This window comes from Nisaea sp., assembly GCF_040217065.1.
In the GTDB taxonomy this organism is placed as follows: domain Bacteria; phylum Pseudomonadota; class Alphaproteobacteria; order Thalassobaculales; family Thalassobaculaceae; genus Nisaea.
This window is the reverse complement of the sequence record NZ_JAVJNX010000005.1, coordinates 230,260-460,945: the sequence shown is the minus strand read 5'-3', so window position 1 is coordinate 460,945 and position 230,686 is coordinate 230,260. Positions and strand designations below refer to the sequence as shown.

Here is a 230,686-nt window from a genome sequence, read left to right as displayed (position 1 = left end):
CCATCGTGCTGCGTCCGACATCCTTGCCGCAGGGTATCGCCAGTGCGCCGATCCCGGCCGCCGGAGCCGGGATAAATCCGCAGCAGGCGGCTCAGGCGGCGGCCAGATACCTGCTGGCCACCGGCACGCAGCTGAAACCGTCGAGCATAGTGCCGCAAGCGCCGCTTGCTGCAACGCCCTCCTCATCCGGAGCCGCCGCACCACAACCGGCGACAGGGGCATCGTCCCTGCCAGGCACACCGGCATCGCCGCAACAGGCTGGAACAGCAATACCGGGAGCCTCGCAGCAAAACCCTGCCGCCACGCAGCCATTGTCAGCCCAGACACCGCAGGTGACAGCGCGCGGCGCCACCTCTCTGCCCACGGCTGGAACACAGCCGGGGACGCAAGCACCCACCGCGTCCGGTACGCCCGCTCCAGTGACCACGACAATTGCGCCGCGGGCGACAACCGCCGGACAGACAAGCGCGGCACCGCAGTCCGCCGCCATTTCGGCGACCACAGCCCCCCCCAGCCTTCAGGACAGCCGAAATGCGGCAACGACAACCGGCCAAACCCGTGCAGCAGCGCCAACCGCCGCCGGAACGGTTGCCCCGCGCCCCGCCGCCGCGCTTCCGCCCGGCACCGACTTTCCCGTTCGGGTCCTGTCTGTCGGTGCACAGACCAGCAATGCTTTACCGGCGCAGTCCGGCGGCGGCGGAACCGTGATTTCCGGAACCATCGTTGCCTCCGGCGGAAGCGGACATGCCATTGTGAACTCATCGGTCGGCCTTCTCGATGTCGCGGCACGCGCCGGCACCGGTCAGTTGCAGTCCGAAGTCCGCATGGAGATGCTCGGCCGGGCCGAAGGCGACATGCGCGGCCTGACCGGGACTGGGTCACAGACGCCGCTATCCGTTCTCTCCCGGGAATGGCCGGCGCTGGAAGAAAGTCTCCGTGCGCTCGAAATCGCCGCGCCGCAGAGCGCGGCACAAATCGCCTCCACAATCGCCCGCCCCGGACCACAGCTGACCGCGTCGATGCTGTTCTTCCTTGCGGCGGTACGCGGCGGATCCCTTGGAGGCTGGCTCGGCAGAGATGCGGGCCAGGCCCTGGAAAAGTCGCATGCCCGGCTGCTTTCGACCCTCTCCGGTGATTTCCAGTCTCTGACCAAAGCGAGCGACGGCGGGCCCGAAACCGGAGGCTGGCGCGCCTTCTTCATGCCGATACAAACCCAGGATACGCTGGAACAGATCCGCCTGTTCGTCCTCCCGCCGCCCTATGAAGCGAAGGGCGAGGAGAACAGCGAAAACGATGAAGACAGTGGGGAGAACGCAAGCGATGCCGAAACCAGGTTTGTCGTCGACCTGATGCTCAGCGGCCTCGGCGCCTTTCAGATTGACGGCTCCGTCGCGAAACAGTCGATGTCACTGCTTATCCGCACGCGGCAGGCGCTGCCGCAGCAGATGCGGGCCGACATCATCGACATATTCGACACAGCGGCAGGCCGAACCGGCATGTCCGGCGCGGTAAGCTTCAAGGTCCAGAAAGAATTTCCGCCGCTTCCCGTCGCCGACCTGATACCGGACGGGAATCAGAATCCCGACATCTATGCCTGAAGCCCGTACAGGCATCTATACCCGGCGCTGCTTCATCATGTTGAGGGCGATCTCGTCGATTTCCATTTGATCGAGTCTGCCGAGACGCTGAGCCTCACGGGCCTCGTGCTCATCCATCACCGCCTCGGCCTTGCACAGCTCCTGATAGGCATCCAGGACCTCTTCGTTGGCGGCGTCGATTTCGCGTTTCTTCGCTTCGATCATTTCCTGCTGCGCCTGCACACGTGTCTTGAAGTGGTGCATGTAGGCTTCCAGCGTCCGGCGCGCTTCCAGCGATCCCGCCGCGGCCTGCTTCTCGCGCTCGAACTCGCGCCGCATGGCATCGGCCTGGGCCTGCAATGCAGCCTCCTCCTGCAGCAGCACCCCCATTGCCCGGCGCTTTTCGTCCAACTCCCAGGTCCGGAGACGGGTCAGTTGCTGAAACTGGCTCACGGTTCACCCTGCTCTTCCTGCGCGTCCGTGCCGCCGACCATGGAAAGAATGGCATCCAGCTGGGCGTAGCCCGATTCCAGGGACGCCGGCTCGTTCTTGTCCTGCGACAGGAAACGCTCAAGCGACGCATGATACATGATGGCCTCATCGACATCGGGGTCACTGCCCTTGCGATAGGCGCCGAGCCGGATCATGTCAGCCATGTTGTCATATGTCGCCATCAGAGCCCGGGCGCGCCGGACCAGCGCATTTTCCTCCGGCGTGTTGCAGTCCGGCAAGGTCCGGGAAACGCTCCGCAATACGTTGATCGCGGGATAACGGCCTCGATCGGCGATACCGCGCTCCAGCACGATGTGGCCGTCGATGATCCCGCGGACAGCATCCGAAATCGGCTCATTGTGGTCATCGCCTTCCACCAGGACCGTGAACAGACCGGTGATGGTGCCTTCTCCGGCACCCGGCCCGGCCCGCTCCAGCAATTTCGGAAGTTCGGAAAACACCGTCGGCGTGTACCCTTTGGAGGCTGGCGGCTCACCCGTGGCGAGGCCAATCTCGCGCTGCGCCATGGCGAAACGGGTCACACTGTCCATCATGCACATGACGGTCTTGCCCTCGTCACGGAAATATTCGGAGACGGCCAATGTGAGATGGGCGGCCTGGCGCCGCATCAACGGGGATTCGTCGGATGTGGCAACCACAACCACACTGCGGGCGAGGCCTTCCTCGCCAAGATAGTCCTGAATGAATTCCTGCACCTCACGACCGCGCTCACCAATCAGGCCGATGACATTCACCTCGCTCTGGGTAAACCGCGCGATCATCGACATCAGCATTGATTTGCCCACACCAGAGCCGGCGAAAATTCCCATCCGCTGGCCTTTGCAGACCGACATGAAGGTATTGATGGCGCGGACGCCGAGATCCAGTTTCAGGCCGACCCGCTGGCGCGTGTGTGCCGCCGGCGGCTGCGTCTTGACCGGACAGCCACGCGGGCCGTCACCAAGCGGCCCCTTGCCATCTACAGGCTCCCCCATTGCGTTGACGACGCGCCCGAGCCAGCCGTCATGCGGAAAGACCACCGGCGCCGCGTCGGAAATTTCCGCCCGGCTGCCAATACCGATGCCGTCAAGGGCACCGAATGGCATGGCCAGCGCCCGGCCATCCTTGAAACCGACAATTTCACAGCTGACGCGTTTGCCGCCCCGGGCCTGCAGATGCAGCCTGTCTCCGATGGAAAGCGCCCGGTCCACCCCACCAACCTCTACCATCATGCCGAGCACGGCGGTCACACGACCGTAGAGCCGAAATTCGGCGATCTTGTCGATTTCCGATGCCAGATTCCCGAGGGCAGTGACCACCCGACCAAACTCCTTAAGACGACCAGTGCTTTCAGGGCCGTGTTAACTGGCCTACAGTGTGAGTCTATCACTAACAAGAACGCCTGGCACGCTTTCGACCGGGCGCTATCTCAGGTTAACGGTTTGTTTATGTTACCGCGTTAACCTTTGCCCAAGCCTATTTGAGGGAGAGTCATATGCGTGTACTCCTAGTTGAAGACGATTTCGCCACAGCGCAGAGCATCGAGCTCATGCTGAAAGCCGAAGGCTTTGTGGTTGATGTAACGGAACACGGCGAGGACGGCCTCGAGATCGGCCGACTCTATGACTACGACATCATTCTCCTCGACCTGATGCTGCCGGATCTCGACGGCTACGAGGTCCTGCGCCGCCTGCGTGGCTCGAAGGTTGAAACCCCGATCCTGATTCTCTCCGGTCTTTCCGAGCTGGACAACAAGATCAAGGGGCTCGGCTTCGGCGCTGACGATTACCTGACAAAGCCTTTCGACCGGCGCGAGCTGATTGCCAGGATTCAGGCCATCATCCGGCGTTCCAAGGGGCATTCGGAATCGGTGATCACAACAGGTCCGATCGCCGTGAACCTGAGCACCCGCAGCGCGGAGGTCGGGAACCAGCCGGTCCACCTGACGGGCAAGGAATTTGCGATCCTCGAGCTGCTGTCCCTGCGCAAGGGCACGACCCTGACCAAGGAAATGTTCCTGAACCATCTTTATGGCGGGATCGACGAGCCGGAACTGAAGATCATCGACGTCTTCGTCTGCAAGCTTCGCAAGAAGCTCTCCAAGGCAACGGGCGGCAGCAATCACATCGAGACCGTCTGGGGTCGCGGCTATGTCCTGCGAGACCCTGCCGACGCCACCACCAATGCCGGCGAAAAAATCAAGGTGCCTGCCGAGTAAGGCTTTCAGATCCAGGCCATCTGCACTGACAGACAAAGGGCTGAACCGGTAAACGGTTCAGCCCTTTCTGCATGTCAGGCGTCGGTTTGATCGACGTCAGACCGTTGGTTTCTGGCCATCCTTGGCGGTCGGCTGATACATACCGCGCTGACCTTTCACCGGCTGGAACTTGTCGGTGATGCTGATGACCGTCTCGGCGCCGCCGAGATAGAGATACCCGTCCGGCGCAATCTGGCGGGAGACACCTTCGAGCACTTTCCGTTTCGTCTCCTGATCGAAATAGATCAGCACGTTCCGGCAAAAGACGATGTCGAAATTGCCCAGCGCCCGGGGATCCTGCAGCAGGTTGAACTCACGGAATGTGACCATCCGGCGGATCTTCTCGTTCAGCTGCCAGCGATCACCGTCCTGCTGGAAATACTTCACCAATAGCTGAACCGGAAGACCCCGCTGCACTTCGAACTGGGAGTAGATACCGGCACGGGCACGGGCAACCATCTCTGCCGAAATGTCGGTGGCAACAATCTCGACCCGCCAGCCGGCGAGTTTCGAGGCGAGTTCGTCAAGCACCATGCTGAGCGAGTACGGCTCCTGCCCGGAGGAACAGGCCGCGCTCCAGATCCGGATGGACTTCTTTGCCGCCCGGGACTGCAGCAGGCTCGGCAGGACGACCGTCTTGAACTGATCGAAGGGTGTCCGGTCACGAAAGAACAAGGACTCGTTGGTCGTCATCGCGTCGGTGATCGAATTGACCAACTTCTCGTCGCGCCGGGACTTGAGGGTCGAGACAATCTGTTCGATCGAACTCAGGCCATGGCTGCGGGCGACCGGCTGCAGCCGGGTTTCAAGCAGATACCCCTTGTCCGGAGTCAGGACGAGGCCCGACTGTTTGTACAACATGGACGACAGGAATTCGAAATCAGAGCTGTTCATGCCAGCCTACCCCCTCGCCAGTCGATTAACGCTGGCGCCAATCTCCGAAATCGGGAGAACCTCACAACACAATCCGGCTTGTGCCACGGCGCCAGGCATGCCCCAGACGACACTGGTCGTTTCATCCTGTGCAACAATGTCGCCTCCCGCTTCCACAACGCCGCGACATCCCTCACGCCCGTCATGGCCCATGCCAGTAAGGATCACCGCGAGGACACGCCCGTAAGCCTTGACCAGACTGCGCATCATAGGATCGACCGACGGCCGACAGAAATTCTCCGGCGGCTCTTGATTCAACGCGATCACTTTTTCAACGCCTTCTGCCTTCACCGTCATGTGATAGCCGCCAGGAGCGAGATAGACCCGCCCCGGGGCCACAACGTCGCCGGTTTTCGCCTCGGAACAAACCCAGCCGGATGATTTCGTGATGTGTTCAGCCAAAATCGTCGTGAAGGTCGGCGGCATATGCTGCGTGACGAGAATGGGCTGCCGAATGGTTTTCGGAATATCCGCCAGCACCCGAAACAAGGCTTGCGGTCCGCCGGTTGAGCTTCCGATACCAATTACATCGGCCCGTCGGCCGCTCGGCTTGCGCAAAGTGAACTCGCTGCGAGCGGCGCCGGAGCGCACAACCTTCGGTGTCGCGACTGCGGCCCGCCCCGCAACCGGCTCGGCCCTTGGCGCCGCCACACGACTGGGTGCAGATGAGGCGGAAGGCGCTGCAGTACCTGACCTGCGCCGGCGCTGCGCACCGAACGCCTTGACCTTACTCAGAAGATCGCTTGGAAAATCGGCAGAACCTGTCATCTCTGACGTTGAACTCGGCTTCGTCAGATAGTCTCTGGCGCCAAGTGCGAGGGCCTTGAGCGAGATTTCCGCATTCCGCGCCGTCAACGTCGATGCCATCACGACCTGCACGTTCGGATCGACTTTCAGAAGTTCAGGCAACGCGGTGATACCATCCATGCGCGGCATTTCGATATCAAGCACGATGATCTCGACATCATTGTTTTTCAGGGCATCGATTGCGCGCTGGCCGTCTCCGACGGACGCCACGATCTTGATGTCCGGATCGACCTCGAGAAAACGCGTGAACAAACCTCGGATCACCGCCGAGTCATCCACAAGCATTACCCTGTACGGGTCGGTTGACCGCGGCTTTGCTTCCGCGGACGCACTTTGTCCGCGCATTTACAGCAGCCCGATCTGGGAGAACTTTGTTTCGATGATCTCGCTGTCGAACGGCTTCATGATGTACTCGTTAGCTCCGGCAGAGAGAGCCTCCTGAATATGCGCCATGTCATTTTCGGTCGTACAGAAAATGACCTGGGGCTGATCGCCTTCCGGCAGCTTGCGCAATTCGCGCAAGAAATCGATGCCGCTCATGACCGGCATGTTCCAGTCCAGAAGGATCGCGTCGGGCAGTTTGGCCTTACAGGCATCAAGTGCTACCTGCCCATCTTCCGCTTCACTGGTTTCGAACCTCAGTTCTTCCAGGATTTTCCGGGCCACCATTCGAACGACTTTCGAGTCATCCACAATCAGGCAGGTTTTCATATGAAACTCCGCGAATTATCACGCGCCGATTGTCGCACAGACGACAATCCGTTGCACACTAAGCCGCTTCCTCTCCCTGGAAGCGAAGCAGCGCCCGAACATCGAACACGACCAAGAGGCTCTTATCGAGCCGGTAAATGCCCGTCGAAACTTCTCGAATATTCCCATCCAGTGTCGCAGGATGCTGTTCAAACTTGGCTTCGTCCAGTGAAAGCACCTCACCGACTGAATCCACCATAAGGCTGTATAACTCGCCCTGATCCTCGACCACAATGCTCATACCTTCGTGGTCGCCCTCACGGGGCGGCATGTTCAGGCGGCTACGGATATCGATTGCCGTGACAATCCGGCCGCGGAGATTCAGCGAACCCGCCACTTCCTTCGGCGAAAGCGGAATGCGCGTGATCCGCTGCGGGCCGAGCACGTCATGCACCTGAAGAACCGGTATGCCGAAAAGCTGCTTTCCGATCATGATCGAGACGAACTGTTTCAGCTCACCAAGCGCAACAACGCTGTGCCCGGTCGACTGAGTAGCTGGTAAATCAGACATCTTTCCCTCACTCACGCGTCAATGGTTTGCGCCAATGTCTCCAGCAGCGCGTCCCGGTCTAGTTTGGCGATATAATCCGTGAAACCGACTTCGCGGCCCCTATCGAGGTCACGCGGACCGGTATGGGACGACAAGGCGATGATTGGCGTATCCTCCCAGCGCGCAATTTCGCGCAGGCGACGCGTCAGTTCGAACCCGTCGATTCCCGGCATCTCGATATCACTGATGATGGCGTCGAAATCCGCGCCGTTTTCACACAGCTCAAGAGCGGCCTCGGCGTGATTGACCGTCGTGACGTCATACCCTGCAACCGAAAGCAGAGGCTTGATCAGGTTACGGAAAAACGCGCTGTCATCGACCAGGAGCACACGCCGCGGCGCGGTCGGCTCCTTGCTGTCGCCTTCCGCCGCTCCGAACCAGTCCCCATAGGCCTGGGTCAGGTAGAAACCGGCATCGATGATTTCCGTCGCCTTGCCTGCGATCACCGCGCTGCCCATCAGCCACGGGGCATCCGGACGAACCTCGATATTGATCCGGTCTTCGACGATATCGACGATCTGGTCGACGATAAGGCCCATCGAACGCTCATTGTCGGTAAAGACAAGCACTGGCTGACGGCCTTCGGCCTCAAGCTTGAGCTCCTCTTCCATCGCGATCAGAGGCATCAACTGGCCACGATACTGAACGAGCGGACGGCCTTCGGAATATTCAACCGTCGCCAGGTCGATCTCTTCCAGGCGGGCAACCAGCGCGAGCGGCACCGCCTTCGGGCTCTTGCCACCGGCTCGGAACAACAGCAGCGACGAAACATCGGACTGGTGCGTCAGATGACGGGCCGTGTCCTTGCCTTCCTCATCCACCATCTTGAGATCTCCGCTAGCGGCCGCGATCCCGTTCGGGTCAAGGATCATGATCACGCTACCGTCACCGAGAATGGTGTTCCCCGAGAAGAGCGTGATATTGCGCAGGATCGGCGCCACCGGCTTCACGACGATTTCCTCGGTATCAAAGACCCGGTCAACCATGATGCCGACCGAATAGGTGCCGACTTGCAGAACCACGATAAAGGTTTCCTGCGGTGTTTCCTGTTCGCTTTCGTCCAGACGCAGCATGCGCTTGAGCGAGACAAGCGGAAGCAGACGGTTGCGAAGGCGCAGAACCGGCGTGCCGTGGACTTCTTCGATCTTGTGTTCGCTGTTGCTCGAGGCCCGGACCAGTTCCACCACACTGAGCTGCGGAATGGCGAAGCGTTCACCGCCCGACTCAACGATGAGCGCGGAAACAATCGCCAGGGTCAGCGGAATCTTGATGATGAAGGTCGACCCTTTGCCGAACGTGGATTTCAGCTCGATCGTGCCGCCGATCTTCTCGATGTTCGTGCGCACGACATCCATGCCGACGCCACGGCCGGAAACGGATGTGACCTGTGCCGCCGTCGAGAATCCGGCCCGCATGATGAACTGGTGGATTTGCTGCTCGGAAAGCGCATCCGCTTCGGATTCAGCGACCAGCCCGTTGGCAATGGCCTTGGCCTTGATCTTCTCCGGGTCGAGGCCCTTACCATCATCCTTGATCTCGATGATGATGTGTCCGCCTTCGTGGTAGGCGTTCAGCGTCACGGTACCGGTCTCAGGCTTGCCTGCGGCGATACGCGTCGGGCCGTCCTCGATACCGTGGTCCGCCGAGTTGCGAACCATGTGCGTCAGCGGATCCTTGATCAGCTCCAGCACCTGACGGTCGAGTTCGGTGTCCGCACCGAGCATCTGCAGATCGATCTTCTTGTTCAGGTCGATCGAGAGATCACGGACCAGGCGCGGCAGTTTCGACCAGGCATTTCCAATCGGCTGCATACGCGTCTTCATGACGCCTTCCTGCAGCTCCGACGTAACCTGACTCAGGCGCTGCAGCGGCACCGTGAATTCACTGTCTTTCTCATTGCGGGAGATCTGCATCAGCTGGTTGCGTGTCAGAACCAGCTCGCTGACCATCGTCATCAGATTCTCGAGCAGATCGACATTCACCCGGATGGTCTGGTTGGCGACCGCGGATTCACGCACCTGCTTTTCCTGCTCGGGCGGTTTCGCCACGCCCTGGGAGGCGCTGACGGCGACTTCGGTTTTCGGCGCCGGCGGTGCGGGATCGGGCTCGACAGCCTCATCCGCTGACGCCGCGTCGGCAATTTCGGCTTCCGGCTCGTCAGACGCAACGTCATCGGGGCCCGGCGCTTCCATGAAGGCGCGCTCCAGCTCTTCAAGGCTCACTTCACCCGGACGGGGGGGAGCCGGCTCCTCTGTTTCGAGCTCCGGCTCCGGCTCGGGCTCCGCAGCGGCACCGGGCGCAGAAACGTCGTCAAGCGCGCCACCGTCAGCTACATGGTTGAGGCGGTCGATCAGGTCCTGATCATCACCTTCAGGCTCCACCTCGTTCTCTTCGAGCGAAGACAAAAGCCACTTGATCCGGTCGAAGGATTCAAGAATGAGCGTGACAGCATCAGGCGTGACTTCGAGGTTGCCGTCGCGAATCTTGCCGAGAACATTTTCCGATGCATGAGCAACGGCTTCCAGCCGAGGCAGACCAAGGAAACCACAGGTCCCCTTGATCGTGTGGACAAGCCGGAAAATATTACTAAGAAGGCCCTGGTCATTTGGATTCTGTTCCAGCTGGACCAGTTCTACGTCGAGCTCCGAAACGCTTTCGGACGTCTCCGTGAGGAATTCGCTGAGCAGCTCATCCATCCACTTTACCCCAATCTATCTCGTTCGACGGCCATCTTGAAGTTGGCCCGCAAGCGCATAGCGCCGCGTTGTTGGTGTCTTTTCAATCCGGTTCGAGCCTAGGCCAAACCATTGAAGAAAGCGTTAACCCATTTACACTGCGGGAACAATTCATGGCCAACGCGGTTCCACCTACTTTCAGGTGAAATTAACATCGACTTTGACCCGGCCGGTTTCTTCCGAAGCGGAGAAATGCAGCCCAAAGCGATGGGCGTTGACTGCCGCGACATGCGCGACAACCGACTTGCTGGTCAAATCGCCTTCCGGCAAATCCGGCTCAAGGGCCGCTCTCACGTCATCGGGGATATTCGCGCCGTCACCTTCTGCCGACAGCTCGAAACGATCCCCCCATCATCAAAAACAGTAAGAGTAATGCTGCCCCCGCGCGGCAGGCATTCGCACAGGAAGCTCACCATGCCGAGAAGGACCTTGATTCCGCCGGGCCGCGGCCGAACCAGCTTGGGATCGACCGGGCATTCAAGGACGAAATCGATCTTGCGTGCCTGGAGATAAGGCGCGGTGAGTCTGGCGCCGTCCGCCAAGGAATGGTCACTGTTGGATCCGGATCCGCCAAAGGCGACTCGAAAAAAAGAAAGCCGTTCCGATGCCTGTCGCGCGCTGGTTCCAATAAGGGCGAGCGCTTCCTGTTCAAGATCAGACCCTGCGCCGCCAACGTCCGAAATCAGTTCGGCGCCATTGACCGTTGCGCTGACCGGACTGATCAGATCGTGAAACAGCCGGGATAACAGTATATCGATCAATACCATATGCTCTTTCATGCAAGACACTCTCGGACATTTTTTGCGACGACGCCAGTGTGAGATGAGTGTGCTCGCCGTCTCTTGTTTCAGCTTTCGGAAAACTCTGTATGAAATCTTATTGAAGTTTGATTCCGCTTTCCTTCACAATTCATTAATCGCGCGAATTTAACCGGCGTGAGAGCGTCGAAGTGCCCCTACGACGAGGATCCCATGGCCCATTTTCTCCTACCCGGCAGCTTTGTTTTGCTCGCAGATGAACCGGATTGGGGGATTGGCCAGATTCAATCTGTCGTCGGTGACCGGGTCACAGTGAATTTCGAACATCGCGGCAAGCAGCTTATCAACAGTGCCAAGGTGGATCTGGTTGCTGCCGACGACATTGTCGAGCAACGCCGCGCCGCGCGGTTCGGGTGACACTCAGTGTTGTTTGAATAGGCTCCCCGGCGCAGAAGCGAGTTGCTAGCCTCATGATGCTGCCGCTCCCTGGCCTCCAACCCGGTTGGCTTCTTTCGGAATCCGACCATTTCGGTGACCCGTCGCCTCGGGATTTTCTCACCCGCCTTGATCGGCGCCGCTGGAGAATTGAACGCTTTCCATCGGAGTCCCCCGGCGACGCCCTCGACTGCGATCTGCTTTTTATCGAGCTGCCAATCAAAGAGCCTGACGTTGACGCTGCGCTGAACGAAACCGTCTCCGTCGCAATCAAGAACTCCGTCCCGGTGCTGTTCCATGGTCCGGCCGCCCTTCTTGCGACCATCGGCCGGCGTTGCGGTCTCGCCCCCGTTCCCCTGACGCCGGACGAGCTGCCTTACTGGTGGGGACCGGAGCGGATGGATGAAGAACTGATCCGCAACACACCCTCATTGCCGATAACATCGGTCACGCTCGGCCGGTACTGGGCGGCGGTAGAAACCGGCGGCTCCATGGGACTTGCCGCAATGGCACACCGATCCAGTGCCGCCGACGACACGGCCGCGCCTTTCGATCCTGCAACCATGATCGGCGTGCCGCTATCCACGGTGGCGACCGGTCTGCGTCAGTTGTCCGGAATGGCACGAACCCTGGCCTGTGCTGCGGTCAATGCGGGTATACCCGCTCCGCCGCATGCCGTACCAGGCGACGGCCTGCTCTCGGATCACGCAAATCCCGGCAGGAGGACCGTGATCGTCGGGCGCTTCCCTGCTTTGCAGGCCAAGCGACCAGGCGCAATCGTCCTGGAAATGTCGCCTGGACCGGACGATCTGCCGGCGGACGCAGCGGCCTACGTCATTCCAGGCGCAGGAGAGCTCCTGGTCACCGCGTCGGCCTGGTGTAACGGAACCCTGCCCGGCTTGCTGCGGCTCGCAAAGAACGTCCCGGTCACACTCGTGGGGCCCGGCACGCCGCTCTCTCCCGCGCTCCACGCCTACGGCATCAGAACACTGGGCGGCTTCAAGCCCGTCGACCGCGATGCCATCAGATCGGTCATCGCGAATGGCGGCGGCGTGAAAGCGTTCAAAAAATTCGGTGAGCAAATCCTGCTGTCAGCGGAGTAGTTCCGCGGCGTATGCGGCCACGCGCCTTTACCAGCCTCTTATTCCACGGAACAGCCGATACGTTCAGTTGCATCGGAAACCACCAGGGTTTCTCCGATCTGCATCGTTACCCAGCAATCATCCCATTGCTTCCGGCTGCGCGCATCGACCTGGACTGTGCGCGACCCGGCCTTGAATTCGATCCGCGCGGAATCGCCGGCCTGCACGGGAAGCGCTTCCTTGGTCCAGAGCTTGACCCTGACGCTGACCTCGGTAGAGGAATCATTTCTGATGTTGATGAAATCCATCTTTGGCCCCGGCTTTTCTTCCTCTCCAAAGCAACCGGAGAGGCCAACAAGCAAAGCCATGGTTAACGTCGCGGCTTTCAAGCGCACCATATTAGTACTGCTCACATTGTTTAACATTCGAATACCAGCCGGACCATACGATGAAGAGACAAGTATGAGAAGCAACTCTACGAAATTCCGAAAATAAATCCGCTACCGAATATGCCTATTATATAACAATTCGGATGCTTTTACATCTTCGGGTTTATTGACGTTGAAGAACGGGTCGACGGGGTCGTCCGGGTAATCGGCAATTGCCATGTCGTATTGCGCCGTCCACCGATCCACCTTGCGAACGCCGTCCACCTCGAGGGCTTCCCGCAAGGCCCCTGCCAGAGCCACCGGCCAGAGGCCGATAACGGGGTGTCTGCGTCCCCCGGACGAGGCACAGGCAAGGTCGGCACCGCTGTCTTCAATGGCCCGTCCCAGACTGTGCGCGAGGTCGCGCGGCACGAACGGTGCATCGGTTGCAACGGTCAATATCCATCGCGCCGCCGGCATATGGGCTGCGGCCCAGGTCATCCCGGTCAACACGCCGGCAAGCGGTCCAGGCTGACCGGCGACAACATCCGGCGCTACCGGCAATCCATAGGCGTCGAAGCGGGCCGGATCTCCGTTGGCATTCAGCACGATGCAGCCCACCTGCCCCGTCACGCGCTCGATCACGTGCTCAAGGATCGGACGGCCGGCCAGATGCTGCAGGGATTTGTCCCCGCCGCCCATGCGGCGCGACTGTCCCCCGGCCAGCAGGACTCCGACGATGTCTCCGGTATCAATCGGCATCGGATGCCACGCTCGCCTTCCGGCCGCTCCTGCGCGGCTCGTCCGCCACGGCAGACCAGTCGGCGTCATAATTCAGCCGGTCAGCACCGGAGAGCGCGATGAACCGCTTGCCCTTTGCGCGACCGATCAGGGTCAGGCCGGCCTCGCGGGCCAGATCCACACCCCACGCCGTGAAGCCCGAGCGGGATATCAGGATCGGAATGCCCATCTGCACGGTCTTGATCACCATTTCGCTGGTCAGCCGCCCGGTCGTGTAGAAAATCTTGTCGCCGGGCTCGATGCCGTTCAGGAACATGTAACCGGCAATCTTGTCTATGGCATTGTGCCGGCCGACATCCTCCATGTAAATCAGAGGCTTGTCTTCCTTGCAGAGGACACAGCCATGAATCGCCCCGGCTTCGAGATAGAGACTCGGCGTGTTGTTGATCTGCCTGGAGAGGCTGTAGATCCAGGAGGTGCGGAGCACCGCATCACGCGGCAGGGCGATATCCTCGAACTTCTCCATGAGATCCCCGAAGACGGTACCCTGGGCACAGCCTGATGTCCGTATCTTCTTTTGCAGTTTCTCCTCGTAATTCGTTTCGCGCTCGGTACGAACCACCACAACATCGAGATCGTCGTCATACTCGATGCCGGTGATCCGGTCGTCCTGGCGCAGCATGTTCTGATTAAGCAGAAAGCCGACGGCAAGATAGTCGGGAAAGTCTCCAATGGTCATGGCGGTCACGATTTCCTGGCCGTTCAGGAAAATCGTCAACGGCCGCTCCATGATCACGGAAATCTCCTGCTCCCGGCCCTCGTGATCGAGTCCGGAAACCCGCCGCGTCAGGCGTGGATCGTCAGGTTGCGGGCGGATGAGGTAGTCTGGAGATTCATCTGTCATGCATTAACTATGGGCAGGCAGCCGAGTTCAGGCAATCCACATCGCGGTAAATCAGACAGTCGACGCCGGAGAAATTCAGCGCGATATTGAAGCCGGGAACGCCGAGCGCTATATCAGATTGGATATATCGGTCTCCGAAAATGATCTTGGCGACCACAAGGGAGAACCAATGCTCGATCCGTTTGGGCGTGACATTAGCTATCTTCGGGTTTCAGTGACGGATCGCTGCGACTTCCGCTGCGTCTATTGCATGTCCGAAAACATGACCTTCCTGCCGAAATCGGACATCCTGAGTCTGGAAGAGCTGGACCGGATGTGTTCAGCCTTTATCGGTCTTGGCGTGCGCAAGCTGCGCTTAACTGGAGGCGAGCCTCTTGTCCGCCGGAACATCATGAGCCTGTTCCGCAGCATGAAACGCCATCTCGACAGTGGCGCACTGGAAGAAGTCACGGTCACCACGAACGGCAGCCAGCTCGGCCGCTTCGCGCATGAACTCTACGATTGCGGCGTCCGCCGGGTGAATGTCTCCATCGACACGCTGGATCCGGAAAAATTCAAGGCCATTACCCGCTGGGGCCGGCTGGACCAGGTGCTTGAAGGCATCGAGACAGCCAAGCGCGCCGGCCTGAAAATCAAGATCAATGCCGTCGCCCTCAAGGGCGTGAACGATGTCGAGCTTGCCGACATGCTGCAATGGTGCGGCGACAACGGTTATGACATGACGGTGATCGAAGTCATGCCGATGGGCGATATCGGCGGCGAAGACCGCGTCGACCAGTATCTGCCGCTCTCCATGGTCCGGGCCAAGCTCGCCGAGCGTTTCACGCTGACGGACATTGATTACAAGACCGGCGGCCCTGCCCGCTATGTCACCGTCGGCGAAACCGGCGGCCGGCTCGGCTTCATCACGCCACTGACCCATAATTTCTGCGAAAGCTGCAACCGGGTCCGCCTGACCTGCACCGGCACGCTCTACATGTGTCTTGGCCAGGATGATGCCGCCGACCTGCGGGCGCCGCTGCGGGCAAGCGAGAGCGACGAGCCGCTTGTCGCGGCAATCGAGGAAGCCATCGGACGCAAGCCGAAGGGTCACGATTTCATCATCGACCGGCGCCATAATGGCCCAGCCGTCAGCCGTCACATGAGCGTGACCGGAGGCTGAGCCGCCCGGCTGGCTTCACGGATTTGCGGCAGCTTCCGTCTTACCGTCATCTGTTCCATGCATAACGCGGAGACGGACATGCGGAATCGTTCGAGACAGCTACAGAGCTTCGCCCTCAGGCAAATGCAGTTCCAGCTGCCCATGGCCGCCTTTTCGGTGCTGGGAGCACGTTGCCATGGCGGCGGGTTTGCCCTGCCGCGGCTCGACACCCCCTCCCTGCTGATGTGCCTCTACCTGATGCGCTGACACCTCGTCTTCATTCCAGAACGAAGCGGTGGGCAAAGGTACGACCGTCGCTGATCGTCAGTTCCGTGAAGCCCAGCATCTTGCAGAAATCGAGAAAGTTGAAAACCGACTCGACCTGCATGTCGCGCAAGATCTTTGTTGTCCGCGCCACCCCGGTCATCAGGGCAAGAACGGCACGCGCCTGCGCCAGAGTGGTCATGTGATTATCGTAAAGACTGACGACAATGAGCTTCTGGGCCTGGTCGCCTTTCGCAAACATGGCCCGCTGCGGCGGGTAGGCACGATCACTGGCGCTCAAGGCGACACCCGAGACGAAGGCAAGGCGGCTTTCCCGCGTCGCGGTTGGAAGCTTCTGGGCCGGCGAGACGTAGTGCTCTTCGGTAAGATTTTCCGGGTAATAGTACCCTTCATACCGCTCGGAGGCGTACGCAGCGTCCCCGGCATGACCTGCGAAAGGCAGCACCACGGCGAGCCAGAAGGCAACGCGGAGGGTAAATTGTCGGTGGCGCATCATGCCATTTCTTCCCTGTTATGCTTTATCGAGACGACCGATCTTTCCATGGTCGTGTTTCGCTGGATCATGCATAGTCCACGCGAATGAATAAAGCCCGAAGCGGTACGCGCACCGCTTCCCTCCGGCTGAAATGGTTCCCAATCGGAAGTCCCGTCATGAAAATCTGCTTCAAAGCTTCCAAAGCTCCGGACGCGCAGGACGCCTTCAACACACTGACGAAACGCTATGGAAACCATGCCCCGGGCGATGCGGACGTGATTGTCGCGCTGGGTGGGGACGGATTGATGCTGGACACTCTCCGGGACAATTTCGACCGGCCGCTGAAGGTCTTCGGCATGAATCGCGGGACTGTCGGCTTCCTGATGAATGAATATATGGAGGAGGGCCTGGAACAGCGCATTGCCGCCGCCGAGCAGGTCATCCTGCATCCGCTCAGAATGGATGCCGAGGCGCAGGACGGCACTGTGACACGGGCCCTGGCGATCAACGAGGTCTCCCTGCTCCGGCAATCGGCACAGGCGGCAAAGATCAGAATCACCGTCGATGGTGTGGTACGGCTGGAAGAACTTGTCTGCGATGGCGTGCTCATCGCAACACCGGCCGGCAGCACCGCCTATAACCTCTCGGCCCACGGCCCGATCGTACCGCTTGGCGCCGGCGTCATGGCCCTCACCCCGATCAGCGCGTTTCGCCCACGGCGCTGGCGCGGCGCGTTGTTACCGCACAAGGCGGAAATCGAGTTCGAGGTACTGAATCCGGGGAAACGCCCGACCAGCGCCACCGCGGATTCTACCGAGGTGCGCGACATCGTCCGGGTGCGCGTACGCGAAGACCGGACCGTCGCCCTGACCTTGCTCTATGATCCCCAGCACAATCTGGAGGAGCGGGTTCTGAAAGAGCAGTTTTCTCCCTGAGCCCGGCTCTCTCCGCGCAGCCCTACCATATGCTCCGTCTCCCGCCGGACGTAACCATGGTATGTCCGGATAACCCGATATCGGCGCTCTAACCAGTCCAGACTCAATCCATTGCGCCAAGGCTTTCATCGAGCACTTGTTTACCAAATAGTTATGTTTGGTGCCGGATGATGACGCACTGAAACTGTGGCATGCGCATTATGGGGATGACTCATGACCGATTATTGGGACAGTTGCGATAACACGCCGGCCGTCAAGGACGACCTGAAGACCTATATCGAGGAACGCAAGAAGCGCGCGGCGCAATATGTGCGAAACGCGAAAAAGGCCCAGCAACATATCGACAGACTGCAGAGGATCGAGGAAGCCGCACGCAAGGCGCAGGGCGGTACATAGCGCGCAGCCGACTGGCGGCTGAGAATTCTCAGCCTGTCTGCGTATAACCGACAAGCCAGAGCGCAAACGCATCCAGATGCTGTTTCAGATGCGCAAATCCGTCTGTCTTCGTCATCCGGTCCGGGTCGAGATAAAGCCGCCGGTTGATTTCGACCTGAATGGAATGGCGGCCGTCTCCCGGCGCGCCATACCGGCGGATCATCTCCGCCCCCTTGTACGGATCGTTGATTGACGCGCTGTAGCCCCGCTCCCCGAACCAGCGGGCCACGGCCTCGACCAAGCCCGGATCGGCCGTCTCGCCTTCGAAATCGCTTACGACGAAATCCGGGCGCGCCTGCCCGTCATCCACATTCATCGGATTGCCGAACGGCTTCATTGAATGCCAGTCGACATGCCAGACCCTGCCATGCTTGCCATGCAGCCGGTCCAGACTCGCCTGCACTGCTTCATGATAGGGCTGGTAATAGGCTTCGATCCGCGCCGCGACCTCGTTCACCGAGAGCGGCTCCGCATAGAGCGGCACATCGCGCAGGATATGCTTTCGGATGAGGCCCATGCCGCGCGCACTTTTGTCCGTCGGACTTGCGCCGCCAGGCCAGGGCTCGGAAAGCAGGTCATCGTCAATGTCGTCGACCGCCCGATTGGCATCGATATAGGTGCGCGGAAACTCCGCCTGGACCAGCCCTATGCCATGCTCCAGACACCCGGAAACCAGTTCATCCACAAACGCGTCCTCGCCGGTCCTGAGCTGGGCCAGACTGACATCGGTGACAAAGTCGTGCGGAATGGTACGACCGGAATGGGGCGAATCGAACAGGATCGGAACGCTGTCGGCGACCGGATGGCGTTCCGTCAGAACACCCTCTATCCGGCGAATGCGGATATTGCCGTGCGTCTCAGAGACCATCGTTCAGGTGACAGGCGGAAATCCGCCCCGGCGCGACTTCCCGCAAAGCCGGCTGCTCCACACGGCACCGTTCCGTTGCATGCGGACAGCGCGGATGGAAGTGGCAACCGGGCGGCGGGTCGATCGGCGACGGGATCTCGCCCTTGACCGGAACGAACTTGCGTTTCCTGGTGTCCAGCCGGGGCACCTCTTCGAGAAGAGCCTTGGTGTAGGGGTGATTTGGCGCGCGGAATAGCTCGCTCGTCGGGGCGATTTCGACCACGCGGCCAAGATACATGATGACCACACGGTCACTCAGATGCTCGACCACGCCGAGATCGTGGCTGATGAAGAGATAGGTGAGATTGAGATCCTCGCGCAGATCCATGAACAGGTTCAGAACCTGGGCCTGGATCGAGACATCGAGAGCGGCGACGGATTCGTCGCAGACCAGGAAATCCGGCTTCACCGCCAGCGCCCTGGCAATGCCGATACGCTGCCTCTGGCCGCCGGAGAACTGGTGCGGGTAGCGCTTTATGAAGCTCGGATCGAGCCCGACCCGCAGCATTACGCTTTCCACGTAATCCTGAAGCTCCGCTTTCGGGACGATGCCGTGCACCCGCGGCGCCTCTCCGATGATATCGCTCACCCGCAGCCGCGGATTGAGCGAGCTCATCGGATCCTGGAAGATCATCTGAACCTTGAGCTGGACTTCCCGCGCCTCGGCAGCATTCTGTTCCGTCACGTTCTGACCGCGATAAAACATCCGGCCGTTACTTGGCTGATGCACTCCGGCGACGACGCGGCCAAGGGTGGACTTGCCACAGCCGGACTCTCCTACCAGCCCGACCACTTCGCCATCGGCGATGGTCAGGGAGACATTGTCAACCGCGTGCACGGTTTCCTCACGCACGTTGGCGCCGAGTTTCTGGCCAATCTTGCCGGCCAGATCGAGATGCTTCACGAAGCGTTTGGATATACCGTCCAGTTCAAGGATCGGCGTATCGGTCGCGGCTGCTGATTTGTTCATTTGTGTTGTCATGATCTAGACCGCCTCGGTCACGAGCGGATGATGGCACCGGACCTGGCGGCCCCCGGCAACCTCGGACAGAACAGGCGCCGCGTCGCAGACCGGCGTGGAATAGCTGCAGCGTGTCTTGAAGGCACAACCGGCCGGCAAATTCAGAAGCGACGGCGTCATGCCCGGGATCTGCTGCAGGCGCTGGCCGTGGGCATTGCGACTCGGCACCGACCCGATCAGGCCTGCCGTATAGGGATGCCGTGGAGAATCAAGCACCTCGTCCACCGTGCCGGATTCGACGACGCGGCCGGCATACATCACCGCCACGTTGTCCGCGAGCCCGGCAACGACAGAAAGATCGTGGGTGATCCAGATCATCGCCGTGCCGGTTTCCGCGCAGAGCTTCTGCACTTCGTAGAGAATCTGCCCTTGGATGGTCACGTCGAGCGCCGTGGTCGGTTCGTCCGCGACGATCAGGTCCGGCTTGTTCAACAACGCGATGGCAATGGCCACGCGCTGCCGCATGCCGCCGGAAAACTGATGCGGATAACTCTTCAGACGTTCGTCCGGTGCCGGAATTCCGACCTGGCCAAGCGCATCCCGGGCACGCTGACGGGCTTCGTCATCGGATACCTTGTAATGCGCCTTTATCGCCTCGATCATCTGCGTATCGATCCGCAGGACCGGGTTCAGCGTCATCATCGGATCCTGGAAGATCATGGCAATGTTGTTGCCGCGCAGCTTCCGCATCCTCTCCTGGCTGGCGCCTACCAGGTTTTCACCGCGATAGAGGATTTCACCTCCAGCCACCCGGCCCGGCTCGTCGACCAGTCCGAGAATGGAGAACCCCGTTACGGTCTTGCCGGAACCGGACTCGCCAACGAGCCCGAGAATCTGGCCTTTGCCAACGGAGAAACTAACGTCGTCGACCGCTTTGACCACACCGGCTTTGGTGAAGAAATGGGTCTGGAGATTACGGACCTCGAGGGTCGCTTGATCGCTCATCTGACCTGGACCTACTTCTGAAGACGGGGATTGAGAACGTCGCGCAGACGGTCACCGACGAGATTGATCGTCACGATCGTGAATAGTAGAGCCAGTCCCGGATAGACACTGATCCAGTATTTCCCGCTCATGATGTACTCAAAACCGTTTGCGATCAGCAGGCCGAGAGACGGTTCCGTCACCGGAAGGCCGAGACCAAGGAAGGACAAGGTCGCTTCCAGAGAGATCGCATGTGCAACTTGCATGGTGGCGACGACAATCAGCGGCGGCAGGCAGTTCGGTAGCATATGCCGGAAAATCACCCGCGGCTTGGACAGGCCGAGGCAGGTTGCCGCCTCGATGTATTCCCGCCGGCGTTCCACCAGGGCCGAGCCGCGCACCGTCCGCGCGTAATAGGCCCATTGCACCACGACCAGCGCGATGATGATTTTGTCCACGCCCTTGCCGAGGGTCGCCAGCAGAACCAGCGCCACCAGGATGGCCGGGAAGCTCAGCTGTATATCCACGACCCGCATGATCACGGTGTCGACCGTGCCGCCGAAATAGGCGGCGCACAATCCGAACGTCACGCCAATCAGCAAAGCGATGATACCGCTGCCGATACCGACGCCGAGGCTGATGCGGAGACCGTAGATCATGGCGCTGACCATGTCGCGGCCAAGACCGTCGGTGCCGAGCATGGCGGTAACGCCGCTGCCCATTTGCTCGCCCGGCAGCAGCAGGTTATCCATGAAGGTCACGGACGCAAGATCATAGGGGTCTGTCGGCGCGATGAGCGGCCCGAACAAGGCAATCAGCCCGACCATGAGAACGCTGACGGCACCAAAGACAGCAATCTTGTTTTCCGCATAATCGGCAACAAACCGGCGGAACGGCGTTTCCACATCCACTGCCGCCGGATTCGTTTCGGAGTCGCCCTGCACCGCATTGTCCTGAACAGCGCTCATGACTTCATCTCCTGCAGACGGACGCGCGGATCAAGCACTGAATAGAGCACGTCGACAAGCAGGTTGATGAACACGAACAACACGACGACGAACATCAGGTAGGCGACGATCACCGGGCGGTCGAGGAAATTGATCGAGTCGATCAGCAGCTTGCCCATGCCCGGCCAGGCAAACACCGACTCGGTCACCACCGAGAACGCGACCAGGCCGCCGAACTCAAGACCAAGCACCGTTACCACCGGGATCATGATGTTCTTGAAAAGATGCACGCCAATGATGCGGGTGTCGCTGAGGCCCTTGGCCCGGGCGAACTTGATATAATCCTGATGCACAACCTCGCGGGTTCCGGCACGGGCCAGACGGATCACCATCGACAGTTTGAATAGCGCCAGATTGACCGCCGGCAGCACCAGATGCGACAGGCCGTCGAGTGTCAGAAAGCTCAGCGGAATACCGAACACGTCGACAGTATCGCCGCGGCCGGTGGAAGGCAGCCAGCCCATGATCACGGCGAAGAACAGGATCATCATGATACCGACCCAGAAAGTCGGCAGACTGAAGCCGAGGATCGAGGTTGTCATGATGGTCTTGGAAATCCAGGAATTGGCGTTGAGGCCGGCATAGATGCCAAGCGGAATACCAAGGAACACAGCAATGCACAGCGCGGCGAATGCCAGCTCGAACGTGGCAGGCATGCGCTCGGCGATCAGATGCATCGCTGATTCCTGGAACACGAAGGAATTCCCCATGTCCCCCTGCAATGCATTCCCGACAAAGCGCAGATACTGCATGTAGAACGGCAGATCGAGTCCCATGGACCTGATGATTGCCGCGCGCTCGGCCTGGTCCGCGTCATCCGCGACCAGCATCTCCACGGGATCCCCGACGAGAAACACGCCGCCGAACACCAGTAGCGACATGATGAAAACAACAAGCGCCGCCTGCAACAGGCGGCGAATGACGAAAACGGTCATTCTCTATCCCGACACCAGCATGTTGAAGAATACAGCCGGGCCACCTGGCCCGGCTGACATTCGAAAGTTTATCTTACTCCGGCAGGTAGCCGGTCGCGAGCGTCCGCTCGTCAGTACGCGGGATGTACTTCAGGCCCTTCTTCGTGGCCCATGTGTTGACCTGATAATGCAACGGAATGATGCCCTGGTCTTCACCGATGCCTATTTCTGTTGCCTCGGCAAGCAGTGCACCACGCTTGGCGTCATCGACCGTTGCCAGCGCCTCAATCAAGAGCGCATCCATCTTCGGGTTGGAATGGCGGCCACGGTTGGACGCCCCCATGCCTTTCGACTTGTCATGCGTTGCCAGAAGCGACTTCAGCGGCGAGGAAGCCTCACCGGTGCCCGAACCCCAGCCGACCAGCACGAGGCTGAATTCCGGCTGACCGTCGGCGCCCGAAGAGGCCCGCTTGAAGAAGACGTTCTTGGTCATGGTCACGACCTTGGTCGGGATACCGTTGCCGGTAAACAGCTGACCGATCGCTTCCAGGATCTTGGCATCGTTGATGTAGCGGTCGTTCGGACCATGAATGGTCAGGGCGAAACCGTCCGGATAACCGGCTTCCGCCAGAAGCTTCTTGGCACCGGCAGGATCATAGGCATCGACCGTGAGTTTTGGAGAGCGGCCGAAGAAACCTTCCGGCAGCAGCTGGCCAGCGGGAATGGCGACATCTTCCATGACCCGCTTCACGATCGCTTCGCGGTTGATCATCATGGACAGAGCCTTGCGGACCCGTGGGTCCAGCAGCGGGTTCTTTATCTCGCTACCGTCTTTGGCCGTCACGAACGGGGACTTCTCACGGAACTGGTCCATGTGAAGGTAGATGACCCGATTGGAAATACCGGAGCTGACGGTGACCCGCGGGTCACCCTTCAGACGCTCGACATCGATCGTCGGCACATTGTCGATGGCGTCGACGTCACCGGCGAGCAGAGCCGCCACGCGGGCCGGCTCGGACTTGATGAACTTGAAGGTCACCTTGTCCCAAGGCTGGGCGATCTCACCAACATAGCCATCGAATTTCTCGAGGACGAGCTCTTCGCCCTTTTTCCACTCGACGAATTTGTATGGGCCAGCACCGATGGTCGCGAGACCGTCATTGAAGTCCTTGGCGGAAATGCCCTTGTTCTTGCCCGAGCTGTCCGTGCCCTTGGCTTCCGACGACATGATCATGACCGTGGTCAGATCGTTCGGCATCAACGGATACGGGCTCTCGGTAACAATGTGCAGCGTGAGGTCGTCGACCTTCACCAGCTTCTTGCCCTTGGTATAGGTACGGAAGCTGGAATTACCGCCTTCATACCCATCGGCGCGTTCAAACGAGAAGATCACATCGTCGACCGTCAGGTCGGAACCGTCATGGAATTTCAAGCCTTTACGCAGCTTGACTTCCCAGGTCGTGTCGTTGACCGTCTTCCACGATTCAGCAATGCTCGGGAAAAGCTGCTGATTTTCGTCAAAGCCCACAAGACGCGTGAACACATGCCCGATCATGGCATTGTTCGGCGTCAGATTGTGGAAATACGGGTCCATTGAGGACGGTTCGGACCGAATACCAATTACGATATCGGCCGCCATCACATTCGCGGTCATCGCGGACAACGCCATGGCCGCAAGACCTAGCTTGCGCAGTGCCTTCATCCCTGCCTCCTGTCAATAATCACACTTTGATTTGCCCCGGCTTTTACCTGCCCGGTGCCATTTGATCCGGGAGAATGGCCCATAAAGGGAGACGCGGCAAGACTTGTGAGCGCGTCCAATCGAACGGTGCAAGCTTGTCGCTGCGAAAGCCTTAGGTTTACTATCTAGGATAATCCGATTGCCTGCTCGGAGCGCACTGATCGAGGAATTCGCGTATGTCTGATGCAGTGTCGGCAACGACGGCAGGCCGCTATAGAGTGGAAGTCGAAGCGCCGGATATTTCGGCCTATCGCGTCGGGAATCGTGACGTTCCTTATTTCACCACCTTCAAGTCCGACCGCCCCGGCCCGAACGTGTTGATCACTGCCCTCGTCCACGGCAACGAACTTTGCGGAGCGATCGCACTTGATCATTTGTTCCGGCACCAAATCCGCCCCCGCGTCGGATCGCTCACACTCGGTTTCTGCAACGTGGCCGCCAATGCCGAATTCCGGGCAGACTATCCGGCCTTTTCCAGATTCATCGACGAGGATTTCAACCGCGTCTGGGATCTCGATATCCTCGAGGGTGACACCCGCAGTCTCGAGCGGGCCAGGGCCCGCGAAATTCGTTCGATCGTCGATGAGGCGGATGTGATGCTGGACATTCACTCCATGCAAAATGAGACCGAGCCGCTTGTTCTGGCCGGCCGCCACAGAAAAGGCCGATTGCTTGCGGAAAAAGTCGGGGTACCGGGCATTATCGTCCTTGATGCGGGCCACGCCACCGGCCGGCGGATGCGGGACTATGACTTTTTCGATGATCCCGACGATCCGCGCAGCTCCCTGCTCGTTGAGTGCGGCCAGCATTGGTCAAGATCCTCCGCGGATACCGCCCTTGAGGTGACTTATCGCTTTCTCCGGGCCATGGACCAGATCGACGACCGGACCCTGGAATCTCATGTCGGCTCCGGCGCCGGGGCCGAACAATCCGTCATCGAGATCACGGATGTGGTTACCGTCACCTCGGATGCCTTCTGTTTCCATCATGATTTCGTCGGCATGGAAGTGATCCCCTACGCGGGAACGGAAATTGGACGGGACGGAGACCGCCCGGTCGAGACGCCGCACGACAATTGCGTCCTGATCATGCCATCGCGGCGGCTGAGCCGCGGCCTGACCGCAGTCAGGCTCGGTCGATTTGTTGAATAGAGGCAGTGAACCGCCCTATGCTTGCGCTCCCGCCCCGACATGCAAGAAAGCGTTCGGCATGCGCCGAAGCGACCAAATGAATTGACCGACACCCAGGCCTCCGGCGCATCCGAATCAGAGTCAGCCACAAAGCCCCATCCAAGAGAGAAAGAGCCGAACGCCCTGCCGCGGGCGCTTCTGGCTCTGGCCATCGGCAGCGCCGGTGGCTTCCTCTTCGCCTATCTGAGACTGCCCCTGCCATGGATGATGGGGGCGATGATCGCGACGACGGTATGCTCCATTGCCGGTCTGAATATCGGCCTGCCATCCAGTGTGCGGATGGCCATGGTCGCCATTCTCGGGGTTATGCTGGGCAGTGCCTTCTCGCCTGCGCTGCTGGACCATATCGGCAAATGGGCCATCTCGGTGACCGGCCTTCTGGTCTATGGCGTCGTCGCCCTGATCCTGGTTCTGGTCTTCCTCCGGCGTTTTGCCCGGTATGACCCGGTCACGGCCTATTTCTCATCCTCACCCGGCGGGCTGAACGAAATGGTCATCGTCGGCAAGGCGATGGGCGGCGATGAGAGGATCATCGCCCTGACCCATGCCTCCCGTATTCTCATCGTGGTGATGATCATCCCGTTTTTGTTCCGGGTCTTCGGCGACTATCACCCGCAACCCGGCATGCTGCCAGCCGGGTCCGGCTTTGACCTGCCGGTCCACGAATGGGCACTGATGGCGGGTTGCGCCGTGTTCGGGCCGATTATTGCCATGCGCCTGAAACTGCCCGCGGCACCGCTGCTCGGCGCCATGGTGCTGAGCATGGCCATCCACCTCACCGGCCTGAGCGAGAGTGCGCCGCCAAGCATGCTCATCGCCGCCGCACAGGTCGTGCTCGGTACCGGCGTCGGTTGCCGCTTTGCCGGGACGGCGGTCAGCGAGGTCCTGAAGATCATCCGGACCTCGTTCGGCGCCTCGGTCATTCTGCTGGTAACCGCTGTCGGCGCCGGATTCCTGCTGCAGGACATCACCGGCCTGCCCTGGTACGTGCTGGTGCTTGCCTATGCTCCGGGCGGTCTGGCGGAGATGAGCATGGTGGCCCTCGGGATTGGACAGGACGTGGCTTTCGTCGCCACCCACCATCTGTTCCGCATTGCCTTCATCGTGATTCTGGCACCGCTCGCCTTCCGGCTGATCCGGCGCTGGTTCTGAGTTCGTTGAGACGCCTAGTGTTCGGCCTGATCAGATGATCGGGCCTTGCGCGCGTCGTCGATCACCTTCAGGACCCAGTCGCTTGCCGGCGGCAGGATTTCGAACAGTCTGAACTTTGCCCCGGCGATTCCGTAGATTGGCGCGAAAAGACTCTCACAGATCCAGCGTCCCTCTGTTCCCGGCGGCACAACGAAAGCGGCGGCAACGAGCTCCCCGTTCCGCTCCGAATCGGCCATATTGTCGCGGATCATATCGAGTGCTTCGGGTGTAAACATCACGCTGTCACTCATGATGACGACCGTTCCCCACGGGCCCGTTCGGGTCAGGCGTTTCCGCTCTTCACGCGATTCTTCTGTCGCATCCTGCAGATGTTCCAGATTGAACGGTCCGGCATTCCTTGAAAACAGAATGCGTCCTTCCGTCCAGATTTCGCGAACCCCATGTGGATGCAATTTCATTCACGTGGCTTTCAACAGCTCCTGCATGTCGACGTCTAACCTACCAATCGAGACCAGTTCGGGAAAGGTGCCCCCCGCCACAACCTCAGACAACACAAACCGAACATCTTCACATCCGGACGGCAAAAAGGCGGAAACGCGGAGTAGAAAGAGGCAGGTCTGCGACTGCAGGATTTCAGCTTTATCTTCGGAACCGGACGACGGTCTGGGCCTGGTCCGCAGCCTTCATGCTCTCGGCATGATGTGGCACTGCCTTGATTCCGAACTCCCGTTCCTTGTGTCGATCGACATCAAGTTGCGTCACATCGCACAGCGCGCATAGCCAGATCGTTAAACTGGCGAACAGGCGTTCGATCAGGAGCACGACATCACCCAAGCTCTATATTGTTTGTTCCCGGGACATTTAATCACGCGCACGCAAGAGTGGAAAGCCGGACCGGTTTGTTGTTTCAGGCGTGCTCCGCAACCTTCAGGAACCCGTCGATTTCGGCCCAGACGGCGTGCCGCACCGCATCACATTCCAGCAGAAGCTCGTGTGCACCGTCCGCAAAAGTCACCATGCGGACGTCCGGCAGCATATCCGCGACCTCGCGCTGCCCTGCATTGCTGACAATCCTCTCGCGGCCGGCGCTGAGTATCAGCACCGGAATGCGAATTTTCGACAGGTAGGACGAGCGCTTGGTCAGCCGGATCGACCGGAACGCCGAATAGACCCAGGAGAATGTCGGACCGCCGAGGGCAACATCCGGATTGGCGTCGATCTGCTCCTGGATGCGGTTGAACCGCGCGCGGTCCGTGGTCAGAGGATTGTTTTCATAGCGCATCTGTCCCGGCACATAGGGACCGGCCCCCGGAATGAAGCTCTCGCCGAGACCGATACTCACCGCGGCTTTTGCCAAGCCATAGGCCAGCATCCTGCGGCAAGCTCCAGTCAGAATGTCCGCCATGGGCGCACACAGGATTGCCCGGTCGAAAAGCCCCGGATGATCATGTGCCGCACGCAGCGCCAGATGCCCTCCCATGGAATGTCCCATGATGACATGCGGGCCAGGCAGTTCCGCAAAGCGCGTCATCCGCAGCACTTCCTCAAGATCGTTGAGGAAGTGCTGCATATCCGGGATATGGCCCTTGCGCCGATAGGGCAGCAGCCGGTCTGAAAGCCCCTGCCCACGCCAGTCGAATGTAATCACCCCGAACCCGCGCGCCCGCAGGGCCGCGACACTTTCCAGCCCCTTTTCGATGAATTCGGTGAACCCCGTCAGCATCAGGACTGTGCCAGCCGCCTTTCCCGCCGGAGCAGGAAATTGGGCGACACGGATCCGCACCCCGTCAGCCATCTGGAAAAACGCCGCCGTGCCGCCGGTGCTTTCGATGGTCGGGACCGGGCCCAGATCACGCGCATCAGACATTGAGCAGCAGAAATTCCCGTTCCCAGGCACTGATGACCTTCTGGTAAGCCGCCGATTCCGCAAGCTTTACCGACGTAAACACATCGACAAAGCGTGGCCCCATGATCTCCTTCAGCGGCTTGGCCCGGTTCAGCCGCAACAAGGCGTCTTCCAGATGACGCGGCAGTTTCGCGGCGAGCGAGTAGGCGCTGGTATCGATCGGCGCCGAGGGTTCGATTTCCTCGACAAGGCCAAGATAACCGCAGGCCAGGGAAGCGGCCATTGCCAGGTAGGGATTGACGTCCGCACCGGCAACGCGGTTCTCCACCCGGCGCTCGTTTGGTTTCGAGATAGGCACCCGCAACCCGGTGGTTCTGTTATCGACCCCCCAGTGCATGTTGATCGGTGCGTCGCTATCCGGGATCAGGCGGCGGTATGAATTAACATATGGCGCAAGAAACGGCAGGGCCGCCGGCAGGTATTTCTGCAGCCCGCCGATGAAATGCAGGAACTCCCCGGAATGGCTGCCATCCTCGTTCGCGAAGAGGTTCCGGCCGCTGGCCGCATCGTAGAGACTCTGGTGCACATGCATCGCGCTGCCCGGCTCGTCCTGCATCGGCTTCGCCATGAAAGTGGCGTAGACGCCATGATCCAGTGCCGCCTGCCGGACGGTCCGCTTGAACAGGAAGGTCTGGTCCGCGAGCTCCAGCGCGTCGCCGTGGTTGAAATTGATCTCCATCTGCGCCGCGCCGGACTCATGGCTCAGCGTATCGATATCGATGTCCTGCGCCTCGCAATAGTCGTAGATATCCTCGAACAACGGATCGAATTCGTTCACCGCATCGATGCCGAAGGCCTGGCGCGCGGTTTCCGGACGGCCGGACCTGCCGATCGGCGGTTCCAACGGATAGTCCGGGTCGGGGTTCACCTTCACGAGAAAGAACTCAAGCTCCGGCGCGACGACGGGGCGCCAGCCCTTGTCTGCATAAAGCTGCAGGATCTTCTTCAGCACCATGCGCGGCGCGATATCGACCGGGGAGCCGTCCTGATAATAGGCGTCGTTGATAATCTGTGCCGTCGGTTCCTTGTACCAGGGAACCATCCGTATCGTATCCGCCTGCGGCGCCAGGAAAATGTCGCTGCGCCGTGGGTCGAGATCCTTTTCCTCGATATAGCTGCCAGTCACATCCTGACCGAAGATAGCCTCCGGCAGACGCAGACCGCGTTCTCCAATCCCATCCAGAAACTTCGCCGCCGGCAGGATCTTGCCGCGGGGGATGCCGGCATGGTCCGAAACCATGCATTCGACTTCCGTTATCCGTCTTTCACTGATCCAGGATTTAAGATCGACTGACATAAATGCTCCGCGAGCCGTTTCAACATGATCATCCGCCTCGCCCGGGGACGACAAGCGTGATAGGGCTCCGATATCTGAAAACGGATAAGCGCGATGACTACCCCAACCTATTATCATGCATTCACATCCAAGCACGAGCGGCGTCCGCCGCTGAACGACGAAATCACCGCCGATATTTGCATCATCGGCGGCGGCCTGACCGGTATCTCCGCTGCCCTGCATCTGGCGGAGCGCGGATATGACACGGTTCTGCTCGAAGCCGGCCGAATCGGCGACGGCGCATCGGGCCGCAATGGCGGTCAAATCTGCATGGGCTATGGCTGCGGCATGGAAGCATTCGAGCGCATTTCCGGTCTCGAGTCGGCAAAGAACTTCTGGGGCATGTCGAGTGAAGCCATCGAGGATATACAGAGCCGGATCTCCCGCCACGGCATACAGGCCGATTACAAACGGGGCTATATCCACGCCGCCCTGAACAGCAGGCAGGAGCGGGGGTTGCAGGAAATGGCGCAGTCCTGGTCCGGCACCTATGGCTTCACCGATCTTGAATTGCTGTCACGCGCCGAAACGGAAGAAGCGACGGGCTCACGGCTTTACTGCGCCTCGCTGCTGGAACAGGGCAGCGGACACATGAATCCCCTCGCCTATCTCCACGGCCTGGAAGAAGCCGCCCGGAACGCCGGTGCCCGGATTTTCGAGGACAGCCGCGCCATCGCCATCGAGAAGGGCGCAACGGCCACCATTGCAACCGGAAACGGGCGGGTCAGGGCGCGTATGCTGGTTCTGGCCGGCAATGCTTATCTGGACGATCTCGTGCCGGAGATCCGCTACCGCGTCGCGCCCGTGCTCAGCGCCGTCGCCGCCACAGCTCCCCTGAGCGCGGATCAGGCTGCCCGGATTTTACCCGGCGACGAGGCCGTGGCAGACTCAAACACCGCGCTCAACTATTTCCGGAAGACCGTGGACAACCGCCTGCTGTTCGGCGGCCTGGCCAGTTATTCCGGCCGCCCGATCACGAATGCGGCGGATACATTGCGCCGACGGATGGTGAAGGTCTATCCCGATCTGAGCACGATCGCGATCGACCATGCCTGGTCCGGCAAGATCGCCATCACCGCCAACCGGATGCCGGATTTCGGACGGTTGGGCAGCAATATCTACTACGCGCAGGGGTTCTCCGGGCACGGGCTTGCGCTGACCGGACTGGCCGGCAAATTGATCGCCGAAGCCGTGGCGGGCGATGCCGAACGGTTCGACACCTTCGCCCGCCTGCCGAACCTGCGATTTCCCGGCGGCCCCGCCCGCACGGCCGTGCTTGCACTCGGCATGGCCTGGTTCAAGATGCGGGATCTTCTCGGACTGTCGAAATAGCGCCTGGCTTCGCCTTAAGGATCCAACGCTTCCCTACAAACCCAATGCTTCCTGGGGCACCTTGAATTCCAGACCATGTGCATCCGCCACCGCTTTGTAGGTGACCTCGCCGCGATGGACATTCAGGCCCTCCATCAGGTGCCGGTCCTCGGCCAATGCCCGCCGGTGCCCCTTGTTCGCCAGAGCCAATACAAACGGCAGGGTGGCATTGTTCAGCGCGAAGGTCGATGTACGGGCAACACCGCCCGGCATGTTGGCAACGCAGTAATGCACCACGTCGTGGACCATGTAGGTCGGCTGCCGATGCGTGGTCGGGCGCGAGGTCTCGAAGCAACCGCCCTGATCGATGGCAACATCCACCAGAACCGCGCCGCGCCGCATCTTCGCAACCAGTGCATCCGTCACCAGTTTCGGCGCGGCGGCGCCCGGGACAAGAACGGCACCGACCACCAGATCCGCGGTCATCACATGTTCCTCGATCGAATCCACCGTCGAATAAATCGTATTCAGCATCGGCCCGAATTGCATATCGAGCTCATAGAGCCGCTCCAGGCTCCGGTCGATCACGGTGACCTTGGCTTCAAGTCCCATCGCCATCCGTGCCGCATTGGTACCGACCACACCACCGCCGATGACCACGACGTTGCCTGCCGGCACCCCCGGCACGCCACCAAGCAGGGTTCCGCTCCCGCCCTGTGCCTTCTCGAGACAATGGGCACCGGCCTGTATCGCCATGCGTCCGGCCACTTCGCTCATCGGCGCCAGCAACGGCAGGCCGCCGCGAGCGCTGGTGACCGTCTCATAGGCGATTGCGATGGCGCCGCTCTCGATCAACCCCTTTGTCTGCGCCAGGTCGGGGGCCAGATGCAGGTAGGTGAAAAGGATCTGGCCGTCGCGCAGCATCTTGCATTCGGCCGCCTGCGGCTCCTTCACCTTTACGATCATGTCCGCCTGGGCGAAGACATCCTCCGCGGTTTCAGCGATCACGGCACCGGCAGCGCTGTAAAGCTCATCGTCGAGACCGATGCCGTAGCCGGCATGGGTCTCGACAAGAACCTGATGACCGTGATGGACAAGTTCCCGAACACTGGACGGGATCAGGCCAACCCGGTTCTCGTCCGTCTTGATTTCCCTCGGTACGCCGATCAGCATGGATGTCCTCCCTGTTTGAATTCTGAATTTGTTGCCCGTTCCTCCGTCGAGTACCAGCATTTTGCGATTAAAAGGAAAAACCGTCCGCATCGGCTGCCTTGAGCAATTCACAATTCGGTCACGTTCGATCACGAGAATTTATTTTGTGAGAAAGTCGGACGGCCCCTAGGCTGTTCACTTTCAGGTGCCTCTGTCCGTCTCCAAGACAATGACAGGGTGCATGGGGGAAAGGGTCATGACCATGAAAGCGGAAAACCTGAGACGATCCTGCGTTGTAATGGGTGCGATCATTTTCAACGTCCTGGTCTGGCTGACCGCTGCGCTGCCGTATCTGGTGGTTTGACCGCAGTGACGGCGCCGTCCAGCGGCCTGTTCGTGCAAGAACAGACCTGTTTTCCCTGATTTCATCTTTCCAGTACTGGAAGCGGTGCGAGAACGGCACTAGGATTCCGGCTATCGTAATGCCGGAGAGATATTTATGTACCGCCATATAATCGTGGGCCGCGGGCTGATCGGATCGGCCGCAGCCCGGCACCTGTCCGCCTGGCAGGATGGCGTCGCCGTCATTGGCCCCGATGAGCCGGCCAGCCGGCAGTCACATGACGGCGTGTTCGCCAGTCACTACGACGAAGGACGGCTGACGCGGATTTACGATCCGGAGCCAGAATGGTCCATCACCGCCGCCCGCTCCATCGTCCGGTATCCGGAAATCGAAACCGAGAGCGGGATCGCCTTCTTCACCCCGACCGGTTTCCTTATGATTCTCGGCTCGGAAGACCCCGACATCAAGCCGACCGTCGCCCTGGCACGCGAGAATGGCGGGAATACTACTGTGATCGGCGCGAATGAAATGCGCGAGCTCTATCCTTTCCTGTCCCTGCCAGACGATTGCGCCGGGATCCGGGAGACAGGGACAGCCGGTCATATCAGCCCACGCGCGCTTGTTGCGGCGCAGACAAGAGTGGCGGAGAAACAAGGCGCCGAAATCATCCGCACGACGGTAACCGGCATTGATGTGCAAAGCAGCCATGTCACCGTCACCACGGGCGACGGCCGGACGCTGCAGGCCGAACGGGTCCTGGTCGCCACCGGCGGCTATACGACAGCGATGAAGCTGCTGCCGCGCCCGCTTGCGACGACGGTCTACGCCCGTACCGTCCTGCTCGTCAGGGTCACGGAGTCGGCCGCTGCGGCGCTGGAGACCATGCCGACCGTCATCGACAGGTTTGCCGGGTCCTATGTCCTGCCACCGATCCGCTATCCCGACGGTCAGCTTTACGCAAAGATCGGCATCGGCACCGAAGCGGACGCAAAACTGACCACAACGGACGACCTGGCGGCCTGGTTCAAGTCCGCCGGCTCCGAGCGCAACAGGGTGGAACTCACCGATGTCTTCGAGAGCCTGATCCCGGTCCTGAAGAACTGTCCGGACCGGCATACGGACAGTTGCGTCACCACCTTCAGCAAATCAGGTTTGCCCTATATCGACTATGTCGCCGGCGACCGCCTTGCCGTCGCGATCTGTGGCAACGGCAAGGGAGCGAAAGGCTCGGACGACTGGGGCTATGCCGCCGCCCGGTTGCTGGAGGGCGGCGACTGGGACCACCCCGTCCCCCGGTTCAAGCTGAAGGCCGTTTTCGCCTGAGGCTAGACCGCCATCGGCGTGCCGCGCGCCTTGTCGACACAGGCCGCCGCCACCGCGTCCATGATCGATTCCGCATCGAGACCATAGGTCTGGTAAAGGTCAGGCAAGTCGCCGGACTGGCCGAACCCGGTGACGCCAAGCGGAAACAGGCGGCGGCCAAGCGCGCTGCCGATCCAACTCAGGTTGGCAGGATGGCCATCCTGAACGGTGATGATTCGGGTTTCCGGTCCGAGTCCCCCCATCAGCTTCTCCAGGTGCGAGACAGGCGTGTCCGGCCGCCGGGTCCGGGACTGCCAGCCGGCATAAAGCCGATCCGCGCTGGTGACCGCGAGCACGCCGATGCCCGGCAGCTCTTCCTCCAGCATCTCGCGCGCCTGCAGTACTTCGGGTACCACCGCACCGGTATAGACAATCACCGCCGGTGCCTGCGGGTCCGGCTCACGCAGCCAGTAGCCGCCGGAAACGATGTCCGCACGCAGATCCGGCGTTATCTCGCGTTCCGGCTGCTCCAGGGGCCGGGTCGACAGCCGGAGATAGACCGCACCGCCATCATCCGCCTGCATATAGTCAAAACCCCAGGCCATGATCTCCGCCACCTCGTCCGCATAGGCCGGCTCGAAGCTGAGAAGCCCCGGCTGTCCCATGCCGATCAACGGTGTCGAGACCGACTGGTGCGCACCGCCTTCCGGCGCAAGGGTGATCCCGGACGGGGTTGCCACCACCATGAAGCGGGCGCCCTGGTAGCAGGCGTAATTCAGGGAATCGAGGCCGCGCGCGATGAACGGATCATAGAGCGTGCCGACCGGCAGCAACCGCGTGCCGAACAATGGTCCGGACAGGCCGAGAGAGGCCAGCATCAGGAACAGGTTGCTCTCCGCGATGCCGAGCTCGAAATGCTGCCCGCCGCCATGCCGCAGCCACTTCTGCGCCGAGGCCACCTTCTCGTCCCGGAACACATCGTTCCGCATATCGAGACTGAAGATGCCGCGTTGATTCACCCAGGGACCGAGATTGGTCGAGACCGTCACGTCCGGCGAGGTGGTGACAATGCGGGAGGCAAGCGCCGAATTGCCGCGCGCCAGCTCGTTCAGCACCGCGCCGAAGGCCTGCTGGGTTGAGGTTTTCGCAGCCCGCTTCGGGACGATGCTGTCCGGCAGCTCGACCCGCGCCGCCTTGTGAATGCGCGAGCCACCACGATTGAAGGAGACACCGGAGACATAGTCGCGCACTTCTTCCGCCGGCATGCCGAGATTGGCGAACGGATCCCACTCATCGCCTTCCGGCACCCCCATATGGGAGCGGAACAATGCCATCTGGTCCGGCGTCATCAGCCCGGCGTGATTGTCCTTGTGGCCGGCAAGCGGCGTGTTGAAGCCCTTCACAGTGTAGGCAATGAAACACTGCGGGCCGTCGTCATCCTTCACGCCATGGAAGGCATCCAGCACCGCCTCCATGTCGTGTCCGGCGAGGTTGGTCATCAGCGTATGCAGGGCCTCGTCGTCATGCGCGTCGAGGATCGGCTTGATGCCTTTGACGCCGTGCAGGTCGCGCTTCAGGTTGTCCCGCCAGGTACTGCCCCCGGCCTGCCCCTTGAAGGTCAGCGCGCTGTACAGGTCGTTCGGGCACTCGTCGATCCAGTTCCGCAGCGCCTCGCCGCCCGGCTGCTGGAACACCCGCTCCAGCTTCTTGCCGTATTTCAGCATATGGACGTTCCAGTCGACGGTGCCGAAAAACTGCCTGATCTTCTGGAACAGCCCGTCCGATACCACGCCGTCCAGGCTCTGGCGGTTATAGTCGATCACCCACCAGAGATTCCGGACATCGTATTTCCAGCCCTCGAGCATCGCCTCGTAGATATTGCCCTCGTCGAGCTCGGCATCGCCCATGACCGCGATCATGCGGCCGGCCGGCTGCTGCTGCAGGCCGGAATCCTGCACCAGATGATGCAGGCGGACATAGTCCTGCACCATGGAGGCAAACAGCGTCATGGCCACGCCGAGACCGACGGATCCGGTGGAGAAGTCCACCTCGTCCCGGTCCTTCGTGCGTGACGGATAGGACTGCGCCCCGCCGAGCGCACGGAAACTCTCCAACGCGGACTGATCCTGCCGCCCCATCATGTACTGAATGGCATGGAAGACGGGGCTGGCATGGGGTTTCACCGCGACCCGGTCCTGCGGCTTCAGAACGTCGAAATAAAGCGCGGTCATCAGCGTCGCGACGGAAGCGCAGGACGCCTGATGCCCGCCGACCTTGATCCCGTCGCGGGACGGCCGGACATGGTTCGCATTATGGATGATCCACATGGCAAGCCAGAGAACTTTCTTCTCCAGCTCACGCAGGGTCTCGATCTTGTTCTTCGGCTCGACGAGGGCCATTGCGGCCTCCTGAAAACGGATGATTTCGGGAAGACTATGGAGAGTGTGCAATAATCCGTCGATAGGGGCCGGCAAGTTCGCAAGGATCGGTCCGATCCTGTTATCGGGCCAGTAGATTTTCCTGATCAATGCGGCAGTTTATTGTGATCACTGCCGCTGTCGTTCTTCTCCACATGCTGGCTGATTATGAATCAGCCTCCTACTTCACTGTTTCGCATTCCAGAACAGCGACAACACCCGGATAGTCATGCCCGACTTTGGTGAACAATGCTTGCCACCAATGCGGCGGCCGTACGGTCTCATGTGCATTGTCGCCGTTGGGAAGAATGGCTCGCGCTGGGTAGCACGCGATGGCCGCATAGACGAACTTACGGGACAGGCTGAACATTTCTCCCACAACCCAGGGCAAGTCAGCTTCGGGGATATGCTCAAGAACGTCGGTGCAGACGACGCCGTCCGACGCAGTTTCAGGAAGGCGCGAGAATGACGGGACACCCGGGTCGTACAGCCTGATCTCCGAAACGCCCCAGTACTGCTGAACCGTGCCAGTTATACCATTCTGATCACGCAGATGGACGGAGCGGTATTGCGCTCCCTTGCCGCAGCCGTAATCAAGAATAGCTGCAGCACCATACTTGTTGATCAACTCCCGTACACGGCCAAGGTGAGACAAGAGCTGCTGCCCCGGATATGCCTCCTCGGCGCGGACATGCGTGACTACTCCATCCTCGTTACGGTCGAATCCTTTTGCATGCATTGACCTGTAGAGTTCCAGCAACTCCGTATAGCGGGGACTGGGATTGCTGCGGCTGTAAGCTTTCATTGTTCCGTTCTAGATCATTTTGACCCGAAGAAGCGTTAGGTGTTTACCTTTGCCACGTCCAGTTTTTCAACCGTATCCGCAACGGTCTGCTCCCGCATCTGCTGCCGCCACATCGCGGCATAGATCCCGTCCTGTACCAGTAACGCCTCATGATTGCCCCGCTCGGCGATCTCGCCCTCGCGCAGCACGATGATCTCGTGCGCATCGACCACCGTCGACAGCCGGTGGGCAATGACCAGGGTCGTGTAATCCTGGCTGACCTCGTAAAGGCTGGTCTGGATTGCCTTTTCCGTCTGGCTGTCGAGCGCCGAGGTCGCCTCGTCGAAGAGAAAGATCTTCGGCTGCTTCAGCAATGTCCTGGCAATCGCCACACGTTGCTTTTCACCACCCGAAAGCTTCAGACCGCGCTCACCGACCGTGCTTTCGTATCCATCCGGCAGGCTGATGATGAAGTCGTGAATACGGGCCAGCCGGGCCGCCTCCTCGATTTCCGCCTTGCTCGCGCCCGGCCGGCCATAGGCGATGTTGTAATAGATCGTGTCGTTGAACAGCACGGTATCCTGCGGCACGATCCCGATGGCCCTGCGGAGGCTCGCCTGCGTCACCGAGCGGATATCCTGACCATCGATCAGGATGGCGCCTTCGTCGATATCGTAGAACCGGAACAGCAGCCGGGAAATGGTCGATTTGCCGGCACCGCTCGGGCCGACCAGCGCAACGGTCTTGCCCGCCGGTACGTCAAAGCTGATGCCTTTCAGTATGCCTCGCTCAGCCGAATAGCCGAACTTGACGTTCTCAAAGCGGACCGCGCCATTGTCGACCACAAGGTCGGTCGCATCTTCCGCATCCTCGATCTCCGCCTCCTCGTCGAGCAGAAGAAACATCTGCTGCATGTCGGTCAGGGACTGCTTGATCTCGCGATAGACAAAGCCGAGAAAATTCAGCGGCATGTAGAGCTGAATCAGATAGGTGTTCACCATGACGAAATCGCCGACCGTCGCCTTGCCGGCGGCGATGTCGCCGCCCGCAAGCGCCATGACAACCATCAGGCCGATGGCGATGATCCCGCCCTGCCCGACATTGACCAGCGACAGGCTGGTCCGGCTCTTGACGGCGGCGTCCTCATAGCTCCGCATGGAGCGGTCATACCGCTCCTCCTCATGCGTCTCGTTGCTGAAATACTTGACCGTCTCGTAGTTCAGCAGACTGTCGACCGCGCGGGTGTTGGCGCGGTTATCCATCGTGTTCATCCGGCGCCGGATCTTCAGCCGCCACTCGGTCACCAGCATGGTGAAGGTGATGTAGCAGAAGATCGTCCCGAAGGTCGCGATGGCATAGCGGAAGTCGAACATCCACCAGAGCACGCCGCAGACCAGAAAGATCTCGAACAGCGTCGGCAGGATGTTGAACAGCATGAAATTCAACAGGAACTCGATGGCCTTCGTGCCCCGCTCGATCACCCGGGTCAGCCCGCCAGTCTGGCGATCCAGATGGAAGCGCAGGGAGAGCCGGTGCAGATGCCGGAACGTCTTGATGGCCACCGCCCGGATCGCCCGCTGGGCGACGCGGGCAAAGAAGAACTCGCGCAATTGGGCGAAGGCCTGCTGGCCGAGCCGCGTCATGCCGTAGGCGACAACGATCCACAGCAGGGCCGTGTAGTCGAACGTGTCGCCCGAGATCAGGTCCACTGCCTCCTTATAGAGGATCGGGACATAGACCGACGCCGCCTTCGCCAGGACGAGACAGGCAATCGCCACAACCACCCGCGCCCGCATCTCGAACTGACCTTTTGGCCAGAGATAAGGCAGCAGGGATCTGATCGTATCGAGATCGGCAGTCGCCGGTGGATCGGCCTCGGTCAGATTAGCGGTCGGACGACGTGACATTCATTTTCCTGTCAGGCAGCGCCGGGTGGCGCACCTCGTTTCCATTTGTTCGATAATTATGGAACTATTGACTGCGAACACAACGCAAATCAACAGGCAGTGCCTGTGGCGCCTGTTCATACTGGCTGGAAGCTTCGCAGCTTTGGCTGACGAACGAGTATAGCCGGAACTGCCCACCGGAATGGAAGGCTGAAAAACTTCCCTATGGGCCTCTTGCCGCTCAGCCGCTGTTGCGGAGCCCTGCTGAGATCCCGTTGATCGTTAGCTGGATACCGCGCAGCACCTTCGGATCTTCCGCATCCCGGCGATAGTCGCGGAGCAGGTTGACCTGCAGGTGGTTCAGCGGATCGAGATAGGGGAACCGGTTCGAGATCGACCGTGACAACAAAGGGTTCCCATCCAGCAGTGTTTCATCCTGCATGATCTGGAGCAGAGCCTCGATGGAGGCGTCCCTTTCATCGCGAATCCGCTGGAAAATCGCATCCCGCAATGCCCCGTCTTCGACCAGATCGGCATAGCGAGATGCGATAGCGATATTGGTCTTGGACAGAACCATCGCCATGTTCGACAGCTGCGCCTTGAAGAACGGCCACTCCCGATACATCGCACGAAGACGGTCCAGTCCATCGTCCGGATGTGCCGCCAGCCAGTCCCGGAACGCACTGCCGAAGCCGTACCATCCGGGCAGCATCAGGCGGCATTGCGACCAGCTGAAGACCCATGGAATAGCGCGCAGATCCGCTATCTTGCCGAGTTTCTTCCGGGAAGCCGGGCGCGAGCCGATATTGAGGGTGGCGATCTCGTTGATGACCGTGGAGCCCCAGAAATACTCGTCAAAGCGCGGCGTTTCATAGACCAGCGCACGATAGGCCTTGAAAGCGCTGGCCGAGAGCTCTTCCATTGCCTCCAGAAATTCCGGCGCAACATCGTCCCGGTCCGGCCGCAACAGCGAGGCTTCAAGGCACGCCGCGGCAAGAATCTCCAGGTTTCGGCGACCAAGATCCGGGTTGGTGTACTTGCTGGAAATGATCTCGCCCTGCTCGGTCAGACGGATATGACCGTCCACCGCCCCCGCAGGCTGAGCCAGAATGGCTTCGAAACTCGGACCGCCGCCGCGTCCGACCGTCCCGCCACGGCCATGAAACAGGCGCAGCCGGACATTGTGCCGCCGGAACAGGTCGATCAACGCAATCTCGGCCTTGTAGAGCTCCCAGCCGGAGGTCAGATAGCCGCCGTCCTTGTTGCTGTCGGAATAGCCGAGCATGACTTCCTGGACACCGCCAAGATCGTCCACCAGCGCGCGATAGGCCGGTATCGACAGCAACCGTTCCATGATCCCGACGCAATTGCGCAAATCCTCGATGGTCTCGAACAGCGGGACGATATTGACGGCGCTCCGGCCTTCCGGCGTGACGAGGCCGACCTCCTTCAGAAGAATCGCCAGCTCAAGCAGGTCCGAGACGCTCTGGGTGTTGGAGATGATCGCGGTGGTGATCGCACGCGGTCCATAGCGCCTGTGTGCCGCCGAAGCGGCCCTGAAGATCGCCAGCTCCTTCTCGGTCTCTTCCGAATAACTCGCGAATGGACGCAGCAGCGGGCGGAGAGTCTCCAGCTCCGATGACAGCAGAGCGACCCGCTCGTCTTCACCCAGAGTAGCATAATCAGGCACCGCCCCGACCGTCTGCAGCAGATCGCCCACGGTGCGGGCATGCACCTCCGAGTTTTGCCGCATGTCCAGCGTTGCGAGATGGAAGCCGAAACAATCGACCGCACGGCGCAGGCGCCGCAGACGCCCTTCGGTCAGCTGGCGGGAGCCATGCGCGACCAGAGACTCATGGACGATGTCCAGATCCGCGCGCAGGGCGTCTGGGCTCTCATATTTGGCGAATGCAGAGTGCTCGCCGTTCTCCATCGGCGGTATTCCATGGGCAGGCAGCATATCGGCCGGCAACGGCTCCTTCACGGCTTCCAGCGTTGCCGCGACACGGCTGCCAATACCGGAGAGCGCACGGCGATAAGGCTCCAGCACGGTGTGCTGAGAGACGTCGTCCGCGCTGCCCGCGAGATCGGCCAGTTCCTCCGAAACCGATACGATACGCAGCGAGAGGGAGAGCTCGTCCTCCAGCTTCTCCAGCTCCGACAGATAGAAGCCGAGCACACGCTCGCTCTGCATCTGCAGGGTGCGCTCCACGACTGTGGCGGTCACGAATGGATTGCCATCCCGGTCGCCGCCAATCCAGCTGCCGATACGCAGGAAAGACGCCAGCTCGACGGGCTGTTCGCTCCCGTCCATGGTCGTATCCATCGCAGAGATACGATCCTCGAGACGGCAATAGAGGCGCGGCAGCTCGCGGAAGAAGGTGTAGTCGTAATAGGTCAGACCGTTCTCGACCTCATCGGCAACATCGAGCCGGCTCTGACGCAGCAGGTTGGTCTGCCAGAGCGTGAGAATCGCCCGGCCGAGCTTGGCGTCGATATCCTCCGCCTCTTCCGCCGTCCACGGCCCCCGCTCCAGTTTGGCAATGAGATCGGCGACAGCCATTTCACGGCGCATGGTGCTCTTGCGGCGCACTTCCGTCGGGTGCGCGGTCAGCACCGGGCTGACCAAGGCGTTGCGGAAGAAGGCCTCCAGGCCGCCGGCTGAAAATCCGGCTTCGGCAGCGCGGCCAAGCGCGGCTTCGATGGTGCCGCGCCGGGCGGCTGAACCGGCAATATCGTGGGCCCGGTTCCGGCGGGTGTGGTGCAAATCCTCGGCAATGTTCGCAAGATGCGAGAAATAACTGAACGCCCGGATCACCTGTACCGACTGGTCAGGGTTCAGTCGCTCAAGAATGCTCTCAAGTTCCTGTTTCGCCGTCAGTTCGTCATCGCGGTGAAAGCGGATAGAGGTCTGCCGGATGGTCTCGATGATATCGAAGACATCCTGGCCCTCCTGCTCCCTGACCGTATCGCCAAGCAGGCGTCCGAGGAGCCGGATATTCTCGCGCAGAGGCGCGTCCTTGCCGTCTTCAATTTCTGGGTTCAAGCGGGCCTCATCCGGCATGTCACTTCACACTCTTGAATGATGCGCGTCTCTTAGAGGTTGCGCCAGCCTGATTACGCAGGTGCAATATTTTCGATACAGAGAAGCCGCATAAGACAGCCCCAATCATTGAAAATTATTGCGAGAAACCGGGGCCGATAGAGAGGACGGGAAAATCAGGTATTGTTGGTTTTCGAGCGCTCGGAGCCGAAATAGAACCCGATGACCAAGGTGACAACCGGCAATACCGCGACGGAAATCACCTCAAGCATGAATTTTGCCAGCTCCAGCCAATGTCCAATTTTTGTCTGGCAATCAGTTCCGGCAGTGCATGTGAATTCCGGAAAGTTCAGCCATGTTGCGAACAAGACGATCAAGACAGCCGCCGCATACATTCCGACGACAATATACCCGATGTAAGACCGGTCTTTGGCAGCTTTCCGCGCAGCGAATTCGTCAGCTGTCTCGTCGTACGTGCTTTTGAAACCCGAAACCTTTTCCGATACTGAAGCGATTAAAGTATCGAGATCGGTCTCCGCCACGGTCAGACCGCCTTCTTGCCAAGCAGTTTCATGCCGATTCCACTTAACTTTTCAGCATGTTTGAGAAATGACCGCGCCTGTGATTCGAGACTGGATGCGAGCTTTTCGTCATTGTTCGCCTTCGCCTCTTTTACCTGAGCGGACAATTCACGTGCCTGATGGACCAGAGCATCAGCTTCATCCATGAGCTCTTTTGCGGAGTTCAGACTTTTCTGGTCTGTCGAAGTGCCGGTCTGAATGAAACTCGCAACCATCGCAATTCCTCAATTAGGCGACGTTGAAGCTCTCGCCGCAGCCGCAGCGGCTTTCTTCGTTCGGGTTGTTGAAGACGAACCCCGAGTAATACTTGTCCTCCTGGAAATCCATCTCGGAGCCGAGGATAAACATCACGGATGTCGGGTCGACAAAGATGGTGACACCTTTGTCCTCCACCATGTCCTCAAACTTCTTCCGCTCCTTGGCGTACTCAACGAAATAGCTGAGGCCGGAGCATCCCTTGGCCTTCACGCCAACGCGCAGACCGAGAACGCCGTCCTCGGGTTTCGCCGCCATCAGGGACTTGACCCTTTCCGCAGCGGCGTCCGTCAATGTGATCGGGGCTTTACCGGGCTGAAACATGGTGTCTCTTTCCTCTACGCGCCTGCCATCTCAATATAGGGATGAGCCGGAGCCTTTTCTAGAACATGTTGAGAGCGAGGCGCGCCTCGTCGCTCATCCGTTCCGGCGTCCAGGCCGGCTCCCAGGCCAGTTCGACCTGTACCCGCCCGACACCTTCGACGCTGGCCGCTTTCTCGCCGACATCGATCGGCAGCTGGCCCGCAACCGGGCAGGCCGGCGCGGTCAGCGTCATCAGGATCTTGACGTCGCCGTTATTGGCAATCGCGATCTCGTAGATCAGACCGAGCTCGTAGATATCGACCGGGATCTCGGGATCATAGACCTCTTTCAGCGCCAGGATGATGGCGTCTTCCTTGGCCACCGCCACCCCTTCGGCAAGCGGCTCGCCGACCTCGGCAACAATGCCTTCCTCCGGCGGCGGGATATCCAGAAAGTCATGCATTCCGGGGCCTGCGTGCATCACGAAAAGATCTCCCTCACCTTTTCCAGGCTGTCGACCAGTGCGTCGATATCCTGACGGGTGTTGTAAAGGCCGAGACTGGCCCGGGCCATGGCCGGCACATCGTACCGCTCCATCAACGGCTGTGCGCAATGGTGTCCGGCGCGCACCGCGACACCGGCCTGATCGATGATCGTCGAAATATCGTGCGGATGGGCGCACTCCATGACGAAGGACAGCACACTGGCCTTGCCCGGCGCCGTGCCGATCAGGCGCAGCCCCTCGACGGAGGCCAGGCGCTGGGTCGCATAAGTCAGCACATCGCCTTCATGCGCGCCGATCGCCGCCATGCCGATAGCGTTCACATAATCGACCGCCGCCCCGAGGCCGACGGCCTGCACGATCGGCGGCGTGCCCGCCTCGAACTTGTGCGGCAGGTCCGCCCAGGTCGATTTTTCGAGCGTGACCGTGTTGATCATGTCGCCGCCGCCCTGCACCGGCGGCATCTTCTCCAGCAATTCTTCCTTGCCGTAGAGAATGCCGATCCCGGTCGGGCCATAAAGCTTGTGGCCGGAGAAAGCGTAGAAATCGCAATCTAGGTCCTGCATGTCGACCGGCATGTGGGTAACACCCTGTGCCCCGTCCACGACCAGAACGGCACCGGCCTTGTGGGCAAGCGCGGCAATTTCCTTCACCGGCAGAACAGTGCCGAGCACGTTGGATACATGCGGTATTGCGATGATCTTCGTCCGGTCCGTGATCAGCGCCTCGAGCGAGGAGAGATGAAACACCCCCTCCTCGTCCACATCAGCGGCCTTGAGCACCAGCCCCTTCTCGTCCCGGATCATCTGCCACGGCACGATGTTGGAATGATGCTCCATCGTCGTGATGATGATCTCGTCGCCTTCCTCAAGGAAAGCCCGGGCATAGGATTGGGCCACCAGATTGAGCGCGTCCGTGGTGCCGCGGGTATAGATGATCTCGTGGCTGTGCCTGGCGTTGATGAAGGTCTGCACCTTCTCCCGCGCGCCTTCGTAGCGGGCCGTCGCCAGCTCGCTGAGATAGTGCAGACCGCGATGGACGTTGGCGTACTCCGCCTCGTACATCTTGGTCACGGCATCGATCACCTGCCGCGGCTTCTGGGCCGAGGCAGCCGAGTCGAGAAAGACCAGCGGCTTGCCGCGGACCAGCATCGACAATGCCGGGAAGTCCTGCCGGATGCGTTCGACGTCGTACCCCGCCTCGCTCATCGTGCCGCATCCTCTCTTTTCGCGCGCTCGGCCAGCCAGTCGGTGATTTTCACACCGAAGGCCTGAGCGACGGCATCGACCCGGATTTCTTCAAGCGCATCGCGGAGATAGGCCTCGATCAGCATGTTGCGGGCATCATGTTCGGTAATGCCGCGCGCCTTCAGATAGAACAGCTGATCGTCGTCCAGCTCGCCTACTGTGGCGCCATGGCTGCATTTGACGTCGTCGGCATAGATTTCCAGCTCGGGCTTGCTGTCGATCTCCGCCTTGCGGGAGAGCAGCAGGGCCCGGTTCATCTGGTAGCCGTCCGTCTTCTGCGCCGGACGCTGCACCAGGATCTTGCCCTGGAAGACGCCGCGGCCGTTCTCGTCCAGCACGCCCTTGTAGATCTCGCGCGACTGGCTGTTCGGCTTGGCATGCTCAATGAACGTGGTGTTGTCGAGATGCTGGTTTGCCGCCGCCATATAGACGCCGTTCACCGCATAGAGGATCTCGGAGCCGTCCAGCTTGCCGCGGATTTCGTTCCGGGCGAGCTTGCCGCCACAGGACAGGGCGAAATTGTCGTAGATCACGTTCTCGCCGCAGGTCACATGGGTCATGGCCACGTGATAGGCCGAGCGGGCCTCGTTCTGCAGCTTGTAATGATGGAAGACCGCCTCGTCCTCCACGGTGACATGGGTCACCGAATTGGAAAAATAGCTGCCCTCGCCAACACCGACATGGCTTTCCACCAGGGTCGCCTTGGCCCGGTTGCCAATCCAGACGACAGTGCGCGGCGCATAGGCCACAGGCTCGTCGCCGGCCGCCCCGATCGAAATGATGTGGATCGGCTTGGCGATATCCGCATCCTTGGCAACCTCAATCAGCACGCCGCCGGTGATCCCGGCCGTACTCAGCGCAGCCAGCGGCAGCCCGGCGGTAGCGCTCTCATCCTGCAGGGCGTGCTTGACGGCACCATTTCCGAATTCAACTGCCTCCGCCAGTGGCGTAATCGCCAGGCCGATTGGCAAGTTTTCCAGGGCGGAACGATCCATATCGAGCCGACCATTTACCAGGACGATCTCGATTCCCTTGATATCTGCCACGCTGTCGCGCGGTATCTCGACACGCGCGCCGTCGGCGGACGGTGCCGTGAAGGCAAGGCTGCTCAGGCCCCGGAGGCTGGTATATTTCCAGGCTTCCGTGCGGTTCGTCGGCAGCCCCAGTGTTTCGAAACGCGCCGCGCCTGCGGCGGTGACCGCGTCGAACCAGTCCGGCGCACCGGCGAGCGGGGTCGCCATGCTGAATGCCTTCAGCAGCGAATTGTCGTTAGCCATGTCATTGGGCATGTTTCGTTCTCCGAACCCGCTCAGGCGGCCTTGCCCGTAAAGTCGGCATAACCGTTTTTCTCGAGCTCAAGCGCGAGCTCCTTGCCACCGGACTGCTGGATCTTGCCGGCAGCCATGACATGCACGAAGTCCGGCTGGATATAGTCCAGCAGACGCTGATAGTGGGTGATCAGCAGCATGCCGCGATTTTCGCTGCGCAGCGCGTTCACGCCATCGGCAACAATCCGCAAGGCATCGATATCGAGGCCGGAATCGGTCTCGTCGAGGACGCACAGGGTCGGCTCGAGCACCGCCATCTGCAGGATTTCGTTCCGCTTCTTCTCGCCGCCGGAAAAACCGACATTCACAGCCCGCTTCAGCATGTCGTCGCCCATCTCCAGCGACTTTGCCTTCTCCCGCACGAGCTTCAGGAACTGCATGGCATCCAGCTCGTCCTGGCCGTTGTACTTGCGCTTGGAATTCAGCGCCTCGCGCAGGAAGGTCATGCCCGGAACACCCGGGATTTCGACCGGATACTGGAAGGCCAGAAAGACGCCTTCATTGGCCCGTTCATTCGCTTCCAGCTCGAGCAGGTCCTTGCCGTCGAAGGTGACTTCGCCTTCGGTCACCTCATAGCCGTCGCGGCCCGCCAGCACATAGCTGAGGGTGCTTTTGCCGGACCCGTTCGGCCCCATGATCGCGTGCACTTCGCCAGGCTGGATGACCAGGTCGATCCCCTTCAGGATTTCCTTGCCTTCCTCTTCCAGCGAGGCGTGCAGATTCTTGATTTCCAACAGAGCCATATCTCTCTCCGAACGTATTCTTATTTGGTGTTTTGGCGCGTCAGCCGACGCTGCCTTCAAGACTGATGCCGATGAGTTTCTGCGCCTCGACGGCGAATTCCATCGGCAGTTCCTTCATGACTTCCTTGCAGAAGCCATTGACGATGATCGAGACCGCGTCCTCTTCCGAAAGACCGCGCTGATAGCAGTAGAAGAGCTGGTCCTCGCTGATCTTCGAGGTCGTTGCCTCGTGTTCGATCCGGGCAGAGGGGTTGCGGGATTCGATGTAGGGCACCGTGTGGGCGCCGCACTGATCGCCGATCAGCAAGCTGTCGCACTGGGTGTAGTTGCGGGCGCCCTCGGCCCCCGGAAGCACTTTCACCAGGCCGCGATAGGTATTGTCGGCCTTGCCGGCGCTGATGCCCTTGGAGATGATCGTCGACTTCGTGTTCTTGCCGATATGAATCATCTTGGTGCCCGTATCGGCCTGCTGGGCGTTGTTGGTGATGGCGACCGAATAGAACTCGCCGACCGAATTGTCGCCTTGCAGGATGCAGCTCGGATATTTCCAGGTCACGGCGGAGCCGGTCTCGACCTGGGTCCAGGAGATCTTCGAGCTGTCGCCGCGGCAGGCGCCGCGTTTGGTCACGAAATTGTAGATCCCGCCGGCCCCGGTCTCGTCGCCCGGATACCAGTTCTGCACCGTCGAATACTTGATCTCCGCATCCTTCATCGCCACCAGTTCGACGACCGCGGCATGAAGCTGGTTGTCGTCCCGCTGCGGCGCCGTGCAGCCTTCCAGATAGGAGACGTAGGAGCCTTCCTCGGCGATGATCAGGGTGCGCTCGAACTGTCCAGTATTCTCCGCGTTGATGCGGAAATAGGTGGAAAGCTCCATCGGACAGCGCACGCCCTTTGGGATGTAGACGAAAGACCCGTCCGTGAAGACCGCGCAGTTCAGCGTGGCGAAATAATTGTCGGAATACGGGACGACCGATCCGAGATATTTCTTCACCAGATCCGGATGATCCTTGATCGCTTCGGAGATGGAACAGAAAATGATGCCGTATTCCGCCAGCTTCTTGCGATAGGTGGTGGCAACGGAGACGGAATCGAACACCGCATCGACCGCGACCACGCCGGCCAGGACTTCCTGCTCTTTCAGCGGAATGCCCAGCTTTGCATAGGTCTTGAGCAGCTCCGGATCAACTTCGTCCAGGCTGTTCGGGCGATCTTTGAGCTTCGGAGAGGCGTAGTAATAGATGTCGCTCAGATCGATCGGCGTATACGCGACCTTTGCCCAGTCCGGCTCTTCCATCGTCAGGAAATGCTTGTAGGCCTGCAGGCGCCACTCCAGCATCCATTCCGGCTCTTCCTTCTTCGCCGAAATGAACCGGATCACCTCTTCGCTGAGGCCCTTCGGGGACATATCGGACTCGATGTCTGTGACGAACCCGTACTTGTACTTTTCAGTACCAAGTTGTTCGACCTGCTCGATGGTCTCGACAGTTGCCGCCATGATTGTCTAATCCCGTTATTCAAAACATCAGTATCAATTGTTGGGCCCTAATCCGGCCCGTCAGCTCTCCGCCGCCACCACTTCGCGGACCCGCGAAGCGGCCGGTTGCAGCGGAAACATTTCCGTCGGGTCCAGCAGATCAGCCAGAGTGACGTCTTCCAGGGCCCGCCGGACCGCCTGGTTGACCCGGTCCCAGTTACCGCTGATCGGACAGGAGCCGCTGACCTCGCACTGGCCGTCGCTGACATCGACGCAGGCCGTCAGCGCAATCGGTCCGTCAATGGCCTGAACGATGTCCGCGACCGTCACCTGCTCCGCCGCCCGATCGACCGAATACCCGCCATTGGCTCCGCGGTGAGAGGTGACCAGACCGACACCGGCCAGGGTTTTCAGCAGCTTGGAAACGGTCGGCAACGGTATCGCCGTCGTTTCCGACAATGCCGCGGCAGTCCGGACGCGACCTGGGTCCCGAGCCATCTGGCCAAGCACCACGACCGCGTAATCCGTCATCTTGTTCAGTTTCAGCATCGCACCGTCCATAAAGCGGACTAATTTCGTACCAATTAATTAACCCCGCCGCCATGGAAATCAACTCGAAACTCCGGATCGGAGGCATTTTTTTTGAAAGGTTCTAATTCCGGACGGGCACCGGAGCGGGGGAATATTCGGCAAGACCCCGGCCGTGAAATATCGCAGGATGCGAGCCATCCGGCATGACGCATCTGCCAGCCGACCGTATTTCACGCCCCTGATAGCTGTGAACACCATTCATGTCCACGACGAACACACCATCGCAGCCACTGCTCGCCGTCCTCTGGATGATGGGCGCGCTCGCCTCTTTTACATCGATGGCCGTAGCCGCCCGTGAGCTGACCCAGGAAATCTCGGTTTTCCAGGTCACTTTCATGCGGACAGTGATCTGTGTCGCCCTGCTCAGCCCCTACGCCTGGAAGCTCGGTCGCGTCGGCCTGAAGACAACCCGACTCAAGGTGCATCTCGGCCGGAACATCATTCATTTCGGCGGTCAGCTCGGCTGGATCTTCGGTGTCAGTATACTGCCGCTCGCCGCCGTCTTCTCTCTCGAGTTCAGCGCGCCGATCTGGACCGCGATCCTGGCTGCTATCTTTCTGAAAGAGCGCCTGACGCGGATACGGATCATTTCCGTTCTCCTCGGATTTGCCGGCATCCTGGTGATATTGCGGCCAGGATCAGAGCTGTTGCAGCCCGCTTCCTTCGCAGTGATCGGCGCCGCCGTCTGTTTTGCCTTCACCTACGTGTTCACCCGCGGGCTCGCCTCGACGGAGGGAGCCTTCAAGATCATTTTCTACATGAATCTGATCCAGCTCCCCATGGGTCTGATCCCGTCGGTAATGCTCTGGGTCACACCATCCCAGGACCTTCTTCCCTTTGTGGCCATTCTCGGTATCGGCGGAATCACCTCGCACTATTGTATCGCCCGGGCCATGGCCCATGCGGACGCAACAATCGTCAGTCCACTCGACTTCCTGAGATTACCGCTGGTCGCGGTCCTTGGATTTTGGCTCTATCATGAGCCGTGGAATCCGTTTGTCTTGATCGGCGGCGCGATTACCTTTTCAGGCAACCTGCTGAATATTTGGAATGAACATAGAGAGAGTAAACCCAAGGCTGAAATTTGAGTGGTTGGCTGGCGGAGCATTCGTCAACATTGCTCGCTCCACTAACCCCATTTTTGAAAACGTCTTTATCCATCGGCATTTTGCCAATAAAATAGTTGGAAATTCGACGGGGATAGTCGAGCAGAATGCTTCGTAAGAAAACTCTGGAGATCCTCACACTCAGGGAGGGATCTTGGGCGATTGAAAGCGCCGCGGGTGACCTGGAAACCGCCGAAAAGACTGCCTTTCAGTTCCTCGGTCGGCCGGGTGTCATGGGCGTGCGCGTCCTCAAGGAAACCGCGAAAGACATCAGCAACCCGTCGCCCGGCGATATCCTGTTCGAAAAACTCCGTCCGACAGGCGCCGGTGACCGGATCACGGTCGGAGAGTTCAGCAGTCTGGCGCCGGTTTGCGAGACCATCGAAGACCTGTTCTCGGGTGGGGGCCGGAAATCCATTAATCGATTGTTCCGGAGCTACCTCGACAAGAACACCGTGACGGCGACGGAAATAATGCACAATGCCCGCGAAATGAAGCGGGTCATGGATTTCGAGAGCCTGTTGCCGTCTGCCATTTCGAAGGTCGCGCAGATGCAGGCCAGCAATGTCGAAGGCATGGAAACGGCTTCCCGGCGGGACACGCTTTTCGGATTTGTCGACCGGATGAACCAGCGCGCCAAGAATGCCGAGAGCGCTGATCTGCCCTCACTCGCCAGGACCGACATCAACGAGGCCATCAACCAGATCAACCTGAAGGCGAATGGTGAGTCGCCAGGGTATCTGTTCCGGGTTGCTGCCAGCCGCGAGCTGGTTAATGTCAGGAACTGGTGGGGAAAATTCGCCCTGTCCGTCGACTGGGCTGATGCATGCGAATCAGACCCAGCGCTCGTCAATCTCGATTGGTTCATCAGCGATGCGCTCAGCAACGCGTCCGTCCTGCAGGACCTTCTTGGCGATCAGAACACGCTCTCCGACGCTCTGATTACATTGATCGAAATCGCCGACGGCGTCCGGGAAATCGACCCGGAAAAAGCGGCCGACCCTGCCTCGACCGAAGCGACCGCGATCAAGATCAACTCTCTGTTCAAGGCCGAGAAGCTTCCGGAATCAAAATTGTCCGTCATGGACCGGGTATGCCGGCAATTGCAGAGCAACGGCTCTCTTTCAAAGGACGCCGCCGAGGAACCGAAAATCTTCCGCGAAATGCTGCAGCGGCTGATACCGGGTACCGAGTTGACCGGCGGGCCGGAGATGGCCGAAGCCATCACGCATCGTCAATCGCACATCATCAACAAGGGTGGTGAACGCGGCATGAAGGACGCCACCGCAAGCGTGCTGCCTGCACTGCGTGATCCGGGCCGTAAGGCAGGCTATCTGCTGTCCCTGATGGACAGCGACCTGGGCAAGGATTTGCTGAAGGACGATATCGAGCAGCATCTGAACGGTTTGTTCATGACCCCGGAATCCGTAAACCAGATCGTCCGGAGCAACGTGGCCCCGAACAAGAAGATGGAGAAGATCACGTCCATCTTCTACAGGATCCAGAAGTCAAACCTGCCGGATGCGCGCAAACAGCAACTGACGCAGCATCTGGACGAATTGCTGGCGTCCTATGTGGTCGACGGCAAGATCCTCGACCGGTTGGACGACCCGAATAAGCCGCTGCATATCCGCGCCTTCATGCTGGTCAGCATGTGCCAGCCGGAAATGCTCCCCGACGGCAAGGCCTCCAAGCTCGCCCGGGAAATCATCGTCAAGCATCTGCGCCGCCCGAACTTCGAAACCGAATTGGTGGCGCAGGTCCCGGACGAGGCCAAAAAAGAAAAGATACTGCGGGACTTCCACGTGCAACTGCACCGGAGCGGCTTCTTCAACTAGTCTTCGCCCCTATTGAGAAATTCGTGGAGCTGCTGCTCCCCGATATCGCACTGATAGGGCTTCGCTCCGCTTCCCATCTGCACCGGCACCACCCTGACGGGCCCTTCAGGTGTCAGACCGGCAACCTCGAGGATCATCTTGCGCCTGACGGCTGCGGCAAAAGACCGGATGCCCTTGGCGACAATGACAAAGGCGCCGCTGCCGCCGATCACGCATTCCTCATAATAGACATCGAGATCGACAAGTTTCGGGAATCCGTATGGCGATGGCCGTTCATTGAGAATTGGCAGGGCATTGATTGTAATGCCGTGGGCAATCGCCCGGTCGCGCGCCTCGTCGACCTTGGCGCCGGTATTGTTCGGTCCGTCTCCGGAAATGTCGATCACCTGGCGTTCCGCAAAGAACCGCGTGTCCTGGAGCCAGTTCGTCCCGTAGTTCAGCATATTGCCGATCGAGGTCCGCCGTCCCGCCATATGCGGTCGCTCGGCAAGACGGTTGGCGACGGCATGAGCGGCTTCACGGCTGTCGATCAGGCTCCAGTCAACGACGACGCGCTGGTGAGAGCCACCGGCCCATTCGACATAGCTGAGCGCGATCCTGCCGGTCTGGCCGGACAGGATCGTGTTGATGACGGTCTCGTCCTTCAGCGCTTGCACATATCCGTCGCGCTGAAGGTTGGCCTCCCAGAAATCGATCGAGCCGGAAACATCGACGGCAAGCAGAAGCTTCAGATCGACAAGCTGGGGTGGGATCTGGTTCTGGGCGAAGGATATTTCCGGATAAAGGAAGAGCGCGGCGAGCGCGCTGATCGCGGAATTACGCAAAACACCGATAGAACGCGCAAGCGGCATATCAGGTGACCTCCACCCGTATTAGCGCGCATTTTCGGGCGAGGTGGCAAGCCTATGTTGAGAGGCTTTCCCTCAACAGTGCGTTATAGGTCTCCGACGCCTCCATGTAGGGAGCGTGTCCGACCCCGTCGAACCGGACGTGTCGCCCGGCAGGATAGAGCGCGGCGAGCGCTTCCGACTGGCGCTGGGACACCACCTTGTCGCCCGCACCTGAGATCAGCAGGACCGGGCAGCGGATCGACGGCGCCACCGGACGGGTATCGGCATGGTGCAGCATGGTGGCGCAGGTCCTGAGCCCGGCGGCGGTCACCCCGCGGGCGATTTCCTCGACCGTCGCACGCACCGCCGCCGGCGCACCGTCCGCGACCATCATGCCCGAGCGCTGCGCCGCATAGGCCGCGCTCCCCTCTTTCTCCAGCGCCGCGATACGCGTCGCGTAGCTCCCGGAAAGCGGCTCGCTCGCCGGTTTAGCGCTGCCGGAATGGGTACAGGACAGAATCATGTGCTTGACCCGGTCGCCGGCCTCGCCCGCCACCGCCTGTGCAACGATGCCGCCCATGGAATGCCCGATCACCGAAAAACCGCCGACGCCGAGATGGTCCATAAGCGCAAGGGCGAGGGTCGCAAACGCCGTCTGGTCCGGACCGACCACCATGGTTTCGCCATACCCCGGGGCGTCCCAGCCGATGACATGCCATGCGTCGGAGAGCGCGGCATATTGCGCCCGCCAGGTCGCCGAATTGCCGCCGAGCCCGTGCAGCGCCAGAAGCACGGGCTTGCCCCTACCCGCACCGGCTTCCCGGAAGGAGACATGCCCGGCCGGGGTATCGGCCCGTTTCCGCTCAGGATCTATTGCCATGACATTCTCCCTCGGCACCGCCGGACTCTGAAAATCGCTCTGTCGCCCCGACAGTCCATCGAGGACGGCAGCAGTATCATTATGCCAGCATTCCGCACCGGATAAACGCACTGGCGGCCCCACCTGTCATTCCATATGAGAACAAGAGCGCGTTACCCACGATCCGTTGTAATATCGGCATCGGGGGAGAAACCATGCAGGACATCGTTGAACTTTCACGACTGACTTTCGTCATGGACATGCTGGCGGCTGTCGCCTTCGCGATCTCCGGGTCGCTCGTCGCCTCCCGCAAGGGGCTCGACATTCTCGGATTCATGTGGCTCGCGATCCTGACCGGCGTCGGCGGCGGCACGGTGCGCGATCTCGTTCTCGATGTCCCGGTATTCTGGGTTGCCGACCCGTCCCATGTGATCGCCTGCCTGCTCACCGCGACGGTCATGTTCTTCCTCGCGCCCAAGGTGGAATCGCGGATCCGGCTGGTACTCTGGTTCGATACGCTCGGGCTGGCCTTCGTCACCGTGGTCGGCACGTTCAAGGGGCTGGATCACGGCACCGGGCCGCTGATTGCCGTGGTCATGGGCGTGGTGACGGCATCGGTCGGCGGCATCGTGCGCGATGTCGTCGGCAATGAGGAATCCATCATCCTGCGCCGGGAGATCTACGTCACCGCGGCGGCCCTCGGCGCGATCACCTACGTTGCGCTGGCGGGGTTGGCGATCGGACGGCTGGAGGCGGCGGTAGCCGCTTTCGTCGTGACCTTCGCCGTCCGCGCCATGGCGATCATCTTCAACTGGTCGATGCCGAGCTACTACCGCAAGCCGAAAACAATCGACGAGTTCCGCCAGAGCCGCGAGCGCTGATGCGAGCCGCCCGGCGTCAGCCGCGCCCGGCCTTGTGATAGTCCGCGTTCGGCATCAGGTGCACGGCACTCGCAACCCGGTTCGACATGTTGAAGAATCCGGCGACATTGGCGATGTCCCAGATGTCCCGGTCCGAAAAGCCGGCATCTCGCAGGGACTGACGGTCCGCTTCCGCCATGTCGTAAGGCGCGCGCGTCAGCTTTTCGACAAAAGCGACCATCGCCTGCTCGCGCGCATCGAGATCGGCATAACGGTGATTGAAGGCCAGACCTTCACCCAGCTCCGGACGGCCGGACAATTCACGCACTGCCGCGCCATGGGCGACCAGACAGTAATAGCAATGGTTCACGGACGAGACGACGACGGCGATCATTTCCCGCTCCAGCTTGCTGAGGCCGGACGGGCCGAGCATCAGCGTGTTGTAGAGCGTGGTGAAGCCGCGCAGATGCGTGTCGTCGAAGCTGTAGGCCTTGATCACGTTCGGCACCATGCCGAGCTTTTCCAGGCAAAGTTCCCAATATTTCCGGGTTTCCTCTGACAGATCCTCGACATCCGGCACCGGCAGCCCGACTTCCAGGGCATGCACTTGATCTTTACCCACGTCTTTCCTCCAGGTTAGTCCGGTCCATCCAGCGCCGCCAGTTCTCCGACGGTCACCGGCTTGATGGGCGGACGGATTCGGTAATAGCCGATCTCATCGGGTTTTTTGTCATGCGCATCGGCCAGAATTTCGGTCACGGTCAGGCCGCACATCCGGCCCTGGCACGGGCCCATGCCGGCACGCAGGAAAGCTTTCGCCTGGTTCGGCCCGGGCGCCCCATCGACGGCCGCTCCGCGCACCGCGCGGGCGCTGACGTCCTCGCAGCGGCAGACAGGCACATCTCCGTCGAGCTTGCCGATCCAGGCGGGCGGCGGATACAGCGCATCAAGCAGTGGCCGCACGGCCATTTCTGCCCGGAGGTGATCGCGCGCCTTGACGATTTCGATATCCCCGGACGGCCGGTTCACCGCGCCAAGTTCCTCGGCGATCTCCAGGGCAGCAATCCGCCCCGCATGTTCAGCCGCCAGAGCACCGCCGATGCCGCCGCCATCTCCGGCGACAAAGACACTGGGAACACTGGTCTCCCCGCGATCGCTCAATACCGGATGAAAACAGCGTTGCGCCACGTTCCAGCGATGCTCGCAGCCGATCAGCCGGGTGAGCTGCGGATTGGGGACCACCCCTTCATGCAGCAGCAGGGTCGTGGCCTCGAGCTCGACGGGCTGCCCGCCGCTCACAAACCGAACGCGCTCGACATGCTCCGTTCCGTGCGCCTCGAGCTCCCGGACATGGCGGTAGACCGGAATCCCGGAGCGGGCCAGCACGCGCATCAGGCGATGGCCCTTCAGCAGCGTGCGCCAGCCGAGCAGCAATGCCTGCGGCAGAAACGGCAACCCGCGCATGGCGGCGCCGGGCGGCGTGGTGTCAAGCACGGCGGCGACCGGGATACCGGCGGCCTGGCATTGCGCGGCGAACAGCAGCAGAAGCGGACCACACCCGGCCAGCACAAGCGGCGCGTCGGGATAGAGGCCGGATGATTTCAACAGTGTCTGCGCGGCTCCGATCGTCATCACGCCCGGCAGGGTCCAGCCCGGCACCGGTACGGGGCGTTCCATGGCACCGGTCGCGATCAGGACGGCCCGCGCCTGCACCTGACGGGTCACCCCGTCCCAGGCAACGACGACGGTCTTCTCACCCTCCGGCGGACTGTCGAGATGCCAGACCATGGCCGACGGCCAGTAGCCGGCCCCGGAGGACCGGAACCGTTCGGTACGCGCCCTGCCGGCCGCATAGTCCGGACCGAGGAATGCCAAGCTGTCAGGCCGATGCGTCGTATTCCGTTCGATCGCCCGCCAGATCTGTCCGCCCGGCTCCGGCTGCTCGTCGATCAGCAGCACGGACAGGCCGGCCTCCCGGGCCGTCGCCGCGGCTTCCATACCGGCCGGGCCGGCGCCGATGATGGCAAGGTCGGTGCGGGTCATTCACTGCCCTCCCCGACGGCGTCGCCCGGCAGTCCCGGCGCGCCCAGCTGGCGGCGCACATCCATGCCGTCGCGCACCGTGACCAGGCAGCCCTGGCGGTTCGGAATACCGTCAATCTCGATCAGACATTCAAAGCAGACCCCCATCATGCAGTAGGGCGCCCGGGCGGCGCCGGATTTCGGCGTCGTCCGGGAATGTCCGATCCCGGCGGCGAGCAACGCCGCCGCGACGCTGTCACCGTCCTGCGCCGACAGGGTCGCGCCCTCGAATGTGAAGCGCACCGCACGGGTGCGTGGATCAGGCAGCCGGCGATACATCGAAGCGCTCCGGGGAGAAGGCGGCAAAGCGGTCGTTGAAACCGCCCTTGAGGATGATAGGGGCAAGCTCCAGGGCGTGCGCCGCGGCCAGCGTCACGCCACTGTGGCAGGAGATGCTGAAGGCACCCGGCGCCGCCTCGGACTCGCGATAGATCGGAAAACCGTCAGGCGCCATCACCCGCAGCGCGCTCCAGGTGCGGACCACGCGGGCTTTCTTCAGGATCGGGAAATACCGGACGACGTTCCGGGCGATCTCGCCCAGCTTGGCCGGGTTGATCGAGGTGTCGTAGCCCGCATCCTCATGGCTGTTGCCGAAATTGATGGTGCCGTCGGCGGTCTGCCGGGCATTGACAAGCAGCATCGGCATGACCGGCTGCATCCGTTCGGTGATCAGGATATGGCCCCGGTTCGGCTCCACCGGAATATCCAGCCCGACCATCGGGGCGAGCCACTTGTTGGCGATACCGGCGGCGATCACGACCTTGCCCGCCCGGAAGATTCCGGCATCGGTCTCGGCCAGGAATCCCTCGCCATCCTGTGCAATGGAAAGGGTTTTCGCCCCGCTGACATAGCGCGCACCGAGCGTCCGGGCGGCAGCGTGCAGGCTGCGCAGCAGGTAGAGCGGATTGACGTGCCCGTCATGCGGGCTGTAGCTGGCACCGGTCACCTCCGGGCCGACCAGCGGCATGACCTTGCGAACCTCTTCCGCGCTCCACATCTCCCGGTCGTTCTCGCCGACGCCGGGCTGGTTGTGCATGCGCCGGATCTCGCCCTCGTTTGCCCGGAAGGACTCCTCGCCGAGGCAGAGCTCGAGACCGCCCTCCTGCTTCAGTTCGATATCGTGGCCACTATGCTCCAGCATGCCATCGGCGAAACCCTGGTAGAGATCCTTGGAGCGCCGGGTCCAGCTGGCATAGTCCGGCATGCCGTCACCCTTGCCCTGCACCCAGACCAGCCCGAAATTGCCGCGCGAGGCCCGGAAGGCAACGTCGCCTTCGTCAAGGATGGTGACGGATGCACCCTCGCGGGCAAGACCGTAGGCAACGGCGGAGCCGACCAGACCGCCGCCGACAACGATGACATCGGAGCTGCCAGCCATCGGCCGTCAGCCGAGCAGCGTTTCGAGATCGGCCTGCACCGCCTTGTCGAAACCGATCAGGCGGATCTCGCCGAGATCGATGACCGGGCGCTTCACCAGGGAGGACTGGCTGGCCAGCAAGGCTGGCGCGCTGTCGGCGTTGACACTCTCCTGGATGGCCGGATCGAGCTTACGCCAGGTCGTGCCACGCTTGTTCACCACCTTCTCGACGCCAAGCTCGGCGATCCATTCTGCCGCTCTATCCTGCGTCAGCCCACCCTTCTTGAAGTCGTGGAAATTGTAGGAAACGCCGCGTGCGTCCAGCCACTTCCGGGCCTTCTTCACCGTATCGCAATTGGCAATGCCATAGACCGTGATCGTCACGTTTCAGTTCCTTTTCATGCGGGGCGGCAGGTCGTCCACCACCGCCAGCAGCACATCGACCAAAGAGCGGCCAAGAATCTTCGAGCGCTCGCCGTCCCAACCATGCACCGGGTCCGGCTGGTTGTCCGCATCCTTGAACGGCATCTCCAGCGTCATGGAGAGCGCACCCAGCCGGTTCGCGATATGCCCGGTCGAAGTGGTCAGGTTGCCCTTTCCCGGCGCCGGTTTCGGATAGCCGTGCGCGGTCTGGAAATCCGGGTTCATCGCCGCATAGGTCTGCTGGAACCGGTCCAGCATGGCGACATGGGCGTCGGAAATTCCGGGCACGCCATAGCTTCCCGCGATGAAATTATACGGGATCGCCTCGTCACCATGCACGTCGAAAGACAGATCGACGCCAAGCCGGTCCATGGCCTGCAGCACGGCCAGCACCTCGGGGCTCTTCTCCGGGCTCGGCGCAGCCCACTCGCGGTTCAGGTTCACGCCCAGCGCATTGGTCCGCAGATTGCCGCGCCGGGTGCCGTCCGGGTTCATGTTCGGCACGGCGTAAATCACCGCCTTGTCCAGCAGTGCCCGGCTGGTGCCGTCGGCCGGATCGAGCAGGCGCTCGATGAAGCCTTCCATGTACCATTCTGCCATCGGTTCGCCCGGATGCTGGCGGCCGAAGACCCAGAGCGGCTTCCGCCCTTCCGCCGCCGCGCCGATGGTCAGCATGTCGATGGTCTGCTTGTCGTGGGTCTCGCCGAGTACCTCGACGGCGCAACGCTCCGACTGCTGGGCGGCGGCAATCAGATCCTCATGCCGCTCCATCGAATAGGGCGCGAAATAGGCGTACCAGACGTAGTCCGACTCCGGCACATGCCGGATGGTCAGCTCCGTGCCGTCATAGGATGTCGGTACCCGGAACCAGGTGTCCCGGTCATAGGAGGCGCAGGCCCGGTAGTTCTCCCAGCCCTTCGGATAGCTCGATCCGCCGGCATTCAGGATCCGCATGGTCACCCCGCGCCCGGCCGCGCCGGCCAGACGGAAATGGAACCACTGGTAAAAATCGGACCCGGTATCCTTGGCGATGCGAAGCTGGATGTCGTTCGGGTCGGTCGCCGTGACGACCTCTATGTTGCCGCTGTCAAAAGCGGCGTCGATACGCGGCATGGGATCTCCCGGTCAGGTAGGCGACGGAGATTAGAGCTGACGGTCGGGTTTGAGAAGAGCCATCGGGGCAATGGTTGATCCCGTCGCGGGCAACACCACCGCTGCCGCGAACAGAAAAGAGCTAGAATTTGTCGGCGCGCACGACCTTGACATCGGACACGGTGATCAGGCCCGCTCTCTCATTGACGAACCCGAAGACGGCTTCGAGCACAGTGTCCTTGTGATGCCGGTCGAGTATGCACCAGAGCATCATCATGCCCTCGGCGCCGGCCACCTGCCCATCCCGCGTCCAGATCCCGTTCAGGCCGCTGCCGCCCTGGACGGGCAGGATGGTGTATCCGTTAACCCCGCGCAGGCTGTCCAGCATGGCGGCGAGACGCGGGACCGCCAGCTGCTCGATCAGGATGTCCAGACGCACTTTCGAATGAGTCTGCATGGAGTTCCTCCTTATCGTGCAACCGAGAACAGCATATCCGCGAGCGCGATATAGAGCGGAATGCCGATCACCACATTGAATGGAAACGTTACGCCGAGCGAGAGCGTGGTGTAGATCGCCGGATTGGCCTGCGGCAGGGCAAGCCGCATCGCCGCCGGCACGGCGATGTAGGAGGCGCTGGCCGCGAGCACCATCATCAGCGCCTTTCCGGCCACCGACAGCTCGAGGGGCCACACCGCCATCGCCATCAGCGCGGCACCGACCAGCGGCATGTAAAGCCCGAACAGGATCGGACCGGCAGAGATCGCCTTGCGGTTCTGCAGCAGGCCGCGCCCGGCCACCGCCCCCATATCGAGCAGGAACAGGCAGAGCACCCCCTTGAACGGATCCGCGATGAAGGGCTTGATGTCGGCCATGCCGGCGGGCCCCGTGAACCAGCCAATCGCCAGCGCCCCGAGCAGCAGGACAACGGAACTGTTGAGGGCCGCCTCGCGGATCGAAAGGGCGGGCCGGGCATCCACCCCTGCCGCATCGCCCGGTCTGCCGGCCGCCGCGGCCAGCCAGAGACCCGCGACAATTGCTGGCACCTCCATGCCAGCCGCCACCGCGACCAGGATGCCCTCTGCCGTGTCGCCCCGGTCTGACAACACCTGGATCGCAGTGAGAAAAGTGACGATACTGATAGACCCGTAATGCGCGGCCACCGCCGCAGCGTCAGTCCGGCCGAGACTGCTCGTCAGCCGGAGCGCACCATAGCCGAGGAACGGGAACAGGGCGCTGAACAGGATGCCGACCGCGAGCGGCAGAAAACTGGCCAGCCCGGCTCCGTTCTCGGCGATCCCGACGCCTCCCTTGAAGCCGATCGCCAGCATGAGGTAAAGCGCGACGGTCTTTGCAATCGGTTGCGGCAGCGATAGGTCGACACGTGCCAGCGCTGCAGCAAAACCGAGGATGAAGAAAAGTACCACCGGCGACCCCAAGGTGCCGGCGGCAAGGCCCAGAAGGGAATTCAGGTCCATGCGGTCATGCCCTCGCGGAGACCGCGCCAGCGGCCGGCTCGGCAGCACGGCGCGTCGCCAGTTTGAGCACCGCATATCCCATCACGCCGGAAAGTATAGATCCGCTCATGACGCCCAGCCGGACTGCGCGGGCGTGCTCGGCATCCGCAAAGGCAAGCGTGCCGATAAAGAGGCTCATGGTGAACCCGATGCCCGCCAGCAGGGAGACGCCATAGATCTGCAGGAACGACGTGTCCTTGGGAAGGCGCGTAAATCCGGACCGGATGGCGAGCGCGGCAAAGCCGAAGACACCAACCTGCTTGCCGACGAACAGACCTAGGGCGATGCCGAGCGGCAGAGGCGCGAGAAGATCCTCGAACGAGAGCCCGGAAAGCGGGATCCCGGCATTTGCAAAAGCGAAGACCGGCATGATGAAGAACCCGACCCAGGGTTTCAGGTCGTGTTCAAGCCGCAGCAGCGGCGGCTCCTCGTCTTCCCTGGTTCGGAGCGGGATGGTCAGGCCGATGACGACACCGGCAAGCGTCGCATGCACACCGGACTTCAGCACGCAGACCCACATCACAATGCCGACCAGCACATAGGGCGCAATCCGCGTCACGCCCATCCGGTTCATCCCGAACAGAGCGGCGGCACCGACGATGCCGGACAGCAGGGAAATCCCGGACAGATCCGCCGTGTAGAACAGGGCAATGATGACGATGGCGCCGAGATCGTCGATGATCGCCAGCGACAGCAGAAACACCTTCAGTGCCGGTGGCACGCCCTTGCCGAGCAGCGCCAGCACGCCGAGAGCAAAGGCGATGTCGGTTGCGGCCGGGATGGCCCAGCCCCGCATTTCCGCCGCCTGGCCCCAGGTGAAGAACAGGAAGACCAGCGCCGGCACCGCCATCCCGCCGACCGCGGCGACGGTCGGCAATGCCGCCTCGCGCGGATCGGAGAGATGGCCATCCACGAGCTCCCGCTTGATTTCCAGGGCGACATAAAAGAAGAAGACCGCCATCAGACCGTCATTGACCCACAACAGCAGCGGCTTATCGATGAGAAGCGGTCCGACACCGACCGTCAGCTTCGTGTCGAACAGCCCGTCATACAACCAGGCCAGTGGCGAATTATCGAGAATGAGTGCCATAATGGCCGCCACGAACAACAGCACGCCGGGCGCTGCCTCGTGGTTCAACAGCTTCGAGACGGACGACGGCAACGCGGAAACGGGAGAGGACATATGGAACTCACTACACGGAATATCAAAAACCGCCACTGATATATGTTCATATGCCTTAATTTCAACAAACAGCTATAAAATGATAATAACGACCACCAGAGAATGAACGATGCCATGCTCAGCAAACCGCTTCTGACCATACATGAGGTCGCCGACCTGTTGAAAATGAAGGAAAGCACGGTCCGCAACTGGATCCGCGACGGCGAGCTGCGCGCGATCAAGATGGGCCGCGACTGGCGTGTCGCGGTGAAGGACCTGGAAACCTACCTGAACGACCACGCGAACAAGCCGGAGCAATGAGCGGGCAGGCTCCGTGCCTCAGCGCTTGCGGACGAATTCCGTCCTGAGCACCAGCCCCTTGATACCCTCGTACTTGCAGTCGATCTCTTCCGGATCGGCTGTCAGCCGGATCGACTTGATCACCGTGCCCTGCTTCAGGGTCTGCCCGGCGCCTTTTACCTTCAGATCCTTGACCAGCGCGACAGAGTCCCCGTCCGCGAGTATGTTGCCCGCCGCGTCGCGGACCTCGATGGCCGCGGCGTTCTCGGCGGCGACCTCGGAAGTCGGACGCCACTCGCCGGTGGCCTCGTCATAGACGTATTCGTCATCCTGGTCGGACATGGGAGCTCTTTCGGGAAAAACAGGGCCGTTCCTTATACGCCCCTGCTCCGCGCGGGCAAGCGCGCACCGCCGTCCGGCTCCCTGTCCCTCCCTCATCCTCGTCCATATCCATGGAACCAGGGTCAAGCCCGGCATGACGGCGCAGACTGTCGAGAACAGGGCCCCTAGGGCTTCAGCAGAAGATAGCCGCCCGCCGCGACGAAGAAGGCGCCGGCCAGCGTCTTCGCCTGGCGCTGGTAGGCAAAGCCCCGCGCCGTCGCCGCCAGCCGTCGTGCCGCCAGGGCATAGACCACCTTCACCCCGCCGACGGAGAGAATTGTGATGGCTGCCAGCACAGCGATATCGGCGCGGGACAAGGCCGCCAGATCGACGAAGGCCGGCAGCAGGCTGGCGTAGAAGAAGATCGCCTTGATGTCGCCGAGGGTGAGCAGCAGCCCCGCCCCGAAGCTCGCCGCCAGACCACCCCGCGCGGCGCCGGGCCTGGGCGCAGGCGCGCCGGAGCCCGTCTGTACGAACTGACTGCGGATCAGGCCGATGCCGAACCAGACAAGGTAAAGCGCGGCGGCATACCTGATCAGACCAAAAAGCGCCCCGAGCTGATTGGCCAGCGCCGCCATGCCGAGGAATGCCATGGCCATGAAGAGCATGTCCCCGGCCACGATCCCGGCCGCCACCGCGAAACCGTGCCGCACCCCGGACAGGGCCGACCGGGCCACGACCAGCGCCACGCTGGAACTTGGCAGTGCCGCCATCGCGGCGAGGACGAGAAACAGGGTGACGGAACTTGCAAGGGTCATCGGCGCGGCGGGTCAGTCATCCGTTTCGGGAATGGCCGTGCGGGACAGCCACGGGAATGCATCACACACTAACCTGCCGGCCAGGCTGCGCCAAACACCGCCTCGGTGATCAGGTTCGGGATGACGTGCCCTAGAGATCAGCGAATTAAGAAGTGTGTCCCCACAATTGCACAACGTCACCCAACCCTATACCCCAACACTAGCTCATCCCCCGTCTTCCCCCGGATCCCCCAGTGCGCCATCGGCGTTTCGAAGATCGTGATCTCCACATCCTCGAGCGGGATGCCGAGCCCCGCGGGCACCCGCTGCATGATCCCGTGCAGCAGCGCCTTCTTGGTCTCCGGCGCCCTGCCCTCGAACATGGAAATCTCGATTACCGTATAGGCCGCGCTCCGGTCCGCCGGGCGGATGAAGTCTTCCGGCTCCAGCGGAATGAACCGGTGGAAGCGCTTGTCTGCGGGGAGTTTCAGGAAGTCGGTGCTGCAACCGTGCAGGATGTCGGACAGCGCCGCGCGGTGGCGGGCGAGATGGGCCCGCTCTCCATAGATCTTGTACTGGGCCATTCTCGGCTCCTGGGGTCCGCTCCGGGGGATTACTTCTCGTCGGAGGGCGGCGGCCCGGACTCGGCGCTGTCGCGCGCGGCTTTCTGGGCCGCAATGCGGGCCCGGTCCTGCCGCCTGACCCGCCACAGTGTGTAGAGATACATCGCCGTGCCGAAGACCAGGCCGTAGACCATCGCCCGGTAGACATCCTCGCCGCCGACCGGCCGGCCTTCGCCGATCCAGCCGTTATACTGGGCGCCGATCATCAGCAGGCACAGCACGACGCCGTTGAAGACGCCCCGCCAGAGCGGCCGTTCCAGGATGAAGGGTTTGCGTTCTTGGCCTTCGGTCTCTGGGGTCCCGGGATTGTTCTCGCCGCTCATGGCGTTTCCTCGCGTCTCTTAATTGGGGGTTTTGATATCCAGCCCCAATTGTGCCCGACGGCGCAGCCAGACGCTAGGCCGATACCGGTCGTCGCCGCTGACGGCATGCATTGCCGCCATGATGGCGAAGGCCCGTTCGACGCCGAGATCGGCGATGATCTCCAGCGGGCCCAGCGGATAGTTGAGGCCGAGCTTCATGGCGAGGTCGATGGAGTCCGGATCGGCGATCTGGATCTGGGCCATCTCGCAGCCGAGATTGCCGACCATGCCGCGGATGCGCTGGCCGATGAAACCGGCCGAATCCGCAATCGCGGTGACCTTGCGACCGTTCTTCTGCAGGGCCGCCGAAACCGCGTTCAGGGCATCGGCGGACGCGCCCGGCGCGGACATGATGGTCACCCGCTTGGAGGTATCGCCGGTGACGTCGATGGCGACAAGGCGGCTATGGTCGATGCCCATGCGGCTGGCGAAGGTGCTGCAATCCTCCCCGAACAAAGCGGCGACGATGGGCGAGCTGCCGTCATCGGTCTCGTCCAGCGCGACCCCCGCCAGGAGGTCGTCCAGCTCCGGCGCCGGCCCCGCGCAATAGACCTGCACCGCAGGGGCGGCTTTGGTCTCGTGATCCGGGCTCGGCGGGTCGATCTCCTGGCCTTTTTCGTCATAGCGGAAATGGCCGATGCCGGTCTTCCGGCCGAACCGGCCCGCATCGTACAGCGCCTTGTGCAGCGGCACGGTGCGCAGGCGCGGGTCGTAGCTGTATTGCTCATGCACGATCATCGAGACGGGGTAATTCACGTCGATCCCCGTCAGATCCATGAGCTGGAACGGCCCCATCCGGAAATGCCCGCAATCGCGCATCACCGCATCGACCTGCGCCGGTGTGGCGACGCCCTCATGCACCACGGCAAGGCCCTCGGTGGTGAAGGCCCGGCCGCCGAAATTCACCAGGAAGCCCGGCGCGTCCTTCACCTTCACCGGCGTGCGGCCCATACGCTCGCCGAGCGCACAGAGACCGTCCATCACCCATTCCTCGGTCGCCGGGCCGCGGATCACCTCGACGAGGCGCATCAGCGGCACCGGGTTGAAGAAGTGGAAACCCGCCACCCGCTCCGGCTTCTTGCAGACCCGGGCGATGGAGCCGATCGGCAGCGACGAGGTGTTGGAGGTCAGCAGGCAGTCGGCGCTGACGTGGTTTTCCAGATCGGCGAAGACCTGCTGTTTCACCTCGAGATTCTCGAAGATCGCCTCGACCACCGTGTGGCAAACGGCGAAATCCGCGAGGGATTTCGCGACTGTGACCTTCGCCGCCATGTCGGCGACGGCATCCGCCGTCAGCTTGCCCTTCTCGACCAGCCGTTCCAGGCGCTTGATGACCTGCTCCCGCCCGGCGTCGGCGCTGCCTTTCTTGGCGTCGAACAGGACCACGTTCATGCCGCCCTGCAGGGAGACCTGGACGATCCCCTGCCCCATGGCGCCGGCGCCGATCACGCCGACGGTGAAATCGGCACGCTTCGCATCGAATGTCATCAGTTCAGACCTTCTCGATGATGGTTGCCATGCCCTGGCCGACGCCGATGCACATGGTGCAGAGCGCGTATTTGCCGCCCTTGTCGTGCAGCTCCTCGGTCGCCGTCATCAGCAGCCGGGCGCCGCTGGCGCCGAGCGGATGGCCGAGCGCGATGGCGCCGCCATTCGGGTTCACGCGGGGGTCGTCGTCGGCAATGCCGAGCTCGCGCAGCGAGGCCAGCACCTGGGCGGCAAAGGCTTCGTTCAGCTCCAGCACGGAAAGATCACCGACCTTGAGGCCGGCGCGCTCGAGCACCTTGCGGCTGGCCGGAATCGGGCCGACGCCCATGATGCGCGGCTCGACGCCTGCGGCGGCACCGGTGACGATGCGGGCGCGCGGGGTCAGGCCGTGTCGCCTGGCGGCTTCCTCGGAGCAGACGATCATGGCGGCGGCGCCGTCATTCACGCCGCTGGCGTTACCGGCCGTGACGGACCCGCCTTCCTTGCGGAACGGGGTGCCGAGCTTGGCCAGCGCTTCCGGCGTGGTGGAGGGGCGCGGATGCTCGTCCGTGTCGACCACGGTCACGGCCCCCTTGCGGCCCTTGATCTCGACAGAGGCGATCTCGCGGGCGAGCCGACCATTTTCCATCGCGGCACCGGCACGCTGCTGGGAGCGCAGCGCGAAGGCATCCTGGTCGTCGCGACTGATCTGGAACTGCTGGGCCACGTTCTCCGCCGTCTCGGGCATGGAATCGGTGCCGTACTGCTTTTCCATCAGCGGATTGACGAAACGCCAGCCGATGGTGGTGTCATAGATCTCGGCATTGCGGTCGAAGGCGCTGGTCGCCTTGCCCATGACGAAGGGCGCGCGGGACATGCTCTCGACGCCACCGGCGATGAAGAAATCGCCCTCGCCGGAGCGGATCGCCCGGGCCGCCGCGTTCACCGCTTCCATGCCCGAGGCGCAGAGCCGGTTCACCGTCGCGCCCGGAACCTCGGAGGAGATCCCCGCCAGCAGCAGGGCCATGCGGGCCACGTTGCGGTTGTCCTCTCCGGCCTGGTTGACGCAGCCGTAATAGACATCATCCAATTGGTTCCAGTCGACCGAGCCGTTCCGCGCCATCAGCTGCTGGATCGGATGCGCCGCGAGATCGTCCGCGCGCACGGAAGACAGGCTGCCACCATAACGGCCGATGGGGGTGCGGATGGCGTCGCAGATGAAGGCTTCGGTCATGATGTCGGCTCCCAAATCTCTTTTTTGCGAAACTCAATTTCGCAGCTTATTGTCGGTGCAGTATGCACAGCCTAATATCCCGGTCAATTTCCAGTCGGGAAGCATAATCATGCCGACCGCGCGGCTCAGCGCGGCGGCCCAATCAAGGGGGAACCAACCGTGTCCGTCGTCATTCTCGATCATCCGCGCGACCGCGAGGAAAACGATCACATCGCCATTGTCCGCATCAACCGCCCGGACGCGCTGAACGCGCTCAATCTCCAAGTCCGGCAGGAGCTGGCCCGGATCTTCCGGGAGCTGACCGAGGACGAGGACGTGCTCGCCGTGGTGCTGACCGGGGACGAGAAGGCCTTTGCCGCCGGTGCGGACCTGAAGGACATGGCGGACCGGACCACGGTCGAGATGTTCCTGCGCCGGACCGAGCGGCTCTGGCAGAACATCGCCGATTACCCGAAACCGGTGATCGCCGCGATCAACGGCTACGCGCTCGGTGGCGGGCTGGAGCTGGCCATGCATGCCGATATCATCGTCATCGGCGAGACAGCCCAGGTCGGCCAGCCGGAAGTCCGGGTCGGCATCATGCCGGGCGCCGGCGGCACCCAGCGCCTGACCCGCGCCGTCGGCAAGTTCCAGGCCATGCGGCTCTGCCTCACAGGCCGTCCGATCGACGGCAAGGAAGCCTATTCCATCGGCATCGCCAGCCAGGTCGTGCCGGACGCCGAGGTGTACGAAACCGCCTACAAGATGGCGAAGGACATCACCCGGATGCCGCCGATTGCCGTGCAGCAGATCAAGTCCGCCATCATCCGCGGACAGGACGCCTCGCTGGAAACCGGCATGGCGCTGGAACGGGCCATGTTCCAGGGCCTGTTCGCCACCGCCGACCAGAGCGAGGGCATGCATGCCTTCATCGAAAAAAGGCGCCCCGACTTCAAGGGGGAATAGCCCCGTCGGGAGCCGGCACGCCGTCAAAGCGTTTGCGTACCAGGGAGCGGCGGGCGATGACACCGGGAGGTCAGTCGCCGCCGTCCGCCGCACCCCAGGCGCGTCCCAGCAACGATCTCAGGCGCGCGCCCTTTATCATATCCTCTCCGATGGCATTTCCCAACTCCCGGTAGGCCTCGAATTGGGCCGGGTCGAAGAACTGGTCGGCGGTCGATTGATGCGGGAAATCCGGGTAGTCGGTCTTGTATCCCCGTGTTTCCAGGCTGAGACCGTCGAGCATGGTCGCCTTCACGTAGATGATCGTGCCTTCTTCCTCCGGCGTGCCGTCATCCCGCGCCGGATAGGTGACGGTGCCGATGATAAAGCCGTGGTCAGCCGCCTTCCCGCCGACCGGAAAACCTGTTGGCCGGCGCGGGACCAGGCTGGAAAGCCGGTTCCGCCAATGGTCGAAGCTCAGAGTGTTTTCGGGCGTGAGCGGTCCGATCGGCAGGTCCCGTCCGGCATAGGCCTTCAGGTATTCCTCTTCGCTCAGGACGGACCGGCCGAATTCTATCTGGACCCCGAAATCCTGGCTGACCCGCCGGACCGCATTCTGCAGATCGCCGAATTTATAGTGCGGATCGGCACCGCCGTCGGACACCAGAATAAGGCTGCAGCGCCGCCGGATCAGTTCATAGATCGCAAGATTTTCGAAATGTCCGCCGTCGCTGAGCTGGTACCATTTTCCGGTTTCCCTCTGCGGCACAAGTCCGCTTTCGACCGCCATGACGTCGAAATGGTTCGGCTTGCTGCGGCGGAAGAGGAACCCGCCGACATCCCGGTTCCGGACCCAGTAGCCCAGCCGGACATTCAACAGGCTCATCAGCCAGGAGACCGGTCTGGAGCGGGTGGCTCCGGTGCCGGCCACGCCGGCATTCGGATTCGCCGCCGCGCCGGAAACCGTCATGGCCGTCGCCAGGGTCATGTCCCCGCCGGCGAAATCCTTTGTCGGCTGAAACCCGCCCGCATCGCCGCCGCAATAGACCCGTGACATCACGAAATTGTCGCCGCCCCGGCGGCGATACAGCGAATCTTCCGAATCCACCAGGATCAGATTGGTGTTCACCAGATGGTAGGGCGCCCCGGTCTCCGGGTCGCTGATCTCGCGCAACATCTCAACATTGGCGCCCAGTGCCTTGCCCGAACGGTTGCGCCGGATTGCCGCCGGCATCGGCATGAAAACCTCCATCAGCCGGTCCCGGTAGAACCGGTGGAGGGAGATGTAGTTGGTGTTGACGAAATAGCCGCTCAGCAGCGCGACCGCGAGGAAGCCGAGATACACCCCGTCACCGACACCGACATGAAGGAATGTGACATCGTTCTGGTCATTGAGGTCGACCATGAAGCCGCCGACATGCACCAGCAGTGCGAGATAGCAGGTGAAGATCAGGCCGCCGGACAGCACCAGGGCAGCGATAGCCGGCAGGAGCAGGTCTTTTACCACGGCATTCTCGGATTTCCGCACCGACGCCAACCCGGCCAGCAATCCCGTGCCGAGCGCGCCCGCACCGGTCGTTCCGAAGGAACCGATCGCCTTGTAGAAAGCCCCCGCAATATAGGGCAACGCACCGACAGCAATCGCGAACACGCCGATCGGCAGCAGAAGCTTGGTCCGGCGATCGAACTGGCGGCGCAATATATAGGACAGCCGCGCACCCCAGCTTGCGACCCGGCCATCTCTCTTCCGGTAGCTGGTGATGAAGAAGGTGCCCATGGCAAAGATCAGTGAGACAACACCGAACCAGCCGAGACAGAGAGCACCGAAGATCAGAATAATCTCGTGAAGATTGATATAGCCGGCACCGAGAAGCTCGGCGACTTCCTGGGGGACATCTTTTCCGGCCGGGTCCCGGTCCGCCCCGAGCATCAGCTGCATCAGGTCCGGCCAACTGTCCCATCTGAAGCCGATCATCAGGATCAGGAACAGCAGGATGAATATCGGAATCCAGACCAGCAGATTGAGCAGAATGCCACGCAGCAGGACAGCCACCCCGGAAAGCAGCGTGATATCGGGGCTCGGCGCAAGATAGGCCGCATGCTCGCGCAGGAAACGCAACATGCCGGTCCAGTGCGCAGGATCGGACCGGTCCTTTGGGTAGGCGGTGCCGAACGGAAAGACCCTTGAGCCTGAACCATAGGGGGCGGACGCCGCTTTCCCGCCATGCTTCATCTCATCGGCCCGGCGCGCAGCCTCGAAATTCCGCCCGAAGAGCCAGCTGAGCGACGCACCGATATAACCGCCGCCGGAGACGGTCGAGAGATAGTCGAACCCCTTCAGGAGATCATGACGGGCAAGAGATTGCAGCAGCCCGAGGGCAAAAGTCGCGGACCGGATCCCGCCTCCGGAGATTGCCAGACCGGCGAAGCGCGATCCGGAAGAGCCGCCGAATGTCCGGCGGCGTGCCGTCAGTATCTCGCTTTCGAGCCGGTAGATTTCCCCGGCACAGAAATTCTCTTTGCGGATCTCGTCCTTGGATCTGCTCGCAATCGGCGTGAAATCGGAATCGGTCATCAGGGCTCTCCCCCATGTTTCCGACAATCATGGAGGAGAGCAAAAAATCACGCAACCTAAACGTGCATATATTCTTATTCAAGACTCGATCAGAGCTTGACGACAAGTTTCCCGAAATGACCGGCAGCCCGCATCGCGTGGAATGCATTGCGGGCATCCTCGAACGCGAATCTGTCGCTGATTACCGGTTTCAGCCCATGCTGGGAAATTGCGGCATTCATCTCCTCGAACATCCGCCGGGAGCCGACATAGATACCCTGCAACCGGATGGATTTCCGCATGATCGCGACGGGATCGATCTGACCGCCGGTCAAAACCCCGATCAGTCCGATACTGCCGGCAATCCGGGTTGCGGCGACCGACCGTTCCAGCGTCCCGGCACCGCCGACCTCGACCGTGTGATCAACGCCCTTGCCACCGGTCAGGTCGAGAACCTGCTCCTGCCATTCCGGATGCACGCGATAATTGACAGTTTCATCCGCCCCCATCGCTTTCAGACGCGCGATCTTTTCGTCGCTGGAAGAGGTACAGATCGCGCGCACGCCCATCAGCTTGCAGAACTGGAGCGCAAAGACCGATACGCCGCCGGTCCCCAGCAACAACACGGTCGAGCCTGCCTTGACCCGGCCGACCTCGACAAGGCTGTGCCACGCGGTCAGCGCGGCGCAGGGCAGCGTCGCGGCTTCCTCGTAGCTCAGATGTTCCGGCATGGCGACCAATCCGTCCTGCCGCAATACCTGGTACTCGGTCAGCATGCCGTCGATCGCCCCGCCAAGAGCCTGCCCCGTCCATTCCGGCGTGATCGGGCCGTCGAGCCAGCCCTGGAAGAAGCAGCCGCAGACCTTGTCGCCGGCCTTCCAGCGGGTCACACCGGGGCCGACCTCGACCACATCGCCCGCCCCGTCCGAATTCGGAATGCGCGGATAGGGAATGCCACGGGGCACCGGCGCCTCAACCGTCGAAAGATCACGATAATTGATGGAAGACGCGCGGACGCGGACCAGAACCTCGCCAGGGCCCGGCTTTGGGTCCGGACGCTCGGTCAGGGCAAGGGCGTCGACGCCTCCATCGGAGTTGATTTCATAAGCTTTCATGGCCGCTTGCTCCGCTGGAAATGAAAATCAGGCGCCGAACCGGCCGCAATCGACAAGCAGGGTCTGCCCGGTAACCGCGCCGTTGGCGCAGAAGAACAGCATGGTCTCGGCGACATCCTCCGGCTCGACCATACGCCCCAGCAGGGAATTGGCGACCGAGGTGTTCTTCCGCTCCGCAGGCCAACCGTCGGTCCAGGGGGTCCGTACCAGACCCGGCGCCACCGCATTTACCCGTACTTCGGGTGACATCGCCTTCGCAAGATTCTTGGTCAGGTTCATCAGCCCGGCCTTGGAAGCGGCATAGGCAATGGAACTGCCAATGCCGCCGAAAGCCGCGATGGAGGCGGTGTTGACGATGCAGCCCCGGCTCTCCGTCAGCGCCGTGCGGGCGGCACGGGCACAGCGGAACGGGCCGATCAGGTTGGTATTGATGATGGTGGACCAGAATTCCTCCGTCATCGCATCCATATCCTCGAACGGGATCGGGTCGAGCGAGACCGGCGTGCCGGCATTGTTGATCAGGATGTCGAGCCCGCCGAGCGCCTCGATGGCGTCCGCCACCATCCGGTCCGCGTCTTTCGGGTCGGCCACGTTGCCCGGAATAGCATGCGCCTTGTTACCCGCCTGCCGGAAAGCAGCCACGGTCTCCTCACCCCGCGGGTCGTCCGGCAGATGGTTCACCGCGACTTCCGCCCCGCATTCCGCCAACAGACGAGCCGTCGCCCGCCCGATACCGGACGCACCGCCCGTGACCAGCGCCTTCTTGCCGCTGAGATCAGCTTTCAACATGTCTGTTCCAATTCTCAGTCGTTGCGCCGGACAAGGCCGAAGGCCGTGCGGGCCTCGCTCGGGTCCGCAACCTCGCCGCCGATGCTTTCGATGATCTGCACCGCACGCTCGACAAGCTGCGCGTTGCTTTTCGCCATCTCGCCCCGCGCCATGTAGAGATTGTCCTCCAGCCCTACACGGGTGTGCCCACCAAGCATGGTCGCCTGGGCCACCATCGGGAACTCGCCCCGGGAAATGCCGAAGGCGGACCACATCGCGTCTTCCGGCAGCAGGCTCTTCATGAAGGCCATGCCTTCGGGTGTCGCCGGCGCGCCCCAGGGAATGCCGAGGCAGAGCTGGAACAGGGCAGGCGATTTCAGATGGCCTTCCTTGATCAGCTGCTTCGCCAGCAGGACGTGGCCGCTGTCGAACACTTCAAGCTCCGGCGCCACGCCCAGCTCTTTCGCCCGGTCGGCCATGGCGCGCAGATGCTTCGGTACATTAACCATCGCATGCTCGCCGAAATTCAGCGTCGCCACGTCCAGCGTGCAAATATCCGGCAACAGATCCGCGATATGCTGCATGCGGGTTTCCGGCGCCTTCAGGCTGGTGCCCGCGGCGAAGTCGATCGGCTCGACATCGCCCGGAATGAAGCGGCCGCCCGGACCGGTCGTCAGATTGATGACGATATCGGACCCGGTCTCGCGAATCCGGCCCACCGTCTCCCGGTAAAGTTCAAGATCCATGCTCGCCTTGCCGGTCTCCGGATCCCGGACATGGATATGCACGACGGCAGCGCCGGCCTTGCCCGCATCAAGTGCCGACTGGGCAATCTGTTTCGGCGTGACGGGCACAGCCGAACTCTTGCCGGTCGTGTCAGCACTGCCGGTCACGGCACAGGTAATTACGGTCTTCTGATTCATTTCACTCCCCAGTATCCTGCGCCATCTGGTTGCACGTTCCGAATTGTGGAAAGATGTTCCACGGCGCTTGCCTCAATCTGCGCCGCATCTTAGGGAAACCCTGTTTCCGGTGTCCACGCCGGTTCCTGCACAGATTGCCGCACGCCCGCGCATGAATGCGCTTTTTCAGACCAGATAGAGCCAAAGCCATGAGAAATCTGCAACTCCCCGGACGTTCCCCCGTTTATGCCCGCCGGGCGGCCATTGCGACCAGCCATCCGCTGGCCAGCCAGGCAGGCCTCACAGTCCTGAAATCCGGTGGTAACGCAGTCGACGCGGCCATCGCGGCCTGCGCCGTGATGTGTGTGGTCGAACCCGCCATGACCGGCATCGGCGGCGACTGTTTCGCGCTGTACGCTCCAAAAGGCGCAACCAAGCCGATCGCCATGAACGGATCCGGCAAGGCCCCGGCCGCCGCCACACTGGCAAAGCTGAACGAGCTGGGCGTCAGGGACGAGATCCCGCTGCACAGCCCGCACGCGGTGACGGTGCCCGGCGCGATTGCCGCTTGGGCAAAGCTGATTGAGGATCACGGCTCGATGAGTTTCGCCGAAATCCTGCAGCCGGCCATCGAGTTCGCTGAACAGGGTTATGTCGTGCATTCGCGCGTTGCCTTCGACTGGGTCAGCGAGGAAGAAGCGCTGGCCGCCGATCCGGACTCCGCCAAGGCGATGCTGGTCGACGGCAAGGCGCCAAGGGCCGGCACCGTGCACAAACAGCCGCAGCTGGCTGAGACCCTGAAGAAGATCGCCGCCGGTGGCCGCGACGGCTTCTACAAGGGCGAGGTTGCCGAGGACATGGTGGCCAAGCTGAATTCCCTCGGCGGGCTGCACACCATGGACGATTTCGCCGCGGCCGACGCCGAGTATGTCGAGCCGATCCGGGCCGACTACAAAGGCTACGACATCTACGAGATCCCGCCGAACGGCCAGGGTGTCTGCGCGCTGATGATCATGAACATCCTTGCCGGCTTCGACATGAAGTCGCTCAGCGAAGCGGACCGGGTGCACGTGATCGCCGAAGCCACCAAGATCGGCTACCACCAGCGGGACTGCTTTGTCGCCGACCCGAAATTCGCCGATGTACCGGTCGAGTGGATGCTCGGCGAGGAGCACACCGCCGTGATGCGCGCCATGGTCGACATGGACAAGGCCGGGAATTTCGAGGACAGCGACTTCCCGCTGCATCGCGACACGATCTATCTCTCCTGCATCGACGAGCAGGGTAACGCGATCTCCTTCATCAACTCGCTGTTCTCCGGCTTCGGCAGCACCATCATGGCGCCGAAATCCGGTGTCATGCTGCACAGCCGCGGCAACAGCTTCCACTTGAAGGAAGGCCACCCGAACTGCATCGCGCCGCGCAAGCGCCCGATGCACACCATCATCCCGGGCTACGTCTTCAAGAACGGCACTGCCGTAGCACCGTTCGGCGTGATGGGCGGCCAGTATCAGTCTACCGGCCAGGCCAACTTCATCTCCAACGTGGTTGATCTCGGGCACGACATCCAGGAAGCCATGGACGCTCCGCGCAGCTTCGCCACCGAAGGTATCCTGCAGGTCGAGAGCGAGTTCGCACCGGAGACTTACACCGCTCTGGAAGCCAAGGGGCACAAGCTCGATCGGGTCGACAAGCCGATCGGCGGCAGCCAGTGCGTCTGGCGCGATCCGGAAACCGGCGTGCTTCAGGCCGGCTCCGACCCGCGCAAGGATGGTCATGCCACCGGTTACTAAAAGCGCTTACAGAAGAACAGAAAGCCTAGAAGACCAATGAGCAAGAGCCACAATATCGTCGTCATCGGCCTCGGCATCATGGGCCGGCGCATGATCCAGTACATGATCCCGCATGACCGCTTCACGGTTATCGGGGCCTGGGACCCAAGCGCTGAGTCCGTCGCCACCGCCAGGGCCGAATTCCCGGGCATGACTATCTGGGACAGTGCCGAAGCCATGATCGCGGCGCCAGAAGCCGATCTCGTCTACATCGCCAGCCCGCCCGCCTTCCACAAGCACTATGCCGACCTCGCCATGGATGCCGGCAAGCCGGTCTATTGCGAAAAACCGCTCGGTATCTCCGTGCCGGAAAGCGAGGAAATGGTCCTCCGCCTGGAAGAGACCAAGACGCCGAACGTCGTCAACTTCTCCCAGGCATCGCTTGAAGGCGTCGAGATGATCGAAGCCGCGATGAAGGACGGCTCCATGGGGGATATCGTCAGCGCCGAGCTGGTGATGCATTTCTCCCAATGGCCGCGCGACTGGCAGGCGGACGCCGACTGGCTTCGGTTCCGCGATCAGGGCGGCTACACCCGGGAAGTCACCTCGCACTATCTCTACATCACCGAACGCTTCCTCGGACGGGCCAATCTGCTCTGGAGCAAGCCGACCTATCAGGCCGATCCGAAACTCTGCGAAACCCATGTCCATGCCATGCTGGACTGCAGTGGCGTTCCGGTGAGCTATAGCGGCGCTGTCGGCGGTGTCGGTCCGGACCGGATCGAAGGCACCTTCTACGGCACGAAGAAGAGCATGCGCCTCAGCGGCTTCTACATCCTGGAGCAGACCAGCGGCGGGCCGTGGGAGCTGGGCATGGAACTGCCCGCCGATCCACGTTCGGTCTCCGTGCCCCGGCAGATCGACAACGTTGCCCGCTGGATGGATGGCAGCAAGCACACCATGCCGTCAGCCGCCGATGCGCTCTCCGTGCAAAAGCTGGTTGAAGGTATTCTGGCGGACTAAGCCGAACACCAATTTAAAACCGTCATTCCGGCCGGAGAGCCGGGACCCAGATGATCGTAGTGCAACGCTCTTCGTTCCCTGGGTCCCGCATCAAGTGCGGGATGACGTTTTTTTATGTGAAAACAGTGTTTTAATCTGAATAAACTACCCGCCGTTCGCCCGGCTCGAACTGCGCGAGGGACTGGCGCCAGCTTCCATCCCGCCAATGGAACGTCACAGCGCCTTCATTCGGCAAATATTCCGCCGTATAGAGCGTTCCCAGCCAATCGTCGAAATCCTGCTTGAACAGGTCCCCCTCAACAAACACCGCGCGCGCTGCTTCCGCATCCTCCGCCAACGCACAGGCCGCATCGAACCGCCGGGCGGAATCCGGGAACGGCTCCACATCCGCCTGATGGTTCGTAACGACATTTCCGTCGAAAACGAGCGGCGACCGGTCCGGCGCAAGCTCGGCTCAGACCGACTTTCCGGACCTGTCCTGTACCAGTACATTCTGCGCCCAGGCACAGGGCTATCCGGCGCAGCACGTCCGCCGCCTCTTTCACGTCGGAGGCCACCTGCAGCAGGTACCGGATGATCTGGACGATACTGAAACCAGCTCCGTAGACATGCCGTCCGCCGAAGGTGAGCGCGGCAGCCACGCCCGCATCGTTCACCCCGTCCAGCAGGCCGCTGCCCCCTTCGGACATGCCGAGTACATGACGCCCTGACCATTCCGTCCGCAGGATGACCGCCGAGGTCGCATCCGGATGAAAATCGTAGTTGCGCAGCATGGTCGGGCGCGGCCGGGTGAAGGCGCGGACGGAGCAGCCGGCAGGGATAAACGGCGGCGGGTCGATCCCGGCAAGGGCGGCGATCATGGCCGGGTCGTCGCCAGCACACCCCGCCATTCTGTCAAACAAACCAAGCATCTCCGGCATGTGGGTGCCGACACGGCGGCGGCATTCCTCCGGGTCCGGGATGCACTCCGCTTTCGCATACCAGTCCACGACGAATCCGCGCCCCTCCTCGACCGCTTGCCGGATGAACGGGCCCGGCTGCGGTTCATCGACGGCACGGAACAGCTTCTCCATCGCCTCAGCCTTTCAGCGGAATGCAGATCAGCGTACGCAGCTCGGCCTCCGCCACCTCGGATGGGTCATTCAAATACCATTCGAGACATGGACGCTCGTCCAGGCTCTCCCCGCTCTCCGGCAACCAGAGGCCGAGCAGCCGGTGGAAGCAATCTTCCATGCCCCTATAGGAGCCTTCGAGCAACGTGCAGGCATAACGGCCCGCCGGAAGCGCGTCGACGCGGACATTTTCGGGGAAAGATTCGGCGGGTATCTGTGCATCGGAACGGAACGAGACACAGGCATCATAGCGCAGCTCAGCCTCAGGAACGCTTCCCGGATCATCGTAAGACAGGCCGAAAACGCCGGTAGCGTGCTCATGGAGTCCATGTTTTCTGAGCCAGTCATGCAGCGCCCCGAAGCTCGTTCCAACCTCGTAATACGGCCCGACATGGCGCCAGGCGATGATCGGATCCGGTGTCATGTCCTTGATTTCAACCTGCATGCCATGCTCCTTCCTGTCCGCGATCAGACGGATGCTTCCCGTCTCCGGACGATAATGAATACGGGTATTCAGCGGCCGGTAGGGAGGCGGCGCCTTGGCCGTCCGATAAGCGCTTGGAGGCAGGCCGAAACATTGCCGGAAGGCCCGTGTGAACCCCTCCGGGCTGCCGTACCCGGCAGCCAACGCCGTCTCCGTCACGGTTGCCCGCTCAATGCGCAAGACATGGGCCGCACGAGACATTCGCACCCGGCGCACCACCTCCTGCACCGTCTCCCCCGTCAAGGCACGGAACACCCTATGAAAGTGATAGACAGAGAAGGCGGCTGTATCCGCCAGCTCGCCAAGCTGTAGCGGTCTGTCCGCATCCTTTGCTATCCGGTCCAGGACCCGGCCAATGCGTTCGACATAGGAGGTTTCCGTCGTCTTTCTCATGGCACAAGCATGCCATCGCTTCGGCCTCGCTGCCCGACCGATCTTGCGGTTATGATCCCGAACCGCCCGCACCAGAACGGGTCGCCGCCAAATGAAACACCGGAAACGCCCGCATGCTCACCGTGACAGCCGCCGCGCCGCTCATCCTGGCGACCCTTGCGATCCTTGTCGCCCGCCAGTCCGCCATGCGGGCGGGCGGTCTCGGGCTCGCCGTCTCAATCCTGATCGCCGCCACTGTTTCCGCATTCCACCTGCAGTCAGATGCCATCGCGGATGCCGTCATCGACGGGCTGCTGACCACGGCGACCGTCGCCTATGTGTTGCTCGGCGGCGTTACCCTGTACTGGGTGCTGCGTGGGGGCGGTGCGCTGGAGCGGCTCGGCAAGGCAGCCGCCGACGCGATCCCGAACCCGGCGCAGCGCGTGCTGGTCCTCGTGCTCGGCGTCTCCGTCTTCTTCGAATCCGCGACCGGTTTCGGCGTCGGTATCATCGTCACCGTGCCACTGCTGATCGCGCTCGGCTATCCGCCGGCCCGCGCGGCCCTGATCGCCCTGCTCGGGCAGTGTGCCGTGCCCTGGGGGGCGCTTGCCATCGGCACCGTGCTTGGCGCGGATCTGTCCGAACTCCCCGCGCGCGAAACGGCGATAACGGCAGTCTGGCTCAGCCTGCCCTTCATCCTGCTCTGCGCCTTCGCCACCCTCCGCTTTGCCGGGGAAAGCCTCACCAGTGTCTCGAACATCCTCTCCGCCATTGCCTACAGCGCCCTGCTCGCTGCCACGCTCTGGGCTTCCAGTGCCTGGATCAGCGTCGAGCTCGCGGGCTGTATCGCCGGCCTTGCCGTAGCGCTCGCCGGGCTTGTGCTGGCGCGCCTCCGGTCGAAGGCGCGAACGGACGGGCATGGCCTGCTGGCCGCCGCGCTTCCGCTCTTCGTGCTGATGGCAACCTTGAGCCTGACCCGCCTCGTCCCGGCTGTCGGAGCCTTTACCAGCTCCCTGTTGCGCATCGACATGCCCGCCTATGACTTCACCCTGTCCATCATCCACCATCCAGGCTTCTGGATGCTGCTGGCGGCGCTTGCCGGCATCCTGTGCCTGCGTATCCCCGCCACCGAAGTCCGTCTGCTTGTGCCGCAGGCGCTGAAACAATGGAGCATCGCCAGCCTGTCGGTCGCCGGGTTCATCTGTTTCGGGCATGTCATGCTGCATGCGGGGATGACGGACCGGCTGGCGGAAACCGTCGCCGCCGCGGCGGGCACGGCCTATCTCTTCGCGGTTCCGGCCGTGGGCGGCCTGGGCGGGTTCCTGACAGCCAGCAATGCCGGATCAAACGCACTGTTCATGGCCTTCCAGAGCACGGTCGCGGGACGGCTCGCGCTTGATCCCATCGTGGTCGCGGCAGCGCAGAACGCGGCCGGCGCCAATATCACCCTCGCCTCGCCCGGCCGGATTGTCCTCGCGGCATCCGTCTCCGGGCTGGCGGGTCAGGAAAACCAGCTCATGCGCCCGGCGCTGGCCCTCGGGATCGTCGGGCTGCTGCTGATGCTGCCGGTGCTGACGCTGTTATAGATCCTCACCGATGAGCGCCAGCGTGCGCTCATCCCGCACACCGCTATAGAAGAGATCCAGTGCCCGACCGAAGAGCTCGCGATCGGCCCTCTCTTCGGCAGCAGTTTCGAACAGCGTGAGGCAGGAGCGGAATTTCATGTCGTCCGGAGAGCCGAAAATCTCGAATGCCGTTTTGTCCCTATGCGGCAGGACAGCTTCGACGCAAGCCTTGAGCCGAGGGCCAAGCACTGTATCTCGAAGATAGCACCGGGCCTGATCGAGATCGGTGATGCCATACTGAATGGCCCTCGGGCTGTGGCCGAGCGCGACATGCTGGGGCAGGACATACCAAATCCAGTGGGAGGTCTTGCGGCCCGCTTTCAGCTCGGCAAGGGCCTGCGCGTAAACAGGCCCTTGTGCCTCGATGAATTTCTCCAGATCGCTATCCGGCATCAGGTCTCTCGCGCGCCGCCGTTAGTCCTTGTCCTCCGGGCCAACCCAGGCAAACGGGTTGTAGGCAATTTCCCAGAGATGGCCGTCGGGATCGGCGAAATAGCCGTGGTATCCGCCCCAATGGGCCTTTTGCGGCGGTTTGACCAGCTTTGCACCCGCCGCGACGACAGCCTCCAGCGTCGCATCCACCTCCTCCGGAGAGGCAACATTGTGCGCGAGACTGAAACCCCGGTAGCCGCTCCCCTCGGAAGACACACCGGCATCCGCCGCAAGGTCTTCCCGCTCGGACAGCCCGAGCCAGGTTCCGTTCAGATTGAAGAAGGCTACGCTCGGCGGGGAGTCGAGCCTCGGGAAGCCGAGGCCCTTTTCGTAAAACTCACGCGAGACAGCGAGATCTTTGACAGCCAGGGCGACCATGCTGATTCTGGGTTTCATGCCATACCTCATTCGACTTCATTGAAATTTTGGTCCTAGCCTGAGGCAAGACGGCGCGCGAATGAAGTCGAAACACCAGGGCGGCAGACCATCAGATGTCCCCGCAGACCTCCAGCATGATCTTGCCGCTGTGCCCGGCGCTTTCCATGAAGGCGTGGGCAGCGGCCGCTTCGGCGAGCGGGAAGGTCTTGCTCACCACCGGCTTCAGCTTGCCTTCCTCAAACATCGGCCAGACATTGAGTGCCAGGCTGTCGCGGATCTCCGCCTTGTTCTCCGGGGTCCGGGAGCGCAGCGTGGAGCCGGTATAGGTCAGCCGCTTCAGCATCACCGGCATCAGGTCGATCTCAACCCTGGAGCCCCCGTTGAAGGCGAGCTGCACGATCCGCCCGTCCGGCTTGGAAGCCTTGATGTTTTTGGCAATATTCTCGCCGCCGATGATATCGAGAATGACGTCCGCGCCCTTGTACGCGCCGCGGATGATCTCGACAAAATCCTGCTCGCGGAAATCAACGGTGAGGTCTGCACCGAGATCGCTGCAGACCTGGCAGCGTTCCGCTGGACTGTCGACGGCGACGACGGTTGCACCGATTGCCTTCGCCAGCTGGATTGACGTCGTGCCGAGACCGCCGGCGCCGCCATGCACCAGGAAGACTTCGCCGCGCGACAGCTTCGCGCCCATGAAGACATTCGACCAGATGGTGAAGAAGGTCTCCGGCACCGATGCCGCTTCCAGCAGGTTGAAACCGTGCGGCAAGGGCAGGCAGTGCCGTGCATCGACCGCGCAATAATCCGCATAGCCGCCGCCATTGGTCAGCGCGCAGACCATGTCTCCGACGGACCAGTTTCCGACCCCGTCGCCAACCGCAACAACCCTGCCTGAAATCTCCAGGCCGAGCAGATCGGACGCGCCTTTCGGTGGCGGATAATGCCCCCGGCGCTGCACGAGGTCCGGCCCGTTCACTCCCGCATAGGCGACCTGGATCAGTACCTCGCCCGGCGCCGCTTCCGGTACCGGCCGCTTGCCCGGCACCAGAACCTCCGGTGCGCCCGGCACGCTGATTTCAACCACATTCATCTCGGCCGGAAGCGTTACATCCGTCATCAGAAATTCACTCCGGTTCAATCGACAACAAGGGATTCAGGGCTGCCGGAATCTTCCGGGAAGACCGGATAGAGTCCCTGCGTCCGTCCCAGCTGTTGTATCAGAGCCAGCACGGAGTCGATATGCGGCGTCTGCAAGTCGACCAGCCGTCCCATTTCCTGCACCGCCGTCAGCAGCGCGTCCACTTCGAGCTGCCGGCCTTTTTCAAGATCCTGCAGCATCGAGGTGCGGTGCGCGCCGACCTTGGCCGCGCCGTTGATCCGGCGTTCCACGTCGACCCGGAAATGCACGCCGAGCCGGGCACCGATACGCTGGGCCTCTTCCATCATCGCCCGTGAAAGCGCTCGGGTTCCGGGATCGGTCGCCACCACGTCGAGCGTCGCACGGGTCAGGGCGCTGATCGGATTGAAGCAGAGATTGCCCCAGAGCTTCAGCCAGATTTCATCCCGGATATTCGGCATGACCGGCGCCTTGAATCCAGCCTGCTGCAGTGCCTGGCTGAGACGTGTCGCCCGTTCGGACACGCTGCCGTCCGGCTCACCGAGAGCAAACTTGTTGCCGTAGGTGTGCTTGACGATTCCGGGAGCCGCAATCTCCGTCGCCGGATAGACGACGCATCCGATGGCACGCTGCGGGCCGATCAGATCCCATTGCCGGTCATCCGGATCGACAGAATTCAGCCGCAGGTTCTGATAGGCGCTGTTGACGCCGAAGAAGTACCACCAGGGCACACCGTTCTGGCAGGTCACCACAGCGGTGTCCGGGCCGAGCAACGGCACCATCTGGTCCGCCACATCCCAGGCCTGGTGGGTCTTGAGCGCGACGATCACGTAATCCTGCGGGCCGAGTTCCGCCGGATTGTCCGTCGCGGTGACTTTCGCGACGCGCTCCTCCTCGCCGATCAGGAGTTTGAGGCCATTCTCCCGGATCGCCGCCAGATGCGCGCCGCGCGCGATCAGCGAAACCTCGACACCATCCACCTGGGCGAGCTCCGCGCCGAGATAGCCGCCGATCGCGCCCGCGCCATAGATACAAACCTTCATGCCCCTACCCCCGTTTTTCTACCCGTCTTATGAAAACGGCGCCGGCTTCAACAAGCCGGCGCCGCCTTCTATCCCGTATCGGCTGAACCGGCCTAGACGGCGCCTTCCGCCTTGGCTGCGGCCACATCGTCGGCACTCATGCCGAGCACCGCCGTCAGAATCTCATCCGTATGCTCGCCCAGAAGCGGCGAACGTTCCACCTTTGCCGGTGATGCGGAAAGCTTAATCGGATTACCGACAGTCAGATAGGTGCCACGCTGGGGGTGCGGCACTTCGACCACCGTACCGGTCGCACGCAGCGACTTGTCTTCCGCCAGTTCCTTCATGGAGAGGATCGGGCCGCACGGCACATTCAGCGCGTTCAGCGTTTCCATGACCTCGAACTTGTTCTTGGTCCTGGTCCATTCCTCGATCATGGCGAAGCACTTGTCGAGTTTCGGCAGACGAACTTCAGGCGTGGCCCACTCCGGGTCCTCGATCAGATCCTCGCGACCGATGGTCTTCATCAGCGGCGCCCAGCCCGGCGGCTGGATAATGACATAGATGTAATCGTTCGGGCCGCCGCCCTTGGTCTGCACGGCCCAACCCGGCTGTCCGCCGCCCGAGGCATTGCCGGCCCGCGGCACGGCCTCGCCGAACTCGCCGTTCGGATATTGCGGGTATTCCTTCAGCGGACCGTGTTCCAGGCGCTGCTGGTCACGCAGTTTCACCCGGCAAAGATTGAGCACGCCGTCCTGCATCGCGCATTCGACCCGCTGTCCCTTGCCGGAATTCGTCCGGTGATAGAGCGCCGTGACAATGCCGAGCGCCAGGTGCAGACCGGTGCCGCTGTCGCCGATCTGGGAGCCGGTAACGGTCGGCGGGCCATCATCGAAGCCGGTGGTGGAGGCGGAGCCACCAGTGCACTGGGCGACATTCTCGTAGACCTTGCAGTCTTCAAAATCGCCAGGGCCGAAACCCTTGATGCTGGCATAGACGATCTTCGGGTTGATCTCCTGAATGCGTTCCCAAGTGAAGCCCATCCGGTCGAGCGCGCCCGGCGCGAAATTCTCGACCATGACATCGCACTCTTCGATGAGGCGCGTCAGGATTTCCTTACCCTTGTCGGTCTTGGTATTGAGCGTGACGCTGCGCTTGTTGCTGTTCAGCATGGTGAAATAGAGGCTGTCTGCGTCCGGCAGGTCGCGGAGCTGGCCGCGGGTAATGTCACCGACACCCGGGCGCTCGACCTTGATCACATCGGCACCGAACCATGCCAGCAACTGGGTGCAGGTCGGGCCCGACTGCACATGCGTCATGTCCAGAATACGGACACCTTTCAACGCTTCGCTCATTGTCTTTCTCTTCCCCCTTGGCGGATTAACGGAAAAAGGGCGCGCCGGAGACCCGGCACGCCCTTCCGCTTATTTGTACATGGTCTGGTTCTTGGTACCCGGTGCGTATTCGTTCGGGTCGACCCAGATATTGACCACTGCGGACTTGCCGCTGGTTTTCACCGCTTCACGGGCACGCTGCAGGGCGGGTTGGATCTGGTTCGCCTCATGCACCTCTTCACCATGGCCGCCGAGCATTTCGGCGAACTTGGAGAACGGCACATCGCCAAGCTTGTTGCCGACATTACCACGCTGGTCGCCGTATTTTGCGATCTGGCCGTAGCGAATCTGGTTCATCGAGGAGTTGTTGCCGATGACCGCGATATAGGGCACGCCGAACCGGTTGGCGGTTTCCATGTCGAAGGCGGTCATGCCGAAGGAGCCATCACCGTAATAGCAGAGGATTTCCTTCTCCGGATTGGCCAGACCTGCCGCGATGGCGAAGCCGGTGCCGACACCGAGCGAGCCGAGCGCACCCGGATCCATCCAGTTGCCCGGGCCTTTCGGTGCCACGGCCTGGGCGGAGATCGTCACCACGTCGCCGCCGTCGCCGATATAGACCGTCTTCTCTGTCAGGAACTCGTTCAGCTCCCACGCCACCCGGTAGGGATGGATCGGGGACTGGTCGGACAGGAACAGCGGCATCAGCTTTTCGGTCGCCGCCTCTTCGGCCGCGCGCAGTTCCTTCAGCCACCCGTCACGGCCCTTGGAGCCATTGTCGACCCGGCCCTTGATGGCCGCGTGCACGGCGGAGAGGATCGCGCCCGGATCGCCGGCGATGCCGAGATCCACGTCCCGGTTCTTGCCGACCGTGCTGTAAGACTGATCGATCTGCACCAGCGTCAGATCTTCACGGATACGCTTGCCGTAGCCCATGCGGAAATCGAACGGCGTGCCGACGATCAGCAACAGGTCCGCCTTCTGGAAGGCGAGGCGACGGGTCCGGTTGTAATAATGGCTGTCCGTCTGCGGCAGCATGCCGCGGGCGCCACCGTTCATGTAGCAGGCGATGTTCAGATCCTTGACCAGATCGATCGCCGCCTGATGGCCGCGGCTCATCCAGACCTGGGAGCCGACGAGAATGGCCGGACGCTCCGCCTTGACGATCAGGTCGGCCAGACGCTCGATATCAGCCGGATCGCCGATCGATTTGACAGAGGCGCGATACTTGCCCGGCTCCGGGATAACGGCGCTCGACAGCGGCACTTCGCGGTCCAGCACGTCGCGCGGAATTTCCAGATAGGACGGGCCATAGGCTCCGGAGAAACATTCACGGGCCGCCATGGAGACCATGTCGCCCGCGCGTTCCGTCGAGCGGACACCGGCGGAGAATTTGGTGATCGGCGCCATGATATCGACATGGGGCAGATCCTGCAGCGAGCCCATCTTGTGCTGGGTCAGCGCGCCCTGTCCGCCGATATGCAGCATCGGGCTTTCCGAACGGAACGCGGTGGCTACACCGGTCATCGCGTTGGTGCAGCCCGGGCCGGCCGTGGTAACGAGGCAGCCGAGCTTGCCGGTCTGACGGGCGTAACCGTCGGCGGCATGGGCCGCGACCTGCTCGTGCCGGAAGTCGACAATCCGGATGCCTTCGTCGACGCAGCCGTCATAGATATCGATGATATGCCCGCCGCAGAGCGTGAAGATGGTATCGACACCCTCGTTCTTCAGGGCTTTCGCGACCAGATGGCCACCGGAAACGACTTCGCCGGAGCGGTCTTTTTCTTTCAGAGTATCGGTAGCGGTATCGCTCATAGTCAGGCTCCCTTTTTTACAGGCGGTCGTTACAACGCGCACCGCCGCTTGATCTTCGGTTATCCGAGATAGTTCACGTTGTTGGCGACATGCTTGGCGAGCGCAAGCGCATGGTCACGGACCAGACGTTCCGCCAGCTCCCCGTCACGGGCCTCGATGGCCTCGACGATATGCATGTGATCCTGCATCGACCGGGTGATCCGGTCCTGCTCACCGATGGTCCGGGCACGGATGGCACGGACATGCAGAAAAATCTTGTCAGTCATTTCCAGAATCAGCGGCGAATGGCCGAGCTTCAGGATTGCCTGATGAAAATCGATATTGCGGCTGGAATATTCGTCGATTTCCAGCCGGCCCTTTTCCGTCTCCTGGAAGATCCGGCGGAGTTGCCTGATTTCGGCATCCGAGGCAACTTCCGTGGCCTGCCGCGCCGCCATGCCTTCGAGCGCCGCCCAGACCTTGATCATCTCGATGATCTCGGCCTTGGTCTTGCGGACGATGAACACGCCGCGCCGGGGCTGGATATCGACCAGCCCTTCCTGCGCCAGCCGGGCCAGCGCTTCGCGCAGCGGCGTCCGGCTGATCCCGAGTTGCTCGGACAACTGCCGCTCGTCGAGCCGCAGATTGGCATCCGGATCATAAATATTCATCGAGACGATACCGTCTTTCAGGGCCGTATAAGTCTTGTCCTTGAGACTGACTTCGGCCGCGATCGGCGTCACCATCAACGCTGAAGACTCGTTCATGCGGATTTCCCCGGTCGTTCGACCAATAGAGGACGCTCCCATGGCGGGATGCGTGGGTTCTGGTATACCACACACTTTATGCCATGGAATACATAAATTGCGGCATGAATGCCTGCTTATTTAGCGAAATGGCTCGTCACGACGCGACGAAAGAGCACACCCCGCACCACAAGCGCGGTTGAATTCAGAAGCGTGAGGCCGCACCGCACCTCAGGATCGCGCCCTTTTGACCAAGGCGCGCAGATCGAATTCCGGATCTCCCGCCTGCTCCGGCGTCAGGCCAGCATCCATGGCGAGAAGCCGGCGCCCCAAGGCATGATCACCTGCCTTGTTCACCGACTCGACGCACCGTAGCTTGCCGGCGGCGAACAGAAAGGCGGAGAAGGAGCCGCTCTCCGGATCACCGCGCAGCACAGCCGTTTCGCTGCCGTCGGACAGCCCGGCGATCTGCAATTTGGCCTCGGCCTGGTCGGACCAGAACCAGGGCACCTCGTGATAGGGCTCGGCATCGCCCAGCAGCGCGGCGGCCGCTGTCTTGGCCTGATCCACGGCGTTCTGCACGGATTCAAGACGAACCCGGCGGCCGATCTGCCAGTGCATATAACTGGCACAGTCCCCGATGGACGCGACCTCCGGAACAGAGGACAGCATGGTCGGCCCGACGGCGATGCCGTTTTCGATCGCCAGCCCCGCCGCTTCCGCAAGTTCGGTGCAGGGCAGCACGCCGGTCCCGGAAATGACACACCCGGCATCAATGACAGTGCCATCGGCAAGGTCGGCGCCGGAGGCGATCCCGCCGGACAGCCGGATGCCGGAGACCCGGGCGTTCAGCCGGATATCTGCGCCCAGGCTGGTCAGGTAGCCGAAGAAATAGGCCGAGACAGCCGGCGAGACCGCACGGGCCATCAGCCGATTCTCGGCTTCAAGCACGGTTACCTGCTTGCCAAGCACCGCAGCGGTCGCGGCGATTTCGAGTCCGATGAAGCCGCCCCCGATGACCAGCACGGACGCGGCCGCATTGAAGCCGGCCTTGATCGCCTGGCTGTCCTGATAGGTCCGGAGCTCAAGCACGCCCGGCGCATCGATGTTCGGGATCGGGATTCTCCGGGGGCGGGAGCCCACAGCCAGCGCAATCCGGGAACAGGAGATGGCGGAGCCGTCGGCCAGCCGCACCTCCCCTCCACTCAGATCAAGCGCGGTCGCCGTCGTGCCGAGGCGAAGGTCGATGGACCGGTCTGTATAGAATTTCTCGGGCCGGAGCGGCGTCGGTTTCGCGTCCGGCTCCTTGATATAGCCTTTGGAGAGCGGCGGTTTCTGATAGGGAAGATCCGGCTCGGAGGTCAGCATGGTCAAGGGGCCGTCATAGCCCTTTTCTCTCAGGCTGGCCGCCAGTTGCACGCCGCCGTGGCTGGCCCCGACAATGACGATGCCTTTGTCCGACACGGGCTTCCTCCTGCACTTTAGTTCATATTTTGTGAGTCGTACCCTATTCCTTGAGGAGAGAGGAATAGATTTCGGCGTCCCCGATCCGCCCCACGGGCTTTCCGTCAGCAACGACGAGGATGGTTTCGCCGGTTTGCAGGCGGCAGCGCAACAGATCCGCCATCGGCGTTTCCGGCGCAGCAACGGGCACCGTCCCGCTCGCAAGCACACCGGAACCGATATCCTGTGCGCCCTCGGGCACCGTTGTGCCGTCCGGAACCGGCGCCATCACGGAGTCCGCCCGCAACACACTCAGCGGATTCATGTGGGAGACGAATTCTGCCACATAGGCATTTGCCGGGTTCATCACGATCTCATGTGGGGTGCCGCACTGGACGATGCGCCCGCCTTCCATGATCGCGACTTTCGACCCGAGTTTCAGGGCCTCTTCCAGATCGTGGCTGACGAAAATGATGGTGCGCTGGAGTTGCGACTGCAGCTCGAGCAATTCGTCCTGCAGCTTGGCCCGGATCAACGGATCAAGTGCGGAGAACGGCTCGTCCATCAGCAACACCGGCGCCTCGGTGGCAAAGGCGCGGGCCAGACCGACACGCTGCTGCATGCCGCCCGACAGTTCATGCACCTTGCGGTCCGCCCACTCGGTGAGACCGACCAGGGCGAGCTGGCGCGCCACGCGTTCCGCGCGTTCCGCCTTGCCGACGCCGGACAGCTCCAGGCCGAGGCCGACATTGTCCGCGACCGTGCGCCAGGGCAGCAGGGCGAAATTCTGGAACACCATGGTGACGTGCTCCGTGCGCAGCCGGCGCAATGTCGCCTCGTCCGCACTGGCGGCGTCGATCTCCCGCTCTCCGTCATGCACCCAGACGGCACCGCGGGTCACCGGGTTGAGGCCGTTCACCGCCCTCAACAGGGTCGACTTGCCGGAGCCCGAAAGGCCCATGATGACGGCGATTTCTCCCGGATCGACCGTCAGGCTGCAATCATGCACGCCGAGAACCTGGCCGGTCTCCGCCTCGATCTCGGTGCGGTCCATGCCCCTGTCCATCAGCGGCAGGGCCTCCTCCGGCCGCTTGCCGAAGACAATGTTCACTTTGTCGAAACGTACGGCGGGTGTTGTCATTTTCCGTCCTCCCCGCGTCCGCGGAACAGGCGGTCGAGAATGATGGCAATCACCACGATGGCGAGACCAACCTCGAAGCCCTTCGCGATATTCACCTGATTAAGCGCGCGCAATGTCGGCACCCCGAGCCCGTCGGCCCCGACCAGCGCCGCGATCACGACCATGGAAAGCGACAACATGATGGTCTGGGTCAGCCCCGCCATGATCTGCGGCAGGGCATAGGGCAACTCTACCTTCCAGAGCAGCTGCATGCGCGTCGCCCCGAAGGCCTCCCCGGCCTCGATCAGCATTTTCGGCGTCGAGGAAATGCCGAGATGGGTCAGCCGGATCGGCGCCGGAATGGCGAAGATCACCGTGGCGATCAGTCCCGGCACCATGCCGAGCCCGAACAGGATCAGCGCCGGGATCAGATAGACGAAGGTCGGGATGGTCTGCATCAGATCGAGGACCGGCCGCATGGCGGAGAACAGCCAGGGACGCCGGGCGGCGGCGATACCGAGCGGAACGCCGACTCCCATGCAGACCACGGAGGAGGCGAGCACCAGCGCGACCGTCTCCGTGGTTTCCTCCCAGTAGCCCTGATTGACGATCAGCAACAGGCCGGCTGCGACCAGCAGCGGAAAGGTGATCGTCCGGCGCACCGCATAGGCGATCCCGGCCATGATGGCGACGGCAAGCAGGGGATGCGGCGTCTGCAGCACCCAGAGGATGCCGTCGATCATGAATTCGAGGCCGGCAGCGAGTCCGTCGAAGAACCAGGCACCATGATCGGTCAGCCAGTCGACGAACACACGCGCCGCCTTGCCGATCGGAAGTTTGTTTTCAGTCAGCCATTCCACGGAAAGCTCCCCCTGCCCTGCCGCCGCTCATGGGCGCAATCAAGAAGAGGCGGCACGCATGCCGCCTCTTCCGGAGATTATGCCTTAAAGGCCGAGCGACTTGCGCACGACCGGAAGCGCGGCCTTGCCGTCGACCGTCGTCACACCCGAGAGCCAGGCGTCGAGAATACCGGCGTTTGCCTTGAGCCAGGCCTTGGCCGCATCCTTCGGCTCTTCATTGTCGTTCAGGATGGCGCCCATGATCTCGTTCTCCATGCGGAGCGAGAACATCAGATTGTCGAGGAGACGGCCAACATTCGGGCATTCCTTGGCGTAACCGGCACGGATATTGGTCAGTACCGACGCCCCGCCCAGGTCCGGGCCGAAGAAATCGTCACCACCGGAGAGATAGGCCATCTCGAAATTGGCATTCATCGGATGCGGCTCCCAGCCCAGGAACACAACCGGCTCCTCTTTCTTCACCGCGCGAGCCACCTGGGCCAGCATGCCCTGTTCGGAGGATTCGACGACGTCGAAGCCCTTCAGGCCAAAGGCATCCTTCTCGATCATGTCGAGGATCAACCGGTTGCCGTCATTGCCCGGCTCGATGCCGTAGATCTTGCCGTCAAGCTTGTCCTTGAACCTGGCGATATCGGCAAAGCTCTTCAGGCCCGCGTCGTAGGCATATTGCGGCACGGCGAGCGTATATTTCGCGCCATAGAGATTAACGCCGACGGTCTCCACCGAGCCTTCATCGCGATATTTTGCGATATCGCCTTCCATGGTCGGCATCCAGTTGCCGAGGAAGACATCGATATCCTTGTTCTTCAGCGATGCGTAAGTCACCGGGACGGAAAGCACCTTAACATCAGTCTCGTAGCCCATCGCTTCGAGTACAGTCGTGGTGGCTGCAGTCGTCGCCGTGATATCGGTCCAGCCGACATCGGAAAAACGAACGGTCGAGCAGTGATTGTCGGCCATCGCGGCGCCGGACGTCATGATCCCGGCCGCCAGGGCGATGGCGAATGCAGTTCTGGATTTCAGCATGATTGATGCTCCCTGTTTGGATTGCCCCCGTTATTGGTCGGAGTAGGCAAACATTATAGCAAATCCAGTGCAAGATTTTTATTGATTGAGCAGTCAATCAAAAATACGGTCGGGCCCGAAAGGACCTGCCGCACATGCCCAAGATCGGAATGGAACCTATCCGCCGCAAAGCCCTGATCAATGCTGCGATCGAGGCTATTCACGCACGCGGGTCCTTCGAGGTGACAATGAGCGAGATCGCCCGGCAGGCGGGTGTGTCGGCCGGCCTCGCGCATCATTATTTCGGCAGCAAGGATCAGCTGATCGTCGCCACCATGCGGCATCTGCTGAGCGAGCTTTCGGTCGAAGTCGTCGTGGCGCTGCGTGCCGCGACAACACCGAGAGAGCGCCTGTCCGGCATCATCCATGCGAACTTCGCGTCCGACCAGTTCCGCCCGGCAACCATCTCCGCCTGGCTCAGCTTCTATGTGAAAGCCCAGAGCATGGGCGAGGCCTGCCGTGTTCTCTCCGTCTACGCCCGCCGCCTGCGCAGCAATCTGCAGCACGCGCTGACGCAACTGACCGACCGGGAACATGCCCAGCATATTGCAGAGGGCACTGCCGCGCTGATCGACGGCCTCTATCTCCGCCACGCGTTGCTGGACAGCGACCCCGACCGCGCCGCCGCGATCCGTCTGACGGAAGACTATATCGACGCGCAACTCACAGCCGGGGGAAAGACGTGACGAAGCAGCCCAATATCCTGATCCTGATGGTCGACCAGTTGAACGGAACCCTGTTCCCGGACGGCCCGGCGGATTTCCTGCACGCGCCGGCCTTGAAGGCTCTCGCGGCACGATCCGTCCGGTTCAGGAATGCTTATACGGGCAGCCCGCTTTGTGCACCCGGCCGCGCCGCCTTCATGTCCGGCCGCCTGCCGTCACGGACAGGCGTCTATGACAATGCGGCAGAATTCACTTCCGACATCCCGACCTACGCCCACCACCTGCGCCGCGCCGGGTATTACACCTGCCTCTCCGGCAAGATGCATTTTGTCGGGCCGGACCAGCTGCACGGCTTCGAGGAACGGCTGACGACGGATATCTATCCCGCCGATTTCGGCTGGACGCCGGATTACCGCAAGCCCGGCGAGCGGATCGACTGGTGGTATCACAATCTCGGCTCGGTCACCGGCGCGGGCGTCGCCGAGATTTCCAACCAGATGGAATATGACGACGAGGTCGCCTTCAACGCGGAACAGAAGCTCTACCAGCTTTCCCGGGGCGGCGATGAACGCCCCTGGTGCCTGACGGTCAGCTTCACCCATCCGCACGACCCCTATGTCGCCCGCCGGAATTTCTGGGATCTCTATGAAGACTGCCCGGAGCTGAAGCCGCGCGTCGCGGCCGTGCCATTCGCGAATCAGGACGCCCACAGCCAGCGCCTCTACCTCGCCAACGACTACAGGAATTTTGACATCACCGACGAGCATGTCCGCCGCTCCCGCCAAGCCTATTACGCGAACATCTCCTATCTGGACGACAAGATCGCGACACTGCTGGATACCCTGAAGCGCTGCCGAATGGACGAGGATACAGTGATTGTTTTCTGTTCCGATCACGGCGACATGCTGGGAGAGCGCGGGCTCTGGTTCAAGATGAGCTTCTTCGAGGGCTCCGCCCGGGTGCCGATGATGATCGCAGGCCCCGGCATCGAGGGCAAAACCGTGACCACGCCGGTCTCGACCATCGACATCACGCCGACCCTTGCCGATATCGCCGGCGTCGATCTGTCCGAAGTCGCCCCCTGGACGGACGGGGAATCCCTGAAACCGCTGATCGATGGCGGAGAGCGAACCTCTCCAGTCCTGATCGAATATGCAGCCGAAGGCTCCTATGCCCCACTGGTCTCGATCCGGCGCGGGCGCTTCAAGTTCAATCACTGCGAACTCGACCCGCCCCAGCTTTTTGATCTTGAGGCCGACCCGGACGAGCTGGTGAATCTCGCCGCAGATCCGGCTCATGCGGAAACGCTGTCGGCCTTCCAGGCCGAGATGCGGGAGCGCTGGGACATGGAAAAATTCGACCGCGAGGTTCGGGACAGCCAGGCGCGCCGCTGGGTTGTCTACGAAGCCCTGCGCAACGGCTCCTATTATCCATGGGACTTTCAGCCGCTGCAGAAAGCGTCCGAGCGCTATATGCGCAACCACATGGATCTCAACACCCTTGAGGAGGCCGCGCGTTTCCCGCGCGGTGAATGAACCCCATGCAGGCAGATTTCGTGATCGTCGGTTCCGGCTCCGCAGGCGCTGTCATGGCCGACCGGCTGTCGGCCGACGGCAAGCATTCGGTCATCGTCGTGGAATATGGAGGCAGCGATATCGGCCCCTTCATCCAGATGCCGGCCGCCCTGTCCTATCCGATGAGCATGAGCCGCTATGACTGGGGCTATCAGAGCGAACCGGAACCCCATCTCGGCGGCCGCCGCCTCGCCTGCCCGCGCGGCAAGGTGATCGGCGGCTCCTCCTCGATCAACGGCATGGTCTATGTCCGCGGCCACGCCCGGGATTACGACAATTGGGAGGAACAGGGCGCGACGGGCTGGGCGTACAAAAATGTGCTGCCCTATTTCGAGCGCATGGAATCCAGCCATGGCGGACAGGACGGCTGGCGCGGCACGGGCGGCCCGCTGCATGTCACCCGCGGCCCCAGGAAAAACCCTCTCTACCACGCCTTCGTCGAAGCCGGTCAGCAGGCCGGATTCGAGATGACGGAAGACTATAACGGCGAGAAGCAGGAAGGCTTCGGGCCGATGGAGATGACGGTCCATAACGGCCGTCGCTGGTCCGCCGCGAACGCCTATCTGAAACCGGCCCTGAAGCGCCCGAACCTGACCATGGTGAGCGGCCTCGCCCGCCGTGTCCTGTTTGACGGCAAGCGCGCCACCGGCATCGAGATCGCCCGTGGCGGGAGCATCGAGACCATCACGGCGAACCGCGAAGTGATCCTCGCCGCGTCCTCCATCAACTCACCGAAGCTGTTGAAACTCTCCGGCATCGGTCCCGCAGCAGAGCTGGGCCAGCATGGTATCGAGGTTCGGGCCGACCGGCCGGGCGTCGGCGCCAATCTGCAAGACCATCTGGAGCTCTATATCCAGCAGGAATGCACCCAGCCAATCAGCCTTTATTCAAAGCTGAACCTGTTCTCCAAGGGTCTCATCGGCCTCGAATGGTTGCTGTTCAAATCAGGCCTCGGTACCACCAACCATTTCGAGAGCGCTGCCTTCCTGCGCTCCAAGGCGGGTGTCGAATACCCGGACATCCAGTATCACTTCCTGCCGGTCGCGATCCGCTATGACGGCAAGTCGCCGGCCAAGAGCCACGGCTTTCAGGCCCATGTCGGCCCGATGCGCTCGAAATCGCGCGGCACCGTTACCCTGCGCTCCGCCGACCCGATGGACGCGCCGGTGATCAAGTTCAATTACATGAGCCATGAGGATGATTGGGCCGACTTCCGGCATTGTATCCGGCTGACCCGGAATATCTTCGGGCAGGATGCCTTCACGCCTTATCGCGGCAGGGAGATCTCCCCCGGTGACGATGTGACGAGCGACGAGGCGTTGAATGATTTCATCCGTTCCGAGGTGGAGAGCGCCTACCATCCGTCCGGCACCTGCCGGATGGGCGCGGCGGACGATCCGATGGCGGTGGTGGACCCGGAATGCCGGGTGATCGGGGTCGAAGGGCTTCGGCTCGCGGACAGCTCGATCTTCCCGCGCATTCCAAACGGGAACCTGAATGGTCCCTCCATCATGGTCGGCGAGAAGGCTTCCGACCATATCCTTGGCAAGGCGCCGCTGCCGCCCTCCAACAAGCAGCCCTGGATCAATCCGCGCTGGGAAACATCGGACCGCTAAGATTGCCAGCCGCTGATACCGACAGAAGGACAAGCCACATGCGCGCGCAACCGACAGCCTCCCACTTCATCGCCGGCAGCCCGATAGAAAGCCCCAAGGGCAAGAGCTTCACCAGTCTCTACCCGGCCACGGGCGAGACCATCGCGGAACTCCATGCGGCGGATGCTGCCACCATCGACAAGGCGGTCGCTGCAGCCCGCGCAGGCCAGAAAATCTGGGCCGCCCTCAGCGGTGCGGAGCGTGGCCGGGTCCTGCGGAAGGCGGCGGATCTGATCCGCGCGCGCAATCGGGAGCTTTCACTGCTGGAGACGCTGGATACCGGCAAGCCGCTGCAGGAAACACTGGTGGCGGACGCCGCCTCCGGCGCCGATTGCCTGGAATATTTCGGCGGCATCGCGGCGGACATCCACGGCGAGTATACGGACCTCGGCGGCTCCTTTGCCTATACACGGCGCGAACCGCTGGGTGTCTGCGTCGGTATCGGCGCATGGAACTACCCGATCCAGATCGCCTGCTGGAAGTCGGCCCCGGCGCTTGCCTGCGGCAATGCGATGATTTTCAAGCCGTCGGAAACCACGCCGCTGACCGCCCTGAAGCTGGCGGAGATTTACAAGGAAGCGGGCCTTCCCGACGGCGTCTTCAGCGTGGTTCAGGGTTTTGGGGATGTCGGCGCGGCCCTGGTTGCGCATCCGGGCGTGGACAAGGTTTCCGTCACCGGCTCCGTGCCGACCGGGGCGAAGGTCATGGCGGCGGCAGCGGAAGGGCTGAAACAGGTCACGCTGGAGCTCGGCGGCAAATCCCCGATCATCGTCTTCGAGGATGCGGATATCGAGAACGCGATCTCCGGCGCCATGCTCGGCAACTTCTATTCCAGCGGCCAGATCTGCTCCAACGGTACCCGCGTCTTCGTGCAGAAGAGCATCAAGCAGAAATTCCTCGACCGTCTGCGCGAGCGCACCGCGAAGATTCGTCTCGGCGATCCGATGGATGAAGAGACCCATCTCGGCCCCCTCGTCTCCAGGCCGCAGTTCGAGAAGGTGCTCGGCTACATCCAGACCGGCCGCGATGAAGGCGCCCTCGTGCTGATCGGCGGTGACGCCGCCACGGTACCGTCCTTCCCGGACGGCTGGTTCGTCGCCCCGACCGTCTTCTCAGATGTGAAGGACAGCATGACCATCGCCCGGGAGGAAATCTTTGGCCCGGTCATGTGCGTGCTTGATTTCGATACCGAGGAAGAAGTCCTGGCCCGCGCCAATGCCACCGATTTCGGCCTCGCCGCCGGTGTGTTCACCAAGGATATCCAGCGCGGTCACCGGGTTGTCGCGGGACTCGAGGCCGGTACCTGCTGGATCAACGCCTACAATCTGACCCCGATCGAAATGCCCTTCGGCGGTGTCAAAAAATCCGGCATCGGCCGCGAGAACGCCCGCGCCGCGATCGAGCATTACAGCCAGCTCAAGAGCGTCTATGTCGAAATGGGAGACGTCGACAGTCCGTACTGAAGTAAAAGGCGCTTTCACCGCTCCGCCAAACCGTTGCGTAATCTGGTCCATGAAGCGCCCTCCACATAAGTTCGGGCCGGAGATCAATAAAACGGAGCCGGAATCTGTGCGCCTATTGTCCAACCAATCAGGGCGAGGACAGACCAGAGAAAATGCAGCACCATCCATCCAGTAATAAGGAAACACCCTACCCAGCCAAACATCTGAAAGGCTGGTCCCGCTTTGCGAAGATGAAACATGAGCAGGATTGCAGCGAGGGTTATCCAAGAAACGCTTGAAACGACATAATTCCAGTGGCTGTCATACCTCCAGCCTCCCCCTTCCCATGGGATTGGATAGGACACCGGATCATCAAAATACCAATACAAATCGAACAGGCTGGAGACGATGATCAATGCCGGCCCGATACATAGCAGCAACCGAAGTTGGCCCACTTTCACTGTCGGCACCTCATTTCTGGTCCTCTTCATTCAGTTAGGCACAGGTCCTGCTCAATATCTCACGATCAAATCCATGTCGGCGCCATACGTCCTGAACTTTTCTGCAAAATCCGACATCCTATCCGTTAAATCGACACATCCAGCAGATCTTGGAAAAGCTCCGCCATGAATCGAAAAACCGCTTCTTCCATGAACATCGTTTCCCCTGCTTGGCTCTATCCATACTCTATGGTTGCCCCATGCTATTTTCCCTCCTGGCCAATTCGTCACTTTGATGTTCAAAAAGAGAAGATATGAGGCGAGACGGTTTATCAACGGCGCGTCGTCAAATCTCTGATATCGATCCTGCCTGACACGCCACTTGCCTTCCGGCAACGGGCCTTTGTCTTTAAGTGCTTGAAATCCCTTCGTCTGAAATCCGGACACACCTGATACTGCGGGCCAGCAAGTCTGAGTTTCACGATGGCCGAACCAACACAATTTTGTCCCGTCAAACTCCAGATACGGTGTCCGAACATGAGGTGATTGGCGTAGCTCTCGCCGCACCATTTCAGTCAGATGCCGATGGACAGGATCGTTCGGCTGGAGTGTATCTGCCGTCGACTCATTTTGTGACGCTTGAAAAGCTTCGACTGCCGATACCGTTCTATCGCTAGCTACGCCGTTGATTTCCGCTTCGTAGAACGGCCGATAGGACAGCCGGTCCCTGAGAACCCGCAGAGCCATTTTTACGACAACAACATCATCCTGCCTGTTCACCCCTCTCCGGCCCACACTTGCATGAATTGGCAATGACTTAGGTGACATTCCAATCTCCATACGATAATAATTTTCCTATTGATAGGATAACTATATAGTGGCTCCTTAGTCCGTTTCAATCTTGGCGAGGTATTGTCAGTCCGCGCCTTAGCAGGAAAAATGGCGGCAATTAAATGGGGAAATGCCAATGCGCATTGAAATTATCGGCGGCGGTCCGGCCGGGCTGTACTTCTCTTACCTTGTGAAGCGGCAGCGGCCAGACTTCGAGGTAACGCTTGTGGAGCGCAACCCGGAAGGCGCGACCTTCGGCTTCGGCGTGGTGTTTTCGGACCAGGCGCTGGCCTTCATGGCGGCGGATGATCCCGAGACACACGATGCGATCCTGCCCGCCATGGAAACATGGCGGAACCTGACGCTCGACCTTGAAGGGGAGCGGATCGATATCGACGGAATGGGCTTCGCCGCCATCGGACGGCTCGACCTGATCAAGATCCTGACGGAACGGGCCCGGAGTGTCGGCATCGAGCCCCGGTTCGAAACCGAAGCTGACAACCTGTCCCGGCTGGACGATGCGGATCTGATCGTCGGGGCGGACGGGCTGAACTCTTTCATTCGCGGCGATGGGACGGATTACGGCATTGAGATGCCGCAGCTGGAAAACCGCTTCATCTGGTATGGCACGGACCGGCCATTCGATACCCTCACCCAGTCGTTCCGGCGCTCGGAAGACGGGCCGTTCAACGCCCATCACTACCGCTACACCCCAACCCTCAGCACCTTCATCGTCGAGACGGACGAGGACACCTGGCAGGCCGCTGGCTTTGAAGGCATGGGAGAAGCGGAGACCAAAGCCTATTGTGAGGAGGTCTTCGCGGACGTGCTGCAGGGCCATAGCCTGATCACGAACAATTCCTACTGGCGCCGTTTCCCGAAACTCTCCTGCAAGAGCTGGCACAGCGGCAAGCATGTGCTGATCGGCGATGCCGTCCATACGGCGCATTTCAGCATCGGCTCGGGTACCCGGCTGGCGATGGAGGATGCCCTCGCCCTCTCAAAGGCCGTACTTGCCACGCCGGACGACATTCCGGCCGCGCTTGCCGCCTACGAAGCTGCCCGCAAACCGATTACGGAAAAGATTGTCCGCGCGGCGAACACAAGCGCGGCCTGGTACGAGGATTTCGCCAGCCATATGAAGCTGGCTCCGGCCGATTTCGCCTATTCCTATATCCAGCGCAGCGGCCGCATGGACGATGAAAGGCTGCAGCGCCTGGCGCCAGAATTCTTCGCCACCTACAGCCCGCACTGGACCGGCGACGCGGGAGCCCGGCCATGATGCCGGAGACGATCCGCGACAGCGTTCCCAGAGACGCGCAGGAATCCGCGGAAATCGGGTTTTCCGTGCCCGAGCGCTACAACGCCTCCAGCCTGCTCTACGACAATCTGGATCGGGGACTTTCAGACAAGATTGCGGTCTTTTCCGACACCGGGCCGCGGACTTACGGCGCGTTGGCGGAGGATGCCAGCCGGTTCGGGAACGGTCTGCTGGCGCTTGGCCTCGATCGCGGCGACCGGGTGTTGCTGCTGATGTCCGACACACCGGCCTATCCCGCCGCGATCTTCGGTGCCATCCGGGCGGGGCTGGTGCCCATTCTGGCCAACACACTGTCTACCCCCGATCTGATTTCCTTCTATCTCGAGGATGCCGGCGCACGTGTCCTGATCTTCGATGAAGAACATGCCGATACGGTAACGGCGCTCGACACCTCTGTGCTGGCATCCCTCATCGCTGTCTCGGTCAACGGAGCCGGGCCGTCGGGCGTGCCCGAAGCCATCAGCGGCGGCAACTGGCTGGCTGAACAGAGCGCGGCGCTCGACGCGGCACCGACCGGCCGGGACGATCCCGCCTTCATGATGTATTCCTCGGGCTCCACCGGGCGGCCGAAAGGCATTCTCCACCTGCAGCATGACGCGCTTTACACGGCGGAAAGCTATGCCCGGCACATTCTGAAAATCGGCCCGAACGATATCTGCTTCTCGATTCCGAAGATCTTCTTCGCCTACGGCTTCGGCAATGCCCTCGCCTTCCCGTTCCATGCGGGTGCCAGCGTTGTCCTGTTTTCGGGCAGGCCCAAGCCTGACGCCGTCTTCAAGATGGCCGCCCGTTTCAAGCCGACCCTGCTGTTCGGCCTGCCGACGCTCTATACGGCGATGATCAAGGACCCTGCCGCCGCGAGCGCAGACCTTTCCTCCGTGCGCATGTGCATTTCAGCGGCAGAGATCCTGTCGCAGGAAATCTTCGATGCCTGGAAGGATCGCTTCGGGCACGAGATCGTGGAGGGACTGGGCTCGACCGAGGTCCTGCACATCTATCTCTCGAACACAGCGACAGAGAAAAAAATCGGCGCCGCCGGCAGGCGGGTGCCCGGTTATCAGGTCATGCTGACAACGCCGGACGGCGCCCCGGTGGCAACAGGAGAAGACGGCGTATTGTCGGTACGCGGCGATTCAAACGCCCCCTGTTACTGGAACCGGCCGGACAAGACTGCCGAGACAATGCGCGATGGCTGGATCTATACCGGTGACCGGTTCCGCTGCGACGAGGACGGATTCTATTTCTTCCTCGGCCGGGTCGACGATCTGGTGAAGGTCAGCGGCCAGTGGCTCTATCCGATGGAAGTCGAGCTTTGCCTGAACGAACACCCGTACATCCTGGAATGCGCCGTCGCCGCAGTGCAGCTGGCCGATCGCCGGACGATCCTGCGCGCCTTTGTCAGGCCGGCTGATGGCGCAGAGCCGGGCGATGATCTGACCGCCGCCATGAAAACCTATATCCGGGAGACCCTGCTGCCCCACAAGGCACCACGCGACTTCATCTACCTGGAAGACCTGCCGAAGACCGGTACCGGCAAGATCGATCGACAGGCGCTGCTCAGGCTCGGTTCGACCGCCTGATCTGGATCCAGGTCGCCGCCCCGGCGGCAAGCGCGACCGCTCCGATCAGGAGTGTGGCCAGCGCATTGATCTCCGGCGTCACGCCGAGCCGAACCTTGGAGAAGATCACCATCGGCAGGGTCGAGGATCCGGGCCCGGAGACGAAGCTGGCAATCACCAGGTCATCCAGCGAAAGCGTGAAGGCGAGCAGCCAGCCGGAGGCCAGTGCGGGGGCCAGCATGGGCAGGGTGACCAGCAGGAAGGCCGTCATCGGGCGGGCGCCGAGATCCAGCGCCGCCTCCTCGATCGAGCGATCAAGACCGCTTGCCCGGGACTGCACGACGACCGCGACATAGGCCGTCGAAAAGGTGATGTGGGCGATCAGGATAGTGTCGAGGCCGCGCCCGTGCGGCCAGCCGACCAGCTGCTCCATGGACACGAAGGTGAGCAGCAGGCTGATGCCGATGATCACATCCGGCATGACCAGCGGCGCCGCGATCAGCCCGGTAAACAGGGTCCGCCCGCCGAACCTGCCGAACCGGGCCAGCACCAGACCCGCCATGGTGCCGAGCAGGGTCGCGCCGGTGGCGTTGATCATGGCGATCTTCAGGGAAAGCCAGGCCGCATTCAGGATCTGCTCGTTGCTGAACAGTTCCACATACCATTTCGTCGACCAGCCGCCCCAGACGCTGACCAGCTTCGAGGCATTGAAACTGAACAGCACGAGCACGACCAGCGGCAGATAGAGAAAGGCGAAACCGGCAACCACCAGCCCCAGCAATGCCATCTTGCCGCCCCGCCGGCTCACGCCCGTTGCTCCCGTCTCGCCTGGACGATCTGGAACAGCATGATCGGCAGGACGAGCAGCAGCAGCAGCACCACCGCCAGGGAGGAGGCCAGTGTCCAGTCACGCTCGCTGAAGAAGGTGTCCCAGAGCATCCGGCCGACCATCAGGGTATCCGAGGCACCGAGCATGTTCGGGATGACGAACTCGCCGGTCGCCGGAATGAAAACCAGCATGGCCCCGGCGATCATGCCGGGGACCGATAGCGGAAGGGTGATCAGCAGAAAGCCCTTCCAGGGCCGGCAGCCGAGATCCTCCGCCGCCTCCACCAGAGACCAGTCGAGCCGCTCCAGCGTCGCGTAGAGCGGCAGGATCATAAAGGGCAGATAGGTGTAGGAAATACCGACATAGAGCGCGAAGTCGGTCTGCAGCATGCGGATGGGCGCGTCTATCAGGCCCAGATGGAGCAGCAGTCCGTTCGCCAGACCGGTATCGGCCATGATCGTCTTGAGCGCGTAGACCCGGAGTAGGAACGAGCTCCAGAACGGCAGCATGACCGCCATCAGCAGAAGATTGCGCACCATCGGCCGGGCCCGGGCGATGATATAGGCCATCGGATAGCCGATCAGCAGAGTGACCAGCGTCGAGACGCCCGCGACCCAGAGCGAGTTCAGATAGGCGCTGCGAAACAGCGCCTCTTCGAACAGCAGTTGATAATTGAAGAACGAGCCCTGATAGCTGCCGTCCGCACCAAACAGGGGCGAATAGGGCGGCTGCGCGATCATCGGCTCCGACAGGGAAATCCGGAACACGATGGCGAAGGGAACCAGGAAAAACACGAACAGCCACAGATAGGGAATGCCCGCGACCGCCCCCTTGCCGGAGAACCAGAAGGATTTTCCCGCAGTTGCCGTCGCCGGGCCGGATGCCGATGCGTCCGCCATCTAGTCGGCTCCGAGCAAGAGCGCGTTTTCGGGCTCGAACCAGAGATCAACCCGATCATCCCAGTCAACGTCGCGCTTGGCCGCATTCTCGCTGTTGGCCCGCGTCACCTCGACCAGTGTCCCGTGTTCCGTCCGCACCCTGTAGGAGGTGACGTCCCCCAGATAGGCGAGGCCCTCGACCGTTCCGCCGAGCCGGTTGACCTGGCCTTCCGGAGCGGTTCCCTGACGTCCGATCCGGACCTTCTCCGGCCGCACCGCGAGTGCACCGCGAGACCCCACCGCCACCTGACCGGCGGCAGCGAACAGCGGCGCGTTCAGGCCATCTGCCTTCAGTTCCGCGATCCCGTCACGGATCGCGGCGACCGTGCCGTCGAACAGGGTGATGTTGCCGAGGAAGGCACCGACAAAACGCGATCCCGGCCGTTCGTACAGCTCCGTAGGGGTGCCGACCTGCCGCACCTGCCCCTTGTCCATAACGGCGGAGCGGGTCGACAGCACCATGGCCTCTTCCTGATCATGCGTGACCACGATCATGGTGATGCCGGTATCGTCCGCGAGTTTGATCAGCTGATACTGGGCATTCTCGCGCAGCCGCTTGTCGAGCGCGCCAAGCGGCTCATCCAGCAGCAGGAGTTTGGGGCGCTTCACGATGGCACGGGCCAGGGCGACCCGCTGGCGCTGGCCACCGGACAGCTGGTGCGGCCGGCGGCCGGCGAAATCGGTCAGCTCCAGCTGCGCCAGGGCATCGGAAACCCGGGATTCAAGCTCATCGCCGCGGACGCCGTCGCGTTTCAGGCCGAAGGCCACATTCGCCGCCACGCTCATATGCGGGAACAGCGCATAGCTCTGGAACATCATGTTCACCGGCCGCTCATAGGGCGGCAGTCCTGTCACGTCCTCGCCATCGATTTCGATGCTGCCGGCATTGGGCGATTCGAGCCCGGCGAGCATGCGCAGCAAGGTCGTCTTGCCACAGCCGGAGCCGCCCAGCAGGCAGAAAATCTCACCGCGATAGACGTCGAGATCAATCCCGGCGACCGCTTCTATGTTGCCGAATTTTTTGACGATCCCGCGCAGCCGCACCACCGGCTCATGCCGGTCCGGAGCCTCCCAGGGCCGCTCGGAATATGCATCGCTGATTGCCTGATCGGACATGGCCCGCCCCCGAAGCCGTCTTGCCACTCGGTGCCTGACTGCGGCACCCGACGAGCCTTGCGGTTCGGTGCCGTGCTGTCAATTGCCACGCGGCGACAATCCAGAGATTTGTGCTCTCTGTGAACGCCAGCGACTCTTCCGGTTATTCGTCTATTGAGTCCGGCCCTACTCTGACCACCATCTTTCCGAAATTCTTTCCCTTGAGGAGGCCGATGAACGCGTCTGGCGCCTTCTCGATGCCGTCCACGACATCCTCACGATACTTGACCCGCCCCTCGGCGATCCAGCCGGCCATATCGCGGGCAAAATCAGGATAGTCGGAGGCGAAATCATAGACGATGAAGCCCTGAATTCGGAGCCGCTTGGTCAGCACCGCGCGCATCAGCGCCGGCACGATCGTTTCCATTTCGGGAAAGCCCGTCGCGTTGTAGAAGGCGATCGTGCCGCAGACCGGCATCCGGGCAAACTGGTTAAACAGCGGGAAGACCGCGTCGAACACCTTGCCGCTGACATTCTCGAAATAGACATCGATGCCGTCCGGGCAGGCCCTGGCAAGCTGCTCGGCGAAATCGGGGGCACGGTGATCGACCGCAGCATCGAAACCAAGCTCGTCGATCAGGTAAGCGCACTTCTCCGCCCCACCGGCGATGCCGACGGCCCGGGCGCCGCGGATTCTCGCGATCTGCCCGACAGCGGAGCCGACCGGGCCCGACGCGGCGGCCACCACAACCGTCTCACCGGCTTTCGGCATGCCGATATTCTTCAGCCCGGCATAGGCGGTCAGCCCGGGCATGCCGAGCACACCCAGCGCTGTGGAAATCGGCACGGAGCCGCGCGCGATCTTGCGCACGCCGCTGCCATCAGACAGCCCGTAGCTCTGCCACCCGATGCGGGCAAGCACGATATCACCGGGCACGAAATCGGGGTTGTGCGATTCCATGACCTCGGCGACGGTCTCGCCTTCCATGAGTCCGCCGATCGGCACCGGTGCGGCATAGGATTTCGCGTCGCTCATGCGGCCGCGCATATAGGGATCCAGGGAGAGATAGATCACCCGCAGCAGCATTTCGCCGGGACCGGGCACCGGAAGCACGGCCTCGTCGAAGCGGAAATTTTCCACTACCGGCGCGCCCTCGGGGCGCGATGCCAGCAGCCAGCGGCGATTGACAGCAGTGCTCATGTCGGGATCTCCCAATCCAAAGAATTTACTTGGATAACGCCAAGTTCAGCATCCGGTCCAGCGCCGATCCGTGTTCGCTCCCTTCGCGTTCGGAAGCGGACCGATTTCACAGTTTTGGCTTAAATGGCCAGCTCGACGACCGGACCTCCGGCAGCCTCCGCATCCTCAGGGTCGTGGGTGACCAGGATCGACGGCAGTCCGGCATCCCGCAGGCGCTCAAAGGTGAAGCGCCTGATGTCCCCGCGCAGGTGCCGGTCGAGCTTCGAGAACGGCTCGTCCAGAAGCGCCGCTTTCGGCTCCGACAGCAGAAGCCGCAGCAGTGCGACGCGGGACGCCTGGCCGCCTGAAAGCGTCGCCGGGTCCCGGTCCATGAAACCGTCCAGGCCGAACCGTGCCAACGCCTCCCCTGCAGCCGTGGCGCGGGCACGACCTCCCGGCGGCATGCCGAACAACAGGTTGCCGCCGACATTCAGATGCGGAAACAGCATCGGGTCCTGGAACAGCAACCCGACATGCCGGAGCTCCGGCGCCGCGTCGGTGATATCGGCGCCATTCAGCTCGATCCGGCCCTCAGCCGTGAACGGGGCGGTCAGAAATCCCGCGACAAAGGACAGCAATGTCGACTTGCCGGAACCGGAAGGCCCCATGACGGTCAGCACCTCTCCAGGCGCGATCATGCAATCGAGCGCCAGCAATTCCCGGCCCTCCAAGGTGATCCGGACATCTTTCAATCCCAGTCCCAAACTCACCGGCTCCCTCCCAGCATACCGCGACGATTGCGCCAGATCAGGCGTGGTGCGGCAAGCGCCAGCGCAAACCCGGCCACCGGCAGGATGGCCTGCGTCAGGGCCCAGGCTCCGATCAGCCGGCGGTCGCCCCCGGCGGCAAGCGCGATAGCCTCCGTCGTCACCGTCTCCACCCGGCCGGCGCCGAGCAGGCGGGTCACCAGATACTGGCCGATGCTGATGGCCGCGCCGACGGCAAAGGCCGTCAGGAGCGGCGTCAGCAGCATCGGCAGGCGGACCTTCCAGAACGCGCCGGACGCGCTCTGACCCAGCGTCCGGGCGAGCTTCGTCCAGGCAGGGTCCTGCCGCCGGTAGGCTTCCGCCAGCGAGAGATAGACGTACGGCAGCACGAAGATGACATGTCCCGCCGCGACCAGACCGCCGCCCGGAGGGGCACCCGCCATCTCGGCCAGCAGCACCAGACCGAAAATGAACCCGATCTGGGGCACCAGGAGCGGCACATAGATCAGAAATTCCAGAGCCCGGCCGGAGCGCGCGCCGCGCTGCCGTTCGTTTTCAAGAACGCACACCACCAGCACAACGGACAGAAGCGTTGTCAGCAGAGCGATCCAGAGCGTCGCCGCGATCGGCCCGCCGGCCGTTTCCGCGACGCTCTGCCAGTGCGCCATCGTCCAGCGGCCAGGCAATGCATCGGGGAAGCGCCAGACCCGGGCGAAAGCATTCAGGCCAAGGGCGGCAATACCGAGCATGGAGGCGAGAATGAGCACCGGAAACAAACCCCGCCCCAGCGTTGCAAAACCGGCATCACCGGCCACTCTTCGACCGGACACAAGCTGGCCACGCACCAACAGTCCGACACAGCGTTCCGCCAGGATCCAGACGGCAATCGCGCCTGCCGTCACGACGAATTGCAGGATCGCGCCGGCCGACGCGATCATCCTGAAATCGAGATCCGGATCGTTCGACCAGCGCAAAATCTGCACTGCCAGCGGCGGCGGCGAGACCGGCCCCAGGATCAGCGCCACGTCGATATTGGCCGAGGAATAGGCGATCACCGCATAGACCGGCAACCGCAACAGCGGGTAAAGCGCGGGAACAATCGTCTTGAACCAGGCCGAGACCCGTCCGTACCCGAAGGACCGGGCCAGCCGCATCCGCTCGCCCGCGTGGATCTGCGCAAGCGGCGCCAACGCCATGAGCAACAGGAACGGCACTTCCTTCATCACCAGCCCCGCCATCAGGGAGAGGCCCCATTCATCCTGCACGATCAGCAGATCCGGCGGGCGCTGCCAGCCGGTCGCCCAGGGCGACATCAGCCGGGCGAGAAACCCGGAGGGGGCAATCAGGAAGGCCAGCGCGAACGCCGCCGCCGCATGCGGGACCGCCAGCAGCGGCGCAATCGCCTGCCGGAGCCAGGTGAACGCCCTTGTCTCGAAGAATATTGCGAGGAACAGCAACGCCAGAGAGAGCGCGATGGCGGCCGTCACCAATCCGGAGAGGAAGGAGAGCAGAACTGATGTCCCCAGTCCCGGCCAGGCGAGCAAGGCCCGCCAGGGCCCGAACCCGACATCGGTCTTTCCGAGTACCGGCAGGAATCCGAAGGATGGGATCAACGCCCCGAGCATTCCTGCAAGAACCGGGAGGGTCAGGATGGCCGCGACCAGATAGGGGGCAAGTCTCAGCATTTGCCCGGCACCGCCGATGACAGGGTCACCGGACCCCGTACCGCCGCACCCACTCCGCCTCAAGCGCCTCGGTCCAGCTTGGATGCGGCTCCGCCAGCATGGTGCCGAGCTGATCCGCCGGCAATGCCGCCGGTCCGAGATCAAGGTTTCGGAATGCGTCCGCCTGTTCTCTAGTCAGCTGCCCGAGGGACAAAACCGTGGCCGAGCCCCAATAAGCGGGATCCTGCTTGCGCATCTGCGCCTCCGGTGAGAGCAGGAAGTTCGCCAGCACCATGGCTGCGTTGCTGTGGCCCGCATTGAACGGAATGGCGAGGAAGCTGACATTGCCGATGGTGCCCGCGTCAAAGACGTAATTGCGCACCGTCGCCGGCAGCTCGCCACTGTCGATTCCCGCAGACGCGTCGGCCTGGCTGAAAGCGAAGGCGATATCGATCTCCCCGTCACTCATCAGGCGGCGCATGCCGCCGGCATTTTCCGGGAAACTGCGCGCCTGACGCCAGAGCGTCGGGTGCAAAGCGTCGAGATAATCACACAGCGGCTTGGAAATGGCCGCGAAATCGGCTTCCGATACAGGATTGTAAAGTGCCGATGAATTGGCGGCGCGCTCGATCAGAACCTGCTTGAGAAAGGTCGTCCCAAGAAAGCTGGGCGGCAGCGGATAGGTGAAACGGCCCGGATTTTCGCGGGTCCAGGCAAGCAAGGCGTCGGTGTTCAGCGGCGGCTCCGGCAGAACGACCGTGTCGCGATAAAAAACCAGCCGGGCCCGCGCCCAGGGCATTTCAAGCCCATCGACAGCAACCCCGAAATCCAGGTTGAGTTCCGGGTTATTCGCCGGATCGGTCAGCCTGTGATTCGGAAGCCGGTCGAGCCACGGCCCGAACAGCAGTCCGTTCCGCTTCATGGCGGCAAAATTTTCTCCGTTGATCCAGATCAGGTCGACCGCACCGCCTTCGCTCCGCCCGGCGGACTTCTCGGCAAGCACACGGGCAACAGCCTCGGCCGTATCCGTCAGCTTCACATGTACGACAGAGACACCGAATCGCTCATGCGCCTGTTCTCCGGCCCAGTCGATATAGGCGTTGATCCGGGGATCCCCGCCCCAGGCGTTCCAGTAAACGGTCTGGCCCCGCGCGGCCTCCAGCACCTGCGTCCATTCCGTGGAGGCCTTGTCAGCCGCGCCTGCGGAGGATCCACCGAAGAGGCCCAATATGACCGAGAGCGTCGCCATGCCGCGTCGAAAAAGCACGATAGGAACTCCATTTCTGCCAGCAGATGTTTTGCGGCGCGCACGCTAATACAGCTCGGCGGCAGATCGAAATGACATCGCCGCGAGCATAGCCTGGCGGCTTTCGGGCCGTCGTTTGCGACCGGATTCAGCGGGCTTAATTTCGACACGCGGAACTGAGTTCCGCAAATTGACCTTTGCGCGCCAGCCGTGGCATATTTCAAAGCGAACCTGCCCGCGACCGAGAGGCAGGGCCTGAGCCTCAAGGCTCAGGATCGAAAAAGGGAACGGCCAGGCACGATGTCCAGTAACACCGATCAGAATGAAGACGGCAAGGATCGTCAATTCGTTACCGCCCTCGCCCGCGGTCTCGAGATCCTGCGCGCCTTCAAGCCTGGAGATGGCGGCCTCGGCAACCAGGAACTCGCGGAGCGCACCAAGCTGCCAAAGCCGACAATTTCCCGCCTGACCCATACGCTGACGACACTTGACTATCTGACCCTGGACGACAGCACCGGGCTCTATCAGCTTGGCCCGAGCGTCCTGTCCCTCGGCTATTCCTTTCTCTCCAATCTCGACATCCGCGCCCGGGCCCGCCCGCTGATGCAGCAGATGGCGAATGACGTGGACGCCGCCATCTCTCTCGGCACCCGCGACCGGCTCGAGATGCTCTATCTGGAAACCTGCCGCGGCGATGGCGCACTGACACTCCGCCTTGATGTCGGCTCCCGCATTCCGATCGCCGAAACCGCCATGGGGCGCGCTTTTCTCGCGGCCTTGCCGGCAGACGAACGCGGCTATCTCATGGAACATATCGAGCGGAAAGAGCCGGAGCGCTATGCCCGGCTGAAAGAGGGCGTGGACCAGGCGATCAGGGATATCGCCAATTACGGTTTCACCTTTTCGCTCGCCGACTGGCACAAGGATGTCCATGCCGTCGGTGTCCCGGTCGTCATGCCGGACCGTTCGGCCATTTTCGCGCTCAATTGCGGCGGCCCGAGCTTCCTGCTGTCCCGCGAAAAGCTGGAGACCGATCTCGGGCCACGTCTGATGCGGCTGGCGGAAACCCTGACCATGGGCAGCCAGAGTTTTCGTGTCGTCGCCTCTAACACCTGAACGACATATCCACCAGCTTGCCTGCCGACCGGACGGACCTGAAATGACCGAGAGTTTCGAACGCAGCTTTTCAAAAGGCTCGTATCTCCACGCGATCGTCGACCGCAGAGCGGACGATGCCGCCGACCGCATCCTGTTGAGCGACGACGACATCGCGCTCGACGGGCGCGGCCTGAAAGACGCCGTGGACAACGCGGCGCGGGCACTGACCAACTCCGGCGTGCGTGCCGGCGACCGGGTGGTGCTGGTCAACGAGAATGCCGCCGCCCTGCAGGTCCTGATCTTCGCCCTGTCCCGGATCGGCGCCTGGACCGTTCTGGTCAATGCCCGGCTCACCGGCAACGAGATCCTGAAGATCACGGCCCATGCCGGTGCCCGGGCCACGCTCTACACCACCGGAGTGTCACCGGACGCGGCAACCCATGCGGCAGCCGCCGGCGCCGTACCGTTCGACATGGCGCCGCTGGCCGGCGTGCAGATCGGCCCGCTGAACGATGCCGCCGAGACCGAGCCGCCCGGCATCGACGGGACAGATCAGGTCGCGGCGCTGATCTATACGTCGGGGACCACCGGACAGCCCAAGGGCGTCATGCTGACCCATGACAACCTGCTGTTCATCGCCGAAGTCTCCGGCAGCATCCGGAATATCGGACCGAAGGATCTCGCCTATGGGGTTCTGCCGACGTCACATGTTTTCGGCCTTGCCTCGGTCTTCCTCGGCACGCTGGCCCATGGCGGGCATCTCCGCACCGTCTCCAGATTTGCGCCGAAAGATGCCGCACGGGCGCTTGCCGAGGATGGCGTCACCATTTTCCAGGGTGTCCCGGCCATGTATGCCCACCTGCTGGAACTTGCATCGAAAACCGGCGCGCCGCTGCCCGCGCCCAGGCTGCGCTATCTCTCCGCCGGCGGCGCGCCGCTCGACCTTGCGATCAAGACCAGAATAGAAGCCATGTGGAAGCAGCCGCTGCACAACGGCTATGGCCTGACAGAAACGGCGCCGACCGTGACCACCACCCGGATGGACCGTCCGGCGACGGACGAAACCGTTGGCCCGGCGATCCCCGATGTTGAGTTCAGGATCGCCCACCGGGATACGGGCCTGCCGACGGCGACCGGCGATGTTGGGGAGATCTGGATTCGCGGCCCCAATGTGATGAAGGGCTATTATCGCGACGCGGAGCAAACCGCCCAGGTCATGACATCTGATGGCTGGTTCAAGTCCGGCGATCTCGGACGGACGGACGCCGACGGCAATCTCTATGTCGTCGGCCGGCTGAAGGAGCTGATCATCCGGTCGGGCTTCAATGTCTATCCCGCCGAGGTTGAAGGTGTTCTTGCCCAGCATCCCGACATCGCCATTTCGGCCGTCGTCGGCCGTGTGGCGAAAGATAACGAGGAGGTGGTGGCTTTCATCCAGCCGATCGCCGGGCGGACCATAGAAAAGGAGGCCCTGGAAGCCCATATGCGGGCCAATCTCGCCCCCTACAAATGTCCGAGCCACTACGTCTTCCTGCGGGCCCTCCCGGCGACCGCGACGGGGAAGATATTGAAGGCGCAGTTGAAACAGCAGGCGGATGCGATCGGCGTTCCGTGATCCGTCCGGCGCGGCCCCGGCTGGCCGCGCTATCCCGCACTGCGAAATCAAATTCTTGACTTCTCGGATCTTAACCATCACTTCTATGGCAACGTGGGGTGATCGCGCGTCGGTCTTTGAAGGGCCTTCTGTTACCCTGCAATTGGATAAATCTCCGTTTGCTCCAAGTGCGCGTGGAAGACGGCCAGATACGGTGCCCTGTCTATGGTCTGCGGACCCGATAGCGCTACGTTGCAATGGACCAAATGACTCTGTGACTGCTACTAATTTTTCAGAGCTCGCCTTGTGCGAGCCCATCCTGCGTGCTTTGAAAGACGCTGGATACGAAACCCCCACTCCCATCCAACAGCAATCGATTCCCTTGCTTCTGGACCGGCGCGACCTGCTCGCGATCGCCCAGACCGGCACGGGAAAGACGGCCGCGTTTGCGTTGCCGATATTGCATCAGCTCAGCGAAGCGGACAAAGCAGGACGGCGCAGGCCGCCTCCAAAAACCGTCCGGGCCCTTATCCTCGCTCCGACTCGCGAACTCGCGGTTCAGATCGGCGAGAGCATCTCGACCTATACGCGGCATCTCAGCCTGCGGAAAGTCGTTGTCGTTGGTGGTGTCGCCTTCGGGCCGCAGCGTGCCGCCCTCGGCCGCGGCGCGGACATCCTGATCGCCACGCCGGGCCGCCTGCTCGATCTCGTGGCACGGGATTGCGTCACACTCGGCTCCGTCACGCATCTGGTGCTCGACGAAGCCGACCGGATGCTCGACATGGGCTTCATCAATGACGTGCGCAAGATCGCCAAGATGATCCCGACGGCACGTCAGAGCCTGTTGTTCTCCGCCACCATGCCGCCGAAAGTCGAACAGCTGGCGCAGTTCCTGCTGAAAGAGCCGGGCCGGGTCGAAGTGACGCCGGAACAGCTGACGGTGGAGCGCATTCACCAGAGTGTCCATCATGTCGCCTCTGGCGCGAAGCAAGGGCTCCTGCTCGAGGTTCTGTCGAACCCCGACTTCAACAAGGTCATCATCTTCACCCGGACCAAGCACAAGGCCGACCGGGTCGCGAAGATGCTCACCGCCTCAGGCATCGAATCCGAAGCCCTGCACGGAAACAAGACCCAGAGCGCGCGCCAGCGGGCCCTGCAGCGGTTCCGCAACGGCGCCTGCCGTGCACTCGTGGCCACCGATATCGCCGCGCGCGGGATCGATGTCAGCGACATCACCCACGTGATCAATTTCGAGCTGCCGAACGAACCGGAAAGCTATGTGCACCGTATCGGCCGCACGGCGCGGGCCGGCACCGACGGTGCTGCATTGTCTCTCTGCGATCCGGACGAATTCGCCTATCTGCTCGATATCGAACGCCTGACCGGACAGAAGATCGAAGTGATCGGCGGAACGGCTCCCGAACGGCGCCCTGCAAACGACGGCGGAAACCGCCGTGGCCAGCGTCCGAACGGCTCCGGCAAGGGACGTGGTCCGAAACGCGGCGGCGGTCAGTCTTTTGGTAAGAAAGAGGCGAACGGTTCCGGCGAGAAATCGGATCGCCGTCCGCAGAAGTCAGGCAACAAGCCGAAAGCTCCGCATGGAAAACCGAATGGCGGCGGAGGTGAAACCACCCTCCGGCGCAAGCAATCGAAACGCCGGGAAGCTGCATAACTGGCGTTCGAGTCACAGCCGGACCGGGAATTCGGGACGGTTATGAAATTGGCATTGATTAGACAAGGAGATGAAAATGCCGACAGGAACAGTTAAGTGGTTCAACACCACCAAAGGCTATGGCTTCATCAAACCGGATGACGGTGGCGCAGATGTGTTCGTGCACATCACCGCTCTGCAGACCGCTGGTCTGAGCGACCTGCCCGACGGCACCAAGATCACTTTCGATCTTGAAGAAGATTCCCGCCGCGGCCGTGCTTTTGCTGCAAACCTGAAGGTCGACTGACCGACACGCACATCCCGGACCTCGCCCGAGGTCCGGGATGGCTCTCTTGTCTCGCGTGACCTAAATACCGGTCCGCTCCAGAAGGGAGAGCCAGTTCTCCGCCGCAATCTTGCGGATCAAGGCCTCACCATAGCCCGCCTGCCGATACCGATCGATCAGCCGGGGCATGCCGGCCGCATCTCCCAGCGCCGACGGTACTGTACAGCCGTCAAAATCCGAACCGAACGCAACGCCGTCCTCGCCGAGCTTTTCGAGCAGATGGTCGGTATGAGCGACGATCTGGTCCAGATCGGTCGAAGCATCCTTTGCGCCATCCGGACGCAGGAAGCCGACATGAAAATTGACACCAACCAGACCGCCGCTCGCACGCACGGCATCCAGCTGCCGGTCGGTCAGATTGCGCGGCGACTGGCAGATCGCATGTGCGTTCGAGTGAGACGCCACAAGGGGCTTGGTTGACAGTTTCGCGACATCCCAGAAGCCTTTTTCCGTGATGTGCGAAAGATCGATCATGATCCCCATCGTATTGCAGGCCCGGATCAGGTCCCGGCCAGCCTCTGTCAGTCCTGTACCTGTATCGGGCGATCCCGGGAAATCCATCGGCACACCATCGGCGAAAGCGTTTTTCCGGCTCCAGACCGGACCGAGAGACCGCAATCCAGCCTGATAGAGCCCATGCAGGTTGGAAAGGTCGGGGCTGAGGCACTCCACCCCTTCGATGTGCAGAATGATTGCCAGTCTGCCGTTTGCCATGGCCTGCCGGGCCTCGCCGGCAGAATGCGCGATCACGACATCTCCGTCGGAGAGCCGCTCGATGGCCCGTGCCATTTCAAACATTTTCCGGGTAAATGGCTCGGCGACCTTCTGCGCCACTGGAGCGAAGTTTCCCGGATCGTCAGGCGACAGATCCAGGGTTTTCTCACTCAGCCCCCGTGACGGCGTGAACATCGCGAACAGCCCGCCGCAGAATCCGCCCTTGCGGGCGCGCGGAAGATCAATGTGCCCCGATTTTCCCGCCACGAAGAAGCTCTTCACATCCCGGTTGTCACGGTCAAGGACCAGGCGCAGCAGAGTGTCATTATGGCCGTCAAAGACGGGGATAAGGTCGGCGGACATGGTGCTTCCTCAGAGACAGCGATCAGTGGAGAACAGAAGCCGTGGAAATCGTCGCGGTGCGTCCAAGGACCTGGACCGACGGCCATGTTCGCGAGATTTGGGACGGTATCTTCGCGTCCGGGCGGAAAATTATCCAGTCGAATTCAGCCAAAGAAGGGTCTTGTCCCCGGCCACCTTGATGTTTTTCGACAGAATTATGCCTGTTTCCAGACCAAGCGACATCGGAAAGTCATTGAACAGCAATCACTTCGTTACATGCCTCACCTAAACAGAGCGGGCGGCGCGGCATGGCGGCGGATGGCAACGGAGGTGCAGGGCGACACCAGCACGGCCGATGCCTTTCGCCGCAGGACGGTGCTTGTATGGCACCGTCCCCCGCCGCACCAACCCCTACCTTATCCGCTGATTGCTGCCGCCCTGCGCCGCTTCATCCGGGCGAAAAGCAGGACCGGCGCACTGAGCATCGCGCCAATCAGCGTCATGTGCAGGTGCGACATCCCGGGAATCACATCCCCCGGGGCAGCGAAGAACAGCCCGCCGATCAGCAGCAGGGCCCGTGCCGCCATCGGAACCGTGCCGGATCCGACGCTTCCGAAACCGGCGATATATCCCTGCAGCGCGCTGCCGATGAGATAAACACCGAGAAGCGCGGTTGCCAGCACAAAGATCACTTCCGCGGGTTCGCCCTCACCGATCAGGGCCGGATTCAGCACGAAGAAGAACGGCACGAAATAGATGATGCTGCCGAGCCGCATGGCTTCGACACCAGCGGCAAGCGCGTTGGTCCGGGCCAGGGTGGCAGCCGCGAAAGCACCGAGCGCAACCGGCGGGGTGATATAGGACACCATGCCCCAGTAGAGGATGAAGAGGTGGACTGCCAGCTCGTTGAGGCCCGCTTTCACAAGCGCCGGGGCGAGCACCACGGCGAGGAAGATGTAGCAGGCCGTCACCGTCATCCCCATGCCGAAGATGAAGCTGGTGATTGCCCCCATGACCAGCAGCATGAAGACCGAGCCGCCGGCAAGGAAGATCAGGTCGTTCACCAGGGTTCCGGCAAGGCCGGTCGCCGAGAAGGCACCGACGATCAGGCCGATGCCGAGCAGCACAGCAACCAGTTCCGTCAGGCCGCGTCCGACGCTGTAGATCAGATTGAAGAAGCCCTTGATATCGAAGCGATGCTTGCTTGAAAGCTGATTGATGATCAGCAGCAGGGCCGTGGCGTAGAACGGTGCCCAGGTTTCCTGGCGCAGGAACATCATCAGGAAAATCAGCAGGGCAAAGACGAACAGGTAGTACCAGCCCTCTTTCATCGTCTGCCAGATCGACGGGAGCTGCTCCCGCGGAATGCCTTTCAGATTATGGCGCGCCGCATAGGCGTCGATCTGGATGAACAGACCGAAATAGTAGAGCAACGACGGAATGGCAGCGGCAGCGGCAATTTCCAGGTAAGGCCGGCCGAGGAAGGACGCCATGACAAAAGCCGTCGTGCCCATGACCGGCGGCATCAGCACGCCACCCGTGGAGGCGCAGGCTTCCGTGCCGGCTGCGTAGCGGGCCGGAAACCCGGTCTTCTTCATTGCCGGAATGGAGATCGCGCCTGTGGTCAGCACGTTCGAGATCACACTGCCGGAGAGCGAGCCCATGAAGCCGGAAGCGAAGATCGCCACTTTCGCGGCGCCGCCGCGCAGATTGCCGACCAGCGCGAGCGCGAGGTTGTTAAAGAACGCGCCGCCACCGGTATATTGCAGGGCCGCGCCGAAGATGATGAACCCGATCACCAGATTGCCGAAAGCCCGCATCGGAATCCCGAAAGAGCTCTCCGAGGAAATGATGTGATAGGGAATCACGTCTACGAATGGCTGCGAGAAACCCGAAATGGGTCCCGGCATGATGTCCGCGAAGGTCGGGTAAAGCGAGAAGACGAAAACGATCAGGAAAATCACCAGGCCGCCTGCGCGTCTGGTCGCCTCCATGATGAGGGCCCAGAACAGGAAGGAAATCCAGCGCGCGGTCTCGGGCGGCGCATATTCCCAGCCCTGTTCCAGGCTGATGTCAGCCGTGTAGGCGAAATAGCCGGAGACTGCTGCGGCAAGGGCGGCAAGCGCCCAGTCGTACCAGGCAACCGAGGCGCCGGGCTCGCCGCGCAGCGGAAAGGACAGAAAAGTCAGAGACAGGAACAGTCCCGCGAGCAGAAAAAGATAGCGCCCTTCCAGGATCACAACCCCGGCGAAGAACTGCAAGTTGAAGAGCTGATTGACCGACAGCAGGATGGCAGCCGCGGTGAACAGGACAAAGATCCATTTTGCGATGCCACTGAGCGGGCGTGTGCGCAGCTTCTCGTCGACTTCGCTACCAGTGTCGTTGTCCGTTTTGGAGGACGGGGAAATCTGCTCACTCATGGGGAGCGCCTCAACTCAAAAATGCTGCACCGGGAATCACCCGGGGACGGCGCACCATGCGCCGTCCCCGGGCCTTGAAGGGAGAGTTCGCGCGCCTTAGAAGACCGCGCCAAGACCGGCAGCTTTCAGTGCCGCATGACGGGAAGTCCGCCATTCCGTGGCCCAAGAGTCTTCGGCGACGTTCTTGGTCAGGAAGTCGGCCCAGGCTTTCTGCAGAACGTCCTGGCGCCGCAGCAGCTCGTTGTTGTGCGCCTCTTCTGCGTCACCCCACTTGCCGACCTCTTTGAAGAACCTGATGGCGCCGGCATGATACGGCACGACCCATTTCAGGTTCTGCTTGTCCAGCGCCCATCCATTGATGCCCGGGGCCTTGCCGGCATAGTCGTCGAACAGTTCGACCATTGCCTTCGTCATGTTGTAGACGAGATCTTCGTCCTGATCCGGATAGGCAACCAGAACCGGGTACGGATAAGCAGCTGTCGCGGCCGGGCTTTCTTTCTTGATAGTGGCACCGACGGTGGCCATGGTCGGCTGGAAGAACGGTGCGATCTCGGTCATACGCGCCCAGCCAGCAGTGTCGCTTGCCGGGACCGGCGGCCACAGAAGGCCGCGCGGGCTGGCTTCCATTTCATAAGCCTTGCCGGAGCTGGTGGAGGCAAAGGCCGCGTCGACCTGGCCGTTCACCATGCCGGCCCAGGACGCCCCGAAACCGCCGAACTCGACCTTCTCGACATCGTCCCAGGTCAGGCCGCCGAAGGCGAGATAGGCTTCGGTATTGACGTTCAGGGACGGTGATCCCTTGACCCAGGCAACGCGCTTGCCCTTCAGGTCCTTGTATTCCTTGACGCCGACATCATTGGCAACACCGACGGCGAGACCGATCGCGCCATTGTTCATCATCAGCGCGCGGATCGGCTGCGGACCCCAGCGCTTGGCGCCGAAATCGAAGGCACCTTCCTGCGCCATGAAGCTGGCACCGACGCCAGTGGCCGAGAATTGAACCTTTTTCTGACGGAGCGGTTCGGTCCGGGAAACATCGTTCTTGCCCGGCAGGACGCGCAGATTGACGCCAAGCTTGGTTTTCAACGCGCCACCAATGGCGACCGACTGATTGTAGCCGGCGGTACCGGTGCCGTAGGCCGTCCAGGCCAACTGGTCCGGCAGCTTGGCGTCGGCCAAGGCCGCACCGGCAAAAGCGACGGTGATAGCAGCCCCGGCGAGCGCAGCGCGCCGGAATGAATGCAGAGTAATGCCCATGAAATTCCTCCTTTAGGCTCCCTGGTGGCCCGGTTTTGCAAGAACTTGCGGTCCGGACCCCTTTGCAAAGTGCGACTTATCGGTGCTGAGGCACTTTTGCGAAATTGCGTTTCGCAACCAAAATATCCGCAATTGGCAAGCGGTCAAGTGATTGCGTTCATGCAGTGCCGACATTCGGGACCAGGACCATTCCGGACGGCGCACAGACACCACATCCCGGATGCTTCCTCTTGATCGCAAGAAGTCCTAGAATCAATGGAAAAGCATTATGGGAGGACTGAGCGTGACATCCGAAACAGCATACCCTCCAAAAATCGTCATCCGGGCCGGAACGCTCGCGGATATCAAGGCCGCGTTGCAAGAGGGCTGGAAAGACTTCCTGAGAGCTCCGGGATTCGGATTGTTCTTCGGCGGCTTTTTTGCGCTGGGCGGCCTGGCCATTCTGGCCATGACCTGGGCCCTGGGATTGTCCTACCTTGCCTATCCGACCGCTGTCGGCTTTTCCCTGATCGGTCCGTTCGCTGCAGTCGGGTTGTACGAGGTCAGCCGGCGGCTCTCCGCGGGTCAGGATCTGGAATGGAAAGACGTTCTCGACGTCATCTTCGCCCAGCGGCGCCGCGAGCTCGGCTGGATGGCTTTCGTCACCATGTTCGTGCTGATCATGTGGATGTATCAGGTCCGCGTACTTCTCGCGATTTTTCTTGGCTTTCAGTCTTTTACCAGTTTCGACGGTTTCCTGACCGTGATCCTGACCACCTATGACGGTCTGGCTTTTCTCGTCCTCGGACATATCTTCGGAGCGGTGCTTGCGCTGATCCTGTTCTCAGCCACCGTCATGTCTTTCCCGCTCCTGCTGGAACAGGACCACGATTTCATCACCGCGATGATCACCAGCTTCAAGACTGTCATGATGAGTCCGCTCATCATGATCGGCTGGGCCGCCGTCATCGGCTTGACCCTTTATATCTCGATGCTACCGGCTTTTCTGGGGCTGCTGATAACGCTGCCCGTTCTGGGGCATGCGACTTGGCATCTATACAAGAGATTGATTTCTTTCGAGACCTAGGCGTTCTCGGTCAGGTGCCGGTCAATCAGAAGCAACTCTGCCTCGATCAGGTCCAGCAGTTCCTCCAGCTCGGCAGTACACGCTTCCGGGGGCGACCCTGAGTCCTTGAAGCGGCTTTCAACCAGTTTCGCCTGCTCGAAGATATCATTCAGCCGCAGATTTCCCGCGACGCCCTTGATCTGGTGAGCGTAGCGATGCGCACCCTCGCTATCGCCCGCATCGACATAACCGGCAAATTCGGACCGCGCGTACTGGAAGCTTTCCCGGAACTGGCCGAGGAAGCGGCCCACCATGGAGGCATCGCCGATCATCGTGGCAAGCGGCTCATAACGCGCGACAAGATCATCTGATGTCAGCGCGGTTTCGTTGTTATTGTTGACCAACTCACCCACTTCCGAACTGGCTCGGTTCGCCTCCCCATCAAGAACAGACGGCAAACCGTCATCCTCGACTTTGCACCATTTCCAGAGTGCGGCGAACAGTTTCCTGTTATCTATCGGCTTTGCGACATGGTCCTGCATACCAACAGCGAAACATTTTTCCCGTTCGTTCGCCATTGCATTGGCGGTCATCGCAATGATTGGCAAATCGTCAAATTCAGGCGCGTCCCGGATGATTTCTGTCGCCGCATAACCGTCCATTACAGGCATCTGAATATCCATCAATACAGCGTCAAAGGCCGCGCGACCGGCAGTCCTCAAAAGGGCCACCGCCGCAGCTCCGTTCTCCACCTCCGTCACACTGATACCGGCTTTGCCCAATACAGCGACCGCGACCTCCCGGTTAATCGCGTTGTCTTCGACCAGCAATACTCGCAATCCCCGCAACCCATCGGGCGGAACAGACTTGCCTTCGTTCACGGACATAAGCTCTGCCTTGTCGAACAGAAGTGCTGCGGCGTCGAATAGGGACGACGCATTTATCGGTTTCGTCAAAACGCCGACCGCACCGGCTTCACGCGCAGCATTTTTCAGAAATGCCGTCTCATCGGCGGAAACAATGAGAATGCGGGGGCTGTCAGCGCCTTTGGCTCTCGCCGCCTCGCATATGCTCCGGCACGCCATGAGGCCATCGATATCCGGCATTCTGTAATCGAGCAGAAATGCATCAAACGGCCCGTCTTCGGCTGCTGCTGCGATCGCTTCCGCGCCTCCGTCGACGACATGGGCCTCTATGCCCATCCGGGACAGCATCTCCTGCATCAGAATCCGGGCGGTTTCACTGTTATCGGCGACAAGAACGAGATGGTCAGCGAGGCGTTCAAATGCCTTCGTCTGATACGGTGTGGAAGCGGAACCGATCGCGAGCTGTAATCTGAAATGAAATGTGCTGCCCTTGCCTGGCGTGCTCTCAATCCAGATCCTGCCACCCAGCAGATCGGCGAGCGACCGGCTGATGGAGAGCCCGAGCCCGGTGCCGCCGAACCGCCTTGTGGTTGACGGATCCGCCTGTGTGAACGGCTTGAAGACATTCTCCACCTGCTCGTCTGTCATTCCGACACCGGTATCCCGGACGGAGAAATGCAAGGTCGCATAGCCATCCGCAATGGCCTCGGTTTCGATGGACAGCACCACCTCGCCGCGCTCAGTGAACTTCACGGCATTACTAAGAAAGTTCAGAAGTATCTGCCCGGTGCGCGTTGGGTCTCCCCTGAGATTCATCGGCGTGTCAGGGTCTGTTTCGACCCGGAAATTGAGACCTTTCTCCGCTGCCCGCAGCGATATCACGTCACTCAGACGCCGGAGCTCGGCGTCCAGACCAAAATCAACGTACTCAAGAGTCATTTCGCCGGCTTCGATCTTGGAGAAATCCAGAACATCCTTGACGATGGACAGCAAGCTTTCGGATGACGCCTCGATCTTCGCCATGTAATCGCGCTGCTTTTCATCAAGCCGCGTTTCGGCGAGCAACCGGCTGAGGCCGATAACCCCGTTCAAGGGCGTTCGAAGCTCGTGGCTCATGTTGGCGAGGAAAATCGACTTCGCGCTGTTCGCAATCTCGGCCGCCTCTCGGGCGCGCCGCAATTCTGCTTCCTGATCCTTTAACTCGGAAATGTCGATCCGAAGCCCCACCCGGCTCCCGTCGCGCGTGCTGCTCTCGATCGCCCTCGTCCATCCCCCGTTGAATGGGCGATCGAACCGCACGACATCGGGCGAGCGATGCAATGACAACCTCTTCTGTATCCATTCTTCTCTTGAATCTTGCGGGATCTCGAACAATTCCGAAGCGGCAGCCTGGCGCAAGGCGTCTTCGTAGAAGAGGCCGACTTCCGCCTCCACGTGGAATGTCCTCAGAAACGCCGCATAATGGGAATTGAACAGCACGAGACGATCGTCTGAATCGTAAAGACAGAAGCCATCCGGCAGCGCCTCGACCGCATCGGTCAGCTGTCTGTGAGCCTTTTCCGCCCGACGCTCGGCATGTTTCAGTTGCGTGATATCCAGGCCGAACCAGGCGACAGCGCCATTCGAGAGCTTTTGCTGGTGGATCATCATATGTCGGTCGCCCGCCAGCTCCAGATAGTAGGAATGCTCCGGCAGCCGGTGATTCTCCATCCGTTGCAGGATCCACTCTTCCTCACGCCCGATCGCATCCAAGACACGGCCTTCGTCGGCAATGGCACGCAGCACGTCCACGAAAGCAATTCCCGGCACCAGGATGGAGGCGAAATTTTCGTTCAGTTTGCGGTACGCGTCGTTACAGACGACCAGACGATCATCGGGTCCCCACAGAACAAATGGCTCGGTGATTTGCTGAATTGCTTCTTTCAGGAAGGCCGCCTCCCGGCGGACCATAATTTCTTCGGTGATATTGGATGCGAACCCGCGATACCCAAGAAAGGTTCCCTCTGCATCAAAGCGTGGCGCCCCGCTCGTCCGCACCCAGAGCTCACCGCTCGAGGTCGGCCGGTGATAAACAAAACTGTCAAACGGGCGCGAGGCGGCCAGGGCATCCAGGTGAGCCTGCCAGATCTCCGGCTTCACATTGCGTCCGCCCAGATCGACGCGGGATTTGCCGTAGTGCCATTCCGGCGATCTGCCAACCAATCGCTCGACCGAGCCGGACATGTAGACAAAGCAATGATTCGTGTCGGTTTCCCAGAACCAACCATGCGAGACATCGGCAAACGCCTCAAGGCGCGCCCTCTCTTCAGCGAGCGCGTCAACTTCCCGAAACGAGTCGTTCGAAGGATTCATTACCTGCTCCGAGAAGCCTGATCGTTCTCGGCGTCCAAATCCCGTCGATGCCAAACTATCAGGAACAAAGCGCTCTCCACTGCTGCAAAGCGAGACTACGCCCGGTTCCTTAGCGACAAGTTAATTCTGCGAATTTCAGTCGATTATCGGATATTATCCTCTAGGGAGAGAATGGTCTGTTCCAGAATGGATAGTCCGATTATCTCTCGTGAATGTCTGATATCGAAAGTCAGGTAAAAATCCAGTCCATAGTGCCGATCCGGAGGAAGCAATGATCAAGGGACTGCACCACAACGCTTACCGTTGCCGGGATTCAGAGGAAACGCGCGCATTCTACGAGGATTTCCTCGGATTGCCGCTGGTCCACGCTTTTGAGATTACGGAAACAAAGAGTGGCCGGCAGACCGGCACACTACATTCGTTCTACCGGATGGACGACGGTTCCGCCCTTGCCTTCTTCGAGGCGCCGGACCGCCCGTTCGAGTTCAAGGAGCAGCATGATTTCGACCTGCATATCGCGCTTGAGGTCACACCGGACGATCTGAAGAAAATGCACCAGAAGGGCAAGGATGCCGGAATCGAGACGCGGGGCGTTGCCGATCACGGCTTCATCGACTCGATCTACTTTCGCGACCCGAACGGTTATGTCATCGAGTTGACCGCCAAGCGCGAAGGACATGACGAGACAATGGCCAGCCCGGATCAGGCACACGAGGCGCTGAAAGACTGGCAAGCGAAAAAAGCCTGAGCTGCGAGGATATTTAGTCCAGATCTATTGCATCGGTGGGTATCACCATCGCGGGCCCGACGGGCGACAGGAAGTCGGACCAGACCGCATTGTGATGCTCGATGATTTTCGCGGCGGACAGGTAAGGCCGGTCCGCCGTCGTGTGCCCGTCAGATGGAACGATGGTCCGGTAGCCACGGGCGAGCGCCGCGCGCACGGTCGTATCCACGCAGAAATCCGACGCATTCCCCGTCACGATGACCTGCTCGATCGTTTCGCGCTCCAGCAGCTTCGCAAGGGCGGTGTCGAGGAAGGCGTCACACGACGTCTTCCGCACCTCAGGGTCTGACAGGTCTTTCTCCAGCTCCGGCAAAAAGATGCCACCCCGGTGCGTCCGGGTGATGCGGATCGCCCTCCGGACCGTCATGCTGCACGAAGATCACCGGCATGCTTTTTGCGCGGACCTTCGCGGCCACCCTGTTGATGCGCTCGATCGTTCCCGGCGTATCGTGGCGGCTTGCATAGGGTGCGAAGGATCCGAGTTGCATGTCGATAACAATCAGTGCGGTTTTCATCCCCGTTCCCTCGGCAGCCGTCCGCGTCACACCGCGCCGCTATTTCTCAATTGCCGGACCTCGTCGGCAGAGTAACCCAGTTCCGCAAGAATTCCGTCGGTCTCCGCGCCGAGAACAGGCGGCGGCGTGTCGACGCGCGGCGCCTCTCCGTCGATTTTCACTCCCGGGACAACGACGCTCACATCGCGTCCCACGCCCGGAACCATCGCGAATGTCTCGACCAGCCCCCGGTCCGCGACCTGTGGCACCGCCAGGACTTCCGGCACGGTCATCACCCGGCCGGCCGGCACGCCGACCTCATTCATCCGTGCTTCCCAGCTTTCGGCGTCGTCCTGCATCAGGGCTTCGGTCAGCAGGGCCGCCAGGGCCACGCGGTTTTCAAGCCGGCCGGACCGTGTCGAGAAGCGCGGGTCGGCGATCAGAGCGGCACGGTCGACGGTCCTGCACACCGCCTCGAACTGCTCCTGCTTGTTTGCCGCGATGTTCAGCAACCCCTGCCGCGTCTGGAATGTCCCGGACGGACTCGACGTCACATTGTCATTGCCGAGCGGCCGCGGCGGCTGGCCCGCGATCAGGAAATTCGAGACGGCCCAGCCCATCGTCGCCAGAACGGCTTCAAGCATGGCGACGTCAATGAACCGCGGCTCGGTCCGGTCTTTCTCCGCCAAAGCCGCCGAAATTGCCATGGCTGCGGTCAGGCCGCCGATGGTATCTGCGATCGGAAAGCCGACGCGGTAGGGCGCTGTGTCCGGCGCACCGGTGATGCTCATGACACCGGACATGCCCTGGATGATCTGGTCATAAGCTGGCAGATCCCGCATCGGCCCGTCCTGCCCGAAGCCTGAAATCGCGCAGTAAACGAGGTCGGCGCGGGACTGTTTCAGCACCTCGAAACCGAGCCCGAGCCGCTGCATCACGCCCGGCCGGAAATTCTCCACCAACACATCCGCTCCGGCAACCAGGCGCCGGAACACGGCCTTGCCGTCCTCGGATTTCAGATTGATCGTGATGGAACGCTTGCCGGCATTCTGGGCCAGGAAAGAGACCCCCATCATGGCCTCGTTCAGCTCCCGGTCCGAGCCGAGCTGGCGGGCAAGATCGCCACTTCCAGGCACCTCGACCTTGATCACCTCCGCCCCCAGATGGGCGAGCTGGTGACAGCAGAATGGCCCTGCCAGCACATTCGTCAGATCCAGCACCCGCCTGCCGGCCAACGGCTTCGGTGATGTCATGCTTCCCGCCCCAATCGGATCGCTGTGTCTACTTGGTGCCGTACATCCTGTCCCCGGCATCGCCGAGCCCGGGCATGATGTAGCCCTTCTCGTTCAGCTGCCTGTCGATGGACGCAGTGAAGATCGGTACCTCCGGCAGCGCTTTCTGGAAAGTCTCGATGCCTTCCGGCGCCGCAAGCAGGCAGACGAACTTGATGTTGGTGGCGCCTTCCTGCTTCAGGCGCTCGATTGCGGCAACGGCGGAATTGCCGGTGGCCAACATCGGGTCGACGACGATGAACAGCCGCTCTTCGCGGCGTTCCGGCAGCTTCATGTAATATTCCACCGGCTCCAGCGTCTTCGGATCGCGATACAGACCGATATGGCCGACGCGGGCAGACGGCACCAACTCCAGCATGCCGTCCAGCAGGCCGTTACCGGCGCGCAGGATGGAGACGAAACAGAGTTTCTTCCCCTCAAGGCGGGGCGCCATCATGGTTTCCAGCGGCGTCTCGATCTCGATTGTCTCGACATCCAGATCCCGCAACACCTCATAGGCCAGCAGGTGCGCGATTTCCTTCAGGAGAAGACGGAACTTCGACGTGGTCGTATCGGCCTTGCGCATGATCGTCAGCTTGTGCTGGACGAGCGGATGATCGACGACGGTGACGGGGTGTGCGCTCAAGGGGCTCTCCTCTCAGACCGGTCACTGACCGGGAACAGTCATGTTTTTCCCAGTCATACGCGGTCATCCGAAAAGGGCAAGTCCGGCTGCGCCGAATTCAGCTCTTTGTCCGGTTCGCCAGCGCGATGCCGCCGAGAACGAGGACGAGCGCAGCGGCGTGATACCAGGCGAAAACCTCACCCAATATCACCACGGCGAGCCCGGCCGCGAACACCGGCACGAGATTGACAAACACGCCCGCCCGGCCCGGCCCGATCAGATCGACCCCGCGCAGGAAGAATATCTGCGCGAGGAAAGATGGAAACAGGGTGACGAACAGCACGATTCCCCAGCCTTTCAGCGTCGGCCACTGGAAATCGCCGAGATAGATTTCAATGGCGGCCAGCGGCAGCGCTGTGACGAAAGCGGCAGCCGCCATCACGGTGAACATGGCAAGGCCGGAGACGTTCGGCCGCTTCCGCAGCGCGACCGTGTAGCCGGCATAGAGCGCGCAGGCCATGACCATCAGCAGGTCGCCCTTGTTGAACTCCAGTGCGGCCAGGCGTTCGAACTCACCACGGGCGGCAATCAGTGTGATCCCGACCATGGTCAGGATCACGCCGGCACCCTGGACCAGCGAGACGCGCGTCCCGTAGACGAGCAGCGCGCCAATCAGGACGAAGACCGGGATCGAGCCCTGCAGGATGCCCATATTGATCCCCACCGTGGAATGGGCGGCGACATAGAACAGTCCGTTGAACAAGGTGAAACCGAGGGCGCCAAGGGCGAACAGGAACCATAACCTCTGCCGCAACACCGGCCACTCGGCCAGAACCTTCTTACGCGAAACAAGCCCCATCAGCAGCACCACGCCGGCCCAGCGCAGAACAACCAGCGCCATCGGCGACACCTCGCCGATGGCCAACCGTCCGGCGACAGCGTTGCCAGCCCACATCATTGTCGTGAGGGCGAGCAGAATATAGGCGTTCCCGTAGAAGGCGCCGGAAAGGCCGCCCGCTTTCGGACCCAACATGAAAAGGCTCCCGGATGAATAGTCCGGACAGACCGCCGGATCGCGGCCAGAATGATAACAAAACGCCTTATTTGCAACCCGCTAGAGAAATAAGATTACCTAAGCAGCATAAGACGATAACTGGACCATGAAGGCCTCGAGCGCATCGGCCTGTGCCTTCGTCAACCGGAGTCCCAGCTTGCTGCGCCGCCACAGGACATCCTCAGCTGTCACCGCCCATTCGTGCTGCATCAGGTAGCGGACTTCCGCTTCCGTCAGCCCGCCACCGAAAACACGCCCGAGATCCGAAAGTGCCTTCGCGTCGCCGAGGATTTCCTCCACCAGCGTGCCGTACTGGCGTTCCAGCCGGAGTGCCGTGCCCTCATCGAGAAACGGATAGCGCTGCTTCAGGTCCACCAGCCTTTTCTCAAAGTCGAGCACCGGGAAATCGCCCCCCGGCAGCGGTTTCGAGCCGCTCCATTCCGGCCCCTTCGGACCAAGCGCGGTTTCGATCTTCTTCAGCACCGCATTGGCGAGCCGGCGATAGGTGGTCAGCTTGCCGCCAAAAATATTCACCAGCACGCCGTCCTCGGGTGCCCCCTCTTCCCGGAGCACATAGTCCCGGGTCGCTTCCTGCGCCTTGGAGGCACCATCGTCGAACAGGGGCCGCACGCCGGAATAGGTCCAGACTATGTCCTCGACCTTGACCTGCTGCTTGAAATACTCACCGGCGGCGGCACACAGATAGGCCGATTCCTCCGGCGTGATCGCCACCTTTGCCGGATCCCCCTGATAGTCCCGGTCGGTCGTGCCGATCAGGGTGAAATCCCGCTCGTAGGGGATGGTGAAGAAGATCCGGCCATCGGCATTCTGGAAAATATAGCTGCGATCGTGCTCATAGAGTTTCGGCACGACAATATGGCTGCCCTGCACCAGCCGGACATTCCGCGCGCCGTTGCGCCCGAAGCTATCATCCAGAACCCGGTCAACCCAGGGACCGGCAGCATTGACCAGCAGCCGCGCCGTGATGTCCCGTTCCGTGCCGGTCTGCAGATCACGCAGGGTCACCCGCCAGTGTCCGTCTTCACGCACCGCCCTCACAACCTGCGTGCGGGTATGGATGTCGGCACCGCGATCCGCCGCGTCGCGGGCGTTCAGCACCACGAGCCGGGCATCATCCACCCAGCAATCGGAATATTCGAAGCCCTTGCGGAATGCCGGCTTCAATGGCTCACCCGCCGCGTCCGACGTCAGGTTCAGCACCCGGGTCGGCGGCAGCAGCTTGCGCCCGCCGAGATGATCGTAGAGGAACAGGCCCAGCCGTAGCAGCCAGGCCGGACGGAGACCGGAATGGTGCGGCAGCACGAACCGCATCGGCCGGACGATGTGTGGTGCCATGGCCCAGAGCACTTCACGTTCCTCCAGAGACTCCCGCACCAGCCGGAACTCGTAATGCTCGAGATAGCGCAGCCCGCCATGAATCAGCTTGGTCGACCAGGACGAGGTCCCGCTGGCGAGGTCCGCCATCTCGGCGAGGCAGACGGAATAGCCGCGCCCCGCCGCGTCCCGGGCAATGCCGCAGCCATTGATACCGCCACCGATTACGGCGATGTCATACATCGGTGAATTCCTCTCAGCTTGGATCGTTTTCACTCTGAACCCCGGGTGCACGGGCAATTACAACGCCATGAACCGCACAAAGGTCCTGAACACTTTCCGGAACCTCGGCGTCGGTCACCAGAATGTCGATGTCGCTCAGATGTCCGATCCGGACCGGCGCGTTTCGATCGAACTTCATGTGGTCGGCGACAAGGATCGTTCGGCGAGCATGCCGGATGATTTCCTGTGCAACCCGGACCTCGCGGTAATCGTAGTCAAGGATGGCCCCGTCCTCGTCGATCGCGGAGGCACCGATCACCGCGTGATCTACCTTGAACTGGCGGATGAAATCGACGGTCGCTTCACCGACAATCCCGCCATCCGCCCGGCGAACAAGACCACCCGCGATGATGACTTCCGTGGACGGCGATTCCCGCAGGATGTTCGCCACATTGATATTGTTTGTGATGACCATCAGGCCCTCGCGATCCCGCAAGGCAAAGGCGACCTGCTCCGTCGTCGTCCCGATATTCAGGATGACCGAGCTGTTGTCCGGAATGAGCGCCGCCGCGACCGCGCCGATCCGGCGCTTCTCCTCCGCCGCGAGCGAGCGCCGCGCATCGTAGGCATAGTTGATGGCACCGGACGGATAGACCGCGCCGCCATGCACCCGCTGCAGCAAGCCGGCATCACAGATTTCGTTCAGATCCTTTCGAATGGTCTGCGGCGTCACTTCGAACTGAAGCGCGAGATCGTCGACGCCGACACGCCCGGACTGCCGGGCCATTCTCAGGATATCGGTTTGCCGCGGCGAAACCGCATCCATCTCGCGTCCTTTCGCAAACGTTCAATCGAGAAATCCAGCGGCCGGAATCACCACTGGAATGTTCATATGAAAACACATCGAGACGGCTTTCGTGTTGAAAATCAGCCCATATTCGTTTTCTTTCGCTTTCGAGACAAGCATTCAATACGAATTCAATCGGGACGCCATCCATATTTCCGCAAGCAGAATCCAGAATTCTGATCATAATCAATTGATATATCTATATTTATAGTCCATCATCATAATTCGATGAACCACATAAATCATACCGCGAACCATGTATTTGAATGATACCCAGCGAGCATAGCTTGACCTTCGCTTTTTTTCGTTTGATAGTCCCAGCAGCGATCAAGCTGGGAGGAATAAATGAAGAAGACACTGATGGCTGCGGTTGCGGTCACGGCTCTTCTCGCTGTGCCGAACGTCGCAAAGGCGGGCATGGCAGAAGCCGAAAAATGGATCGACAGCGAGTTCCAGCCCTCCACTCTCTCCAAGGACGCCCAGAAGTCCGAGATGGAGTGGTTCATCAAGGCGGCCGAACCGTTCCAGGGCATGGAAATCAATGTCCTGTCCGAGACGATCCCGACCCACGAGTATGAATCCAAGACCCTGACCAAGGCGTTTGAGGAAATCACCGGCATCAAGGTGAATCACCAGCTGCTCGGCGAAGGCGAAGTGGTTCAGGCCGTTCAGACGCAGATGCAGACGAATCGGAACCTCTACGATGCCTATATCAACGATTCGGACCTCATCGGGACCCATTCCAGGCTTCAGCTCGCGGTCAACCTGACCGACTGGATGGCCGGCGACGGCAAGGATGTCACCCTGCCGACGCTCGATATCGACGATTTCATCGGCAAGTCCTTCACCACCGGTCCCGACGGCAAGCTCTACCAGCTGCCTGACCAGCAGTTCGCGAACCTCTACTGGTTCCGCTACGACTGGTTCAGCAAGCCGGAGCTGAAAGCCAGGTTCAAGGAGATGTACGGCTACGAGCTCGGCGTTCCGGTGAACTGGTCGGCCTATGAGGACATCGCCGAATTCTTCACCGAGCATGTGAAGGAAATCGACGGCGTCCGGATCTACGGCCACATGGATTACGGCAAGCGCGCGCCCGATCTCGGCTGGCGCATGACCGATGCATGGCTTTCCATGGCCGGTGCCGGCTCTAAAGGTCTGCCGAACGGCCGTCCGATCGACGAGTGGGGCATCCGGATGGAGGAAGGTTCCTGCAACCCGGCCGGCGCGTCCGTCGCCCGCGGTGGCGGAACCAACGGTCCGGCGGCGGTCTACGCCATCCGCAAATGGGACGAATGGCTGCGTAAATATGCGCCTCCGGGTGCGGCCGATTATGATTTCTATCAGTCGCTGCCGGCCCTGAGCCAGGGCAATGTCGCCCAGCAGATCTTCTGGTACACCGCCTTCACGGCCTCGATGGTGGCGCCGAAAAGCGATGGCAACAACACCGTGGACGATAACGGTGTCCCGCTCTGGCGGATGGCTCCGTCCCCGCACGGGCCGTACTGGGAAGAAGGCCAGAAGCTCGGCTATCAGGATGCCGGTTCCTGGACCCTGTTCAAATCCACCCCTGTCGACCGCCGGAAAGCGGCCTGGCTCTATGCCCAGTTCGTGGTCTCCAAGACTGTGTCTCTGAAGAAGAGCCATGTCGGCCTGACCATCATCCGGGACAGCGACATCAATGACGCGTCCTTCACCGAACGGGCACCGAAGCTCGGCGGTCTGGTCGAGTTCTATCGCTCGCCCGACCGGGTGAACTGGTCGCCGACCGGCGTGAACGTGCCTGACTATCCGAAGCTGGCCCAGCTCTGGTGGCAGCAGATCGGTGACGTCAATTCCGGCGCCTTCACCCCGCAGGAAGCCATGGACCGTCTCGCGAGCGAGATGGATCAGGTGATGGCGCGCATGGAGCGTGCGGACAAGGCCAACAACACCTATGGCGGTTGCGGCCCGCGTCTGAACGAAGAGAAGGATCCGTCCGAATGGCTCGGCAAGGGTGGCGCGAAAGCCCCGCTCGCCAACGAGAAGCCGAAAGGCGAAACAGTTTCCTACGATGAGCTGGTGAAACGCTGGTCTCAGAACTAGGACCGCTCTCCCTGACTCGGAGACTCCACTCCTCCGGGGCCGTATCCCTTGATCCGGCCCCGGTTTTTTCTAGATTTCCTTGTATTGCGGATGCGGCGGGACGGCCCGCGATCATCCGCCGACCTCTCGAGAGGCCATGACACTCACACTCAAAGGCGCAAGCAAGCGTGTCGGCAACGTGGTGCATATCCACCCGACCGACCTGACGTTCGAGCCCGGCAGCTTCAACATCCTGCTCGGCTCCACGCTGGCCGGGAAAACCACGCTGATGCAGCTGATGGCGGGACTCGAGCGTCCGCTGGAAGGCGAGATCTGGTTCGATGGCCGGAACGTCACCGGCATGCCCGTGCAGCAGCGCAACGTCTCGATGGTCTATCAGCAGTTCATCAATTACCCGAACTACACGGTCTATGAGAACATCGCCTCCCCGCTCCGGGTGGCGCGCGCGCCGGACGATCTGATCCGCAAACGGGTCGGCGAGATGGCCGAGCTGCTGCGCCTGACCCCGATGCTGGACCGCCTGCCAAGTGCCCTCTCCGGCGGCCAGCAGCAACGCACCGCCATCGCCCGCGCCCTCGTCAAGGATGCGGACCTCGTGCTGCTCGATGAGCCGCTGGCGAATCTCGATTTCAAACTGCGCGAGGAATTGCGGGACGAACTGCCGCGCCTGTTCGCCGACCGCAACTGCATCGTGGTCTATGCGACAACAGAGCCGACCGAAGCCCTGCTGTTTGGCGGCCATACCGCGACCATGTTCGAAGGCGCCGTCACCCAGTTCGGCCCGACCCGGGAGATCTACCGCAAGCCCAACAGCCTGCTCAGCGCCCAGGTCTTTTCCGATCCGCCGATCAACGTGATGTCCTGCGAGAAACAAGGCGAACACTTCACCGATTCTGAGGGCGCACGCTGGGTTGCCAATGGCCCCGCTTCCTCTCTTTCGGACGGTCCCTACACACTCGGCATCCGGCCGCATTTCGTCTCCCCCGCGGCAACCGGCACGGATCCGGTGCCGGTTTCAGGCCGGGTCATGGTGACCGAACTCAGCGGTTCGGAAAGCATCATCCATTTCGCCAAGGGCGGCGGGACCTGGGTTTCCCAGGCCCATGGCATCCATGCCTTCGAGGTCGGCGCCGAAGCACGGCTCCATGCCGACTTCGCCCAGGCCATGTATTTTGCCCCGGACGGTGCGCTGGTCGCCGCTGGCGCAGCGCGGAACCGGGAGTAAGGCGATGGCGACGATCACCCTCGACGATCTGCGGCACGCCTACGGGCCGAACCCCGAGCGACCGGAAGATTATGCGCTGCAACAGCTCGACATCACCTTCGAGGATGGCGGCGCCTATGCCCTGCTCGGCCCTTCCGGCTGCGGCAAGACCACCCTGCTGAACATCATCTCCGGCCTGCTGACGCCGAGCCACGGGCGCGTCCTTTTCGACGGCAAGGATGTTACCGGTCTGTCCCCGGACGAGCGCCAGATCGCCCAGGTATTCCAGTTCCCGGTGGTCTACGACACCATGAGCGTTTACGACAATCTCGCCTTCCCGCTGCGCAATCGCGGCGTTCCGGAATCCGAGGTCGACAAGAAGGTGCGCGAGATCGCCGCCATGACCGATCTCGAGGACACCCTGATGAACCGCGCCTCGGGCCTGACCGCGGACGGCAAGCAGAAGATCTCCCTCGGCCGCGGACTGGTCCGCTCCGACGTGAACGTAATCATGTTCGACGAGCCCCTGACGGTGATCGACCCGCACCTGAAATGGCAGCTTCGCTCCAAGCTGAAGGAGCTGCACCAGCGGGTAAAACGAACCATGATCTACGTCACCCATGACCAGACGGAGGCCCTGACCTTCGCTGACAAGGTGGTTGTGATGAATGTCGGTCAGGTGGTGCAGATCGGCACACCGGTCGAACTGTTCGAGACTCCGGGTCACGAATTCGTCGGCCATTTCATCGGCTCGCCCGGCATGAACATTCTCGATTGCGAGGTGAAGGGCGGCCAGGCTTTCCTGCAGGGCCAGCCCATCGAGACCAGCAATGCCGGCGCGGTGAAGGACAGAGCTGAAGGGTCGCTCCGGCTCGGCATCCGGCCGGAATTCATCAGTCTCGCAGAAGACGGCATCGCAGCCGAGGTGGTGAAGGTCAGCGACAGCGGCCGGTACCAGATCGTGGAGACGCGGGTCGGCGATGCGCCGGTGAAGCTTCTGGTGAATGAGGGGATCGAGATCCCGACCGGCAGGACCGCATTGTCCTTCCAGGCCGACCGGACACGGGTCTATCGCGATGGCTGGCTGGTGGCCGGAGGAGCGGACATATGAACAAGCTGCAGAACAACAAAGCCTGGCTGTTTGTCCTTCCGGTTTTCGCGCTGGTTGCCTTCAACGCCATCATCCCGCTGATGACCGTGGTCAATTACGCGTTCCAGGAAACCTTCGGGAACAACGAGTTCTTCTGGGCCGGGGTGATCTGGTTCCAGGACATCCTGCAATCCGACCGCTTTCATGCCAGCCTCGGCAGGCAGGCCATCTTCACCGCCAGCATCCTCGCCATCGAGATGCCCCTCGGCATCGCCATTGCGCTGACCATGCCGCGCAAGGGGCCGTGGGTGTCCGTCTGCCTGGTGCTCATGGCCCTGCCGCTGCTGATCCCCTGGAACGTGGTCGGCGCCATGTGGAACATCTTCGCACTGCCCGATATCGGCTTCCTCGGGCATATGCTGAACGCCATCGGCTTCGACTTCAATTTCACCCGCCAGCCGGGGGATGCCTGGTTCACGCTGATCCTCATGGATGTCTGGCACTGGACCTCGCTCGTCGTGCTGCTGGCTTATGCCGGCCTGAGCTCGATCCCGGACGCCTATTATCAGGCCGCCAAGATCGACGGTGCCGGAAGCTGGGCGATCTTCCGCTTCATCCAGCTGCCGAAGCTGAAGCGGGTGCTGACCATCGCCTTCCTGCTGCGCTTCATGGACAGCTTCATGATCTATACCGAGCCCTTCGTGCTGACCGGCGGCGGGCCCGGCAACGCGACCACCCTGCTCTCCATCGACCTGGTGAAGATCGCCCTCGGCCAGTTCGACCTCGGCCCGGCGGCGGCCATGTCGCTGATCTACTTCCTGATTATCCTGGCGCTGAGCTGGGTCTTCTACACGGTGATGACGCGGAACGAGGAACAGTGACATGAACGTCAAAAAAACCGCCGGATGGCTGGTCCCGAGCCTCTATATCCTGTTCCTGATGCTGCCGATCTACTGGCTCATCAACATGTCGTTCAAGACCACGAACGAGATCCTTGGCAGCTTCACGCTCTATCCGCAGGAATTCACGCTCGACAATTACATCACCATCTTCACCGATCCGACCTGGTACATGGGTTATGTGAATTCCATTACATATGTGACCCTGAACACGGCGATCTCGGTCGCAGTGGCGCTACCAGCCGCCTACGCCTTCTCGCGCTACCGCTTCATCGGCGACAAACACCTGTTCTTCTGGCTGCTGACCAACCGGATGGCGCCGCCCGCCGTCTTCGCCCTGCCCTTCTTCCAGCTCTACTCGGCGGTCGGCCTGTTCGACACCCATATCGCCGTGGCCCTGGCCCACACCCTGTTCAATATCCCGCTGGCGGTCTGGATCCTGGAAGGCTTCATGTCGGGCGTGCCGAAGGAGCTGGACGAGACGGCGTATGTGGATGGCCACTCCTTCTGGAGCTTCTTCCTGAAGATCTTCGTGCCGACCATCGCCGCCGGCATCGGCGTCGCCTGCTTCTTCTGCTTCATGTTCTCCTGGGTCGAGCTGCTGCTGGCGAAGACCCTGACGGCGGTCGAGGCGAAACCCATCGCGGCGACCATGACAAAGACGGCAAGCTCGTCAGGCTACGAGCTCGGCCTGCTCGCGGCAGCCGGTACCCTGACCATCATCCCGGGCGCCTTCGTGATCTATTTCGTCCGCAACTACATCGCCAAGGGCTTCGCCCTCGGGCGGGTCTAGGGAAGGAGACAGCGCATGGGACTCAGCTGGATGGCCTGGACCTGGCCCACCGCCGCCTTCTTCGCTTTCATTGCCTGCTGCCTCGGCACCATGACGGTGCTCGAGCTGCGCAATCCCGGCGGCGCCCCGCGCGACGGCATACTCGGACTGACCACGACGCGCGGCGATCGCCTGTTCATCTGGCTGGTCGGGAGCGCGTTCATCTTCCTGGCATGGCTCGGGCTTGTCGGCACCCTCCTCTGGGGACCGCTCGGGATCGCGATCGTCTTCGGGGTGCTGGTGTTCCGGCACGTGTGAATGCGCTCTGCGCATCTCACCCCATCAGCCTCTCATCGAACGGACAGTGCGTCAGGTCCTCGTAGCCGTCTTCGGTGATCAGCACCTGGTTCTCCAGCTTGATCCCGTCCGGCGCGCCGACGGCGCCGAGATAGACTTCGACGCAAAGCGTCATTCCCGGCTCCAGCACTCCGTCATAGCCCTTGCTATCCAGATCCTCCGGATAGGGAATCGCCGGCCATTCGTCGCACAGGCCGACTCCGTGGAACTTGGAGCCATAGCGTTGCGGCACGAATTCCTCCGGCAGCATGTGACCGCCGAGGGAGAGTTCGCGGAAACTGACGCCGGGTTTCAGCAGCTCCCGGTTGGTCATGATGTGCTCAAGGGCGATGGCGTGCAGGCGCTTCTGTTCATCCGTCGGCTTTCCGTCGCCGATGAACCAGGAGCGGGAAATATCCGCACACAGGCCGTAGCAGCCGATCAGGTCGCTGTCCCAGCTCACCAGCTCATTGTTGCCGATCACCCGCGGGCCGCATTCCTGGAACCAGGGATTCGTGCGCGGGCCGGAGGAAAGGATACGGGTCTCGATCCATTCGCCGCCGCGGCGGATATTCTCCTTGTGCAACTCGGCCCAGAGATCGTTTTCCGTCAGGCCAGGACGGGCAGCCGCGCGCATGGTGGCAACCGACTGCTCACAGGCATGCATGGCGCAGCGCATGGCCTGGATATCTTCCGGCCCCTTGATGGCGCGGGTCCGCTCGGTCACCTCCTCCCCGTCCATCACCTCGATGCCGAGATGGTCGAGGGCACGGAGTCCGGCGATCTGAATCTTGTCGACCGCAAGACGGCGGTTGCCCGGTGTGTGTTCCCGCAGCAATTCGTCGATCTGCGCGGCGAAGAGTTCCGCCTTTTCCTCTGTCCGGTCGCCGGTCGAGAAATAGAAGAAGGACCCGCCCTTGCGCACTTCCTTCACCAGTGGATTGAACACGGAGAGGTGTTTCAGCCCGCCATATTCCCACAGCACCATGTGCCCGTCGGCCAGCAGCAGGCAGGCCCGGAACGGGTTATGCGCGGCCCAGAGCTGCATGTTCGTGGTGTCGGTGGCGTAGCGGATCGAAAGTGGATCATACATCAGCAGCCCCGCCAGATCGCGCTCGACGATCGCGGCGGTCAGCCGCTCCCAGCGGTGACGGCGCAGTTCCGGCAGGTCCGGGCAAGCAATCCCGGCGGCCTCCCATTCCCGGAAGGCGAGCGCGGTCGGTCCGATCTCGACCCGGTCATTGTCGTCGGGCGTATTGTCCGGACGGAGGCTGTGGCCGTGCACCGGATTGCGATATGGATCGATTTTGGGAGCCGTAACCGAGAAGGGTGTCGACATCGCTGCTTCCGCTGAAACCTGTTTCCCTACGGCTCTCCCGAGCCGATGTCTTCCTTGCGCCGTGCCACGTAAGCTTCCAGCGCCTCACGTCGGTCGGAGGGCAGCGGCGGCGCCTCGTAACGCGTCAATGCTTCCTGCCAGATGTCGGTCGCGCGCATGCTGGCGTCCCGGGCACCGGCAAGCTCCCAGTTTTCATGGTTCTGCCAGTCGCTCACCATCGGCTCGTAGAAAGCGGTCTTGAAGCGTTCCATGGTGTGGCCAGCGCCAAAGAAGTGACCGCCCGGCGCGGTATCGCGGATCGCCTCGAAGGCGAACTCGGCATCGGAGAAATCCACCGGCTCCAGGAACGCCGCCATGTTCTGCAGGATCTCGACATCGAGGATCAGCTTTTCGAAGGAGGCAACAAGCCCGCCCTCCAGCCAGCCCGCAGCGTGATAGACGAGGTTTCCATGCCCCATGACCGCGCCCCAGAGCGCCATCTCCGTTTCGTAGACGGATTGTGCGTCGGCCATATTGGAAGCGTTGCACGCACTGGTCCGGTAGGGGAGATTGTATCGCCGGGCGAGTTGGCCTCCGGCGAGGTTGGCCCAGGCATTCTCCGGCGTGCCGAAGGCGGGAGCGCCGGTGCGCATGTCCACGTTCGAGGTGAAGCAGCCATAGATCACCGGCGCACCGGGGCGCACCGCCTGGATCAGCGCGATGGTCAGCAGGGCCTCGGCATTCTGCTGGGCCAGCGCGGCAGGAAGAGTGACCGGTGTCATTGCCCCCATCAGGGTGAACGGGGTAACCACCACAGCCTGTCCCTTCTCCGCCAGGGTCGTCGCGGCGTCGGACATTTCGCGATCCAGCTTGCGCGGCGAGTTCACGTTGATATTGGTGATTGCCGACGGGCTCCCCGCCAGATCCTCGACGGACAGGCCGCGGGCAATGGCCTGCATTTCCATCAGGTCGCGCACCCGCCCGCTGCCGATCGACATGCCGGAAAACACCTTGTCGGTCATGGTCAGGTTGGCGAGATAGGTATCGAGATGGCGTGAATTGGCCGGAAGATCGGTCGGCGCCAGGGTCTGGTTGCCGAACATGGTGATGACGTTGAAGCTCTGCGCCAGCTTCATCAGATCCTTGTAGTCCGCGAAATTGCCCGGCCGCCGGCCGCGGATCGCGTCATGCACATTCGGCGGGCCCGAGACCATGCCGAAATTGATGACATTGCCGCCAATCCTGACGGTCCGCTCTGGATTCCACGGTGTCAGCGTAAAGGTCTCCGGCGCCTTCGCTACCAGATCCGTGACCAGTGCGCGATCCATGCGAACGATACCGGTGCCGTCATCCACCTTGGCACCGACGTCACGAAGACGCCGTCTGGCATCCGTACTCATGACCTCGATACCGATCTCTTCGATGATCCGCATCGAGATGTCATGCACCCTCTCGAGCTGATCCGTGTTCATCGGCGCGATCGGCGGGAATGGATTCGTGATTTGCTTGAAAGGTCTCTGTCGGTCGAGGACCGAACTCTCGCCGCCGCCTCTGCGGCTGCCTCCCGAGCGACGTCCGGACCGGCGCTCCGTTCCTGGCACGGTCTCATCCTCCCCACAGCGGTCATCCGCCGCCTGTTTGCCAGGGCGGTCATTGAGCGCCGCCCCTCTCCGAAGTCCCTTCGGAAGGCTTTCAGTGTGGCGGAAAGCCGGGAAGGCTCTATCGCCTCGTCCGGACCTGTATTGGCCGGAAACGGACATCGCGGCTGGTTTGAAGCTCAATCCGGAACTGGAAAAGTCCGGAGGCCGGGGTATCATTCCCTTCCCTCCTGTCGGCCGTTCCGTGCCGCATCTACCGAAGGACCCGAAATGGACCGTCTTCCGAAAATGACTCCCGACAAACTATCGCCTGCGCAAGCCTCGCTCTATGAGGCGATTACAGGAGGTGTCCGGTTCAAATCCGGCCCGGGTATCGACATGATGGAGGCCGACGGTACCCTGCGCGGGCCGTTCAATGCCTGGCTGCACACGCCGGAAACGGGTGAGGCCGCCCAGGCGCTCGGCGTGAAGCTCCGCTTTGAATCCTCCCTGTCGGGCGCCGTGCGCGAAACAGCCATCCTGACCGTCGCCAGGCACTGGCGCTCGCAATATGAATGGTGGGCGCACGAGCAGATCGCCCTGAAGGAGGGCATGACCCCGGATGACATCGCCGCGATCAAGCGCGGCGCGGCACCGAAGGACAATCCGGATCTCGGTGTCATCCTGGGCTTTGTCGCCGAACTCATGCAGACCGGCGATGTATCGGACGAAACCTACGCTGAGGCCCTTGCCTTGATCGGCGACCGGGGCATGGCCGATCTCGTCACCCTGGCCGGGTACTACGCCATGATCTCCGCCAACCTGAATGTCTTCCGCGTTTCGGTGCCGGACGGCGAGGAAGAGCCGTTCAAGGACTGACGGCAAGCCGGCAGGATTCCAGGCACAAAAAAATCGCCCCGCGGGCGGCTGGAAATACCAGGTCCGGAAACGATCCGGGCGCGATTTGCATCGCGCCCGGATCGATGAATGAATCAGCCGCCGTTGACAGCGGTTTTCAGGGCCTGACCGGCCTTGAACTTCGCCTGCTTGGAAGCAGCGATATTGATGGTTTCGCCGGTCCGCGGGTTACGGCCAGTGGTCGCCGCCCGTTCGGAAACAGAGAACGTGCCGAAGCCGACAAGACGGACATCGCCACCGCTCTTCAGCGTATCGGTCACTGCGTCGATCACGCCGTTAACCGCTGATTCGGCCTGAGCCTGAGTAAGGCCGGTTTTGGTGGCTACCGCCGCGCTGAGTTCGGATTTATTCATGAACTGATCTCCCGTTGTATGGATGGGCCGAAGTCTCTGAGATTCTGTTCTCCGCTGCAAGCCCCGGAATCGCTTGAAAATATGAGATTTCTCACGAGATTCGCGGCTAATTTCCAGCACCCGGCGCGCTCAAAATAAAAATCCATTTAAATCAAAGCCTTAACGTGAGAGACGTTAAGTTCGATACGGACGCCACATCCATTGAGCGTGGTCAAAAATCGACGAAAACCCGCATGAAAACTGGGTTTAGAGCACCGCGGCACGATCGTTCGGGGCCGATTCCAACAGAATCAATCGAAAAGCAGATCGGCGTTAACCCTAATCAGATTGAAAGTCATAGAGCGCAGAAGCGTTGCCGGAGAGAAACCGGCGCCTCAGATCATCATCCTTGAACCAGCCGGCCGCCGTCCGGAACAATGCCACTGTGTCGATCTTCCGCGACGGGACAGGCACCGCCGCCGAAAGCGTGACGTCGCTATGCAATGGGGTATGGGGCCAGTCGCTGCCCCAGACGATCCGGTCCGGCGCGCGCGCGCCGATCTCGGTCGCCAGATCACGAAACCAGGGCCCACTCTGTGCACCGCCAAGCCGGTCGGTGCCGGACAGCTTGATCCAGGCACCACCGTCAACCAGCCGCAGCAGTCCGGCCCGGTCATCCGGCGACGCATTCGGTGTCAGAAACCCGAAATGATCGAGCACAAGGGGCAAGGCGCGTTTGTCCTGAATCTCCGTCAGAAGTGCAAAATCCTGCGGGTCGCACAGAACCTGGATATGCCATCCGCTGCCTTTCAGAGCATCAACGATATCGCCAAGCGCGTCGGCAAGCGGCCGGGCGCCGGACCGGTTGGAAAGCGTGTTGATGCGGATCCCCCGGACACCGGCCTCATGCAGGACCTGCAACGCGCCGTCCGTCATGTCCGATGCATCGAGCACGGCGACGCCACGGGCCCGGCCGCCGGCTTCCCGCAAGGCATCGACGAGGCAGCTGTTGTCCGTGCCGTAGAAACTGGGTTGTACAATCACAATCCGGCCCACGGGAGTATTGGCGACCGCCTTCCAATAGTCCGGAGCCGATGCTTCCGCCGGCGTATAGCGGCGCTTCGGATCCAGCGGATACTGAGCCGGTGCGCCTATTATATGCAGATGGCAGTCTATTGCTGCGTCCGGACTCATTCTATTCTCCCAACCAGGCCATTCCAAACGGCGAACACCGCGAGGTGAAAACGCAGATTATCACGCATACAGACGCCCCTTATCCTTTCCTCGAAATTCAGGCGTCGAGACACCTGCGGTTTTCGCCATACGCAAATCCCTGCATTCCGTCCACCAGGGCCATAGCCAGAACCGTGCAATCTTCGTAGATGAGCACATGCCGAATCGCATCGACGCCTGTGCGGGCGCCGACAACCAACGGAGTACCTCCGAGAATGAATGAAGAGCGTGCACGCGCCCGGTTCGAAACCGCGCTGACAACCTATCGCCAGGAATTCGAGACGTTTTTTCTGGCCCGGTTGCTCGATCTCGGATTCGAATATGAGGAAGACCTCTGCAGAGTTCGTTTCCCGGTCGAGGATTTCCTGTTCAATCCCCAGGGCAGCCTGCATGGCGGTGCCATTGCGACGGTCATGGATATTTCCATGGGCCATCTGCTGAAACACCTGACCGGGACCGGCGGCGCCACGCTTGAGATGAAGGTGCAATACATGCTGCCTCTCACGGGGGGCACTGCAACCTGCGAAGGTCGGGTGCTGCGGCGCGGGCGCTCGCTTTGTTTTCTTGAGTCCCGACTTTTCGGCGAGGACGGAAAACTCGCCGCCATGGCAACGTCGACCTGGAAACTGCCGTCGCCGCGGTGATACCGACCACTCAGGGAATCTTCGCCGCCGGAAACAGGATCATGTCGGAGTTGCGGCGCTCTTCCGAACCAAGGCGTTCCACCCATCGCGAGACCGTCACCCCGAGCAGGCCGGTGATCGGACCATCCCGCTCTTCTGCTAGCGGCAGCAATTGCCGTTCTCCGAACGCAAATCGGTTCACGGAATTGTAGACTTGTCCCTTCATGCACACGATCGCGCCCTCACGGATCACCGGCATCCAGCGGCTGGTCACGAAATCCCTGCCGCCGGGACTGAGAATGTCATCCAGAGTCTTGCCCTTGAGATTGCCGTGCCCGAAAGTTTCGGCGACCTCGGTTCCGGCCAGGCGATACCGGAACACATCCGGTTCCTCGAAATCGACCAGGTAAATGCGGGAAAGCAATCCGCCGATATCGCTGGGATCAATGTCCTGTCGCGACGGAGTAAGCCGGCCGGCACGTTTTCCGATCCAGTATTTCAGGAGCTCCAGCAAGCGCGGGTCTTCGATGAAACCGGTCACGTCCTCCAGGGAATAGGCCCACATTTTTGATGCGCCAGTATCAATCAAGTCCTTATCCTTATCGGACATCGCGTCCGCCAAGGCCAAGCATCCCGCCGCCTGAACCAAGAAGCGGCGTGTATTGCATTTTCAGTTCTCCCTCAGCAAGAACGGAAGCAACTGCTTCAGAACAATCTCCGGCGCCTCCTCCGGCAGAAAATGGCCGCATGGCGCAGGGCCGCCCTCGACCGTGCTGCTGCTCCACTTCCGCCAGGTGTCCAGCGGATCGGCCGGCCCTCCGGGTCCCCCGAAGCCGCGCACAGCACCGAAGAGAAACAGCAGCGGACAGGACAGCGTCCGTCCTTCTTCCCGGTCGGCCTTGTCGTGTGCGACATCGATGGCCGCGCCCGCGCGATAATCTTCACACGTCCCTTCAATTGCAGCCGGCTCACGCATCGCTGCGAGATAGGCTGCCATCGCCTCCTCCTCGAACACGAAGTCCGGCGCCGCCCATTTTCGCATCAGGTAGGCATAGAAGAAGTCGGGATCGTTACCGATCATGGTCTCCGGAACAGGCGCGGGCTGCGCCAGATAGGACCAGTGAAAACCGCCGACGGCGCCGGCGAGATCCATTTTCTCCCACATGTCGACAGTCGGAATAACGTCGAGCGAGCAGAACCGCGTCACCCGCTCCGGATGATCCATGCAAAGCCGGAAGCCGACCCGCGCGCCCCGATCGTGACCGACAACAGCGAACCGCTCGTGACCAAGCGCCGCCATAAGCTCGACCAGATCGCGCGCCATGGCCCGCTTGCTGTGCGCGGCATGATCCGGCGACGGCGCCGGCTTGCCGCTGGCGCCATAGCCGCGCAGGTCCGGGACAATGACAGTGAATTTCTCCGCCAGCTGCGGCGCGATCTTGTGCCAGCAGGCACCGGTTTGCGGAAAACCGTGAATCAGGAGCACCGGATCGCCAGAACCAGCCGACCGGACGAAGATCTCGGTTCCGCTGGTCGCGATCATTTCCGTCCTGAAGCCATCAAGCATCATTCTCTCCTGGTTCGGATCGCGTGGCGCCGCCGGGGAGACCAGCGAGAAACGCGGCAATGTCTGCTCTTACTCTCTCTGGCGCCTCCAGATGCGGTGAGTGCCGGCAGTCCGGGATCATGTGAATGGTTACCGGCACGGGTGCCCTCTCAGCCACCACCTCAACCTGCGCCCTGGTGCCATATTCGTCGCTCTCTCCCTGGAGGCACAACACCGGGACAGAGACACCGTCGAGGACGCTCCGGATATCCCATTGCTCGAAACCCGGATCGAGCCAGGCATCGTTCCAGCCGCGGAAGGCGGCATCGACATGGGCATGATACTTACCGAGGCGGGCGCGAAGGTCCCCGTCCGCATAGGCGGTCCGGGCTTGCGCAATAGCATCGATGCCCATCGTTTCCGTGAAGAAATGCGGTGCCATCAGAACCACGCCCCGGACCCGCCGATCACGCTGCACACCAGCATGAATGGCAGCAATCGAGGCGCCGTCACTATGCCCGATCAGCACGCCATCCCTGAAGCCGACCGCATCCAGCAGTTCCGGCAGCACGGCAACTGCCTCCCGGGTCATATAGTCAAGCGGTCGCGGCAACGGACAGGGGTCGGAGGCTCCATATCCCGCACGGGAATAAGCAAACACGCCGTAGCCCGTATCAGCCGAGATCTGCCTGGGGAAATCGCGCCAGAGCTTGGTGCAGCCGAGGCCTTCATGCAGCAGCACAAGGGTCGGCGCGATGCCCGGAGGCGGCCCGACTGTATAGGTCTCCAGCATCGCGCCACCTGCCTGCACCTGCCCAGCGGTACCGGCCTCATCCCAGCGAAATATCTGGCTTGCCATCACGTCTTGATTTCAGCCCGCATCGCGTCCCCCCGAGATCTCGCTGCCGCTCATAGAGGTGAACACGCTGCGGACTCACGTTCAACCATCAGGATGGCATCAATGATTAAGTCCAAATGCACGAACGCTGTCCTGCGCGTTTTGACATTGCGTTTATCCCGCTGCCCACCGATAACGTACGCATCAATGCATACATTATTTCAAATCTGTGAGATATACCCGAGATGAAGAGTAACCGCGTTTATCGCATCGCCTTGTTCGACGGAGACGGTATCGGACCTGAAATCATGGCCCCTACACGGTCGATCCTTGACATGGTGGCGGAACGGATCGGTCGCAAGCTGGAATTTGACTCCCTGCCCGCCGGAGCACGGCACTATGCGGAAACTGGTGAATCCCTGCCCGCCTCTTCCATCGCCGCCGCCCGTGATGCGGATGCCATTTTGCTTTCGGCCATGGGCCTGCCGAACATACGCAAGAAGGATGGCACGGAAATCACCCCGCAGATCGATCTCCGTTTCGCGCTCGGCCTTTATGCCGGCGTCCGTCCGGTGAAACTCTATGCCGGGCAGCCGACACCGCTGGCCGACCCGCGCGTGTTCGAAACCGATTTCGTGCTGATCCGGGAATCGACAGAAGGCCTTTTTGCCCACATGCACGAAGGCCAGGTCGTCGACAACAGCTACGCGACCGAGACCCTGCGGATCACCCGGGCAACCAGCGAGAAACTGTTCGATTTCGCTTTCCGCCTTGCCCAGAGACGGGCCGTGAAACGCGGCATCCCTGGTCGGGTGACCTGCGTCGACAAGGCGAACGTGTTCCGCTCCTTCTGGTTCTTCCGCTCGATCTTCGAGGAGCGCGCGAAGGCCTTTCCGGACATTGCGGCCGACAGCGCCTATGTCGATGCTTTCGCCATGTGGATGGTGCAGAAACCCTGGGAGTTCGACGTCGTCGTCACCGAGAACATGTTCGGCGACATTCTTTCCGACCTCGGCGCAGGCATCATGGGCTCCCTCGGTCTGGCGCCGTCCGCGGATATCGGGGACGAGAATGCAGTGTTCCAGCCCTGCCACGGCAGTGCACCGGATATCGCCGGCAAGGGCATCGCCAACCCGCTGGCCATGTTCCTTTCCGCCTCCCTGATGCTGGACTGGCTTGCCGGCGAGCATGACGATGCGGCCCTGGGTGAGGGAGCAGCCATAATCGACGATGCCGTCAGCGCCGTGATCCGCGAGGGAACAATTCTGACCGGCGATCTCGGCGGTACGGCGAACACCAAACAGATGTCGGACGCGGTAATGAGCCGGGTGGCAGCATGAGTCTCACGGTCGGCATGGTCGGTGGCGGCTATTTCGGCCGCTTTCACATCAATGCCTGGCGAAGGATTGAAAATGTCGATCTGATCGGCGTCGCCGACCTGCTGGACGAGCGCCGCACCGAACTTGCGGCTCTCTATCCGGGTCTTACCCTGCAGCCGGATGTCGATGCGCTCCTCGCGGCGGGAACCCCGGACGTGCTGGATGTTGCCGTCCCACCGGCATATCAGGCCGATCTCATTCACCCGCTGCTTGGAAAAATCCCGACCGTCATCTGCCAGAAACCCTTCTGCCGATCGCTGGCAGAAGCGGAGGAACTGACCGAAGCCGCCGAACAGGCCGGCACAAAGCTTGTTGTGCACGAGAATTTCCGCTTCATGCCATGGTATCGCGCAATCCGGGGCGAGATTGACAGCGGCCGGACCGGTGCTGTCCGGCAGGCCTGTTTCAGGTTGAGGCCGGGAGATGGGGCCGGAGCCGATGCCTATCTGTCACGCCAACCCTACTTTCGGGACATGGAGCGTTTCCTCGTCCACGAAACCGGCATCCACTGGATCGACGTTTTCCGCTATCTGTTCGGGGAGCCGGACACAGTCTATGCGGACCTCTGGCGGGCCAACCCCGTGATCCGGGGCGAAGATGCCGGTATGCTGATCCTGACCTGGCGCAACGGTCTTCGCGTGACGCTCGATGCAAACCGGACGCTGGACCACGCAGCGGAGAATCACAGGCTCACAATGGGAGAATTCACCCTGGAAGGTGACGATGCGACGATAACTCTTGACGGTTATGGGCATCTCGCCCGCCGGTCGCGCGGAGCGACAGACGCCACGAAGGTTGCCTACGCATTCGAGGATCGTGATTTTGGCGGAGACTGTGTTTTCCATTTCCAACAGCATGTCATCTCGCATTTGCTGAATGACACGCCGCTGGAAACCGGTGCAAATGACTATCTGCAGAACATCCGCATCGAAGAGGCTGCCTACCGGTCCGCCGAGCGGCAACAAAAGATACACCTTCACGCACGGCATACCAATTGACCGACGAGAAACATCCCAGCGCAGGAGCGAAGGCCTATGATGCCATCAAGGCCATGATCCTTGACGGCAGGTTGAAACCGTCAGCGTCCTATCTTGAAACTGAACTTGCGGACCAGATCCGGGTCAGCCGAACGCCGGTGCGCGAGGCGGCACTCCGGCTCGAACGCGAAGGCCTGGTCGTCGTCCGCCCGCGCCGCGGGATGCAGGTTCTTCCGGTTTCCACAGCGGACATGGCGGAAATCTATCAGTTGCTGACGGTGCTCGAACCGCTGGCCGCGGAGCTTGCCGCGAGGCGGGGTCTGAGCGAGGCCGAGCTCGAAGCGATGGAGCGCGCGACCCAGAAAATGCAGGATGCTCTGGTCGATGGTGATCTGGTGTCCTGGGCCGAGGCGGATGACATGTTTCACGCCCTGCTGGTCCAAGCTTCGGGAAACCGGCGACTGGTGGAAGCGACGGGACGATATCGCACGCAGGTACATCGTGCCCGGATGGCGACGCTGACCATGCGACCGTGCCCCTCAAGCTCGACGGAAGACCACCGCGCCGTGCTCCATTGCCTGCGGTCAGGAGACGCGGAAGGTGCCCGGAAAATTCACGCGGCACACCGGGCAGCCGCCGGAGAGCTCCTGATCGCTCTACTGGCGAAACACAGTCTCGACAATCTCTGACGCCTGCCTTGACCACTGGCCGGTCACCCACAGACGATTGGGAACCGCAGCTCGACAGTCGTGCCCTCACCCGGCGCGGAGCGACAACTGATACGACCGCCGAGGCGCTGGGTTACCAGATTATAGACGATATGCATGCCAAGGCCGGTGCCGCCCTCGCCACGTTTGGTCGTGAAAAACGGATCGAACATCTTGCGCCTGGTCTCGTCATCCATCCCCTTCCCGAAATCCCTGACCGTAATAACGATATCTTCGGGAGCCTGCATTTCGCAGAGAATTTCGATTGTCCCTCCGGACTCGGCATCATAGGCATGTAAGGCTGCATTCATTGAGAGATTGGTCATGATCTGGCCGATAGTGCCGGGATATCCATTCAGCTCGATCTCCCTGTCACCGCCTTCTAGGCGGTAATCGATTTTTCTGCGGCTCAGTTCTGGGCCAAGACTGATCAGCACGTCTTCGATATAGTCAAACAGCATGAATTTGCGCCGTTCGTCGCTGGTCTGATCCACGGCAACCTGTTTAAAGCTTGATATCAGTGCTCCGGCCCGCCGGGCATTCCGGCTGACGAGATCGGCCGCCGACGAAAGGGTCTCGAGTGTTGATTTGAACCGCCCGTGAGTGAGGGCACCGCGATCAAATTCCTTCTGCAGGACCGAGACTTGGTGTTCCAGCGAGGATGCCGCTGTCAGACAGATGCCGACCGGCGTGTTGATCTCATGCGCAACTCCGGCGATGAGGCCTCCGAGAGATGCCATTTTCTCTGATTCGACGAGTTCCTCTTGGGTTTGCCGCAAGACGTCAACCGTCTCCCGCAACTCGTTCTCGACCTGCTTTTGCTCGCTGATGTCGTAATGCCACGTAATGACAACGGGCTCGCCGTCAAATTCAATCCTCTTGGCATCGATAACGGCCCACCAGGTCGAGCCATCGATCCGCCTGCGCATCTCTGAGCGGCGCCCCATCAGATGCCCCTTCCGGAGCTTCTCAATTACCGATTCCGCCACCGCACGATTCTCGAAAGTATCCCGAAAATCGACCGCATTGATCTCTTCGATCGTCTCAGCGCCAAACATCTTGAGAAACACGCTGTTCACATACCGGCGCTCGAACGTTTCCACCTCGAAAATTGAAATTCCGGCCTCGCTGTTATCGAGGATCTCCCCAATGCGGCGCGCTCCGGCCTCCAGTTCCTCCTGACCCCGCTTTTGCTCTGTTATGTCGTAGTGCCAGACAATTGTCGCCATCCCACCGTCGAATTCGATCGGTTTGGTTTCGATCCGCGCCCACCATTTCGATCCGTCAACCCGTTGCCGTTCCATAACGAATTTGCTCGGCCCAGCACCGGTCATGAGGTGGTCAATGGCGAAATCGGCATCCTCCGGGTTCACATAAGTCTTCCGCAGATCCATCCCGTTGAGTTCATCATGCGAGGCGAGTCCAAAAAGCCTCAGGAAACCCTGGTTGGCGTAGACCCGCTCCAGGCTTCCCCGACGGAACACGGAGATCCCGGCCTCACTACTTTCTAGAAAGGAACGGAGCTGATTGGCGTGCTGTGCGATCTTGTGCTCGGCCTCAACGCGGCCTGTAACGTCGGTGACCCATGCTATGGTTGCCGGCTGGCCTTCGAACTCAATCCCAGTCGCCGTTCCCATCGCCCAGAAATGGCTCCGGTCGAGGCGAATCCGCTCATAAACGGCATCTCTTTTGTACTTACCCACCTTATGGCGGTTGCGTATGTCGATGGCATCCTTCTCGTTCGCAAAGGTATTCAGGAACCCAAAGGAATTGAGCTCTTCGAGATTCCTCGCACCGAACATTTCCAGCAGGCGATTACTCGCATACAGATATTCGTGATTGGTTGAATCATATCGAAAAACACAAACTCCGGTGGAACAGGATTCCAGAATGGTCCGGAGTTGAAGAGCGCTCTCGGCGAGCTCTGATTCCCGCTGTTTGAGGTCTGAAATATCCAGGACCGATACAAGCGCCAAGTCCCGGTTTGCAAAGTGGATCCTGCGCGTGCTGACAGCGCTCCACCAAGTTTCACCGGTCGACGGCCGCACTCTGTGGGAAACCATGTTTGTGTTCTCGATTCCCCGCTTCAGATTTCTGATCATCTGATCGTAATCTGAGGCATTGACGAAGGTCTCCGGCCCGGCGGCCTGCGCATCACCGTCAATCTGGTGTCCAACCAAGTCACTGAATGTCCGGTTTTCATAAAGCCTCTCAAACGGACTAAGAGCGAATACGCTGACCCCCATTGACGACTTATCAAGAGCTTCCAGCAGGTAAACCTCGCGCTGACGAAATCCATCAATCCGCGCGTCGGAGATTTGTCGCAAGACGGACAGCAACGCGGTTGCAATCGCAATGGCGGCAACCGCCCGGAACAAGTGTACGTCCAGCCCGACCGTCCGGAAGAACCAATCTTCGTTCAAATGAGTCGCCGGGAAAAGACCCGACGGTTCTGCGATCATTGTCAGAAGCGTATGAGCGCCGAATGCCATGGCAACAGCAATCAGCCCCCTTTTTTGGAGCAAGCCCGGCATCATCGCTGAGTCAGGATTCACAGCGAGACGGGCAAATGCGACTGTGGCCGCAAGAGATGCCGGAGCTCCGAGCAAAAGCCTGTTGCTGACGTCAAATTCGGATGTCGGCGCGCTGTAAAGCCAGAGCCAGATTGTGACCACGCCCCACGCCACGACGAAGCCACCGCCAACGAGCCGCCAAATGGATTCCGTCAGCAGACGCACGGCCCCGGCCATGAGAAGAATATAAGACAAGGCATTGAGAATGCTTGAGATCCGGGCTTCCGCATGAAGAATTGCGGGATCTTGCCCCAGCAAGCTGAACATCTCGAGCCATTCACTGACTCCGTGCAGCAGCCCAAATAACGCAATCCACTGGACGTTTCGGCTTTCGGTGAAGCTGCTTGTGCTTCGGATCTGCGCCAGAACGGCAACGCCCATCAGGACAAACGAAAGGCCGCAAAAAAAATACAGATACACCTGTTCCAAAGGTTGCGGCCTCCAAGCTTACTTGCAGACTAATTTACTGGTTTTAACAATGGATGAATAACGGCGAAGTTCTTGTCCACGTCGGCGAAGCATCTCGGTCACCGCCCGAGACGCCTGCCGGGCAGGACATCAGGCTTCCGGACACCGGCTCCGGAAAAAGACGCAGATCCAGTCAGCCCTCAGCGCGCCAGACTGGTACCAACTCATAGACATCGCCGTCGACAAGGTAGCTCCGGTCCAGGACCGACAGATTGTTGGACTTGATGATGCTGACGATCTCTTTCACGTAATCCGCGCCCCGTTCCGAATAGCGCGTCAGGAATGACGCCAGAGTGGCACCTGAAAGCGGCCTGCCGTCAGCACGTGCTGCCGCCCGTCGTTTACGAAACTCCCTATACGCCCCGTGGGTATTGAGGTTTCTCAGATAACTCCGGGCCGAGCCGAGCGGTGTCTTGAACTTGGCCACCTTGTAGTCACCCTTTGAAGATCGCTGCTCTTCCGGAACCATGCCCTTTCCATCGAGCCGCCACTGCCCGAACAGGGCATTACCTTCCTGGGCAAAACGGGAGGTGCCCCAACCGCTCTCCGATGCTGCCTGTGCGAGGCCCAGTGACGGAGGCACGATATCAATCCGCCGCTCCAGCACGCCCAGCACGGCAGTGATCGACACCGCATCGCCTTGCATGGTGACTTCGTACTTGTCGGCCAGCCGGCGCAATGTCTTGAGCTGCCGCGCGTCAAGGAACCTTTGCGTCGCCAGCGCCTCCTTGAGCTGCATCAGCAATTCGCGCTCAGCCGCGATTTCCTCGTTCGCGATCAGCAACACCGGAAGCACCATGCGGAAGAACAGGCTTTTCTTCTGCTCGACGGTCACTTCATTGACCGTGACTGCGGCGAAACGCTCGGGAATCCGGACGAAGACCAGGCGCGGAACCTCCCTCTGTCCGGCCGCCCACGTCTCGGCTGTGTAATTCAGTTGCTCGACAAGACTGGTCAGGTCGCTGAAAGTTGAAAACTCGACGCGTGTCACAGACCGCTCGCCGTAACCCAGCGCGACCAATGTCTCCGGAAATTTCTGGGGCTGTGTGATCCGGGAGCAGATCACCAGCAGCACTAATGCGGCGAGTAGCGCCAATCCAAAGCGAGCCATTATGTCATCCAGTCAGAAGCACGGCAGAACTGTTCGGCCACATACAATCCCCGCGAACAGGGACAGAGTTCGGCCTTCATGCTGGATAACATAGCCCGGAAAGCGCCAGACCAAGACCACCATTTCCGGTTTTGGCCTTAATTCAACAATGCCTCATGCGGCGCTCGACTTCCCGGCAAGCCCGCCCCTGTCGCGAATGAAGGCTGCGATTTCGGTGACCCCGTGACCATTCTTCAACTGGGTGAAGACAAATGGCCGGTCCCCGCGCTGGCGCTTCGTGTCCTCCGCCATCACCCCGAGATCGGCCCCGACCAAGGGAGCCAGATCCGTCTTGTTGATGACCAGCATGTCCGAGCGGGTGATGCCCGGCCCGCCCTTGCGCGGGATCTTCTCGCCGGCGGCAACGTCGATCACATAGATCGTCAGATCGGCCAGTTCCGGGCTGAAGGTCGCCGCCAGATTGTCCCCGCCGGACTCGATCAGCGCCAGCTCCGCGTCGGGAAAGGACGCCACCATCGTATCGATGGCAGCAAGGTTGATGGAGGCATCCTCGCGGATCGCCGTGTGCGGGCAGCCACCGGTCTCGACCCCCATGATCCGTTCCGCCGCGATCGCGCCGGTGCGGGTCAGGATCTTCTGGTCTTCCTTGGTGTAGATGTCGTTGGTGATCACGAACATATCCGTGTCCGCGCTCATCTCCCGGCACAGCATCTCGCAGAGTGCCGTCTTGCCTGAGCCAACCGGCCCACCGATGCCGACCCGAAGAGGTCCCGTTGCCATATCCTTCTCCCTCACGATCTGAACAGCCGGCCATCCATGGCCTCGTGCTGCATCGAACTCCATTCCGCCATCAGCGCCGCCGTGCCGATATCGTCGGCGCCGCATCCCTCCGACGCGCACCAGACGTCATCGACGCAGCTTTCCAGCGCCGCGATCACCCGCTGACCGTCCGTTTGTCCGAGTGGTACCGCACGGACGGCGGCTGAAACAATATTATGAACGAAGGCCTGCACATAAAGTGGCCCGGCAAGCTCCAGCGCGATCCCAGCAGCGGCGGTGACGGCTCCGTAGGCCACCGGCAGCGGCGGTGCGGGCGGCAGAGCCACCTGCTCGATCACTCCCCAGGCCGCCGAGACGGTCTTCACGAAGGCCGTGCCCTGGGATGTTGCCTCCAGCCGCAATTCGGCAGTCGGGATCAGGGCTGTCGCGACTTCCGTAAGGGCGCCAAGAGCTTCCGCGTCACCAGCCGAGGCATGACGCCATGCCTCGGACAGCAGGATCGCATCGCTGGCGCCGGAGCCGAACCTCAACAAACCTTCCAGCCAATCGCGTAGCGTCTCCGCATCCGTGACAAGCCCGGCTTCTATCGCCGCTTCGACCCCATGACTATAGCTGTAGGCCCCGACTGGAAAGGACGGGGACAACCAGGATTGCAGGCGCAACGCCGCCCGGGTTGCCGAAACATCAGTCATGATGGCGATGATGCTGGGAATGCCCCGCATCATGACTGTGGCCATCGTGACTGTGGTCATGCGCATGGTCGTGTCCATGCCCGTGATCGTACGCCCCGCCTTCGGGCTGAAACGGCCGCTCCGCCTCCGTCACCGTGGCGCCGAGCCCACGCAGCATATCCGCAATGACATGATCCGGCCGCAGCAGGATCGCATCCTCAAGGATTTCCGCAGGCAAATGCCGGTTGCCGATATGCCAGGCAAGCCGCAGCAGGTGATGCCGGTCAGTCGCCCGCACTTCCATCACAGCCTCCGGCGGCGCCACAATGCGTATCCAGCCGCCTTCTTCTAGCGACAGGCCGTCACCGTCGGAGAGCGCGACTGCGCGGGGCAGATCCAGCAGCACAGTCGCCCCGCCATCCGTGTCCAGCCGGATACGGCGGCGATGACGGTCATCGAAGGCCAGTGTCACCCGGTCAACTTCTGCACCGGTGTCCCAGTGCCCGGACGGGGCATGCGCCACCGCCCGGCCAAGGTCTTTCCCCACAGAGTCCGCGTTTGCCATCCGAGCCTCAATACATGAAGTAGCGTTGAGCCATCGGCAGCACCGTCGCCGGCTCGCAGGTCAGCAGCTCGCCATCGGCCCGGACCTCGTAGGTTTCCGGATCGACCGAAATATCCGGCATGGCATCGTTCAGGATCATCGACTTCTTCGAAATCCCCGCACGGGTGTTGCGGACCGGCAAGGTCTCCTTCTGCAATCCGAAACGGTTTCCGACATTGGCCTCGAAACCGGCCTCACTGACAAAGGTGACCGAACTCTTCGTCAAAGAGCGGCCGAAGCTGCCGAACATCGGCCGGTAATGCTGGGGTTGCGGGGTCGGAATGGACGCGTTCGGGTCTCCCATGATCGCGGTAGCGATGGTGCCGCATTTCAGCACCATGTCCGGTTTTACACCGAAAAAGGCGGGGGACCAGATCACCAGATCGGCGAGCTTGCCGACTTCGACGGAGCCGACATGCATGTCGATACCCTGCGCGATGGCCGGGTTGATGGTGTACTTCGCGATATAACGCCGGGCCCGGAAATTGTCGTTGTTGCCCTTCTCCTGCGGCAGTGCACCGAACTGTTTCTTCATCTTGTCGGCCGTCTGCCAGGTCCGGATCAGCACCTCGCCCACACGGCCCATGGCCTGACTGTCCGAGGCGATGATCGAAAAGGCGCCCCGGTCATGCAGGATATCCTCGGCGGCGATGGTTTCCCGCCGGATCCGGCTTTCCGCGAAGGCGACGTCTTCGGGGATGCTTTTCGACAGGTGATGGCAGACCATCAGCATGTCGAGATGCTCGTCGATGGTGTTCACCGTGAAGGGCCGCGTCGGGTTGGTCGAGGACGGGATCACGTTCGAAAGCCCGCAGACCTTGATGATGTCCGGCGCATGGCCGCCGCCCGCGCCCTCGGTGTGGAAGGCGTGGATGGTGCGGCCCTTGAAGGCGTCCACGGTGTTCTCGACGAAACCGGACTCGTTCAGCGTATCCGTATGGATCAGCACCTGGACGTCCATCTCGTCGGCGACCGAGAGGCAATTGTCGATGGCCGCCGGCGTCGTGCCCCAGTCCTCATGCAGTTTAAGGCCGCACACCCCGGCGAGCACCTGCTCGCGCAGGGCTTTGGGCTGGCTGGCGTTACCTTTGCCGAAGAAGCCTAGATTCATCGGGAAGGACTCGGCAGCCTGCAGCATGCGCTCGATATGCCACGGGCCCGGCGTGCAGGTTGTCGCGTTCGTGCCCGTTGCCGGTCCGGTGCCGCCGCCCATCATCGTGGTGACGCCGGAATTCAGCGCCTCGTCGATCTGCTGCGGGCAGATGAAGTGGATATGCACATCGATGCCGCCGGCGGTGATGATCTTGCCCTCACCCGCGATGGCTTCCGTGCCTGGGCCGACGATGATGTTCACACCGCTCTGCACATCAGGATTACCGGCCTTGCCAATGGCAAAGATACGGCCGTCCTTTATGCCGATATCGGCCTTCACCACGCCCCAATGATCGAGGATCAATGCGTTGGTGATGACCGTGTCCACGGCCCCGTCCGCGCGCGTTGCCTGGGACTGCCCCATACCGTCGCGGATCACCTTACCGCCCCCGAACTTCACTTCCTCGCCATAGAAGGTGCGGTCCTCCTCGACTTCGATGAACAGGTCGGTATCGGCGAGCCGGACCTTGTCGCCGACGGTCGGCCCGAACATGCCCGCATAGTCCTGTCGTGAGATCCTGTAGGGCATGTCAGGCTCCTCCCCCACCGAGCGGCCCCATCACCGCCTGATTGAAACCGTAGACTTTCCGCTCGCCCTTGAAGGGCACGAGATCGACCGTTCGGGTCTGTCCCGGCTCGAACCGCACCGCCGTGCCCGACGGGATATCCAGCCGCATGCCGCGCGCCGCTTCCCGGTCGAAGGAAAGGCCCGGATTGGTTTCCGCGAAATGGTAGTGCGAGCCGACCTGCACCGGCCTATCGCCCGTGTTCGCAACCTCGATGGTGATGGCCTCGGCGCCTTCGTTCAGAACGATCTCGCCGTCGGCCGCGATGATTTCTCCGGGGATCATGGCGCCCTCCTAGCGGATCGGATCATGGACGGTGACCAGCTTGGTCCCGTCCGGAAAGGTGGCTTCGACCTGGACTTCATGGATCATCTCGGCAATCCCTTCCATCACGTCGGAGCGCTTCACGACACTGGCGCCAGCCGCCATCAAGTCGGCCACAGAACGGCCATCGCGCGCCCCCTCGACCACATAGTCGGTGATCAGCGCGATCGATTCCGGGTAGTTCAGCTTCACGCCCCGCTCCAGCCGACCGCGCGCGACCATGGCCGCGACCGAAACCATCAGCTTGTCTTTTTCCCTCGGTGTCAGATTCACCCCGGCCTCCCCTCAGACATTCCTATCAAACTCATCAAATTCGCCAGATCACGGGCATCCGCGCCGGCAGCCCGAGCCAGCGCACCCGCGCCGCGCTCCAGAAAGCGCCGACCGCGTTGCGCAGCCGCATGGCATCCGGCCCGAGCCAGCGCATCGCCAGAAGATTGTTGTCAATGGCCGTCACGCCGCACCGGATATCTCCCGCCGCCCCGGCCTGAGCATCGCGCGCCCAGTCAAGATCATCGGCCGCATCCGGCCGGGCGAACAACGCCGTCGCGAAACAGCTCACACCGCCAAGCCCGGATGAAACGGAAGCAGCCGCGAGCGGATCGGCCAGCTCGAACCGGTCGGCCCAGATCAGCTGCCCATCCCGCGTCAAATCCCAATGCTCACGATAACGCCCGGATGCGAATCTCTCGCCCATGGCACTGCGGCCAAGGATGGAAATGGCGCCGGCAAACAGCGTGCTGCCGGCGGCAATGTCGAACCGGACCCGCTGGCGAAACCGCGCCTGGTCAAACAGGATGGTGCCCTGCGGCAGCCACTCGAGCGACGCCCCGTCAGCGACCCGGATTGTCAGATGGTTTTCCGCCTCCGCGCCAGACGACCGGTAGACTTTCTCGGCCGCCTGATTTGTCAGGGTAAGACTGGCGTTCGAATTGACGCCGATTTCCGTCTCATACAGGTCGCCGCCGACGATCCCGCCCGACAGGTTCGCGAGAACGGCTGTCAGCGACTCACCGACACCGGGACGCGGCAGCAGGATACGCAAGGGCTGGGCGGAATAGAGATCTGCGGCGACGGAACGGCCGTCGCGACGTTCAACGGATAGGCGCGCGGCTCCGGTCGCGCGGCTCAATTGCACGGACTCTGCGACCTGCGCGAGCGCCACGCTCAAAGCAGCCCCGCATTTCCGCCGTTCGTTCTCTTGGTGGCGAACATTTGACGCTCACGGCTCCCCATTTCACGAGCATAACCGCAATCACCGTGCCAAAGCTCACTCTGTCTCATGGAGATTTTTTATCTTTTATTTTCAGATATTTACAGATGGTTTTTTAGAACCTCCGGCGACAGCCCGTTGATCAACGCCCACGCTACAGGCAACGCGCCAGGCGCTGCTTAAATGTTGGGCACAGCTTCCTATTCGGCCACCCACAGCTTCATCTTCGCCAGGAGCTTCGGGCGATAATTCTCCGTCTCCTCCGCGACCGCCGTGTGTCGATACAGCCCGTAACGATATTCCAGAGCCGGCGTCGGGATTTCGAAAGACCGGCTTCCAACAGTCGCAAAGCCTTTCTCTCACTCGTCAATCCATCCCCATGTCGCCAAGGAAGAAACCGGCCTCGGACTCTCTATTGTCCGGTCCCTTGGCGAGTTTCTCGGCGGCCGTTGCCTGATCGAAAGCGAGCTTGGCGTAGGGACATGCGTCACCATCGTCTTGCCCCGCATTGGCCGCGAAGCGTTACCGGCTGAGGACACAGGCGCGACAGGCTGAGGGGGCTCAGACGGTCAGGTGTCCACGGACAGCGTCTTCTGACAAGGCTGTCTTCTCCCCGGCAAGCACAATTTCGCCACGGTCCATGACGGCAATCTCGTCCGCCAGAGCACGCGCGAACTCGAAATACTGCTCTACCAGGATCACGGCCATGTCTCCGCGAGATGCGAGCAGCGCGATGATCCGCTCGATATCCTTGATGATCGAGGGCTGGATCCCTTCCGTCGGCTCATCGAGAACCAGCAGGCTGGGGCGGAGAACCAGTGCGCGGGCGATGGCCAGCTGCTGCTGCTGACCGCCGGACAGGTCGCCGCCCCGGCGCTTCAGCATCTGCTTCAGCACCGGGAACAGCTCGAAGACTTCGTCCGGCACGCTGCGCTTGCTGCGCGGCAGGGCGGAAAATCCGGTCTTCAGGTTTTCCTCGACCGTCAGCAGCGGGAAAATCTCCCGCCCCTGCGGGACAAAGGCGATTCCGGCCGCGGCACGGCGGTGCACGGGCAGGGCCAACAGATCGATATCGTCCCAATGGATGCTGCCGGCACTCGGGTTTTCCAGCCCGGTCACCGCCCGCATCAGGCTGGTCTTGCCGACCCCGTTCCGGCCAAGCACGCAGGTCACCTTGCCGCGTTCGGCCACAAGATCGATGCCACGCAGCGCGTGGCTCGCGCCGTAATGCAGATGAAGCCCGGAAACTTTCAGCATATCAGCGCCCCAGATAGACTTCGATGACGTGCGGATCGTTCTGCACCTGGTCCATGGACCCCTCGGCCAGCACCGAACCCTCATGCAGCACCGTGACCTTCACACCGAGGGCGTGCACGAATGCCATGTCGTGTTCGACAACCACGATGGAGCGCTCGCCGCGCAGATCCCGCAGCAGCTCTACCGTCGCTTCCGTCTCGGCGTCCGTCATGCCGGCCACCGGTTCGTCCAGGAACAAAAGTTCCGGATCCTGTACCAGCAACATGCCGATCTCGAGCCACTGCTTCTGCCCGTGCGACAGTTTCCCGGCCATCTGGTTCCGTTCACCGGCGAGGCCGATCCGTTCCAGCGTGCTGTCGATCTTCGACCTGCGATCCTGATCAAGCCGGTCAAACAGGCAGGCGAAAGTGCTCCGGTTCGACTTGATCGCGAGCTCTAGATTGTCGAAGACGGAATGGTTCTCGAACACGCTCGGGCGCTGGAACTTCCGGCCGATGCCGAGGGCGACGACAGCCGCCTCGTCCCGTTTTCCGAGATCAATGTCACCCTTGAAGATGATCCGTCCCTGATCCGGTTTGGTCTTGCCGGTAATCACGTCCATCATCGTCGTCTTGCCGGCGCCGTTCGGCCCGATAATCGCGCGCATTTCACCGGGCTCAACCACAAAACTCAGATTGTTCAGGGCTTTGAACCCGTCGAAGCTGACCGTCACCCCGTCGACATAAAGCTGGGATTCCGAATAGGAGGCCTTGCCGGTGATGGTCATTGGCCAGGCTCCTCTGCAAGGGGCGTGGATGCCGTCTCGCCCCGTTTGCCAAACCGGCGCTTCAGCCAATCGAACGCGGCCGGAATGCTGCCCACCAGGCCTTTCGGAAAGAACAGCGTGACGGCGATGAACATGCCGCCGAGGGCAAACAGCCAGATTTCCGGAATCAGGCCGGTCAGCACCGTCTTCGCGTAATTTACCAGCACACCGCCGGCGATCGCGCCATAGAGCGTGCCGCGGCCGCCGATGGCGACCCATATCACGGCTTCGATGGAATTGGCCGGGGCGTATTCGCCCGGATTGATGATGCCCACCTGCGGCACATAGAGCGCGCCCGCCAGGCCCGCGATCATGGCGGACAGGACAAAGACGAAGAGCTTGAAGTTCTCCACCCGGTAGCCGAGGAAGCGCACCCGTGCCTCGTCGTCGCGGATGGCGGCGATCAACCGCCCGAGCTTGGAGGCAACAATGGCCCGGCACATCAGGTAGCAGCCAGCCAGGGCCGCGCAGGTCGCCGCCAGCAGCGCAGCACGTGTCACATCCGACTGCAGGTCAAAGCCCAGCAGATCCTTGAAATCCGTCAGGCCGTTATTGCCGCCGAACCCCATGTCATTGCGGAAGAAGGCCAGCATCAGCGCGTAGGTCATGGCCTGGGTGATGATCGACAGGTAAACCCCGCTCACGCGCGACCGGAAGGCCAGCCCGCCAAAGACGAAAGCCAGCAGGCCGGGCACGAACAGCGCCATCACCATGGCGAAAGGGAAGAAGTCAAAGCCGTACCAGTACCAGGGCAGTTCCTTCCAGTTCAGGAACACCATGAAGTCCGGCAATTCGGCATTGCCATACACGCCGCGGTCGCCGATCTGCAGCATCAGATACATGCCCATGGCATAGCCGCCGAGGGCGAAGAAAGCCCCGTGCCCGAGACTGAGAATGCCGCAGAAACCCCATACCAGGTCGATCGAAAGGGCCAGCATCGCGAAGCAGAGATATTTGCCGAGCAGGCTGACCAGATAGGTCGGCACATGCAGCGCGGAGTCCGGGGCCAGTGTCAGGTTCAGCAGCGGCACCAGGATGCCGATTGCGGCCAGGACACTGAGCAGGATAGCGCTGGCCAAACGGCCCTTGGCCGGTGCCTGGGCCTGCGGCGCGTAGAGACGTTGCAGCAGCGACATGGCTCAGGACTCCACTGCGCGGCCGCGCAGCGCGAAGAGTCCGCGCGGCCGTTTCTGGATAAACAGGATGATTGCCACCAGCACCAGGATCTTGCCGAGGACAGCCCCGGCCCAGGGCTCGAGCAGCTTGTTCACCACCCCCAGCGACATGGCGCCGGCGAAGGCGCCCCAGAGGTTGCCGACACCGCCGAACACCACCACCATGAAACTGTCGACAATGTAGGCCTGGCCCAGATTGGGGCTGACATTGTCGATCTGGCTGAGAGCGACACCCGCGATCCCGGCAATGCCGGAGCCGAGGCCGAAGGTCATGGCATCGACCCGGCCGGTCGGAATACCCATGGCCCGCGCCATGTTGCGGTTCTGCGTAACGGCGCGCATCTGCAAGCCGAAGGCGGTCTTCTTCAGCACCAGAAGAACCGCGCCCAGAACACACAACGAGAACAGGATGATCCAGAGCCGGTTGTAGGTCAGCGTGATGCCGGCAACGGATTCCATCGCGCCCTGCATCCATTCCGGCGCCCCGACTTCCCGGTTTGTCGGCCCGAAGATGGAGCGCACCGCCTGCTGCAGGACCAGACTGATTCCCCAGGTGGCGAGCAGGGTTTCCAGCGGCCGGCCATACAGATAGCGAATGCAGCCGCGTTCGATGGCGACCCCGACAAGGCCGGAGACAAGAAACGCTGCCGGCAGGGCCAAAGCCAGAGACCAGTCGAACAGGCCCGGCGCAAAGGCGCGGAAGCCTTCCTGAACGACGAATGTTGTATAGGCGCCAATCATCACCATTTCGCCATGCGCCATGTTGATGACGCCCATGACACCGAAGGTGATGGCAAGCCCCATGGCGGCCAGCAGCAGGACGGATCCGAGACTGATCCCCTGATAGAGATGCTCGACCATCCGCCACATTTCCAGCCGGCGCTCCATCGACGCGAGCGTTTCTCCGGCGGCCGCACGAACGGCCTCATCCGGCTCACGCCAGACCTCCCCGTCCTTCAGCAACAAGCGGGACAGCATGACCCGGCTGTCCGGGTCGGTCCTGTCGGCAAGAGACTGCACCGCCGCCATCCGCTCCGCCGCACTTTCGGACTGCAGCTTGATGGACGCCTCGGCCAGCTGCAGCGCGGTTTTCACCGCCACGTCTTCTTCCTTGGCCAACGCCGTCTCGATCAAGGGCAGCATCGCCTGGTCGCTTGATTTCAACAGGCCGTCCGCCGCCTCCAGCCGCCGTTGCGGGTCGGGGCTCATCAATGTGAGCGTTCCCATGACCGCTTTCACGGTGGAGCGCAGGCTGTTGTTCGTCTTGACCCGGGTCACCGCGCGGGAGCCGACTGTCTCCAGTTCTTCACCGGAAACTGGATCGACCAGCAGAATCCCACCGTCGGCCTTGCGACCGATAACGACTTTGTCGTCGCTCTTGCGGGTATAGAGATCCCGCCCGACCAGGGCTTCAAGGATGGTGACGACTTCCGGCTTCCCGGTCGCGACCATGCGGTCGACGACAGCTTGCTTCTCCGAAAGGCCGGCTGCCCCGAGTTCGGTAATCAAGGAACCGAGATCGTCCGCCGCCATCGCGGCGGGCGGCATCAGCACCGCCACCAGAGCCCATAAGATCAGCGAGAGGCGGAATGCGCCCCCGCGCATCCTTTGCCATGCGGACATCACGATTTCCTTTCCCGTCGCAGCGCGCGTTTCGAAGAAGCCGGGGCGCGGACAGGTCCGCGCCCCGGATCGCACTTGGGATCAGAAGCGCGGCTTTTCGCAGTTGCCGCAGACCCACGGATAGGTCCAGTCGGCGGTCAGCTTGGCGCTTTCCGGGATGAAGTCGGACCAGGCGTCGCCGACCACAACACCGTCGGTGGCGGAGACAATTTCAAACTGTCCGTCTTCCAGGATTTCACCGATCAGGACCGGCTTGGAGAGGTGATGGTTGGTGTTCATCACCGCTGTACCGCCGGTCAGGTTCTTGACGGTCTGGCCGTACATCGCCTGGCGCACCGCATCGACGTCGGTGGTTCCGGCCTGCTCGACCGCCTGCACCCACATCTTGAAGCCGATATAGTGCGCTTCCATCGGATCGTTGGTCACGCGCTTCTCGTCCTTGATGAAGGCGTGCCAGGTTTTGATGAACTCGGCGTTTTCCGGCGTGTCGACCGACATGAAGTAGTTCCATGCGGCCAGGTGACCGACCAGCGGGCCGGCATCGAGGCCGGCGAGTTCTTCTTCACCGACGGAGAAAGCGATGACCGGAATGTCCTCGGCCTTGATACCCTGGTTGGCCAGTTCCTTGTAGAACGGCACGTTGGCATCACCGTTGATGGTCGACACAACAGCGGTCTTCTTGCCCTGGCTGGCGAATTCCTTCACCTGGGCAACGATGGTCTGCCAGTCGGAATGACCGAACGGCGTGTAATTCTCCATGATGTCGGCATCGCTGATGCCCTTGCCGTTCAGGTAGGAGCGCAGGACCTTGTTGGTCGTACGCGGATAGACATAGTCGGTGCCGAGCAGAACGATGCGCTTGGCTTCGCCGCCTTCCGAACCGAGCAGATAGTCAACGGCCGGGATCGCCTGCTGGTTCGGCGCGGCCCCGGTGTAGAAGACGTTCCGGGAGGATTCTTCACCCTCATACTGGACCGGATAGAACAGCATGCCGTTCAGCTCTTCGAAGACGGGCAGTACGGACTTGCGGGACACCGAGGTCCAGCAACCGAAGGTCACGGCAACGCCGTCCTTGGATATCAGCTCGCGCGCTTTTTCCGCGAAGAGCGGCCAGTCGGACGCCGGATCGACAACGACCGGCTCAAGCTTCTTGCCAAGAAGGCCGCCTTTTTTGTTCTGCTCGTCAATGAGCATCAGCATGGCGTCTTTCAGCGTGGTTTCACTGATCGCCATGGTTCCGGAAAGCGAGTGCAGAATGCCGACCTTGATCGTTTCCTGCGCCTGCGCGATCCCCATGCCAGCCGTCGCAGCGAGCCCGAAGGCCGTCGCGGCGATGGCGCTTTTCCACTTTGTGAGCTTCCCCATTTTATTCTCCCAGATCCAGGATCTATTGTTGCACCGCACAACAAACAGCAAGCACCGTGCCATAGCTCCGGCAATTGGAAGGACTTCACTAAAAACGTGACTTATCAATTTATTATCGAGATATCTCGATACTCGAGTGAACGAATACAGGTGGAGCGAAGAGACTAATTTTGCATTAATATTGGGCAATGCCTGTTTTTTAATCTTTTCTTGACTTGCCCCTTGGATTAATCATTTGATGCAATTGCCGCAAACAGACCTGAAGCCTGATATCCTTCCCCTAAAGGCAACCCAGCGGCATCAAGAGGCACACGACAGGCACAGAAGACATCACCGCGCCGAAAAAGCACGTGTCCGACTCCTGAATAAAAGGGCAATAGCCGGAGACCGGGCCTGCATACAGTCCGACGGCCCCTCGCTTTCGCAATCTGCAAAAGCTTCTAAATCCATCAAAAATTTCAATAAATAATCAACAATGTGGCTGCACAGTCCGGGCCACAAAGTTATAGTGTTTTCCGCATACGGATTTGCCCGACAGAACGCCTGGGCTGCGCGGGGCCATTCGAAGAACATCAGGGGGCCGCTTTAATGTCTTTGAATATGTCTACAAAACTCATGGCGCTGGTCGTGTTCATGGCCACGGCGCTATGTGCGTTCGCCGGTTTTTCCATCTGGACGATGACGGCCGTAAAAAGTCAGGTCGACCAGATCATTCTGACCGACACACCCGTTTCAGTTCTGGTCGGTTCGATCGTCGAAAACCAGCTTGAACAAGAAATGGCCCTGCACATCGCCATATCGATTGCCGCGCAGGGACGCGGCGATGCCGCAGACGAGTATCTTGAAAAATTCGTATCATACGGCACTGCGGTCGACGAACATTTGTCCTCGGTAAATCTGCTGCTTGCCCCGATCATCGAAGCTGGCGGCGACCGTGGTATTCGCTATGCCGAAATCCAAAAGCTGCTGGCCGAAATCGAAGAGGCACACGACCACATCACGAAAACCGGCAACACGGTCATTGTCCAGCTCAAGTCCCTGATCAAAGCTGCGGGCGGGCGCATCCCCCGGCTGTCGCACCTCAGTTCACATATGAACAAGATCGAGGAAACTCAGGTCACCGTCAGTTCTCGCGTGCATGAACTGCTGAACAAGGTCAACGGCATGTCCCAAGGATCAATCGAGACGATCCAGGCCGCCGAGAAATTGGCCATCAGCAGCCTCAGCATTGCCGCTATCGTTGCGGTCAGCCTTTCACTGATCATCGGTATTCCGCTCGCTATCAGCATCCGTCGCCGTCTGAACGCTGCTGTGACGACCGTGGACAGGTTCGCCGCCGGCGACCTTTCGGTTCCGGTCCCGGTCAGCACGTCGAACGATGAGATCGGCCGGGTTCTGAAAGCAATCAACGCGATGCAGCGCAATCTGCAGGAGATGCTTGGCACCATCAAGACGGCATCCAGCGGGGTGACCTCGGGCAGCGGCGAGCTCCGGCAGACCGCGCAGCAGGTATCCGACGGCGTGAACGACCAGGCCTCCAGTGTGCAGGAGACCTCTGCTGCAATGGAGGAAATGACCGCCGGCATCCGGCAGAACGCAAAGAACGCCGAAGAGACGGAGAAGGCATCGGAACGCATGGCCGGCGAAGCCGGACGCTGCGCCGAGGCCATGACCCAGACAGCGGCTGCCATGAAGGACATTTCCGACAAGATCCTGGTGGTCGAGGAAATCACCCGCAAGATCGAACTGCTGGCTCTCAACGCCTCCGTCGAAGCGGCCCGTGCCGGTGAGCACGGCCGGGGCTTCGCGGTTGTCGCCTCCGAGGTGTCCCGCCTGGCGGAAATCAGCAAGCAGGCCGCCAGTGAAATCCAGGACGCGTCCGCCGACGGCCGGGAGGCTGCCGAGAACACGAACCGGCTGCTGAACGATCTGTTGCCGGAAATCACCCGAACCAAGGACCTGGTCCAGGGCATTACTGCCGCCAGCGAGGAGCAGTCTGTCGGCGCGGACGAGATCAATGTCGCCATCCACCGGCTGAACACCGTGATCCAGCAAAACGCGGCGGCAGCGCAACAGATGGCCGCAACCTCCGGAGCCCTGGCCGGCCGGGGCCGCGAGCTGGAGGAGTCCGTCTCCCGCTTCAAGCTGAGCGAAAGCGATCAGCCGGTTCAGAGAAAGACTGCCAGCAAGAAGACCGCTGCCCGGTCCGACGATGAATCCGACGAAGAAGAGCGCCGCCCGGCGCCGGAAGAGAAGATCACGTCCGGTGACTTTGGAAAGTACTGACTCGATTACGGCGGAGTTCGACGAACTCCGCCGGCTGGCGCACCATAAATTCGGGATCATCGTTCCAGCGAACGCGGAAAGTTTCCTGCATTCACGCCTGCGTGCCTTCATGAGTCAGTCAGGTCACGAGACGATACCGGAGCTGTTGCGTGAAGCGCGCAGCGACGGTCGCGAAGACCTGCTGATTAATCTGGTCGAGCACCTTTCGACCAATCACAGCTACTTCTATCGGGAACCCGCGCATTTCGAATTCCTGGCCTCTACCTTGTTGCCGGAGCTTGAGGAACGTCTGCGCCGGGAGCGGACGAAGGACATCCGGATCTGGAGCGCCGCCGCGGCGGCAGGCGAGGAAGCCTATTCCATTATCATGGCAATGCGGGAATATTTCGGAGCACACTACCAGGATCTGGATGCCGGAGTCCTGGCCACGGATATTGCCAAAGCCACATTGCGCCGGGGAGCAATTGGCGAGTACAGAGCCGAGTCTTTCCGCCACATGCCGATGACCTGGCAGCAGAAATATCTCGAATATCTCGGCGATGATACCTATCGCGTGGTAAAGCAGGTACGTGACGATGTTATGTTCCGTTGGCTCAATCTGACCGAGCCACTCGAAATGTTGCGCGGTCGCTTTCATTTGATCCTGTGCCGAAACGTGATGATTTACTTCGATGATGCGACCCGCGAAAACCTGGTGCGGAACCTGAGCACGATGCTTGCACCGGGCGGCTATCTCTTCATCGGTCATACCGACAACCCGGATCACGCACGGATCTATCTGGATCAAATCCGTCCCGCCATCTTCAGAAAGAAGGCCACTTGAACGGACCAGACGGCATTCTCGTTGTCGCCTCAGACCCGCTGCTCCGCAAGGTCGTCACGGAAACCATAATGCCCGTGACCGGCGGTGCGGAGGTTATTGCGGTTTCGCAAAACCGCGCCACGCCGGACCGGCTCGCCGGCGCGGAAATCGTGGTGCTCGCCGCCAGAGACAATGACTATCCCAGCCTCGCCGGCGTGTTCGAATTGGTCATGACTTGCGGACGTCCGGTGCTTCTGATCACCGCAGGCGAAAGCGCCGAAGGAAGTGCCGTCGCAACCCGGCTCAAGATCCCGGCAGGGCAACTGATTTCAATTCCGGAACTCGATATCCGCGAGGAATTGCGGGCCGCAGCGCCGCGCATCGAAAGCGCATTGAAGAAAGTCCGCATTGACCGGCCGCGCTCCGCCCCGACGCCGGCGTCCGCAGCGCCACGGCCCGTTCTGGAGCGCGCCCGGGTGGAGCAGTCCAAACCGAGTGCGCCTGAGGATTTTGGCGCGCCTTATCTCGGCATAGTGATCTGTATCGGCGCGTCAACCGGCGGCACGGATGCCCTGCTGACGGTGCTGTCGGGGCTCGATCGCAACTGCCCGCCCGTGGCCATCGTGCAGCATATGCCGAAGGACTATGTCGAGGATTTCGCCAAACGGCTGGACCAGTCCTGCGCAATCGATGTCGTGATCGCCCATGACGGACAGCAGCTTCGTCCGGGGCTCGCCGTGGTGGCGCCCGGTGACCGGCAATTCCGGCTGCGCAAGGGAAACAAGGGTATCTGGACCGCACTCGGCGAAAGCGACCGGATCGGCGGTCACTGCCCGGCGGTCGATGTGATGATGAAGTCTGCGGCGCAGGAACTGGGCAAGAAAGCCGTCGGTGTGATCCTGACCGGCATGGGACGGGACGGTGCGGACGGGTTGCTCGAGATGCGCCGTGCGGGCGCGCGCACGGCCGCCCAGGATGAAGCCAGTTCCATCGTCTACGGCATGCCGAAGGTTGCCTTCGAGGAGAAGGCGGCGGATACCGTCCTGCCGCTGCAGAAAATCGCCGGATGGATCTCCGGCGTCACGCTCACCCTGCCAAAATAGGACTCACGCCCCGGCAATCGCAATCAGCGTTTCCGGGTCCAGAACCAGCAGGGGCTGCCCCTCCCCCATCACCGTGGCACCGGCCAGGACATCCACCGCGTTCAGCGCCGGATGCAGTTCCTTCATGAAGACTTCCTGGCGGCGTTTGACCCTGGCAACGGCAACGCCGATCCGGCGCTGCGGCGTGCCGATGATCACCACCGGAAATGCGGTCAGACGCGCCGCGGATTCCGGTGTTTCCCACCCCAGCATGGTTTCAATCGCCCGCACCGGCAGGAAACCGTCGCGATGCTGGATGCCGGCGAATTCCCCGACTTCCTGGATCTGATTGCGGGCAACCTCGATGACTTCGACGATCGAACGCTCCGGCAGGCCGAGATCCCGCTCGCCGTCGGTCACTACGACAATGCGCTGCAGTGCCGCGGAGACCGGGAAGCTCAGATAGAACTTCGTTCCCTCACCCTCGATGCTGTCGATATCGATGGATCCGCCAAGCCGCCGGATCGTGGTCAGCACCACATCCATGCCGACGCCGCGTCCGGAAGTTTCCGTGATGGCTGACGCCGTCGAGAAACCGGGCGCGAAGATCAGGCGCTGGATCTCCCGTTCGGACATGCGCGCAGCATCCTGATCCGACAGCAGGCCACGCTCCATGGCCTTGGCCCGGATCCGGGCCGAGTTCAGGCCGCGTCCGTCATCGGCGATCATGATCTGCGCGACATTGCCGCTCTGTGTCGCCCGTAATGTCAGCGTCGCTTTCTGGGGCTTGCCCAGATTGAGTCTCTCGTCCGGCAACTCGATCCCGTGATCCATGGCATTGCGGATCATGTGGACCAGTGGCTCCATCAGGGCGTCCACCATCGATTTGTCGATCTGGATGTCACCATCCTCGATATCGAGATCGACCTGCTTGTTCAGGCTGCGCGCCAGGTCACGCACCAGACGCGGCATCCGTCCCAGCACGATGCTGATGGGCACGACACGCAGCTGCAGGGTCACGGAATGCAGCATCCGCAATGTGGTTTCCGCCTTGGCGATCTGGCTGGCAAGAACCTTGCCCGCATCGTCGATCTGGCTGGCCGCATACCGCAGTTTCTCGGCCTTCCGGGCACCGGTTTGCTTCGCCAGGGATCTCAGTTCCGCGATTGTGCTGGCGAATCCGGCCTCCGAAGCCCCCTGCTCGATCCGGGAAAGGCACAGGCGTAGCTCGGCGACCGTGTCGAGGTAATTGTCAACCAGCTCCGACGACACCCGAAGCGAGCTGCCGCCCGATTTCGGTGCGGCGGCTTCGGAGCGCTCGGCCGGAACTTTCGCATCGGGCGCAACCGGCTCGAGGGCGGCCTGCGGCGGTGCCGGCGCAACCGCTCCCGGATCGGGCGGCGGGGCGAGCGGTGCTGCCCGCGGTACCGCGGCAGGAGCGGCAGGTCGTGGCGCCGCGTTGCCGTCGACCGTCCAGTCGTCGCCGATATGCATCACGCCCGGCTGTTCTTCGGCTGCCGGAGCGCGGGATGCCGCTGCCGGTTGCGCTGCTGCCGCCGGTTGTGCCGGGGCAACCGCTGTCTGCACCGCATTGCTCGCCAGAACAGCCCAGGACTGCAACGCGGCACGCGCTCCGTCAATCGATTGCAGGACGGCCATGAGCGGGTCGGCGGGTCCGATAATGCCGACCAGGAACTGGTAAAGGTCCGGGTGGGTATCCACCAGAACCCGATTGGACATCACTTTTTCCTGATAGATCCGGGCCATGATCTGTTGTGTCGAGGCCGGCCCATCCGGCAGCATGGCCTGGATCTCGACAAGATTCGCGTTCGGCTGCTTCAGGAAATCCGCGATTTCCTGGCGGGCAGCCGGTGACAGGCTGTTGAAGATCTCGTCGCCGAGAGAGGTCCGGAGCTCGGCCACCGCCGCTTCGGCATTGGTGAGCAACAGGGCCATCTGATCCCGCAACCGGTCATAGGTCGCACGCAGCATATCGAGCGAGGATATGTTGAGACCCTCGATGCCAATCACCTGGCTCTCGCGCCGGATCTCTTCCACCACCGCCATGGCATCGGTCCGGTCGCGCCAGTCCGGTTCCACGGTCAGTTCACTGGCCAGCCGTGCCAGGGCCGAAATTCTCTGGACCCCGAGAGCGCGGGCAAGAATGCCGACCAGCTCCCAGTCCTTCGATGTTCCCCCGCCGGCCGAAAGCCGGTCGACGACTTCGCGCGCCTCTCGGGAGATATGGGGTGACATGGAATCGTCCACATCTTCCATCGAAAGCCCGGAATTCGCGAGTTCCGACAGCAACCGGAGCCGGTGCACGAAAACGCACAGACCGCGAGTCAGCTCCGTTCGGTCGAGCGGACCGGATTCCCGGAGCTGGATTACGATATCGTTCAGGACATCCGAGATGCCGAGATAGCCGACCTCATTCGCGACTTCCCGGATGGCAAGGATCGACCCTGAAATCGCCTGCGTGTCGAGGGCTTCAAGCGTCGGGCTCTCCAGCGCCTCGGCAAGCTGACCAAGCTCGCTCCGCACCACCTCATCGAACGGGCCGACCGTTTCCGGCTGGAATTCAGGCTCCGACGGATCGGCCGCCTCCTGGGAGACCTGCATCGACATCTGCCGGACACCGGTCTCGGCTGTAGCTTCCTCGACCGGCGCGGGGGATGGCGGCGGTGCGGGTCGTGGCGGCGCGGGTGCCACTTGCGGCGGCGGAGGCGGCGCCGCCGCGGCAGGGGCCGGTTGCTGCGGAGCAGCCTGCGGCACCGGCGCGGCAATCACGCCACCGCTCTTCAACTGCGCCTTGGCGCCGGTCAGCTGCGCCACCAGCTGCATGTCGGCCGGCGCGTCGCTTGTGCTCGCGATACTCTGTTCGCGCAAGGCAACCAGAGTATCGGCGGTCTGCAACAGGAGTTCGCGCGTCGCCTCGTCCGGCCGGGCCTCGCCGTTCCGGAACATGTCGAGCAGATCCTCGGCGTGATGCGCGACCAGTTCGATACCGGTCAGGCCAAGAGATGCGGACACTCCCTTGAGGGAGTGCATGGCGCGAAACAGGGCGCCCATGGTGTCTGCATTCTCGAGATCGGCGGCACTGCCCGACAGAAGATCCTCGATCTGGCCGAGATAATCCTCGCTCTCCTGCTCGAAGAGCTCCCACATTTCCCTGCCGGCGCCGTCGTCATCGAAACCACTCATGCGCCTATCCTCTGGAATCGCCGGATCGAACGAAATCAGGCACCATCTCCGCGATCAGTGCCGGCACGTCGATCACCTCGTGGAACGCTCCCTTGTGCGAGATGACCCGCGACTGGGATTCATCGTCCGAGGGCCTCAGCGGGCTCTCGTCGGAGACAATTCCCAGCACCCGTTCCGCGGCAATGGACCATTTCTGGCCATAGTAATTCACGATGATATGGATGCTCTGCTCGCTGAACCCGCCGCGCGACAGACGCAGGACCGGCATCACGGCACCACTGACCTCGATCACGGAATCGAGCTTCACGCCGGGCCGTTTCGGCAGGGGAGTCGTCTCGACATCGTCGAGCGCCCGCTCGACCAGACTGGAATCGACAGCATAGAGATGGTCGCGGATGGTCAGCGCCATATAGCGCTGGCGCGGCCGTTCGATCTTTTTTTCCTGCTCGGAAACAAGCTTCATGGCGCGCTGGTCGGAGATCAGCGGCAAGGCACTCTGGGCATTGAACCAGCGGTCCGGGTCGACGGCCTGAACCAGTTGTCCTTCGTCATCGAGATAGGCGTGCTGCGGCTGGTCCGTCGCGACAAGCCCCTTGGTCGGATGCGCCGGATCGAAATTGCGGATACCGATGATGCGCTGTACCGCGAGCCCGATTGCCGAATGCCCACGCTGCAGGACGATACACATCGGCAGCTCGGAATGCAGATCGACATCGGCAGCATGCGCACGGGACCGCACCACAACCAGGGGGATCGGCTCCTTCCGAAGGACCATGACGCCGATATATTCGTCTGCCTCGCCCTCGATCGGCTCCATGTTCTCGATCTCGACGACCTCGCGGACGCTGGTCAGTCTCACGCCATAGCGGCGGCCGTCCGACAGGAACAGCAGAACGGGAATCTTCTCGGTTTCGAAGACACTCTCCACGGCATTCATGCCGACGCCCCTCCGGTTGCGCCCGCTGCGTCCATCAGGCGGTTGATCGTATCGATCAGCAGGCTTCCGCCGCTCGCATCAACGTCCCGGCTGACGGAGCCGGACGGCTTGCCGATCACCGCATCGGCACCGACAAGGCGCGCTTCGACAGCCTTTGGCGAGGCCGGATGCGTGAGCGAGGACAGGACAATGACCTTGGCCGGTGACAGAATCCGCAACCGACGCAGGCATTCGATCCCGTTCATCACCGGCATTTCGATATCGAGGGTCACCACATCCGGATTCAGTTCCCTGGCGAGATCAACCCCTTCGCGGCCGTTCTCTGCCTCGCCGACGACCTCGAACCCCTCGGCCCGGCCAAGGATGGTCTTGATCGTCAGGCGGACCAGACGGGAATCGTCGACTATCAGGACCTTAGGCATGCTGGAACCATTTGCCAGGGGTGAAAATTATCTTCGAATCAAGGGTTTCATGGTTCCATATCGATCTGGTTTTGCCTACCGGCAAATTGCCGTGAAACGGCCGGACCTGATGAAATACTGACCTCGCCCGGCGGCTCGGAACAGCCTGCCGGCGGCCATAGGAGCCGTTGCGGTGATCCGTGCCGGCGGCACAGTTTGAAATTCTCGAAACCAACGCTCCATCAAGCGCTTGCCCTGCGCCGGGCGCTATAGGACGATAAGGGCGAACCATGACGCGCATTGCGATGGACATGACATGACGGAACAGAACGTGATCCCGAACGGAACTCAGAACGGCTCCGGCGAATTGCTTGCCTGGCACTTTGTCGATGAAACATTGCGCGACGGCCGCCCCGTGCCGGCGGACGGCGAAAGGCTGGCGCATGACGCCGCGCCTGCCCTTTGCGTCTCCGGCCTGCATGCCTCCGAGCGCATTCTCGATGCCCTGAAATACGCACCCGGAAACACCATCTGCCGGGTCGAGTGCCAGGATCTCGCGACCCGGCAGGACGACAAGCTGGTCTGCGCCACGCGCACCGTATTGTGGCGCGTCGACGGCGAGGACCTGCTGCGGGAATTCGCCCGCAAGGTCGCGCTCGACGTCGCCGAGCTGTGGGAGATGCCGGACGGCGTGCGCAAATATCTCGAAACCGGAAATGAGAATTTCCGCGTTGCCGCCAGGGCGGAAGCACGTGACCTGTCCCGCGCCTATGTCCGCGAGGACAATGTCCCGGCGGCCGCCGCGGCGGAAGCGGCGCGTGCCGCGGCTGCCCGGACTCACGCAGCCAGGGCGACGGCTCTCGCCGCGGCGTGGGCCGCGAACCGGGCGCGCGGAGACGCGGAAACCTGGGGGCGCTACAATCTTCTCCTGGAAGGTCTCGTCGAGGCGGCGCGCACCGCCGACGACAGCGACGACGAGTGGGGCGATTTCGCCGACGAGTTCGAGATGGAGCTGGGCTGACACGAAGCTGGCACTCACCCGAAGAAGCCACAGCGATGCAGCTGCTCGTGGAACTTCCGCAGCGTATTGGCCTGCTCTTTCGGATCCGGGATTTGGGAGACCAGTTCCGACTCGAAGTTCGGCCGCTTCAGATGATTGACGATGATTTCCCTGGCCAGGTTTGACGCCTTCCCCTTCGGCAGCATTTCCGGCTGCACCATGCTCACAAGCATGAAGGCGCGGACATGGAGCGGTCGCTCCGAATTGTCGATCTTGTCGAGAATCTTGCCGTCCACGATATAGGTCGCGAGCAGCTCATCCAGCCGCGATGTCAGCTGTTGCTTGCGGTTATCCGGCAGGGCCGACTTGCTGATCCGGTTAAAGATCGACGTGACCTTCGCCATCTTCTTGTTCGGCGGCAGCTTCTCGCGCACCAGATGGTTCACCGACGGCGAGCCGACGAGCAGTGCGTCGAGATGATTGTCGATTTCGGCGCCCAGCACCTCGCGGCCGAGCTTGCTTTCGAGCAGCGCCAGAAGGTAGCCGGTCTTGCGCCCGGGATCGGCCAGCGTCGGCAGCACCGAGGCCGTCGCCTCCTTCATGCCTTTCTGGCCGCCCTTGTTGATGATGGTTGATTGCCGTGCGGTCACGGCCTCGGCCATGTCGGCGCCGCCAACCATGTTGACGTCCGGGATCAGCTTGTCCAGCAGCCCGTGGAACACCTCGCGCTCCTCTTCCCGGTCTCCCTTGGACAAGGGGCTCAGTCCCTCGAGCTGGCGCCGGACCCGATCCACAAGGACAAGCTTGCTCTCCGGCAGCTTGCCCGCCCCGATCAGCTTGTTCAGCTGGATGTTCGTGTAATCCCGGTGCTCCGGATTGAGATCTTCCGGTTCTTCCCCGATCGGCTCGCCATTCGCGAAGCAGATCATGGTGATCAAGGCGCTGGCCAGATCACGCTGATGACCGAGCATCTCGCGCAACACGTCCGCATTGTGCAGAATATCGGAAACAAAGATATCCAGCGCGGCCATCCCGTCCGGGTCTTCGGCGATCACTGCCCAGTCGACGACCTGCCCCAACTTGCCAACGAAGCTCCGGTTCTCGACCAACTCGGTGCTGATCGCCGTGCGGATCAGATAGTCGACTTCCTCCGGTTTTGCAGATGCCTTGATTTCGGCGATCGCTTCATTGAACCCGACATCCCTGATCCGCGGCATGGGACGCTGCAGGGTCTTCTGGGCCGCGTGATTGATCTGATCGACAAAGGCAAAGAGCGTTTCCCGCCGTTCGTTTGCGTTGGTATCGTCAAGTTTCGCAGCCTGGAAGGTCGCAACCTTGGCCACGGCAGAAAAGATCAACGTGCCGTCATCTAGCAGGCGCTTCATTTCACGCGCCGAATGCATGGCTTCCGTTGCGGTCAGATTATGCTTGTCGAGATAGGCCCGGAACAGCCGGTTGACCGTCGTCCGCCCCTCGGTCGCGAAAAAATCGCCAAGCTCGTAACAGACCGGCGCATCATCGATATTCTGGATGAAGACTTTTTCATCGCCCTTCGGCTTGATGCGCTCGAAGAGGATCTCTTCCGGGGACAGGCTGTTGATAGGTTTGCCGGTGTCGGCGACGACCCGCACGCCTTCGTTCCCGGCGCGGGCCAGAATTTTCAGGGCTTCGGCCTGACCTTCATCCTTCGATGGCGCGGTGGCCACAATCGACCACGAACCATCCCGGAGCGCCAGTATTTCGAATACTGCTTTTGAGCGACCTAACACGTGTGTACCCGCACTTACTTTCTGTCTTCAACCGGCCGTTTAAGCGAATTTCTCTCGCAAGATTGGCCGATATTAGCGCGAATTTATTGCTAACCGAATCTTAACAGCCTTCCATGCCAACTCAAGCGCGAATGCGACCGAATTGAAGTTACGGAATAATATGCAATTCGCATGCCCGTTTACGCAATGCTAACGGTTTCGATAAATCGCAGGTAAGCAAGCCGGGTTCCACTCTCTCTCCCGGAAGCCCCCTCACCTTCCGGTGAGACGGTACGGCGGTGTCATTCCGCGAAATGGCAAGCCACACGATGCCCCGGTGAAAGTTCCCGCCAGGCAGGGACATCGGAGGCACAACGGGCCTCGGCCACGGGGCAGCGGGTGTGGAAACGGCATCCGGAGGGCTTGTTCAGGGGGGAAGGAATTTCCCCCTCCAGCTTCTGCGCCGTGCCGCGGTCATCCGGGTCGAGGGACGGGATCGCGGAAAGCAGGGCCTTGGTATAGGGATGTTTCGGGCCTGCGAAGAGTTCCCGGCTCGGCGCCAGTTCGACAATCGCACCGAGATACATCACCGCGACATAGTCACAGATATGGGCCACGACGCTGAGATCGTGGCTGATGAACAGGAAGGTAATGTCCATTTCCTGCTGCAGGGATTTCAGCAGGTTCAGGATATCCGCCTGGATCGACACATCGAGCGCCGCCACGCTCTCGTCAGCGACCAGAAATTTCGGCTCGCAGACCAGCGCCCGGGCGATCGAAATACGCTGTCGCTGACCGCCGGAGAACGCGTGCGGGAAACGCCTTAGATGCTCCAGATTGAGGCGGCATTTCGCAGCAATCTCACGGACACGCTCGTCGGTTTCCTCGCGTGTCTTCGTCAGCTTCATGACTTCCAGCGGCTCGGCAATAATGTCACGCACGGTCATGCGCGGGCTCAGTGCCGCATACGGGTCCTGGAAAATGAGCTGGGCGCGCCGGCGATATTCCTTCAACTCCGCCTTGCTCATCTGTCCGACGTCGAAATCCACATCCTCGTCGCGATACCGCACCTCGCCGCCGGTAATCGGCGCCGCCTTGAGGATGGCCCGGCCGAGCGTCGTCTTGCCTGACCCGCTTTCACCGACCAGGCCAAAAAAAGACCCGCGGGGGATTTCCAGCGACACCTCGTCCACTGCCTTCAGCACACCGCCTCCGCCGCCCAACAGTCCTTTTCCGACGCCGAAATGAACCGAAAGCCGGTTCACCCAGACATGGCTATCCTGAACACTCACGATGCGGCCTCCTTGGCATTTTCAACGAGGACGCAAGCGGCCTGTTGACTGGCCGAAACACGCGCATATCCGGGCCGGTCCGCATCGCATGTCCCGGGGATGAATTTCGAGCAGCGTGTATGAAACACGCAGCCGTCCGGGCGCTCCAGCGGGCTCGGGATGTCGCCTGGAACCGGCGTCAGGGGCTCGTCCAGATGGTCGAGCTTCGGCAAGGCATTCAGCAGGCCCTGCGTGTAGGGATGGGCCGGTGTGCGAATCACTTCACGGACAGTGCCTGTCTCCATCACACGTCCGAGATACATCACCGCCACCCGGTCCGCCGTCTGCGCGATCACGCCGAGATCATGCGTGATGAAGAGAATGGCCATGCCGAACTCACCGATCAGATCCTTCATCAGATCAATCACCTGGGCCTGAATGGTCACATCCAAGGCCGTGGTCGGTTCATCCGCGATCAGCAACTTCGGCCTGGTCGAGAGCGCCATGGCGATCATCGCCCGCTGACGCATACCGCCTGAAAACTCGAACGCATATTGATCGATCCGTGTGCCGGCATCGGAGATCCCGACCCGATTCAGCATCTCGATCGAGAGCTCCCGTGCCTGCTTCTTGTTCATCGAACTGTGCAGCAGGAGCTGCTCGACCATCTGGTCGCCGATGGTGATGGCCGGGGCAAAACTCGCCATCGGCTCCTGGAAGATCATCGAGATGGCACCGCCGCGAACGACATTCAGATCCCTTGCCTTGCTCAGTGACAGCACATCGACCGGACCGTCATCGAGATTCAGCGTGATGCTGCTCTCCGGCCCGTAGACCGTGTTGCCGGCATTCAGCTTCATCAAAGCCTTTGCCGTGACGGACTTACCGGAGCCGCTCTCGCCAACCAGGCCAAGGACTTCACCGGCGGCAATATCGAAGGAGACATTGTCGACCGTGGTGATCAGACCTTCATCGGTCTTGAACTGCACCGTCAGATTGCGGACGGAAAGAAGGGGCGCCGCCATCATTTGTGATCCGAATAAGGGTCGGCCGCGTCGCGCAGTCCGTCGCCGACAAAGACGAAGGCCAGCACCATGCCGACGAAGAAAATGACCGGGATGAAGTACCACTGGTAATTCAGCAGCACGTCCGCGCTGGTAACACTCTGCAACAGCACGCCGAGCGAATTGACAGGCTCCTTCAGGCCGAGCCCGATGAAACTGAGCGCTGTCTCGGACAACACCATGTAGGGGAACGAAATCACCAGATCCACGATGATGTAGCTGGTGAAGCTGGGGAGCAGATGGCGCCGGATGACATGGTTGGCGGAGGCGCCGCACATTTTGGCGGCCAGCACATATTCCTGGTTCCGCTCGGTCAGCAGATGCGTTCGCACACGCCGTGCCAGCGTCGGCCAGCCGATGAAACCGAGAATGATGGAGATGAAGAAGAACCGCGCTTCCGAGCTCCATTCGTCCGGAACGAAGGCGGCCAATGCCATGAAAAGCGGGATAGCCGGCACGGTCCGGATCGCGTCCGTGAACATCTGCAGCACGCCGTCGACCCAGCCGCCGAAATAACCGGACGCTCCACCGATAATCAACGCCAGCACGAAACTGATGAAGACGCCGATGGTACCAACGGCAAGCGAGGTATAGATCGCGTGCAGGGTGCGGGAAAAGATGTCCTTGCCTGCATGGTCCGTACCGAAGAGATGGATGCCGCCCTTGTCCACACCGAAGAGGTGGGTGGTCATACGGAACCCCGGGATGGCGATATCCAGCGCCTCGCCCGGCAGGTTCAGCTCGAAGCTGAACAGCCGGTATTCCCAGCCGGTCGGGAACAGCTCGACATAGCGCCGTTGTTCCGTGTTGATCTCCGTCACCCAGCGGAAGTTCGTCTTGATCGACCGGGTCCGCTCCAAGGTGTGCAGGAAAGGCCGCAAGGAGCAGCCATTGTGATCGCAGAACATCGGGATCTGCGGCGCGCCGTTCTGATATTCCTTGTCGCGCCCGGCGATGGTCGGGTCATAGGGGGACAGGAACGGCGCGAAGAAGCCCATGAGGATTATGCCGATCAGCACCGTGCCGGCGATCATGGCCGCCTTGTTCTTCTTGAAACGCGCCCAGACGAGTTGCATCTGGCTGGCCGTGAAATAGGCTTCCTTGGATTTCTGGTCCGCGCTTTTGATCGGCGCATCTGTGGCTGTTTGATCGACCATCGCCCTAGCCTCCCATCACGCTTTTACGGACCCGCGGATCAATCAGCGAGAGCAGGATATCGGTCATGAAATTAAGCGACACGATGGCGGCGGTCAGCATGAAGATGATCGCTCCCGCGAGCTGCTGATCGTTTGACCGGGCCAATCCCTCCAGCAGCAGGGAGCCCGCCTCCGACAGGGTCAGGATTACCGCCACGATGGGCAGCTCATTGAAGACCCGGTTCAAATCGAAACCGAGAGAATTGATAATCGGGCCTAATGCATGGCGGGCCGGATAGCGCCAGAGCAGCTTACCGCCGGTGACCCCGCGCGCCCGCGCCGCCGTGACATAGAGCTTGCCGTATTCGTCAGACATCAGCGCCCGCACCGTCTGCAGGGCGAAGGCCGTGGCGGACCAGCCGAGAATGAAGATCGGCAGCCAGGCGTGCGACAGAAAATCCATCACCCGGTCGTAGGACCAGGGCGCATCGCGGAATTCCTTTGAGAACATCCCTGTAAGGGTGTCGCCGAAGACCATGGTGGAAAACAGCATGATCATCAGCGCCAGCAGGAAATTCGGCAGCGCGAGGCCAAGATAGGACACCAGGCGCAAACTGTTGTTCAGCCCCGGGCTCGACACCGTTGCCGATATGATACCGACGGGCAGTGCGATCAGGTAGGCAACCAGAAGAGCTGTGAAACAGATCCCGAGAGAGATCCAGATCTTGTCGCCCAGAAGCTGGTTGATATTGACGCGCAGAATGCAGCTGTCCCCGAAGTCCCCGCGCAGGAACACATTGCCGACCCAACCCGCCCAGCGCTGGATATAGGGCTTGTCGAGGCCGAGACGCTGCTCTTCCGCCCGGATGTTCTCGATGCTGATCTGCTCGCCCTGGGTGTTCTTGAAGGCGAGATACCGTTCCGCGCAGTTCCCCGGCACCATCTCCATCAGCGTGAAGACGATAAAGGAAACCAGCAGCAGCGTGACCACAGCCATGGCCGCGCGTGTGCAGGCAAATTGAATGAATCGCAACATATCCCCGCCCCCGTCGGTCTTAGATCGACCGATCTTTTCAGGTCATCGATCTAAAGCCGACGCGGCGGAACCAGGGCTGGTGCCCCGGCCCCGCCGCGCGGAGATCAGCTCTCGTCAGCAAGGAACCATTGCTGCGGACGATAGGGATAGGTCCGGTAATATTCGTAGGACCAGGTCTTGAACTCCGGGAAGTTCTTCAGCGCATTCCGATGATAGATCGGATTCGGCGCCTGCACCGTGCCGAGGAAGAGCAGGTTCTCGGTCATGTTCTGCACAAGACGCTGCCCGATCTCTGCGGATTCCTTCGTGCCCACCGGAGCGGACTGGAAGGCATCGATATCAGCCAGCATCTGGTCGACAAATGCCGGCGGCTTGATGCCCTTGGTACCGTTGCTGTCGACATATTCGGCCCAGAGCATGCCCGTCCGGCCACCGAAATAGTTTTCGAATGGCGGCTGGAACAGCTCGGAATTTCCGAGCACGATGGCGAGCGGCTGGCCCTTCTGCCACATCATGACGTCGAGCTGGTTGGAGGACTGAGCCGAGCGATACTCGTCCGGTGTCACTTCCTTCACCGTCGCCTTGACGCCGACATTGGTCCAATGCTGGGCAACCAGTTCCGCAACCTGGCCAGGCATGCCCTGAGTCGCGAACTGCAGGTTCAGGACCAGCGGAGCGCCATTCGGCAGATCGCGGGCACCGTCGCCGTCCTTGTCGACCACGCCGACCTCGTCCAGCAGCTTCTTGGCCAGATCGGGATCAAACTGGGCGTAATGCTTTTCCCATTTCGGATCGATAAAATCCGGGGTGGGCGAGAAGGCGACATATTGCTTCGGCTGACCGAGATCGAAGAAAGCGACCTCGTTGATCTCCGCCCGGTTCATTGCCACAGACATGGCCTGACGGAACTTCAGATCACCGAAGACCTTGCGCTTTTCCTCATCCGCCGAGGTGACGTTGAAGGAGAAAGTCAGCATGGCGATGGTCGGCTTCAGGTCGACCGTGTAGTCGCCCTTTTCCTGGTTCTCCAGCATGATCGGCGCCGACGGAAGCTGCAGGGACTGCGACTTGTAGTCGATCTCGCCGTTCACGGCCTTCAGGATGCGCACCTCGTTCTCGTTGATGTGCACTTCATCGATTTCATTGATGTATGGAAGCTGGTTCCCGGCCGTGTCGACCATGTGGAAATACGGGTTCGCCACCAGACGGCGACCTTCGGTGGATTCAGCCACGACAATGTGGGATTCCAGAGTCGGATAAACGCCCTTCGGCATTTTCGGCGCTTTTTCCGGATCCGACAGCATGATCGACGGCGTGTCGGTCCAGTCAGAGTTGCCATAATAGGCGGAGATCACGGCATAGCCGTTTTCATATCCGAGTTCCTTCGCCTTCGCGTCCGCATCCGGGTTGTATTTCGGATGGAACGTACCGAGGAAATGCTTCGGCATGAAGGGCTGGGAATAATGCGTCGCGAAGTGGGCGATGAGGCCCGGCTTCGGCGCCGGCAGGTTGAACACCACGGTCTCGGCATCCGGGGTTTCCAGCGTCATCCGCTCACCGGCGACCAGCACATAGTCCTTCGGCTTCTTGATGATGTTCTCGTCGAGCACCATGTCGTCGTACCAGAACTTGATGTCCTCGGATGTGAACGGCGCACCGTCGGACCATTTGTGGCCCTTGCGGAGCTTAATGGTCAGCTTCGTGAAATCGGCGTTCCATTCCCAGCTCTTGGCCACGTTCGGCACGACGGTCGCGAGATCGTCGCTGTAGCGCACCAGGCTGACATGGCGGACGGACAGCAGATCGGACGTGCCGGCTTCCGGTGCGTTCGACAGACCGTCGAGAACGCCGCCATATTTGCCGACCTGATCGTACGGCACGACCACGAGCGGTTCTGCCGGGAGCCGTTCGGCGAGTGACGGCAATGCGCCGTTGCCCTGGATCCTGCTGTTCAGGTCCGCCGATTTCGGATTTGCCGAAAAGGCCAGCTTGCAGCCTGCAGCGGCCTCGAATTCAGCCAGCTCATATTGCTACGGGAAGGCCCCCGCCTTCACGCCTTTCATATCGGCGAGCGTGATCGGCGGGCAATCGGCTGCCGCCGTACCGGCAAAAGCGCAGAGCGCCAGACCGGCAATCAAGATTCTCTTACTCATGAAGTCCCCCTTGTTTTTATTGGAAATCCTCCACCCAAGGATCCCCGTTACACGGCATAGAGCCTCCGTATATTCATGCCGCATTGCAATATGATGACGCTTTGTGAAATCGATTGCCAGCATGATTTGTTGATCAGCCCGGCACATCGTACGCGCATAGGTAAAGATCTGGCATCATTGAGAGAAACCCAGTTTGCAGTGCAGCATTTCGGTTTGAGTGTGAATAGTGGCAAACCCGCTCATCCCATTCTGCCTTGCCACTAGGAAAGTGAATCCGGCCGCGCGCTCTCAAGGTCGCGGCGCCCCCAGATTCTGTCAGGTCCAAATGGAGAAGTGTGCCCGGTCTGCCCTCATTGAAACCGGAAGCAGTATCTAGCGACTATTCCTTGGGAGCTGCGGCCGCAAATCGATTGATCGTAGAGACTAGCTCCGCCGCCTCGAACGGTTTGCTGATATGGGCATTCATTCCAGCGTCGGTGCAGCGCTCGCGTTCCTCGGCCAAGGCATGCGCGGTCATGGCGATCACCGGAAGATCCGTGAAGCCTAGTTCTTCCCGGATCTTCCGGGTTGCCGTCAGCCCGTCCATCTCCGGCATCTCGATATCCATCAGTACAGCGGCATAACGGTCTTTGCCCTCGCGCTTCAGAATCTCAAGCACCTGAACTCCGTTCTCCGCGATATCTACCGTCATACCTGCATTCTCCAGCACACCAACAGCAACCATCCGGTTCAGCTCAACATCTTCGGCCAACAGCAGGTGGATGTTTGCGTTTTCGGCTGTCGGATCCTGGATTGCCGAATGGAGACGGAGTCTCGCCGGACGACGGTTACTGCCTGCATCGAAGAAGGCCATCATGGTATCGATCAGCACGGACGTATTGATCGGTTTATTCACACAATGCTCAATTCCGAGGGCTCTGAGATCACCGGCTATGCCCTGCATGTCTTCCGCCGAAGCCATGATGATTGCCGGCATGTGTTCCAGGCCGCTCTCGGCCTGCATGCGTTTGATGGTCTCTAGTCCATCGATGCCCGGCATCCGCCAGTCCACAAGGACGACCGAATAGGGCGACCGGCTCCGGGCCGTTTGATACATCGCAATGGCTTCTTGTCCGGACGCGGCCACGTCGACTTTGAAACGGAGACTGGTGAGCGCCTCGCCAAGAGTGTCGCGCACGATCCTGTTGTCATCGACGACAAGCACCCGGGTTGCCCGCGCGTCAATCCCCTCGAAGGTCCGCCTCGGCACGGCGCCTTCTAGTGGTTCATATGCCACTCGGAAGAAAAAATGACTGCCTTCCCCCGGAGAACTTTCCGCGCCGATTGTTCCGCTCATGGCCTCAACAAGCTGGTGTGAGATGCTGAGACCGAGACCGGTTCCGCCATGCGTCCGGGTGGTTGATTGATCCGCTTGGGTGAAGGGTTTGAACAGACGGTCCATCTGTTCTTCGGTCATTCCCATTCCGGTGTCGCGCACGGAAAAATGCAGCCATTCCCGGCCGTCTTCGAGCACGCGCGCCACGTCCACGACAACCTCGCCCCGTTCCGTAAATTTGGCGGCATTTCCCACGAGATTGATCAGGATCTGACCCAGCCTCAACGGATCGCCACGCAACGCGGATGGGATATTCCGGTCGACAGAAATGATGAGTTCGTTGGCATTTTCCTCGATCTTGGTGCTGACGACCGTAGCCAGATTCTCCAGTACTTCGTCGATATCGAATTCAACGGATTCGATCTGGAGCTTGCCTGCCTCGATCTTTGAAAAATCCAGAATATCGTTGATCAGGCCGAGCAAAGAGCGGCCAGCCCTGACGACGCGCGAGAGATGGCCCCGCTGGTGATCCGACAAATCGGTTTTCAGCACAAGGTCCGTCAGACCGATGACAGCATTCAAAGGCGTGCGGATCTCATGGCTCATCGAAGCAAGAAACTGGGCTTTCGCCTTCTCTCCGGCTTCTGCCGCAAGGCGCAGGGATGCCTGTTGTTCTGCGAGTTCCGCAAGGTTTGCGTTCGAGTACCTCAACTGAGCGAGGACCCGTGCCTGTTCACGGTCGAGCGCGAGGATTTTCCTGAGGCTCAACCCCCCGGCGATAAGCACCAGGAGCAGGACAAGAGCGGCGCTCCACCAGTTCTCGGCATTCTCGGCATCTATGAGGCCGGGCTCCACATATCCGACCAGCCGCCAGAGAGAACCGGGAATATCCACGCTGACCCGGATTTCATCGATCTCAGCTTCTGTCAAAGAGATGTCACGATGCGCCGCGATTTCGTCCCGCGCGCCGTCCGCATTGATTTCGATCAGATAGTCCCGCTCGCGGTGAACGAGCGCGAGATAGTGGCCTGGATTTTGGTAGGACCTGATCAGGGACTGCAGAACATCGGGAAAGAAACTGACGAAGAAGACACCATTCAGCTGCGTGCCACTTCGCCACGGCGCCATAATATCGAAATGGTAGTTGTTGGCCTGCGGATGGATGACGGTCTGGTAACCCCTATCGTCCGCGTCATTGGCAAGCCCGGAGACGTAAGACTGGATATTCGCCTGGCATTGGCGTCCTACAAACCCCTCCAGATCGTCGACCAGATCCTCCCCATCCCGGTTAGCCAGCGTGAAAGTGAAGTAGCTGGGAAACCAGCGCCGCAGGCGCTCGTCGATGCGGGCCCGGAGCTCCTCGTCGCCGACATCTTCCGCGTAGGCGGCCAGCAGATCCTGATTGTCATAGGCAAACGCCTCAACGAGGCGCTGACGCCCGCTAACGAATTGCACCACCGCATTGGCTGCTTCCCGGGCCTCGGAAGCCAGGATCTCAGTGTGCCGGTCCTCGTTATCCGCATTCTGCAGAGCAGCGAAATAGAGCGACGCACTGGCGACAAGCAGTACCGCCACCACGACAAGAACAATCGTCGCCCGAGTCCCGCCTCCACCGCCAATAACAGACGGATCTTTATGATTCTCTGTCATGAAAGAGCGGTTACTGCCTGAAAGTTACATCGCCAGCCTGACCTCTTCAGAGTGGCTGGGCGAGGTATTTAACATCGGTCAAGACCTCGCCAACCGCTCCGGATAAGCGATCGAAACTCCTCTGGAATTTAGACACTTAACGCTAACCGACTGTTAACATACGCAGTGATAGGCACGCGACGAGATCAATCGTTCTCCCCGCCTTCGCCCGGCACGGACATGTGCTTGGCGATATAGGCTGGCTCGCCCATCCGGGCGATCAGGCTGAGCTGCAGGTCGAGCCAGGACATGTGACCTTCCTCTTCCATCGCGATCTTCTCGAACAGCACGCGGGAGCCAATATCGCCCTCTTCCGCCGCTTCCCGAGCGGCTTCGGTGTAGAACTTGATGGCGCCCTTCTCGTCGTCCAGGTCGGCCTGGAACATGTCGTTCAGGGACTGGGCGCGGGCCGGCGCCTTGGCGAATTTCAGCTCCGGGTCCCCGTTCAGGAACAGAATGCGTTCGATGAAGGCGTCCGAGTGGCCCAGTTCTTCCTGCATTTCCTCACGCATCTGGGAGGCCAGCCGGTCGATGCCCCAATCCTCAAGGACATGTGCATGCAGCTGGTACTGGTGCGCGGCCGTCAGTTCCATACCGAGCGCGGTCTGCAGGTTTTTCAGGGTTTTCTTGCTTGCCATGGCGGCGTCTCTCTCTCCGGTTAAAGGCTGTGTGTCTACAGGGCAGAATGCGCCACCGGGGAAATCGTTCCATCGGCACCTCCGCCCTGGAAGCGGATCTGGAGTGTCGCCGGCGTCTCGGCCATAGGTCAGATTGTCGCTGGCGGCCGCCCGTTCTCGCCCCCCAAACGCACTAGCACGTTGTCGCAAATTCATGACAGCATGTGCGCCACGCTGGAGCAGGCTCGCCCCCTCCGGCCACGGTCAGAGAAAGGGTCAGACCATGCAATACCTCCTCAAATCCACCGCACTCGCCGGCCTCACCGCGGCCGCCCTCAGCTTCGGCGCGGCCGGTGCCGCGCATGCGGAAGATATCGGGGCCCATGACGGCCTGAACGCTACCTACTGGATACAGAATTCGGTCGAGTACAAGGCCAATGCCTCCGCGCTCTACCAGCTCGCCATGCTGCGCCTCGACCAGGCCCTGGCGGACAAGAGCTGGACCGCCGCACTGGAACAGACCGGCGACTATCAGTCCAAGCCGCCGGCGGTAATTCTCGATATCGACGAGACCGTGCTGGACAACTCGCCCTACCAGGCCTGGATCGTGGAGAAGGACAAGTATTACAGCTCCAAGACCTGGGCACCCTTCGTCGAAAGCCAGACCTCCCGCGTCATTCCGGGTTCGGTCGAGTTCACCAAATACGCCAAGTCCAAGGGTGTGAAAGTGATCTACGTGTCGAACCGCAAGGCTCCGGGCGAGGACGCCACACGCGCCAATCTGAAGAAGTTCGGCTATCCGGTCGACGAGGATACGGATGTGGTCCTGCTGCGCGGCGAGAAGGACGAGTGGAAATCCTCCAACAAGACCCCGCGCCGGGAACATGTGGCCGCCAGCTATCGCATATTGCTGCAACTCGGCGACAATCTCGGCGATTTCACGGACGAAAACGTTAAGGGCTCCCCTTCCGAGCGTCTCGGAACCTTTGAGAAATACCAGGCCATGTGGGGCAAGCAGTGGATCATGTTCGCCAACCCGACCTACGGCTCTTGGGAAGGCGCTGCAATCAACAACAACTGGAAAGCATCCGGCTCCGAGAAGCGGGCCATGAAGCACGCCATCATGGACGAATGGGAAGGCCCGAAGTGATCCGCTAGATCACTTTCGCGCATTGTTCAGCAGCAGCCCGGCATTGACCGGGCTGCTCTTGTATTGGCTCCCAGGCGGCTGCGCAGTGCCGGAGAGCCCAGCGCCGAAAACAGCTCTCTGCTGTGAATGTCACACGAAGCGCGATTGGGAGCGGAGATGATAGGAGCATCAAAGTTTCCGGTAGATCAGGGAGCCTTCCGGGTTACGCCCGAGTGTACCCGGCTCGACAGGGACGTTCCCGACCATGAAGCCGATGCAGCCGCCATCTTCATCGGCATAGGGTAAAATCATGCGCCGCCAGGCTTTTGGCGCGAGCCAGCTCGGTGACTTGGATTCCGTATAGAGCGGCTGCCCGGTACGGTAAACGGCGAGATAGCAGGCGCGGTACATCAGAGCGAGCGGGGTCCGGGTTTTCCTGCACATTTCCGACACCGTGCTTTCGGTCCAGTCGTGACCGGCATATTCGACAACACCGGTCCCGTAAACCCGGTAGCGGGCGTCAAAGCCATCATCCAGAACATCGAGCATCATGATGTTTCCAATCGCCTCGCGGAGTTCGAGAACGTCGATATCCCGCCGCATAGGCAGGCGTCTCTCCGTATCCCGAATGGTCTTCCAGTATTCATGAAGAAAGACCAGCTTGCGCTCCGGGACCTTGGTATCCGGAGTGACGAACTCTATGAGACCGCAGAGATGGTCGTATTCCGGGGTCCGCTCACCGTTGACGATGCGATCGGCTGACGTCCCGACACTTTCCGGCGTCGGTTCCGACCAAACCGGATCAGTATCATTGCCGCTGTCTCCACCGATTGGCCGCACCGTCGACTCTCCCTGAATTTGACCAAGATGTTATTCCGAACCGCCCTGCGGAACCAGCCATGCGACGACCGCCGGCTCGAAATCGCTCCGGCATCCTTCGCTTATGCAGAAAACCACACGCTGCAGCGCACAATTTATTCGCTCCGATATCTTGACAATGGTCAGCTCGTGATTACTTTCCGACCATTCGGAAATAAAATGAAACACCTGCTGATATGATCGGACGCCCAAGATCGATTGATCGCGAAACTTTACTGGATGCAGCGCAGACTGTGGCGGCCCGGGATGGGGCGGGCCGTCTGACGATCGAATCCGTCGCGAGTGAAGCTGGTATCAGCAAAGCGAGCGTGCTGTATGACTACAAGACGAAACAGGCCCTGATCAAAGCCCTGATCGAACGGCGCATCGCCACGGAGAGTGACCGGATCGGGGAGATCGAACAGGCATTGGGCCCGGTGCCGAATGTTGCGATCCGCGCCAGGTTGAGCTCGGAATTACAGGGACTTTCGGACGAAGATCGCAAAGTCGCCCTGGGCCTTTGCGCTGTCGTTTCCCAGGACGCCGATTTACGCCGCCCGGTGCGGGAGATGTTCGCGCAGCGCATTGCCCATATAATGGACACCTCCGACAAGCCGCGCGGGCCTCTCCTCGCATTTCTTGCTGTTGAGGGCTTGAAATCACTGGAATGGCTCGGTCTCCACGAATGGCCGAGCGAGGAACGGAAGCGGCTTATTTCCGAAATTCGCTGGCTTGTCGATCAGGAACCAGAAGAGCGCGCCTGCGACACCGTGACGGATTCGCCTTGAACCACCGTTATATTCCTCATCACCCCATCGCCCACACTGATCCGCAGCACATTCCCCTGGATAGACGCCGGATCGCCCCATTGGAGTTCGTCATGCCTCTCACCAAGACTTTCCGGGCTCTGGTCTTGACCCTTGCGATCCTGCCGGCCCTGGCTGCCTGCGATATTGACCTGACAGAGGACAAACCGGCAGCCGCCGCTCCGGCACGGCCGCCTGTCGCCGTCAGCATCATTACCGCCGCCGCCGAAGACATTCCGGTTGTAAACGAACTCCCGGGACGTATCGCGCCGACAAATATCGCCGAAGTGAGGCCGCGGGTCTCCGGAATTGTCGTTGAGCGGGTCTTCACCCAGGGCGGTTTGGTTCAGCAAGGCGACGTTCTGTACAAGATCGATCCGGCGCCGTTTCAGATCCAGGTGCAGAGCGTCCGGGCAACCCTGACCCGCGCCCTAGCGTCTCAGGAACAGGCCAAACGGACGGCCGACCGGCAGCAGGAACTGCAGTCACGCAAGGTGGCCAGCGCCCAGACCCGCGATGATGCGGTCGCCGCCCTTGCCCAGGCCGATGCCGATGTCGCGCTCGCCCGGGCCGGGCTCGCCGCAGCGGAGCTCGACCTGCAATACACAAAGGTCAAGGCACCGATCTCCGGGCGCATTGGCCGCGCCCTGATCACTGAAGGTGCTCTCGTCGCAAGCACCGGTGTCGAGAATCTTGCCGTTATCCAGCAGCTGGACCCGGTCTATGCCGATTTCACCCAGTCGGCCTCGGAACTCCGTGAGCTCCGCAGGGCCATAAAGGGCGGCGAAGTCTCGGTCTCGGCCGATGGCGCGGCAACCGTTCACCTGATTTACGATGACGGCGCCGTCTACCCGGAAACCGGAAAGCTGCTGCTTCAGGAAAGCACTGTCGACTCGAACACAGGCCAGATCACCCTGCGCGGGGAAATCCCGAACCCGGATTCCGCTCTCCTGCCCGGCATGTATGTGCGGGTGCGCATCGAGCAAGGCATCCGGCACAACGCAATCGCCGTGCCTCAGCAGGCGGTCCAGCGCGATACCGCCGGGAAAGCCCGGCTCTATATTGTGCAGCCTGACGGCACCCTGGAGCTTCGGTATGTCACTCTTGGCGAGACATCGGGCAATCGCTGGGTTGTGCAAAGCGGACTTGCCGTCGGTGAACAGATTGTCGTTGAAGGCTTCCAGAAGATCCGACCTGGCGCGAAGGTGACGCCCCAGCCGTGGCAGCAAGCCGCCAATTCAAACGCCCAGTAAGGCAGAGCAGACATGGCAAGCTTCTTTATTGACCGGCCGATCTTTGCATGGGTCGTCGCCATCTTCATCATGCTGGCTGGCGCCCTCGCCATCCCGTTCCTGCCCGTATCACAATATCCGAACGTCGCACCGCCACAGATCACCGTCAGCACCAGTTATCCGGGCGCGACCCCGGAGGACATGTACGAGAGCGTTACCCGCCCGATCGAGAATGAGCTGAACGGCATACCGGGACTGCTGTATTTTGAATCGACATCCGATGCATCCGGACAGATCAGCATCACCGTCACCTTCGAGCCCGGCACCGATGTCGCCGACGCGCAGGTCGAGGTGCAGAACCGGATCAGCCGTGTCGAAGCGCGCCTGCCGGAAACCGTGTCCCGACAGGGCATGCGGATAGAGCGGGCCGGAACCGGCTTTCTGCTCGTTGTCACCCTCACCTCGACCGATGGCACGATGGACGCGATCGGGCTCGGCGACTATCTCAGCCGGAATGTCGACGGCGAAATCCGACGGATTGCAGGGGTCGGCAACACACGCCTGTTCTCCACCGAACAGTCCATGCGCATCTGGCTGGATCCGGACAAGATGCTTGGCCTGAATCTCACCAGCGATGACGTTGTCGGCGCGATCCAGGCCCAGAATGCCCAGGTCGCTGCCGGCCGTATCGGTGCGAAGCCGGTCGCAGAGGATCAACAGATCGCGGCCAGCGTTCTGGTGAAAGGACAGCTGAAGACCCCCGAAGAATTCGGTGCCATCGTGCTCCGTGCACAGCCTGACGGATCAACTGTCCGGTTGCGTGACGTCGCCCGCATCGAGATCGGCGGTGAATCCTATACCTCGGCGGCGCGTCTGAACGGACAGCCGACAGCGGCCCTTGGTGTCCAGCTATCTCCCACGGGCAACGCACTGGACACGGCAAACGCGATCGAAGCCAAAATGGAGGAACTCGCGCGTTTCTTCCCGGACGGCGTTGAATACAAGATCCCTTACAACACCGCGCCCTTTGTCGAGATTTCAATCGAGAAAGTGCTTTATACGCTGATAGAGGCGGTGGGGCTGGTTTTCGTGGTGATGTTTATTTTCCTCCAGAGCTTCCGCTACACCCTCATCCCGACACTGGTTGTTCCCGTCGCCTTGCTCGGCACCTGCGCGGTCATGATGGCCACCGGGTTCTCGATCAACGTGCTGACCATGTTTGCCATGGTGCTGGCAATCGGCATCCTGGTCGACGACGCCATCGTCGTGGTCGAGAATGTCGAACGCATCATGAGCGAGGAAGGTCTTTCGCCGCGTGAAGCGACGCGCAAGGCGATGAAACAGATCACCGGGGCCATTATCGGCATCACTCTGGTGCTGTCGGCAGTGTTTATCCCGATGGCCTTCTTCCCGGGCGCGGTCGGCGTGATCTATCAGCAGTTCAGCCTGACCATGGTTGTCTCCATCCTGTTCTCCGGATTCCTTGCCCTGTCTCTCACGCCGGCTCTGTGCGCCAGCTTCCTGAAGCCGGTCGAGGCCGGCCATTCCATGGAAAAACGCGGCGTCTTCGGCTGGTTCAACCGCAGTTTCGACAAAACCACACGCGGCTACAGCAGCTTTGTCGGCCGCCTGACCCGCCGGGCCGGGCGGTACATGATCATCTATCTCGCCCTGCTTGCCGGGCTTGGCTATCTGTGGGCACAGCTTCCCACCGCGTTCATCCCGAATGAAGACCAGGGCTATCTTCTGGTCGACATGCAGGCCCCCGCGGAAGCCAGCGCCAACCGGACCCTGGAGGTGATCAAGCAGGTCGAAGCGGCCTTCCAGGACGAAGAGGGCATGGCCCAGATCGTGACAGTGGCCGGCTTCAGCTTCTCCGGAACCGGGGACAATGCCGCGATCGCCTTCGTGCCGCTGAAGGACTGGAGCGAGCGCGGACCGGAAAATTCGGCCACGGCAATTGCCGGACGGGCGAACGGCAAGCTGTTCCGGATCAAGGATGGCAGGACCTTCGCCCTGTCGCCGCCGCCGATCCGGGGGCTGGGCAATTCCAGCGGGTTCGATTTCCGGCTGCAGGACCGTGGCGGTCTGGGTCACGAGGCACTCGTTGCGGGAACCAGCCAACTGTTGTCCCAGGGCGGTCAGAGCCCGGTTTTGCAGGGTTTGCGTATTTCGGGTCTGCCGGACGCCGTGCAGGTCAATCTCGTTGTCGACCGCGAGAAAGCAAACACCTTCGGCGTGACCTTCGCGGACATAAACGACACGATCTCGACCCAGCTCGGATCCACCTATGTGAACGACTTCCCGAACGCGGGCCGCATGCAACGTGTCACCGTGCAGGCGGATCAGGACAAGCGGATGTCGACCGAAGACATTCTCAAGATGACGGTCCGGAACACCCACGGCGGCATGGTGCCCCTGTCGAATTTCGTCACCGTGGAGTGGGTCAGCGGCGCCGCCCAGGTGGTCGGCTACAACGGGTATCCGACGATCCGAATCAGCGGACAGGCGGCGCCCGGCTATTCCTCGGGCGATGCCATCGCGGAGATCGAACGGATCGCCGACGATCTCGGCCCAGGCTTCGGGTATGAATGGACCGGCCAGTCCCTCCAGGAAATCCAGTCCGGCGCCCAGGCGCCGCTGCTGATCGCCCTCAGTATCGTCTTCGTATTCCTGCTGCTGGCGGCGCTGTACGAGAGCTGGTCCATTCCACTCTCGGTCATGCTCGTCGTGCCGCTGGGCGCGATCGGCTCCGTCCTCGCCGTCATGGCGCGGGATATGCCGAACGACGTGTATTTCCTGGTCGGTCTGATTGCCATCATCGGGCTGTCGGCGAAGAACGCGATCCTGATCGTGGAGTTCGCCAAGGACCTGCGTGCCGAGGGGCAGTCCCTGCTCGACGCCACGGTCGAGGCCGCCCGGCTGCGCTTCCGGCCGATCCTGATGACCTCGTTCGCCTTCTCCTTCGGCGTGCTTCCGCTCGCCATCGCGACGGGCGCGAGCGCGGCCAGCCAGAATGCCATCGGCACGGGCGTGCTCGGCGGCATGATCTCGGCAACAGTGCTCGCGGTCTTTTTCGTACCGGTGTTCTTCGTCTTCGTGATGCGGTTGTTCGGACGAAAGAGTAAGGTTGAAGAGGCGCCGGAAGCGGCTGACTGAACCGGGTTCGGCGGGCGGCCCACAGCAGCGGGGCCGCCTGCCCTATTCCGGCCTGCAAGTCTTCGGCCCGATCAGGTGATAGATGATCTTGTTCCGCCGGAAGACCGGAATCCAATCCCCTTTGCAGATCATTCCGTCCGGGCAATCCGCAGAGCTTCTACAGGGGCAGTCTTGCTGATCCGTACAGGGGGGCACGCCGCAATCTGTATAGGGCATGTCGAAGCTTGCGGTCCGCTCGTACGACCCGGGCCCGGATAATTTCGCCGTGTTTGTGCGGAAGGTCAGCTCGCCGGGAATCTCGCAGAACATCATGTTGGTGAAATGCACGACGACAATTTCGCCGCCGCTCGGAATACCGGCAAAGTCGCAGATCACGGCCTGTCCGCTCATGTAACAATCCGTATGGCTGACACCGGTCAGGTCGAACGGTAACGGCAGGGTGTCCCGCAATTGGAACGGTCCGGATTTGAAATAGGACGCATTTTCCACAATCAGGCGCAGCGTTCCCGAATCCCCCGGCCCGACCAGCCCGGTCATCTGCTTCACCAGGTTCAACCCCTCGAAGGGTTCGGCCTCGCATTGCTGCAGCAGGAGAATGTCCGAGGATCCGGCGCGCGCATTCTGCGGCGCCCCCGGCAGAGGCAGGTCGATCACGTCGGACCAGGTCTCGAGCCCGATCACCGTACATCCGTCATGGTCGCGGACCAGCGCATAGGCGCGGTCGATCCCCTCACCGCCGAGGAAGGTGCGGTAATCCACCGTGCCGGAAGGGTTATGGATCGCATAGAAGCCGTCCTCTCCGCCGTTATAGTCCGGATCGACCGCGTCCCCGACGGCCATGTTCCAGACTTCCGTGGCCCCGGCGACGTGGCTCACGCCGGAGGTATCGAGGGCGACATCGAAGCCCCATGAAGAATAGCCGGGAGAGCGCTCGTTGAAGGCAAAGGCATTGCCGTTTGGCCGGACCTTCGCCAGATAGGCCTGACGGATCGACCCACCGCTCCAACGAGTCCCGGACACATAGGCAAATCCGTTATCGTCAACGGCAATGCCGTGTCCGAAATCACCCCAGTCATCGCCGAAAAGAGTCAGGTAATCGAAAGCCGTGCCGTCCGCATTCAGACGCAACACGAAAGTTTCCAGACATTCCGCCGTGTGGATCAGATCGTCACAGACCTCGGCTTGCTCCGGCGTCAGCGTCGGGCCGGAGATGGTGTCCGGCGTCATGGGAGTTTCGGGCGCCTCCATCAGTCCGGTGGCAAAGAGGACACCGTCAACGACATCCACACCCAGCCCCTTGTCGGAATAGCGACCGCCCAGAAGGGTGAAATAGTCCAGCTCCGCCAGATCGTCTGTAAATTTCGCCAGGATGATGTCGGTATGTCCGCGATAGCGGATTTGCGGCGCACCGGGAAACACCAGACGCGGATCCAGGTCCGTCTGTTCACCGGGCAGCGTGTAGCCGGTCAGATAGACCCCGGGAACAGGCGGACTGCCGGGAAACCCACCGCCCGCCGCGCCCGTGTTCTCATATTTGCAGGCCGTGATATCCGTGACATATCCGGCCTTCAGAAAGGTGCTGCGTCCGAGCACACCGTCGGGCTCAAGCTGGGCTATGAATCCGGCAGCGCCAGTCACCGGAGCCACCCGGTCAAAGGTTTGGCCGATCTGGGGAAATTGCGCGCTCGTCGTCCGTCCGCAGACAAAGGCCGAACTGCGTGGTCCGGCCGCAATAGCAAGCGCCCGGTCGTCCCCCGTATCGCCAAGATAGGTCAGATATTCGTAGGTCGGCGTACCGGACGCATCAATATCCACGCGCAGGGCGAATGCCAGACTGGTTCCGTCGACCGAATGGGTGGATCCGGCAACGAGGATATCGCCGTCATCGGCAACCGCCAGATCCAGCCCCGGAATCGGCAACAACGCCGAACCGACACCGCCCGCCTCATAATGGGAGCCGCCGAAATAGGTGCCGAAATTGATCACCGGATCGATCGTCAGGCGGGTTCCCTTGCGCCGGTCGCGCACCCTGAAGGAGACCGTGTCGCTGCCGTCGATCCTGAAGGATGCCGGCAGCGGTCGCGCACCGGAGGGGCCATGCTCGACGGCCAGCGGCGCCCGATGCCGCAGCACCCGCCCGTTGCGCGCCTCAACAAGGAGATCCCCCTCCTTGCTCAGGGACAGCCGCCTCGCGCCGGCAAAGCGCAGCCGGATCGCCTCGGCCTTTCCCTGCGGACCGATGGCGAAGGCATATTCCAGCTGACCGTTTTCGGTGCGTAGAGAGAGATCCGTATCCGGATACAGATCGCGCATCCGTAGAGATTCGTAGGCAGGAAGATTCCGCTCCCATTCGTCCGGCCGGCTGCCGGAATACCTGTTCACCAGCACCGCCGGCTCTCCAACGGACTCCGGGCGGACGGATTGCCGGGCACCGTCGAACAGCATCTCCAATCGATTCGGCTCGGAGCCCGGAACAATTTGTCCCAGACCTTTGGCCGCTGGTGCGAGATAAATGGCAATACCGGTCGGGGAAACCGTCAGTGCCTGGCCCGGGCGCCGCAATACAAAGTGGTCCTTGCCATCCAGCCCGACTGGCGCAGGCTCAAACAGGAATGGCAATGCGATCCGCCCGTTTCGGATCCGGGACTCTGTATCCGCGGCATTCCCGCGCATATCGAGCACCATATCCGGTGCGACATCCCTTGCTTCCGGGCCAGCCATGGCGCAGCCAGGAAGGATCGACACAACCGCGAAAAAGCCCAACAGCCTGATGAAGACGGAACGCATATCGATGGCTCCTCTACGTCACAGCAGAAATCATTTCTACCATTGCGGGATCATCGAATTAAATCACTTTATTCTTATTGGTTTATACCTAGCCCGTTATCTTTGCCGAGGCAGGGCAAACAGGTTCCCAAGTACCGGAACCTGTTATCCAATCTCTTGCTTTGTCCGATGGTTCAGGCTGCGATGTCAGCCATGAAAATGAGCAACCATGAGCGTGCGCAATAATCGGCGCTTTCAGGTACTGGCTCGGCGCAAGACATGCCCGGACCAATGATGCGGACAAGCAGGCTGCCTTTGTACGCATCGCCCGGCCGATCCGCGTCTGGCAGTCCTTGCCGGGGCCGAAAAAGGCGCCGATCTCGGTCCTCTTTAGATCGGCGCGGGCCTCCTGCCACATCTGTGCCTCGGGCCTTTTGTCGGCAACGGGACCGACCTGCACTACGATCTGATCGGCGCCATGTTGCCGCTCGACCTCGGACCGAACAGGAACTGCGCTGAAGGATCTGCTGCTCGCCGTCTGCCGGCCGGAGCGAAGGACGTGATCACCTGGGACAGCTCGACCGACCTGACAGGCGAGCTCATGCAGTTCTCCGGTCTGCAAATCTGACGCCGTCGCTGCAGGAGCCTCGTCCGACCTCTAGTGATCCGATGCCGGGAACTGGGGCAGGTTGTCGCCGATTTCGTAATAATCGCCCTTGTCGGCAACATAGATATGCCCCCGGATAGTCAAGTCGGTGGGGGCATCAAGCGCGCCAAGAGAAACCGAGATGCGCGGGCTGTCGATCTCGACAAAGAACAGCGCGGAGCCGCATTCCGTACAGAAGCCGCGGCGTGCCGAGTCGCTGGAGCGGTACCATTTCAGGCCGCGGTCTTCCGATATCCTGAGGTCTTCCTTGTTCAGGGTCGAAGAAACCCAAGCCTGACTGGCCTGTTTCCGGCACATGGCGCAATGACACGCGACGGGTTGCTTCATCTGCCCGGAAATCTCGAAACGCACGGCGCCGCACAGGCACCCACCTTCCCGGCTCTTTGTTTCCATTGCCTTGCTTCCCTCTCGCAATCATGCTTTCGACGCGGGAATGTTCCTTTTTTGTTCCGTCATGTCAATAACCACCAGCACAGGATGCTCATTGGACAGAATGAACCGCAGCGCCTAATGATCGGCACAGTCTCCACTCTCGCGGCCGCCCTCATGCACCCGTCCCTTCGCCTCTTTTCCGACAGCTACTTCACCGCCCGCCACCGTTTTCTGCAAGCGGCAAAGGCCAGGGGATATGCGGTGGAAACAGCCCTCCATCCCCTGAGCGATCAGTTTCCGGCCGTTGTTGCAACAGACATTGTGCGGGTCGGCCCCGATACCGCACGCCGCGTGTTTTTCATCAGCTCCGGCCTGCACGGCACGGAACTGACGACCGGGTCCGGTATCCAGCTTGGCCTGCTGGAGGATGAGAATATCGAGGCCTGGCTGCCTCAGGACACGGCGGCGGTCTTCATCCATGCGGTCAATCCCTTCGGCTCCGCCGCCATGACCCGGACGGACGAAAACAATATCGATCCGAACCGCAACAACCGCCTGTCCTTCGATCCGCTTCCGCAGAACCCGGATTACGACGCCCTGCATGACGCGCTTTGCCCGGCCAGCTGGTCCGGTCCCGAGCGCGATGCGGCAGAAGCACGGATCGCCGCCTATATCGCGGAGAACGGTTTCGAGAACTACAGCCGCAATGTCCTTTCCGGCCAGTATGGCCACGCGAACGGGCTGTTCTACGGCGGTACCGCACGAAGCTGGACCGTCGCCAACCTGTCAGACACCGTTGCCCGGCATGGCGCCGGAGCGGAAAGACTGGCGATCGCAGATCTGCATACGGGGCTTGGCGGCTATGGCGCGCTGGAAGTGATCCGCAAGGAGGTACCGCAAGGAGATACCGGCGGCAGCCCGGCCCGTCATTTCGCCTGCGACGTGCTCGACGATGTCGCCTGCCCCGAATCCCCCATCAAGGTCATCCTGGAATTCGGTACCTATCCGGTTGCCCACATTGTCGACGCGCACCGGGCCGACACCTGGCTGAAATTCCACGGCGACGCGCAGACGCCGCTGGGCCGGCAGATCAAGGCACATCTGCGGGATTCGCTGTTCTGCGATGACCCGGCCTGGCTTGAGGCCGTCTATACACAGGGCATTTCCGGCTGCCGTGCTGTTCTTGAGGAACTGACGGCGAGCCCGCGTTGACAGGCGGCGGCGCCGGTGCCGGAATGCAGTCCATGCAGAAAGTCACGCTCACATTCGACAATGGACCGGAGCCGGAGGTAACGCCCCGGGTTCTCGATATTCTTGCCAGGCGCGGACTCCTTACGACTTTCTTTGTCATCGGCCAAAAGCTGCTCGACCCGGAGCGGATGGACTTGGCCAAGCGCGCCCGCAAGGAAGGTCACAGGATCGGCAATCACACCTTCACCCACAGCACACCGCTCGGACAGATGGACGATACCGCCGCTGCCGTTTCCGAACTGGAGAAAACCGACGCGCTGGTGGCCAAGACGGGCGAGACGGAAAAGCTGTTCCGCCCGTTCGGCGGCGGCGGAAAGCTCGGCCCGCACCTCCTGAACCCGCAGGTCGTCGCGTTTCTCAAGAGAAATGCCTATAGCTGCGTCCTCTGGAATGCGATTCCCAGAGACTGGGCCGATCCGGATGGCTGGGTCGACCGCGCCCTGGAACAGATCGCGTCCCGGAACCACACATTGATGGTGCTGCATGATCTGCCGACAGGTGCGATGGAGCATCTGGAAGATTTTCTCGACCGGGCCGAATCCGCCGGCGTCGAGTTTCACAACGACTTTCCCCTGGACTGCGTCCCCATGGTCGGCGGCAAAGACATGGTGCCGCTTGCCCCATACATCTCGGCGACGGCATAGCCGCGCGGATTCCCGGGTAACCACATTCATTTCCAGTCTGTCAGCATACCGTCGGCAACCGCCGCAATCCGCTCTCTTATCTGCCCCGGTGACAATCATGGTCCAGAACAGGTCGGAAATTTTATAGCCTTAGAAAAGCTGGCACGACCAAATGCTATCGCATCAATTGCAACGCGTTTCCGGGGACCGAAAACTTTCATTTACGCGCTCAGGTACTTGGTATACCAATATACCAAGAACAAGAGCGATGGGACCGGGGGTCTCGGATGCCGCATCACGCCAGGGGAGGTCAAAAGACCATGGTCATGTCCGATATTGAAATTGCCCGCGAAGCAAAAATGAAGCCGATCATGGAGATCGGCGACAAACTGGGAATCCCGGCCGAATCCCTTCAGCCTTTCGGCCACACCAAGGCCAAGATCGACCTCGATTACATCAAGTCCCTCAAGAGCCGCCCCGACGGCAAGCTGGTGCTCGTCACGGGCATCAACCCGACCGCGGCCGGCGAAGGCAAGACCACGACCTCGGTCGGCCTTGGCGACGCGCTGAACCGGATCGGCAAGAAAGCCATCATCTGCCTGCGCGAGCCGAGCCTCGGCCCGTGCTTCGGCATGAAGGGCGGCGCCGCCGGTGGCGGATACGCCCAGGTCGTGCCGATGGAAGACATCAACCTGCATTTCACCGGTGACTTCCACGCCATTGCCGCTGCGAACAACCTGCTCGCCGCGATGATCGACAATCACATCTACTGGGGCAACAAGCTCCAGATCGACCAGCGCCGGGTGACCTGGAAGCGCTGCATGGACATGAACGACCGGGCGCTTCGGCAGATCACCAACTCCCTCGGTGGTGTGGCCAACGGCTTCCCGCGCGAGGACGGCTTCGACATCGTCGTCGCCTCCGAAGTGATGGCGATTTTCTGCCTGTCGACCGATCTCGAGGACATGAAGCGCCGTCTCGGCAACATCATCGTCGCCTATACCCGTGACCGGAAGCCGGTCTTCGCCCGTGAGGTCGATGCCAACGGCGCCATGACCGTGCTGCTGCGCGACGCTCTGGCCCCGAACCTGGTGCAGACGCTGGAAAACAACCCGGCCTTCATCCATGGCGGTCCGTTCGCCAACATCGCGCATGGCTGCAACTCGGTCATGGCCACGCAGACCGCCCTCAAGCTTGGCGACTATGTGGTCACCGAAGCCGGATTCGGCGCCGATCTCGGCGCCGAGAAGTTCTTCGACATCAAATGCCGCAAAGCCGGCCTGAAGCCGTCCGCTGCGGTTGTTGTCGGCACGGTCCGGGCGCTGAAGATGCATGGCGGGGTCTCCAAGGAAGATCTCGGCACGGAGAATATCGACGCCGTGGTCAAGGGCACCTCGAACATCAAGCGCCATGTGGTGAACACCAAGAAGTTCGGTGTGCCGGTCGTGGTCGCGCTGAACCGTTTCATCACCGACACAGACGCGGAAATCAACGCTGTCCGTGACGAGCTGGCTTCTGTCGGCGTCGACGCCGTCATCTGCACCCACTGGTCCGACGGCAGCGCCGGCACCGAGGATCTGGCCAAGAAAGTCGTGGAACTGGTCGAAGGCGGCACCGCCAACTTCAAGCCGCTCTATGATGAAAATCTCGGCCTGCTTCAGAAAATCGAAGCCATCGCCAAGAACATCTACGATGCCGCCGAGGTGGTCGCGGACCAGAAGGTCCTGAACCAGATCAAGGATTTCGAAGCGCTCGGCGCCGACAAGTTCCCGGTCTGCATTGCCAAGACGCAGTACAGTTTCTCGATCGACCCGAATGCGAAGGGCGCGCCAAGCGGACATACACTTCCGATCCGTGAAGTGCGTTTGTCGAACGGAGCGGAGTTCATTGTTGCGGTCTGCGGCGATATCATGACCATGCCGGGCTTGCCGCGCGTCCCGGCCGCCGAGAAGATCACGCTGAACGATCAGGACCAGATCGAAGGCCTGTTCTAATCCGATACGGCGCGGGGACATTCCGTCCCCGCACCTTTAAATAGCATGTCCGCCCGGCGCGCCCCGGGCGGTGGGGAGGGAGCACAATGCGCATTATCCTGAACGGACAGCAGGCCTTCGGTAAGGCCGCGCTGGAAGCCATTCTGGAAAAGGGCGAGGACGAGATCGTTGCCGTCTACACGGCGCCTGACAAGGAAGGCCGCCCGGTCGACCCGGTTAAGGAAGCCGCGCTGGAGCATGGCCTGACCGTGTGCCAGCCCGCCGATTATTCCCTGCCCGAAGTGATCGAGGAACTGAAGAGCTGGAACGCCGATCTGATGATGATGGCCTATGTCATCATCTTCATACCGGAAGAGGCCCGGAACGTGCCGAAGCATGGCTCGCTCTGCTTCCACCCGTCCCTGCTGCCGCTGCATCGCGGCCCGTCCTCCATCAACTGGCCGATCATCTGGGGCGCGGACAAGACCGGCCTCACCATCTTTTATCCGGATGACGGCCTCGATGAAGGCGATATCTGCGTGCAGAAGGAAGTCGAGATTAGCCCGGACGACACGCTCGGCTCTGTGTATTTCGACAAGGTCTTCCCGCTCGGTATCGAAGCGGTGCTCGAGTCCATCGACCTGATCCGCGCCGGCAACCCGCCGCATACGCCGCAGGACGAGTCCAAAGCCACCTATGAAGGCTGGTGCCGCAAGGCGGATGGCGAGATCAACTGGAACCGCAGCCAGACTGAAGTCTACAACCAGATTCGCGGCTGCAACCCGCAGCCCGGTGCCTGGACGACGCTGAACGGCAAGGAGCTGCAGATCTTCGACAGCCAGAAGGCCGACGGCTCCGGACGGACCGGCCGGATCTGCGCCATCACCGACGACGGCTTCGTCATCAATGCGGGACGCGGCGGCATCCTTGTCCAGCGCGTGCGCTATGACGGCGGCAAGAAAATCTCTGCAAAGGATTTCATCGCCGAACACGGCCTTGAGGTCGGCGCCCGCTTCGGCACCTGAATGAACTGCCTCGCTGTTCCGGTTGCCAGCCTGCCGGACAGTTCACTTGGCCCCGCCTTTGGCGGGGCCTTCTTCTTACAGACGTCCGTCTCGTCCACCTGATCGGCTCAGAGCACCAGCGCCAGCCCGTCACGGCGCGGATCGGATGCGGCGAGATAGCTGCCGAATGCGCTCACCTGAATGGCCCCCGCGCTCGCCCCGCCGGCCCAGGCTCCCACCTTCTTCAACGGGTGACCGCGTCCGGTCAGATCCTCGAACACCGTGTCGCCGAGGCGGGATTCTCCGATCATGCCGTCCACGCTCCTGTGCGGATATTGCGAGGTCATCCCGGTCTGGATATGCGTCCATCGCGGCGCGTGGATCGCCTCCGCCACGGTGAGGCCGTGATCGTAGATCGCCGCGATGAGCTGCATGTTCACCTGAACCTGCACATCCGCACCCGGCGTGCCGCAGCAAAGGTTGAGCGCGCCTCCCGCCCCGACCGCGCCGTCGAAGACCATGACCGGGTTCATCGTGTGGCGGACCCGCTTGCCGGGCTGCAGCCGGTTCGCATGCCCTTCATCCAGATGCCAGTAATTCATCCGGTTGTTCAGCAACATACCGGTGGACGGACAGACGACCTGGGAGCCGAAATGCCCGGACAGGCTCTGCAGCCCGTCCACCGCGTTGCCCCAACGGTCGATCACGCAGTAATGCGTGGTATCCGAGTGCGTCTCCCGGAGTCCAGCTCCCGGACGGGCGCCTTCCGGACCACCCGCCTGATACTTCCATGGGTCGCCCTGCATCACTTTTTCGGCGGCGCGCTGGATATCGATCAGCCGGACGCGGTCGGCCGCGTAGTCCTTGGAAAGCAGGCCCTCGATGGGGACATTGACGAAATCCGGATCCCCCAGAAACGCCTCGCGGTCCGCGAATGCCAGTTTCTTCGCCTCCACCATCACATGAATTGCATCGGCGGAATTGAGACCGAGCCCGGCCATGTCGAAATGCTCGATCAGGTTCAGTTCCTGCAGCAGCACATGGCCGGAGGAATTTGGCGGCGCCTCGTAAACGCTGCGGCCCCGGTAGGTCGTCGAAATCGGCTCCTGCCATTCCATCCGGTAATTGGCGAAATCCTCTTTCGTCAGGATGCCGCCTGCCTGCTCGGAAAAGGCCACGATGGCGTCGGCGAGAGGTCCCTTGTAGAACGCGTCCCGCCCATGCTCGGCGATCAGCTTGTAGGTTTTGGCGAGGTCCGGGTTGCGCCGGATCTGTCCCGGCTGCAGCGGCACGCCGTCCGGTGCGAAAATCGCCGCCGATGCGGGAAAGCTGTGCAGAAGGTTCTGGCTCTCCGCCAGACCGCACTGGAAATGGGTCTGTGGAACGCCTTCCAGGCAAAGCTCGATTGCCGGCTGAATGCAGTCCGCCAGCGGCAAAAGCCCATGACGTGCATGCGCGGCAAGGAGAGCATCGCAGATACCAGGCACCGAGACGGAGAGAATACCGCTGTTCTCGATGCCGCTCGCGAATCGTTCCGGCGTCGCGGCCATCGGCGCCGTGCCGGTGCCGTTCGCGATGGAGAGGGATTTTCCTTCCTTCATGTGGATCATCATGAAGCCGTCGGCCGCGATGCCGGAGCCCTGCGGCTCGGCAACGCCCAGCGCAAAGCCGATGGCGACCGCCGCATCAACCGCGTTGCCTCCACTTGCCAGAATGCGCATGCCCGCCATCGAGGACAGGGGATGGTTTGTCACCACGGCTCCCTGCGCGCCCATCCGTACAGGCGCCCAGGCAGCGCCTTTGATCCCTGCCGGTGTTTCCATGACGATATTCCCCATATGCGAACGACTTCCCGCCTCTTCTATAGCCCTGAAAACACAGCGTTCATCGAGCGGAATGCGCAAGAATGCCTGCCCTGTTTCAGCCCGATCGGCGCAAACACCGTCACGACGGTGCAACAGCAGGTTTCCTCCGGCGCAAGGAAGCCCCATAAATATGTTGCTGAATTCTCGTCCGATCTCGAATTTCAATAACGGAGAAGTGCAATGAAGACCGGTCCGGATGTCGCGCTGATCGTGATCGATGTGCAGAACGATTTCTGCCCCGGCGGCGCGCTTGCCGTTACCGGGGGTGATGCTGTGGTTCCCGTCGCGAACCGGCTGATGCAGCGTTTCGATCACGTGGTCCTGACCCAGGACTGGCACCCGGCCGATCACAGCTCCTTCGCCGCCAACAATCCGGGCCACGATCCCTTCAGCCTGATCGACATGCCATACGGCCCGCAAGTGCTCTGGCCGGTGCATTGCGTCCAGGGAACCCCGGGTGCCGCCTTTCACAGCGACCTCGAGACAGACCGCGCCAGTCTGATCGTCCGCAAGGGTTACCGGAGCGAAATCGATTCCTACTCCGCCTTTTTCGAGAACGACCACACTACGACCACCGGTCTTGCCGGCTACCTGCGGGAACGCGCGGTCGATCATCTGGTCATGGTCGGGCTGGCGACCGATTTCTGTGTCCGATTCTCCGCTGTCGACGCTACCAAGCTTGGCTTCACGGTTACTTTGCTGGAAGACGGCTGCCGGGCCATCGATCTTGACGGATCACTCGCCGCCGCCAGGACGGAGTTGGCGGAACACGGCGTTATCGTGAGGACATCCGATGACCTCTGAAGCGATGCGCATTCTGGTCATCGAAAATTACGGCGGCACCGATATCGGCGAGATGGCAAACACCTTCGCCGACCGCGACGTCGTGCTTGATGTCGTGCAGGCGTTCGACGGGACGCCCCTGCCCGCCGGACCGGACAGGCATGACGGCATGATCGTACTTGGCGGTGAGCAGAACGCACTGGACGATAGCGGCTCTCCCTATTTTCCGGCCTTGCTGGAATTGATGCGCGCCTTCGATACGGCACGCCGTCCAGTGCTCGGCATCTGCCTCGGTGCCCAGCTCCTTGCCCGGGCCCATGGCGGCGGCAATATCGTCGGCCAGGCGCTGGAATTCGGCTATGTCCCGGTCACGCCAACAGCCGCCGGTCTTCAAGACCCGCTGGCCAGCTCTCTCGACCCGGATGTTCCGATTTTCGAATGGCACAGCGATACCTTCACCCTGCCACCCGGGGCAACGCATCTCGCGACCAGCGCTGCTTATGAGAACCAGGCCTATTCGGTCGGGTCCGTGAGCTACGGCACACAGTTCCATTTCGAGGTCGGACGCACTCTGGCGGAACGCTGGAGCACGGCCCATTCCGGCTATCTCGATGCGAAACGCCCAGGATGGCACCAGCAACTTGCAGGAGAGCTGGAACAGCATGAAGCAGGAGCCCGGGCATTCTGCGCCGAATTCACAAGCCGCTGGATCGACCTGGTTGCTGAAGCCAGCACCGTGCGGGATCACGCTTGACCCGTCCAAAACCGGCGGCGAAGGTGAGGCCCCTTGTGCAATAACTGGAATACGGGCGTCCCATGGACAAATTCGAGCTGAGAGACAAGATCGTGCTGGTCGCCGGAGCCAGCTCCGGCATCGGAGCGGCCACGGTAGAGCGCCTGCTGGCCGACGGTGCGCGTGTCATCGCGGCGGCGCGGCGTATGGATCGCCTGCAATCTCTCGCGAAAGACCGGCCGGGGCATTGTCTGCCGCTGCAGCTCGACGTCGCCGACCCGGAGTCCACCGCCTCCATGATCGAACGCATGCCCGAAGGCTGGCGCAATATTCACGGCGCCGTGGTCTGCGCCGGCCACGATGTCGGCGGCCGTGCCCGGTTCGATCAGGCCGATGCCGATGCATGGACCGATATCATCGACACCAATGTGAACGGGACGATCCGGGTTTGCCGGGCCGTCATCGACCAGATGGTGGCACGCGGCACCGGCCATATCGTTACCCTTGGCTCCACAGCCGGGCTTCGGGTCTATCCCGGCGGAAGTATATACAACGCGTCGAAATTTGCCGTCCGGGCCTTCACGGACGGCCTCCGCATGGATTTCGCACAGACTGACATCAGGGTGACCGAAATCCTGCCCGGCCTGACCCGGACCGAGTTCGCGGAAAGCCGCTGGGGCGATGGCGGCAAGGCGCAGAGCTTCTATGACAATGCTCCCGGCACGCTTGCGCCGGAGGACATCGCGGCGGCCATCCTCTATGCGATGACGGCACCGGCCACCGTCAATGTGTCCCAGTTGCTGGTCGAACCGACACGGGCCTGAGACAAAAAAGCCGCCGGTCCAAGGGACCGGCGGCTTGCACTAAGAGTTAAGCAGCTATGAGCTGCGCGGCTCGCTCATAAGTCCCTTCACAAGCGAGACACACCCGAGCAGCAGGACCACCGCGAAGGGTAGACCTGTCGAGACCGAGGCTGCCTGAAGAGCGCCGAGACCACCGCCGAGCAGCAGGGCCACGGCGACCATGCCTTCGAAAGTTGCCCAGAACACCCGCTGCGGGGTCGGCGCATCCACCTTGCCGCCGGCCGTGATCGTGTCGATCACCAGCGAGCCCGAGTCGGACGAGGTGACGAAGAACACGATCACCAGCACGATACCGACGAAGGATGTGATTGTGTGCAACGGCAGTTGCTCAAGCATGGTGAACAGCTTGAGCTCAAGCGCGGCACTCGCAATCTCCTCCTGGCCGGCTTCAAGCAGGGTGAGCGCCGTGCCGCCGAATGCCGTCATCCACAGTATGGAAACGGCGGACGGAATGATCAGCACACAGATCAGGAATTCCCGCACTGTCCGGCCCCGGCTGACCCGGGCAATGAACATGCCGACGAAGGGTGACCAGGAAATCCACCAGGCCCAGTAGAAGGATGTCCAGCCCTGGGAGAAATTCGCATCGGACCGTCCAACCGGATTGGAAAGTGCCGGCAGATACTCGAGATAGGCCAGCAGGTTCGCAAAAAAGCCAGTGGCGATCGCCAGGGTCGGCCCGACAATGATGACAAAGCCGAGCAGCAGAACCGCCAACACCATGTTGATCTCGGAAAGCCGCTTCACGCCGGCATCGAGGCCGGCCACGACAGACACCAGCGCGAGCACGGTGATACCGGAAATCAGCACCACTTTGGACGTGTCGGTCACCGGGATATCGAACAGGAAGTTGAGACCCGCTATCGCCTGCTCCGCCCCGATACCGAGCGACGTCGCCAGCCCGAACAGGGTGGCGAAGACGGCCAGCGTGTCGATGGCATGCCCGGTCCAGCCCCAGACCCGTTCGCCGAAGATCGGATAGAAGATCGAGCGGATGCTGAGGGGCAAGCCCTTGTTGTAGGAGAACAGCGCGAGGGCGAGAGCGACAATGGCGTAGATCGCCCAGGGATGCAGGCCCCAGTGGAAGATCGTCGCGGCCATACCGAGCCGCCGTGCTTCAACAGCGTCACCGGCCGCACCGGCAAGCGGCGCCCAGCTTTCCGGCGAGCCGGCGCCGGCGGCGAAGGACGATGAGAAATGCGAGATCGGCTCGGACACACCATAGAACATCAGGCCAATGCCCATGCCTGCGGCGAACAGCATCGAGAACCAGCCGGTGTAGGAATAGTCCGGTTTCGCCTCTGTTCCACCAAGCCTGATCTTGCCAAGCGGCGAGGCAATCAGCACCAGCGCAAGGATGACGAAGATGTTGCCTGCGGCCAGGAAAAACCAGTCAAAATTGGAGGTCAGGGTTGGCCGCAGCCAGCCGAAAAACGCACCGGCCTGCTCCGGCAAGGCCAGCGCGTAGAAGACCATCAGCATGATACCACCGGCAGAAATGGCGAAGACCGGGTTATGGATATCCATCCCGAACGGGCCAATCTGCGGCTGCACATTGTGCTGGCCGACTTCATAGTCTGTATCGATAACATTCGCTTCCCCATCGGGGACGCGCTCCGTTACATCGCTCATAATGCCTCCCTTGGCACATCCCGCCATTGCGGTTCGCCGGATTCATTGACGTTAAACTCTTGGTCTGGATCGATTTCCGAACCGGCACGCCGCATTGCACGTGCTCTCTTTGCTATCTATTATTGTCTCATGCAGCATGAGTGAGCGCAAATCGACCCGATGTCCGCATTGCGACCCTTACTCGATTTAGGGCGCCTGAAATGCACGCGGATAGGAAATGATATGGATCAGATCAAGGCCCCAAGGCCTTGTCGGAATAACGCGCAGCCCCGCCTGACTGGGCGAGTTCGGCGATGACCCAGGCCGCAAACGACCGGACCAGGGGGTCTGATGCCTTGGCGTGCGGATAGACCAGATAATATCCGGCATCTTCCTCTATCTTGACACCCGACAATGCGACCAGCATTCCACTGCTGAGCTCCGACTCGGCCAGCGCCGGCCGCGCGAGAACCACCCCCTGCCCGGCAACGGCAACATTCAGGATCGACGCGGCATCGTGGAACACCGCGCCACGCCGGAAGCGGAGACCGGGCGCACCCGCTTTCTCGAACCAGATGCGCCAGAACTCCGTCGAATCCTCGTGATGCAGCGGCAGGGTCGCGATCTGTTCCGGCGTCAGCGGCAGATCGGCGCGCGTGAAACCGGCACCCTGCAGCAGCATCGGGCTGGCGAAAGGTTGCGCAAAGCCGTCCATGATCCGCTTTGACACGGTCCCGGGCCAGTCCCCTCTGCCGAACCGCACTGCCACATCGACACCGTCGGAGACAAAATTGGCCAGCGCCACGGAATGATGCAGGTGCACTTCAACATCCGGCTCAGTCGCCGCGAAGGAGCCGAGGCGGGGAACCAGCAGCTTATAGGCAACGGAAGGCGCCGCGGACACTGTCAGGACCTTTTGACCGGCATCTTCGCAAACCAGTTTCACCGCATTCGCGATACCGTCGAACGCCGCCGAGATCGGCGAAAGCAGTCTGGCTCCCGTCTCTGTCAATCTGATCTGCCGGCCGGTTCGGTCGAAGAGCGACAGTCCGAACCATTCCTCAAGCGCGCGGATCTGATGGCTGATCGCCGCATGGGTAACGTGAAGCTCATCCGCCGCTTTCGAAACCCCACCCAGACGGGCGGCGGCCTCGAAGGCCCGGAGGGCTGTCAGAGGGGGAAGCTGCCTGCTCACAATATGTAAATATAACTAACACAATAGGTGAATATCAATCATTTGTTTTTCAGGCTTCGAAGCAGGATATTCAGAACCAAGAGGTATCTGTGAACAGCAACTGACTAGTGAGGAAAAATTATGGGACACGCTTTATATCTGCTCCTGCACGGTGCCGGCGGACTGACCCACGATGTCGCCATCTGGAAAGACTATGCCCGCTATCAGAGCAGGCCGAAGAGCCGGATCGCGGAGAGCGAGGAAACGGCGGAGAATTATGCAGGGCTGAGCGATGCGGCGGAGCTGCTCCGGCGTCTGTCGCGCCGGGCCAAGCTCGGCGCGCAGGAAGCAAAACTGCTCTGCACGGCATTGACGATCGTCGAACAGGAGGCCGATACCCGCAGCCAGGCCGCGTAGCGCCTCTCGCGTCCGGCTGCATGAGCGGGCGGCACGACAGTGCCGTCCGTTTTTTTGTCTGTTGCCGAATTATCTCTTCAGGGTGCGCAGCTCGCAGAACGGCGAATGCTTGGCAACGACGGTTTCCGACGTGCGCGCCAGGATGTCCGCCTGCGCCACCGTGTACCCCTGGGATTCGACCAGCTTGACGATTTCCAGCAGGTACTCGAGATCCGCCTCCACCCGGGAGAGCCGCCCGGCAGCGCGGACCAGCGCCGTTCCCGCATCGCTCAGCCGGTAGCACGGCAATGTCAGATCGGCTCCCGGATCGTCGTGGCTGACCCGGACAACCTTGTCGGCATAGAGCAGATTGGTCGAGAAACTGTCGGCTTTCTGGGACGAGAAGACCTTGCTCAGATCGCGGTTTGTCCGGAGCAGGCCATATTCCTCAAGCAGCAGAATGCAGTCGCCGGTCAGCTCCCGAGCCCCGAAAAACTCGTCCGAGAGCCGCACCAGGAAATTGTTGATACGGAACTTTGCCAGAATTGCGATCCAGCGGATCATGCTGCGGTTGAGCGTCCCCATGACACGGAAGGTAACCTGCGGCACCGTTCCGCATTCCTCGGCTTCCAGCGCGAGCAGTGCCGCCCACATCTCCTGGCCGGCCCTGTCGCCGCAATCCGCCGCTGCTTCGATAAACCGGACGCACCAGTCCGGATCCACATGCCCCTCAGCTGAGGTGTCGATCTCAAGCATCGTCATGGCAAGGGAGAATATGGCCTCAATATTGCGCTGCCGGCGGATATCGCGTTCTTCCACCCGGATCAGTGCCCGGGCAGCAAGTCCGGTGTCGTCGCGGTCATCGCCTGCGCGCACCGCGTCCAGCCAGGCCCTGCCGCTGGAACCCAATCCATGTGCCAGCATTTCGCTGAACCGCAGGCAGGCCGGATCGTATGCCTGCGCGTCCACTTTCCTGGCGCGGCGCGGCTTTGGATCTGTCCCGGAACTCTCGCGGTCTGCTTCTGTCATGGACACCGCCTTTTATTCAATCCATGAAGCGTATCATGGTTTTTCGGCGGCAATTAAATATTCCTGATTCCCGTCACTTCCGGAAATCGGCGAGTCCGCGTTCCCGCGAAGGGTCCATCCCGCGTCATTTTCGAGCCAATCAAGGACCGACCGGAGCGCCTCGCCTCGCGCCGCATCGTCCCGGACGATACCACCCTTGCCGATACGGGACGCGCCAACCTCAAATTGCGGTTTCACCAGCGCTACCAGCCGAGCGCCAGACGACGCGCAGGACAGCGCCGCCGGTAGTGCCAGCCTGAGAGAGATGAAACTGACATCCGATACGACCAGTCCTACCGGCTCCCCGATCGTCTCTGGCTGGAGGTACCGGGCGTTAAGACGTTCATAGACCCTGACCCGCTCATCCCCCGCAAGGCGCGGAATAAGCTGGCCGTGCCCGACATCGACGGCATGCACGCGGAGCGCGCCCCGGTCCAGCAGGACATCGGTAAAGCCGCCGGTCGAGGCCCCAATATCGAGGCATACCTGCCCGGCAGGATCGATATCGAAGATCTCAAGAGCATGCTCAAGTTTCAGCCCGGCACGGGAGGCCCATCTGAGCGCTCCATCATCGAGCGTAACGACCATTGTTTCAGTGACTTTCGCTGCAGGCTTGGTCGCCGTGGCGCCGTCGACCTTCACCTGACCGGCCTCGATCAGGTGACGCGCCCGGCTCCGGCTGTCGGCAAGGCCGCGCTCCACCAGGACCAGGTCAAGCCGCCCCGCTGCCATTCAGCGAATCAGGCGCGGACCGGCGCCGAGGCCTGGTCGACGCCGAGAGCGCCGAGAACGGTCGCAACGATGGCTGCGGCATCAAGCCCGGCCTCATGATACTGGCGCTCGGGAGAATCGTGCTCGAGGAACCGGTCCGGCAGGACCATCGGCCTTACCTTCAGCCCGGAATCGAGCAGACCCTCTTCCGCCAGCGCATGCAGCACTTGGCTGGCAAATCCGCCGATACTGCCTTCCTCGATGCAGATCAGAACCTCGTGCTCACGCGCGAGCCGGCGCAGCAGATCGCGATCGATCGGTTTGGCGAACCGGGCATCGGCGACCGTCGCCGACAGGCCGCGCGCGGCCAGATCGTCGGCCGCCGTAAGACACTCCTGAAGCCTGCATCCAAGGGACAGCAGCGCAACATTCGAGCCTTCGCGGACAACCCGGCCCTTGCCAATTTCAAGCGCATCCCCGCGCGCCGGCAACTCCACCCCGACACCCTCGCCGCGCGGAAAGCGGAAAGCGCTCGGCCGGTCGTCGATCGCCGCGGCGGTCGCCACCATGTGCTTCAGTTCGGCCTCGTCCGACGGTGCCATCAACACGAAATCCGGCAGGCATCCGAGATAGGCCAGATCGAAGGCCCCGGCATGGGTCGCCCCGTCGGCACCGACCAGTCCCGCCCGGTCAATGGCAAATCGCACCGGCAGCTTCTGGATTGCCACATCATGGACAACCTGATCGTAACCGCGTTGCAGGAAAGTGGAGTAAATCGCCACGAAGGGCTTCATGCCTTCACAGGCCATTCCCGCCGCGAAAGTCACCGCATGCTGTTCGGCAATACCGACATCGAAGCTGCGCGCCGGGAAAGTCTTGGCGAACTTGTCGAGACCGGTGCCGGACGGCATGGCGGCGGTTACCGCCACGATCCGGTCGTCTTCCTCGGCCTCCTTGATCAGCGAGTCCGCGAAAACCGCCGTGTAGCTCGGCGCGTTCGAGACCGGCTTCTTGACCTCGCCCGTCACCACATCGAATTTCGGCACGGCGTGGTACTTGTCGGCCGCCTGCACGCCGAACGGATGGCCGCGGCCCTTCTCCGTCACCACATGCAACAGCACCGGACGATCCCGCTTCATGTCGCGGATATTGCGCAGCACTGGCAACAGGTGGTCGAGATTGTGCCCGTCCACCGGGCCGACATAGTAGAAGCCGAGTTCCTCGAACAGCGTGCCGCCAGTGACCATGCCACGGGCGAACTCCTCTGCCCGGCGCGCCGTCTCTTCCATCGGTTTCGGCAGATGCTGGGCGATCTGTTTCGCCAGTTCCCGGAGGCTGCGGTATGGCTTCGAGGAAATCAGCTGCGACAGATGGGCACTGAGAGCGCCGACCGGTGGCGCGATCGACATGTCATTGTCGTTCAGCACCACGATCATCCGGTTCTTCAGGGAACCGGCATTGTTCATCGCCTCATAGGCCATACCGGCACTCATCGCGCCGTCACCGATCACCGCGACGACATTGAAGTCGTCATCCTTCAGATCCCGGGCCACGGCCATGCCGAGTCCGGCAGAGATCGAAGTCGAGCTGTGCGCGGCGCCGAACGGGTCGTATTCACTTTCCGAACGCCTGGTGAAGCCGGAGAGACCGCCACCCTGACGCAAGGTGCGAATACGGTCGCGGCGGCCGGTCAGGATCTTGTGCGGATAGGCCTGGTGGCCGACATCCCAGATCACCTTGTCGCGCGGCGTGTCGAAAACATTGTGAATGGCGACCGTCAGCTCGACCACACCGAGCCCGGCGCCGAGGTGACCGCCGGTGACCGAGACGGCATCAATGGTCTCGCGGCGCAGGTCGTCGGCAAGATGCTTCAGCTGCGCATCGCTCAGCGAACGGGAGTCAGCCGGGGTGGCGACTCTGTCCAGCATCGGGGTTCTGCGTTCGGTCATGAATCCAATTCAGCCCTGGTTCAGCCCTGGGGCTCAGTGCGTTCGGTCAACCACATATGCGGCCACCTGCTTCAGAAGGTCTGCCCGCTCACCGAATAAATCAAGGGCGCGTGCCGCCTGGTCTGCCAGCAGCCTGGCCTGCGAGCGCGCCCGCTCGATGCCGAGAACGGAGACAAAGGTCGCCTTGCCGGCCGCACCGTCCTGTCCGACCGGTTTGCCGGTGGTATTGGAATCGCCCTCTGCATCCAGCAGATCGTCGGCGATCTGGAATGCCAGCCCCAATTCCTGCGCGAAGGAATGCAGGGCGTGGATGTGACGGTCCGACGCATGCCCCATGATCGCGCCCGAGGTTGCGGCGAACGCGAAGATTTCACCGGTCTTCATCCGCTGCATGCGGGTGATGGCACCGATATCAAGCTCATTCTCCTCGGCCAGCAGGTCGATCATCTGACCACCGACCATGCCTTCCCCACCTGCCGCCTTGGCAAGATTTGAGACCAGCTTGGCACGCACGAAAGCATCGGAACTGGTCTCTTCCGCCGCCAGCACCTCGAACGCCAACGCCTGCAGGCCATCACCGGCGAGAATGGCCGTCGCCTCGTCGAATTTGCTGTGACAGCTCGGTCGGCCGCGGCGCAGGTCGCTGTCGTCCATGGCGGGCAGATCGTCGTGGATCAGCGAATAACAGTGCAGAAACTCAACGGCAGCCCCGACCCGCAAGGCGCAGCGTTCATCGACAGCGAACATCTTGGCCGATTGGGCGACGATGAACGGCCGCAGACGCTTACCGCCACCGAGGCAGGAATAGCGCATGGCCTGGAACACCCGCGCTTCGGCATCACTCGCCTTCGGCAGCAGGAATTCCATTACGCGCTCAACTTCACGCGCGGTCGTCGCGATCGCGTCTTCAAGCTGGGTCATGGGCGGCGGCGGTCCTGGACAGTGTCGGGATAAATGGCAGATCAGGCTTCGAACGGTTCAGTCGACACGGCACCGTCTGCATCGGATTTCCGGATCTTTTCGACTTTCATGCGCGCCTCGTCCAGCTTCTTTTGGCAGTGTGCCTTCAGTTCGGCACCGCGCGCATAGGCGTTGATGGCGTCATCAAGAGTTCCGCTGCCGGATTCTAGCTTGCCGACAATCTCTTCAAGTTGCGTCAGCGCCTCTTCGAAACTGAGGCTCTTGATTGCGGTGGGTATCGTCTCACTCACGTCGGTCTCCTTCGGGCCAGTGCCCGACAATAGGCGCCGCCAGCCGCCGATACAAGGGCACCGCGCCCGCATTCAGGCGGCCCGAGGCCGGCATCCAATTCCACAAGATTATCCGGCGGCGGTCATCAATGTCCGGACATGGGCCGCAGTCGAAACCGCCAGCGCGTCGAGGTCATAGCCACCTTCAAGCGTGGAGACGATTTTCCCGTCGCAGACAAGGTCGGCCAGGCGCATCAGCTCCTCTGTCGCCCAGGTGAAATCCTCTTCCGTCAGACAGAGCGAGGCCAGCGGGTCGTCGATATGGGCATCGAACCCTGCCGAGATCATCAGCAGTTCCGGCTGGAAATCGATCAGGGCCGGCGCAATAATTTCGGTAATAGCCGCCCGGAACTGCTCGCTGCCGGACATCGGAGGCAACGGCACGTTCACGATATTGCCGACACCGCGTTCACTCTGGTGACCGGTGCCCGGAAACAGCGGTGCCTGGTGCGTCGAGGCATAGAAGACCCCGCCATCTGCCTCGAAGATCGCCTGCGTGCCGTTGCCGTGATGCACGTCGAAATCGACGATCGCAACACGCCGGAGCCCATGCGCGGCGCGGGCATGTTCGGCGCCAACGGCGATCTGATTAAAGAAGCAGAAGCCCATCGGCGTACGCGGTTCTGCGTGATGGCCCGGCGGACGCATGGCACAGAAGGCGTTTTCCGCTTCGCCGCCGAGCACCGCATCGACCGCCGCACAGACCGCCCCGGCACATCGCAGGATGGCGTCGCCGGTTCCGGGGGACATGATCGTATCGCCGTCGATCGAGCGCTCGCCCGTTTCCGGAACGGCCTCCAGAATCGCATCCACGTAATCACGGGGATGTGCCTTGGCAATCTGATCGACCGTGGCTTTCGGCGCTTCCCTGCGATCAAGTCCGTTGAACTCGTCGGCAGACAAGGCCGTGAGCACCGCTTTCAGACGCGCCGGATGTTCCGGGTGCATGCGCCCCGGGTCATGTCCAAAACAGTCCGCATGGGTATAAAGAATGGTTCCCATGTCTTGCCTCCCCCAACTTTTTTCCAGGCACCGGCGATCAATCTTGCGGCCCTGCTCGTTCTTACCAAGAAGGCAGGAGTTCCATCCAGCATCAACTTGCCGCGACCGGCAACAGATCCATGTTAGATCCCATTGCGAATACTGAAGAAGCCCGGCAAAATGAAACGCTCTCCGCTATTTCCAGAAGAAACTGACTTCACCTTACCGACGCGGATCTCGTGACTTTTGGCGTCAGAAGGCGTGCGCGAAATGCCAAAAATGTTGAATACCTTTTCCTCCGCTTTCGTCGTCGCGCTGCTCGCGGCGGCTTTAGCGACCGGCATGCCCGGCCAGGTGCGGGCACAAGGCAAGGCGAGTCCGGTCGAAGTCGACACGGTTCGGGAAGAGGCCCTGACACAGACGGCACCGGTCACAGCGCGATTTGTCGCCGTCCAACTTGGCCCCGTCGCGACACGGATCTCGGAAAGAATTGCCGATATCTCCGTCCGCGCCGGTGACCGGGTGAATAAGGGTGACGTGCTGGCCAGGCTCTCCGACAACCGGCTGCAGGCGCAACGGCAGCTCAGGGCAGCGGAACTAAAGAAATCAGACGCACAGCGCACCCGCGCAGCAGCCAATCTGGCCAAGGCGCAGCAGATGCTCTCGCGAACAGAGCAATTGCGCGGCTCCAACGCGTTCCGGATGAATGCTCTTGAAGATGCCCAGCGTGACCTGGAGGCTGCAGCCGCCAGTCTGGCGGAGACAGAAGCGGAAACGGAGCGGGTCCGGGCCGAATTGAGCCTGACCGAGATTTCCCTGGCCGATGCCGCGATCCGCGCACCCTACAGCGGCGTGATCCTGACACGCCACGTGGTCGCGGGCGACTATGTCCAGGCGGGTGATCCGATCGTCACCCTGATGAACGATACGGATCTGGAAATCGAGGCCGATGTCCCGGCACAGCGGCTGGCCGGCTTGCGCGAGGGTATTCCGGTCAACGCCGTGCTGCAAAACGGGCAGAGACTGAGCGTCGCCATGCGGGCAATCATCCCGGAGGAAAATCCGCGTACGCGCAGCAGGGCCGTGCGCTTTACCGCAAATCTGCCTGCGGATTTTGTGCAGATTGCGGAGAACCAGAGCGTCACCATCCATATCCCCATCGGCATCGTGCGCCAGGTGGTCAGTGTCCACAAAGACGCTCTGTTGTTGGATGGCCGTACCCCTCGGGTCTATGTCGTGCGCGATGGCAAGGTTGAAATGCGGACGGTCACGATCGGCGAATCCCTCGGCAACCGGTTCGAGGTGACGGCCGGCCTCGAGATCGGCGACGTCACGGTGATCAAGGGCAACGAACGCCTGCGTCCGGGCGAGCCCGTCGCCGTCCAGGTCAAAGGCTGAGCCGATGGACAGCTTGATCCGGCATTCGATCCAGCGGCCCGTCGCCGTTCTTGCGATCGTCATGATGATCGTGATGTTTGGCATCGTTGCCCTGCAAAGCATCCCGATTCAGCTCGCCCCCGATGTAAACCGACCGGTTATCACCGTCACCACGAACTGGATGGGCGCCGCACCTGCCGAAATCGAGCGCGAGATCGTCAACCGCCAGGAAGACGAGTTGCGCGGGCTCGAGTCCCTGGAATCCATGATCTCCAGCTCCGAGGACGGGCGCGGCAGGATCACCCTGGAATTCGCGCCCGGCACCGATATGGACAAGTCGTTGCTGCTGGTCTCCAACCGATTGGACCGGGTCGGCAACTATCCTGACGAAGTGGACGAGCCTACATTTCAGACTGCCGGTGCGGAAGACAACGCGATTGCCTGGGCAGTGCTCCTGCGCAAGGATGGCAACGACACACCCATCCACACCTACGGCGATTTCGCCGAAGATTATGTCAAGGCCCGGATCGAGAGGATTTCCGGGATCGGCGAGGCACGCATCTATGGCGGCGCTGAGCGGGAAATGCGGGTCGAGATCGATCCGCAGCTGCTCGCCCAGTACCAGCTCACAATCCCCGATCTGCTGGCCTCCCTGCGCGCCGCCAATGCGTCGATCTCCGCCGGTGCCGTCGACGAGGGCAAGCGCCGCTACGTGGTCCGCACCGAAGGCGATTTCGAGAGTATCGAGAATGTGCGCGGAGTTGTTCTGCGTTCCATCGAGGACCCTATGACCGGGCGCGTGGCCCGGGTCACAGTCTCGGACGTCGCCACGGTCAGCATGGGCTTCAAGGATCCGGTCGCCCGCATCCGGCAGTTCGGTGTGCCTGCACTCGCCGTGCCGATGTATCGCGAGACCGGGGCCAATGTGATCGAGGTCATGGAAGACGTTCGCAAGGCCATCGGCGAGCTGAACGAGGGGTATCTGGCGGCCCGGGACCTGGAGATGATCCAGGTCTATGACGAAACCACCTATATCAATTCCTCCATCGAGCTGGTCCGCCAGAATATCTGGGTCGGCGGCGTTCTGGCCGCGCTGGTGCTGTACATGTTCCTGCGCAGCGGCAGCGCGACGCTGGTAGTCAGTCTGGCGATCCCCGTCTCCGTGATCGGCTCCTTCGTGGCCATGGCCGCGCTCGGCCGCTCCATCAACGTGATCTCGCTGGCCGGCATCGCCTTCGCGGTCGGCATGGTGGTCGACGCCGCCATCGTTGTGCTGGAGAATATATTCCGCCTGCGGCAACTCGGTCACAGCCCGAATGACGCGGCCTATCGCGGGGCCCAGCAGGTCTGGGGCGCGGTACTGGTGTCCTCCCTGACCACGGTCATGGTGTTCATTCCGATCCTGGTCATGGAATTGGAAGTCGGCCAGCTTTTCAGGGATATCGCCGTCGCGATCTCCGTCGCGGTCTGTCTTTCCCTTATCGTCTCCGCCACGGTTGTTCCGGCCCTTGCCAGCCGGCTGCTGAAGAACGAGGTCGGCCACCCGAGCACGATGCGGCGCTGGCCGCTGATCGATCCCTTTGCCCGTACCTTCGTGGCCGTCGTCATGAAGCAGACACGCGCCGTGGTGCAGAACCGGCTCCTCGCCTTCACCGTCATCGGCGGCATGACCATCGGCAGCATCGCAGCGACCTGGGCCATGCTGCCCGAGCTCGATTATCTGCCCGAAGGTAACCGGAATCTGATTATCGGCTTCGTCAAGCCGCCGCCGGGCTACAATCTCGACACCATGGCCGCAATTGCCGCCAAGCTGGAGAACACAACCAAGCCGATCTGGGACTTCACCGAGACCAAAAAGGTCATGGAGGACGGCACCCCCACCATGTCGCGGTTCTTCTTTGTCGCTTTCCGGGCCAATGTGATCGTCGGCGCCGCCGCCTCGGATCCGACCCGGGCGAAGGACCTTATACCGGTGCTCCGGCGATCGCTCTTCACCGAACCCGGAACCTTCGGTTTCTTCCGCCAGAGCTCCCTGTTCGGACGCGGCGTCGGGGGGACAAGTTCGATCGATCTCGACATTTCCGGCGGCGAGCTCGAAGAGTTGACCGAGATTGCCCAGAAAACCTTCTTCAAGGTTGGCCAGGCCTTCCCCCGCGACGAGGGCACGCAGATACGCCCGCTGCCGTCCCTGTCGCTCGGCGCGCCGGAAGTGCGGGTCGTGCCGAACCGGACATTGCTCGCCGACAACGGCGTCACCGCCCGCGATCTCGGTTTCACGGTCGACGCCTATAATGACGGGATTCGGGTGGCCGAGATCACGGTGCAGGGCGAGCGTATCGATCTGACGCTGACCGGTCCGGAGAACCACATTCTCGAGACTCAGGGCGTTGCCGATCTGCCGGTCGTCACCAGGGAAGGCAAGATCGTCCCTGCCGGGTCGCTCGCCAGCGTGCTCGTGACAACCGGGCCGACCGAAATTCGCCATGTCGGCCGCGAACGGACCATCACCCTCGTCGTCTCGCCCCCGTCGGGCATGCCGCTCGAGGCCGCCCTGAACAAGATGCGGGACGAGGTGATCCGGCCGATGGAAGAAGCCGGCCTACCTCCCGGGATCAGCATCCGCATGTCCGGTACAGCCGACAAACTTGCGCAGACCTGGAACGAGATGGTGCTCGATCTGGTGATGGCTCTGGTCATTGTCTATCTGGTCATGGCCGTATTGTTCGAAAGTTTCTTCTATCCACTGGTCATCATTTTCTCGGTTCCGCTCGCAACCGCCGGCGGCGTGGTCGGGCTGGCCACCCTGAACATCTTCATCCGCCAGAATCTCGACATGCTGACCCTGCTCGGGTTCGTCATCCTGATCGGGATTGTCGTGAACAATGCGATCCTGCTGGTGCACAAGACACTGCATCACATACGCGAGGACGGCATGGAATCCGGAGCCGCGATCATCGAAGCGACCCGGAACCGCATCCGGCCGATTTTCATGTCCACATTGACGAGTGTCCTGGGGATGCTTCCATTGGTCGTGTTCCCGGGCGCCGGCTCCGAGCTCTATCGCGGGCTGGGTTCCGTCGTGATTGGCGGTCTCTCCCTGTCGGCAGTGCTGACCCTTGCAATCATTCCTCCCCTGCTTTCCATCTGCCTCAGTCTTGTCGAACCCGGAAAACAGTCTCCGACCGAGCCGGTCTCCCCCGAAGGTGACGAACCGGCAAAACAAGCCGCCGACTAATGTCCGTGCAGCTTGATCCACTGGTGACTGGAGCGCCCAAAAAATTTCTGGATTTTCATATTTAATTTTATGTAAATTAACGTTTCTTAATAAACAATTCGTTCCACTTGGTAATGCCTTGCCGAGTGCTGGATCTCTGGCGTTCTTGGCGCTTCCACATAGCCCCTCCGGAGGCTATTGTTCCGTGTGGATTTACACAAAATTAAGCACGCTCATGGTAGAGCACATTTGACATGGGCATGGTTCGCTAAAATGACGCCTCAGGAAATTGCGAATATCCTGGACGAGCACGAAAAATGGCTGAGCCGCGCGCATAGCGGGTCTCGGGCAAATCTTGCACGTGCGAACCTTTCAGGATTTACGCTTGAAAAGGTGAATCTGAAGTCCGCCAAGTTATCCGGTGCCAATCTGCAGAAAACCATCCTGGTCGGCAGCAATCTCAGCCACACAGACCTGTTCTGTGCGGTCCTCGATGGCGCGGATCTCAGGGATGCCGACCTGCAGAATGCCGATCTGCGGGGCGCTTCCATCCGCAATGTCGCGTTCAAGGGTGCAAATCTGGTGGGCGCCGACTTTCGCGGCGGCACGCTCATGTTCGGCACAGACGATGACGAAGGCCAGCGGGATGGCCCGACATCGAACCAGCAGGGCGCCGATCTGAGTTATTCGGCCATGCCGAATGCCAGTCTCGCCGGCGCACAGCTGGCCGGAGCAAACCTTTCCGGCGTCAACTTGCGTAAGGCTGATCTGAAAGGAGCCGATCTGTCCGGCTGCATTCTGGTCGAAGCCGACTTCTCCGGTGCCGACCTGCAGGATGCCAATCTGTCGGGCGCATTGCTCGACAATACGATCATGAAACATGCCAACCTTTCCGGCGCCAATCTGACCGGTTGCGACCTTTCGGGCGCCGACGTGACCGGCGCAAACATGGTCCGAAACGAAGATTCCCTGCCTTTCGAGGTCCGTGAAGTACTCAACATGCATTACATCTGGATCCGGGAGGACGGGCGTCTCGGCGACCGTGCAATTCTCAAGAACGCCGACCTCAGCTTCATTGACCTGGCCGCTGTCAATTTGTCTGGCGCAGACCTGCATGGCTCAAATATGAGCGGGGCGAATCTATCGAACGTTCTGCTTGTAATGTCCGATCTCTCCAGCACCAGTCTGAAAGGCGCCAACTTAAGCGGCGCGACGCTTGAAGGGGTCAACCTCGCGCTCGCGGACATGACGGATGCCGATCTTTCACATGCCGTGATCGGCCCTGTTGATCTGAAGGATCAGAAAGGCAGGCTCACCGGTCGAAAATGGCCGGCGAACCTGTCTGGCGCCAAGTTGGTGAACGCAAATCTGAAGGATGCCGACCTGCAGAATGCCAACCTCGCGGGGGCCGATCTTACCGGCGCCGATCTCACCGGCGCCGATCTTGCCAATGCAAATCTGACCGACGCAATCTTCAAACCAGAACAGCTTGCAGTTGCAAAATCAAATGGAAAAACAGACAAAAACTGATACGAAAGCCATAGCGTTGACCGGCGCCTTAAGGCCGCAGTGCCGCGATCTCGAAGGAAATTCTCCTTGACCCTCGAATGGGGAAGCTGCGAATGCAGCGCTCGGACGAGCTTTCTTGCCAGAATACTGCAGACCGACCATTGGGGAATGCCCAAAAATTGATCGATGAAGCGCAAAAAACCGAACAACTCGCTCAACTCAGCGCCGAGATCGAAAAACTGATTGACCGCGTTGCTGATGACGTGCGCGAGCAAAGAAGCGAGAAAGAAGAACAGCTTGCGAGCGGGTTTGTGATCTATCTGTTACGGAACGCAGACAACACGCCAATCCAGACTCTCCCGCTAAGGCAAATCGGTATCGCCACGAACGATATTAGCCAGACCGACGGCTTTTCGGCTCTGAAAGACTTTTGCGAACGCCTCAGCTTGCAGGCACGCGTAGAAGATGCGGTCCGGCCATCCCGGGAATACCTCAATCCATGCCTTGGAATCATTGTGGATGGGTGGCCATGATCGTAATTGACTTGAACCGGACCTTCGATGGTTCTCTGGAATGCCCGCATTTCTGCGGTCATGCGCTGATGAAAAGAAACCTGAGCCGATGACGCCGGAAGATATCCTTCAAGCAATCCAGAGCCACGAGCTTTGGCTGAAACGAAAGCCGGGCGGTGCGCGTGCCGATCTGTCGGGCCTCGATATTACCGGCTTTCAGCTGGCACGCGTCAATTTGCAGTCGGCACGTTTGTCCGGCACCAATTTCTCAGACACCTTCCTGTCTGGCGCTGACCTGAGTTATGCGGACCTGTTTTGTGCCAATCTGGACAATACGGACCTGTCCAATGCAGTCATGATGCGGGCTGACCTGCGTGGCGCGACCATTCGCGGGTCCAATCTCAGCGGCGCCAACCTGAAGGAAGCCGACATGCGCGGCGGCGCCATCATAAACGACATGACCGGCGAGCGGCCGACCTTCATCCGCGCCGAGATGTCCTCCTCGACGATGGATGAGGCCGACATCAACAACGCCAATCTGTCCGGAACGGACCTGTCCAATTCCAGCATGATCGGGTCGAACCTGGAGAACACCTTGCTCTGCGGCGCTAATCTCACCGGTGTGAACCTTGAAAACGCCAATCTGACCGGAGCGGACTTGTCCGGGGCCAACCTGGCGAATGCCAAGATTATCGGCGCCAACCTCCGCGGGGCGAACCTGCGTGGCGCGCTGATCTCGGAGACCAGTTTCGCCAAGTCCGATCTCAGCAGCGCCATTCTCGAGCGGGTCAATCTGTCGACCGCCAACCTGAGCGGTGCTCAGTTGGTGACGGAGTCCGGCGACCGCAGCCGCTCTCTCCGGGACATCGTCAACGACCATGAGCTCTGGATCCGCGAACAGGGCCGTGGCGGCACCCGCGCACAGCTTGCCGGCGCCAGCCTGAAAGACGTCGATCTGAGCGACATCAACCTGTCCGGCGCGGACCTGCGCGATGTCGATCTGACCGGCGCCAAGATGCGCCGCACCCAACTGGTGATGACCGACCTCACAGGCGCCAAGCTTTCCCGGGCCGACCTTCGGGATTCCGATCTTTCCGGCACCAAGCTCATTTCGGCCGATCTGACGGACGCACAGCTGAACGGCGCGCTGCTCTACCCGGTCGAACTGAAGGATGCCAAAGGCAATCCGACCGGACGGTTCTGGCCGTCCGATCTGGAAAGCGCGCTGCTTCGAAACACGGATCTCACCGGCGCCCGGTTCAAAGGCGCCAATCTCACCGGTACCGACATGAAAGGCGCTTTGACCTCGGGTGCGCAGTTTACAGACACCGACCTTGATGTCGCGCTGAAGGACTCCTGACCGTCAGGCTCCGTCCATCACGGTCTTGAGCGCCGCCAACGCCACCTCGACGCCATTTAGCGTGACATCGATATGGGTCACGGCACGCATCCGGCGTGCTCCCATGGCACCGATCCGCACCCCGTGTTCGCGCATCAGGCGCTCGGACAGGCCGGCAGCATCGAGGGCTGGGGCCGCGATATCGAAATACACCATGTTGGTCTCGATCTCGTCGACCGAGACGGACAATCCCGGGATCGACGCTATCCCTTCGGCAAGGTAGCGGGCATTGGCGTGATCCTCCGCCAATCGTTCGACATGGTGGTCAAGGGCATAGATTCCGGCAGCAGCAATAATTCCTGCCTGCCGCATCGCTCCCCCGAACTGATGCTTGAAGAGCCAGCTCCGCTGGATGAATTCCGCACTGCCGGCAAGCACGCCTCCGACGGGACAACCGAGACCTTTCGAGAGGTCGATCCAGAGAGAGTCGCATAGCGCACCATAGGCCGACGCCGGCGTCCCGGAAGCGATCACCGCGTTCAGCAACCGCGCACCATCCATGTGCACCTTGAGCCCGTGCCCGCGCGCACAATCGGCGACTTCGGCGACGGTTTCGAGCGGCCAGACGGCTCCGCCGCCGAGATTGGCCGTATTCTCGATATTCACCAGTTTCTGGCGTTGGCCATGATGACCGCGCGGCGCGCGGATCACCGTTTCAAGGAGTGCCGCATCGAAAATGCCTCTGCTGCCTTTCAGAGTCCGGCACATCGCCCCCGCAAGCGCTGCCGGACCGCCGGCCTCGAAATGCAGCGCATGTGCACTCTCGTCGAGCACGATCTCCTCGCCGCGATCGACCCAGACCCGATACGCGATCTCGTTGCACATGGTCCCAGACGGCAGAAAGATCGCAGCTTCCTTGCCCAACAGAGCCGCAACGCGCGCACACAGGAGATTGACGGTCGGGTCTTCCATCGCCTGCTCGTTGCCGACGTCAGCATCGGCCATGGCCTGCCGCATGGCCTTGGTCGGACGCGATACCGTATCGCTGTAGAGATCGACGGTCGGACCGCTTCCCGTATTCATCGCCATTGCAGTTTTCCCTTGCTGCCGTCAGCCGCGACGGACCTATTGAATGATGTACGTGGCAGGCCAACGTTAAGAGCGTCTACCGGACAGGCAAAGGAACAGAACTGCACATGGCCGAAACAAATCCGAACAATGGCAATCAGGTCACACGGCCACGGACGCTTCCCTTCTCCCTCGGTCTTTCGGAAAATGACCGCCTCGCCGTTCACATCGTCTACGGTCTCTATGGTGCGGCTATCGTCTTCGGGCTGCCGTCCATTTTCGGGGTCATTCTCGCTTACCTGAAACGTGGTGATCTCGAAGGCTCACCTCTGTCCGGGCACATCACCTGGCAAATCCGGACTTTCTGGATCCAGATTATCGCCATCGTCCTGACGGCGGCACTCACCGCGACCTGGATCCTGATTCCTTTCGCCTGGCTGGTCGGTGGCGCCGGCTGGCTCTGGTTCGTCTACCGCGTGGTCAAGGGCTGGATCCGTCACTCGAACGACCACCCCATCAAGGACCCCTACGCATTGTTCTGACCGTGCGGCGCGGCCACAGTCAGATTCATGGCCATAAGGGATACCTCCTTGGACCCTCCTTCCGTTTCCTGGCGGCCAACCTCGACGAAACCGAAACTCCTGTGGAAGCGCAGAGATCCGTCGTTCGGAGGTCGCAAATTCACTTCGCACGTAAGGTGGTCGACCCGGCCCGTCGCGAAAAGGGTGAAGTCCCGATAGAGCGCGCGCCCGACGCCCCGCCCCCGCGCCGCGGGCGAGACAACGATGCGGTCCACGTAAAGAAATGATGGATACCTGTCGCTGAACCATCGATAATTCAGGCTGTCATAGGGACGACCAGGCAGAAAGCCGATGAGGAACCCCATGATCGCGTCACCGTCCCTGGCGACACGAAAATAATCCGCCCTCCCAAGAAACCAGAAAAAGCCGTCTGCATCGATGCTGTTGACGTGGGGAACTTCCGCTTCGTTGAGAATACCCACAATGTCCAGATCTTCTCTCAAAGCGTCTTCTATGTGCATTCTACGTCCTTTTTTGAATAGTCTTGGAATGGCCGATTTCCGATCTCCGATCAACCTTTTCTGTCTTCCGATAGACCTGTTGTCGCTAACGGATAAATTCTTTGACATCGACATTACGCGTTGCTCATGATGACCGTTAATGAACGAAACGCAGCGTCTTCAGGACCATTCAAAACGAATGCTCACATGCAGGCACTTCTTAAATCTGCGTTCGCAGTCGAACAGTGAGACCAAAATAAAATGAACAAAGCGCACTCACACGTTCGATTTCAACGGATCTGAACCGGAGGCAAAATATTGGCAGGAATGTTCCGAGTGCCTTGGACATCTGCTGTAGCGTCACATAGCAGGACCGGCCACGAATGACCTGAAAACGACACTTTTTATGTCGTCTTTAGCGCATTATGATCCGCGCCACGCGTGCTCCGGCGCACCATTGCACAACAGGGAGACAAAATATGAACAGGGAATTGAAAAGCCGTTCCGGACGGCCGCTGCACCACATGGTCAGCAGTTGGGCTGCAGACACCAAGGCAGGCAAAATGGATCGGCGCGAGTTCCTCGCGCTGGCGAGTGCGTTCGGCGCGACGACGGCCACCGCATACGGCCTGCTCGGCATGGCGACGCCGAAGACGGCCCATGCGGCGGGCAAGAAGGGCGGTACCCTCAAGGTTTCCATGAGTGTTCGCCGTGTGGTTGATCCGCGGATCTTCGACTGGTCCGAGATGGGCAATGTTGCGCGCCAGGTCTGCGAGACCCTGGTGGTCTACACATCCGCCTACACTTTCGAGCCGGGGCTGCTCGAAGGCTGGGAGGTAAATGACAACGCGACAGAATATGTCCTCAAGGTCCGCAAGGGTGTGACCTGGAACAACGGCGACGAATTCAACGCGGATGATGTCGTCTATAATTTCGAGCGCTGGTGCGAGAAGGACGTCGAGGGCAATTCGATGGCCGGCCGCATGGCAACGCTGATCGACGCCGATACAGGCAAGGCTCTGGCCGGGGCAATCACCAAGGTCGACAGCCACACGGTGAAGCTGACCCTGCCAAAGTCGGACATCAGCATCATCCCGGGCGTCACCGACTACCCGGCGCTGATCGTGCATCGCGACTTCGACAAGAACGGCGCCGATCTTTCCATGAATCCGATCGGCACCGGCCCGTTCGAGCTGGAGAAGCTCGAAGTCGGCGTCTCCGCCCGCTGCGTGCGGCGCAAGGACGGCAAATGGTGGGGTGGTGAGGCTTATCTCGACGCCATCGAGTGGACCGACTACGGCACAGATCCGGCAGCCGAGGTTGCTGCTTTCGAAGTAGGCGATGTTCATGTCAACTACCAGACCACGGCTGACTTCGTGGAAATCCTCGACAGTCTGGACTTGAAGAAGTCCGAAGCCGTCACGGCAGCCACCATCGTCGCCCGCATGAATGTCTCCAACAAACCGTATGACGATGTTCGCGTCCGTAACGCCCTGCAGCTCGCCGTCGATAATGCCACCGTCCTGCAGATCGGTTATGGGGGTTCCGGCAGCGTGGCCGAAAACCACCATGTCGGCCCGATGCATCCGGAGTATTTCAAGCTGCCGGAAGTCAAACGCGACCCGGAAGCCGCGAAGAAGCTGCTCGCCGACGCGGGGCAGTCGGATTTCGAGCACGAGCTGATCTCGATCGACGACGACTGGCGGAAAAACACGACCGACGCCATCGCCGCCCAGATCCGGGATGCCGGGATCAAGGTCAAGCGGACGATCATTCCCTCGTCCTCCTTCTGGAACAACTGGACCAAATATCCGTTCTCGACCACCAACTGGAACATGCGGCCGCTCGGCGTGCAGGTTCTGGCCCTGGCCTACCGGTCGGGCGAGGCCTGGAACGAGGCTGGCTGGTCCGATCCGGAGTTCGACAAGATGCTTGATGAAGCCCTTGCCATAGCCGATGCGGACAAGCGCCGCGTGGTAATGGAGAATCTGGAAAAAACCCTCCAGGATTCCGGCATCATCATCCAGCCCTACTGGCGTTCTCTGTTCAAGCATATGGCACAGTCTGTCCAGGGAGATTCCATGCATCCGACCTTCGAGATGCATTTCGAGAGAGTCTGGCTGGACGAAGCCTGATCCGATACTGACGGGCCCGCCCCGGTTCCGGCCGGGGCGGGCTCTTAACTCCCGAAAAGGGAGGTTCAAGGGCAAAGAAGGCCCGCCCGAGACAGGGCATGCGGGGGCAATATGCTGCTATTCATCCTGAGACGACTGGGGGTCATGGTCGCGACCATGGTCTGCCTGACGTTCGTGGTTTTCTATCTGGTCAATCTCGAGCCGAACCTGAAAAAGCTCGCGCTTGAGCAGAACAACAACCGCATGACCGAAGAAGCGGTCGAAAGCTGGCTGCTGAAGGAAGGCTACCGACGGCCTATTCTGTCACGCTATGCGGAGTGGATCGGAAATGCCGCGACAGGCGATTTCGGCCAATCCACCCGGTTCCGCAAGCCGGTGGCGGAGGTCCTCGCCCCGCGCATCGGATATACCGGGACCCTGATGTTCTGGGTCATGATCACCATGGTGCCTACCGCCCTCATCATCGGTGTACTGGCAGGGATGAGAGAGGGATCGAAAACAGACCGCAGCCTCTCGGTCGTGGCCATCGCCTCGACGGCGACGCCCGAATATGTCTCGGGCATCCTCTTTACCGTTCTGTTCGCCTCCTGGCTCGGCGTCCTGAAAGGCGTCTCGAAAGCCGGCGGCATCGACTTCAATAATTTCGCGCTGCCGGTGATGACCATGGCGATCTACGGCACCGGATATATCGCCCGCATGACCCGCGCCTCGATGGCCGAGGTCATGACGGCGCAATATATCCGCACCGCGCGCCTCAAGGGATTATCGTTCCGCGCCCAGGTGCTGCGTCACGCGCTCAGGAATGCGCTGATCGCTCCCTTCACCGTGATCATGCTGCAATTCCCCTGGCTTCTGACCGGCGTTGTCATCGTCGAAAAGCTTTTCAATTACAAGGGCTTCGGCTGGACCCTCGTGGAAGCGGCGGACAATAACGACATCGATCTGCTGCTGAGCTGTTCACTGGTGTCGGTCGTCGTCGTGCTGCTCACGCAGCTCATATCGGATATCGGGTACGCCTATCTCAACCCGCGCATTCGCGTGAATTGAGGGGGGAGATCAGGCAATGGAATATATCGGCTTCTTCGAAATCTGGGGAACAGTGATCAGCCAGTTCTGGCCGGTCTGGCTGTCTCTCGCTGTCATCCTGTCCGTCAGTTACCACTTCCGCCACAGCCTCAGCCTTTACGGCCGTCTGTTCGGCAGCACAATCGGCATGGTCGGCCTTGTGATCGTACTGTTCTGGATCCTGACGGCCATTTTCGCCGATTGGGTTGCGGTCTTCGATCCGCTTGAACAGTTCGCCATGCTGAAACGCAAGCCCCCCGGCGCGATCGATGCGGAGACCGGCAAGGCGCTTCTCTTCGGCGCGGACAATCTTGGACGCGATCTGTTCAGCCGCATGGTGCACGGCTCGCGCTTCGTGCTCATCATCGCCCCCGCGGCGACCATGTTCGCCTTCATCGTCGGCATCACCATCGGACTGCCGGCCGGATATTACGGCGGCAAGATCGACTCGATCATGTCGTTCCTGGCCAACCTGGTCCTCGCCTTCCCGGTGATCCTGCTGTTCTACCTGCTGGTCACGCCGGGCATCCGGGAAACGCCCATCCCGATGGCCATGGCCGGTTTCTTCTTCATTTTCCCGATCCTGTTCTTCGGCGTGCTGTTCTACAGCCGCTATGCGACGCGGCCCGGGCTGCTGGCCATCCAGCTTGTCTGCGTGCTGCTGGTGGGCGGCTGGCTTTATTCCGGATTGGTCTTCAACGCCGACCCGCTTGGCATCATCGCGCTTGAGCCGAATGAGCTGAACATTTTCGCCTCCGTCGTTTTCGTGAACTCGCCGACGGTGTTTCGTATCGTCCGCGGCATCACCATGGATATCAAGACGCGGGACTATGTCGCCGCCGCCCAGACACGCGGCGAGAATGCCTGGTACATCATGCTCTGGGAGATCCTGCCCAATGCACGCGGTCCGCTGATCGTCGATGCCTGCCTGCGGATCGGCTACACGACGATCCTGCTCGGTACGCTCGGCTTCTTCGGTCTCGGACTGGCGCCCGAGAGCCCGGACTGGGGCTCGATGATCAACCAGACCCGGGCCTTCATCCGGATCGTCCCCACCATCGCCCTGCCACCAACCCTGGCGCTCGCGATCTTCGTTCTCGGCCTCAATCTCCTGGCCGACGGACTGCGCGAACAGTCGTTGAAAGATTGAGGGAGGCAAGGCCATGACAGAACCGATCCTGGAAATCACGAACCTTTCAATCTCCTTCTTCGTCCGCGCCGGCGAAATCCCCGCCGTGATGGATTTCTCCTGCAAGGTCATGCCTGGTGAAGCCATGGGGCTGGTCGGCGAGTCCGGCTGCGGCAAGTCCACAGTCGCCCTCGGCGTCATGCGGGATCTCTCCAACCGGGGGAAGATCACGGCCGGCTCCATCAAGTTCAAGGGCCGCGAGCTGACCAGCATGAGCGAGAAGGACCTGCGGAAAATCCGCGGCTCCGAGATCGCCATGGTCTATCAGGAACCGATGGCCAGCCTGAACCCCGCCATGCGGGTCGGACGGCAGCTCATGGAAGTGCCGATCCTGCATGAGAACACCTCGGTCGAGGAGGCCTATGACCGGGCTCTGGAGATGATGGAACTGGTGCGCCTGCCCGATCCGGAGCGGATGATGGATTCCTATCCGCACCAGCTTTCCGGTGGCCAGCAGCAGCGCATCGTCATCGCCATGGCCCTGCTGTCCAAGCCCGCGCTGCTCCTCATGGACGAGCCGACGACAGCTCTCGACGTCACGGTCGAAGCCGGCATCGTCGATCTGGTGAAAGAACTTGGCAGCCGTTTCGGCACCTCGATGCTGTTCATCTCGCACAATCTCGGCCTCATACTCGAGACATGCGACCGGATCACGGTGATGTATTCCGGTGAAGCCGTCGAGACCGGGTCCGTGAACGACGTGTTCGAGCAGATGCGGCATCCCTATACCCAGGGCCTGTTCCGCTCCATCCCGCTGCCCGGTGCGGACAAATACTCCCACCCTCTGGTTGCCATTCCCGGCCAGTTGCCTCTGCCGCACGAGCGCCCGGCCGGCTGCAATTTCGGACCGCGTTGCGCATTTTTTGAGGCCGGAAAATGCGACATCGGCGAGATTCACATGCAGGATGCCGGCGTCGGAGAGTTTCATTTCTCGCGCTGCGAGCGGGTGGCGGAAATCGATTGGGACGCGCCGCCAACACATGACGGGATCATTGAGCCGACAGTGCCGGGCGAGGTCATCCTCACGGTCAACGGGCTGAAAAAGTACTACGAAGTGGCAGCGAACAAGATGTTCGGCGGCGGTGAGAGCCGCGTCGTCAAGGCCAACGAGGAAATCACCTTCAACGCCCGTGAAGCGGAAACCGTCGCGATCGTGGGTGAATCCGGCTGCGGAAAATCCACCCTCGCCAAGATTCTGCTTGGCCTCGAGACCGCCACGGAAGGCACTGTCTCGCTTGGCAATCTCGAAATCGGAAGTACCGATATCGGAGATCGTGATACCGGCACCATCAGTTCCATTCAGATGGTGTTCCAGAATCCGTTCGACACCCTGAATCCGAGCCACGCCGTCGGCGCCCAAATTGTCCGGACGCTGGAGCGGTTCGGCATCGGCAACACGCCGGACGAGCGCGAGGAGCGCATGCTCGAGCTGCTCGATCTCGTAAAATTGCCGCGCGAATTCGCCAAACGCATGCCGCGCCAGCTTTCCGGTGGCCAGAAACAGCGCATTGGTGTGGCCCGCGCGTTCGCCGGCGCACCGAAAGTCGTGGTTGCGGACGAACCGGTCTCGGCGCTGGACGTCTCAGTGCAGGCGGCCGTCACGGAACTGCTGATGGACATCCAGCGGGCCTCGCGCACCACGATGCTGTTCATCAGCCACGACCTTTCAGTGGTCCGTTATATCGCGGACCGGGTGGTCGTGATGTATCTCGGCCATATCGTCGAACAGGGCACGACTGAAGACGTCTTCTCGCCGCCCTATCACCCCTATACCGAGGCCCTGCTCTCCGCGATCCCGATCGCGGACACGAAGGTGGTAAAAAAACATATCGTGCTGGACGGCGACATTCCCTCGGCGATGAACCCGCCATCCGGATGCCCCTTCCAGACCCGCTGCCAGCACAAGAACGCGGTCCCGGGAAACATCTGCGAGACCGATCTGCCGCCGACCCGGACACTGGCAGGCGGCCACCAGATCAAGTGTCACCTCGCCGACGATATCCTGGACAGGATGGAACCCGTCGTCGCGCTCGGCTGAGCCGGACCGGAACTCCGATCAGGTTGTAAAAAAGAAAAAGCGGATGGCCAAGGGCCATCCGCTTCTCTCATTCAATGGCCCATTTCCAGGCCACAGGAACTGTTTAGACGTCGCCCGGCAGGGCTTGGGAGACGGACTTCACCATTTCGGTGATGCGCTTGCGCACACCGACATTGGTGATGTTGTAATAGGCTCGAACCAGCTCAAGCGTTTCACGCCGCGCCATCGGGTCGTTCGGCTTTTCCTCATATTCTGTCGTCGACGAGCCGGACCGCACTTTGCGCGGTGAGTTCGCCGCCGTGTCATCCGTCATATCGTCGAAGAAGAAGCTGACGGGAACATCAAGGATCTGCGCGATATCCCAAAGGCGGGAAGCGCTGATACGGTTGGAGCCGCGCTCGTATTTCTGAACCTGTTGAAAGGTGATATTCAGCGCTTCGCCCAATTGTTCCTGGCTCATGCCCAGGAGGGTGCGGCGCAACCGAACACGACGTCCGACATGGACGTCAATCGCGTTGTTGTTCGTCACGCGATAGTTCGGGTCCTCGTTACCATTCAATGCTTGCTTTGCTGCGGGCATTCTCAGTCTCTAGCAGGTTGAGTGAAGTTGGTTCTCGGTCACACAATCAAAACATAGGACCGAGTGTGACCGGTTTCTACAACGGCTCGGTGTTATTTCCAACAAAAACTAAAGGATTCGTAGAATAGTATTTGGTGACAGTAAAATTAAGACTAAAATAAATTAACTATGTTCATTAACAAATTTTAATAAATTAACTTACATTTTAAACGAAGAGAAAATTACCTTTAATTTATTCTAGCATTTTTATCTTATTAAAATTGGGATTTAAATACAGAACGACTTCTCCAAAAGCACCAAGAAAGAGAGTCCGTGCACAAAATGCCGAACAGTCTTTTCGTTGTTTCAAATTCTATTCTTTCTCATTCCAAATGCGACGGCCAACATTAAAGTTTTGTCGCCGCATGGCTAGACACTA

209 protein-coding genes and 1 pseudogene (1 of these 210 cut by a window edge) are annotated in these 230,686 nt (G+C 61.3%); 71 read left to right on the top strand and 139 right to left on the bottom strand.

Going from position 1 to position 230,686, the window contains the following annotated elements; all coding sequences use genetic code 11:
- On the top strand, positions 1-1,598 hold the 3' portion of the coding sequence (locus RH950_RS06815; protein WP_350055007.1) for a hypothetical protein. The gene continues 388 nt to the left of window position 1, outside the view; only the last 1,598 of its 1,986 coding nucleotides appear in the window; its start codon lies beyond the left edge, outside the window; its stop codon occupies positions 1,596-1,598.
- Positions 1,599-1,613: 15 nt separating this feature from the next.
- On the opposite strand, the gene RH950_RS06810 is transcribed toward RH950_RS06815, so the two are convergent.
- On the bottom strand, positions 1,614-2,030 hold the full coding sequence (locus RH950_RS06810; protein ID WP_350055005.1) for a flagellar FliJ family protein: 417 nt from the start codon (positions 2,028-2,030) through the stop codon (positions 1,614-1,616).
- Positions 2,027-3,388: a flagellar protein export ATPase FliI gene (gene fliI / locus RH950_RS06805; protein WP_350055003.1), complete on the bottom strand. Its 1,362-nt coding sequence runs from the start codon at positions 3,386-3,388 to the stop codon at positions 2,027-2,029. Before fliI ends, RH950_RS06810 begins: the two co-directional genes overlap by 4 nt.
- A gap of 176 nt (positions 3,389-3,564) precedes the next feature.
- Between fliI and ctrA the strand changes: the two genes are divergently transcribed.
- Positions 3,565-4,287, top strand: a complete 723-nt coding sequence (gene ctrA, locus RH950_RS06800; protein ID WP_350055001.1) for a response regulator transcription factor CtrA — start codon at positions 3,565-3,567, stop codon at positions 4,285-4,287.
- Between the two features lie 96 nt (positions 4,288-4,383).
- Here the strand turns inward: ctrA and RH950_RS06795 are convergent, their stop codons facing one another.
- The 7 genes from RH950_RS06795 to RH950_RS06765 form a co-directional block, all read right to left on the bottom strand.
- The gene (locus tag RH950_RS06795; protein WP_350054999.1) at positions 4,384-5,220 is read right to left on the bottom strand and encodes a CheR family methyltransferase; all 837 of its coding nucleotides are present in this window, start codon (positions 5,218-5,220) and stop codon (positions 4,384-4,386) included.
- 6 nt (positions 5,221-5,226) lie between these two features.
- Positions 5,227-6,411 (bottom strand): protein-glutamate methylesterase/protein-glutamine glutaminase, encoded by a 1,185-nt coding sequence (locus tag RH950_RS06790; RefSeq protein ID WP_350054997.1) that lies wholly within the window; start codon positions 6,409-6,411, stop codon positions 5,227-5,229.
- Complete coding sequence (locus tag RH950_RS06785) at positions 6,412-6,777, bottom strand: response regulator (RefSeq protein WP_350054995.1); 366 nt, start codon at positions 6,775-6,777, stop codon at positions 6,412-6,414.
- 58 nt (positions 6,778-6,835) lie between these two features.
- Entirely contained in the window at positions 6,836-7,327 is a 492-nt protein-coding gene (locus RH950_RS06780; RefSeq protein WP_350054993.1) for a chemotaxis protein CheW, read from the bottom strand.
- A gap of 11 nt (positions 7,328-7,338) precedes the next feature.
- Positions 7,339-10,062 carry a hybrid sensor histidine kinase/response regulator gene (locus RH950_RS06775; RefSeq protein WP_350054991.1) on the bottom strand — a complete coding sequence of 908 codons (2,724 nt, stop codon included), beginning with the start codon at positions 10,060-10,062 and terminating at the stop codon, positions 7,339-7,341.
- A gap of 177 nt (positions 10,063-10,239) precedes the next feature.
- Positions 10,240-10,395 (bottom strand): hypothetical protein, encoded by a 156-nt coding sequence (locus RH950_RS06770; RefSeq protein WP_350054988.1) that lies wholly within the window; start codon positions 10,393-10,395, stop codon positions 10,240-10,242.
- Entirely contained in the window at positions 10,392-10,880 is a 489-nt protein-coding gene (locus tag RH950_RS06765; RefSeq protein ID WP_350054986.1) for a hypothetical protein, read from the bottom strand. The genes RH950_RS06770 and RH950_RS06765 overlap by 4 nt, the downstream gene beginning before the upstream one ends.
- Positions 10,881-11,072: 192 nt before the next feature.
- Here RH950_RS06765 and RH950_RS06760 point away from each other — a divergent pair, with 192 nt between their 5' ends.
- Together RH950_RS06760 and RH950_RS06755 are read left to right on the top strand one after the other, a co-directional pair.
- Positions 11,073-11,276 (top strand): DUF3553 domain-containing protein, encoded by a 204-nt coding sequence (locus RH950_RS06760; RefSeq protein ID WP_350054984.1) that lies wholly within the window; start codon positions 11,073-11,075, stop codon positions 11,274-11,276.
- 53 nt (positions 11,277-11,329) lie between these two features.
- Complete coding sequence (locus tag RH950_RS06755; RefSeq protein WP_350054982.1) at positions 11,330-12,397, top strand: Rossmann-like domain-containing protein; 1,068 nt, start codon at positions 11,330-11,332, stop codon at positions 12,395-12,397.
- Positions 12,398-12,435: 38 nt separating this feature from the next.
- On the opposite strand, the gene RH950_RS06750 is transcribed toward RH950_RS06755, so the two are convergent.
- The 3 genes from RH950_RS06750 to fdhD form a co-directional block, all read right to left on the bottom strand.
- The gene (locus RH950_RS06750) at positions 12,436-12,801 is read right to left on the bottom strand and encodes a hypothetical protein (protein WP_350054980.1); all 366 of its coding nucleotides are present in this window, start codon (positions 12,799-12,801) and stop codon (positions 12,436-12,438) included.
- A 75-nt stretch (positions 12,802-12,876) separates the two neighbouring features.
- On the bottom strand, positions 12,877-13,506 hold the full coding sequence (gene mobA, locus RH950_RS06745; protein WP_350054978.1) for a molybdenum cofactor guanylyltransferase MobA: 630 nt from the start codon (positions 13,504-13,506) through the stop codon (positions 12,877-12,879).
- Positions 13,496-14,389, bottom strand: coding sequence for a formate dehydrogenase accessory sulfurtransferase FdhD (fdhD, locus tag RH950_RS06740; protein WP_350054976.1), 894 nt, complete (start codon positions 14,387-14,389; stop codon positions 13,496-13,498). Before fdhD ends, mobA begins: the two co-directional genes overlap by 11 nt.
- Positions 14,390-14,558: 169 nt before the next feature.
- Here fdhD and moaA point away from each other — a divergent pair, with 169 nt between their 5' ends.
- The gene (moaA, locus tag RH950_RS06735; protein ID WP_350054974.1) at positions 14,559-15,551 is read left to right on the top strand and encodes a GTP 3',8-cyclase MoaA; all 993 of its coding nucleotides are present in this window, start codon (positions 14,559-14,561) and stop codon (positions 15,549-15,551) included.
- Positions 15,552-15,629: 78 nt separating this feature from the next.
- Positions 15,630-15,797: a hypothetical protein gene (locus RH950_RS06730; RefSeq protein ID WP_350054972.1), complete on the top strand. Its 168-nt coding sequence runs from the start codon at positions 15,630-15,632 to the stop codon at positions 15,795-15,797.
- A gap of 10 nt (positions 15,798-15,807) precedes the next feature.
- Here the strand turns inward: RH950_RS06730 and RH950_RS06725 are convergent, their stop codons facing one another.
- A complete protein-coding gene (locus RH950_RS06725; protein ID WP_350054970.1) occupies positions 15,808-16,311 on the bottom strand; it encodes a molybdopterin-guanine dinucleotide biosynthesis protein A in 504 nt (167 codons plus the stop codon).
- A 155-nt stretch (positions 16,312-16,466) separates the two neighbouring features.
- On the opposite strand from RH950_RS06725, the gene RH950_RS06720 reads away from it, so the two are divergent.
- Positions 16,467-17,225: an NAD kinase gene (locus tag RH950_RS06720; RefSeq protein WP_350054969.1), complete on the top strand. Its 759-nt coding sequence runs from the start codon at positions 16,467-16,469 to the stop codon at positions 17,223-17,225.
- A gap of 213 nt (positions 17,226-17,438) precedes the next feature.
- Complete coding sequence (locus tag RH950_RS06715; protein ID WP_350054968.1) at positions 17,439-17,621, top strand: hypothetical protein; 183 nt, start codon at positions 17,439-17,441, stop codon at positions 17,619-17,621.
- Between the two features lie 28 nt (positions 17,622-17,649).
- On the opposite strand, the gene RH950_RS06710 is transcribed toward RH950_RS06715, so the two are convergent.
- The 6 genes from RH950_RS06710 to RH950_RS06685 all read right to left on the bottom strand — a co-directional run bounded on the left by RH950_RS06710 (position 17,650) and on the right by RH950_RS06685 (position 24,135).
- A complete protein-coding gene (locus tag RH950_RS06710) occupies positions 17,650-18,528 on the bottom strand; it encodes an N-formylglutamate amidohydrolase (RefSeq protein ID WP_350054967.1) in 879 nt (292 codons plus the stop codon).
- The gene (locus tag RH950_RS06705; RefSeq protein ID WP_350054965.1) at positions 18,518-19,537 is read right to left on the bottom strand and encodes an ABC transporter ATP-binding protein; all 1,020 of its coding nucleotides are present in this window, start codon (positions 19,535-19,537) and stop codon (positions 18,518-18,520) included. Before RH950_RS06705 ends, RH950_RS06710 begins: the two co-directional genes overlap by 11 nt.
- Positions 19,538-19,552: 15 nt before the next feature.
- Positions 19,553-20,533 carry an ABC transporter ATP-binding protein gene (locus RH950_RS06700; protein WP_350054963.1) on the bottom strand — a complete coding sequence of 327 codons (981 nt, stop codon included), beginning with the start codon at positions 20,531-20,533 and terminating at the stop codon, positions 19,553-19,555.
- Positions 20,534-20,544: 11 nt separating this feature from the next.
- Positions 20,545-21,480 (bottom strand): ABC transporter permease, encoded by a 936-nt coding sequence (locus RH950_RS06695; protein WP_350054961.1) that lies wholly within the window; start codon positions 21,478-21,480, stop codon positions 20,545-20,547.
- Positions 21,477-22,454, bottom strand: a complete 978-nt coding sequence (locus RH950_RS06690; protein ID WP_350054959.1) for an ABC transporter permease — start codon at positions 22,452-22,454, stop codon at positions 21,477-21,479. The genes RH950_RS06695 and RH950_RS06690 overlap by 4 nt, the downstream gene beginning before the upstream one ends.
- 73 nt (positions 22,455-22,527) lie before the next feature.
- A complete protein-coding gene (locus RH950_RS06685; RefSeq protein WP_350054957.1) occupies positions 22,528-24,135 on the bottom strand; it encodes an ABC transporter substrate-binding protein in 1,608 nt (535 codons plus the stop codon).
- A gap of 215 nt (positions 24,136-24,350) precedes the next feature.
- On the opposite strand from RH950_RS06685, the gene RH950_RS06680 reads away from it, so the two are divergent.
- Positions 24,351-25,325, top strand: coding sequence for a M14 family metallopeptidase (locus RH950_RS06680; protein WP_350054955.1), 975 nt, complete (start codon positions 24,351-24,353; stop codon positions 25,323-25,325).
- A gap of 81 nt (positions 25,326-25,406) precedes the next feature.
- The gene (locus RH950_RS06675; protein WP_350054953.1) at positions 25,407-26,516 is read left to right on the top strand and encodes an AbrB family transcriptional regulator; all 1,110 of its coding nucleotides are present in this window, start codon (positions 25,407-25,409) and stop codon (positions 26,514-26,516) included.
- 14 nt (positions 26,517-26,530) lie between these two features.
- On the opposite strand, the gene RH950_RS06670 is transcribed toward RH950_RS06675, so the two are convergent.
- From RH950_RS06670 to RH950_RS06655, 4 genes are all read right to left on the bottom strand, one after another.
- Positions 26,531-26,974, bottom strand: a complete 444-nt coding sequence (locus RH950_RS06670; RefSeq protein ID WP_350054951.1) for a hypothetical protein — start codon at positions 26,972-26,974, stop codon at positions 26,531-26,533.
- 181 nt (positions 26,975-27,155) lie between these two features.
- Positions 27,156-27,338, bottom strand: a complete 183-nt coding sequence (locus tag RH950_RS06665) for a hypothetical protein (protein WP_350054949.1) — start codon at positions 27,336-27,338, stop codon at positions 27,156-27,158.
- Between the two features lie 85 nt (positions 27,339-27,423).
- Positions 27,424-28,383 (bottom strand): alpha/beta hydrolase, encoded by a 960-nt coding sequence (locus RH950_RS06660; protein WP_350054947.1) that lies wholly within the window; start codon positions 28,381-28,383, stop codon positions 27,424-27,426.
- Complete coding sequence (locus RH950_RS06655) at positions 28,376-29,719, bottom strand: glutamine synthetase family protein (protein WP_350054945.1); 1,344 nt, start codon at positions 29,717-29,719, stop codon at positions 28,376-28,378. Before RH950_RS06655 ends, RH950_RS06660 begins: the two co-directional genes overlap by 8 nt.
- A gap of 93 nt (positions 29,720-29,812) precedes the next feature.
- Here RH950_RS06655 and RH950_RS06650 point away from each other — a divergent pair, with 93 nt between their 5' ends.
- Entirely contained in the window at positions 29,813-31,090 is a 1,278-nt protein-coding gene (locus tag RH950_RS06650) for an NAD(P)/FAD-dependent oxidoreductase (protein ID WP_350054943.1), read from the top strand.
- A gap of 33 nt (positions 31,091-31,123) precedes the next feature.
- On the opposite strand, the gene ald is transcribed toward RH950_RS06650, so the two are convergent.
- Positions 31,124-32,242 (bottom strand): alanine dehydrogenase, encoded by a 1,119-nt coding sequence (gene ald / locus RH950_RS06645; protein ID WP_350054941.1) that lies wholly within the window; start codon positions 32,240-32,242, stop codon positions 31,124-31,126.
- Between the two features lie 478 nt (positions 32,243-32,720).
- Here ald and RH950_RS06640 point away from each other — a divergent pair, with 478 nt between their 5' ends.
- On the top strand, positions 32,721-33,887 hold the full coding sequence (locus tag RH950_RS06640; RefSeq protein ID WP_350054939.1) for an NAD(P)/FAD-dependent oxidoreductase: 1,167 nt from the start codon (positions 32,721-32,723) through the stop codon (positions 33,885-33,887).
- A gap of 2 nt (positions 33,888-33,889) precedes the next feature.
- On the opposite strand, the gene RH950_RS06635 is transcribed toward RH950_RS06640, so the two are convergent.
- The 13 genes from RH950_RS06635 to RH950_RS06575 all read right to left on the bottom strand — a co-directional run bounded on the left by RH950_RS06635 (position 33,890) and on the right by RH950_RS06575 (position 48,981).
- Positions 33,890-36,265, bottom strand: coding sequence for a thiamine pyrophosphate-binding protein (locus tag RH950_RS06635; RefSeq protein ID WP_350054937.1), 2,376 nt, complete (start codon positions 36,263-36,265; stop codon positions 33,890-33,892).
- Between the two features lie 199 nt (positions 36,266-36,464).
- Positions 36,465-37,088, bottom strand: coding sequence for a class I SAM-dependent methyltransferase (locus RH950_RS06630; protein WP_350054935.1), 624 nt, complete (start codon positions 37,086-37,088; stop codon positions 36,465-36,467).
- Between the two features lie 35 nt (positions 37,089-37,123).
- Complete coding sequence (locus RH950_RS06625) at positions 37,124-38,974, bottom strand: ABCB family ABC transporter ATP-binding protein/permease (RefSeq protein WP_350054933.1); 1,851 nt, start codon at positions 38,972-38,974, stop codon at positions 37,124-37,126.
- Between the two features lie 220 nt (positions 38,975-39,194).
- Positions 39,195-41,999, bottom strand: a complete 2,805-nt coding sequence (ppc, locus tag RH950_RS06620; protein ID WP_350054931.1) for a phosphoenolpyruvate carboxylase — start codon at positions 41,997-41,999, stop codon at positions 39,195-39,197.
- A gap of 173 nt (positions 42,000-42,172) precedes the next feature.
- Positions 42,173-42,538 (bottom strand): hypothetical protein, encoded by a 366-nt coding sequence (locus RH950_RS06615; RefSeq protein WP_350054929.1) that lies wholly within the window; start codon positions 42,536-42,538, stop codon positions 42,173-42,175.
- A 2-nt stretch (positions 42,539-42,540) separates the two neighbouring features.
- Positions 42,541-42,792: a hypothetical protein gene (locus RH950_RS06610; protein ID WP_350054927.1), complete on the bottom strand. Its 252-nt coding sequence runs from the start codon at positions 42,790-42,792 to the stop codon at positions 42,541-42,543.
- A gap of 13 nt (positions 42,793-42,805) precedes the next feature.
- On the bottom strand, positions 42,806-43,156 hold the full coding sequence (locus RH950_RS06605) for a HesB/IscA family protein (protein ID WP_350054925.1): 351 nt from the start codon (positions 43,154-43,156) through the stop codon (positions 42,806-42,808).
- Positions 43,157-43,214: 58 nt separating this feature from the next.
- Positions 43,215-43,616 carry an SUF system Fe-S cluster assembly protein gene (locus RH950_RS06600; protein ID WP_350055548.1) on the bottom strand — a complete coding sequence of 134 codons (402 nt, stop codon included), beginning with the start codon at positions 43,614-43,616 and terminating at the stop codon, positions 43,215-43,217.
- Positions 43,616-44,845: a cysteine desulfurase gene (locus tag RH950_RS06595; RefSeq protein ID WP_350054923.1), complete on the bottom strand. Its 1,230-nt coding sequence runs from the start codon at positions 44,843-44,845 to the stop codon at positions 43,616-43,618. The genes RH950_RS06600 and RH950_RS06595 overlap by 1 nt, the downstream gene beginning before the upstream one ends.
- A complete protein-coding gene (gene sufD / locus RH950_RS06590) occupies positions 44,842-46,173 on the bottom strand; it encodes a Fe-S cluster assembly protein SufD (protein ID WP_350054921.1) in 1,332 nt (443 codons plus the stop codon). The genes RH950_RS06595 and sufD overlap by 4 nt, the downstream gene beginning before the upstream one ends.
- A gap of 20 nt (positions 46,174-46,193) precedes the next feature.
- The gene (sufC, locus tag RH950_RS06585) at positions 46,194-46,949 is read right to left on the bottom strand and encodes a Fe-S cluster assembly ATPase SufC (RefSeq protein WP_350055546.1); all 756 of its coding nucleotides are present in this window, start codon (positions 46,947-46,949) and stop codon (positions 46,194-46,196) included.
- A 46-nt stretch (positions 46,950-46,995) separates the two neighbouring features.
- Entirely contained in the window at positions 46,996-48,453 is a 1,458-nt protein-coding gene (gene sufB, locus RH950_RS06580; protein WP_350054919.1) for a Fe-S cluster assembly protein SufB, read from the bottom strand.
- A gap of 60 nt (positions 48,454-48,513) precedes the next feature.
- Complete coding sequence (locus tag RH950_RS06575) at positions 48,514-48,981, bottom strand: SUF system Fe-S cluster assembly regulator (protein WP_350054917.1); 468 nt, start codon at positions 48,979-48,981, stop codon at positions 48,514-48,516.
- Between the two features lie 242 nt (positions 48,982-49,223).
- Between RH950_RS06575 and RH950_RS06570 the strand changes: the two genes are divergently transcribed.
- Both RH950_RS06570 and RH950_RS06565 read left to right on the top strand, forming a co-directional pair.
- Positions 49,224-50,111, top strand: a complete 888-nt coding sequence (locus RH950_RS06570) for a DMT family transporter (RefSeq protein WP_350054915.1) — start codon at positions 49,224-49,226, stop codon at positions 50,109-50,111.
- A 125-nt stretch (positions 50,112-50,236) separates the two neighbouring features.
- The gene (locus RH950_RS06565; protein WP_350054913.1) at positions 50,237-51,967 is read left to right on the top strand and encodes a hypothetical protein; all 1,731 of its coding nucleotides are present in this window, start codon (positions 50,237-50,239) and stop codon (positions 51,965-51,967) included.
- Here RH950_RS06565 and RH950_RS06560 read toward each other — a convergent pair.
- Positions 51,964-52,818 carry a DUF1194 domain-containing protein gene (locus tag RH950_RS06560; protein WP_350054911.1) on the bottom strand — a complete coding sequence of 285 codons (855 nt, stop codon included), beginning with the start codon at positions 52,816-52,818 and terminating at the stop codon, positions 51,964-51,966. The two genes, RH950_RS06565 and RH950_RS06560, sit on opposite strands and share 4 nt — an antisense overlap.
- Before the next feature lie 52 nt (positions 52,819-52,870).
- Positions 52,871-53,677 carry an alpha/beta fold hydrolase gene (locus RH950_RS06555; RefSeq protein WP_350054909.1) on the bottom strand — a complete coding sequence of 269 codons (807 nt, stop codon included), beginning with the start codon at positions 53,675-53,677 and terminating at the stop codon, positions 52,871-52,873.
- A gap of 194 nt (positions 53,678-53,871) precedes the next feature.
- Between RH950_RS06555 and RH950_RS06550 the strand changes: the two genes are divergently transcribed.
- Positions 53,872-54,537: a trimeric intracellular cation channel family protein gene (locus tag RH950_RS06550; protein WP_350054907.1), complete on the top strand. Its 666-nt coding sequence runs from the start codon at positions 53,872-53,874 to the stop codon at positions 54,535-54,537.
- A gap of 16 nt (positions 54,538-54,553) precedes the next feature.
- Here the strand turns inward: RH950_RS06550 and RH950_RS06545 are convergent, their stop codons facing one another.
- From RH950_RS06545 to nhaA, 9 genes are all read right to left on the bottom strand, one after another.
- Positions 54,554-55,138, bottom strand: coding sequence for a peroxidase-related enzyme (locus RH950_RS06545; protein WP_350054905.1), 585 nt, complete (start codon positions 55,136-55,138; stop codon positions 54,554-54,556).
- A gap of 14 nt (positions 55,139-55,152) precedes the next feature.
- Positions 55,153-56,559, bottom strand: coding sequence for an FAD-dependent oxidoreductase (locus RH950_RS06540; RefSeq protein ID WP_350054903.1), 1,407 nt, complete (start codon positions 56,557-56,559; stop codon positions 55,153-55,155).
- On the bottom strand, positions 56,556-56,876 hold the full coding sequence (locus tag RH950_RS06535) for a (2Fe-2S)-binding protein (RefSeq protein ID WP_350054901.1): 321 nt from the start codon (positions 56,874-56,876) through the stop codon (positions 56,556-56,558). Before RH950_RS06535 ends, RH950_RS06540 begins: the two co-directional genes overlap by 4 nt.
- On the bottom strand, positions 56,857-57,975 hold the full coding sequence (locus tag RH950_RS06530) for an NAD(P)/FAD-dependent oxidoreductase (protein ID WP_350054899.1): 1,119 nt from the start codon (positions 57,973-57,975) through the stop codon (positions 56,857-56,859). The genes RH950_RS06535 and RH950_RS06530 overlap by 20 nt, the downstream gene beginning before the upstream one ends.
- 6 nt (positions 57,976-57,981) lie before the next feature.
- Complete coding sequence (locus tag RH950_RS06525) at positions 57,982-58,338, bottom strand: arsenate reductase (protein ID WP_350054897.1); 357 nt, start codon at positions 58,336-58,338, stop codon at positions 57,982-57,984.
- 3 nt (positions 58,339-58,341) lie between these two features.
- On the bottom strand, positions 58,342-59,490 hold the full coding sequence (locus RH950_RS06520; RefSeq protein WP_350054895.1) for a M14 family metallopeptidase: 1,149 nt from the start codon (positions 59,488-59,490) through the stop codon (positions 58,342-58,344).
- Between the two features lie 121 nt (positions 59,491-59,611).
- Positions 59,612-59,926: a P-II family nitrogen regulator gene (locus tag RH950_RS06515; RefSeq protein WP_350054893.1), complete on the bottom strand. Its 315-nt coding sequence runs from the start codon at positions 59,924-59,926 to the stop codon at positions 59,612-59,614.
- Positions 59,927-59,937: 11 nt separating this feature from the next.
- Positions 59,938-60,945, bottom strand: a complete 1,008-nt coding sequence (locus RH950_RS06510; RefSeq protein WP_350054891.1) for a sodium-dependent bicarbonate transport family permease — start codon at positions 60,943-60,945, stop codon at positions 59,938-59,940.
- Between the two features lie 4 nt (positions 60,946-60,949).
- Positions 60,950-62,167 (bottom strand): Na+/H+ antiporter NhaA, encoded by a 1,218-nt coding sequence (nhaA, locus tag RH950_RS06505; RefSeq protein WP_350054889.1) that lies wholly within the window; start codon positions 62,165-62,167, stop codon positions 60,950-60,952.
- A 114-nt stretch (positions 62,168-62,281) separates the two neighbouring features.
- On the opposite strand from nhaA, the gene RH950_RS06500 reads away from it, so the two are divergent.
- A complete protein-coding gene (locus RH950_RS06500) occupies positions 62,282-62,467 on the top strand; it encodes a helix-turn-helix domain-containing protein (RefSeq protein WP_350054887.1) in 186 nt (61 codons plus the stop codon).
- Between the two features lie 18 nt (positions 62,468-62,485).
- Here the strand turns inward: RH950_RS06500 and RH950_RS06495 are convergent, their stop codons facing one another.
- From RH950_RS06495 to pcaF, 6 genes are all read right to left on the bottom strand, one after another.
- A complete protein-coding gene (locus tag RH950_RS06495) occupies positions 62,486-62,788 on the bottom strand; it encodes an alkylphosphonate utilization protein (protein ID WP_350054885.1) in 303 nt (100 codons plus the stop codon).
- Positions 62,789-62,952: 164 nt separating this feature from the next.
- Positions 62,953-63,585 carry a LysE family translocator gene (locus RH950_RS06490; protein WP_350054883.1) on the bottom strand — a complete coding sequence of 211 codons (633 nt, stop codon included), beginning with the start codon at positions 63,583-63,585 and terminating at the stop codon, positions 62,953-62,955.
- 176 nt (positions 63,586-63,761) lie between these two features.
- Complete coding sequence (locus RH950_RS06485) at positions 63,762-64,148, bottom strand: tautomerase family protein (protein WP_350054881.1); 387 nt, start codon at positions 64,146-64,148, stop codon at positions 63,762-63,764.
- A gap of 29 nt (positions 64,149-64,177) precedes the next feature.
- Positions 64,178-64,510, bottom strand: coding sequence for a hypothetical protein (locus tag RH950_RS06480; protein ID WP_350054879.1), 333 nt, complete (start codon positions 64,508-64,510; stop codon positions 64,178-64,180).
- 18 nt (positions 64,511-64,528) lie between these two features.
- Complete coding sequence (locus tag RH950_RS06475; RefSeq protein ID WP_350054877.1) at positions 64,529-66,037, bottom strand: 3-hydroxyacyl-CoA dehydrogenase; 1,509 nt, start codon at positions 66,035-66,037, stop codon at positions 64,529-64,531.
- 4 nt (positions 66,038-66,041) lie between these two features.
- On the bottom strand, positions 66,042-67,250 hold the full coding sequence (gene pcaF / locus RH950_RS06470) for a 3-oxoadipyl-CoA thiolase (protein ID WP_350054875.1): 1,209 nt from the start codon (positions 67,248-67,250) through the stop codon (positions 66,042-66,044).
- Between the two features lie 159 nt (positions 67,251-67,409).
- On the opposite strand from pcaF, the gene RH950_RS06465 reads away from it, so the two are divergent.
- A complete protein-coding gene (locus tag RH950_RS06465) occupies positions 67,410-68,195 on the top strand; it encodes an enoyl-CoA hydratase-related protein (RefSeq protein ID WP_350054873.1) in 786 nt (261 codons plus the stop codon).
- Between the two features lie 70 nt (positions 68,196-68,265).
- On the opposite strand, the gene RH950_RS06460 is transcribed toward RH950_RS06465, so the two are convergent.
- From RH950_RS06460 to RH950_RS06445, 4 genes are all read right to left on the bottom strand, one after another.
- Positions 68,266-70,746: a patatin-like phospholipase family protein gene (locus RH950_RS06460; protein WP_350054871.1), complete on the bottom strand. Its 2,481-nt coding sequence runs from the start codon at positions 70,744-70,746 to the stop codon at positions 68,266-68,268.
- 89 nt (positions 70,747-70,835) lie between these two features.
- Positions 70,836-71,840, bottom strand: coding sequence for a zinc-dependent alcohol dehydrogenase family protein (locus RH950_RS06455; RefSeq protein WP_350054869.1), 1,005 nt, complete (start codon positions 71,838-71,840; stop codon positions 70,836-70,838).
- Positions 71,841-71,867: 27 nt separating this feature from the next.
- A complete protein-coding gene (locus RH950_RS06450) occupies positions 71,868-72,629 on the bottom strand; it encodes an SDR family NAD(P)-dependent oxidoreductase (protein WP_350054867.1) in 762 nt (253 codons plus the stop codon).
- Positions 72,630-72,643: 14 nt separating this feature from the next.
- Positions 72,644-73,531, bottom strand: a complete 888-nt coding sequence (locus RH950_RS06445) for a beta-keto acid cleavage family enzyme (RefSeq protein WP_350054865.1) — start codon at positions 73,529-73,531, stop codon at positions 72,644-72,646.
- A gap of 188 nt (positions 73,532-73,719) precedes the next feature.
- Between RH950_RS06445 and ggt (RH950_RS06440) the strand changes: the two genes are divergently transcribed.
- Together ggt (RH950_RS06440) and RH950_RS06435 are read left to right on the top strand one after the other, a co-directional pair.
- A complete protein-coding gene (gene ggt, locus RH950_RS06440) occupies positions 73,720-75,303 on the top strand; it encodes a gamma-glutamyltransferase (protein ID WP_350054863.1) in 1,584 nt (527 codons plus the stop codon).
- Between the two features lie 36 nt (positions 75,304-75,339).
- Positions 75,340-76,305: a Gfo/Idh/MocA family protein gene (locus tag RH950_RS06435; RefSeq protein WP_350054861.1), complete on the top strand. Its 966-nt coding sequence runs from the start codon at positions 75,340-75,342 to the stop codon at positions 76,303-76,305.
- Positions 76,306-76,435: 130 nt separating this feature from the next.
- On the opposite strand, the gene RH950_RS06430 is transcribed toward RH950_RS06435, so the two are convergent.
- The 3 genes from RH950_RS06430 to RH950_RS06420 are packed head-to-tail and all read right to left on the bottom strand — an operon-like array spanning position 76,436 to position 78,294.
- Positions 76,436-76,612 carry a hypothetical protein gene (locus tag RH950_RS06430; protein WP_350054859.1) on the bottom strand — a complete coding sequence of 59 codons (177 nt, stop codon included), beginning with the start codon at positions 76,610-76,612 and terminating at the stop codon, positions 76,436-76,438.
- On the bottom strand, positions 76,602-77,378 hold the full coding sequence (locus RH950_RS06425) for a carcinine hydrolase/isopenicillin-N N-acyltransferase family protein (RefSeq protein ID WP_350054857.1): 777 nt from the start codon (positions 77,376-77,378) through the stop codon (positions 76,602-76,604). Before RH950_RS06425 ends, RH950_RS06430 begins: the two co-directional genes overlap by 11 nt.
- A 4-nt stretch (positions 77,379-77,382) precedes the next feature.
- Positions 77,383-78,294 (bottom strand): AraC family transcriptional regulator, encoded by a 912-nt coding sequence (locus RH950_RS06420; protein WP_350054855.1) that lies wholly within the window; start codon positions 78,292-78,294, stop codon positions 77,383-77,385.
- 113 nt (positions 78,295-78,407) lie between these two features.
- Here RH950_RS06420 and RH950_RS06415 point away from each other — a divergent pair, with 113 nt between their 5' ends.
- Positions 78,408-79,859 (top strand): L-lactate permease, encoded by a 1,452-nt coding sequence (locus RH950_RS06415; RefSeq protein WP_350054853.1) that lies wholly within the window; start codon positions 78,408-78,410, stop codon positions 79,857-79,859.
- Here the strand turns inward: RH950_RS06415 and RH950_RS06410 are convergent.
- The 11 genes from RH950_RS06410 to RH950_RS06360 form a co-directional block, all read right to left on the bottom strand.
- Positions 79,854-80,291 (bottom strand): DUF1810 domain-containing protein, encoded by a 438-nt coding sequence (locus RH950_RS06410; RefSeq protein ID WP_350054851.1) that lies wholly within the window; start codon positions 80,289-80,291, stop codon positions 79,854-79,856. The two genes, RH950_RS06415 and RH950_RS06410, sit on opposite strands and share 6 nt — an antisense overlap.
- A gap of 21 nt (positions 80,292-80,312) precedes the next feature.
- A complete protein-coding gene (locus tag RH950_RS06405; RefSeq protein WP_350054849.1) occupies positions 80,313-80,726 on the bottom strand; it encodes a VOC family protein in 414 nt (137 codons plus the stop codon).
- A gap of 91 nt (positions 80,727-80,817) precedes the next feature.
- Positions 80,818-81,828, bottom strand: a complete 1,011-nt coding sequence (locus tag RH950_RS06400; protein ID WP_350054847.1) for an NAD(P)H-quinone oxidoreductase — start codon at positions 81,826-81,828, stop codon at positions 80,818-80,820.
- A gap of 17 nt (positions 81,829-81,845) precedes the next feature.
- The gene (locus tag RH950_RS06395; protein WP_350054845.1) at positions 81,846-82,871 is read right to left on the bottom strand and encodes a 2-dehydropantoate 2-reductase; all 1,026 of its coding nucleotides are present in this window, start codon (positions 82,869-82,871) and stop codon (positions 81,846-81,848) included.
- 92 nt (positions 82,872-82,963) lie between these two features.
- The gene (gene frc, locus RH950_RS06390; RefSeq protein WP_350054843.1) at positions 82,964-84,205 is read right to left on the bottom strand and encodes a formyl-CoA transferase; all 1,242 of its coding nucleotides are present in this window, start codon (positions 84,203-84,205) and stop codon (positions 82,964-82,966) included.
- A gap of 69 nt (positions 84,206-84,274) precedes the next feature.
- Positions 84,275-85,999 carry a thiamine pyrophosphate-binding protein gene (locus RH950_RS06385; RefSeq protein WP_350054841.1) on the bottom strand — a complete coding sequence of 575 codons (1,725 nt, stop codon included), beginning with the start codon at positions 85,997-85,999 and terminating at the stop codon, positions 84,275-84,277.
- A gap of 59 nt (positions 86,000-86,058) precedes the next feature.
- Complete coding sequence (locus RH950_RS06380; RefSeq protein ID WP_350054839.1) at positions 86,059-86,745, bottom strand: GntR family transcriptional regulator; 687 nt, start codon at positions 86,743-86,745, stop codon at positions 86,059-86,061.
- A gap of 210 nt (positions 86,746-86,955) precedes the next feature.
- Positions 86,956-88,188: an NAD(P)/FAD-dependent oxidoreductase gene (locus RH950_RS06375; protein ID WP_350054837.1), complete on the bottom strand. Its 1,233-nt coding sequence runs from the start codon at positions 88,186-88,188 to the stop codon at positions 86,956-86,958.
- A gap of 43 nt (positions 88,189-88,231) precedes the next feature.
- The gene (choV, locus tag RH950_RS06370) at positions 88,232-89,308 is read right to left on the bottom strand and encodes a choline ABC transporter ATP-binding protein (protein ID WP_350054835.1); all 1,077 of its coding nucleotides are present in this window, start codon (positions 89,306-89,308) and stop codon (positions 88,232-88,234) included.
- Complete coding sequence (choW, locus tag RH950_RS06365; RefSeq protein ID WP_350054833.1) at positions 89,305-90,147, bottom strand: choline ABC transporter permease subunit; 843 nt, start codon at positions 90,145-90,147, stop codon at positions 89,305-89,307. Before choW ends, choV begins: the two co-directional genes overlap by 4 nt.
- An 84-nt stretch (positions 90,148-90,231) precedes the next feature.
- Positions 90,232-91,173, bottom strand: a complete 942-nt coding sequence (locus tag RH950_RS06360; RefSeq protein ID WP_350054831.1) for a choline ABC transporter substrate-binding protein — start codon at positions 91,171-91,173, stop codon at positions 90,232-90,234.
- A gap of 134 nt (positions 91,174-91,307) precedes the next feature.
- Here RH950_RS06360 and betI point away from each other — a divergent pair, with 134 nt between their 5' ends.
- Genes betI through betB form a run of 4 tightly spaced genes read left to right on the top strand, consistent with a single transcriptional unit; the run spans position 91,308 to position 96,569 of the window.
- On the top strand, positions 91,308-91,898 hold the full coding sequence (gene betI / locus RH950_RS06355; protein WP_350054829.1) for a transcriptional regulator BetI: 591 nt from the start codon (positions 91,308-91,310) through the stop codon (positions 91,896-91,898).
- Entirely contained in the window at positions 91,895-93,412 is a 1,518-nt protein-coding gene (gene betC, locus RH950_RS06350; protein WP_350054827.1) for a choline-sulfatase, read from the top strand. Before betI ends, betC begins: the two co-directional genes overlap by 4 nt.
- Before the next feature lie 5 nt (positions 93,413-93,417).
- Positions 93,418-95,067 (top strand): choline dehydrogenase, encoded by a 1,650-nt coding sequence (gene betA, locus RH950_RS06345; RefSeq protein ID WP_350054825.1) that lies wholly within the window; start codon positions 93,418-93,420, stop codon positions 95,065-95,067.
- A 38-nt stretch (positions 95,068-95,105) separates the two neighbouring features.
- A complete protein-coding gene (gene betB, locus RH950_RS06340; protein WP_350054823.1) occupies positions 95,106-96,569 on the top strand; it encodes a betaine-aldehyde dehydrogenase in 1,464 nt (487 codons plus the stop codon).
- Positions 96,570-96,652: 83 nt separating this feature from the next.
- On the opposite strand, the gene RH950_RS06335 is transcribed toward betB, so the two are convergent.
- Both RH950_RS06335 and RH950_RS06330 read right to left on the bottom strand, forming a co-directional pair.
- Positions 96,653-97,009: a hypothetical protein gene (locus RH950_RS06335; RefSeq protein WP_193170199.1), complete on the bottom strand. Its 357-nt coding sequence runs from the start codon at positions 97,007-97,009 to the stop codon at positions 96,653-96,655.
- Between the two features lie 51 nt (positions 97,010-97,060).
- A complete protein-coding gene (locus tag RH950_RS06330; RefSeq protein ID WP_350054821.1) occupies positions 97,061-97,768 on the bottom strand; it encodes a hypothetical protein in 708 nt (235 codons plus the stop codon).
- 187 nt (positions 97,769-97,955) lie between these two features.
- Between RH950_RS06330 and RH950_RS06325 the strand changes: the two genes are divergently transcribed.
- The gene (locus RH950_RS06325) at positions 97,956-99,101 is read left to right on the top strand and encodes an FAD-dependent monooxygenase (RefSeq protein ID WP_350054819.1); all 1,146 of its coding nucleotides are present in this window, start codon (positions 97,956-97,958) and stop codon (positions 99,099-99,101) included.
- Complete coding sequence (locus tag RH950_RS06320; protein ID WP_350054817.1) at positions 99,098-100,720, top strand: benzoate-CoA ligase family protein; 1,623 nt, start codon at positions 99,098-99,100, stop codon at positions 100,718-100,720. The genes RH950_RS06325 and RH950_RS06320 overlap by 4 nt, the downstream gene beginning before the upstream one ends.
- Here the strand turns inward: RH950_RS06320 and RH950_RS06315 are convergent.
- The 7 genes from RH950_RS06315 to RH950_RS06285 form a co-directional block, all read right to left on the bottom strand.
- The gene (locus RH950_RS06315; RefSeq protein WP_350055544.1) at positions 100,698-101,486 is read right to left on the bottom strand and encodes an ABC transporter permease subunit; all 789 of its coding nucleotides are present in this window, start codon (positions 101,484-101,486) and stop codon (positions 100,698-100,700) included. The two genes, RH950_RS06320 and RH950_RS06315, sit on opposite strands and share 23 nt — an antisense overlap.
- Before the next feature lie 17 nt (positions 101,487-101,503).
- The gene (locus RH950_RS06310; protein ID WP_350054815.1) at positions 101,504-102,427 is read right to left on the bottom strand and encodes an ABC transporter permease subunit; all 924 of its coding nucleotides are present in this window, start codon (positions 102,425-102,427) and stop codon (positions 101,504-101,506) included.
- A complete protein-coding gene (locus RH950_RS06305) occupies positions 102,428-103,582 on the bottom strand; it encodes an ABC transporter ATP-binding protein (protein WP_350054813.1) in 1,155 nt (384 codons plus the stop codon). It lies immediately after the preceding gene.
- 142 nt (positions 103,583-103,724) lie between these two features.
- Positions 103,725-104,762 carry an NADPH-dependent curcumin/dihydrocurcumin reductase gene (gene curA, locus RH950_RS06300; protein ID WP_350054811.1) on the bottom strand — a complete coding sequence of 346 codons (1,038 nt, stop codon included), beginning with the start codon at positions 104,760-104,762 and terminating at the stop codon, positions 103,725-103,727.
- A gap of 119 nt (positions 104,763-104,881) precedes the next feature.
- Complete coding sequence (locus RH950_RS06295) at positions 104,882-105,511, bottom strand: ATP-binding cassette domain-containing protein (protein ID WP_350054809.1); 630 nt, start codon at positions 105,509-105,511, stop codon at positions 104,882-104,884.
- Positions 105,508-107,193, bottom strand: coding sequence for an ABC transporter permease (locus RH950_RS06290; RefSeq protein ID WP_350054807.1), 1,686 nt, complete (start codon positions 107,191-107,193; stop codon positions 105,508-105,510). Before RH950_RS06290 ends, RH950_RS06295 begins: the two co-directional genes overlap by 4 nt.
- A 25-nt stretch (positions 107,194-107,218) precedes the next feature.
- The gene (locus RH950_RS06285; protein WP_350054804.1) at positions 107,219-108,439 is read right to left on the bottom strand and encodes an ABC transporter substrate-binding protein; all 1,221 of its coding nucleotides are present in this window, start codon (positions 108,437-108,439) and stop codon (positions 107,219-107,221) included.
- Positions 108,440-108,718: 279 nt separating this feature from the next.
- On the opposite strand from RH950_RS06285, the gene RH950_RS06280 reads away from it, so the two are divergent.
- From RH950_RS06280 to RH950_RS06265, 4 genes are all read left to right on the top strand, one after another.
- On the top strand, positions 108,719-109,534 hold the full coding sequence (locus RH950_RS06280; protein ID WP_350054802.1) for an IclR family transcriptional regulator: 816 nt from the start codon (positions 108,719-108,721) through the stop codon (positions 109,532-109,534).
- 43 nt (positions 109,535-109,577) lie between these two features.
- Positions 109,578-111,131, top strand: a complete 1,554-nt coding sequence (locus RH950_RS06275) for a class I adenylate-forming enzyme family protein (RefSeq protein WP_350054800.1) — start codon at positions 109,578-109,580, stop codon at positions 111,129-111,131.
- Positions 111,132-111,384: 253 nt separating this feature from the next.
- Complete coding sequence (locus RH950_RS06270) at positions 111,385-112,782, top strand: DEAD/DEAH box helicase (protein WP_502889726.1); 1,398 nt, start codon at positions 111,385-111,387, stop codon at positions 112,780-112,782.
- Between the two features lie 76 nt (positions 112,783-112,858).
- Positions 112,859-113,068: a cold-shock protein gene (locus tag RH950_RS06265; protein WP_350054796.1), complete on the top strand. Its 210-nt coding sequence runs from the start codon at positions 112,859-112,861 to the stop codon at positions 113,066-113,068.
- Between the two features lie 60 nt (positions 113,069-113,128).
- On the opposite strand, the gene RH950_RS06260 is transcribed toward RH950_RS06265, so the two are convergent.
- From RH950_RS06260 to RH950_RS06250, 3 genes are all read right to left on the bottom strand, one after another.
- On the bottom strand, positions 113,129-114,184 hold the full coding sequence (locus RH950_RS06260; RefSeq protein ID WP_350054793.1) for a dipeptidase: 1,056 nt from the start codon (positions 114,182-114,184) through the stop codon (positions 113,129-113,131).
- A 395-nt stretch (positions 114,185-114,579) separates the two neighbouring features.
- Positions 114,580-116,583 carry a TRAP transporter permease gene (locus tag RH950_RS06255; protein WP_350054791.1) on the bottom strand — a complete coding sequence of 668 codons (2,004 nt, stop codon included), beginning with the start codon at positions 116,581-116,583 and terminating at the stop codon, positions 114,580-114,582.
- 96 nt (positions 116,584-116,679) lie between these two features.
- Positions 116,680-117,840, bottom strand: a complete 1,161-nt coding sequence (locus RH950_RS06250) for a TAXI family TRAP transporter solute-binding subunit (protein ID WP_350054789.1) — start codon at positions 117,838-117,840, stop codon at positions 116,680-116,682.
- A gap of 283 nt (positions 117,841-118,123) precedes the next feature.
- Between RH950_RS06250 and RH950_RS06245 the strand changes: the two genes are divergently transcribed.
- On the top strand, positions 118,124-118,906 hold the full coding sequence (locus tag RH950_RS06245) for a DUF2189 domain-containing protein (protein WP_350054787.1): 783 nt from the start codon (positions 118,124-118,126) through the stop codon (positions 118,904-118,906).
- Here the strand turns inward: RH950_RS06245 and RH950_RS06240 are convergent.
- The gene (locus RH950_RS06240; RefSeq protein WP_350054785.1) at positions 118,903-122,103 is read right to left on the bottom strand and encodes a response regulator; all 3,201 of its coding nucleotides are present in this window, start codon (positions 122,101-122,103) and stop codon (positions 118,903-118,905) included. The two genes, RH950_RS06245 and RH950_RS06240, sit on opposite strands and share 4 nt — an antisense overlap.
- A 271-nt stretch (positions 122,104-122,374) precedes the next feature.
- On the opposite strand from RH950_RS06240, the gene RH950_RS06235 reads away from it, so the two are divergent.
- Positions 122,375-122,851 carry a VOC family protein gene (locus RH950_RS06235; RefSeq protein WP_350054783.1) on the top strand — a complete coding sequence of 159 codons (477 nt, stop codon included), beginning with the start codon at positions 122,375-122,377 and terminating at the stop codon, positions 122,849-122,851.
- Between the two features lie 13 nt (positions 122,852-122,864).
- On the opposite strand, the pseudogene RH950_RS06230 reads toward RH950_RS06235, so the two are convergent.
- From RH950_RS06230 to RH950_RS06205, 6 genes and pseudogenes are all read right to left on the bottom strand, one after another.
- A pseudogene (locus RH950_RS06230) lies at positions 122,865-123,378 on the bottom strand (isochorismatase family protein).
- Positions 123,379-123,431: 53 nt separating this feature from the next.
- A complete protein-coding gene (locus RH950_RS06225; protein ID WP_350054781.1) occupies positions 123,432-124,637 on the bottom strand; it encodes a CaiB/BaiF CoA transferase family protein in 1,206 nt (401 codons plus the stop codon).
- Between the two features lie 28 nt (positions 124,638-124,665).
- A complete protein-coding gene (gene upp / locus RH950_RS06220; protein ID WP_350054779.1) occupies positions 124,666-125,301 on the bottom strand; it encodes a uracil phosphoribosyltransferase in 636 nt (211 codons plus the stop codon).
- A 97-nt stretch (positions 125,302-125,398) separates the two neighbouring features.
- Positions 125,399-126,313, bottom strand: a complete 915-nt coding sequence (locus tag RH950_RS06215; protein WP_350054777.1) for a DMT family transporter — start codon at positions 126,311-126,313, stop codon at positions 125,399-125,401.
- A gap of 99 nt (positions 126,314-126,412) precedes the next feature.
- Positions 126,413-127,912, bottom strand: coding sequence for a glycerol-3-phosphate dehydrogenase (gene glpD, locus RH950_RS06210; RefSeq protein ID WP_350054775.1), 1,500 nt, complete (start codon positions 127,910-127,912; stop codon positions 126,413-126,415).
- Positions 127,913-127,925: 13 nt separating this feature from the next.
- Positions 127,926-128,717, bottom strand: a complete 792-nt coding sequence (locus RH950_RS06205) for a DeoR/GlpR family DNA-binding transcription regulator (RefSeq protein ID WP_350054773.1) — start codon at positions 128,715-128,717, stop codon at positions 127,926-127,928.
- Positions 128,718-129,083: 366 nt separating this feature from the next.
- Here RH950_RS06205 and RH950_RS06200 point away from each other — a divergent pair, with 366 nt between their 5' ends.
- The 6 genes from RH950_RS06200 to RH950_RS06175 all read left to right on the top strand — a co-directional run bounded on the left by RH950_RS06200 (position 129,084) and on the right by RH950_RS06175 (position 135,103).
- Positions 129,084-130,820, top strand: a complete 1,737-nt coding sequence (locus RH950_RS06200) for an ABC transporter substrate-binding protein (protein WP_350054771.1) — start codon at positions 129,084-129,086, stop codon at positions 130,818-130,820.
- 136 nt (positions 130,821-130,956) lie between these two features.
- A complete protein-coding gene (locus tag RH950_RS06195) occupies positions 130,957-132,045 on the top strand; it encodes an ABC transporter ATP-binding protein (protein WP_350054769.1) in 1,089 nt (362 codons plus the stop codon).
- Between the two features lie 4 nt (positions 132,046-132,049).
- Positions 132,050-133,135 carry an ABC transporter ATP-binding protein gene (locus tag RH950_RS06190; protein ID WP_350054767.1) on the top strand — a complete coding sequence of 362 codons (1,086 nt, stop codon included), beginning with the start codon at positions 132,050-132,052 and terminating at the stop codon, positions 133,133-133,135.
- Positions 133,132-133,995 carry a carbohydrate ABC transporter permease gene (locus RH950_RS06185; protein ID WP_350054765.1) on the top strand — a complete coding sequence of 288 codons (864 nt, stop codon included), beginning with the start codon at positions 133,132-133,134 and terminating at the stop codon, positions 133,993-133,995. The genes RH950_RS06190 and RH950_RS06185 overlap by 4 nt, the downstream gene beginning before the upstream one ends.
- Position 133,996: 1 nt before the next feature.
- Positions 133,997-134,806: a carbohydrate ABC transporter permease gene (locus tag RH950_RS06180; protein WP_350054763.1), complete on the top strand. Its 810-nt coding sequence runs from the start codon at positions 133,997-133,999 to the stop codon at positions 134,804-134,806.
- 15 nt (positions 134,807-134,821) lie between these two features.
- On the top strand, positions 134,822-135,103 hold the full coding sequence (locus RH950_RS06175) for a DUF2160 domain-containing protein (RefSeq protein WP_350054761.1): 282 nt from the start codon (positions 134,822-134,824) through the stop codon (positions 135,101-135,103).
- Between the two features lie 16 nt (positions 135,104-135,119).
- On the opposite strand, the gene dddP is transcribed toward RH950_RS06175, so the two are convergent.
- Positions 135,120-136,460, bottom strand: coding sequence for a dimethylsulfonioproprionate lyase DddP (gene dddP / locus RH950_RS06170; protein WP_350054759.1), 1,341 nt, complete (start codon positions 136,458-136,460; stop codon positions 135,120-135,122).
- Between the two features lie 26 nt (positions 136,461-136,486).
- Positions 136,487-138,199 (bottom strand): trimethylamine methyltransferase family protein, encoded by a 1,713-nt coding sequence (locus RH950_RS06165; protein ID WP_350055542.1) that lies wholly within the window; start codon positions 138,197-138,199, stop codon positions 136,487-136,489.
- Between the two features lie 126 nt (positions 138,200-138,325).
- On the opposite strand from RH950_RS06165, the gene RH950_RS06160 reads away from it, so the two are divergent.
- Positions 138,326-138,895, top strand: coding sequence for a carboxymuconolactone decarboxylase family protein (locus RH950_RS06160; RefSeq protein ID WP_350054757.1), 570 nt, complete (start codon positions 138,326-138,328; stop codon positions 138,893-138,895).
- Positions 138,896-139,008: 113 nt separating this feature from the next.
- Here the strand turns inward: RH950_RS06160 and RH950_RS06155 are convergent, their stop codons facing one another.
- Together RH950_RS06155 and RH950_RS06150 are read right to left on the bottom strand one after the other, a co-directional pair.
- Complete coding sequence (locus tag RH950_RS06155) at positions 139,009-139,287, bottom strand: HU family DNA-binding protein (RefSeq protein ID WP_350054755.1); 279 nt, start codon at positions 139,285-139,287, stop codon at positions 139,009-139,011.
- 318 nt (positions 139,288-139,605) lie between these two features.
- On the bottom strand, positions 139,606-140,460 hold the full coding sequence (locus RH950_RS06150) for an amidohydrolase family protein (RefSeq protein WP_350054753.1): 855 nt from the start codon (positions 140,458-140,460) through the stop codon (positions 139,606-139,608).
- A gap of 254 nt (positions 140,461-140,714) precedes the next feature.
- On the opposite strand from RH950_RS06150, the gene RH950_RS06145 reads away from it, so the two are divergent.
- Entirely contained in the window at positions 140,715-141,143 is a 429-nt protein-coding gene (locus RH950_RS06145; RefSeq protein ID WP_350054751.1) for a PaaI family thioesterase, read from the top strand.
- 10 nt (positions 141,144-141,153) lie between these two features.
- Here RH950_RS06145 and RH950_RS06140 read toward each other — a convergent pair whose 3' ends face one another.
- The 3 genes from RH950_RS06140 to RH950_RS06130 form a co-directional block, all read right to left on the bottom strand.
- A complete protein-coding gene (locus tag RH950_RS06140; RefSeq protein WP_350054749.1) occupies positions 141,154-141,711 on the bottom strand; it encodes a PAS domain-containing protein in 558 nt (185 codons plus the stop codon).
- An 81-nt stretch (positions 141,712-141,792) separates the two neighbouring features.
- Positions 141,793-142,689: an alpha/beta fold hydrolase gene (locus RH950_RS06135; protein ID WP_350054747.1), complete on the bottom strand. Its 897-nt coding sequence runs from the start codon at positions 142,687-142,689 to the stop codon at positions 141,793-141,795.
- On the bottom strand, positions 142,682-143,527 hold the full coding sequence (locus RH950_RS06130; RefSeq protein ID WP_350054745.1) for an alpha/beta fold hydrolase: 846 nt from the start codon (positions 143,525-143,527) through the stop codon (positions 142,682-142,684). Before RH950_RS06130 ends, RH950_RS06135 begins: the two co-directional genes overlap by 8 nt.
- A gap of 224 nt (positions 143,528-143,751) precedes the next feature.
- On the opposite strand from RH950_RS06130, the gene RH950_RS06125 reads away from it, so the two are divergent.
- From RH950_RS06125 to RH950_RS06115, 3 genes are read left to right on the top strand one after another with little or no spacing between them, the layout of a single operon-like run.
- Entirely contained in the window at positions 143,752-144,846 is a 1,095-nt protein-coding gene (locus RH950_RS06125; RefSeq protein WP_350054743.1) for an isocitrate/isopropylmalate dehydrogenase family protein, read from the top strand.
- Positions 144,843-145,883 carry a Gfo/Idh/MocA family protein gene (locus RH950_RS06120; protein ID WP_350054741.1) on the top strand — a complete coding sequence of 347 codons (1,041 nt, stop codon included), beginning with the start codon at positions 144,843-144,845 and terminating at the stop codon, positions 145,881-145,883. The genes RH950_RS06125 and RH950_RS06120 overlap by 4 nt, the downstream gene beginning before the upstream one ends.
- Complete coding sequence (locus RH950_RS06115) at positions 145,880-146,551, top strand: GntR family transcriptional regulator (RefSeq protein WP_350054739.1); 672 nt, start codon at positions 145,880-145,882, stop codon at positions 146,549-146,551. The genes RH950_RS06120 and RH950_RS06115 overlap by 4 nt, the downstream gene beginning before the upstream one ends.
- Before the next feature lie 23 nt (positions 146,552-146,574).
- Here the strand turns inward: RH950_RS06115 and RH950_RS06110 are convergent, their stop codons facing one another.
- The 9 genes from RH950_RS06110 to RH950_RS06070 all read right to left on the bottom strand — a co-directional run bounded on the left by RH950_RS06110 (position 146,575) and on the right by RH950_RS06070 (position 155,950).
- Positions 146,575-149,562, bottom strand: coding sequence for a PAS domain-containing sensor histidine kinase (locus RH950_RS06110; RefSeq protein WP_350055540.1), 2,988 nt, complete (start codon positions 149,560-149,562; stop codon positions 146,575-146,577).
- A 181-nt stretch (positions 149,563-149,743) separates the two neighbouring features.
- The gene (locus tag RH950_RS06105; protein ID WP_350054737.1) at positions 149,744-150,721 is read right to left on the bottom strand and encodes a glucosaminidase domain-containing protein; all 978 of its coding nucleotides are present in this window, start codon (positions 150,719-150,721) and stop codon (positions 149,744-149,746) included.
- A gap of 153 nt (positions 150,722-150,874) precedes the next feature.
- Positions 150,875-151,501, bottom strand: a complete 627-nt coding sequence (gene ureG / locus RH950_RS06100; protein ID WP_350054736.1) for an urease accessory protein UreG — start codon at positions 151,499-151,501, stop codon at positions 150,875-150,877.
- Between the two features lie 11 nt (positions 151,502-151,512).
- Positions 151,513-152,259, bottom strand: coding sequence for an urease accessory protein UreF (locus RH950_RS06095; RefSeq protein WP_350054734.1), 747 nt, complete (start codon positions 152,257-152,259; stop codon positions 151,513-151,515).
- Complete coding sequence (gene ureE, locus RH950_RS06090; RefSeq protein WP_350054732.1) at positions 152,186-152,737, bottom strand: urease accessory protein UreE; 552 nt, start codon at positions 152,735-152,737, stop codon at positions 152,186-152,188. Before ureE ends, RH950_RS06095 begins: the two co-directional genes overlap by 74 nt.
- Positions 152,738-152,744: 7 nt before the next feature.
- Complete coding sequence (gene ureC, locus RH950_RS06085) at positions 152,745-154,457, bottom strand: urease subunit alpha (protein ID WP_350054730.1); 1,713 nt, start codon at positions 154,455-154,457, stop codon at positions 152,745-152,747.
- Position 154,458: 1 nt separating this feature from the next.
- Positions 154,459-154,779 (bottom strand): urease subunit beta, encoded by a 321-nt coding sequence (locus RH950_RS06080; protein WP_350054728.1) that lies wholly within the window; start codon positions 154,777-154,779, stop codon positions 154,459-154,461.
- Between the two features lie 9 nt (positions 154,780-154,788).
- On the bottom strand, positions 154,789-155,091 hold the full coding sequence (locus tag RH950_RS06075; RefSeq protein ID WP_028464482.1) for an urease subunit gamma: 303 nt from the start codon (positions 155,089-155,091) through the stop codon (positions 154,789-154,791).
- A gap of 34 nt (positions 155,092-155,125) precedes the next feature.
- Positions 155,126-155,950, bottom strand: a complete 825-nt coding sequence (locus tag RH950_RS06070; protein WP_350054726.1) for an urease accessory protein UreD — start codon at positions 155,948-155,950, stop codon at positions 155,126-155,128.
- Positions 155,951-156,349: 399 nt separating this feature from the next.
- Here RH950_RS06070 and RH950_RS06065 point away from each other — a divergent pair, with 399 nt between their 5' ends.
- The gene (locus RH950_RS06065; protein WP_350055538.1) at positions 156,350-156,586 is read left to right on the top strand and encodes a sensor histidine kinase; all 237 of its coding nucleotides are present in this window, start codon (positions 156,350-156,352) and stop codon (positions 156,584-156,586) included.
- A 6-nt stretch (positions 156,587-156,592) separates the two neighbouring features.
- On the opposite strand, the gene urtE is transcribed toward RH950_RS06065, so the two are convergent.
- The 5 genes from urtE to urtA form a co-directional block, all read right to left on the bottom strand.
- A complete protein-coding gene (urtE, locus tag RH950_RS06060) occupies positions 156,593-157,288 on the bottom strand; it encodes an urea ABC transporter ATP-binding subunit UrtE (protein WP_350054724.1) in 696 nt (231 codons plus the stop codon).
- Position 157,289: 1 nt separating this feature from the next.
- Positions 157,290-158,054 (bottom strand): urea ABC transporter ATP-binding protein UrtD, encoded by a 765-nt coding sequence (gene urtD / locus RH950_RS06055; protein WP_350054722.1) that lies wholly within the window; start codon positions 158,052-158,054, stop codon positions 157,290-157,292.
- The gene (gene urtC / locus RH950_RS06050; RefSeq protein ID WP_350054720.1) at positions 158,051-159,229 is read right to left on the bottom strand and encodes an urea ABC transporter permease subunit UrtC; all 1,179 of its coding nucleotides are present in this window, start codon (positions 159,227-159,229) and stop codon (positions 158,051-158,053) included. The genes urtD and urtC overlap by 4 nt, the downstream gene beginning before the upstream one ends.
- Positions 159,230-159,232: 3 nt before the next feature.
- Positions 159,233-160,891 carry an urea ABC transporter permease subunit UrtB gene (gene urtB, locus RH950_RS06045; protein WP_350054718.1) on the bottom strand — a complete coding sequence of 553 codons (1,659 nt, stop codon included), beginning with the start codon at positions 160,889-160,891 and terminating at the stop codon, positions 159,233-159,235.
- Between the two features lie 81 nt (positions 160,892-160,972).
- The gene (gene urtA, locus RH950_RS06040) at positions 160,973-162,187 is read right to left on the bottom strand and encodes an urea ABC transporter substrate-binding protein (protein ID WP_350055536.1); all 1,215 of its coding nucleotides are present in this window, start codon (positions 162,185-162,187) and stop codon (positions 160,973-160,975) included.
- Between the two features lie 669 nt (positions 162,188-162,856).
- Here urtA and RH950_RS06035 point away from each other — a divergent pair.
- From RH950_RS06035 to RH950_RS06025, 3 genes are read left to right on the top strand one after another with little or no spacing between them, the layout of a single operon-like run.
- A complete protein-coding gene (locus RH950_RS06035) occupies positions 162,857-164,542 on the top strand; it encodes a methyl-accepting chemotaxis protein (RefSeq protein WP_350054716.1) in 1,686 nt (561 codons plus the stop codon).
- Positions 164,523-165,365, top strand: coding sequence for a CheR family methyltransferase (locus tag RH950_RS06030; protein WP_350054714.1), 843 nt, complete (start codon positions 164,523-164,525; stop codon positions 165,363-165,365). The genes RH950_RS06035 and RH950_RS06030 overlap by 20 nt, the downstream gene beginning before the upstream one ends.
- Positions 165,362-166,447, top strand: coding sequence for a CheB methylesterase domain-containing protein (locus RH950_RS06025; RefSeq protein ID WP_350054713.1), 1,086 nt, complete (start codon positions 165,362-165,364; stop codon positions 166,445-166,447). Before RH950_RS06030 ends, RH950_RS06025 begins: the two co-directional genes overlap by 4 nt.
- A gap of 3 nt (positions 166,448-166,450) precedes the next feature.
- Here RH950_RS06025 and RH950_RS06020 read toward each other — a convergent pair whose 3' ends face one another.
- Genes RH950_RS06020 through RH950_RS06010 form a run of 3 tightly spaced genes read right to left on the bottom strand, consistent with a single transcriptional unit; the run spans position 166,451 to position 170,989 of the window.
- Positions 166,451-169,630 carry a chemotaxis protein CheA gene (locus RH950_RS06020; protein ID WP_350054711.1) on the bottom strand — a complete coding sequence of 1,060 codons (3,180 nt, stop codon included), beginning with the start codon at positions 169,628-169,630 and terminating at the stop codon, positions 166,451-166,453.
- 4 nt (positions 169,631-169,634) lie between these two features.
- Entirely contained in the window at positions 169,635-170,567 is a 933-nt protein-coding gene (locus tag RH950_RS06015; protein WP_350054709.1) for a chemotaxis protein CheW, read from the bottom strand.
- Positions 170,564-170,989 (bottom strand): response regulator, encoded by a 426-nt coding sequence (locus tag RH950_RS06010; RefSeq protein WP_350054707.1) that lies wholly within the window; start codon positions 170,987-170,989, stop codon positions 170,564-170,566. The genes RH950_RS06015 and RH950_RS06010 overlap by 4 nt, the downstream gene beginning before the upstream one ends.
- Positions 170,990-171,284: 295 nt before the next feature.
- On the opposite strand from RH950_RS06010, the gene RH950_RS06005 reads away from it, so the two are divergent.
- Entirely contained in the window at positions 171,285-171,989 is a 705-nt protein-coding gene (locus RH950_RS06005; protein ID WP_350054705.1) for a DUF7666 domain-containing protein, read from the top strand.
- Between the two features lie 14 nt (positions 171,990-172,003).
- On the opposite strand, the gene RH950_RS06000 is transcribed toward RH950_RS06005, so the two are convergent.
- The 9 genes from RH950_RS06000 to RH950_RS05960 form a co-directional block, all read right to left on the bottom strand.
- Positions 172,004-173,674 (bottom strand): hypothetical protein, encoded by a 1,671-nt coding sequence (locus RH950_RS06000; protein ID WP_350054703.1) that lies wholly within the window; start codon positions 173,672-173,674, stop codon positions 172,004-172,006.
- Between the two features lie 344 nt (positions 173,675-174,018).
- Positions 174,019-175,008, bottom strand: coding sequence for an ABC transporter ATP-binding protein (locus RH950_RS05995; protein ID WP_350054701.1), 990 nt, complete (start codon positions 175,006-175,008; stop codon positions 174,019-174,021).
- Positions 175,005-176,012 carry an ABC transporter ATP-binding protein gene (locus RH950_RS05990; protein WP_350054699.1) on the bottom strand — a complete coding sequence of 336 codons (1,008 nt, stop codon included), beginning with the start codon at positions 176,010-176,012 and terminating at the stop codon, positions 175,005-175,007. Before RH950_RS05990 ends, RH950_RS05995 begins: the two co-directional genes overlap by 4 nt.
- Positions 176,012-177,208, bottom strand: a complete 1,197-nt coding sequence (locus tag RH950_RS05985; RefSeq protein ID WP_350054697.1) for an ABC transporter permease — start codon at positions 177,206-177,208, stop codon at positions 176,012-176,014. Before RH950_RS05985 ends, RH950_RS05990 begins: the two co-directional genes overlap by 1 nt.
- A gap of 4 nt (positions 177,209-177,212) precedes the next feature.
- Positions 177,213-178,223, bottom strand: coding sequence for an ABC transporter permease (locus RH950_RS05980; RefSeq protein ID WP_350054695.1), 1,011 nt, complete (start codon positions 178,221-178,223; stop codon positions 177,213-177,215).
- A 104-nt stretch (positions 178,224-178,327) separates the two neighbouring features.
- Positions 178,328-180,148 (bottom strand): ABC transporter substrate-binding protein, encoded by a 1,821-nt coding sequence (locus RH950_RS05975; RefSeq protein ID WP_350054693.1) that lies wholly within the window; start codon positions 180,146-180,148, stop codon positions 178,328-178,330.
- Positions 180,149-180,253: 105 nt separating this feature from the next.
- Positions 180,254-180,376 carry a hypothetical protein gene (locus RH950_RS05970; RefSeq protein ID WP_350054691.1) on the bottom strand — a complete coding sequence of 41 codons (123 nt, stop codon included), beginning with the start codon at positions 180,374-180,376 and terminating at the stop codon, positions 180,254-180,256.
- Between the two features lie 379 nt (positions 180,377-180,755).
- Positions 180,756-183,341 (bottom strand): hybrid sensor histidine kinase/response regulator, encoded by a 2,586-nt coding sequence (locus tag RH950_RS05965; RefSeq protein ID WP_350054689.1) that lies wholly within the window; start codon positions 183,339-183,341, stop codon positions 180,756-180,758.
- 185 nt (positions 183,342-183,526) lie between these two features.
- Entirely contained in the window at positions 183,527-184,018 is a 492-nt protein-coding gene (locus tag RH950_RS05960; RefSeq protein ID WP_350054687.1) for a bacterioferritin, read from the bottom strand.
- A gap of 262 nt (positions 184,019-184,280) precedes the next feature.
- Between RH950_RS05960 and RH950_RS05955 the strand changes: the two genes are divergently transcribed.
- The gene (locus tag RH950_RS05955; protein WP_350054685.1) at positions 184,281-185,147 is read left to right on the top strand and encodes an HAD family acid phosphatase; all 867 of its coding nucleotides are present in this window, start codon (positions 184,281-184,283) and stop codon (positions 185,145-185,147) included.
- 168 nt (positions 185,148-185,315) lie between these two features.
- Here RH950_RS05955 and RH950_RS05950 read toward each other — a convergent pair whose 3' ends face one another.
- Complete coding sequence (locus RH950_RS05950; RefSeq protein WP_350054684.1) at positions 185,316-185,966, bottom strand: PAS domain-containing protein; 651 nt, start codon at positions 185,964-185,966, stop codon at positions 185,316-185,318.
- Between the two features lie 215 nt (positions 185,967-186,181).
- Here RH950_RS05950 and RH950_RS05945 point away from each other — a divergent pair, with 215 nt between their 5' ends.
- From RH950_RS05945 to RH950_RS05935, 3 genes are all read left to right on the top strand, one after another.
- Positions 186,182-186,772 (top strand): TetR/AcrR family transcriptional regulator, encoded by a 591-nt coding sequence (locus tag RH950_RS05945; RefSeq protein WP_350054682.1) that lies wholly within the window; start codon positions 186,182-186,184, stop codon positions 186,770-186,772.
- A 92-nt stretch (positions 186,773-186,864) separates the two neighbouring features.
- Positions 186,865-188,043, top strand: a complete 1,179-nt coding sequence (locus tag RH950_RS05940) for an efflux RND transporter periplasmic adaptor subunit (protein WP_350054680.1) — start codon at positions 186,865-186,867, stop codon at positions 188,041-188,043.
- 12 nt (positions 188,044-188,055) lie between these two features.
- Positions 188,056-191,181, top strand: coding sequence for a multidrug efflux RND transporter permease subunit (locus RH950_RS05935; RefSeq protein WP_350054678.1), 3,126 nt, complete (start codon positions 188,056-188,058; stop codon positions 191,179-191,181).
- A gap of 42 nt (positions 191,182-191,223) precedes the next feature.
- Here RH950_RS05935 and RH950_RS05930 read toward each other — a convergent pair whose 3' ends face one another.
- On the bottom strand, positions 191,224-193,968 hold the full coding sequence (locus RH950_RS05930) for a DUF7948 domain-containing protein (protein WP_350054676.1): 2,745 nt from the start codon (positions 193,966-193,968) through the stop codon (positions 191,224-191,226).
- Between the two features lie 457 nt (positions 193,969-194,425).
- Between RH950_RS05930 and RH950_RS05925 the strand changes: the two genes are divergently transcribed.
- Positions 194,426-194,575, top strand: coding sequence for a hypothetical protein (locus RH950_RS05925; RefSeq protein WP_350054674.1), 150 nt, complete (start codon positions 194,426-194,428; stop codon positions 194,573-194,575).
- A 30-nt stretch (positions 194,576-194,605) separates the two neighbouring features.
- Here the strand turns inward: RH950_RS05925 and RH950_RS05920 are convergent, their stop codons facing one another.
- Positions 194,606-195,007 carry a GFA family protein gene (locus tag RH950_RS05920; protein ID WP_350054672.1) on the bottom strand — a complete coding sequence of 134 codons (402 nt, stop codon included), beginning with the start codon at positions 195,005-195,007 and terminating at the stop codon, positions 194,606-194,608.
- Between the two features lie 117 nt (positions 195,008-195,124).
- Here RH950_RS05920 and RH950_RS05915 point away from each other — a divergent pair, with 117 nt between their 5' ends.
- The 4 genes from RH950_RS05915 to RH950_RS05900 all read left to right on the top strand — a co-directional run bounded on the left by RH950_RS05915 (position 195,125) and on the right by RH950_RS05900 (position 199,858).
- Positions 195,125-196,198 carry a DUF2817 domain-containing protein gene (locus RH950_RS05915; RefSeq protein WP_350054670.1) on the top strand — a complete coding sequence of 358 codons (1,074 nt, stop codon included), beginning with the start codon at positions 195,125-195,127 and terminating at the stop codon, positions 196,196-196,198.
- 32 nt (positions 196,199-196,230) lie between these two features.
- Positions 196,231-196,881: a polysaccharide deacetylase family protein gene (locus RH950_RS05910; RefSeq protein ID WP_350054668.1), complete on the top strand. Its 651-nt coding sequence runs from the start codon at positions 196,231-196,233 to the stop codon at positions 196,879-196,881.
- A 305-nt stretch (positions 196,882-197,186) separates the two neighbouring features.
- Positions 197,187-198,854: a formate--tetrahydrofolate ligase gene (locus RH950_RS05905; protein ID WP_502889722.1), complete on the top strand. Its 1,668-nt coding sequence runs from the start codon at positions 197,187-197,189 to the stop codon at positions 198,852-198,854.
- An 86-nt stretch (positions 198,855-198,940) separates the two neighbouring features.
- The gene (locus RH950_RS05900; protein WP_350054664.1) at positions 198,941-199,858 is read left to right on the top strand and encodes a methionyl-tRNA formyltransferase; all 918 of its coding nucleotides are present in this window, start codon (positions 198,941-198,943) and stop codon (positions 199,856-199,858) included.
- A gap of 107 nt (positions 199,859-199,965) precedes the next feature.
- Here the strand turns inward: RH950_RS05900 and ggt (RH950_RS05895) are convergent, their stop codons facing one another.
- Positions 199,966-201,660, bottom strand: coding sequence for a gamma-glutamyltransferase (gene ggt / locus RH950_RS05895; protein ID WP_350054662.1), 1,695 nt, complete (start codon positions 201,658-201,660; stop codon positions 199,966-199,968).
- 222 nt (positions 201,661-201,882) lie between these two features.
- Here ggt (RH950_RS05895) and pncA point away from each other — a divergent pair, with 222 nt between their 5' ends.
- The 3 genes from pncA (at position 201,883) to RH950_RS05880 (ending at position 204,042) form a co-directional block, all read left to right on the top strand.
- Positions 201,883-202,506 carry a bifunctional nicotinamidase/pyrazinamidase gene (pncA, locus tag RH950_RS05890; RefSeq protein ID WP_350054660.1) on the top strand — a complete coding sequence of 208 codons (624 nt, stop codon included), beginning with the start codon at positions 201,883-201,885 and terminating at the stop codon, positions 202,504-202,506.
- Entirely contained in the window at positions 202,496-203,239 is a 744-nt protein-coding gene (locus RH950_RS05885) for a type 1 glutamine amidotransferase (RefSeq protein WP_350054658.1), read from the top strand. The genes pncA and RH950_RS05885 overlap by 11 nt, the downstream gene beginning before the upstream one ends.
- Positions 203,240-203,301: 62 nt before the next feature.
- Entirely contained in the window at positions 203,302-204,042 is a 741-nt protein-coding gene (locus RH950_RS05880; protein WP_350054656.1) for an SDR family oxidoreductase, read from the top strand.
- A gap of 54 nt (positions 204,043-204,096) precedes the next feature.
- Here the strand turns inward: RH950_RS05880 and RH950_RS05875 are convergent, their stop codons facing one another.
- Both RH950_RS05875 and gcvA read right to left on the bottom strand, forming a co-directional pair.
- A complete protein-coding gene (locus RH950_RS05875; RefSeq protein WP_350054654.1) occupies positions 204,097-205,713 on the bottom strand; it encodes a BCCT family transporter in 1,617 nt (538 codons plus the stop codon).
- Between the two features lie 232 nt (positions 205,714-205,945).
- Complete coding sequence (gene gcvA / locus RH950_RS05870; protein ID WP_350054652.1) at positions 205,946-206,887, bottom strand: transcriptional regulator GcvA; 942 nt, start codon at positions 206,885-206,887, stop codon at positions 205,946-205,948.
- A 120-nt stretch (positions 206,888-207,007) separates the two neighbouring features.
- Between gcvA and RH950_RS05865 the strand changes: the two genes are divergently transcribed.
- Positions 207,008-207,283: a hypothetical protein gene (locus RH950_RS05865; RefSeq protein WP_350054650.1), complete on the top strand. Its 276-nt coding sequence runs from the start codon at positions 207,008-207,010 to the stop codon at positions 207,281-207,283.
- Positions 207,284-207,352: 69 nt separating this feature from the next.
- Here the strand turns inward: RH950_RS05865 and RH950_RS05860 are convergent, their stop codons facing one another.
- The 6 genes from RH950_RS05860 to RH950_RS05835 all read right to left on the bottom strand — a co-directional run bounded on the left by RH950_RS05860 (position 207,353) and on the right by RH950_RS05835 (position 213,242).
- Entirely contained in the window at positions 207,353-208,291 is a 939-nt protein-coding gene (locus RH950_RS05860; protein WP_350054648.1) for a DUF2806 domain-containing protein, read from the bottom strand.
- A 33-nt stretch (positions 208,292-208,324) separates the two neighbouring features.
- Positions 208,325-209,062: a TlyA family RNA methyltransferase gene (locus RH950_RS05855; RefSeq protein WP_350054646.1), complete on the bottom strand. Its 738-nt coding sequence runs from the start codon at positions 209,060-209,062 to the stop codon at positions 208,325-208,327.
- Positions 209,063-209,070: 8 nt separating this feature from the next.
- Positions 209,071-210,990, bottom strand: coding sequence for a 1-deoxy-D-xylulose-5-phosphate synthase (gene dxs / locus RH950_RS05850; RefSeq protein WP_350054644.1), 1,920 nt, complete (start codon positions 210,988-210,990; stop codon positions 209,071-209,073).
- 33 nt (positions 210,991-211,023) lie between these two features.
- A complete protein-coding gene (locus tag RH950_RS05845; RefSeq protein ID WP_350054642.1) occupies positions 211,024-211,911 on the bottom strand; it encodes a polyprenyl synthetase family protein in 888 nt (295 codons plus the stop codon).
- A gap of 41 nt (positions 211,912-211,952) precedes the next feature.
- Positions 211,953-212,201: an exodeoxyribonuclease VII small subunit gene (locus tag RH950_RS05840; protein WP_350054640.1), complete on the bottom strand. Its 249-nt coding sequence runs from the start codon at positions 212,199-212,201 to the stop codon at positions 211,953-211,955.
- Between the two features lie 108 nt (positions 212,202-212,309).
- The gene (locus RH950_RS05835) at positions 212,310-213,242 is read right to left on the bottom strand and encodes a histone deacetylase family protein (RefSeq protein WP_350054638.1); all 933 of its coding nucleotides are present in this window, start codon (positions 213,240-213,242) and stop codon (positions 212,310-212,312) included.
- A 258-nt stretch (positions 213,243-213,500) separates the two neighbouring features.
- On the opposite strand from RH950_RS05835, the gene RH950_RS05830 reads away from it, so the two are divergent.
- The 5 genes from RH950_RS05830 to RH950_RS05810 all read left to right on the top strand — a co-directional run bounded on the left by RH950_RS05830 (position 213,501) and on the right by RH950_RS05810 (position 221,193).
- Positions 213,501-214,619, top strand: coding sequence for an efflux RND transporter periplasmic adaptor subunit (locus RH950_RS05830; RefSeq protein WP_350054636.1), 1,119 nt, complete (start codon positions 213,501-213,503; stop codon positions 214,617-214,619).
- Between the two features lie 4 nt (positions 214,620-214,623).
- Positions 214,624-217,833, top strand: coding sequence for an efflux RND transporter permease subunit (locus RH950_RS05825; RefSeq protein ID WP_350054634.1), 3,210 nt, complete (start codon positions 214,624-214,626; stop codon positions 217,831-217,833).
- Between the two features lie 252 nt (positions 217,834-218,085).
- Positions 218,086-219,342: a pentapeptide repeat-containing protein gene (locus tag RH950_RS05820; protein ID WP_350054632.1), complete on the top strand. Its 1,257-nt coding sequence runs from the start codon at positions 218,086-218,088 to the stop codon at positions 219,340-219,342.
- Between the two features lie 92 nt (positions 219,343-219,434).
- Positions 219,435-219,854, top strand: coding sequence for a hypothetical protein (locus RH950_RS05815; RefSeq protein ID WP_350054630.1), 420 nt, complete (start codon positions 219,435-219,437; stop codon positions 219,852-219,854).
- Between the two features lie 88 nt (positions 219,855-219,942).
- Positions 219,943-221,193, top strand: a complete 1,251-nt coding sequence (locus tag RH950_RS05810; RefSeq protein ID WP_350054628.1) for a pentapeptide repeat-containing protein — start codon at positions 219,943-219,945, stop codon at positions 221,191-221,193.
- 3 nt (positions 221,194-221,196) lie between these two features.
- On the opposite strand, the gene RH950_RS05805 is transcribed toward RH950_RS05810, so the two are convergent.
- Positions 221,197-222,261 (bottom strand): threonine aldolase family protein, encoded by a 1,065-nt coding sequence (locus RH950_RS05805; RefSeq protein WP_350054626.1) that lies wholly within the window; start codon positions 222,259-222,261, stop codon positions 221,197-221,199.
- Positions 222,262-222,368: 107 nt separating this feature from the next.
- Here RH950_RS05805 and RH950_RS05800 point away from each other — a divergent pair, with 107 nt between their 5' ends.
- Positions 222,369-222,782 carry a DUF4870 family protein gene (locus RH950_RS05800; protein ID WP_350054624.1) on the top strand — a complete coding sequence of 138 codons (414 nt, stop codon included), beginning with the start codon at positions 222,369-222,371 and terminating at the stop codon, positions 222,780-222,782.
- On the opposite strand, the gene RH950_RS05795 is transcribed toward RH950_RS05800, so the two are convergent.
- Complete coding sequence (locus RH950_RS05795) at positions 222,767-223,396, bottom strand: GNAT family N-acetyltransferase (protein ID WP_350054622.1); 630 nt, start codon at positions 223,394-223,396, stop codon at positions 222,767-222,769. The genes RH950_RS05800 and RH950_RS05795 overlap by 16 nt on opposite strands.
- Before the next feature lie 344 nt (positions 223,397-223,740).
- Between RH950_RS05795 and RH950_RS05790 the strand changes: the two genes are divergently transcribed.
- From RH950_RS05790 to RH950_RS05775, 4 genes are all read left to right on the top strand, one after another.
- Positions 223,741-225,396, top strand: coding sequence for an ABC transporter substrate-binding protein (locus RH950_RS05790; RefSeq protein WP_350054620.1), 1,656 nt, complete (start codon positions 223,741-223,743; stop codon positions 225,394-225,396).
- A gap of 111 nt (positions 225,397-225,507) precedes the next feature.
- The gene (locus RH950_RS05785; RefSeq protein ID WP_350054618.1) at positions 225,508-226,443 is read left to right on the top strand and encodes an ABC transporter permease; all 936 of its coding nucleotides are present in this window, start codon (positions 225,508-225,510) and stop codon (positions 226,441-226,443) included.
- A 16-nt stretch (positions 226,444-226,459) separates the two neighbouring features.
- Positions 226,460-227,611 (top strand): ABC transporter permease, encoded by a 1,152-nt coding sequence (locus tag RH950_RS05780; RefSeq protein WP_350054616.1) that lies wholly within the window; start codon positions 226,460-226,462, stop codon positions 227,609-227,611.
- 13 nt (positions 227,612-227,624) lie between these two features.
- Complete coding sequence (locus RH950_RS05775) at positions 227,625-229,688, top strand: dipeptide ABC transporter ATP-binding protein (protein ID WP_350054614.1); 2,064 nt, start codon at positions 227,625-227,627, stop codon at positions 229,686-229,688.
- Positions 229,689-229,791: 103 nt separating this feature from the next.
- Here the strand turns inward: RH950_RS05775 and RH950_RS05770 are convergent, their stop codons facing one another.
- Positions 229,792-230,268: a helix-turn-helix domain-containing protein gene (locus RH950_RS05770; RefSeq protein WP_350054612.1), complete on the bottom strand. Its 477-nt coding sequence runs from the start codon at positions 230,266-230,268 to the stop codon at positions 229,792-229,794.
- Positions 230,269-230,686 lie beyond the last annotated feature (418 nt).

What these genes read in the sequence shown, in the direction of transcription:
- RH950_RS06405 (WP_350054849.1), bottom strand. Translation starts at nt 80,726, where the DNA reads ATGAAACCCAGAATCAGCATGGTCGCCCTGGCTGTCAAAGATCTCGCT.
- RH950_RS06130 (WP_350054745.1), bottom strand. Translation starts at nt 143,527, where the DNA reads ATGGCAAGCCAGATATTTCGCTGGGATGAGGCCGGTACCGCTGGGCAG.
- RH950_RS06010 (WP_350054707.1), bottom strand. Translation starts at nt 170,989, where the DNA reads ATGCCTAAGGTCCTGATAGTCGACGATTCCCGTCTGGTCCGCCTGACG.
- RH950_RS06155 (WP_350054755.1), bottom strand. Translation starts at nt 139,287, where the DNA reads ATGAATAAATCCGAACTCAGCGCGGCGGTAGCCACCAAAACCGGCCTT.
- urtB (WP_350054718.1), bottom strand. Translation starts at nt 160,891, where the DNA reads ATGTCCGCATGGCAAAGGATGCGCGGGGGCGCATTCCGCCTCTCGCTG.
- RH950_RS06125 (WP_350054743.1), top strand. Translation starts at nt 143,752, where the DNA reads ATGAAGAGTAACCGCGTTTATCGCATCGCCTTGTTCGACGGAGACGGT.
- betA (WP_350054825.1), top strand. Translation starts at nt 93,418, where the DNA reads ATGCAGGCAGATTTCGTGATCGTCGGTTCCGGCTCCGCAGGCGCTGTC.
- RH950_RS05945 (WP_350054682.1), top strand. Translation starts at nt 186,182, where the DNA reads ATGATCGGACGCCCAAGATCGATTGATCGCGAAACTTTACTGGATGCA.
- RH950_RS06530 (WP_350054899.1), bottom strand. Translation starts at nt 57,975, where the DNA reads ATGGCTGGCAGCTCCGATGTCATCGTTGTCGGCGGCGGTCTGGTCGGC.
- RH950_RS05865 (WP_350054650.1), top strand. Translation starts at nt 207,008, where the DNA reads ATGGGACACGCTTTATATCTGCTCCTGCACGGTGCCGGCGGACTGACC.
- RH950_RS06305 (WP_350054813.1), bottom strand. Translation starts at nt 103,582, where the DNA reads ATGTCCGATCAGGCAATCAGCGATGCATATTCCGAGCGGCCCTGGGAG.
- RH950_RS06575 (WP_350054917.1), bottom strand. Translation starts at nt 48,981, where the DNA reads ATGCTGAAACTGAACAAGATGACGGATTACGCGGTCGTGGTGCTTGGC.
- RH950_RS06785 (WP_350054995.1), bottom strand. Translation starts at nt 6,777, where the DNA reads ATGAAAACCTGCCTGATTGTGGATGACTCGAAAGTCGTTCGAATGGTG.
- RH950_RS06235 (WP_350054783.1), top strand. Translation starts at nt 122,375, where the DNA reads ATGATCAAGGGACTGCACCACAACGCTTACCGTTGCCGGGATTCAGAG.
- RH950_RS06425 (WP_350054857.1), bottom strand. Translation starts at nt 77,378, where the DNA reads ATGGAGAAGCTGTTCCGTGCCGTCGATGAACCGCAGCCGGGCCCGTTC.
- RH950_RS05780 (WP_350054616.1), top strand. Translation starts at nt 226,460, where the DNA reads ATGGAATATATCGGCTTCTTCGAAATCTGGGGAACAGTGATCAGCCAG.
- RH950_RS06760 (WP_350054984.1), top strand. Translation starts at nt 11,073, where the DNA reads ATGGCCCATTTTCTCCTACCCGGCAGCTTTGTTTTGCTCGCAGATGAA.
- RH950_RS06360 (WP_350054831.1), bottom strand. Translation starts at nt 91,173, where the DNA reads ATGCTGAAATCCAGAACTGCATTCGCCATCGCCCTGGCGGCCGGGATC.
- RH950_RS05880 (WP_350054656.1), top strand. Translation starts at nt 203,302, where the DNA reads ATGGACAAATTCGAGCTGAGAGACAAGATCGTGCTGGTCGCCGGAGCC.
- urtC (WP_350054720.1), bottom strand. Translation starts at nt 159,229, where the DNA reads ATGTCGCTGCTGCAACGTCTCTACGCGCCGCAGGCCCAGGCACCGGCC.
- RH950_RS05775 (WP_350054614.1), top strand. Translation starts at nt 227,625, where the DNA reads ATGACAGAACCGATCCTGGAAATCACGAACCTTTCAATCTCCTTCTTC.
- RH950_RS06510 (WP_350054891.1), bottom strand. Translation starts at nt 60,945, where the DNA reads ATGGACCTGAATTCCCTTCTGGGCCTTGCCGCCGGCACCTTGGGGTCG.
- RH950_RS06535 (WP_350054901.1), bottom strand. Translation starts at nt 56,876, where the DNA reads ATGTATCGCCGGCTGCCTGATCCACGCACCCGTGCGGTGCGCTTCACA.
- RH950_RS05795 (WP_350054622.1), bottom strand. Translation starts at nt 223,396, where the DNA reads ATGTCGATGTCAAAGAATTTATCCGTTAGCGACAACAGGTCTATCGGA.
- pcaF (WP_350054875.1), bottom strand. Translation starts at nt 67,250, where the DNA reads ATGACCGAAGCCTTCATCTGCGACGCCATCCGCACCCCCATCGGCCGT.
- RH950_RS06400 (WP_350054847.1), bottom strand. Translation starts at nt 81,828, where the DNA reads ATGACGGATGTAACGCTTCCGGCCGAGATGAATGTGGTTGAAATCAGC.
- RH950_RS05980 (WP_350054695.1), bottom strand. Translation starts at nt 178,223, where the DNA reads ATGTTGCGATTCATTCAATTTGCCTGCACACGCGCGGCCATGGCTGTG.
- RH950_RS06500 (WP_350054887.1), top strand. Translation starts at nt 62,282, where the DNA reads ATGCTCAGCAAACCGCTTCTGACCATACATGAGGTCGCCGACCTGTTG.
- RH950_RS06565 (WP_350054913.1), top strand. Translation starts at nt 50,237, where the DNA reads ATGCTTCGTAAGAAAACTCTGGAGATCCTCACACTCAGGGAGGGATCT.
- RH950_RS05875 (WP_350054654.1), bottom strand. Translation starts at nt 205,713, where the DNA reads ATGAGCGATGTAACGGAGCGCGTCCCCGATGGGGAAGCGAATGTTATC.
- RH950_RS06555 (WP_350054909.1), bottom strand. Translation starts at nt 53,677, where the DNA reads ATGGCAATAGATCCTGAGCGGAAACGGGCCGATACCCCGGCCGGGCAT.
- RH950_RS05830 (WP_350054636.1), top strand. Translation starts at nt 213,501, where the DNA reads ATGTTGAATACCTTTTCCTCCGCTTTCGTCGTCGCGCTGCTCGCGGCG.
- RH950_RS06690 (WP_350054959.1), bottom strand. Translation starts at nt 22,454, where the DNA reads ATGACCGTTTTCGTCATTCGCCGCCTGTTGCAGGCGGCGCTTGTTGTT.
- RH950_RS06655 (WP_350054945.1), bottom strand. Translation starts at nt 29,719, where the DNA reads ATGTCAGTCGATCTTAAATCCTGGATCAGTGAAAGACGGATAACGGAA.
- RH950_RS06080 (WP_350054728.1), bottom strand. Translation starts at nt 154,779, where the DNA reads ATGATCCCCGGAGAAATCATCGCGGCCGACGGCGAGATCGTTCTGAAC.
- RH950_RS05955 (WP_350054685.1), top strand. Translation starts at nt 184,281, where the DNA reads ATGCAATACCTCCTCAAATCCACCGCACTCGCCGGCCTCACCGCGGCC.
- RH950_RS06385 (WP_350054841.1), bottom strand. Translation starts at nt 85,999, where the DNA reads ATGAGCGATACCGCTACCGATACTCTGAAAGAAAAAGACCGCTCCGGC.
- pncA (WP_350054660.1), top strand. Translation starts at nt 201,883, where the DNA reads ATGAAGACCGGTCCGGATGTCGCGCTGATCGTGATCGATGTGCAGAAC.
- moaA (WP_350054974.1), top strand. Translation starts at nt 14,559, where the DNA reads ATGCTCGATCCGTTTGGGCGTGACATTAGCTATCTTCGGGTTTCAGTG.
- sufB (WP_350054919.1), bottom strand. Translation starts at nt 48,453, where the DNA reads ATGGCGGCAACTGTCGAGACCATCGAGCAGGTCGAACAACTTGGTACT.
- dxs (WP_350054644.1), bottom strand. Translation starts at nt 210,990, where the DNA reads ATGACCGAACGCAGAACCCCGATGCTGGACAGAGTCGCCACCCCGGCT.
- RH950_RS05815 (WP_350054630.1), top strand. Translation starts at nt 219,435, where the DNA reads ATGCAGCGCTCGGACGAGCTTTCTTGCCAGAATACTGCAGACCGACCA.
- RH950_RS06120 (WP_350054741.1), top strand. Translation starts at nt 144,843, where the DNA reads ATGAGTCTCACGGTCGGCATGGTCGGTGGCGGCTATTTCGGCCGCTTT.
- RH950_RS06650 (WP_350054943.1), top strand. Translation starts at nt 29,813, where the DNA reads ATGACTACCCCAACCTATTATCATGCATTCACATCCAAGCACGAGCGG.
- sufD (WP_350054921.1), bottom strand. Translation starts at nt 46,173, where the DNA reads ATGCCCAATGACATGGCTAACGACAATTCGCTGCTGAAGGCATTCAGC.
- RH950_RS06780 (WP_350054993.1), bottom strand. Translation starts at nt 7,327, where the DNA reads ATGTCTGATTTACCAGCTACTCAGTCGACCGGGCACAGCGTTGTTGCG.
- RH950_RS06105 (WP_350054737.1), bottom strand. Translation starts at nt 150,721, where the DNA reads ATGGCTCGCTTTGGATTGGCGCTACTCGCCGCATTAGTGCTGCTGGTG.
- RH950_RS06455 (WP_350054869.1), bottom strand. Translation starts at nt 71,840, where the DNA reads ATGAAAGCTTATGAAATCAACTCCGATGGAGGCGTCGACGCCCTTGCC.
- RH950_RS05825 (WP_350054634.1), top strand. Translation starts at nt 214,624, where the DNA reads ATGGACAGCTTGATCCGGCATTCGATCCAGCGGCCCGTCGCCGTTCTT.
- RH950_RS06290 (WP_350054807.1), bottom strand. Translation starts at nt 107,193, where the DNA reads ATGCTGAGACTTGCCCCCTATCTGGTCGCGGCCATCCTGACCCTCCCG.
- frc (WP_350054843.1), bottom strand. Translation starts at nt 84,205, where the DNA reads ATGAGCGAAGCGTTGAAAGGTGTCCGTATTCTGGACATGACGCATGTG.
- RH950_RS05985 (WP_350054697.1), bottom strand. Translation starts at nt 177,208, where the DNA reads ATGGTCGATCAAACAGCCACAGATGCGCCGATCAAAAGCGCGGACCAG.
- urtD (WP_350054722.1), bottom strand. Translation starts at nt 158,054, where the DNA reads ATGACCATCACCGGCAAGGCCTCCTATTCGGAATCCCAGCTTTATGTC.
- RH950_RS06495 (WP_350054885.1), bottom strand. Translation starts at nt 62,788, where the DNA reads ATGTCCGACCAGGATGACGAATACGTCTATGACGAGGCCACCGGCGAG.
- RH950_RS05805 (WP_350054626.1), bottom strand. Translation starts at nt 222,261, where the DNA reads ATGGCGATGAATACGGGAAGCGGTCCGACCGTCGATCTCTACAGCGAT.
- RH950_RS06635 (WP_350054937.1), bottom strand. Translation starts at nt 36,265, where the DNA reads ATGGCCCTCGTCGAGCCGAAGAACAAGATCGAGACCCTGCGTGAGCTG.
- RH950_RS06795 (WP_350054999.1), bottom strand. Translation starts at nt 5,220, where the DNA reads ATGAACAGCTCTGATTTCGAATTCCTGTCGTCCATGTTGTACAAACAG.
- RH950_RS05800 (WP_350054624.1), top strand. Translation starts at nt 222,369, where the DNA reads ATGGCCGAAACAAATCCGAACAATGGCAATCAGGTCACACGGCCACGG.
- RH950_RS05790 (WP_350054620.1), top strand. Translation starts at nt 223,741, where the DNA reads ATGAACAGGGAATTGAAAAGCCGTTCCGGACGGCCGCTGCACCACATG.
- ald (WP_350054941.1), bottom strand. Translation starts at nt 32,242, where the DNA reads ATGCTGATCGGCGTACCGAGGGAAATCAAGACGGACGAGAACCGGGTT.
- ggt (WP_350054662.1), bottom strand. Translation starts at nt 201,660, where the DNA reads ATGGAAACACCGGCAGGGATCAAAGGCGCTGCCTGGGCGCCTGTACGG.
- RH950_RS06610 (WP_350054927.1), bottom strand. Translation starts at nt 42,792, where the DNA reads ATGGTTGCGAGTTTCATTCAGACCGGCACTTCGACAGACCAGAAAAGT.
- RH950_RS06460 (WP_350054871.1), bottom strand. Translation starts at nt 70,746, where the DNA reads ATGACCGATTCCGATTTCACGCCGATTGCGAGCAGATCCAAGGACGAG.
- RH950_RS06195 (WP_350054769.1), top strand. Translation starts at nt 130,957, where the DNA reads ATGACACTCACACTCAAAGGCGCAAGCAAGCGTGTCGGCAACGTGGTG.
- RH950_RS06485 (WP_350054881.1), bottom strand. Translation starts at nt 64,148, where the DNA reads ATGGCCCAGTACAAGATCTATGGAGAGCGGGCCCATCTCGCCCGCCAC.
- RH950_RS05935 (WP_350054678.1), top strand. Translation starts at nt 188,056, where the DNA reads ATGGCAAGCTTCTTTATTGACCGGCCGATCTTTGCATGGGTCGTCGCC.
- RH950_RS05770 (WP_350054612.1), bottom strand. Translation starts at nt 230,268, where the DNA reads ATGCCCGCAGCAAAGCAAGCATTGAATGGTAACGAGGACCCGAACTAT.
- RH950_RS06150 (WP_350054753.1), bottom strand. Translation starts at nt 140,460, where the DNA reads ATGAGTCCGGACGCAGCAATAGACTGCCATCTGCATATAATAGGCGCA.
- RH950_RS05810 (WP_350054628.1), top strand. Translation starts at nt 219,943, where the DNA reads ATGACGCCGGAAGATATCCTTCAAGCAATCCAGAGCCACGAGCTTTGG.
- fdhD (WP_350054976.1), bottom strand. Translation starts at nt 14,389, where the DNA reads ATGACAGATGAATCTCCAGACTACCTCATCCGCCCGCAACCTGACGAT.
- RH950_RS05885 (WP_350054658.1), top strand. Translation starts at nt 202,496, where the DNA reads ATGACCTCTGAAGCGATGCGCATTCTGGTCATCGAAAATTACGGCGGC.
- RH950_RS06790 (WP_350054997.1), bottom strand. Translation starts at nt 6,411, where the DNA reads ATGCGCGGACAAAGTGCGTCCGCGGAAGCAAAGCCGCGGTCAACCGAC.
- urtE (WP_350054724.1), bottom strand. Translation starts at nt 157,288, where the DNA reads ATGCTGAAAGTTTCCGGGCTTCATCTGCATTACGGCGCGAGCCACGCG.
- glpD (WP_350054775.1), bottom strand. Translation starts at nt 127,912, where the DNA reads ATGTATGACATCGCCGTAATCGGTGGCGGTATCAATGGCTGCGGCATT.
- RH950_RS06320 (WP_350054817.1), top strand. Translation starts at nt 99,098, where the DNA reads ATGATGCCGGAGACGATCCGCGACAGCGTTCCCAGAGACGCGCAGGAA.
- RH950_RS06175 (WP_350054761.1), top strand. Translation starts at nt 134,822, where the DNA reads ATGGGACTCAGCTGGATGGCCTGGACCTGGCCCACCGCCGCCTTCTTC.
- RH950_RS06410 (WP_350054851.1), bottom strand. Translation starts at nt 80,291, where the DNA reads ATGCCGGATAGCGATCTGGAGAAATTCATCGAGGCACAAGGGCCTGTT.
- RH950_RS06255 (WP_350054791.1), bottom strand. Translation starts at nt 116,583, where the DNA reads ATGAGTGAGCAGATTTCCCCGTCCTCCAAAACGGACAACGACACTGGT.
- RH950_RS06715 (WP_350054968.1), top strand. Translation starts at nt 17,439, where the DNA reads ATGACCGATTATTGGGACAGTTGCGATAACACGCCGGCCGTCAAGGAC.
- choV (WP_350054835.1), bottom strand. Translation starts at nt 89,308, where the DNA reads ATGACAACACCCGCCGTACGTTTCGACAAAGTGAACATTGTCTTCGGC.
- RH950_RS05785 (WP_350054618.1), top strand. Translation starts at nt 225,508, where the DNA reads ATGCTGCTATTCATCCTGAGACGACTGGGGGTCATGGTCGCGACCATG.
- RH950_RS06020 (WP_350054711.1), bottom strand. Translation starts at nt 169,630, where the DNA reads ATGAGTGGTTTCGATGACGACGGCGCCGGCAGGGAAATGTGGGAGCTC.
- RH950_RS06725 (WP_350054970.1), bottom strand. Translation starts at nt 16,311, where the DNA reads ATGATGCGCCACCGACAATTTACCCTCCGCGTTGCCTTCTGGCTCGCC.
- RH950_RS05915 (WP_350054670.1), top strand. Translation starts at nt 195,125, where the DNA reads ATGATCGGCACAGTCTCCACTCTCGCGGCCGCCCTCATGCACCCGTCC.
- RH950_RS06005 (WP_350054705.1), top strand. Translation starts at nt 171,285, where the DNA reads ATGACGGAACAGAACGTGATCCCGAACGGAACTCAGAACGGCTCCGGC.
- RH950_RS05900 (WP_350054664.1), top strand. Translation starts at nt 198,941, where the DNA reads ATGCGCATTATCCTGAACGGACAGCAGGCCTTCGGTAAGGCCGCGCTG.
- RH950_RS06145 (WP_350054751.1), top strand. Translation starts at nt 140,715, where the DNA reads ATGAATGAAGAGCGTGCACGCGCCCGGTTCGAAACCGCGCTGACAACC.
- RH950_RS06165 (WP_350055542.1), bottom strand. Translation starts at nt 138,199, where the DNA reads ATGTCCGTTTCCGGCCAATACAGGTCCGGACGAGGCGATAGAGCCTTC.
- RH950_RS06315 (WP_350055544.1), bottom strand. Translation starts at nt 101,486, where the DNA reads ATGGCATTGCTGGGGCTGGTGGTTGCCGGTTTCGCCTTTCTCTATCTG.
- RH950_RS06450 (WP_350054867.1), bottom strand. Translation starts at nt 72,629, where the DNA reads ATGTTGAAAGCTGATCTCAGCGGCAAGAAGGCGCTGGTCACGGGCGGT.
- RH950_RS06625 (WP_350054933.1), bottom strand. Translation starts at nt 38,974, where the DNA reads ATGTCACGTCGTCCGACCGCTAATCTGACCGAGGCCGATCCACCGGCG.
- RH950_RS05940 (WP_350054680.1), top strand. Translation starts at nt 186,865, where the DNA reads ATGCCTCTCACCAAGACTTTCCGGGCTCTGGTCTTGACCCTTGCGATC.
- RH950_RS06630 (WP_350054935.1), bottom strand. Translation starts at nt 37,088, where the DNA reads ATGAAAGCTTACAGCCGCAGCAATCCCAGTCCCCGCTATACGGAGTTG.
- RH950_RS06215 (WP_350054777.1), bottom strand. Translation starts at nt 126,313, where the DNA reads ATGTTGGGTCCGAAAGCGGGCGGCCTTTCCGGCGCCTTCTACGGGAAC.
- RH950_RS05855 (WP_350054646.1), bottom strand. Translation starts at nt 209,062, where the DNA reads ATGGCAGCGGGGCGGCTTGACCTGGTCCTGGTGGAGCGCGGCCTTGCC.
- RH950_RS06490 (WP_350054883.1), bottom strand. Translation starts at nt 63,585, where the DNA reads ATGACCCTTGCAAGTTCCGTCACCCTGTTTCTCGTCCTCGCCGCGATG.
- RH950_RS06250 (WP_350054789.1), bottom strand. Translation starts at nt 117,840, where the DNA reads ATGGGCATTACTCTGCATTCATTCCGGCGCGCTGCGCTCGCCGGGGCT.
- RH950_RS06670 (WP_350054951.1), bottom strand. Translation starts at nt 26,974, where the DNA reads ATGAAATTGCATCCACATGGGGTTCGCGAAATCTGGACGGAAGGACGC.
- RH950_RS06710 (WP_350054967.1), bottom strand. Translation starts at nt 18,528, where the DNA reads ATGGTCTCTGAGACGCACGGCAATATCCGCATTCGCCGGATAGAGGGT.
- RH950_RS05970 (WP_350054691.1), bottom strand. Translation starts at nt 180,376, where the DNA reads ATGAGTAAGAGAATCTTGATTGCCGGTCTGGCGCTCTGCGCTTTTGCC.
- RH950_RS05960 (WP_350054687.1), bottom strand. Translation starts at nt 184,018, where the DNA reads ATGGCAAGCAAGAAAACCCTGAAAAACCTGCAGACCGCGCTCGGTATG.
- RH950_RS06190 (WP_350054767.1), top strand. Translation starts at nt 132,050, where the DNA reads ATGGCGACGATCACCCTCGACGATCTGCGGCACGCCTACGGGCCGAAC.
- RH950_RS06730 (WP_350054972.1), top strand. Translation starts at nt 15,630, where the DNA reads ATGCGGAATCGTTCGAGACAGCTACAGAGCTTCGCCCTCAGGCAAATG.
- RH950_RS06380 (WP_350054839.1), bottom strand. Translation starts at nt 86,745, where the DNA reads ATGAACGAGTCTTCAGCGTTGATGGTGACGCCGATCGCGGCCGAAGTC.
- RH950_RS05820 (WP_350054632.1), top strand. Translation starts at nt 218,086, where the DNA reads ATGACGCCTCAGGAAATTGCGAATATCCTGGACGAGCACGAAAAATGG.
- RH950_RS06015 (WP_350054709.1), bottom strand. Translation starts at nt 170,567, where the DNA reads ATGAATGCCGTGGAGAGTGTCTTCGAAACCGAGAAGATTCCCGTTCTG.
- RH950_RS05925 (WP_350054674.1), top strand. Translation starts at nt 194,426, where the DNA reads ATGTTGCCGCTCGACCTCGGACCGAACAGGAACTGCGCTGAAGGATCT.
- RH950_RS06685 (WP_350054957.1), bottom strand. Translation starts at nt 24,135, where the DNA reads ATGAAGGCACTGCGCAAGCTAGGTCTTGCGGCCATGGCGTTGTCCGCG.
- RH950_RS06775 (WP_350054991.1), bottom strand. Translation starts at nt 10,062, where the DNA reads ATGGATGAGCTGCTCAGCGAATTCCTCACGGAGACGTCCGAAAGCGTT.
- ureC (WP_350054730.1), bottom strand. Translation starts at nt 154,457, where the DNA reads ATGCCCTACAGGATCTCACGACAGGACTATGCGGGCATGTTCGGGCCG.
- RH950_RS06765 (WP_350054986.1), bottom strand. Translation starts at nt 10,880, where the DNA reads ATGAAAGAGCATATGGTATTGATCGATATACTGTTATCCCGGCTGTTT.
- RH950_RS05990 (WP_350054699.1), bottom strand. Translation starts at nt 176,012, where the DNA reads ATGGCGGCGCCCCTTCTTTCCGTCCGCAATCTGACGGTGCAGTTCAAG.
- RH950_RS06660 (WP_350054947.1), bottom strand. Translation starts at nt 28,383, where the DNA reads ATGTCTGATGCGCGTGATCTGGGCCCGGTCCCGACCATCGAAAGCACC.
- RH950_RS06680 (WP_350054955.1), top strand. Translation starts at nt 24,351, where the DNA reads ATGTCTGATGCAGTGTCGGCAACGACGGCAGGCCGCTATAGAGTGGAA.
- RH950_RS06180 (WP_350054763.1), top strand. Translation starts at nt 133,997, where the DNA reads ATGAACGTCAAAAAAACCGCCGGATGGCTGGTCCCGAGCCTCTATATC.
- nhaA (WP_350054889.1), bottom strand. Translation starts at nt 62,167, where the DNA reads ATGTCCTCTCCCGTTTCCGCGTTGCCGTCGTCCGTCTCGAAGCTGTTG.
- ggt (WP_350054863.1), top strand. Translation starts at nt 73,720, where the DNA reads ATGAGAAATCTGCAACTCCCCGGACGTTCCCCCGTTTATGCCCGCCGG.
- RH950_RS05905 (WP_502889722.1), top strand. Translation starts at nt 197,187, where the DNA reads ATGTCCGATATTGAAATTGCCCGCGAAGCAAAAATGAAGCCGATCATG.
- RH950_RS06700 (WP_350054963.1), bottom strand. Translation starts at nt 20,533, where the DNA reads ATGAGCGATCAAGCGACCCTCGAGGTCCGTAATCTCCAGACCCATTTC.
- RH950_RS06540 (WP_350054903.1), bottom strand. Translation starts at nt 56,559, where the DNA reads ATGACCCGCACCGACCTTGCCATCATCGGCGCCGGCCCGGCCGGTATG.
- RH950_RS06560 (WP_350054911.1), bottom strand. Translation starts at nt 52,818, where the DNA reads ATGCCGCTTGCGCGTTCTATCGGTGTTTTGCGTAATTCCGCGATCAGC.
- RH950_RS06420 (WP_350054855.1), bottom strand. Translation starts at nt 78,294, where the DNA reads ATGAGAAAGACGACGGAAACCTCCTATGTCGAACGCATTGGCCGGGTC.
- RH950_RS06185 (WP_350054765.1), top strand. Translation starts at nt 133,132, where the DNA reads ATGAACAAGCTGCAGAACAACAAAGCCTGGCTGTTTGTCCTTCCGGTT.
- RH950_RS06600 (WP_350055548.1), bottom strand. Translation starts at nt 43,616, where the DNA reads ATGCACGCAGGCCCCGGAATGCATGACTTTCTGGATATCCCGCCGCCG.
- ctrA (WP_350055001.1), top strand. Translation starts at nt 3,565, where the DNA reads ATGCGTGTACTCCTAGTTGAAGACGATTTCGCCACAGCGCAGAGCATC.
- RH950_RS06240 (WP_350054785.1), bottom strand. Translation starts at nt 122,103, where the DNA reads ATGAATCCTTCGAACGACTCGTTTCGGGAAGTTGACGCGCTCGCTGAA.
- RH950_RS06310 (WP_350054815.1), bottom strand. Translation starts at nt 102,427, where the DNA reads ATGGCGGACGCATCGGCATCCGGCCCGGCGACGGCAACTGCGGGAAAA.
- RH950_RS06225 (WP_350054781.1), bottom strand. Translation starts at nt 124,637, where the DNA reads ATGACATCACCGAAGCCGTTGGCCGGCAGGCGGGTGCTGGATCTGACG.
- RH950_RS05930 (WP_350054676.1), bottom strand. Translation starts at nt 193,968, where the DNA reads ATGCGTTCCGTCTTCATCAGGCTGTTGGGCTTTTTCGCGGTTGTGTCG.
- RH950_RS06395 (WP_350054845.1), bottom strand. Translation starts at nt 82,871, where the DNA reads ATGAAGGTTTGTATCTATGGCGCGGGCGCGATCGGCGGCTATCTCGGC.
- RH950_RS05920 (WP_350054672.1), bottom strand. Translation starts at nt 195,007, where the DNA reads ATGGAAACAAAGAGCCGGGAAGGTGGGTGCCTGTGCGGCGCCGTGCGT.
- betI (WP_350054829.1), top strand. Translation starts at nt 91,308, where the DNA reads ATGCCCAAGATCGGAATGGAACCTATCCGCCGCAAAGCCCTGATCAAT.
- ureE (WP_350054732.1), bottom strand. Translation starts at nt 152,737, where the DNA reads ATGGCAAACGCGGACTCTGTGGGGAAAGACCTTGGCCGGGCGGTGGCG.
- RH950_RS06720 (WP_350054969.1), top strand. Translation starts at nt 16,467, where the DNA reads ATGAAAATCTGCTTCAAAGCTTCCAAAGCTCCGGACGCGCAGGACGCC.
- RH950_RS05965 (WP_350054689.1), bottom strand. Translation starts at nt 183,341, where the DNA reads ATGACAGAGAATCATAAAGATCCGTCTGTTATTGGCGGTGGAGGCGGG.
- curA (WP_350054811.1), bottom strand. Translation starts at nt 104,762, where the DNA reads ATGAGCACTGCTGTCAATCGCCGCTGGCTGCTGGCATCGCGCCCCGAG.
- RH950_RS06035 (WP_350054716.1), top strand. Translation starts at nt 162,857, where the DNA reads ATGTCTACAAAACTCATGGCGCTGGTCGTGTTCATGGCCACGGCGCTA.
- RH950_RS06750 (WP_350054980.1), bottom strand. Translation starts at nt 12,801, where the DNA reads ATGTTAAACAATGTGAGCAGTACTAATATGGTGCGCTTGAAAGCCGCG.
- RH950_RS05845 (WP_350054642.1), bottom strand. Translation starts at nt 211,911, where the DNA reads ATGACCCAGCTTGAAGACGCGATCGCGACGACCGCGCGTGAAGTTGAG.
- RH950_RS05835 (WP_350054638.1), bottom strand. Translation starts at nt 213,242, where the DNA reads ATGGGAACCATTCTTTATACCCATGCGGACTGTTTTGGACATGACCCG.
- RH950_RS06475 (WP_350054877.1), bottom strand. Translation starts at nt 66,037, where the DNA reads ATGACATTCGATGCGAAGCGTGCCGATTTCACCGTCGGCGTGATCGGC.
- RH950_RS06200 (WP_350054771.1), top strand. Translation starts at nt 129,084, where the DNA reads ATGAAGAAGACACTGATGGCTGCGGTTGCGGTCACGGCTCTTCTCGCT.
- RH950_RS06550 (WP_350054907.1), top strand. Translation starts at nt 53,872, where the DNA reads ATGCAGGACATCGTTGAACTTTCACGACTGACTTTCGTCATGGACATG.
- RH950_RS06640 (WP_350054939.1), top strand. Translation starts at nt 32,721, where the DNA reads ATGTACCGCCATATAATCGTGGGCCGCGGGCTGATCGGATCGGCCGCA.
- mobA (WP_350054978.1), bottom strand. Translation starts at nt 13,506, where the DNA reads ATGCCGATTGATACCGGAGACATCGTCGGAGTCCTGCTGGCCGGGGGA.
- RH950_RS06595 (WP_350054923.1), bottom strand. Translation starts at nt 44,845, where the DNA reads ATGAGCGAGGCGGGGTACGACGTCGAACGCATCCGGCAGGACTTCCCG.
- RH950_RS05910 (WP_350054668.1), top strand. Translation starts at nt 196,231, where the DNA reads ATGCAGAAAGTCACGCTCACATTCGACAATGGACCGGAGCCGGAGGTA.
- RH950_RS06095 (WP_350054734.1), bottom strand. Translation starts at nt 152,259, where the DNA reads ATGCGCATGACCACAGTCACGATGGCCACAGTCATGATGCGGGGCATT.
- RH950_RS06515 (WP_350054893.1), bottom strand. Translation starts at nt 59,926, where the DNA reads ATGCAGACTCATTCGAAAGTGCGTCTGGACATCCTGATCGAGCAGCTG.
- RH950_RS06520 (WP_350054895.1), bottom strand. Translation starts at nt 59,490, where the DNA reads ATGCCGCGTATCGACGCCGCTTTTGACAGCGGCAACATAGAGGTCGTC.
- RH950_RS06275 (WP_350054800.1), top strand. Translation starts at nt 109,578, where the DNA reads ATGACCGAGAGTTTCGAACGCAGCTTTTCAAAAGGCTCGTATCTCCAC.
- urtA (WP_350055536.1), bottom strand. Translation starts at nt 162,187, where the DNA reads ATGGGGATCGCGCAGGCGCAGGAAACGATCAAGGTCGGCATTCTGCAC.
- RH950_RS06280 (WP_350054802.1), top strand. Translation starts at nt 108,719, where the DNA reads ATGTCCAGTAACACCGATCAGAATGAAGACGGCAAGGATCGTCAATTC.
- betB (WP_350054823.1), top strand. Translation starts at nt 95,106, where the DNA reads ATGCGCGCGCAACCGACAGCCTCCCACTTCATCGCCGGCAGCCCGATA.
- RH950_RS06160 (WP_350054757.1), top strand. Translation starts at nt 138,326, where the DNA reads ATGACTCCCGACAAACTATCGCCTGCGCAAGCCTCGCTCTATGAGGCG.
- RH950_RS06205 (WP_350054773.1), bottom strand. Translation starts at nt 128,717, where the DNA reads ATGGATGCGGTTTCGCCGCGGCAAACCGATATCCTGAGAATGGCCCGG.
- RH950_RS06480 (WP_350054879.1), bottom strand. Translation starts at nt 64,510, where the DNA reads ATGAGCGGCGAGAACAATCCCGGGACCCCAGAGACCGAAGGCCAAGAA.
- RH950_RS06135 (WP_350054747.1), bottom strand. Translation starts at nt 142,689, where the DNA reads ATGCTTGATGGCTTCAGGACGGAAATGATCGCGACCAGCGGAACCGAG.
- RH950_RS06695 (WP_350054961.1), bottom strand. Translation starts at nt 21,480, where the DNA reads ATGAGCGCTGTTCAGGACAATGCGGTGCAGGGCGACTCCGAAACGAAT.
- RH950_RS06265 (WP_350054796.1), top strand. Translation starts at nt 112,859, where the DNA reads ATGCCGACAGGAACAGTTAAGTGGTTCAACACCACCAAAGGCTATGGC.
- RH950_RS06260 (WP_350054793.1), bottom strand. Translation starts at nt 114,184, where the DNA reads ATGTCCGCCGACCTTATCCCCGTCTTTGACGGCCATAATGACACTCTG.
- RH950_RS06570 (WP_350054915.1), top strand. Translation starts at nt 49,224, where the DNA reads ATGTCCACGACGAACACACCATCGCAGCCACTGCTCGCCGTCCTCTGG.
- dddP (WP_350054759.1), bottom strand. Translation starts at nt 136,460, where the DNA reads ATGTCGACACCCTTCTCGGTTACGGCTCCCAAAATCGATCCATATCGC.
- RH950_RS06435 (WP_350054861.1), top strand. Translation starts at nt 75,340, where the DNA reads ATGAGCAAGAGCCACAATATCGTCGTCATCGGCCTCGGCATCATGGGC.
- RH950_RS06755 (WP_350054982.1), top strand. Translation starts at nt 11,330, where the DNA reads ATGATGCTGCCGCTCCCTGGCCTCCAACCCGGTTGGCTTCTTTCGGAA.
- RH950_RS06415 (WP_350054853.1), top strand. Translation starts at nt 78,408, where the DNA reads ATGCTCACCGTGACAGCCGCCGCGCCGCTCATCCTGGCGACCCTTGCG.
- RH950_RS06705 (WP_350054965.1), bottom strand. Translation starts at nt 19,537, where the DNA reads ATGAACAAATCAGCAGCCGCGACCGATACGCCGATCCTTGAACTGGAC.
- ureG (WP_350054736.1), bottom strand. Translation starts at nt 151,501, where the DNA reads ATGGCAACGGGACCTCTTCGGGTCGGCATCGGTGGGCCGGTTGGCTCA.
- RH950_RS06445 (WP_350054865.1), bottom strand. Translation starts at nt 73,531, where the DNA reads ATGAATCAGAAGACCGTAATTACCTGTGCCGTGACCGGCAGTGCTGAC.
- RH950_RS06325 (WP_350054819.1), top strand. Translation starts at nt 97,956, where the DNA reads ATGCGCATTGAAATTATCGGCGGCGGTCCGGCCGGGCTGTACTTCTCT.
- RH950_RS05860 (WP_350054648.1), bottom strand. Translation starts at nt 208,291, where the DNA reads ATGACAGAAGCAGACCGCGAGAGTTCCGGGACAGATCCAAAGCCGCGC.
- RH950_RS06605 (WP_350054925.1), bottom strand. Translation starts at nt 43,156, where the DNA reads ATGTTTCAGCCCGGTAAAGCCCCGATCACATTGACGGACGCCGCTGCG.